210 protein-coding genes, 21 tRNA genes, 1 pseudogene, 1 riboswitch and 3 other annotated features are annotated in these 213,789 nt (G+C 47.1%); of the genes and pseudogenes, 60 read left to right on the top strand and 172 right to left on the bottom strand.

Going from position 1 to position 213,789, the window contains the following annotated elements:
* Window positions 1-21: 21 nt before the first annotated feature.
* From pheT to NQS30_RS14160, 3 genes are all read right to left on the bottom strand, one after another.
* Complete coding sequence (gene pheT / locus NQS30_RS14170) at window positions 22-2,436, bottom strand: phenylalanine--tRNA ligase subunit beta (RefSeq protein WP_124692786.1); 2,415 nt, start codon at window positions 2,434-2,436, stop codon at window positions 22-24.
* A 13-nt stretch (window positions 2,437-2,449) separates the two neighbouring features.
* Window positions 2,450-3,484, bottom strand: coding sequence for a phenylalanine--tRNA ligase subunit alpha (gene pheS, locus NQS30_RS14165; RefSeq protein ID WP_003152530.1), 1,035 nt, complete (start codon window positions 3,482-3,484; stop codon window positions 2,450-2,452).
* 361 nt (window positions 3,485-3,845) lie between these two features.
* The gene (locus tag NQS30_RS14160) at window positions 3,846-4,592 is read right to left on the bottom strand and encodes a TrmH family RNA methyltransferase (protein ID WP_052827709.1); all 747 of its coding nucleotides are present in this window, start codon (window positions 4,590-4,592) and stop codon (window positions 3,846-3,848) included.
* A gap of 119 nt (window positions 4,593-4,711) precedes the next feature.
* On the opposite strand from NQS30_RS14160, the gene sspI reads away from it, so the two are divergent.
* The 4 genes from sspI (at window position 4,712) to NQS30_RS14140 (ending at window position 8,911) form a co-directional block, all read left to right on the top strand.
* Window positions 4,712-4,927 carry a small acid-soluble spore protein SspI gene (sspI, locus tag NQS30_RS14155; RefSeq protein ID WP_003152527.1) on the top strand — a complete coding sequence of 72 codons (216 nt, stop codon included), beginning with the start codon at window positions 4,712-4,714 and terminating at the stop codon, window positions 4,925-4,927.
* Between the two features lie 61 nt (window positions 4,928-4,988).
* Complete coding sequence (locus NQS30_RS14150; RefSeq protein WP_069007603.1) at window positions 4,989-6,074, top strand: CdaR family transcriptional regulator; 1,086 nt, start codon at window positions 4,989-4,991, stop codon at window positions 6,072-6,074.
* A 99-nt stretch (window positions 6,075-6,173) separates the two neighbouring features.
* Window positions 6,174-7,586, top strand: a complete 1,413-nt coding sequence (glcD, locus tag NQS30_RS14145) for a glycolate oxidase subunit GlcD (RefSeq protein ID WP_015417962.1) — start codon at window positions 6,174-6,176, stop codon at window positions 7,584-7,586.
* Window positions 7,583-8,911 carry a (Fe-S)-binding protein gene (locus tag NQS30_RS14140; protein WP_085342244.1) on the top strand — a complete coding sequence of 443 codons (1,329 nt, stop codon included), beginning with the start codon at window positions 7,583-7,585 and terminating at the stop codon, window positions 8,909-8,911. Before glcD ends, NQS30_RS14140 begins: the two co-directional genes overlap by 4 nt.
* A 69-nt stretch (window positions 8,912-8,980) precedes the next feature.
* Here NQS30_RS14140 and cstA read toward each other — a convergent pair whose 3' ends face one another.
* From cstA to NQS30_RS14080, 12 genes are all read right to left on the bottom strand, one after another.
* Complete coding sequence (gene cstA / locus NQS30_RS14135; protein WP_015240342.1) at window positions 8,981-10,777, bottom strand: carbon starvation protein CstA; 1,797 nt, start codon at window positions 10,775-10,777, stop codon at window positions 8,981-8,983.
* A 110-nt stretch (window positions 10,778-10,887) separates the two neighbouring features.
* On the bottom strand, window positions 10,888-12,387 hold the full coding sequence (gene arfA, locus NQS30_RS14130; protein WP_015240343.1) for an arabinosylfuranosidase ArfA: 1,500 nt from the start codon (window positions 12,385-12,387) through the stop codon (window positions 10,888-10,890).
* Between the two features lie 26 nt (window positions 12,388-12,413).
* Window positions 12,414-13,241 (bottom strand): arabinooligosaccharides ABC transporter permease AraQ, encoded by an 828-nt coding sequence (araQ, locus tag NQS30_RS14125; RefSeq protein WP_032871724.1) that lies wholly within the window; start codon window positions 13,239-13,241, stop codon window positions 12,414-12,416.
* 18 nt (window positions 13,242-13,259) lie between these two features.
* The gene (gene araP / locus NQS30_RS14120; protein WP_015240345.1) at window positions 13,260-14,201 is read right to left on the bottom strand and encodes an arabinooligosaccharides ABC transporter permease AraP; all 942 of its coding nucleotides are present in this window, start codon (window positions 14,199-14,201) and stop codon (window positions 13,260-13,262) included.
* Between the two features lie 41 nt (window positions 14,202-14,242).
* On the bottom strand, window positions 14,243-15,538 hold the full coding sequence (araN, locus tag NQS30_RS14115) for an arabinooligosaccharides ABC transporter substrate-binding protein AraN (protein ID WP_122504140.1): 1,296 nt from the start codon (window positions 15,536-15,538) through the stop codon (window positions 14,243-14,245).
* A 31-nt stretch (window positions 15,539-15,569) separates the two neighbouring features.
* Entirely contained in the window at window positions 15,570-16,754 is a 1,185-nt protein-coding gene (locus NQS30_RS14110; RefSeq protein ID WP_085342246.1) for a sn-glycerol-1-phosphate dehydrogenase, read from the bottom strand.
* Window positions 16,751-17,557 carry a sugar-phosphatase AraL gene (locus NQS30_RS14105; RefSeq protein ID WP_371136942.1) on the bottom strand — a complete coding sequence of 269 codons (807 nt, stop codon included), beginning with the start codon at window positions 17,555-17,557 and terminating at the stop codon, window positions 16,751-16,753. The genes NQS30_RS14110 and NQS30_RS14105 overlap by 4 nt, the downstream gene beginning before the upstream one ends.
* Window positions 17,535-18,224 carry an L-ribulose-5-phosphate 4-epimerase gene (gene araD, locus NQS30_RS14100; RefSeq protein ID WP_003152509.1) on the bottom strand — a complete coding sequence of 230 codons (690 nt, stop codon included), beginning with the start codon at window positions 18,222-18,224 and terminating at the stop codon, window positions 17,535-17,537. Before araD ends, NQS30_RS14105 begins: the two co-directional genes overlap by 23 nt.
* Window positions 18,217-19,902: a ribulokinase gene (araB, locus tag NQS30_RS14095; RefSeq protein WP_163114038.1), complete on the bottom strand. Its 1,686-nt coding sequence runs from the start codon at window positions 19,900-19,902 to the stop codon at window positions 18,217-18,219. Before araB ends, araD begins: the two co-directional genes overlap by 8 nt.
* 1 nt (window position 19,903) lies before the next feature.
* Window positions 19,904-21,397 carry an L-arabinose isomerase gene (araA, locus tag NQS30_RS14090; RefSeq protein ID WP_015240350.1) on the bottom strand — a complete coding sequence of 498 codons (1,494 nt, stop codon included), beginning with the start codon at window positions 21,395-21,397 and terminating at the stop codon, window positions 19,904-19,906.
* Window positions 21,398-21,580: 183 nt separating this feature from the next.
* A complete protein-coding gene (gene abnA / locus NQS30_RS14085; protein WP_015240351.1) occupies window positions 21,581-22,546 on the bottom strand; it encodes an arabinan endo-1,5-alpha-L-arabinosidase AbnA in 966 nt (321 codons plus the stop codon).
* 142 nt (window positions 22,547-22,688) lie between these two features.
* Complete coding sequence (locus NQS30_RS14080) at window positions 22,689-23,774, bottom strand: M42 family metallopeptidase (protein WP_218791314.1); 1,086 nt, start codon at window positions 23,772-23,774, stop codon at window positions 22,689-22,691.
* A 183-nt stretch (window positions 23,775-23,957) separates the two neighbouring features.
* Here NQS30_RS14080 and NQS30_RS14075 point away from each other — a divergent pair, with 183 nt between their 5' ends.
* On the top strand, window positions 23,958-24,350 hold the full coding sequence (locus tag NQS30_RS14075) for a hypothetical protein (RefSeq protein ID WP_007408095.1): 393 nt from the start codon (window positions 23,958-23,960) through the stop codon (window positions 24,348-24,350).
* 13 nt (window positions 24,351-24,363) lie between these two features.
* Here the strand turns inward: NQS30_RS14075 and NQS30_RS14070 are convergent, their stop codons facing one another.
* The 8 genes from NQS30_RS14070 to NQS30_RS14035 form a co-directional block, all read right to left on the bottom strand.
* Window positions 24,364-24,630: a DUF1294 domain-containing protein gene (locus NQS30_RS14070; protein ID WP_218791315.1), complete on the bottom strand. Its 267-nt coding sequence runs from the start codon at window positions 24,628-24,630 to the stop codon at window positions 24,364-24,366.
* A 58-nt stretch (window positions 24,631-24,688) separates the two neighbouring features.
* Window positions 24,689-25,048, bottom strand: coding sequence for a 50S ribosomal protein L20 (rplT, locus tag NQS30_RS14065; protein WP_003152495.1), 360 nt, complete (start codon window positions 25,046-25,048; stop codon window positions 24,689-24,691).
* A 31-nt stretch (window positions 25,049-25,079) separates the two neighbouring features.
* Window positions 25,080-25,280: a 50S ribosomal protein L35 gene (rpmI, locus tag NQS30_RS14060; RefSeq protein WP_003152493.1), complete on the bottom strand. Its 201-nt coding sequence runs from the start codon at window positions 25,278-25,280 to the stop codon at window positions 25,080-25,082.
* 12 nt (window positions 25,281-25,292) lie between these two features.
* On the bottom strand, window positions 25,293-25,814 hold the full coding sequence (gene infC, locus NQS30_RS14055) for a translation initiation factor IF-3 (protein WP_071543361.1): 522 nt from the start codon (window positions 25,812-25,814) through the stop codon (window positions 25,293-25,295).
* A 58-nt stretch (window positions 25,815-25,872) separates the two neighbouring features.
* Window positions 25,873-26,004 (bottom strand) — a sequence feature (ribosomal protein L20 leader region).
* A 182-nt stretch (window positions 26,005-26,186) separates the two neighbouring features.
* The gene (gene lrgB / locus NQS30_RS14050; RefSeq protein ID WP_007408093.1) at window positions 26,187-26,870 is read right to left on the bottom strand and encodes an antiholin-like protein LrgB; all 684 of its coding nucleotides are present in this window, start codon (window positions 26,868-26,870) and stop codon (window positions 26,187-26,189) included.
* A gap of 12 nt (window positions 26,871-26,882) precedes the next feature.
* Complete coding sequence (gene lrgA / locus NQS30_RS14045; RefSeq protein ID WP_007613022.1) at window positions 26,883-27,320, bottom strand: antiholin-like murein hydrolase modulator LrgA; 438 nt, start codon at window positions 27,318-27,320, stop codon at window positions 26,883-26,885.
* A 129-nt stretch (window positions 27,321-27,449) separates the two neighbouring features.
* Entirely contained in the window at window positions 27,450-28,184 is a 735-nt protein-coding gene (locus NQS30_RS14040) for a LytR/AlgR family response regulator transcription factor (protein ID WP_007408091.1), read from the bottom strand.
* Window positions 28,162-29,943, bottom strand: coding sequence for a sensor histidine kinase (locus tag NQS30_RS14035; protein WP_007408090.1), 1,782 nt, complete (start codon window positions 29,941-29,943; stop codon window positions 28,162-28,164). Before NQS30_RS14035 ends, NQS30_RS14040 begins: the two co-directional genes overlap by 23 nt.
* Before the next feature lie 186 nt (window positions 29,944-30,129).
* Between NQS30_RS14035 and NQS30_RS14030 the strand changes: the two genes are divergently transcribed.
* A complete protein-coding gene (locus tag NQS30_RS14030) occupies window positions 30,130-30,924 on the top strand; it encodes an HAD family hydrolase (protein ID WP_015240354.1) in 795 nt (264 codons plus the stop codon).
* Between the two features lie 54 nt (window positions 30,925-30,978).
* Here the strand turns inward: NQS30_RS14030 and thrS are convergent, their stop codons facing one another.
* The 9 genes from thrS to NQS30_RS13985 form a co-directional block, all read right to left on the bottom strand.
* On the bottom strand, window positions 30,979-32,910 hold the full coding sequence (thrS, locus tag NQS30_RS14025; RefSeq protein ID WP_218791316.1) for a threonine--tRNA ligase: 1,932 nt from the start codon (window positions 32,908-32,910) through the stop codon (window positions 30,979-30,981).
* Window positions 32,911-33,319: 409 nt separating this feature from the next.
* Complete coding sequence (gene ytxC / locus NQS30_RS14020; RefSeq protein ID WP_033574195.1) at window positions 33,320-34,150, bottom strand: putative sporulation protein YtxC; 831 nt, start codon at window positions 34,148-34,150, stop codon at window positions 33,320-33,322.
* Window positions 34,151-34,215: 65 nt separating this feature from the next.
* A complete protein-coding gene (locus tag NQS30_RS14015; RefSeq protein ID WP_007408086.1) occupies window positions 34,216-34,857 on the bottom strand; it encodes a TVP38/TMEM64 family protein in 642 nt (213 codons plus the stop codon).
* A 31-nt stretch (window positions 34,858-34,888) separates the two neighbouring features.
* The gene (gene dnaI, locus NQS30_RS14010) at window positions 34,889-35,824 is read right to left on the bottom strand and encodes a primosomal protein DnaI (RefSeq protein WP_012118157.1); all 936 of its coding nucleotides are present in this window, start codon (window positions 35,822-35,824) and stop codon (window positions 34,889-34,891) included.
* Between the two features lie 24 nt (window positions 35,825-35,848).
* Window positions 35,849-37,255, bottom strand: coding sequence for a replicative helicase loading/DNA remodeling protein DnaB (gene dnaB, locus NQS30_RS14005; protein ID WP_015417981.1), 1,407 nt, complete (start codon window positions 37,253-37,255; stop codon window positions 35,849-35,851).
* 111 nt (window positions 37,256-37,366) lie between these two features.
* Entirely contained in the window at window positions 37,367-37,825 is a 459-nt protein-coding gene (nrdR, locus tag NQS30_RS14000; RefSeq protein ID WP_003152473.1) for a transcriptional regulator NrdR, read from the bottom strand.
* Window positions 37,826-38,073: 248 nt separating this feature from the next.
* On the bottom strand, window positions 38,074-38,454 hold the full coding sequence (gene speD / locus NQS30_RS13995) for an adenosylmethionine decarboxylase (protein WP_003152471.1): 381 nt from the start codon (window positions 38,452-38,454) through the stop codon (window positions 38,074-38,076).
* A gap of 238 nt (window positions 38,455-38,692) precedes the next feature.
* Entirely contained in the window at window positions 38,693-39,715 is a 1,023-nt protein-coding gene (locus NQS30_RS13990) for a glyceraldehyde-3-phosphate dehydrogenase (RefSeq protein ID WP_007408083.1), read from the bottom strand.
* A gap of 207 nt (window positions 39,716-39,922) precedes the next feature.
* Window positions 39,923-40,309: a winged helix-turn-helix transcriptional regulator gene (locus NQS30_RS13985; protein ID WP_003152469.1), complete on the bottom strand. Its 387-nt coding sequence runs from the start codon at window positions 40,307-40,309 to the stop codon at window positions 39,923-39,925.
* A 183-nt stretch (window positions 40,310-40,492) separates the two neighbouring features.
* Here NQS30_RS13985 and NQS30_RS13980 point away from each other — a divergent pair, with 183 nt between their 5' ends.
* Together NQS30_RS13980 and NQS30_RS13975 are read left to right on the top strand one after the other, a co-directional pair.
* The gene (locus NQS30_RS13980) at window positions 40,493-41,692 is read left to right on the top strand and encodes an MFS transporter (protein WP_007408082.1); all 1,200 of its coding nucleotides are present in this window, start codon (window positions 40,493-40,495) and stop codon (window positions 41,690-41,692) included.
* 58 nt (window positions 41,693-41,750) lie between these two features.
* Window positions 41,751-42,593 (top strand): aldo/keto reductase, encoded by an 843-nt coding sequence (locus tag NQS30_RS13975; protein ID WP_007408081.1) that lies wholly within the window; start codon window positions 41,751-41,753, stop codon window positions 42,591-42,593.
* A gap of 38 nt (window positions 42,594-42,631) precedes the next feature.
* Here NQS30_RS13975 and coaE read toward each other — a convergent pair whose 3' ends face one another.
* The 11 genes from coaE to NQS30_RS13920 form a co-directional block, all read right to left on the bottom strand.
* Window positions 42,632-43,225, bottom strand: a complete 594-nt coding sequence (gene coaE, locus NQS30_RS13970) for a dephospho-CoA kinase (RefSeq protein WP_033574197.1) — start codon at window positions 43,223-43,225, stop codon at window positions 42,632-42,634.
* A 15-nt stretch (window positions 43,226-43,240) separates the two neighbouring features.
* A complete protein-coding gene (gene ytaF, locus NQS30_RS13965) occupies window positions 43,241-43,873 on the bottom strand; it encodes a sporulation membrane protein YtaF (protein ID WP_053573128.1) in 633 nt (210 codons plus the stop codon).
* 136 nt (window positions 43,874-44,009) lie between these two features.
* Window positions 44,010-44,840: a DNA-formamidopyrimidine glycosylase gene (mutM, locus tag NQS30_RS13960; protein WP_015417984.1), complete on the bottom strand. Its 831-nt coding sequence runs from the start codon at window positions 44,838-44,840 to the stop codon at window positions 44,010-44,012.
* Between the two features lie 24 nt (window positions 44,841-44,864).
* Window positions 44,865-47,504 (bottom strand): DNA polymerase I, encoded by a 2,640-nt coding sequence (gene polA / locus NQS30_RS13955; protein ID WP_015417985.1) that lies wholly within the window; start codon window positions 47,502-47,504, stop codon window positions 44,865-44,867.
* Between the two features lie 246 nt (window positions 47,505-47,750).
* Window positions 47,751-49,490, bottom strand: a complete 1,740-nt coding sequence (gene pnpS / locus NQS30_RS13950; RefSeq protein ID WP_025285095.1) for a two-component system histidine kinase PnpS — start codon at window positions 49,488-49,490, stop codon at window positions 47,751-47,753.
* Entirely contained in the window at window positions 49,483-50,202 is a 720-nt protein-coding gene (locus NQS30_RS13945) for a response regulator transcription factor (protein ID WP_003152457.1), read from the bottom strand. The genes pnpS and NQS30_RS13945 overlap by 8 nt, the downstream gene beginning before the upstream one ends.
* Window positions 50,203-50,417: 215 nt before the next feature.
* Window positions 50,418-51,356 (bottom strand): malate dehydrogenase, encoded by a 939-nt coding sequence (gene mdh / locus NQS30_RS13940; protein ID WP_003152455.1) that lies wholly within the window; start codon window positions 51,354-51,356, stop codon window positions 50,418-50,420.
* 45 nt (window positions 51,357-51,401) lie between these two features.
* Window positions 51,402-52,673 carry an NADP-dependent isocitrate dehydrogenase gene (gene icd / locus NQS30_RS13935; RefSeq protein WP_003152454.1) on the bottom strand — a complete coding sequence of 424 codons (1,272 nt, stop codon included), beginning with the start codon at window positions 52,671-52,673 and terminating at the stop codon, window positions 51,402-51,404.
* A 160-nt stretch (window positions 52,674-52,833) separates the two neighbouring features.
* On the bottom strand, window positions 52,834-53,952 hold the full coding sequence (gene citZ, locus NQS30_RS13930; RefSeq protein ID WP_007613059.1) for a citrate synthase: 1,119 nt from the start codon (window positions 53,950-53,952) through the stop codon (window positions 52,834-52,836).
* 437 nt (window positions 53,953-54,389) lie between these two features.
* Window positions 54,390-54,539, bottom strand: coding sequence for a PhrK family phosphatase-inhibitory pheromone (locus tag NQS30_RS13925; RefSeq protein WP_164463356.1), 150 nt, complete (start codon window positions 54,537-54,539; stop codon window positions 54,390-54,392).
* A complete protein-coding gene (locus NQS30_RS13920; RefSeq protein ID WP_025285096.1) occupies window positions 54,540-55,652 on the bottom strand; it encodes a response regulator aspartate phosphatase in 1,113 nt (370 codons plus the stop codon).
* Window positions 55,653-55,938: 286 nt separating this feature from the next.
* Here NQS30_RS13920 and NQS30_RS13915 point away from each other — a divergent pair, with 286 nt between their 5' ends.
* Together NQS30_RS13915 and NQS30_RS13910 are read left to right on the top strand one after the other, a co-directional pair.
* Window positions 55,939-56,460, top strand: a complete 522-nt coding sequence (locus tag NQS30_RS13915) for a hypothetical protein (RefSeq protein ID WP_218791317.1) — start codon at window positions 55,939-55,941, stop codon at window positions 56,458-56,460.
* 13 nt (window positions 56,461-56,473) lie between these two features.
* Window positions 56,474-57,412: a hypothetical protein gene (locus NQS30_RS13910; protein WP_218791318.1), complete on the top strand. Its 939-nt coding sequence runs from the start codon at window positions 56,474-56,476 to the stop codon at window positions 57,410-57,412.
* Window positions 57,413-57,701: 289 nt separating this feature from the next.
* Here NQS30_RS13910 and NQS30_RS13905 read toward each other — a convergent pair whose 3' ends face one another.
* The 3 genes from NQS30_RS13905 to NQS30_RS13895 all read right to left on the bottom strand — a co-directional run bounded on the left by NQS30_RS13905 (window position 57,702) and on the right by NQS30_RS13895 (window position 59,749).
* Complete coding sequence (locus NQS30_RS13905) at window positions 57,702-58,121, bottom strand: hypothetical protein (protein WP_032871707.1); 420 nt, start codon at window positions 58,119-58,121, stop codon at window positions 57,702-57,704.
* Window positions 58,122-58,470: 349 nt separating this feature from the next.
* Entirely contained in the window at window positions 58,471-58,881 is a 411-nt protein-coding gene (locus NQS30_RS13900) for a YjdF family protein (RefSeq protein ID WP_015240369.1), read from the bottom strand.
* Between the two features lie 403 nt (window positions 58,882-59,284).
* Window positions 59,285-59,749: a DUF441 domain-containing protein gene (locus tag NQS30_RS13895; RefSeq protein ID WP_003152447.1), complete on the bottom strand. Its 465-nt coding sequence runs from the start codon at window positions 59,747-59,749 to the stop codon at window positions 59,285-59,287.
* Between the two features lie 96 nt (window positions 59,750-59,845).
* Between NQS30_RS13895 and ytvI the strand changes: the two genes are divergently transcribed.
* The gene (gene ytvI / locus NQS30_RS13890) at window positions 59,846-60,961 is read left to right on the top strand and encodes a sporulation integral membrane protein YtvI (protein ID WP_007408071.1); all 1,116 of its coding nucleotides are present in this window, start codon (window positions 59,846-59,848) and stop codon (window positions 60,959-60,961) included.
* A gap of 31 nt (window positions 60,962-60,992) precedes the next feature.
* On the opposite strand, the gene NQS30_RS13885 is transcribed toward ytvI, so the two are convergent.
* From NQS30_RS13885 to dnaE, 7 genes are all read right to left on the bottom strand, one after another.
* On the bottom strand, window positions 60,993-61,376 hold the full coding sequence (locus NQS30_RS13885; protein ID WP_012118168.1) for an FxsA family protein: 384 nt from the start codon (window positions 61,374-61,376) through the stop codon (window positions 60,993-60,995).
* 110 nt (window positions 61,377-61,486) lie between these two features.
* A complete protein-coding gene (gene pyk, locus NQS30_RS13880) occupies window positions 61,487-63,244 on the bottom strand; it encodes a pyruvate kinase (RefSeq protein ID WP_007408069.1) in 1,758 nt (585 codons plus the stop codon).
* A 39-nt stretch (window positions 63,245-63,283) separates the two neighbouring features.
* Window positions 63,284-64,243 carry a 6-phosphofructokinase gene (pfkA, locus tag NQS30_RS13875; RefSeq protein WP_007408068.1) on the bottom strand — a complete coding sequence of 320 codons (960 nt, stop codon included), beginning with the start codon at window positions 64,241-64,243 and terminating at the stop codon, window positions 63,284-63,286.
* A 191-nt stretch (window positions 64,244-64,434) separates the two neighbouring features.
* Complete coding sequence (gene accA, locus NQS30_RS13870; protein ID WP_025285100.1) at window positions 64,435-65,412, bottom strand: acetyl-CoA carboxylase carboxyl transferase subunit alpha; 978 nt, start codon at window positions 65,410-65,412, stop codon at window positions 64,435-64,437.
* Window positions 65,397-66,269: an acetyl-CoA carboxylase, carboxyltransferase subunit beta gene (gene accD / locus NQS30_RS13865; RefSeq protein ID WP_218791319.1), complete on the bottom strand. Its 873-nt coding sequence runs from the start codon at window positions 66,267-66,269 to the stop codon at window positions 65,397-65,399. Before accD ends, accA begins: the two co-directional genes overlap by 16 nt.
* A gap of 328 nt (window positions 66,270-66,597) precedes the next feature.
* Complete coding sequence (gene ystJ / locus NQS30_RS13860) at window positions 66,598-67,830, bottom strand: NADP-dependent malic enzyme (protein ID WP_015240371.1); 1,233 nt, start codon at window positions 67,828-67,830, stop codon at window positions 66,598-66,600.
* 139 nt (window positions 67,831-67,969) lie between these two features.
* Entirely contained in the window at window positions 67,970-71,308 is a 3,339-nt protein-coding gene (gene dnaE, locus NQS30_RS13855) for a DNA polymerase III subunit alpha (RefSeq protein ID WP_043021561.1), read from the bottom strand.
* A 142-nt stretch (window positions 71,309-71,450) separates the two neighbouring features.
* On the opposite strand from dnaE, the gene ytrH reads away from it, so the two are divergent.
* The 3 genes from ytrH to NQS30_RS13840 all read left to right on the top strand — a co-directional run bounded on the left by ytrH (window position 71,451) and on the right by NQS30_RS13840 (window position 72,589).
* Complete coding sequence (ytrH, locus tag NQS30_RS13850; RefSeq protein ID WP_003152438.1) at window positions 71,451-71,792, top strand: sporulation membrane protein YtrH; 342 nt, start codon at window positions 71,451-71,453, stop codon at window positions 71,790-71,792.
* Window positions 71,789-72,292 (top strand): sporulation membrane protein YtrI, encoded by a 504-nt coding sequence (gene ytrI, locus NQS30_RS13845; protein WP_007408062.1) that lies wholly within the window; start codon window positions 71,789-71,791, stop codon window positions 72,290-72,292. The genes ytrH and ytrI overlap by 4 nt, the downstream gene beginning before the upstream one ends.
* 105 nt (window positions 72,293-72,397) lie before the next feature.
* Window positions 72,398-72,589, top strand: coding sequence for a YtzJ family protein (locus tag NQS30_RS13840; RefSeq protein ID WP_007408061.1), 192 nt, complete (start codon window positions 72,398-72,400; stop codon window positions 72,587-72,589).
* Window positions 72,590-72,606: 17 nt separating this feature from the next.
* On the opposite strand, the gene NQS30_RS13835 is transcribed toward NQS30_RS13840, so the two are convergent.
* Window positions 72,607-73,548, bottom strand: coding sequence for a DHH family phosphoesterase (locus NQS30_RS13835; protein ID WP_003152435.1), 942 nt, complete (start codon window positions 73,546-73,548; stop codon window positions 72,607-72,609).
* A gap of 116 nt (window positions 73,549-73,664) precedes the next feature.
* On the opposite strand from NQS30_RS13835, the gene NQS30_RS13830 reads away from it, so the two are divergent.
* Window positions 73,665-73,967: a YtpI family protein gene (locus tag NQS30_RS13830; protein WP_012118174.1), complete on the top strand. Its 303-nt coding sequence runs from the start codon at window positions 73,665-73,667 to the stop codon at window positions 73,965-73,967.
* Window positions 73,968-73,995: 28 nt separating this feature from the next.
* On the opposite strand, the gene NQS30_RS13825 is transcribed toward NQS30_RS13830, so the two are convergent.
* The 14 genes from NQS30_RS13825 to sppA form a co-directional block, all read right to left on the bottom strand.
* Window positions 73,996-75,312, bottom strand: a complete 1,317-nt coding sequence (locus tag NQS30_RS13825; protein ID WP_012118175.1) for a CBS domain-containing protein — start codon at window positions 75,310-75,312, stop codon at window positions 73,996-73,998.
* 138 nt (window positions 75,313-75,450) lie between these two features.
* The gene (locus tag NQS30_RS13820) at window positions 75,451-76,137 is read right to left on the bottom strand and encodes a metal-dependent hydrolase (protein ID WP_007408057.1); all 687 of its coding nucleotides are present in this window, start codon (window positions 76,135-76,137) and stop codon (window positions 75,451-75,453) included.
* Window positions 76,138-76,197: 60 nt separating this feature from the next.
* Entirely contained in the window at window positions 76,198-76,965 is a 768-nt protein-coding gene (locus NQS30_RS13815) for an SDR family oxidoreductase (protein ID WP_043021560.1), read from the bottom strand.
* Window positions 76,966-77,102: 137 nt separating this feature from the next.
* Window positions 77,103-77,231: a hypothetical protein gene (locus tag NQS30_RS13810; RefSeq protein ID WP_007408056.1), complete on the bottom strand. Its 129-nt coding sequence runs from the start codon at window positions 77,229-77,231 to the stop codon at window positions 77,103-77,105.
* 73 nt (window positions 77,232-77,304) lie between these two features.
* Window positions 77,305-78,681: an argininosuccinate lyase gene (gene argH, locus NQS30_RS13805; RefSeq protein ID WP_003152429.1), complete on the bottom strand. Its 1,377-nt coding sequence runs from the start codon at window positions 78,679-78,681 to the stop codon at window positions 77,305-77,307.
* The gene (locus NQS30_RS13800; RefSeq protein WP_043021559.1) at window positions 78,678-79,889 is read right to left on the bottom strand and encodes an argininosuccinate synthase; all 1,212 of its coding nucleotides are present in this window, start codon (window positions 79,887-79,889) and stop codon (window positions 78,678-78,680) included. Before NQS30_RS13800 ends, argH begins: the two co-directional genes overlap by 4 nt.
* Window positions 79,890-80,041: 152 nt before the next feature.
* A complete protein-coding gene (locus tag NQS30_RS13795) occupies window positions 80,042-80,554 on the bottom strand; it encodes a MogA/MoaB family molybdenum cofactor biosynthesis protein (protein WP_061581281.1) in 513 nt (170 codons plus the stop codon).
* Between the two features lie 99 nt (window positions 80,555-80,653).
* Complete coding sequence (locus NQS30_RS13790) at window positions 80,654-81,841, bottom strand: acetate kinase (RefSeq protein ID WP_007408053.1); 1,188 nt, start codon at window positions 81,839-81,841, stop codon at window positions 80,654-80,656.
* Between the two features lie 310 nt (window positions 81,842-82,151).
* A complete protein-coding gene (locus NQS30_RS13785; RefSeq protein WP_007408051.1) occupies window positions 82,152-83,138 on the bottom strand; it encodes a class I SAM-dependent methyltransferase in 987 nt (328 codons plus the stop codon).
* Between the two features lie 61 nt (window positions 83,139-83,199).
* Entirely contained in the window at window positions 83,200-83,703 is a 504-nt protein-coding gene (gene tpx / locus NQS30_RS13780; RefSeq protein WP_218791320.1) for a thiol peroxidase, read from the bottom strand.
* A 115-nt stretch (window positions 83,704-83,818) separates the two neighbouring features.
* Complete coding sequence (gene ytfJ, locus NQS30_RS13775; protein WP_003152423.1) at window positions 83,819-84,259, bottom strand: GerW family sporulation protein; 441 nt, start codon at window positions 84,257-84,259, stop codon at window positions 83,819-83,821.
* 12 nt (window positions 84,260-84,271) lie between these two features.
* Complete coding sequence (locus NQS30_RS13770; RefSeq protein WP_007408049.1) at window positions 84,272-84,961, bottom strand: DUF2953 domain-containing protein; 690 nt, start codon at window positions 84,959-84,961, stop codon at window positions 84,272-84,274.
* Between the two features lie 77 nt (window positions 84,962-85,038).
* A complete protein-coding gene (locus NQS30_RS13765) occupies window positions 85,039-85,530 on the bottom strand; it encodes an RDD family protein (RefSeq protein WP_007408048.1) in 492 nt (163 codons plus the stop codon).
* A 13-nt stretch (window positions 85,531-85,543) separates the two neighbouring features.
* Window positions 85,544-86,551 carry a signal peptide peptidase SppA gene (sppA, locus tag NQS30_RS13760; RefSeq protein ID WP_003152419.1) on the bottom strand — a complete coding sequence of 336 codons (1,008 nt, stop codon included), beginning with the start codon at window positions 86,549-86,551 and terminating at the stop codon, window positions 85,544-85,546.
* Between the two features lie 181 nt (window positions 86,552-86,732).
* Here sppA and NQS30_RS13755 point away from each other — a divergent pair, with 181 nt between their 5' ends.
* Window positions 86,733-87,539 (top strand): NAD kinase, encoded by an 807-nt coding sequence (locus NQS30_RS13755; RefSeq protein WP_025285105.1) that lies wholly within the window; start codon window positions 86,733-86,735, stop codon window positions 87,537-87,539.
* 16 nt (window positions 87,540-87,555) lie between these two features.
* On the opposite strand, the gene NQS30_RS13750 is transcribed toward NQS30_RS13755, so the two are convergent.
* The 5 genes from NQS30_RS13750 to NQS30_RS13730 all read right to left on the bottom strand — a co-directional run bounded on the left by NQS30_RS13750 (window position 87,556) and on the right by NQS30_RS13730 (window position 93,566).
* Window positions 87,556-89,151, bottom strand: a complete 1,596-nt coding sequence (locus tag NQS30_RS13750) for an amidohydrolase (protein WP_218791321.1) — start codon at window positions 89,149-89,151, stop codon at window positions 87,556-87,558.
* Between the two features lie 23 nt (window positions 89,152-89,174).
* Window positions 89,175-90,761, bottom strand: coding sequence for an acyl-CoA synthetase MbcS (gene mbcS, locus NQS30_RS13745; protein ID WP_124692780.1), 1,587 nt, complete (start codon window positions 90,759-90,761; stop codon window positions 89,175-89,177).
* Window positions 90,762-90,909: 148 nt separating this feature from the next.
* Window positions 90,910-91,131: an alpha/beta-type small acid-soluble spore protein gene (locus tag NQS30_RS13740; RefSeq protein WP_007408043.1), complete on the bottom strand. Its 222-nt coding sequence runs from the start codon at window positions 91,129-91,131 to the stop codon at window positions 90,910-90,912.
* 80 nt (window positions 91,132-91,211) lie between these two features.
* Entirely contained in the window at window positions 91,212-92,417 is a 1,206-nt protein-coding gene (gene thiI / locus NQS30_RS13735; RefSeq protein WP_032871699.1) for a tRNA uracil 4-sulfurtransferase ThiI, read from the bottom strand.
* Between the two features lie 3 nt (window positions 92,418-92,420).
* Window positions 92,421-93,566 (bottom strand): cysteine desulfurase family protein, encoded by a 1,146-nt coding sequence (locus NQS30_RS13730; protein WP_218791322.1) that lies wholly within the window; start codon window positions 93,564-93,566, stop codon window positions 92,421-92,423.
* 193 nt (window positions 93,567-93,759) lie between these two features.
* Between NQS30_RS13730 and brnQ the strand changes: the two genes are divergently transcribed.
* Window positions 93,760-95,100 (top strand): branched-chain amino acid transport system II carrier protein, encoded by a 1,341-nt coding sequence (gene brnQ, locus NQS30_RS13725; protein WP_003152412.1) that lies wholly within the window; start codon window positions 93,760-93,762, stop codon window positions 95,098-95,100.
* Window positions 95,101-95,213: 113 nt separating this feature from the next.
* Here brnQ and ezrA read toward each other — a convergent pair whose 3' ends face one another.
* On the bottom strand, window positions 95,214-96,905 hold the full coding sequence (gene ezrA / locus NQS30_RS13720; RefSeq protein ID WP_132105492.1) for a septation ring formation regulator EzrA: 1,692 nt from the start codon (window positions 96,903-96,905) through the stop codon (window positions 95,214-95,216).
* A gap of 195 nt (window positions 96,906-97,100) precedes the next feature.
* Here ezrA and hisJ point away from each other — a divergent pair, with 195 nt between their 5' ends.
* A complete protein-coding gene (gene hisJ / locus NQS30_RS13715) occupies window positions 97,101-97,913 on the top strand; it encodes a histidinol-phosphatase HisJ (protein WP_017418367.1) in 813 nt (270 codons plus the stop codon).
* Here the strand turns inward: hisJ and refZ are convergent.
* On the bottom strand, window positions 97,903-98,526 hold the full coding sequence (gene refZ / locus NQS30_RS13710) for a forespore capture DNA-binding protein RefZ (protein WP_032866509.1): 624 nt from the start codon (window positions 98,524-98,526) through the stop codon (window positions 97,903-97,905). The two genes, hisJ and refZ, sit on opposite strands and share 11 nt — an antisense overlap.
* Before the next feature lie 125 nt (window positions 98,527-98,651).
* Between refZ and NQS30_RS13705 the strand changes: the two genes are divergently transcribed.
* Window positions 98,652-99,134 (top strand): GAF domain-containing protein, encoded by a 483-nt coding sequence (locus tag NQS30_RS13705; RefSeq protein ID WP_007408037.1) that lies wholly within the window; start codon window positions 98,652-98,654, stop codon window positions 99,132-99,134.
* Window positions 99,135-99,168: 34 nt separating this feature from the next.
* Here the strand turns inward: NQS30_RS13705 and NQS30_RS13700 are convergent, their stop codons facing one another.
* The gene (locus NQS30_RS13700) at window positions 99,169-100,917 is read right to left on the bottom strand and encodes a sensor domain-containing diguanylate cyclase (protein WP_007408036.1); all 1,749 of its coding nucleotides are present in this window, start codon (window positions 100,915-100,917) and stop codon (window positions 99,169-99,171) included.
* A 290-nt stretch (window positions 100,918-101,207) separates the two neighbouring features.
* Here NQS30_RS13700 and rpsD point away from each other — a divergent pair, with 290 nt between their 5' ends.
* Together rpsD and NQS30_RS13690 are read left to right on the top strand one after the other, a co-directional pair.
* The gene (gene rpsD / locus NQS30_RS13695; RefSeq protein WP_003152406.1) at window positions 101,208-101,810 is read left to right on the top strand and encodes a 30S ribosomal protein S4; all 603 of its coding nucleotides are present in this window, start codon (window positions 101,208-101,210) and stop codon (window positions 101,808-101,810) included.
* Window positions 101,811-102,062: 252 nt separating this feature from the next.
* A complete protein-coding gene (locus NQS30_RS13690) occupies window positions 102,063-103,433 on the top strand; it encodes an aldehyde dehydrogenase (protein ID WP_218791323.1) in 1,371 nt (456 codons plus the stop codon).
* A 137-nt stretch (window positions 103,434-103,570) separates the two neighbouring features.
* On the opposite strand, the gene NQS30_RS13685 is transcribed toward NQS30_RS13690, so the two are convergent.
* The 4 genes from NQS30_RS13685 to hmpA form a co-directional block, all read right to left on the bottom strand.
* Window positions 103,571-104,128, bottom strand: coding sequence for an SMI1/KNR4 family protein (locus NQS30_RS13685; RefSeq protein WP_218791324.1), 558 nt, complete (start codon window positions 104,126-104,128; stop codon window positions 103,571-103,573).
* 337 nt (window positions 104,129-104,465) lie between these two features.
* Window positions 104,466-104,873, bottom strand: a complete 408-nt coding sequence (locus NQS30_RS13680; RefSeq protein WP_069007596.1) for a hypothetical protein — start codon at window positions 104,871-104,873, stop codon at window positions 104,466-104,468.
* 853 nt (window positions 104,874-105,726) lie between these two features.
* Entirely contained in the window at window positions 105,727-107,076 is a 1,350-nt protein-coding gene (locus NQS30_RS13675; RefSeq protein WP_306430582.1) for a collagen-like protein, read from the bottom strand.
* A 1,176-nt stretch (window positions 107,077-108,252) separates the two neighbouring features.
* Window positions 108,253-109,443, bottom strand: coding sequence for an NO-inducible flavohemoprotein (hmpA, locus tag NQS30_RS13670; RefSeq protein ID WP_218791325.1), 1,191 nt, complete (start codon window positions 109,441-109,443; stop codon window positions 108,253-108,255).
* A 160-nt stretch (window positions 109,444-109,603) separates the two neighbouring features.
* On the opposite strand from hmpA, the gene NQS30_RS13665 reads away from it, so the two are divergent.
* From NQS30_RS13665 to NQS30_RS13650, 4 genes are all read left to right on the top strand, one after another.
* A complete protein-coding gene (locus NQS30_RS13665; RefSeq protein ID WP_141137932.1) occupies window positions 109,604-109,675 on the top strand; it encodes an SWIM zinc finger family protein in 72 nt (23 codons plus the stop codon).
* A gap of 5 nt (window positions 109,676-109,680) precedes the next feature.
* The gene (locus tag NQS30_RS13660; protein ID WP_007408759.1) at window positions 109,681-109,908 is read left to right on the top strand and encodes a hypothetical protein; all 228 of its coding nucleotides are present in this window, start codon (window positions 109,681-109,683) and stop codon (window positions 109,906-109,908) included.
* Window positions 109,909-110,077: 169 nt separating this feature from the next.
* Window positions 110,078-110,587 carry a type 1 glutamine amidotransferase domain-containing protein gene (locus NQS30_RS13655; protein WP_218791326.1) on the top strand — a complete coding sequence of 170 codons (510 nt, stop codon included), beginning with the start codon at window positions 110,078-110,080 and terminating at the stop codon, window positions 110,585-110,587.
* Window positions 110,588-110,727: 140 nt separating this feature from the next.
* Entirely contained in the window at window positions 110,728-110,856 is a 129-nt protein-coding gene (locus NQS30_RS13650; RefSeq protein ID WP_007408761.1) for a hypothetical protein, read from the top strand.
* 15 nt (window positions 110,857-110,871) lie between these two features.
* On the opposite strand, the gene NQS30_RS13645 is transcribed toward NQS30_RS13650, so the two are convergent.
* From NQS30_RS13645 to NQS30_RS13635, 4 genes and pseudogenes are all read right to left on the bottom strand, one after another.
* Window positions 110,872-111,624, bottom strand: a complete 753-nt coding sequence (locus tag NQS30_RS13645; RefSeq protein WP_044801552.1) for an SGNH/GDSL hydrolase family protein — start codon at window positions 111,622-111,624, stop codon at window positions 110,872-110,874.
* Between the two features lie 197 nt (window positions 111,625-111,821).
* A complete protein-coding gene (locus NQS30_RS13640; RefSeq protein ID WP_038462250.1) occupies window positions 111,822-112,049 on the bottom strand; it encodes a hypothetical protein in 228 nt (75 codons plus the stop codon).
* 47 nt (window positions 112,050-112,096) lie between these two features.
* Window positions 112,097-112,147 (bottom strand): annotated as a pseudogene (locus tag NQS30_RS21430) (hypothetical protein); the annotation flags it as partial.
* Window positions 112,148-112,318: 171 nt separating this feature from the next.
* A complete protein-coding gene (locus NQS30_RS13635) occupies window positions 112,319-113,188 on the bottom strand; it encodes a cation diffusion facilitator family transporter (protein ID WP_014418648.1) in 870 nt (289 codons plus the stop codon).
* Window positions 113,189-113,410: 222 nt separating this feature from the next.
* Between NQS30_RS13635 and NQS30_RS13630 the strand changes: the two genes are divergently transcribed.
* From NQS30_RS13630 to NQS30_RS13620, 3 genes are all read left to right on the top strand, one after another.
* Window positions 113,411-114,217, top strand: a complete 807-nt coding sequence (locus tag NQS30_RS13630; RefSeq protein WP_007408765.1) for a TrmB family transcriptional regulator — start codon at window positions 113,411-113,413, stop codon at window positions 114,215-114,217.
* Window positions 114,218-114,289: 72 nt separating this feature from the next.
* Window positions 114,290-115,021, top strand: a complete 732-nt coding sequence (locus NQS30_RS13625; RefSeq protein ID WP_003152395.1) for an AzlC family ABC transporter permease — start codon at window positions 114,290-114,292, stop codon at window positions 115,019-115,021.
* Window positions 115,018-115,341 carry an AzlD domain-containing protein gene (locus NQS30_RS13620; protein ID WP_007408767.1) on the top strand — a complete coding sequence of 108 codons (324 nt, stop codon included), beginning with the start codon at window positions 115,018-115,020 and terminating at the stop codon, window positions 115,339-115,341. Before NQS30_RS13625 ends, NQS30_RS13620 begins: the two co-directional genes overlap by 4 nt.
* Window positions 115,342-115,381: 40 nt before the next feature.
* Here NQS30_RS13620 and sr7p read toward each other — a convergent pair whose 3' ends face one another.
* The 3 genes from sr7p to acsA all read right to left on the bottom strand — a co-directional run bounded on the left by sr7p (window position 115,382) and on the right by acsA (window position 118,947).
* Window positions 115,382-115,507, bottom strand: coding sequence for a small protein SR7P (gene sr7p / locus NQS30_RS13615; RefSeq protein ID WP_007408768.1), 126 nt, complete (start codon window positions 115,505-115,507; stop codon window positions 115,382-115,384).
* Between the two features lie 119 nt (window positions 115,508-115,626).
* Window positions 115,627-116,892 (bottom strand): tyrosine--tRNA ligase, encoded by a 1,266-nt coding sequence (gene tyrS, locus NQS30_RS13610; protein ID WP_007613147.1) that lies wholly within the window; start codon window positions 116,890-116,892, stop codon window positions 115,627-115,629.
* A gap of 50 nt (window positions 116,893-116,942) precedes the next feature.
* Window positions 116,943-117,175: a binding site (T-box leader), on the bottom strand.
* A gap of 53 nt (window positions 117,176-117,228) precedes the next feature.
* Complete coding sequence (acsA, locus tag NQS30_RS13605) at window positions 117,229-118,947, bottom strand: acetate--CoA ligase (RefSeq protein ID WP_007408770.1); 1,719 nt, start codon at window positions 118,945-118,947, stop codon at window positions 117,229-117,231.
* Between the two features lie 158 nt (window positions 118,948-119,105).
* Between acsA and NQS30_RS13600 the strand changes: the two genes are divergently transcribed.
* From NQS30_RS13600 to NQS30_RS13590, 3 genes are read left to right on the top strand one after another with little or no spacing between them, the layout of a single operon-like run.
* Window positions 119,106-119,738: a GNAT family N-acetyltransferase gene (locus tag NQS30_RS13600; protein ID WP_132105506.1), complete on the top strand. Its 633-nt coding sequence runs from the start codon at window positions 119,106-119,108 to the stop codon at window positions 119,736-119,738.
* A 24-nt stretch (window positions 119,739-119,762) separates the two neighbouring features.
* A complete protein-coding gene (locus tag NQS30_RS13595) occupies window positions 119,763-120,407 on the top strand; it encodes an acetoin utilization AcuB family protein (RefSeq protein WP_007408772.1) in 645 nt (214 codons plus the stop codon).
* Window positions 120,404-121,570, top strand: a complete 1,167-nt coding sequence (locus NQS30_RS13590) for an acetoin utilization protein AcuC (protein ID WP_015240398.1) — start codon at window positions 120,404-120,406, stop codon at window positions 121,568-121,570. The genes NQS30_RS13595 and NQS30_RS13590 overlap by 4 nt, the downstream gene beginning before the upstream one ends.
* Window positions 121,571-121,579: 9 nt before the next feature.
* Here NQS30_RS13590 and motS read toward each other — a convergent pair whose 3' ends face one another.
* The 12 genes from motS to NQS30_RS13530 form a co-directional block, all read right to left on the bottom strand.
* Complete coding sequence (gene motS, locus NQS30_RS13585; protein WP_007408774.1) at window positions 121,580-122,269, bottom strand: flagellar motor protein MotS; 690 nt, start codon at window positions 122,267-122,269, stop codon at window positions 121,580-121,582.
* Window positions 122,259-123,074, bottom strand: coding sequence for a flagellar motor protein MotP (motP, locus tag NQS30_RS13580; protein WP_218791327.1), 816 nt, complete (start codon window positions 123,072-123,074; stop codon window positions 122,259-122,261). The genes motS and motP overlap by 11 nt, the downstream gene beginning before the upstream one ends.
* A gap of 68 nt (window positions 123,075-123,142) precedes the next feature.
* Window positions 123,143-124,147 (bottom strand): catabolite control protein A, encoded by a 1,005-nt coding sequence (gene ccpA, locus NQS30_RS13575; protein ID WP_015240399.1) that lies wholly within the window; start codon window positions 124,145-124,147, stop codon window positions 123,143-123,145.
* A 279-nt stretch (window positions 124,148-124,426) separates the two neighbouring features.
* Entirely contained in the window at window positions 124,427-125,503 is a 1,077-nt protein-coding gene (locus NQS30_RS13570) for a bifunctional 3-deoxy-7-phosphoheptulonate synthase/chorismate mutase (protein WP_003152383.1), read from the bottom strand.
* A gap of 235 nt (window positions 125,504-125,738) precedes the next feature.
* Window positions 125,739-126,065, bottom strand: a complete 327-nt coding sequence (gene ytxJ, locus NQS30_RS13565; protein WP_025285121.1) for a bacillithiol system redox-active protein YtxJ — start codon at window positions 126,063-126,065, stop codon at window positions 125,739-125,741.
* Between the two features lie 25 nt (window positions 126,066-126,090).
* The gene (locus NQS30_RS13560) at window positions 126,091-126,504 is read right to left on the bottom strand and encodes a YtxH domain-containing protein (RefSeq protein ID WP_003152380.1); all 414 of its coding nucleotides are present in this window, start codon (window positions 126,502-126,504) and stop codon (window positions 126,091-126,093) included.
* A gap of 32 nt (window positions 126,505-126,536) precedes the next feature.
* Entirely contained in the window at window positions 126,537-126,959 is a 423-nt protein-coding gene (locus NQS30_RS13555) for a DUF948 domain-containing protein (protein ID WP_007408777.1), read from the bottom strand.
* Window positions 126,960-127,114: 155 nt separating this feature from the next.
* Entirely contained in the window at window positions 127,115-128,413 is a 1,299-nt protein-coding gene (murC, locus tag NQS30_RS13550; RefSeq protein ID WP_032873626.1) for a UDP-N-acetylmuramate--L-alanine ligase, read from the bottom strand.
* A gap of 240 nt (window positions 128,414-128,653) precedes the next feature.
* Window positions 128,654-131,257, bottom strand: a complete 2,604-nt coding sequence (locus tag NQS30_RS13545) for a DNA translocase FtsK (protein WP_124692778.1) — start codon at window positions 131,255-131,257, stop codon at window positions 128,654-128,656.
* Window positions 131,258-131,424: 167 nt separating this feature from the next.
* The gene (ytpR, locus tag NQS30_RS13540) at window positions 131,425-132,030 is read right to left on the bottom strand and encodes a YtpR family tRNA-binding protein (RefSeq protein WP_042635429.1); all 606 of its coding nucleotides are present in this window, start codon (window positions 132,028-132,030) and stop codon (window positions 131,425-131,427) included.
* Between the two features lie 14 nt (window positions 132,031-132,044).
* A complete protein-coding gene (locus NQS30_RS13535; protein ID WP_012118213.1) occupies window positions 132,045-132,854 on the bottom strand; it encodes a DUF1444 domain-containing protein in 810 nt (269 codons plus the stop codon).
* 15 nt (window positions 132,855-132,869) lie between these two features.
* On the bottom strand, window positions 132,870-133,193 hold the full coding sequence (locus NQS30_RS13530; RefSeq protein WP_003152373.1) for a thioredoxin family protein: 324 nt from the start codon (window positions 133,191-133,193) through the stop codon (window positions 132,870-132,872).
* 197 nt (window positions 133,194-133,390) lie between these two features.
* On the opposite strand from NQS30_RS13530, the gene NQS30_RS13525 reads away from it, so the two are divergent.
* Complete coding sequence (locus NQS30_RS13525; protein WP_014418659.1) at window positions 133,391-133,837, top strand: YtoQ family protein; 447 nt, start codon at window positions 133,391-133,393, stop codon at window positions 133,835-133,837.
* A gap of 33 nt (window positions 133,838-133,870) precedes the next feature.
* Here NQS30_RS13525 and NQS30_RS13520 read toward each other — a convergent pair whose 3' ends face one another.
* Complete coding sequence (locus NQS30_RS13520; RefSeq protein WP_003152370.1) at window positions 133,871-134,944, bottom strand: M42 family metallopeptidase; 1,074 nt, start codon at window positions 134,942-134,944, stop codon at window positions 133,871-133,873.
* A gap of 158 nt (window positions 134,945-135,102) precedes the next feature.
* Between NQS30_RS13520 and NQS30_RS13515 the strand changes: the two genes are divergently transcribed.
* The gene (locus tag NQS30_RS13515) at window positions 135,103-135,420 is read left to right on the top strand and encodes a PepSY domain-containing protein (RefSeq protein WP_003152366.1); all 318 of its coding nucleotides are present in this window, start codon (window positions 135,103-135,105) and stop codon (window positions 135,418-135,420) included.
* Window positions 135,421-135,475: 55 nt separating this feature from the next.
* Here the strand turns inward: NQS30_RS13515 and NQS30_RS13510 are convergent, their stop codons facing one another.
* From NQS30_RS13510 to trmB, 3 genes are all read right to left on the bottom strand, one after another.
* On the bottom strand, window positions 135,476-137,173 hold the full coding sequence (locus tag NQS30_RS13510; protein WP_007408782.1) for an NAD-dependent malic enzyme: 1,698 nt from the start codon (window positions 137,171-137,173) through the stop codon (window positions 135,476-135,478).
* A gap of 78 nt (window positions 137,174-137,251) precedes the next feature.
* Window positions 137,252-138,097: a YtnP family quorum-quenching lactonase gene (locus NQS30_RS13505; protein ID WP_015240405.1), complete on the bottom strand. Its 846-nt coding sequence runs from the start codon at window positions 138,095-138,097 to the stop codon at window positions 137,252-137,254.
* A gap of 58 nt (window positions 138,098-138,155) precedes the next feature.
* A complete protein-coding gene (gene trmB / locus NQS30_RS13500) occupies window positions 138,156-138,809 on the bottom strand; it encodes a tRNA (guanosine(46)-N7)-methyltransferase TrmB (RefSeq protein ID WP_003152359.1) in 654 nt (217 codons plus the stop codon).
* A 185-nt stretch (window positions 138,810-138,994) separates the two neighbouring features.
* Between trmB and NQS30_RS13495 the strand changes: the two genes are divergently transcribed.
* On the top strand, window positions 138,995-139,273 hold the full coding sequence (locus NQS30_RS13495; protein ID WP_003152357.1) for a YtzH-like family protein: 279 nt from the start codon (window positions 138,995-138,997) through the stop codon (window positions 139,271-139,273).
* Here the strand turns inward: NQS30_RS13495 and NQS30_RS13490 are convergent, their stop codons facing one another.
* From NQS30_RS13490 to thpR, 4 genes are all read right to left on the bottom strand, one after another.
* Entirely contained in the window at window positions 139,274-140,071 is a 798-nt protein-coding gene (locus NQS30_RS13490) for a phosphotransferase family protein (protein ID WP_003152355.1), read from the bottom strand.
* Between the two features lie 270 nt (window positions 140,072-140,341).
* A complete protein-coding gene (locus NQS30_RS13485; protein ID WP_072589474.1) occupies window positions 140,342-141,271 on the bottom strand; it encodes a YegS/Rv2252/BmrU family lipid kinase in 930 nt (309 codons plus the stop codon).
* Window positions 141,272-141,323: 52 nt separating this feature from the next.
* Complete coding sequence (locus tag NQS30_RS13480) at window positions 141,324-142,256, bottom strand: hypothetical protein (RefSeq protein WP_015240407.1); 933 nt, start codon at window positions 142,254-142,256, stop codon at window positions 141,324-141,326.
* Between the two features lie 26 nt (window positions 142,257-142,282).
* A complete protein-coding gene (gene thpR / locus NQS30_RS13475; protein WP_025285129.1) occupies window positions 142,283-142,834 on the bottom strand; it encodes an RNA 2',3'-cyclic phosphodiesterase in 552 nt (183 codons plus the stop codon).
* 89 nt (window positions 142,835-142,923) lie between these two features.
* On the opposite strand from thpR, the gene cysK reads away from it, so the two are divergent.
* Window positions 142,924-143,895 (top strand): cysteine synthase A, encoded by a 972-nt coding sequence (gene cysK, locus NQS30_RS13470; protein WP_139134426.1) that lies wholly within the window; start codon window positions 142,924-142,926, stop codon window positions 143,893-143,895.
* 37 nt (window positions 143,896-143,932) lie between these two features.
* Here cysK and pepV read toward each other — a convergent pair whose 3' ends face one another.
* Window positions 143,933-145,324, bottom strand: coding sequence for a dipeptidase PepV (gene pepV, locus NQS30_RS13465; protein WP_069006857.1), 1,392 nt, complete (start codon window positions 145,322-145,324; stop codon window positions 143,933-143,935).
* 95 nt (window positions 145,325-145,419) lie between these two features.
* On the opposite strand from pepV, the gene NQS30_RS13460 reads away from it, so the two are divergent.
* Complete coding sequence (locus NQS30_RS13460) at window positions 145,420-146,724, top strand: NCS2 family permease (protein WP_012118223.1); 1,305 nt, start codon at window positions 145,420-145,422, stop codon at window positions 146,722-146,724.
* Between the two features lie 33 nt (window positions 146,725-146,757).
* On the opposite strand, the gene NQS30_RS13455 is transcribed toward NQS30_RS13460, so the two are convergent.
* Both NQS30_RS13455 and NQS30_RS13450 read right to left on the bottom strand, forming a co-directional pair.
* Window positions 146,758-147,918 carry an ABC transporter permease gene (locus NQS30_RS13455; protein WP_032868328.1) on the bottom strand — a complete coding sequence of 387 codons (1,161 nt, stop codon included), beginning with the start codon at window positions 147,916-147,918 and terminating at the stop codon, window positions 146,758-146,760.
* A complete protein-coding gene (locus NQS30_RS13450) occupies window positions 147,915-148,619 on the bottom strand; it encodes an ABC transporter ATP-binding protein (RefSeq protein ID WP_007408794.1) in 705 nt (234 codons plus the stop codon). Before NQS30_RS13450 ends, NQS30_RS13455 begins: the two co-directional genes overlap by 4 nt.
* A gap of 280 nt (window positions 148,620-148,899) precedes the next feature.
* Here NQS30_RS13450 and NQS30_RS13445 point away from each other — a divergent pair, with 280 nt between their 5' ends.
* On the top strand, window positions 148,900-149,121 hold the full coding sequence (locus NQS30_RS13445) for a DeoR family transcriptional regulator (RefSeq protein ID WP_003152337.1): 222 nt from the start codon (window positions 148,900-148,902) through the stop codon (window positions 149,119-149,121).
* A 127-nt stretch (window positions 149,122-149,248) separates the two neighbouring features.
* Here the strand turns inward: NQS30_RS13445 and NQS30_RS13440 are convergent, their stop codons facing one another.
* Entirely contained in the window at window positions 149,249-149,968 is a 720-nt protein-coding gene (locus NQS30_RS13440; protein ID WP_007408795.1) for a pseudouridine synthase, read from the bottom strand.
* A 56-nt stretch (window positions 149,969-150,024) separates the two neighbouring features.
* Window positions 150,025-151,662, bottom strand: coding sequence for a putative polysaccharide biosynthesis protein (locus NQS30_RS13435; protein ID WP_014418671.1), 1,638 nt, complete (start codon window positions 151,660-151,662; stop codon window positions 150,025-150,027).
* Window positions 151,663-151,869: 207 nt separating this feature from the next.
* Between NQS30_RS13435 and NQS30_RS13430 the strand changes: the two genes are divergently transcribed.
* Window positions 151,870-153,135, top strand: a complete 1,266-nt coding sequence (locus NQS30_RS13430) for a BaiN/RdsA family NAD(P)/FAD-dependent oxidoreductase (protein ID WP_025285134.1) — start codon at window positions 151,870-151,872, stop codon at window positions 153,133-153,135.
* Between the two features lie 179 nt (window positions 153,136-153,314).
* A complete protein-coding gene (opuD, locus tag NQS30_RS13425) occupies window positions 153,315-154,850 on the top strand; it encodes a glycine betaine transporter OpuD (protein WP_012118228.1) in 1,536 nt (511 codons plus the stop codon).
* 35 nt (window positions 154,851-154,885) lie between these two features.
* On the opposite strand, the gene NQS30_RS13420 is transcribed toward opuD, so the two are convergent.
* Window positions 154,886-155,068 carry a sporulation protein Cse60 gene (locus NQS30_RS13420; RefSeq protein ID WP_003152309.1) on the bottom strand — a complete coding sequence of 61 codons (183 nt, stop codon included), beginning with the start codon at window positions 155,066-155,068 and terminating at the stop codon, window positions 154,886-154,888.
* A gap of 200 nt (window positions 155,069-155,268) precedes the next feature.
* Between NQS30_RS13420 and NQS30_RS13415 the strand changes: the two genes are divergently transcribed.
* The 5 genes from NQS30_RS13415 to melA are packed head-to-tail and all read left to right on the top strand — an operon-like array spanning window position 155,269 to window position 160,663.
* Entirely contained in the window at window positions 155,269-156,294 is a 1,026-nt protein-coding gene (locus tag NQS30_RS13415; RefSeq protein WP_007408800.1) for a LacI family DNA-binding transcriptional regulator, read from the top strand.
* A gap of 41 nt (window positions 156,295-156,335) precedes the next feature.
* The gene (locus NQS30_RS13410; protein ID WP_218791328.1) at window positions 156,336-157,613 is read left to right on the top strand and encodes an ABC transporter substrate-binding protein; all 1,278 of its coding nucleotides are present in this window, start codon (window positions 156,336-156,338) and stop codon (window positions 157,611-157,613) included.
* On the top strand, window positions 157,610-158,524 hold the full coding sequence (locus NQS30_RS13405) for a carbohydrate ABC transporter permease (RefSeq protein WP_072589478.1): 915 nt from the start codon (window positions 157,610-157,612) through the stop codon (window positions 158,522-158,524). The genes NQS30_RS13410 and NQS30_RS13405 overlap by 4 nt, the downstream gene beginning before the upstream one ends.
* Window positions 158,521-159,342: a carbohydrate ABC transporter permease gene (locus tag NQS30_RS13400; RefSeq protein ID WP_072589479.1), complete on the top strand. Its 822-nt coding sequence runs from the start codon at window positions 158,521-158,523 to the stop codon at window positions 159,340-159,342. The genes NQS30_RS13405 and NQS30_RS13400 overlap by 4 nt, the downstream gene beginning before the upstream one ends.
* Before the next feature lie 22 nt (window positions 159,343-159,364).
* Window positions 159,365-160,663 (top strand): alpha-galactosidase MelA, encoded by a 1,299-nt coding sequence (gene melA / locus NQS30_RS13395; RefSeq protein WP_069006853.1) that lies wholly within the window; start codon window positions 159,365-159,367, stop codon window positions 160,661-160,663.
* A 36-nt stretch (window positions 160,664-160,699) separates the two neighbouring features.
* Here the strand turns inward: melA and NQS30_RS13390 are convergent, their stop codons facing one another.
* The 4 genes from NQS30_RS13390 to NQS30_RS13375 form a co-directional block, all read right to left on the bottom strand.
* The gene (locus NQS30_RS13390) at window positions 160,700-161,176 is read right to left on the bottom strand and encodes a GNAT family N-acetyltransferase (RefSeq protein ID WP_079891821.1); all 477 of its coding nucleotides are present in this window, start codon (window positions 161,174-161,176) and stop codon (window positions 160,700-160,702) included.
* Window positions 161,177-161,260: 84 nt separating this feature from the next.
* A complete protein-coding gene (locus tag NQS30_RS13385) occupies window positions 161,261-161,572 on the bottom strand; it encodes a rhodanese-like domain-containing protein (protein ID WP_038464197.1) in 312 nt (103 codons plus the stop codon).
* Between the two features lie 115 nt (window positions 161,573-161,687).
* Window positions 161,688-164,102: a leucine--tRNA ligase gene (gene leuS / locus NQS30_RS13380; protein WP_038459560.1), complete on the bottom strand. Its 2,415-nt coding sequence runs from the start codon at window positions 164,100-164,102 to the stop codon at window positions 161,688-161,690.
* 108 nt (window positions 164,103-164,210) lie between these two features.
* Window positions 164,211-164,424: a binding site (T-box leader), on the bottom strand.
* 102 nt (window positions 164,425-164,526) lie between these two features.
* Complete coding sequence (locus NQS30_RS13375; RefSeq protein WP_015418038.1) at window positions 164,527-164,862, bottom strand: DUF4257 domain-containing protein; 336 nt, start codon at window positions 164,860-164,862, stop codon at window positions 164,527-164,529.
* Window positions 164,863-165,249: 387 nt separating this feature from the next.
* On the opposite strand from NQS30_RS13375, the gene ytvA reads away from it, so the two are divergent.
* Window positions 165,250-166,035, top strand: a complete 786-nt coding sequence (ytvA, locus tag NQS30_RS13370; RefSeq protein WP_007408808.1) for a YtvA family blue-light photoreceptor — start codon at window positions 165,250-165,252, stop codon at window positions 166,033-166,035.
* A 41-nt stretch (window positions 166,036-166,076) separates the two neighbouring features.
* Here ytvA and NQS30_RS13365 read toward each other — a convergent pair whose 3' ends face one another.
* The 14 genes from NQS30_RS13365 to NQS30_RS13295 form a co-directional block, all read right to left on the bottom strand.
* Complete coding sequence (locus tag NQS30_RS13365; RefSeq protein WP_038459562.1) at window positions 166,077-167,261, bottom strand: MDR family MFS transporter; 1,185 nt, start codon at window positions 167,259-167,261, stop codon at window positions 166,077-166,079.
* Between the two features lie 195 nt (window positions 167,262-167,456).
* Window positions 167,457-168,176, bottom strand: coding sequence for a YwaF family protein (locus tag NQS30_RS13360; protein ID WP_218791329.1), 720 nt, complete (start codon window positions 168,174-168,176; stop codon window positions 167,457-167,459).
* A gap of 107 nt (window positions 168,177-168,283) precedes the next feature.
* Window positions 168,284-170,224 carry an FtsX-like permease family protein gene (locus NQS30_RS13355; RefSeq protein ID WP_218791330.1) on the bottom strand — a complete coding sequence of 647 codons (1,941 nt, stop codon included), beginning with the start codon at window positions 170,222-170,224 and terminating at the stop codon, window positions 168,284-168,286.
* Window positions 170,221-170,976: an ABC transporter ATP-binding protein gene (locus NQS30_RS13350; protein ID WP_007408812.1), complete on the bottom strand. Its 756-nt coding sequence runs from the start codon at window positions 170,974-170,976 to the stop codon at window positions 170,221-170,223. The genes NQS30_RS13355 and NQS30_RS13350 overlap by 4 nt, the downstream gene beginning before the upstream one ends.
* A 102-nt stretch (window positions 170,977-171,078) precedes the next feature.
* Entirely contained in the window at window positions 171,079-172,083 is a 1,005-nt protein-coding gene (locus NQS30_RS13345) for a sensor histidine kinase (protein ID WP_218791331.1), read from the bottom strand.
* On the bottom strand, window positions 172,076-172,771 hold the full coding sequence (locus NQS30_RS13340; protein WP_014305616.1) for a response regulator transcription factor: 696 nt from the start codon (window positions 172,769-172,771) through the stop codon (window positions 172,076-172,078). Before NQS30_RS13340 ends, NQS30_RS13345 begins: the two co-directional genes overlap by 8 nt.
* 63 nt (window positions 172,772-172,834) lie before the next feature.
* Window positions 172,835-174,145 (bottom strand): ABC transporter permease, encoded by a 1,311-nt coding sequence (locus NQS30_RS13335; protein ID WP_015240422.1) that lies wholly within the window; start codon window positions 174,143-174,145, stop codon window positions 172,835-172,837.
* On the bottom strand, window positions 174,135-174,830 hold the full coding sequence (locus tag NQS30_RS13330) for an ABC transporter ATP-binding protein (RefSeq protein ID WP_007408816.1): 696 nt from the start codon (window positions 174,828-174,830) through the stop codon (window positions 174,135-174,137). Before NQS30_RS13330 ends, NQS30_RS13335 begins: the two co-directional genes overlap by 11 nt.
* 15 nt (window positions 174,831-174,845) lie before the next feature.
* Window positions 174,846-175,826 (bottom strand): ABC transporter permease, encoded by a 981-nt coding sequence (locus NQS30_RS13325; protein WP_218791332.1) that lies wholly within the window; start codon window positions 175,824-175,826, stop codon window positions 174,846-174,848.
* Window positions 175,827-175,862: 36 nt separating this feature from the next.
* Window positions 175,863-176,849, bottom strand: a complete 987-nt coding sequence (locus NQS30_RS13320) for an ABC transporter permease (RefSeq protein ID WP_218791333.1) — start codon at window positions 176,847-176,849, stop codon at window positions 175,863-175,865.
* Between the two features lie 15 nt (window positions 176,850-176,864).
* Complete coding sequence (locus NQS30_RS13315; RefSeq protein ID WP_025285148.1) at window positions 176,865-177,851, bottom strand: ABC transporter permease subunit; 987 nt, start codon at window positions 177,849-177,851, stop codon at window positions 176,865-176,867.
* Window positions 177,845-178,723, bottom strand: coding sequence for an ABC transporter ATP-binding protein (locus NQS30_RS13310; protein WP_007613240.1), 879 nt, complete (start codon window positions 178,721-178,723; stop codon window positions 177,845-177,847). The genes NQS30_RS13315 and NQS30_RS13310 overlap by 7 nt, the downstream gene beginning before the upstream one ends.
* Window positions 178,716-179,108: a GntR family transcriptional regulator YtrA gene (gene ytrA / locus NQS30_RS13305; protein WP_003152275.1), complete on the bottom strand. Its 393-nt coding sequence runs from the start codon at window positions 179,106-179,108 to the stop codon at window positions 178,716-178,718. Before ytrA ends, NQS30_RS13310 begins: the two co-directional genes overlap by 8 nt.
* Before the next feature lie 347 nt (window positions 179,109-179,455).
* Window positions 179,456-179,728: a YtzC family protein gene (locus NQS30_RS13295; RefSeq protein ID WP_003152272.1), complete on the bottom strand. Its 273-nt coding sequence runs from the start codon at window positions 179,726-179,728 to the stop codon at window positions 179,456-179,458.
* A 236-nt stretch (window positions 179,729-179,964) separates the two neighbouring features.
* Here NQS30_RS13295 and mnmL point away from each other — a divergent pair, with 236 nt between their 5' ends.
* From mnmL to NQS30_RS13280, 3 genes are all read left to right on the top strand, one after another.
* Entirely contained in the window at window positions 179,965-180,933 is a 969-nt protein-coding gene (gene mnmL, locus NQS30_RS13290) for a tRNA modification radical SAM protein MnmL/YtqA (RefSeq protein ID WP_007408822.1), read from the top strand.
* A complete protein-coding gene (mnmM, locus tag NQS30_RS13285) occupies window positions 180,930-181,511 on the top strand; it encodes a tRNA 5-(aminomethyl)-2-thiouridylate-methyltransferase MnmM (protein WP_032868307.1) in 582 nt (193 codons plus the stop codon). The genes mnmL and mnmM overlap by 4 nt, the downstream gene beginning before the upstream one ends.
* Window positions 181,512-181,633: 122 nt before the next feature.
* The gene (locus NQS30_RS13280; RefSeq protein ID WP_003152265.1) at window positions 181,634-181,828 is read left to right on the top strand and encodes a hypothetical protein; all 195 of its coding nucleotides are present in this window, start codon (window positions 181,634-181,636) and stop codon (window positions 181,826-181,828) included.
* A gap of 53 nt (window positions 181,829-181,881) precedes the next feature.
* Here the strand turns inward: NQS30_RS13280 and NQS30_RS13275 are convergent, their stop codons facing one another.
* Together NQS30_RS13275 and NQS30_RS13270 are read right to left on the bottom strand one after the other, a co-directional pair.
* On the bottom strand, window positions 181,882-182,961 hold the full coding sequence (locus NQS30_RS13275; RefSeq protein WP_025285155.1) for a tetraprenyl-beta-curcumene synthase family protein: 1,080 nt from the start codon (window positions 182,959-182,961) through the stop codon (window positions 181,882-181,884).
* A 20-nt stretch (window positions 182,962-182,981) separates the two neighbouring features.
* Window positions 182,982-183,761: an alpha/beta hydrolase gene (locus NQS30_RS13270; protein ID WP_003152261.1), complete on the bottom strand. Its 780-nt coding sequence runs from the start codon at window positions 183,759-183,761 to the stop codon at window positions 182,982-182,984.
* Window positions 183,762-183,807: 46 nt separating this feature from the next.
* Here NQS30_RS13270 and NQS30_RS13265 point away from each other — a divergent pair, with 46 nt between their 5' ends.
* Complete coding sequence (locus NQS30_RS13265) at window positions 183,808-184,323, top strand: gamma carbonic anhydrase (protein WP_025285156.1); 516 nt, start codon at window positions 183,808-183,810, stop codon at window positions 184,321-184,323.
* Between the two features lie 175 nt (window positions 184,324-184,498).
* Here NQS30_RS13265 and alaP read toward each other — a convergent pair whose 3' ends face one another.
* The 3 genes from alaP to metK all read right to left on the bottom strand — a co-directional run bounded on the left by alaP (window position 184,499) and on the right by metK (window position 189,352).
* Window positions 184,499-185,902 (bottom strand): alanine permease AlaP, encoded by a 1,404-nt coding sequence (alaP, locus tag NQS30_RS13260; RefSeq protein WP_007408827.1) that lies wholly within the window; start codon window positions 185,900-185,902, stop codon window positions 184,499-184,501.
* Between the two features lie 205 nt (window positions 185,903-186,107).
* The gene (gene asnB, locus NQS30_RS13255) at window positions 186,108-188,006 is read right to left on the bottom strand and encodes an asparagine synthase (glutamine-hydrolyzing) (RefSeq protein ID WP_003152255.1); all 1,899 of its coding nucleotides are present in this window, start codon (window positions 188,004-188,006) and stop codon (window positions 186,108-186,110) included.
* A 143-nt stretch (window positions 188,007-188,149) separates the two neighbouring features.
* Window positions 188,150-189,352: a methionine adenosyltransferase gene (metK, locus tag NQS30_RS13250; protein WP_003152253.1), complete on the bottom strand. Its 1,203-nt coding sequence runs from the start codon at window positions 189,350-189,352 to the stop codon at window positions 188,150-188,152.
* 169 nt (window positions 189,353-189,521) lie between these two features.
* A riboswitch (SAM riboswitch) is annotated at window positions 189,522-189,661 on the bottom strand.
* A gap of 197 nt (window positions 189,662-189,858) precedes the next feature.
* On the opposite strand from metK, the gene pckA reads away from it, so the two are divergent.
* Window positions 189,859-191,442, top strand: a complete 1,584-nt coding sequence (gene pckA, locus NQS30_RS13245; protein ID WP_007408828.1) for a phosphoenolpyruvate carboxykinase (ATP) — start codon at window positions 189,859-189,861, stop codon at window positions 191,440-191,442.
* 42 nt (window positions 191,443-191,484) lie between these two features.
* Here pckA and NQS30_RS13240 read toward each other — a convergent pair whose 3' ends face one another.
* A complete protein-coding gene (locus NQS30_RS13240) occupies window positions 191,485-191,727 on the bottom strand; it encodes a DUF2584 domain-containing protein (protein WP_003152249.1) in 243 nt (80 codons plus the stop codon).
* Window positions 191,728-191,784: 57 nt separating this feature from the next.
* On the bottom strand, window positions 191,785-192,558 hold the full coding sequence (locus NQS30_RS13235) for an alpha/beta hydrolase family protein (RefSeq protein WP_032871657.1): 774 nt from the start codon (window positions 192,556-192,558) through the stop codon (window positions 191,785-191,787).
* A 137-nt stretch (window positions 192,559-192,695) separates the two neighbouring features.
* On the opposite strand from NQS30_RS13235, the gene NQS30_RS13230 reads away from it, so the two are divergent.
* Genes NQS30_RS13230 through NQS30_RS13220 form a run of 3 tightly spaced genes read left to right on the top strand, consistent with a single transcriptional unit; the run spans window position 192,696 to window position 195,281 of the window.
* Complete coding sequence (locus NQS30_RS13230; protein ID WP_007408830.1) at window positions 192,696-193,700, top strand: ABC transporter substrate-binding protein; 1,005 nt, start codon at window positions 192,696-192,698, stop codon at window positions 193,698-193,700.
* Between the two features lie 11 nt (window positions 193,701-193,711).
* On the top strand, window positions 193,712-194,494 hold the full coding sequence (locus NQS30_RS13225; protein WP_003152246.1) for an ABC transporter ATP-binding protein: 783 nt from the start codon (window positions 193,712-193,714) through the stop codon (window positions 194,492-194,494).
* Entirely contained in the window at window positions 194,469-195,281 is an 813-nt protein-coding gene (locus tag NQS30_RS13220) for an ABC transporter permease (RefSeq protein ID WP_061581835.1), read from the top strand. The genes NQS30_RS13225 and NQS30_RS13220 overlap by 26 nt, the downstream gene beginning before the upstream one ends.
* Before the next feature lie 35 nt (window positions 195,282-195,316).
* Here NQS30_RS13220 and ytkD read toward each other — a convergent pair whose 3' ends face one another.
* The 3 genes from ytkD to NQS30_RS13205 all read right to left on the bottom strand — a co-directional run bounded on the left by ytkD (window position 195,317) and on the right by NQS30_RS13205 (window position 196,922).
* Entirely contained in the window at window positions 195,317-195,796 is a 480-nt protein-coding gene (gene ytkD, locus NQS30_RS13215; protein WP_003152244.1) for an RNA deprotection pyrophosphohydrolase, read from the bottom strand.
* 132 nt (window positions 195,797-195,928) lie between these two features.
* A complete protein-coding gene (locus tag NQS30_RS13210) occupies window positions 195,929-196,333 on the bottom strand; it encodes a phage holin family protein (protein ID WP_218791334.1) in 405 nt (134 codons plus the stop codon).
* 151 nt (window positions 196,334-196,484) lie between these two features.
* Complete coding sequence (locus NQS30_RS13205) at window positions 196,485-196,922, bottom strand: Dps family protein (protein WP_007408835.1); 438 nt, start codon at window positions 196,920-196,922, stop codon at window positions 196,485-196,487.
* A gap of 124 nt (window positions 196,923-197,046) precedes the next feature.
* Between NQS30_RS13205 and ytzI the strand changes: the two genes are divergently transcribed.
* Entirely contained in the window at window positions 197,047-197,196 is a 150-nt protein-coding gene (gene ytzI, locus NQS30_RS13200; protein ID WP_015240433.1) for a YtzI protein, read from the top strand.
* Here ytzI and NQS30_RS13195 read toward each other — a convergent pair.
* Both NQS30_RS13195 and NQS30_RS13190 read right to left on the bottom strand, forming a co-directional pair.
* Window positions 197,193-197,636 (bottom strand): FixH family protein, encoded by a 444-nt coding sequence (locus NQS30_RS13195; RefSeq protein WP_015240434.1) that lies wholly within the window; start codon window positions 197,634-197,636, stop codon window positions 197,193-197,195. The two genes, ytzI and NQS30_RS13195, sit on opposite strands and share 4 nt — an antisense overlap.
* A 114-nt stretch (window positions 197,637-197,750) precedes the next feature.
* Complete coding sequence (locus NQS30_RS13190) at window positions 197,751-198,224, bottom strand: S-ribosylhomocysteine lyase (protein WP_003152237.1); 474 nt, start codon at window positions 198,222-198,224, stop codon at window positions 197,751-197,753.
* Between the two features lie 124 nt (window positions 198,225-198,348).
* Here NQS30_RS13190 and yidD point away from each other — a divergent pair, with 124 nt between their 5' ends.
* A complete protein-coding gene (gene yidD, locus NQS30_RS13185; RefSeq protein WP_060562192.1) occupies window positions 198,349-198,576 on the top strand; it encodes a membrane protein insertion efficiency factor YidD in 228 nt (75 codons plus the stop codon).
* Here yidD and NQS30_RS13180 read toward each other — a convergent pair.
* Window positions 198,573-199,142: a beta-class carbonic anhydrase gene (locus tag NQS30_RS13180; protein WP_015240436.1), complete on the bottom strand. Its 570-nt coding sequence runs from the start codon at window positions 199,140-199,142 to the stop codon at window positions 198,573-198,575. The two genes, yidD and NQS30_RS13180, sit on opposite strands and share 4 nt — an antisense overlap.
* A 118-nt stretch (window positions 199,143-199,260) precedes the next feature.
* Window positions 199,261-199,509 (bottom strand): type B 50S ribosomal protein L31, encoded by a 249-nt coding sequence (locus NQS30_RS13175; protein WP_015240437.1) that lies wholly within the window; start codon window positions 199,507-199,509, stop codon window positions 199,261-199,263.
* 197 nt (window positions 199,510-199,706) lie between these two features.
* Here NQS30_RS13175 and NQS30_RS13170 point away from each other — a divergent pair, with 197 nt between their 5' ends.
* Genes NQS30_RS13170 through NQS30_RS13160 form a run of 3 tightly spaced genes read left to right on the top strand, consistent with a single transcriptional unit; the run spans window position 199,707 to window position 202,317 of the window.
* Window positions 199,707-201,038 (top strand): cytochrome ubiquinol oxidase subunit I, encoded by a 1,332-nt coding sequence (locus NQS30_RS13170; RefSeq protein ID WP_003152226.1) that lies wholly within the window; start codon window positions 199,707-199,709, stop codon window positions 201,036-201,038.
* A 22-nt stretch (window positions 201,039-201,060) separates the two neighbouring features.
* Window positions 201,061-202,101, top strand: coding sequence for a cytochrome d ubiquinol oxidase subunit II (locus NQS30_RS13165; RefSeq protein WP_025285160.1), 1,041 nt, complete (start codon window positions 201,061-201,063; stop codon window positions 202,099-202,101).
* A 57-nt stretch (window positions 202,102-202,158) separates the two neighbouring features.
* Window positions 202,159-202,317, top strand: coding sequence for a DUF1540 domain-containing protein (locus NQS30_RS13160; RefSeq protein WP_007408842.1), 159 nt, complete (start codon window positions 202,159-202,161; stop codon window positions 202,315-202,317).
* Between the two features lie 385 nt (window positions 202,318-202,702).
* On the opposite strand, the gene menC is transcribed toward NQS30_RS13160, so the two are convergent.
* The 6 genes from menC to NQS30_RS13130 form a co-directional block, all read right to left on the bottom strand.
* Entirely contained in the window at window positions 202,703-203,818 is a 1,116-nt protein-coding gene (gene menC / locus NQS30_RS13155) for an o-succinylbenzoate synthase (RefSeq protein ID WP_003152223.1), read from the bottom strand.
* Window positions 203,815-205,278, bottom strand: coding sequence for an o-succinylbenzoate--CoA ligase (locus NQS30_RS13150; RefSeq protein ID WP_015240439.1), 1,464 nt, complete (start codon window positions 205,276-205,278; stop codon window positions 203,815-203,817). Before NQS30_RS13150 ends, menC begins: the two co-directional genes overlap by 4 nt.
* Window positions 205,279-205,365: 87 nt before the next feature.
* Entirely contained in the window at window positions 205,366-206,184 is an 819-nt protein-coding gene (menB, locus tag NQS30_RS13145; RefSeq protein WP_007408846.1) for a 1,4-dihydroxy-2-naphthoyl-CoA synthase, read from the bottom strand.
* Window positions 206,185-206,242: 58 nt separating this feature from the next.
* A complete protein-coding gene (menH, locus tag NQS30_RS13140; protein ID WP_012118267.1) occupies window positions 206,243-207,067 on the bottom strand; it encodes a 2-succinyl-6-hydroxy-2,4-cyclohexadiene-1-carboxylate synthase in 825 nt (274 codons plus the stop codon).
* Window positions 207,055-208,791, bottom strand: a complete 1,737-nt coding sequence (gene menD / locus NQS30_RS13135; RefSeq protein ID WP_072589492.1) for a 2-succinyl-5-enolpyruvyl-6-hydroxy-3-cyclohexene-1-carboxylic-acid synthase — start codon at window positions 208,789-208,791, stop codon at window positions 207,055-207,057. The genes menH and menD overlap by 13 nt, the downstream gene beginning before the upstream one ends.
* Window positions 208,788-210,203, bottom strand: a complete 1,416-nt coding sequence (locus NQS30_RS13130; RefSeq protein ID WP_025285163.1) for an isochorismate synthase — start codon at window positions 210,201-210,203, stop codon at window positions 208,788-208,790. The genes menD and NQS30_RS13130 overlap by 4 nt, the downstream gene beginning before the upstream one ends.
* A gap of 282 nt (window positions 210,204-210,485) precedes the next feature.
* On the opposite strand from NQS30_RS13130, the gene NQS30_RS13125 reads away from it, so the two are divergent.
* Complete coding sequence (locus NQS30_RS13125; protein WP_007408850.1) at window positions 210,486-211,205, top strand: TraR/DksA C4-type zinc finger protein; 720 nt, start codon at window positions 210,486-210,488, stop codon at window positions 211,203-211,205.
* Window positions 211,206-211,361: 156 nt separating this feature from the next.
* On the top strand, window positions 211,362-211,832 hold the full coding sequence (locus tag NQS30_RS13120) for a TspO/MBR family protein (RefSeq protein ID WP_015240443.1): 471 nt from the start codon (window positions 211,362-211,364) through the stop codon (window positions 211,830-211,832).
* A 34-nt stretch (window positions 211,833-211,866) separates the two neighbouring features.
* Here NQS30_RS13120 and NQS30_RS13115 read toward each other — a convergent pair.
* The 21 genes from NQS30_RS13115 to NQS30_RS13015 all read right to left on the bottom strand — a co-directional run bounded on the left by NQS30_RS13115 (window position 211,867) and on the right by NQS30_RS13015 (window position 213,766).
* A tRNA-Glu gene (locus tag NQS30_RS13115) sits at window positions 211,867-211,938 on the bottom strand.
* Between the two features lie 3 nt (window positions 211,939-211,941).
* Window positions 211,942-212,032 (bottom strand) — tRNA-Ser (locus NQS30_RS13110).
* Between the two features lie 3 nt (window positions 212,033-212,035).
* Window positions 212,036-212,110 (bottom strand) — tRNA-Asn (locus NQS30_RS13105).
* A gap of 10 nt (window positions 212,111-212,120) precedes the next feature.
* A tRNA-Ile gene (locus NQS30_RS13100) sits at window positions 212,121-212,197 on the bottom strand.
* Between the two features lie 15 nt (window positions 212,198-212,212).
* A tRNA-Gly gene (locus NQS30_RS13095) sits at window positions 212,213-212,286 on the bottom strand.
* A gap of 8 nt (window positions 212,287-212,294) precedes the next feature.
* A tRNA-His gene (locus NQS30_RS13090) sits at window positions 212,295-212,370 on the bottom strand.
* 20 nt (window positions 212,371-212,390) lie between these two features.
* Window positions 212,391-212,466 (bottom strand) — tRNA-Phe (locus tag NQS30_RS13085).
* 11 nt (window positions 212,467-212,477) lie between these two features.
* Window positions 212,478-212,554 (bottom strand) — tRNA-Asp (locus tag NQS30_RS13080).
* A gap of 6 nt (window positions 212,555-212,560) precedes the next feature.
* Window positions 212,561-212,637: transfer RNA gene (locus NQS30_RS13075), tRNA-Met, on the bottom strand.
* A gap of 19 nt (window positions 212,638-212,656) precedes the next feature.
* Window positions 212,657-212,749 (bottom strand) — tRNA-Ser (locus NQS30_RS13070).
* Between the two features lie 7 nt (window positions 212,750-212,756).
* A tRNA-Ile gene (locus NQS30_RS13065) sits at window positions 212,757-212,833 on the bottom strand.
* A 2-nt stretch (window positions 212,834-212,835) separates the two neighbouring features.
* Window positions 212,836-212,912, bottom strand: a tRNA-Met gene (locus tag NQS30_RS13060).
* Between the two features lie 20 nt (window positions 212,913-212,932).
* A tRNA-Ala gene (locus NQS30_RS13055) sits at window positions 212,933-213,005 on the bottom strand.
* A gap of 4 nt (window positions 213,006-213,009) precedes the next feature.
* Window positions 213,010-213,086, bottom strand: a tRNA-Pro gene (locus NQS30_RS13050).
* Window positions 213,087-213,103: 17 nt separating this feature from the next.
* Window positions 213,104-213,180 (bottom strand) — tRNA-Arg (locus tag NQS30_RS13045).
* A 9-nt stretch (window positions 213,181-213,189) separates the two neighbouring features.
* Window positions 213,190-213,275 (bottom strand) — tRNA-Leu (locus NQS30_RS13040).
* A 19-nt stretch (window positions 213,276-213,294) separates the two neighbouring features.
* A tRNA-Gly gene (locus tag NQS30_RS13035) sits at window positions 213,295-213,369 on the bottom strand.
* A 9-nt stretch (window positions 213,370-213,378) separates the two neighbouring features.
* A tRNA-Leu gene (locus tag NQS30_RS13030) sits at window positions 213,379-213,462 on the bottom strand.
* 10 nt (window positions 213,463-213,472) lie between these two features.
* Window positions 213,473-213,548 (bottom strand) — tRNA-Lys (locus NQS30_RS13025).
* Window positions 213,549-213,585: 37 nt separating this feature from the next.
* Window positions 213,586-213,661 (bottom strand) — tRNA-Thr (locus NQS30_RS13020).
* 29 nt (window positions 213,662-213,690) lie between these two features.
* A tRNA-Val gene (locus NQS30_RS13015) sits at window positions 213,691-213,766 on the bottom strand.
* Window positions 213,767-213,789: the final 23 nt, after the last annotated feature.

Genomic DNA, 213,789 nt, shown 5'->3' with positions numbered 1-213,789 from the left:
AGTGATCTGCAAGCTTTTTCTTTATCCTCTTAATACGGCCTGATACGTTTCTTCTAGCGCTTTCAGCACGTTTTCATGAACTTTTGTCACTTCTTCTTCTGTCAATGTTTGTTCAGGGTTAACATATTGGAGCGAGAAGGCGACGGATTTTTTGCCCTCTTCCATATGCTCACCTTCGTACACATCAAATACGGTGACTTCTTTCAGCAGCGCGCCGCCGGCTTCTTTGATCACGGCTTCGAGCTGTCCGCTTGTAACGGTTTTATCTGCCACAAGCGCAATATCGCGCGTGACGGACGGGTACTTCGGAATCGGCGTATACACGACAGGTTCTGTTTCCTCGGTCAGAAGCGCGTGCAGATCAAGCTCGAACACATACGTTTCTTTGATATCCAGCTCTTTTTCCATTGCCGGATGCACCTGGCCGATAAATCCGGCAAGCGAACCGTTCAATAGAATGTTTGCCGTCCGGCCGGGATGCATGTTTTTGCGTTCTGACTGGACAAATTCAACCCGGTCTGACACATTCAATTGATGCAGCAGGCCTTCAACGATTCCTTTGGCGACGAAGAAATCAACCGGCTTTTTCTCACCCTGCCATAAATTTTTGCGCCACAATCCGGTTACAGCTCCGGCAACCCGTTCTTTTTCAACCGGTTTTGTGTTTTCTTCTTTCGTCAGAAATACAGAACCCGTTTCATATAAAGCAACGGAATCAGTCTGTCTGGCCAGATTGTATGAAACGGCTTCAAGAAGATTCGGCACGAGGCTGTGTCTGAGAATGCTTCTTTCTTCGCTCATCGGCAGAGCAAGCATCGTGTTGAATGATTTTTCGATCGCAAAAGCGGCCGCTTTTTTATCATTCGTCAATGAATAAGTGGTCGCTTGTGAAAGACCCGCTCCTTCAAGGAAACGTCTCACTTTCCGGCGTTTTGCCTGATACGGTGTCAAGCCGCCTGTCGTGCCGGCCGTTTCCGGAAGCGTGGACGGGATATTGTCATACCCGTACAATCTCGCCGCTTCTTCAATCAGGTCTTCTTCTATTCTAATATCTCCGCGGCGCGACGGCACCGTTACGACGAGAACGTCTTCAGCTTCACCGACTGCAAACCCGAGGCGCTTGTAAATGCTGATGATTTCTTCTTTAGCGATTGTCATGCCGAGCACGGCGTTCACTTTTTCAACAGACACGTGAATATTGTTTGCTTCGATTTTCAGATGGTTTTCTTCAACCGTGCCTGAGAGCACTTCTCCGCCGGCATATGCCTGAATGAGACTGCAGGCCCGTTCAGCCGCCAGCAAAACGCGTGCCGGATCAATGCCTTTTTCATATCTGGCACTCGCTTCGCTTCTCAATCCGAGGTCTCTCGACGCTTTGCGGACGGTCTGTCCGTCGAAATAAGCGGCCTCCAGTAAAATCGCAGTGGTGTCTTCACGGACTTCAGACTCAGCTCCGCCCATGACTCCCGCAACGGCTTGCGCTTTTTTTCCGTTTGTGATGACCAAATGGCTGCTTGACAGCTTGCGCTCTTGTTCATCCAGCGTTACGATGGTTTCGTTTTCCGCCGCTTTTCTGACGACGACCTCTTTTGAACCGAACCGGTCGTAATCGAAAGCGTGAAGCGGCTGTCCGTACTCAAGGAGGACGAAGTTTGTAATGTCCACGACGTTATTATGCGGGCGGATGCCTGCATTCATCAGCTTCGTCTGCATCCATAGCGGAGACGGGCCGATTTTGACGTTTTTAATGATTTTTGCGGCATAATGCGGATTGGCCTGCGTATCTTCAACCTTAACGGAAACAGCATCCGCCGCTTTTTCTGCCGCTTTTTCATATGAAGCCTCCGGAAGCTTTACCTCTGCGCCGAGGATAGCCGCAACTTCATAAGCCACGCCAAGCATGTTCATCGCGTCGGCGCGGTTCGGCGTTAAGCCCAATTCTAAAATCGCATCATCAAGCTGAAGGGCCGCCATTGCGTCAGCTCCCGTTTCAGCATCATTCGGAAAAACGAAAATGCCTTCCGCATATTCTTTCGCCACGAGCTTGCTTTCAATGCCGAGCTCCTGAAGGGAACAGATCATGCCGTGAGACGCTTCGCCGCGCAGCTTGGCTTTTTTAATTTTGAAATTGCCGGGAAGCACGGCTCCGACCGTTGCAACGGCAACCTTCTGTCCTTTATCAACATTCGGGGCGCCGCAGATAATCTGCACGGGTTCCTCCGCACCGATATCAACAAGGCATTTGTTGAGTTTGTCGGCATTCGGGTGCTGTTCGCGCTCAAGGACGTATCCGATGACAACGCCTTTTACGCCCTCCCCTTTATACTCGATACCCTCAACTTCAATACCGGCTCTCGTAATTTTTTCTGCAAGCACGGCCGGGTCGATTCCCTGCAAGTCAACGTAATCTTCTAACCATTTATAAGAAACAAACATGTGTATCCTCCTCTTACGCCTGTTTAAACTGCGAAATGAATCTGACATCATTGGTATAGAAATGGCGGATATCTTCAATGCCGTATTTCAGCATCGCGATACGTTCCACACCCATTCCGAAAGCAAAACCCTGGTATTCCTCAGGATTGAATCCAGCCATCTTCAGCACGTTCGGGTGAACCATGCCGGCGCCGAGAATTTCGATCCAGCCTGTTTTTTTGCAGACGGAGCAGCCTTGTCCGCCGCACTTAAAGCAGGTCACATCCACCTCGACAGAAGGCTCTGTGAATGGGAAAAAGCTCGGACGGAGCCTGATTTCACGGTCTTGGCCGAACATTTTTTTGGCGACCAATTCAAGCGTGCCTTTCAGGTCGCTCATGCTGATTTTGCGGTCGACGACGAGACCCTCGATCTGCATGAACTGATGGGAATGTGTCGCGTCATCGTTGTCGCGGCGATACACTTTACCGGGACAAATGATTTTGACAGGGCCTTTTCCTTTATGCTTTTCCATCGTGCGCGTCTGCACCGGTGACGTCTGCGTTCTCATCAGCATTTCTTCTGTAATGTAAAAGCTGTCCTGCATGTCGCGGGCAGGATGTTCCTTCGGCAGGTTCAGCGCCTCAAAGTTGTAATAATCCGTTTCCACTTCAGGGCCTTCTTCGACGGTATATCCCATGCCGATAAATAAATCTTCAATTTCTTCAATAACGACCGTCAGCGGATGGCGTCCGCCGATGTTTACCTGACTGCCCGGCAACGTGACGTCAATCGTCTGGCTGCTGAGTTTTTTATTCATTTCTTCTTGTTCAAGCTGTTCATTTTTCGCCGTAATGGCTGCTGCAATGCGCTCTCTCACTTCATTGGCGAGCGCTCCCATTTTCGGGCGCTCTTCGGCGGACAGTTTGCCCATGCCGCGGAGAACTTCTGTAATCGGCCCTTTTTTTCCGAGATATTGCACCCGAATGTCGTTAACTTCTTTTAATGAACCCGCCGCTTCTACTTTTTCTGCAGCTTCCAGTTCGAGCTGTTTAAGCTTCTCTTCCATCATGCATCCTCCTTTTATGTAAACCAAACCGTTCTATGCCTTTTTCAGAAAACAAAAAAACCCGCCCCTTGAGAGAAGGGACGAGTTGTGGCCGCGGTACCACCCTTTTTAAGGCAGACTTCATCTGCCGACAGCTTCATTGACATAACGGAAACGATCGTTCCGGTTCACCTTTACGCGCGTTTGGCGCGGTCCCGGTGACAACTCGAGAGGTGAAAATCAATTTTTGTGCTGCGATAAAAATGCTCTCAGTCAGCGGCATTTTCTCCCTGGAAGGCAGTGTGTGCAAAAATTGACGTCCTCTGTCACGGTTTTTACATTATTGCTATCTATTATAGTGAAATCCAAGGCTTTTCGCAACCTATCCTCTGAGATGATAAACGAGGATGGCGGCCGCTACCGCCACATTCAGCGATTCCGCCTGCCCGTACAGCGGAACGTACAGGTTGAGATCCGTTTTTTGCAGAAGGCCGGAGTCCACTCCCGCCCCCTCGTTCCCGACGATTAACGCGAACGATTCTTCAGGCTTCACGCTTTGATAAGCCGCACCGTTTTCAAGCGCCGTGCCGTAGATCGCGACGCCTTGTGATTTCAGCTCAGCGGTAAACTCATCAAGCGGACGTTTCAAAATGGGAATATGAAAATGAGAACCTTGTGCTGAACGCAGCGTTTTTCCATTGTACGGGTCTGCTGTTCCCTCACCAAGGACAACGGCGTCGATCCCCGCTGCATCTGCCGTTCTGATCATTGTTCCTAAATTCCCCGGGTCCTGCACGGCATCAATCAGAAGCAGCCGCTTCAGCTGATCAGGCTGCTTATCCGGCATATGGCAGACCGCGGCGATCCGCTGCGGCGTTTCTGTTTCCGTCACGGCTGAAAACGCGTCTTCGCTCAGCACGTAGCACGGAATGCTCATGTCCAGATCGGCCGGGATGGCGCTCTCATCGTTTACGAGAATTTCTTTTACCGTTCCCTTTGATTTGAGCGCTTCTTCTGCCAGATGCTCTCCTTCTATCAGAAATGTATTCGTTTTAAGTCTCTCTTTTTTTGTGTGAAGTTTTTTCCAATCCTTCACTTTTTGGTTTTTTGCAGAGTCGATTCGTTTCACTTTATGTCTGTGCTCTCCTTTTTTCATGCATGTTGTTATTATATCTTAAGAACAGCACATAATAAACCGCGTGCGCGGTAAGAATATGCGTATCACATTCAGAAAAAGGAGCGGTTGTAATGGATCTTAATTTACGCAACGCCGTTATTGCCAATGTAACCGGCAATAACCAGGATCAGCTGGAGCATACTATCGTTGACGCCATCCAAAGCGGTGAAGAAAAAATGCTTCCGGGCCTCGGCGTCTTATTCGAAGTTCTTTGGCAGCATGCGTCGGACTCAGAAAAAAATGAAATGCTCAAAACACTTGAAGGCGGATTAAAACCTGCGCAATAAGCATGAACCGGGTGATGGGACACCCGGTTTTTTTTGTATAATAATGGCGAGGGGGATCGCCATGCAGTTACAGCCGGAACTGGCAAAGAAATTGATTGCCGAAGTCAAACATATGTACAGCCGCGAAGTGATTATTGCCGATACAAAAGGCATGATCATCGCGGGCACCAACGAGGCGCGCGCCGGATGGTTTCATGAAGGCGCACTGATCTGCGCACGCGAAAAACGGAATGTCATCATTACGAAAGAAGATGAAAAACGGCTCGAGGGCGTAAAAGCAGGACTGAACCTCCCCGTTTTTTCAGGCCATGAAGTGATCGGAGTATTCGGCCTGACAGGAGACCCTGACGATATCCTGCCTTTCGGAGAATTGCTCAGAAAAATGACGGAGCTGTTTATTAAAGAAACGCGCCATATGGAAGAAGCGCAGTGGCGTGCGAGAATGCTTGAATCCTTTATGGTTGATTGGCTGCAGCTGAAAGAATGGTCTCCGGGCTTTTTAGAAAAAGCAAAGCTCATCGGCGCAGACCTTCATGCATACCGCCGGATCATACTCATTCAAGGCCGTTATGAGCAATATAAAGCGGAGGAGCTCGGGCGGCTCTGGCAGTACGAATGCCCTGAAGACCTGTTTGTCCGCTGGGGAAATGAACGAATTCTCATTAATCATGAAGCAAATTCGGCTTCCAAAACACAGCTCATTAAAAAGATCGGCGCCGTTTTTGGGCAGCCTGTCACCGCCGGCATCGGACGGATCGTTCCGGGAGAGCGCCTCACGGAATCATACGAACAGGCGGATAAAGCACTTTCAGCCGGAATCGATGACAAGCAGGCCGTCTTTGAAGAAGATTTAAAACTGGATATGTGTCTTGCCGATATCGCACCCGGCACGCGGTCGGAGTTTTCACGGCGGGTTCTCGAGCATGTACTCGGCCGGGAAGAACTTCTGGATACGCTGCGCGCCTTTTTCGACCGGCAATTATCGTTAAAGCGCACCGCCGACGACATGCATATTCATATCAATACATTGCGCTACCGTCTTTCCAAACTGGAATCACTGACAAATATGAAGCTTGACCGTCCCGAAGACATAACGGCTTTTTATTTGGCGCTGCGCTTTTTAGATCAACATACAAAAAGAACGTAATCATATCATCATTTTTCATATGTTTCTCCATAGTGTGCGGAATCGTTTTTCTTTACAATTAAATGAAAACGCTTTTCTTATCAGGGAGGTTGGGAGAACATGATTTCACGAGAGGCAAAAGAAGCGTTCATCCGGACGGTCGGGAAGGAGAATTATGATGATTCGGCGGCGGGCCGTCTTGTGTATTCTTATGATGCGGCTCCTCAGCTGCAAGCCATGCCGGATGCGGTAATCGCCCCCCGCAGCGCGGATGACGTGTCCCGTATATTAACGATTTGCAGCAGGCATGACATTCCGATCGTGCCGAGGGGTTCAGGCACAAACCTATGCGGCGGCACATGTCCGTCTGAAGGCGGGCTTGTGCTTTTATTCAAACATATGAACCGCATTCTAGAAATCGATGAAGAAAATTTGACGGCAACCGTCCAGCCGGGCGTGATTACGCAAGATATGATCCGTGCGGTTGAACAAAAAGGTTTATTTTATCCGCCTGATCCGAGCAGCATGAAAATATCGACAATCGGCGGGAATATTAATGAAAATTCCGGCGGGCTGCGCGGTTTGAAGTACGGTGTCACCCGGGATTATGTCCTCGGACTTGAAGCCGTATTGGCTTCAGGCGATATCATCCGCACAGGAGGAAAGCTGACAAAGGATGTCGCCGGTTATGATCTGACCCGGCTTTTCGTCGGATCAGAAGGGACGCTCGGCGTTGTGACGGAAGCGACTTTAAAGCTGGTTCCGAAGCCGGAAACGAAAAAAACGCTGCTTGCACTCTATGAACATATTGAAGCGGCTGCGGAATCGGTTTCTGCCATCATCGCTGAAAAAATCATTCCGGCGACACTCGAATTTCTTGATCAGCCGACACTGCAGGTCATTGAAGATTACGCCAAGATCGGGCTTCCGACCGACGCAAAAGCGGTGCTGCTGATCGAACAGGACGGTGACATCGACACGGTCAGACGAGATATGGAAAAAATCGAAGCGATTTGTAAAAACGGAGCCGCCGTATCCGTCCAAACGGCTGAAACCGAGGAAGAGGCATTCGCGCTTACAGAGGCCAGACGGTCCGCATTATCAGCCCTTGCCCGGCTGAAACCGACAACGATTCTGGAAGATGCGACCGTGCCGAGATCACAAATTGCCAGCATGGTCAAAGCCATTAACGAGATTGCAGAAACATACGGCCTGTCCATCTGCACATTCGGCCATGCCGGAGACGGCAACCTCCATCCGACGTGCACCACCGATATCCGAAATACAGAGGAGATGGAACGTGTCGAAAAAGCTTTTGCCGCCATTTTTGAAAAAGCGATTGAGCTGGGCGGGACGATAACGGGTGAACACGGGGTCGGCATCGTAAAAGCGCCGTATTTAGAAATGAAACTGAAAACAGAAGGCATCACCGCCATGAAAGCGATCAAACAAGCGCTTGATCCCCAAAATCTGCTGAATCCGGGAAAAATATTCGCCAATTCATCAAGGAAACGCGTGGTGGTGATGAAATGACAACGGCTAAAGAGCAGCAACAAATTCAAACAGAATTCAAAACCCGCATGGATGAAGGTGAATTGCTGAACTGTATGCGCTGCGGCTTCTGCCTTCCTTCCTGTCCGACCTATATTGAATCGGGATTTCAAGAATCCCATTCGCCGCGCGGCCGGATCGCCCTGATGAAAGCCGTCACTGACGGACTGATCGAGCCGGATGAAGATGTCGAGCGCTCACTTTCGCTGTGTCTCGGATGCCGGGCATGCGAGCCCGTTTGTCCGGCAGGGGTCAATTACGGACAGCTGCTTGAAGAAGCGAGGGATATCATTCATCAAAATAAAAAACATAAGCCGGGCGTGCGCCTCTTGCGGAAAGCCGCCTTCACCGGGCTTTTCCCTCATCAAAACCGCATGCAGACAGCCGTGAATCTTCTCGGAATATACCAAAGATCGGGACTGCAGACCGCCGTCAGAAAAACCGGTATGCTGCGCGTTTTGCCTGAACATCTGCGCACAATGGAACAAGTGCTCCCGCCCGCCCCGAAACGGAAAGACCTGAAGGAAAGGCCGCGTTTTCTTCCTGCCGCGGGTCCCGTCCAAAAACGGGCCGCTTTTTTCTCGGGCTGCTTAATGGATACGATGTTTTTAGCGACAAATCATGCGACAACGGCGCTTTTACAGGCGGCCGGGTGTGAAATCGCGGTTCCGGACGGCCAGGCGTGCTGCGGCGCGCTTCACGGGCACAGCGGAGAAAAAGAGATGGGAAAAGAACTGGCCAAGCGGAATATCGCGGCTTTTGAGGCGCTTGACGCTGATTATATCATTACAAACGCCGGCGGATGCGGCGCCTTTCTTCAGGAATATCCGCATTTACTGAAAGATGAACCTGGATGGGCGGAACGTGCCGAACAATTCGTCCGGAAGCTCAAAGACTTTTCATCCGTACTGGTTGATCTGAAGTTCCATCAAAAAAACCTGCGGGCGCAGTCTCCTCATATCGTCACATATCAGGACTCCTGCCATCTCCGCAATGTGATGCATACGTCAGAGGAACCGCGCACGCTTTTGAAAAGCATTAAAGGGGCTGAGTACAGAGAAATGGAAAAGGCCGACAGCTGCTGCGGGTCGGCGGGAATTTATAATATAACAGAGTCAGAGATGTCTATGAAAATATTAGACAGTAAGATGAAAGCAGCCGGAAAAACGGAGGCGGCCGTCATCGTGACAGCCAATCCCGGATGCCTTCTGCAAATGCAGCTCGGCATTTTACGCGAAGGATTAACTGGCCGTGTCCGCGCGGTTCATTTGGCGGATTACCTTTTGGAAGCGGCGGATTTGTCATAAGATGAAAGCAGAGAGACATATCGGCTCTCTGCTTTTTTATGATGCTGCAATGTTCGTACGGCCGCGGATTTATCCGGGTATTGAAGCTTCCAGTCTGGCACTCGGATCACGCCATACATTCGCCCATTTTTTCACAGCCGCAATGATAATCACAAGCCCGAGAATGAGCATGATAATGGATAAAACGCCATTCAGCACGTTGTATCCCGCCGCTTCGGGGTTCAAATACACATACCGCACCATCCAATAACCCGCATAGTTGACGGTCACGTACAAATAAGCGAGAGGAATCAGGCATGTCAGCATATAGCGCCGCTTATCCGCTATTTTTAATACGACGGTCGCACCGATAATTAAGCCGACAGACGCCATAAGCTGATTGGATACGCCGAACAGCGCCCAAATGGAGCTGATGTCGCCCGAATACAGAAGATAGCCCCACAGCAGGCAGGCGAGCGCGCTTGAGAAAATCGAGCCCGGCAGCCAGTCTGTTTTTTTCAGCGGCTTATAGACCTCTCCGAAAAACTCTTGAATCAAGTACCGGGCGACACGGGTTCCCGCATCAATCGCCGTTAAAATAAACACCGCTTCAAACATAATGACGAATTGAAAAAAGTATGAAGCCAAATGACTGAAAAACGGAATCTCCGTAAAGATATACGTCATTCCGACGGCAAGCGTAACAGCGCCTCCCGTTCTTCCTTCCAGACTGAGCCCGATTTCTTTACTCAATTCAGGCAGATGGACGACATTCATCCCGAGGGTGCGGAATATTTCAGGCGTGCTGTTAATAGCAAAATAGTCGGCGGGCTCAAGAGCGGCAGCTGCAATGAGCGCCATAATTCCGACGAGACATTCCACAAGCATCGCTCCGAAAGCAACCGGCTTTATATCACTCCATTTATCCAGCATTTTCGGCGTTGTGCCGGAACCGACAAATGCATGAAAGCCCGAAATGGCGCCGCAGGCAATCGTTATTGAAATAAACGGCCAGACAGGACCCGCGATCACCGGCCCTCCGCCGTGAATAAACTCCGTTACGGCCGGAAATTTAATGGCGGGATTGACGAAAAAGACGCCTGCGATCAAAGCGGCAAAAACCCCGATTTTCATAAAACTGCTTAAATAGTCACGCGGAGCCAGCAAAAGCCAAACCGGAAGCGCCGCGGCGAAAAACGCATAGACAGGAAGCGCCACTGCAAGCGTTTTCGCATCCAGTGTCAGCATGTCCCCGAGAGCCGTTGTCTGCAGCCGCGGCCCGATGACAACACCGGCCATTAACAAAAGAAACCCGACAGTTGATGCGAGTTTGAGATTGCCCGTTTTTTTATAGTAGAGGCCGACCCCCATCGCGATCGGAATCGTAATCCCCACCGCAAACGTTCCCCACGGGTTTTTCTCAAGCGCGTGCAGCACAACCATGGACAGCCCCGCCATCGTGATCGTAATGATAAACAGCATCGAGAGACCCGTGCAAAAACCCGCCACCGGGCCGAGCTCTTCTTTGGCGACTTCAGAAAGCGTTTTCCCGTTTTTCCGCATTGATGCAAACAATACGACAATATCGTGCACGGCTCCTCCGATCACCGCCCCGATTAACAGCCATAAAAGCCCGGGCAGATAGCCGAACTGAGCTGCCAGAATCGGTCCGACAAGCGGGCCGGCAGCGGCGATTGCCGCGAAGTGGTGGCCGAATGACACCCACTTATGCGTCGGCACATAATCTTTCCCATCCTCAAGCACATGGGCCGGAGTCGGTGTCTGATCATTGATTTTTAATACTTTGACCATCATAAAGGTACCGTAAAGCCGATAGGCGATCGCCAAAATACATATAGACGCTATGACGATTGTAATCGCATTCATTTAATCCCAGCCCCTTTTCTCTTTTTCTAAATATTATCACAATTATCAGATAACGAGAGATGATTTTTGCGTAAAAAAAAGCCGGCGGCGCAGCCCGGCTTTTCGGAACATTATTTGCCTGATAAACGGATGACATTCCAGGACAGCGGAGTAAAATGAGCCGTTATCCCTTCAGCATTTGCCGAAGACGTTCCGTTTGAGTGAGGCGTGACTTCTTTTCTGTTTTTTTGATTGGTCGCTTTCATATCCTGATGCTCCAGCACGATATGCTCAATAATGCGGTAATCTTCAAACCCTCTCAGCTTGATCTCCGTTTCCATCAGTTCCTTGCTTTTGTTGACGGCAAAAATGGTAAGTGCTTCATCCTCTTCATGGTAAACGGCCGCGGCATCAACATACGGCACATCCGTAAAATCCGCTGAGTCGTATTTCGGGGAGGTGACCAGCAGCTTCATTGAAGTCCCTCTCCCGTAGACAGAGGCGTGCATGTAAGGGTAAAAGATCGGCTGCCTCCATGCTTCTCCGCCCTTTTCGGTCATGATAGGCGCAATCACGTTGACAAGCTGGGCGAGACAGGCGATCTTAAGTCTGTCCGCATGCTGCAGCATCGTAATCAGCAGTGAACCGATCAACAGTGCATCTTCAAAATTGTAGATGTCTTCGAGAATCGGCCGGGCCGTAATCCATGGCTCCACTTTTTTATCCGCTTCATTTGAGTGATACCACACATTCCATTCATCTAAAGAAAGGTGAATCGTTTTTTTGCTGCGTTTTTTCGCTTTCATATAATCACATACGGCTGTGACGGATTTAATAAAATGGTCTAAATCCATCGACTTCGCCAAATAGTTTTCAAGATCATTTTCATGGTTGCCGTAATACGTATGCAGTGAGATGTAATCCACATGCTCGTACGTATGCTCAAGCACCTCGGCCTCCCACTCGATGAAGGACGTCATGCCGCTGTTTGAGCTTCCGCAAGCCACCAATTCGATCGTCGGGTCCGTCCATTTCATCACCTTTGCCGTTTCAGCGGCGAGCCGTCCGTATTCATGCGCCGTTTTATGACCGATCTGCCAAGGGCCGTCCATCTCATTTCCTAAGCACCATGTTTTGATGCCGTAAGGTTTTTCATATCCGTGCGATTTTCGTAAGTCGCTCCAGTATGACCCTTCAGGATGGTTGCAGTATTCGACGAGGTTCCGGGCGGCATCGATCCCTCTCGTCCCGAGATTGACCGCCATATTCACTTCGGCGTTCACTTTTTTCGCCCACGTTAAAAATTCATTCGTCCCTACTTCGTTCGTTTCTGTCGTCTGCCATGCCAAATCAAGCCTCCGCGGGCGGTCCTTCACCGGCCCGACGCCGTCTTCCCAATTGTAGCCCGAGAGAAAATTCCCTCCCGGATAGCGGATGAAAGGCACTTGCAATTCCTTGATTAACTCCTGCACGTCTGTTCTGAAACCGTCCTTGTCGGCTTTCGGGTGTCCGGGCTCATAAATGCCTTCATACACCGCCCGGCCCATATGTTCTATAAATGATCCGTACATCCGTTTGTCCACTTCACCGATGATATATTCTTTATCTGCTGTAATCCCCGCTTTTTTCATTATATTTTCCTCCCTCTCTCTTCTCTCTATCCCTTCACTCCGCCTACTGTGAGTCCGGAAATGAAGTATTTTTGGAAAAACAAGAATATGATGATCACCGGCAGTATCGCAAAAACGGACCCGGAAATCAGCATGTCATAGTTGTTGCCGTACGGACTCAGCAGCCCTGAAAGTCCGATTGGAAGCGTAAACATTTCTTTCGACCGAAGCACGATCAGCGGCCATAAAAAGTTATTCCAGCTGTTTAAAGATTGAAGAATGATCATTGCCCCGAATGCCGGTTTCATGAGCGGCGCCATAATTCTGAAAAAAATGCCGAATTCGGTGCAGCCGTCCATTCTCGCTGAATCAAGCAGATCCTTCGGAAGTCCGAGCGCATATTGCCGGAAAAAGAACACGGCGACAGGCGACACAATAAACGGCAGAATCACCCCAGTATAAGAATCGATCAAATGAAGACCCACCGTCAATTTGAACAACGGGAGCATCATCACTTCAAGAGGCACCATCATAATGATCAGCACAAGAACGAAAATAATATTTCTGCCTTTAAATTCGTAGACACCGAGTCCGTAGCCGATCAAAGAGGAAAAAAACAGCGTGAGAACCGTGGTGAGAACGCCGAGCAGCAGGCTGTTAAAAAACCATTTGAAATAAATGCTCCCCCCGTTGAACAAATAGGTGTAGTTATCAAGGCTCATCACATCCGGATCAAGACGCAGATTCAGCCCGATACGCATCAGCTCAGATGACGGCTTTAAAGAACCGAGCAATAGACAGATCATCGGAAAGATATACAACAGGCTCAGCATGATAAAAAACAAGGTAAACGCAACTCTGTACACGGAAGACATGTGATTGTTACGCAACGCTTATCCCTCCCCTTTAAACGAACCGGACAGTTTCAGTGAAACAAGACTGACTAGTAAGATGACAAGCAAAAGGACAATTCCGATTGCGGCCCCGTACCCCATTTCGTTGTATGCAAGCCCCTGCTGATATAAATAACCGACAAGCGTGAGGCCGATATTGCCCGGGGAATTATTCTGCCAAAGCACATAGCTTTCCTCAAACATTCTGAAACCGCCGATAATACTGATCGTTAACACATAAACGGACACCGGCTTTAAAAATGGAAGGGTAATATGCCGGAACTTTTTCCACGTACTCGCCCCGTCAATTTCAGCCGCTTCATACAATTCTTTCGGCACGTTTTGCAATCCCGCCAGAAAGTAAAGAATGTTAATCCCCATCCACCTCCATGACGCAAGCAGCACCATTAAAAACATGCCGGTGCCTTTGTTGTTGAGCCAGTTTTGGGGTGATGCGCCAAGCTTCATCATCAGCTCGTTTGCAAGCGACGTATTCATTTCTCCGAACATCAGACGGAAAATAATCCCCGCTACGATCGTCGATGTTAAAGCCGGTACAAACAGAGCCGATTTAAACACATTTCTGAACCTGACGAGCTTCGAATTCAGAATCACCGCCAAAAGAAGCGGCACCGGAATCAGCACGATCAGCGTCCAGAAGGTATATTCCAATGTGTTAAATAATGCCGTATAAAAGGTTTGATTAAGAAGAGCGGTATAATTGGAAAACCCGACAAATGTAATTTCTCCCGGCAGTATCCGTTGAAAGCTCATGATAAACACGCTGATAATCGGATACAAAAAGAAAACGAGAAACGAAATGATAAATGGCGCCGTAAAAAGATAAGGCGCCGCTTTTTTTGAATACAGCACATTGCGCCGGCGCGGCTTCTTCCGGACTGCAGAAACGGTTTGCGCTGTCTCTGTCTTTACAGGTCTCATAAAAGCTCCCCCGCTTTCACTGTTAAATAGGGCGGCTTCTCCTATTTCTCTAATTGCTCTGCCGCCTCGTCCAAGGCTTCCTTAGGTGTGTTTTCCTGCGTCTTCAGCGCATCGAACAGCACTTGTCTGACAACGAGATCAGCCGCTTTAGAGAAGTCTTCATGCAGATAAATCGGATTGATCTCATCTTTTATTTCAAGGAGCGAGGAAAAAATTGACGTACCGTTCCGGAAGAAATCCGTGTACTTGTTTTTCTCCTTCAATTCTTTTGAATCCCACACGTCCCAGCGGAGCGGGTCAAAGCCGAGCACCGTCCAAAGCTTTATATTCCCTTCCTTCGAACCTTTCGCAAAACCGAGAAATTCTTTCGCGAGCTTCAGATGTTCAGCCTGCTTCGGCACGACGGTGGCTGTTCCGCCTAAACCCGCTGATCTGTCACCGCCTTCTTTCCAGGCCGGCATAGGGTAAATCGCCATTTTTCCTTTTAAATCAGGCATATAATCGATAAACCGTCCCATGTACCAAATGGGCATCAGCACTGAGGCTGCCCCGCCCTGATTCATAAAACCGTAGTATTCTTCGCTGTGATGGCCGCCGCCGGGAGCTGGCAGAAGGGTTTTATCATTTACCATGTCCTTTACATAATTCAGTGTGTCTGTATTCGTCTTGCTGTTCAGAATCAATTTTCCGTTTTTGCTGTAGTAGCCTGACCCTTGCTGCGAAATCATGGATAGGAATGTGGCGGAGTCGTTTGTTTCAACTGTTCCCATCGGTTTCCCAGCGGCTTCACGCACTTTTTTCCCTGCCCGCCGGTAATCTTCCCATGTCTTAATGGAGGCGGGATCAACGCCCGCTTTTTTCATGATATCCATGTTGTAAAACATGACGGTCGTCCCCACATGTGTATCAAGGCCGTACAATTTTCCGTTTTTGCTGTACAATGCCAGACGCGCTTCCACAAACTTATCTCGGTCTTTTTCAATCAGCGGCGTCAGATCGGCAAGCGGGATATCCTTCCCCTTCAGAAAGTTCGAGAACCGGCTTAATTCCACGTCGGCTATATCGGGAAGCCCCTCACCCGCGATCAGCGAAACCGATAAATTATCATGCATTTGTCCATAAGGATAAACAACGGTATTCAGCTTGATTTTGCGATCCGGATATTTCTGATTCCATTCTTTGACCATTTCCTGATAAAACTGTTCGTGCAGACCGTTAAACGTCCAAAACGTCAGCTCCGTTTCTCCCGGCCGGCCGGCAGTCCGTTCTTGTGAACAGCCGGCGGTAAACAAGAAGAGCATCATCAGCACCAAACATACAGCGGTCGTTTTTTTCATGTCATTACCCCTTCCACTTTAGGCCGTGCGGCTATTGATGCAAATGATGTGCAAAGAGCGCTGCATTTTCATTTATGATGGTTAAACCGGTATAACGGTCTCGCAGTGTGTGCGCATGCTTAAGCGCATCGCTGACAAGGTCCTGTTTTACACCGATCTCATCGAAACAGGCGGGACCTCCCGCAGATGCGAGCCACCCGGCAATTGTTTTGCCGTCGGGAAGCCCTTCATATGCAGATTGAATCGCCTCGCGAAAGTGCGGCGGCAGTTCCGCAAGCTTTTCGTGACAAGCCAGTTCTTTGTAAATATCACTCAGCACCGCGCACGCACAACCGACCTTCGCACCGTGGAGAATCGGAGGCTGTTTTGCCTTCAGCATTTCCATCTCAATCCAATGCGAGATGTGATGTTCTCCTCCTGAGGCGGGGCGGGAGTGGTCAAGCGCAAGCATGACAAGACCCGAAACGATCAGCGCTTCCATCAGTATCTGAATGCCGGCCTCCGTTCCCATGGCAATGGCAGCGCGGTGATCAATGCACTGCCAAAGCGCGTCTTTCACAAGCTTCGCCCCGGCTTCTGAGTACGGCTCACCCGCAAGCCTGCGGGAAATCTCCCAATCTGCCAGCGATGTTATTTTTCCGAGCATGTCTCCGAAGCCCGCGGCTGTCATTGAACGGGGCGCTTCTTTTAATACATTCGTATCCGCAAATAAGGCGATCGGCGCTTTCGTTTGAATCGTCGTTTTGATTCCGTTTAATATGAGCGGCGCTCCCGCCGACGTAAAACCGTCGACTGACGGAGCGGTGGGGAATGAGATAAACGGCAATCCGCGCTGGCAGGCGGCAAACCGCGTAATGTCGTGAATCGTTCCTGCACCGGCCGCAATGATGACATCCGTCTCTTCCGCGAGATTGATCAGCGTATAGACCAATGTCCTCTCATCAGCCGCGGCGGCCCCGGCTTCATGCTCCGGAATGATGACTTTTGACGCTTTGATCCCGCCTGCCCTCAATTCGTCCGCAAGCAGACGCCCCGCCGCCTCGTACGTGTTCCGGTCACAGACGATGACCGGATGATTCCAGCATTTTTTTTGCAGAAATCTGAGAAGCTCTTCTTTTGCATTCGCCCCGATCACGATATCTTCTATTTGAATCGGTGAGCGGCTGGCCCCTTCCTTGTCAAACTCGGATTGAATGTCCTCAGGAGAACGTTTCATAAAAGGATTCCCTCCTTCGCTAATTCTGTCAGGTCTTTAATAGAATCAAGGACGATGTCAGGTTCATATAGACGGGGCTCCCCAAGTTTGGCCGACCCCGTCAGAACCAATACGCTTTTCATCCCGTACAGGCTGCCCATTGCGATATCTGATTCGAGGCTGTCTCCGATAATGGCGCATTCCTCAGGGGGAAGTCCGAGCGCTTCACATGCCGCCTCAGCCATCAGCCAAGACGGTTTGCCGATGACAAGCTCCGTTTTTGCTCCGGCGGATGCTTCAATAGCCCCGATCATTCCCGCGACGTCCATGGCATGGCCGCCTTCATTCGGAAAGGAGCGGTCCCGGTTCGTGGCGATGATGCGCGCGCCGGAGGAAGCCGCCTTAAAAGCGAGATTCAGATCCTCATAGGTGACGGTTTCATGCAGGGAGATGACAAGCCAGTCTGCCGCCTGCGGGTTTTGCGCCAGGGCGACACCCGCTAAAGCGAGTTCATCAGTCAGCCCTTTCTCTCCTAACACCCACACCTTTGACAAAGGATAATGCTTCTTTAAAAATGATGCCGTCACACTGGAGGACAGCACGATGCTCCGTTCATCCGTGCGGATACCGGCACCCAGCAGTTTCTTTCGGCACATTGCTCTTGATAGGTTGCCGCGGTTGCTTAAAAAGACCACGGCTTTGCCCAGTGACTGAAGGGTATGAACGGCTTCTTTTGCGCCGTCAATCAGCTCCCGCCCCCTGAATACGGTTCCGTCTAAATCAATCAGAAACCCGGCTGCGTCAAGTTTGGCCATAATAAGCATTCGCCCCGTGTTTTCTGTAAAAATGCTTATCATGCAGCACTCTGTCGATCGGACTGAGCTGTTTGTTCAGCATAAGCGAATGGTAGGCCATTTCCGCTACCGTTTCGAGCACAACGGCGTTATGCAGGGCATTCAGCGCGTCCGTTCCCCAGCAGAACGGGCCGTGGCTGTGGACGAGGACACCCGGATTTTGTTCATACGGTTCGTTTTGAAAAGTTTCGGCTATGACTTTGCCTGTATGATATTCGTAATCTTTCACAATTTCTTCTTCATACATTTCCCTCGTGCAGGGTATAGCGCTTTCAAAGTAATCCGCGTGAGTCGTTCCGAGAGCGGGTATGTCTCTTCCGGACTGCGCCCAGCTCGTCGCCCAGCGGGAGTGCGTATGAACGATTCCGCCGATAGCCGGAAACGCTTTATACAGATAAAGATGGGTCGGCGTGTCAGAAGACGGTTTCAGCGAGCCTTCGAGAATGTCTCCGTCCTCATTCAGGACGACCAGTTTGTCAGCGGTCAGCTCACTGTAATCGACACCGCTCGGTTTAATGACGATTCTCCCGCTCTCTCTGTCAATGCCGCTGACATTCCCCCATGTAAACGTGACAAGGTTATGTTCCTCAAGCTTCAGATTGGCGGCGAGCACTTCTTCTTTTAACGCTTCAAGCATGGCGGCTCCCCCCTTTCGCAAAATCACGGTTTTTAATGGCTTTCAGGCGTTTCATGACATTGTTTTCTTTGCCGAAGTAGTGTACGAGCTCTTTATATTCCGCATATAAGCTGTCATAAATCTCAGCTCTTTCCCGGTTCGGGGCATAAAAGCCGTCTTTTAATTTCCCCATATGCGCACATGCTTCAGCAATATTGGAGAATCCCCCGTTTTCCCGTCCCGCGGCGAGCGCTCCGAAAATCGCGGAGCCCAGTGCCGGCGCCTGCGGAGACCCGGATAATTGAATGTCCATATTTGTGACGTCTGCATAAATCTGCATGACAAACGGATTTTTTTCGGCGATTCCTCCGGCTGCGTAAAGCTCCTCGACCGGAACGCCGTTTTCCCGAAACGTTTCGATAATCATCCTCGTTCCGAACGCCGTCGCTTCAATCAATGCCCTGTAGATTTCTTCCGGCTTCGTGTGCAGCGTCATGCCGAGCATCATGCCCGTCAAATCGGCGTCCACCAAGGTTGACCGGTTTCCGTTCCACCAGTCAAGCGCGAGAAGGCCGCTTTCCCCCGGAACAAGTTCAGCTGCTTTTTTGCTGAGCAGCTCGTGAATGTCTATGTGTTTATCCTCAGCTTCCTTCTCATAGTCTCTCGGAACGCACGTTTTGACGAACCATTCAAAGTGGTCGCCGACACAGGACTGTCCCGCTTCATATCCCGCATATCCGGGCAAGATGCCGTTATTGACGACCCCGCACATACCGGGGACGATATGTTCTTCCTCGCCGAGCAGCACATGGCAGGTAGACGTTCCCATAATCATCAGCATTTTCCCCGGCTCTGTAATACCGACCGCGGGCACTGACACGTGGGCGTCGACATTGGCGACGGCAACGGCCGTCCCCGGCAGAAGCCCGGTCAGCTCCGCCATTTTTTCGGTCAAACCTCCTGCCTTTTCCCCGACTGAATAAATGGTGCCGCTTAATTTATCTTTTGTAATCGTTTTCATTAACGGGTTGAGCTTTTCAAAAAAATGATCCGGCGGATACCCCGTCTCCTCATTCCAGATTGCTTTGTAGCCGGCCGTGCAGTTGCTTCGCTTCAATGAACCGCACAATTGATAGACAATCCAGTCTGCCGCTTCCACAATCCGATCTGCCGCCTCGTATATATGCGGCGCTTCTTCCGCGATTTGCATGATTTTCGGGATCATCCATTCAGAAGAAATTTTACCGCCGTATCTTTTAAGGAATGTTTCTTTTGTGTCTTCGGCAATCGTGTTCAAACGGTCTGCATGTTTTTGAGCCGCATGATGCTTCCACAGCTTCACATAACTGTGGGGCTCCCGTTCAAATTCCGGCAGCATACAAAGCGGCTGCCCCGCGTCGTCTATCGGCAAAATCGTGCAGGCGGTAAAATCAATTCCTATGCCGATCACGTCTTTTGGATCAGCGCCCGCCTCTTGAAGCAGGTTCGGAATCGCCGTTTCCAGAACTTCGATATAATCGGCAGGATGCTGAAGCGCCCAGTCCCGAGGGAGTTTTTCACCCGTCTTCGGCAGCGTGCGGTCGATGACGGCATGAGTGTATTCTTTTACCGCAGACGCGATCTCTTCGCCCGTGCGGACATTGACAAGCACCGCCCGGCCGGACAATGTGCCGAAATCAACACCAATCGTATACGCCATATCAATTCCCTCCCAACCGGTATAATACGTCATTCCATTTCAGCTCTTTTTTCAGCTCATGTATTTCGGTATTGCGGGAAATAAAGATGCTTTCAATGCCTGCCATCTCAGCCCAGTCAAGCATCTGTTCAGCCGTAAGCCGGAAAGACATACAAGTATGATGGGCGCCTCCCGCCAAAATCCATGCTTCCGCAGCTGTTTTCAGCGATGGCTCCGGCTTCCACAGCACCCGCGCCACAGGGAGATTCGGCATATCATGATCAATTTCCCTGCCTTCTGCTTCATTCAGAATGAGACGGAATCGCCCGCCGATATCAATGATGCTGGCGATGATGGCTGAACCGCCGATTCCGTTAAAGACCAACCGGGCCGGATCTTCCTTCCCTCCGATTGAGAGAGGATGGACTTCGATTTTCGGCTGATCAAGGGCGATCGTCGGACATACTTCAAGCATATGTGATCCGAGAATCATCGCACGCCCCGGTTCAAAATGGTACGTATAATCTTCCATGAAGGAGGTTTGTTCTCCGTCCGCCATTATTTTCATCATTCGCACAAGGGCAGCCGTTTTCCAATCGCCTTCGCCGGCAAATCCGTACCCTTTTTCCATGAGACGCTGAACGGCAAGTCCCGGAAGCTGCTTCATTCCGTGCAAAACTTCAAAGGAGGTCGAAAACGCTGTATATCCGCCCCGTTCGAGAAAGGCCGTTAATCCGAGTTCAATTTTCGCCTGTTCTTTAATGGAAGCAACTTTTGCTTCATCCCGTTTTGTTTCGCCGCTGATGACATACAATTTGTCGTATTCCTCATAAAGCGCCTCAATTTCTGCGTCGGTGACGTTGTTCATCACCTCGGTAAGATCGCCGATTCCGTACCCGTCAACCTGCCAGCCGAATTGGATGTGGGCGCCGACTTTGTCTCCGTCAGTAACCGCCACATTCCGCATATTGTCGCCGAACCGGGCTACTTTAATATTCCTGCTTTCATTCCAGGCTGCAGCAGTGTTCATCCATTGCGAAATGTCATGTTTGACTTCCTCATCATCCCAATAGCCTGCGATGACTTTTCTCGTCTGCCCCATTCTTGACTGGATATACCCGTATTCCCGGTCTCCGTGAGCGGATTGGTTGCTGTTCATAAAGTCCATATCAATCGTTTCCCACGGGATGTCGCGGTGATATTGGGTATGCAGATGAAGCATCGGCTTTTGAAAAGCGGAAAGACCTTCAATCCACATTTTCGCAGGGGAAAATGTATGCATCCATGTCACGACCCCGGCACAGTTTTCTTGATACTGCGCTTCCCGCAAAACCTCTCTGATCGTTTCAGATGACGTGACAACCGGTTTATGCCTGATCTTGTATCTTGATGACACCCCGCTGAGGCCGTCACATATTCCCTTTGCGTGTTTATCGACAAGCTGCAGCGTTTCCTCTCCGTATAAGTGCTGGCTTCCCGTTACAAACCAAAATTCATATTCTTTGTTCTGAAGCACATTCATTTCCCCTTCCCATCAAAATAAAGCGCTTGCATTTTTAAAAAATATACGTACGAATATAAACCACAAAACTTTTATCCTTTTATTTGTACGAACAATTTTATTATAGTTAAGGAGGAATCAAACTGTCAATCTTTTATTGCAAGTAAAAAAGCCGGACACACATGCCCGGCTGATCAATTAATAGGAAGGCCAGCCTGAACCCCAATCGATATCATTGATGAGCATCTTCGGAATTCCGCTGTTTTCGGCATCATACGCATGACGCACTAAAATATTCCCGTTCACAATGTCTTGGCCGCCCGGGCCTTTCCAGCGGTCATTGCCGGAGTCAAGAATCGTCCCTCCGCCTTCTGACATGCTTTTCCCGCTTTTATCGAGATATGGTCCGGTGATGCTTTTGGATCTTCCATAAGCGATTTTGTACGTACTATTCACGCCTGAACAGCATTTATCAAACGACACCATTAAGTAATAGTAGCCGTTCTGGTAGGTGATGGCCGGCGCTTCCAGAGCTCCGCCGTTATTCGGTCTGGCAGCGATGGAATAAAGTGATCCCGTCGGTTTCATTGTATTTTTATCAAGCTTTGTCAGCTTAATGCCGCTCCAAAAAGAACCGAAGGCAAGCCAAGGGTTTCCGTCTTTATCAATTGTCAGCTCCGGATCAATTGCATTGTAGTTATCGGCGCTTGTTGAACGGATGACGAGCCCTTCGTCCTTCCAGTTTCCCGAACTGAGGCTTGTAGATGATGCAAGACCGATCGCGGAGGTATTTTTGCCGAATGAAGAAACGGCATAATACAGCCAATACTTTCCGTTAAAATATTGAACATCGGGGGCCCATTGATTCAGCCCGTAATTCGGCACATAATTGCCCCACCATGACAGCGGGGAAGTAAAGATTGATTTCTGAACGGTCCATACGCCGCCGCTGCCCGCCTTTAAGACGCGAAGCCCCCTCTCCCCTTCCAAACCGGTTCCGAAAGCGTACCACGTGTTTCCTTCCTTCGCCATTGTCGGATCGTGCAGCAATTCATTTGATGCCCCCCAAAACGCGGCAGATGCCGGAGATGAAGACATCAGCAGCAGACCGGCTGTAACGGCTGCGCATGAAAAGCGGATCATGCGTCTGAATCTGTTTTTCATTTGTAAACCCTCCCCTTTTTTAAAGCGCTTTCAAAAACGTGTTGTCAGATTTTTCTATGTCTTCTCTTATTGTAGACGCAGGGCTCATATTTGTACAGACAAAAAAAAGAATCTGCTTAAAAAAGCAGATTCTTCCGTATCTTTATTGATAAGTAATACGGTCAACCGTTTCCCGGTCTAATTTTTTAAACACTTCTGTGATCAATTTTACCGTATTCTCATAATCATCCCGATGCAAAATAGCGGCATGAGTGTGAATGTAGCGCGTCGCGATCGTAATGGACAGCGCCGGCACTCCGTTTGCGGTTAAATGAATGGAACCTGAATCCGTGCCCCCTCCGGCAATGGAATCGAATTGATACGGAATTCCCGCTTCTTCCGCCGTGTTCACGACAAGGTCGCGCAGCCCTTTGTGAGATACCATTGACGCGTCATACAGAATAATTTGCGGCCCTTCGCCGATTTTGCTTTGTGCCTCTTTTTCAGAAATTCCCGGTGTATCTCCGGCAATTCCGACATCCACACCGAACGCGATATCAGGCTGAATCGTATGTGCCGCTGTTTTCGCCCCGCGAAGCCCGACTTCTTCCTGAACCGTTCCGACCCCGTATACTTCATTCGGATGATCGCTGTTTTTCAGATTTTTTAATACATCGATGGCAATCGCGCAGCCGATACGGTTGTCCCATGCCTTTGCCAATAAATGTTTTTCATTGTTCATCACTGTAAATTCAAAATACGGCACAATCTGGTCACCCGGAAGAACGCCCCATTCCATTGCTTCTTCACGGCTGGACGCCCCGATATCGATGAACATCTCTTTAATATCGGCGGCTTTTTTTCTGGCGTCAGGAGGCAGAATGTGAGGCGGTTTCGAACCGATGATCCCCGTGATGTCCCCTTTTTTTGTCACGACGGTGACGCGCTGGGCCAGCATGACCTGAGACCACCAGCCGCCGACGGTTTGAAAGCGGAGAAAGCCTTTATCAGTGATTTGCGTCACCATAAAACCGACTTCGTCTAAATGCCCTGAGATCATGATTTTCGGACCGTTTTCTTTGCCGGTTTTTTTGGCGATTAAGCTTCCCAGCCGGTCTGTTGTGACATCATCAGCAAATGGTTCTATGTATGATTTCATCACTTGTCTTACTTCTCTCTCATTTCCCGGTATCCCTTTTGCATCCGTTAACGCTTTCAGCATGGTGAGCGTTTCATCTAATTTTGTCATCAATAAACCTCCTTTTTTTCACTACCCTTCTTATTATACAAAACCAATGCTGAAGCATACGATTAATTCGCCTGAAAAACGGGTAAATGTTTTTATCTATTTCTTTTAAAAAAATGAAACCTTTTGTTTTGTTTTTCGTATTACATCAGATCATGACAAAGGTGAGGAGGTGCCTTCGCACATATGGCCATTACAGTATTGAGGATTGTCTTGCTTGCACTTCTTATTTATTTTATTTACATGGGCGTCAAATTCTACGCAAACCCGAAAAGAAGGCTCAGACTGGCGCAATCAAAAGAGAATTTTTATTTTATTGACGAACAGAAAAACACGCGAAAAAATCTCCAGCTTACTTATAAAGGAGTGCTCTTTGAAGGAGAAAAGCATATCCCTTCCAAAGATCATCCGCTGTTTATTCATACGATATTTGTATGGACCGAAAATCCGGAAAAGCTGAACCGCTTTTCTGCAGGTGATTTTGAAGAAGTCGAAAAAAAGGTATTGGAGCGGTATCCGAATTGCAAGATTGATTGGGACCAGCCCATCAAAAAAGCGAAAAAAGCAGGCGAGCGATAAGCTCTCCTGCTTTTTATGTTTTATACATCAAATACATCAGCACAAGGGCGGCTTCAGTGAGAAAAAGCAGCGGCACCCCGTATAAAAAGGATTTGTGTTTCGTCTTATGCCTGAAGATGCGCATGCCGATCCATACGCCGAGTGAGCCGAACATGGCGGCTGTGAGCCATATTCGTTTCTCTGATATTCTCCACCTGTGCGCCTTTGCTCTTCTTTTATCAGTGCCCATGATCCAAAAGCCGTATCCGTTTATCAACACGGCGTAAATGAGGAGAGCCATTGATTGTCACCCTTTACGTAAAAAAACCGCTCCCGGAAAGAGAGCGGCTTTTTTCAACTTACTTGTCTAACTGAGCTTTAGCAGCATCAGCAAGCTGATTGAAAGCAGTAAGATCGTTTACAGCAAGATCAGCAAGCATTTTGCGGTTTACTTCGATGCCTGAAAGCTTAAGACCGTGCATTAAACGGCTGTAAGAAAGACCGTTCATACGTGCAGCAGCGTTGATACGAGTGATCCAAAGCTTACGGAAATCACGTTTTTTCTGACGGCGGTCACGGAATGCATAGTTTCCTGATTTCATGACCTGCTGGTTTGCTACTTTGTATAATGTATGTTTTGAACCGAAATAACCTTTTGCTAATTTAAGAACCTTTTTACGACGCTTACGTGTAACAGTTCCGCCTTTTACTCTTGGCATTAGATTTCCCTCCTAATTGTTCCTTGTCCGATTACTTGATGTTGGCAAGCTGTTGTTTGATGCGTTTGAAGTCTCCTGCGCTCACAATAGCACCCTTGCGAAGCTTACGCTTTTGCTTTTGGGATTTGTTGGCGAATAAGTGACTTGTGTATGCATGAGAACGTTTTAACTTCCCAGAACCTGTCTTTTTAAAACGTTTAGCAGATCCGCGGTGAGTTTTCATTTTTGGCATGGGATTTCCTCCTTATTGCTTTTCGTTTTTCGGCGCGAGCATTAAGAACATGCTGCGGCCGTCCATTTTTGGTTTTGTTTCGACTGTCGCAACTTCCGCACATGCTTCAGAGAAACGGTCCAATACGCGCTGGCCGATTTCTTTATGAGTGATTGCGCGCCCTTTAAAGCGGATAGAAGCTTTCACTTTATCGCCTTTTTCAAGGAATTTAATCGCATTGCGCAATTTCGTGTTAAAGTCATGCTCATCGATCGTCGGACTTAATCTAACTTCTTTTAAGTTAATGATTTTTTGATTTTTGCGTGCTTCTTTGTCCTTTTTCTGCTGCTCGAATCTGAACTTACCGTAGTCCATGATGCGGCAGACAGGCGGTTTTGCATTTGCTGCAACTAACACAAGGTCAAGATTTGCGCGGCCGGCGATTTCAAGTGCTTCCTGACGGGACTTGATGCCGAGCTGATCGCCATTTTGTCCGATCAGACGAACTTCACGTGCACGGATACCCTCATTAACCAATTGATCTTTGCTAATAATGAGCCACCTCCATAGTTTCTTCGAATTGATTCACAACGCTTGTTGACTGCATTCTGCAGGCAAACAAAAAGTGCGGGCATGACAACACACCCACACTACGAACATCTGCACTAAATAAAAATGTACGGTCAACCTGCCAACTACATGAATGTGTCAATCAGGTGAGAAGCGGGTGCCTCTGCTTGTGATTTATATTCAATTCAATAACTATTCTACACAATACCGGATCATTAGTCAAGAATGACTTCTCCGGATCAACTTTTTTATTTTAACACGATGCCAGTGTGAGCGCAAGGAAAAATGTGAAATTTCGTTCTTTGCCGCACGCGGACGTGCCAACACAATAAAAAAACCCGGGTCTATGATCCGGGTTTATCCTCCGATGAGCTGAACGAATACCGGAATAACCAGCACCGTCACCACTCCTACGACGACAACCGCGATACTTGCCATTGCCGCTTCTACTTCCCCCATCTCAATACCGACCGCAACACCGAGTGCGTGTCCTGATGTGCCGAGAGCCAGTCCCTTAGAGATTGGGTGTTTCACTTTAAACAATTTTAAGAATAGAGCGCCCAGAGCATAGACGATAACGGCGTTGAAAATAACGGCGAAAGCGGTGATGTCGGTGATGCCGCCGATTCCTTTTGACAGCGGAAGGGCAATTGCCGTTGTCGCCGCCTGCGGAAGCATGCTTTTCATAACGGCCGCGTCAAGATGAATGCCTTTTGCGATCAAATAGACAATCGTGACTGAGCAGATAGAGCCGACAATGATAGAAGACATGATCTGCCACCAGTATTTTTTCAGTTTGTCACGCTGTTTGTATAAAGGGATCGCAAAAGCGATCGTCGCGGGCTCCAGGAAGAATTTAATAATGTCTCCCCCGCTTTTATAATCTTCATATGAAAAACCGCCGAGCTTCAGAAAAAGGATTCCAAGCACCATCGCGACAAACAGCGGGGTGAAGAGGAAAAAGCCTCTCGTTTTTTTAAATAAATACGTGCCGATGCCAAAGGCCGCAAGTGAAACGACAATACCGAAATATGGACTCATCCGATTTCCCTCCTAATGCTGCACAAGTTCTTTTTCCTGATTGGAACGGCGCACCGTTTGTTTTTCAGGGGCAGTCTTCTGACGTTTTTGGCTGACAGACAAGATCAGCTGAGAAAAAAGGCCCGTGGCCCCTAACAGAATGATGGTGGCGAGTAAGATGACGAGTGCGATCTGCACGCCGTACTGCTGCATGACGCCAAGTGAATTCATCACGGAGATGCCCGACGGGACAAATAAAAATCCGATCAGTGACGTTAATGATGTTCCCAGCGTTTCTACTTGTTCAAGCTTAATCACTTTCAGGCATAAGAGGACAAATAATAACACCAAACCTACTACGGAAGCGGGTATAGGAATGGGGACAATCGCTGCAATCCCATTAGATATGAGCATAATTACGGCAAAAATAAATGCTTGTGTCAGAAATCCGTACACTTTTTTCGCACTCATTTTCTTCACCTCTTTCTCTTTGTTAGGTCCATTATAAAAGAGAAATCGCCTTTTAAAGCGCTTTCATAACAAACGGCTGAATATTCATTCTGAAATGCAAAAAACGGCTGCTGAAATGCAAAAGCCGCCTCATATAATATGAAGCAGCTTTTTTAAGTCCTTGGCGTATGTACGGCTGACGGGAATTTTAGAGCCGTCTTTTAAGATAAGATTGTACGTCGAATTAAACCACGGATGAATTTCCGTAATATGCTCCGTATTCACGATGAACGCGCGGTGCACTCTCAAGAAACCCGTATCAGGCAGTTTTTTCTCAATGACCGCCAAAGTTTCGTGAACGGAATAAGACGCGGCAAACGTTTTAACGGAAACGTGTCCGTCCTCCATGCCGGCGAAAATAATGTCCTTCGTATCTAAAATGACAATAGATTCACCGGCTGATACAGCCAGTTTATGCGCTCCGGCTGCGGACGGCTGCTCTGAGACGGCTCCTGCCCTGTCCCGCTTCACTCTTTTAAACTTTCTGATCGTCTGGCGCACTCTTTCTTCATCAAAAGGCTTCGTTAAATAATCGAGCGCGTCGACTTCAAAGGCTTTTAAAGCAAATTGGTCATACGCCGTCGCAAAAACGACGGCCGGCGGATTTTTCATGTTTTTCAGCCGTTTGGCAATGTCAAATCCGTTTTCTCCTGACAAATCAACGTCCAAAAACAGCAAATCCGGTTTTTGATCCATCATACTGTCAAAAGCGGATTCAATATTTTCAGCTTCGTTTATGTCACTTACTTCATTCGTCCGTTTCAGCAAATAAGCTAATTCATCTCTTGCCAGCATTTCATCATCAACGATTAACACCTTCAGCATGTTCTTCTCCTTTAGTCATCAGTTTCAAAGGCAGCTCAAATGATACGTCCGTACCTTTGCCGGCCTCACTTTCCAATCGCAGGGCTGCTTTGGGGCCGAACAGCCCGATCAGCCGCTGATTTAAATTGTAAAGCGCGGTTCCCGTCCCTTCTTTAGACGGGAGCGGACGGTTTCCGAGCACGGACAGCAATTCCGGATCAATTCCCCGCCCGTTATCTCCAACCCGCATTAAAACCGACTGACCGGCGGATACCACGCTGACATTGACGGCACAGCTGTCCTGCTTTCTTGAAAATGCATGGCGGAGCGCATTTTCGACGAGAATCTGCAGCACAAAAGGAGGAATTTCGATGTCCTCCAAACCGCGTTCGATTTCAAGACTGATTTTATATTTCCCGGGAAAACGGGCCTGCTCCAATGATAAATACGCCTGCAGATGGTTCAGTTCTTTAGAAAGCGGGATGAGCAGCTGCCTTGCCCCCTGCAGATTGGAACGGAAATAGACGCTGAGCTGCAGCAGAAGCTTTCGGGTTTTTTCCACATCCGTACGGCAAAGAGCAGAAATCGTATTGATCGCATTAAACAGAAAATGCGGATTGACCTGTGCCTGAAGCGCCTTTATTTCTGCGTCTTTCAGCAATTTGCTCTGCAGTTCCGCCTCGCCGAGTTCAAGCTGGGTGGAAAACAGCATGGCGAGTCCTTCTGCAAGCTCTTCTTCAACCCGGCTTAAACCTGACGGGCTTTTAAAGTACATTTTCAACGTCCCGATCGTTTTGCCGTTTGACGTCAGCGGCAATACGATCGCCGCATGCAGCGGACAGGGATCGTGCGTGCATTCAATTTCTTCCTTTGATGTCGCTTTCATAATATGACCCGTTTTAATGACGCGTTTTGACAATCCGGTGATCAGGCTTTCAGACGGAATATGATGGTCGGCACCCGCGCCGACGTGCGCCAAAATCTTTTCGTTATCCGTAAGCGATACCGCGTCCGTTCCTGTTTGCCTGTGAATGATGGCGGCGACGCTTTTGCATGAGCTTTCATTCAGCCCCTGGCGGAAAAACGGAAGCGTCTGATCGGCAATCATCAGCACCCTGTGGGTTTCAAGGGCTCTCGCCCGTTCTTCCTTCCGGATAATCGACTGAATGATCGAAAGAAAAATAAAAGTCCCTGACCCGTTTACCAATATCATCGGGATGCCGATGATGCTCACAAGCGTCCAAGCATCAGAAAACGGCTTGGCCATCAAGAGGATGAGCAGCATTTGCAGCGATTCCATTCCGAGTCCGACAAGCGCGGCCACCCGCGGTGTCGGCATCGCATAGCGTTTTCTGAAATACCGTCCGATCCATCCGGACAAAATGCCCGCTAAAACGGATGAGACGGCACAGCTGACTGCGGTCGCGCCGCCGAGTGATAAACGATGCAGGCCGGCCAGTATGCCGACGCCGATCCCCACATACGGGCCGCCTAAGAGTCCGCCGATTTCAACGCCCATAATTCTTGTATTGGCAATTGAACCGGACGGATTAATTTGAAACACCCAGTCATTATTCATGATTGTATTCCGCTGAATTTCTATTCCCGTATAGTTGCTGATGATACTGAACAGCGAGAAAATTGAAATCAGCACCGCTTTGCCTTTATAGCTCTCAGGCTGCTGGAGCGCCTGTCTGAACAATCTGGTATGAGCCAGAACAAATCCCAATATGACGATAATTCCGACTCTTTCCAGCATCATGATGATCAAATGCAGCATACTTTTCACCTGTTCTTTCAAATTTAATTTTATCACGTTTTAGAGCCTGAGACAGAATCTGACACAAACCTGCCTGTTTTTTTCAAATCATCTGAAAACAAATCTTTCACAGTCTATATATCTATTGTAGAATAAACGGGAGCCTTGCGGCAGAGAGTTTCAGAATATAACAAAGAGGAGAAGATCATGAAAGCCGTATTTTTTGATTTGGACGATACACTGTTATGGGATGAAAAAAGCGTCAGAACAACATTCAGGGAAACATGTTTACAAGCGGAAAAAAAATATGGCCTTGACCCGCATACATTTGAAGATGCGGTTCGGAAAGCGGCACGGGAATTGTATATGTCATACGAAACCTATCCTTATACGGTCATGATCGGCATTAATCCGTTTGAAGGATTGTGGGCGAATTTTTCCGAGCCGGTCAGCGAAGGATTTAAACAGCTGAATCGGATTGCGCCGGAATACAGACGAAACGCCTGGACGAACGGCTTAAAAAGCGTCGGTATAGACGATGCGGCTTACGGCGAATATTTGGCGGAGTTTTTCGCGGCGGAACGCAGACAGCGTCCGTACGTGTATGATGAAACGTTTGCGGTGCTTGATAAGCTGAAAGGTGTTTATGAATTGCTTCTGCTGACAAACGGCGATCCCAGCCTGCAGAAAGAAAAACTAGCCGGCGTTCCTGAGCTCGCGCCTTATTTTAATGAAATCGTCATCTCAGGCGCTTTCGGAAAAGGGAAACCCGACGCCTCCATATTCGAACATTGCCTCGGCCTCCTGAACCTGAAAAAAGAAGACGCCATTATGGTCGGAGATAACCTCAATACTGATATATTGGGAGCGAAACGGGCAGGCATTACGACAGTCTGGGTAAACCGGACGCAAAAGAAAAATGATACGGACATTGCGCCTGATTACGTGATCAGCGATCTTCACGAGCTGTTTGCGATTATAGAGAAACAAAAAGAAAGATAATTTTATACGCAAAAAAACCCCATTCTGAATGAACGGGGTTTTTTGTATTTCCGGTTATTTTTTCGCTTCAGCTACAGCCTTTTTCACAAAATCGTCCAATGAGACGGTTTCTGATTTCTGCTCGCCGTATTTCCGGACGTTTACCGCGCCGTTTTCCGCTTCTTGGTCACCGACCACAAGCATGTACGGGATTTTTTGCATTTGCGCTTCACGGATTTTATAGCCGATTTTCTCATCCCGGCTGTCAAGCTCGACACGCAGGCCTTCACGCTGCAGGCGCTCCTGCACTTTTTTCGCATAATCAAGATGCACGGACGGTGATACAGGAATGACTTGGAATTGCACCGGCGCAAGCCATGTCGGAAGGGCGCCTTTGTGCTCTTCGATTAAGAAAGCAACGAAACGCTCCATCGTTGACACGACGCCGCGGTGAATAACGACAGGACGGTGCTGTTTGCCGTCTTCTCCGACGTAAGTGAGATCAAAGCGTTCCGGAAGAAGGAAGTCAAGCTGTACAGTTGACAATGTCTCTTCTTTGCCGATCGCCGTTTTCACCTGCACGTCAAGCTTAGGGCCGTAAAACGCCGCTTCGCCTTCCGCTTCATAGTAGTCGTGCCCCATCTCATCCATTGCCGCTTTCAGCATGGACTGCGCTTTGTTCCACATCTCATCATCATCAAAATATTTTTCCGTATCTTCAGGATCGCGGTAAGACAGGCGGAATGTGTAATCATTCAGGCCGAAGTCTTCGTATACGTCTTGAATCAAACGGACCGTGCGGATGAATTCTTCTTTAATCTGGTCAGGGCGGACGAAAATGTGCGCGTCATTTAACGTCATGCCGCGTACGCGCTGAAGACCTGAAAGCGCCCCGGACAGTTCATAACGATGCATCGTTCCCAGCTCTGCGATGCGGATCGGAAGCTCGCGGTAGCTGTGAATGTCCTGTTTGTAAATCATCATATGGTGAGGACAGTTCATCGGACGGAGCACGAGTGTTTCATTGTCCATTTCCATCGGCGGGAACATCGTATCCTGATAATGATCCCAGTGCCCTGATGTTTCGTACAGGTCTTTGCTTCCGAGAACAGGCGTATAGACGTGCTCATAACCGAGGCTCAGCTCTTTATCCACAATGTAGCGCTCGATCACGCGTCGGATGGTCGCGCCTTTCGGCAGCCAGAGCGGCAGGCCTTGTCCGACTTTTTGAGAGTTGGCGAACAATTTTAATTCTTTGCCCAGTTTTCGGTGGTCACGCTCTTTCGCTTCTTCAAGCATCCGCAAATGCTCTTTCAGGTCATCCTTTTTAAAGAAGGCCGTGCCGTAAATGCGCTGAAGCATTTGGTTTTTGCTGTCGCCGCGCCAGTATGCGCCCGCAAGGCTAAGCAGCTTAAATTCTTTAATTTTGCCTGTAGACGGCACGTGCACGCCGCGGCACAGGTCAAAAAATTCGCCCTGCTCATAAATTGAGACCGTTTCGTCTTCTGGGATGGCATCCAGCAGTTCAAGCTTCAGATTATCGCCGATTTCCGCAAACATGGCTTTTGCTTCATCACGGCTCACTTCTTTTCGGATAATCGGCAGATTTTCACCGACGATGCGTTTCATTTCTTTTTCAATCTTCGGAAGGTCATCCGGCGTCAGCGCCTGCTCCATTTCAATGTCATAATAGAACCCGTTTTCAATGACGGGGCCGACTCCGAATTTCACATCTTTATAAATGCGTTTTATCGCCTGGGCCAATAAATGCGCCGTGCTGTGCCGCATGATGTTCAAACCTTCTTCTGTGCCTTCTGTAATGATTTCTACGGCACCATCCTCTTGAATCGGTGTTCTTAAATCAATTTCCTGTCCGTTCAGTTTTCCGGCTAAAGACTTTTTCTTTAATCCCGGACTGATGGATGCCGCGATATCTTCTGTTGTTGTTCCTTTCGGAAATTCCTTTACCGCTCCGTCCGGAAATGTGATGTTGATCATATCTGACATCTTCGTCACTCCTTTTTTTATGCAAATCAAAAACCCCGCCCCCTATGAAAGGGACGAGGTTAAATAAACGGAATCGTGGTTCCACCCTTTTTTCCGCGCGGCCGATTGCTTCGGCACCTGCGGCTCTAAGCTCTGTAACGGGAGTTCCCGTCAGCTATTACTGGCGCTTCTTCCGGCGTTCACAGCTGAAGTTCAAAGGCGGTAAAGACAATGATCCATAGCTGGAAAGCTTTCAGCCTGGGCTCTCCTCTCTTATAAAGCCGGTATCAATGCTTCATGTCCTTATCAATACGTGTAGCAATCATTAATCTTTTATGTATTATAAAATGTCTGTGAAAAAAATGCAACTCGGTTTTCCGTCTGATTTCGCAAAGACAGCCCTGCCGCTTACACAAGGCCGTCCGTGCGGCTATCCTTCCGTCTTCTCGGCTGCAAACGCGCCCAGCGGAAAAAGGCGCACCCTCTCCTGAAACACGTTTTGAATCGTTCTGGACATCATATGCTCCGGTTTGTCCGTATACAGTTCTACCGTCTCAGGCGCAATGGAGATCAGCGGCGCAAGGAGATGGGAGTCTATATACATCGGGTGCTCCCGCACAAACCGTCTGTCTATGTATTTTTTCTGTTCCCGTTCTGACAAATAGCGCAGCTCCCACAGCGTAAAAGCCCGGTCATGTACGATGCGGACTTTCTTCATCCGCGGCGGATTGGATGTCACATAATCTCTCAGAGACTGGATAAAGTTTTGATATTCCTGTTCCATCCGATATTCATCTATCGCAGCCTCCGCGTATTCTCTGAGCCGCTCATAATACCTGCTGAGCCGAAACGTCTGAAACGAACGCACGGAAAAAACACCCGCATCAAGTGAAATCGTCCGGAGCGCATCTGAAATAAACTGTGTGCGCGGCTCTTTCTTCGGCTCGAACGGATGATCATCAAGCTCTCCTTCCATAATGCTGTGTGCAAGCTGAAGGATTTGCTGCTGTTCATCCTGATCGGTGAAGCAGTATGCATCCTCAATAAGCGAAAGCATATGCTCGTCTTCTTTGCATTCCAAAAAAAACCTGACAAGTATCGGCTCAATAAAGCGCTGAACGCAAAAAGCCGTTTCAGACCTTGCGATTCCGACTTTTTTTATGCCTTCACGGACAATAAAATGTCTCCGGTCGTCCGATTGCTGAATGAGATGTAAAAAAGCGGCGGTATCGTGGTCATCTTCAAAGATCACTTCAAGCATATTTGTCCCCCCTTACGGCATCTGTTACAAGTATATGGGGGATGTTTTTAAAATAGACGTAAAGGTTAGCTTTCACCGCCGAACAAATGACGCACCTTCTTTTTAAATATAACGGGAAGCGATAAAAATACGATGTAAAGACAGATCACGCCGAGTACGGTCAGCACATTGCCGGACATAAAGCTCGCGCCGAGCACATTCAGGACGATCGTCCCCGGAATGATGCCCGCTGCGGTCGCCAAAAAATACGTCATCGGCCTGACTTTCGATAGGCCCGCGGCATAGCTGATCACATCAAAGTTAACAGGCAGAATACGCAGGATAAAAATATAAAAGAAGCCATTGGTTTTCATCTGCTTTTGAATGGCTTCCATTTTTCCATGACGGCTTTTCTCATTAAAGGCAAACAGCCCCGCTGCAAAAAAAGACGCGGCGGCAGCGCCCATTGAGCCCGCCAGCGTATACACGGTGCCGAAAAACGGGCCGAACGCCAATCCTCCGGCGACGGAAACGATTGATACGGGAAACAGCACAAAAGGCCTGACGATGGAAATTCCGATAAACACAAGCGGCGCAAAAACACCGAACGATAATACCCACAGCCGGATCTCCTTAGGCGACAGATTCAGATATTTGCGGTTTGCCCACAGCAAAAGGCCCGCTCCCGCCGCAGCCGCAGCCCAAGTGACAGCCTTCTTATTCCTCATTCCCTCAAATCCTTCCCATTGGACGCCGGCATCATGAACGGCGGCGGTTTTCCCCGTCAAGACGGACGGGCGAAGCCAAATATAAAATCCGCTCCATCAGTCTTGCCGCTTTTACTTCTTCCTTTTCTCCCCGCTGTGAATACGTAAAATGATGCTTCAGCTCGTCAGGTGAAAAATTAGACGAGAAGAAAGTGGGAAGCTGCTGGCTCATTCTGTGCTGAAGCACGGTGCCGATGACCTCATCTCTGACCCAGCTTGTCATTGACTCCGCTCCGATGTCATCAAGCATCAGTACGGGCGTCGTTTTCACCATATTCAGTTTCGCCTCCAACGACTGATCCTGGAGCGAGTTTTTCAGCTCTCTGACAAATTCGGGAACATATACGATCATTGATGAATACTCTTTTTCCGCCAGCTCATTGGCAATGGCGGCTAAAATAAATGTCTTCCCGATTCCGAATTTTCCGTACAGATACAGCCCTTTGCCTTTTCCCGTTTCATTATAGCTCTTCAGAAAATCCGTCACATGCTGGAAAATGCCGACTCTGCTCGGATCGGTAATGTCGATCTGCTGAAACGTCGCGCCGAGAAGATCCTGCTGGATATACATGCTCTTCATCAGGGACTTTTGCCTTTTCTGGCGGTCGAGCTTTCTCTTTTCCGGACATTCGTAATATTCAATATCGATGGAACGCCCGTTGATCACAAGCTTCGGATGATAGCCTTCAAGCAGGCTGTTCGTCCGGCTGTCTTTCGAACAGAAGGCGCACTGTTTGCTTTGCTGAACGAATTCGTACAGTTTATTTAACCCTCTGTCAATCATGCTTTGATTGATTACATCTTTCTGTTCCTTCAAAAAAGCCTGGACGTCTTCGTCGGCCATGACTTGCTGCTGCATTCGTTCCAGGCGTTTTTGAAAGTCAGGTCTTTTCGTCACGCCTTCTAAGGATCGGCTGATCGGTTCCATTCAATATCACCCCGCTTCTCTGTCTCAATAGGCAGAGTATTTTTTCAGTTTTTTCATTTCTTCCATCATTTTTTTCTTCTGTTCTTCAAGATCCTGCGCGGAAAGAGCCGGCTGTTCTTGTTTCTTCCCGGTTTCTTCTTTCATCCAATCAGGGCGCTTTTCTTCCCGGACGGTTTTTTTGCCGCGCGCCGCGCCGTTTGTTTTGCCGTCCGCCCAATCAAGATATTGCCTGTGCTCTTCTATTGCGAGCTTCATTGCTTCCCGTACCGTTTTGACTTTCTTTCTGGCCCAGTGGGCGGCGATTTTTTGGATATAGTTTTTGGACAGCTTCATATCCGTTTTCAGCATGACATAATAAATCAGCACATTGGTGACGCCGGGCTCAAGCTTTTGTTCGAACATAATATCGGCAATAATCTGCAAGTCGGCTTTTGACGGCTCGGTCCCGTCCGCAATGTCCTGAAGAAGCTTTCTCGGTGATATGGTCTCAAGCTGTGCGATGAGTTCGCCGTTCAATGAATCGTCCTTTTCCGTCCGGTTTTCTCTCAAGGTGACAGGCTGTGTTTTATCAATCAGTTCCGGAAGCTTACCGCTTCTTTCAATTTGGTACCAGTCGCTGGCCGCTTTCCTCAGCGCTTCGGCCGTTATCGTATCCTGTTCATTAATTGCGGTCATGACGACGTGCTGCATGGAGATAGGATCTATTCCGTATAAATATGAAAGCTTTTTAATGCTCTCCCGCACGTCCTGCGTGATTGATTTACGCGGTATCATCGTTTCTGACAGTCCCGCCATGAAAAGCTCAAAATCAAATACTTCCTCCGTCACCGTATAGGAAGGCGCTTGTCCGACAGACGCCGTCTCATAGTCCTCGGGGAGCTTCATCGCCTCTTCCATATCAGGCGTCATTTTCCATTCGCTCGGCTGAAAAGAGGCAAAAGCGTGATTAAACGGACGGGTAATTTCCCTTGCGCCCGCGCCGACGGAAGGGTGCGTGTAAAATTGTCTCAGCTGCTGGTATTTCGTTTTACCGACTCTGTTATAAAGAAAGACATTCAGCATGCCGTCTTCAAAAAAATCATTCGGTCTGAGCGGGGGCAGCAGCTCATAAATAAACATCCGCTCTTTTTGCTCGGACTCCCGGATATATACTTTCAGCAGCCCGATTCCTTCAAGCTTTCCCTGTTCATGATGAATCTTTTTTAAATTTGACTGCATCATGCCCATCAGCTGCCTGTGCGTGGATTCCGCTCCCCACAAGCGGTTCTGCTCAAGCTCCCCCCATAAGGTCATATAAAGGGAGAATGCAAAAGAACCGATCAGCGGCTGGTACAGATGTGTCAAAACCTGTCTGTCGACATCCTGAAGAAGCGAACGGCTTTTGACCGTATAAGGATCTACAGGCAATACGTCATTCCAATAGTCAGCCATGATTCTCAAACCTTCCGATATGTTTCTACTCTCATTTTACACCGTTTCTGCGATCTATCAAATGCCAATTTTGCTCATGAGAAAAGAGCCAGACACAATCTCTTAGCTCTCTCAGCGTTCTTTCTTTATTAAATCTTTCAATTCATCGATAAACACGTTTATATCCTTAAACTGCCGGTAGACGGAGGCAAAGCGGACATAAGACACCTCATCGATTTTCGCCAGACGGTCCATTACCATTTCTCCGACAAGTTCGCTTTTGACTTCAGATACACCTTGATTTCTCAGCTCTTTTTCAATGTCAAAGCACATGTCTTCCAATGTTTTTAAAGGAACGGGCCTTTTTTCACAAGCTTTAATTAACCCGCGCAGCATTTTTTCACGGCTGAATTCTTCCCGGACGCCTTCTTTTTTCACGACGATCAGAGGCATCTCTTCAAACTTCTCAAATGTAGTGAAGCGGTAATGGCAGGCTTCGCATTCCCGCCTTCTGCGGATTGATTTCCCTTCGTCCGCAGGCCGTGAATCAAGTACGCGGGAACCGTTGTGCTGGCATGAAGGACATTTCAAATTGGATCAGCTCCCATCTGTTTCGTTGCTGTAATGCGGTTCGCAAGCTTCCGGTAAATGCCCGCCAACGTTTCTAGGATGAGCCTATTTGTTGGGAGAGCCGATAGACCGGCCTTATCTTTTCTATTTTACAAAAAAAATGCTTAAAGAAAAAGCAATGCTGTTTTTTTACATTAGAAAAGGAGCATCAGCTTCAAAGCGCGTAATGGCTTTTTCAGCTTAGCTCCCTTGTGTTTGCGTTTTGAAAATTACAGTACTTTCGCTTGTGCCTGTTTAATCTGTACAGGCCCCATTCCTCTCGGTATTTCAATGTTTTCTCTTGTATCTGCATGTAATGCGTCCGCAATGTAATCCGCAGCCACATTAGGATCCAGGTCTCCACAAGTATAAACATCAATGCTTGCATATCCGTGTTCAGGAAAACTGTGAATCGTTAAATGTGACTCAGAGATGATAACGACTCCGCTTACGCCTTGCGGTGCAAATTTGTGAAATGCGACCTCGCGCACTTCAGCTCCTGATTTCAAAGCAGCATTTACAAACGTTTTTTCAATAAAATCCATGTCATTGAGCTTATCAAAATCGCATCCCCACAGCTCGGAGATGACGTGACGCCCCATTGTTTCCATAATCATGGACCCCCCTTAACAAGAATTAAAAAAGTGAATTTCCGAGAACTGACCCGGCCATTTACCACGGGGGAAAGTTAGTCCGGAGAGGTCCTAACCCTTTAAGTAATTCCGAAGCAGTCACGAGCAAGAAGTTCACGAAAGATAGTATACTGTGTTTAAGTTTATTTTGCAAGGTGTGTTTTTTGCGAATATGCCGTTAAGGGTTTTTTTCTAACAAATGTCCATGATCTTTAGTCTACACAGCTGACGGGTGTTTCATTCGCGCGGCGACGTGACGGATAAGATCAACGACCCGGCAGGAATATCCCCATTCATTGTCATACCAGGCGAGCACCTTTACTTTTCGGTCTTCCATCACCATCGTTGTCAGACCGTCGATGATCGCAGAGTGTGAATTCGTATTATAATCCGAAGAAACGAGCGGCTCATCCGAATAATCAAGAATGCCGTACATCGACGTTTTTGCGGCTCTTTGGAAAGCGGCGTTCACTTGCTCGGCCGACACATCTGTTTTCAGATCGCAGACAAGGTCCACTAATGACACATTCGGAACGGGAACACGCAAAGCGAGGCCGTGAAGTTTTCCTTTCAAATGAGGCAGCACGAGCGACAGCGCTTTGGCGGCGCCTGTAGAAGTCGGAATGATGGATTCTCCGCACGCTCTCGCCCTCCGCAGATCTTTATGCGGATTGTCGATATTTTTTTGATCATTCGTGTAAGCGTGAACAGTCGTCATCAGGCCGCTTTCAATCCCGAATTCCTGATCAAGCACTTTGACGACCGGCGCAAGACAGTTTGTCGTGCAGGATGCATTTGAAATAATGACATGTTCATCGGGATTGAACTGCTCTTCATTTACTCCCATGACAATGGTAACGTCTTCATTTTTGCCCGGAGCCGTTAAAATGACTTTTTTCGCCCCTGCTTCAATATGGCTCATCGCTTTTTCTTTTGAATTAAATTTCCCCGTTGCCTCTACGACGATGTCTATTCCGCATTCTTTCCACGGAAGCTCTCTCGGGTCCCGGCGATTGAACAGCATAATATGTTTTCCGTTGACGATCAGGCTGTCGTCGGAGGTCTCAACTTCTTGATCGTATTTACCGTGAATTGTGTCATACTTTATCAAATGAGCAAGCGTTTCCGGGGGATAGCTTGCATTAATGGCTGTTATTTGAATTTGATCATCTTCCATTGCTTTTCTGAACACCATTCTTCCGATTCTTCCAAACCCGTTGATTGCTACTTTTACCTTCATGCTCAGGTCACCCCTTTTTAATATGCCACTCTAATTTACCTTTATTTATATATAGTATAACACATTAAAAGAAATCCGCCAGTACAACTTGATAAAAATCCACCCTTATACCGATCAATATGTTGTTCAATCGGTTTTTTTGCATATAAAATGATCTTTCTTCCATAAAAAAAGCAGGATCAGCGTCTCAGGCTGCCTGCTTTTTTCTTATATTTGTCCCGGTTCTTTAAATTTGTCATTTAAAATGCTGTCCTCTAAAACGGAAGACACCTCGCCGTACCGTTTAGCAATATGCATCGCGCCCCAGTCGCACAGCGCGTTTAAAATTCTTTCCAGACTGTGCCCGTATTCACTCAGCTCGTATTCCACTTTCGGCGGCACCTGATTGTATACGATCCGGTTGATGACGCCGTCAGCTTCCAGCTCCCGCAATTGCTGTGTCAGCATCTTCTGGGTGATGTCCGGCATAAGCCGCTTCAATTCGCTTGTCCGTTTTTTCCCGCGCATGAGGTGGCAGAGGATCACACACTTCCATTTTCCGCCGATCACTTCAAGCGCCGCCTCTACGGATATATTGTATTTTTTCTTCAGCAACGGTAATTCCTCCTCATCTATAGGAACTAAAAAGTGCCTATGGCACTTAAAAGTACGTTCTTTTCAATGACACTTCTATCGATCATAATGACATTTGCCGGCTGAAAAGGAATGTACTCTTATACTTATATCGTTTACCCGGCATCATTTCAACCATACATTATCGTTCAAGGAGGAAAACAGATGTCTTCACATCGCCAAAGCTATTTACCAGCGCTGCTGGCATTAGCCGTCAGCGCTTTTGCGATCGGCACAACCGAATTTATCAGCGTCGGGCTGCTGCCGCTTATATCTCAAGATCTGCATATACCTGTGACAACGGCGGGACTTACCGTTTCCATGTATGCTCTGGGCGTGACATTCGGCGCGCCGGTTTTAACGTCTCTCACATCCGGCATGTCGCGGAAAACGCTGCTGCTCTGGGTGATGTTAATTTTTATTGCCGGAAATACACTCGCAGCGAGCGCTTCCTCAATCGGCGTCTTACTGGCGGCACGGGTCATTTCGGCTTTTTCCCACGGCATTTTCATGTCAATCGGGGCAACAATCGCCGCCAATATCGTGCCGGAGCATAAAAGAGCAAGCGCGATTTCTATCATGTTTACGGGGCTGACGGTGGCTACGGTGACCGGCGTTCCATTCGGCACCTATCTCGGCCAGCAATTCGGATGGAGAATCGCATTTGCCGTCATTGTGGCGGTAGGAATCATCGCATTCCTCACAAACGCGCTTCTCGTTCCGTCACATTTGCGCAAAGGGACGAAAACCGCATTTGCCGAGCAGGTCAAACTCGTCACAAACGGCCGGTTATTGCTTTTATTTATCATTACCGCGTTAGGCTACGGCGGAACGTTTGTCGTGTTTACGTATTTATCTCCGCTTCTTCAGGAGGTAACCGGTTTTCAGAAAGAAACCGTCGCGGCCATCCTGCTCATTTACGGAATTGCGATTGCCATCGGAAACATGATTGGCGGCCGTTTATCAAACCGAAATCCGCTGAAAGCCTTGTTTTATATGTTCATTGTCCAGGCTGCTGTGCTGTTTGTTCTGACTTTTACCGCGCCGTTTAAAACAGCCGGGCTGATCACCATTATTTTCATGGGGCTGTTGGCGTTTATGAATGTGCCGGGGCTTCAGGTATATGTCGTGATGCTGAGTGAACGTTTTGCGCCAAGCGCCGTTGATACAGCATCAGCATTAAATATCGCGGCATTTAATGCCGGAATCGCGATCGGCTCGTTTGCCGGCGGAATCATTACAGACTCAATCGGAATCATTCATACCGCTTGGATCGGGGCGCTGATGGTGCTCAGCGCGGTCGTATTAACCGGATGGAGCAGGAAGCTTGAAAAGCGGGATCGCACTGCCCTTGAAAGGAGGTGAGTTTTTCTTCAGCGCATTTTGATTGTTTCAACAGACAACTAATAGGAGGAATATATACATGACAACACATTTACAAGCAAAAGCAACATTGCATAACGGAGTAGAGATGCCTTGGTTCGGCATCGGAGTTTTCAAAGTAGAGGAAGGCGCGGAACTCGTCAACGCGGTGAAAACGGCATTGGTGCACGGCTATCGCAGCGTTGATACCGCCGCGATTTACGGAAATGAAGAAGGTGTCGGCGAAGGCATCCGCCAAGGGCTGCAAGAAGCGGGATTAAAACGTGAAGACATTTTTGTCACGTCAAAAGTATGGAATGCCGATTTAGGATATGAAGAAACGTTAAAAGCGTTTGACACAAGCTTAGAAAAACTCGGTTTAGATTATTTGGATTTATATTTGATCCATTGGCCTGTCGAAGGAAAGTACATCGATGCGTGGCGGGCGCTCGAAACCCTCTACCGGGATGGACGCATTAAGGCGATCGGGGTCAGCAATTTCCAAATTCACCATCTGAAACATCTCATGAAAGAGACGGAAATCAAGCCGATGATCAACCAGGTGGAGTACCATCCTCGTCTGACACAGAAAGAACTGCTTGCTTTCTGCACTGAACAAGGCATTCAGCTTGAAGCGTGGTCGCCATTGATGCAAGGTCAGCTGCTTGATCACACCGTTTTACAGGAAATCGCTGAGAAGTACGGCAAATCAGCCGCCCAAGTGATTTTGCGCTGGGATTTGCAGAACGGTGTCATCACCATTCCGAAATCAACGAAAAAACACCGTATTGAAGAAAATGCAAATGTCTTTGATTTCGAACTGTCAGCTGACGATATGAAGCGGATTGATGATCTGAACGAAAACCTCCGTGTCGGTCCTGATCCTGACAATTTTGATTTTTAACCAGAAAAACACCGTTCGGCTTTCCGAACGGTGTTTGTTTATGCCCAGCCGCTCAATACTTCCTCAAGCTGGTGCTTTGTATATTCAAGACTGCCGCTGTTATCAATGACGGCGTCAGCTTTTTTTGTTTTATCCGCTAAAGGCATTTGCGACGTTATCCGGCTCATCGCTGCTTCTTCTGTAAGGGAATTCCGCTCCATCAGCCGTTTAAGCTGAATGTCTGCCGGTACGGTGACGACGAGCACCTTGCCGACAAGATAATCAAGCCCGCTTTCATACAAAAGCGGTATATCCAAAACGACGAACTGCTCTTTTCGCGCAACGGCTTCATCCCGCTGTTTCAGCATTTCCGCACGTACTGCCGGATGAACGATCTGATTCAGCTTCAGACGCTTCTGTTCGTCAGTGAAAACGATAGAACCGAGTTTTTTTCTGTCAATACCGCCATTTTCCAGCAGGATGTCTTTTCCGAATGCCTCCACAATTTGTCCGTAAGCCGGCATTCCTTTTTCCACCGCCTGTTTTGCGATGACATCCGCATCAATGACTGTTATTTTTTTGTCGATCAGCATACGCGCTACCGTGCTTTTGCCGCTTGCGATGCCTCCCGTTAAACCGATGACCAAGCTCAAAAAGCCCACTCCTTCTTACATTTTCCAAATCCCGATGATAATCAGCAGGACTCCCGGCAAAAATGTCATTTTATCTATCCAATTCCATCTTGAAAGCAAATGCCCCGCGTTTATGCCGAGTGAAACAAACAGCGAGCTCATCAGCCCGACAGTCACGCTCATCATAACCGGAGAAAAGCCGAGAATGGCCGCTCCCAGCCCGGCGCCAAACGCGTCAATGGATAAGGCGATACCGAGCAGAAGCGCCTCGACTCCGTTAATGGTTCCGGATTGATCAATATCGGCGCTGGTCGGTTTTTTCAAAATATGAATGACGATGCCGAGCGATTTCACTTCAAGATTAAGTAACGTTTTTTCATGCAATAAGTAATCCGGCTCTTTATCCGGTTTGAAAAATTGCCAGATGACCCATGCCCCGATTCCGATTAAGATCAGCCCGCCCAGTTTTTCCGTGACGGATACGGGAAAAATCTTTGTCAGAAAATGGCCGATCAGCATGGATATAAACATCACAGAGGCTGAACAGCAAGCGATCACGGCAATCGCTTTGAACGGGATTTTCATTTTTCTCAAACCATACGTAAACCCGACTGAAAAACTGTCCAAGCTGACAGCAAAAGCCAAAAGCAGCAAAGAAACAATCTCCATATCCGTTTCTCCCTTTCTCTTGATCGGCAATTGTGACATATGCCTATTGGGTGAATCACAATATATATATGGAGAAAGGTCATCAACTGTGTTAGAAAAAAGTCATTCTGCTGCCGCCTGCTTGAACAGCTTCAGTTCATGATTTTTTTTGGCAGCGGGCGCAAAAATGCGTACCCCTTCCGCCGACCACGATTTTAGAAATCATTGTGCCGCACGTTTTGCACGGTTCATCCTTTTTGCCGTATACGTAATGTTTGAGCTGAAACATTCCGATTTCCCCTTGAGAATTGATATAAGACCGGACGGTGCTCCCGCCCGCGTCAATCGCTTCCTGAAGGGTGTCTTTAATTTCTGTATGAAGCGTTTTTATCTGCCCGTCTGACAGACTGTTCGCTTTTGTCTCAGGATGAATACGCGCCCGGAATAAAGCTTCATCGACATAAATATTGCCGAGGCCGACGACCGCTTTTTGGTCGAGCAGGGCGGTTTTCACCGCGCGGTTCGTTTTTGCAAGCCGCTCTTTTAAATAAGCAGCGGTAAATGCTTCATCATCGGGTTCGGGCCCGAGCTGTGAAAGCGGTAATGCATTCAATTCCTCTCCCGGCGCAAACAAATGCATCGTGCCGAATTTCCGGACATCCCGGTAGCGGAGCTGTGTTCCGTCCGTCATGTGAAACACGACGTGCACATGTTTATCGTCAGGCTCATCGGCTTGATGAAGACCGTATTTCCCCTCCATCCGCAGGTGGGACACCATGACATAATGATCCAGATGGAAAAGCAAAAACTTTCCCCTTCTTCCGATGGATCGGATTGTTTCTCCTGCAATCTGCCGCGCGAATTCCTCCGGCTCGGCGGGTTTTTTGATGATATTCGGCCATCTGATATCCGCCGATTCAATCGTTTTCCCCTTCACAAGACCGGTCAGAGTGCGCCGGACCGTTTCAACTTCTGGTAATTCCGGCACAATCATCACTTCCTTTTTCTCTGTTTATTTTGCATCGTACCAAGACGGCCCTGAAGCATAATCCGCCTTCAGCGGCACGTCTAATGCCAAAGCATGCTCCATCACTTCAGGAACCAGCTTCTCTAATATTTCAATTTCTTCCTTAGGCGCTTCAAAAATCAATTCATCGTGCACCTGAAGCAGCAGTCGCGCCTTCAGGTTTTTTTCTTTCAGCTCAGCTGCCATGTCAATCATGGCTTTTTTAATAATATCGGCGGCGCTTCCCTGAATCGGCGTATTCATGGCCGTCCGTTCCGCAAAGCTCCGCAGGTTGAAGTTGCGGCTTGTCAGCTCAGGAATGTAGCGGCGGCGCTGCATAAGTGTCGTGACATATCCTTTTTGCTTCGCTTCCTGCACCGATTCTTCCATATACGCCTTAACGCCCGGGAAGCTCTCCAAATAGCGGTCTATAAAAGCGCCCGCTTCTTTCCGGGTGATGCCGAGGTTTTGTGACAGCCCGTAATCACTGATGCCGTAAACAATACCGAAATTGACGGCCTTTGCCTGGCGGCGCATCGCTTGTGTCACTTCATCTTCACTGACATGAAATACGTCCATGGCGGTTTTTGTGTGAATGTCCATGTCATTCGTAAACGCTTCGATCAGATTTTCATCTTTTGAAATATGCGCAAGCACCCTTAATTCAATTTGTGAATAATCGGCGGCGAAAATAAGCCAGTCCGGTTCGGACGGTACGAAAGCCTGACGGATTTTCCGCCCTTCCTCCAGCCGGATCGGAATATTTTGCAGGTTCGGATCCGTTGAGCTGAGGCGTCCGGTTTGAGTCAATGCCTGATTGAATCGTGTATGCACTTTATGAGAATCCTTGCGCGTGACTTTCAGCAGCCCTTCAATATAAGTCGATTGGAGTTTGCCGATTTGTCTGTATTGCAGAATGTGCGCAACGATATCATGTTTGTCTGCGAGCTTCTCAAGCACATCAGCTGAAGTGGAATAGCCTGTTTTTGTTTTCTTTACTGGCGGCAGGCCGAGCTTTTCAAACAGAATGACGCCGAGCTGTTTTGGTGAATTGATGTTAAACGGCTCACCGGCGATGTCATGGATTTTTTCTTCATATTCTTTCAGCTTCGCCTTAAGCTCTTCGCCCATTCGCTTCAGTCTTTCAACATCCACTTTGACGCCCATTGACTCCATTTCTCCGAGAATAAGCGCAAGCGGGAGTTCGAGATCTTCATATAATTCAAGCTGATTATTTTCTTCCAAAGCGTCGAGCAGTTTATCACGGAGGCTGTTAACGGCAGACGCTTTCCGCGCGAGATGATCGGCAAGCTCTTTTTCAGCCGGAACGGCGCGCTTTGCGCCCTTTCCGTATACCGCTTCATCTTTTGAAACGATATTCAGCCCGTATTCTTTCGCTACGCTTGCGACATCGTCGTACGAATTGCCCGGGTTTATAATGTAGGCAGCAAGAAGCGCGTCAAATTCCGTTCCCTTCAGCTCAATTCCCTGCCAGCGCAAAGCGACGACGGAACGTTTGCTGTCGAACACCCACTTTTTCATCGATTCATCTTCAGCCCAAGATTTAAAAGCTTCAGACTGAATGGCGATTTCTTTCGGAATATAATAAAGACCTGTTTCATTCACGATGGAAAAGCCGAGGATCGGTTCTTCGTGATAGTTATCACCGATTTGTTCAACGACCAAAGCGGACGGCGAAACGAGCATATCTTCGGTGATTTCTTCTGCCGTTTCAACATTGATGTCTTCAAAATTTTCTTCCGCCGTTTCGCCGCTTTCTTCACCGAGCCGCTCAAGAAGCGTATTAAAACCGAGGTCTTTAAAAATGGCAACAACTTGTTCACGGTCAAACCCTTGGTAATCTAAATCTTCGGGCTTGACTTCAATCGGCGCATTTGTCATAATCGTCGCCAGCTCTTTGCTCATCAGGGCTTGTTCCTTATATTCTTCAAGCTTTTCTTTTAATTTTTTTCCGCTGACTTCATCAATGGAATCAAGCAGTTTCTCAACCGAATGGAACTGCTTTAAAAGCTTAATCGCGGTTTTTTCTCCGACGCCGGGGACGCCCGGTATGTTATCGGATGAATCCCCCATTAATCCCTTCATATCAATGATTTGCAAAGGGGTCAGACCGTACTTTTCTTGCACGTGCTCCGGCGTGTAATCTTCCACGTCAGTAATGCCTTTTCTCGTAATGGCAACGGTCGTTTTCCCGGTTGCAAGCTGGGTTAAGTCCTTGTCCCCCGACACTACCTTTACTTCGAAGCCTTCTTTTTCAGCAGAAACGGCAAGGGTGCCGATAATATCGTCCGCTTCATATTCAGGAAGCTCGTAGCGGCTGATTTTGTAGGCATCAAGGAGCTCGCGGATGAACGGCATCTGTTCTGAAAGCTCCGGCGGCGTTTTTTGTCTTCCGCCTTTATATTCTTTAAACGTACTGTGGCGGAAAGTGGTTTTTCCCGCATCAAAAGCCACCAGCATGTGGGTCGGCTTTTCATCTTCCAGCATTTTCATTAAAATCATCGCAAACCCGTATACGGCATTTGTATGGATGCCTTTTTCATTGCTTAAAAGCGGCAATGCAAAAAACGCCCGGTACGCCAGACTGTTTCCGTCGACAAGCACTAATTTTTTTCGTTCCGTCATTCAATATCCTCCTAAGAGCAAAAGCTCGTCATTCCTCTATTTTTTAATCTCACAGCTTCTCTTATTTTAACAAAGTTCAATTTGAAAGGAAAATGAGCGAACCCCGTGAAAACGCAAAAAAGGACGGGAACAAGAAAACACGTTCCCGCCGTCAAAATTGGCTCCTTGGATGAAGGGGTTCTGTTATATCCTAACAAGATAGGTTTAACAGGTCATGAAGAAATTGTTAATCCTTTGTAAAGCTGGTCACGCTTCCGGCTGCCGCTTCAGCGTCACGGTAAATACAGTCCCCTGTCCCGGCTCGCTTGTGACCTCGATTTTACCTTCATGGGCTTCTATTAAGTGCTTCACGATGGCGAGGCCGAGCCCGGTTCCTCCCGAGTTGCGGCTTCTGTCTTTATCCACGCGGTAGAATCTCTCAAATATCCTCGGGATCTCTTCCTTCTGAATGCCGATTCCCGTATCGGACACTTTGATATCGACAACGGTTTCTTTCACATGTACCGAAATCCCCACCGTCCCTTTTTCAGGCGTGTAGGTCAGGGCATTGTTCGCCAGATTCAAAAACACCTGCTTCAGCCTGTGCGCATCACCCGTCACAAAAATCGGCTCTTCCGGGAGATCGAGCTGAAAGCTGATGCCTTTTTCCTCAGCCTTATGCCGCAAAAGCGCTTCAATTTCATGCAGAATTTTTGCGGCGTCAAAGGACTCTACGCGCATCGTAAAGTTTTGCTGCTCCATCTTGGATAAATCCAGTAAATCCTGCACGAGAGATTGGAGCCGCTCACTTTCTTTCAGAATGATAGACAGAAAGTCTGAAAGCGCCTTTTCGTCTTTCATCGCTCCGTCTAACAGTGTTTCCGTAAAGCCTTTAATCGAGGTGATCGGTGTTTTCAGTTCATGGGAGACATTGGCGACGAAGTCCTTTCTCATCTGCTCCAATTTTTTAATTTCCGTCATATCGTGAAAGACGAGGACGATGCCCTTCCATTCATCGTCAGGGCCCATGATCGGAACGCCGTCAACTTCAAAGTAGCGCCGCTCAATGTTGATGGGAAGTCTGAGCAGCTGGCATTTTTTCGTCTCCGTCATAAATATGTCTTCGACAAGCCGAATGATCTCCTCATGTTCAAACGCATCATGGTAAAGACGCCGAAGCAGACGTTCAGGCTTTGTATGAAACTGCTTCGTGTATGACCGGTTCACGAGATTGATAAAACCTCTCCCGTCTATTAAAATCAAACCGGATCCGATATTTTCAATGACGGTTAACAGACGATCGCGCTGCATATCCTGCGTTCTCGTCATTTCCATTAAATCGACCGCCAGGCTGTTCATCGCACGCCCGAGACGGTCCGACCGCCTTGCGTAACCGCTGTAGGAGCGGGCGTCATAATTCCCCTTGGACAGCTCCGTCGCCACTTTTGTCGCGGCGTCGATTGATTTTTTGTAACGGGACGTCATGTTTGTATAAAAGAAAACGATAATGATAAAAGCGGTACAAAGACTTGCTGCCAGCATGCCCCACATTTCTCCGGTAACGCTTGAACCGCCGTTGATCTCAGAGGAAACGAGTACATACCCCGCAATTTTCCCGGCGTCATTTTTTACGGCAGTGCCGCGGATGACTTTGCTTTTCGACTGTACGGCTTCCTCGCTTTTATTGTGAGAAATGAACTCCTTTACGGCTGAATCATCAGCATGACTGCCGGAATGATATACGGCGTCACCCTTCTCGTTGAGCACGGCGACGTTTATACCGAGGGTGCGGCCGGCGTCACGGATTACCGTTTCATTGCTTTTATTGCCGATTCGGCCGGTGTCAAGAAGGCCCGCTATGTATACCGATTCCTTTTTCAGCTGATCCGCCGTTCTTTCTTCAGCGGATGAAGAAATAAGCTGCTGTAAAAAAAGGCCGAGAACACTGAAAACCAATATGATACATACAACGAGTAAAGCGAACAGACGCACACGGACTTTATTCATTCATTTTTGGCTCCTCCAGTTTATACCCCAAACCTCTGATTGTTTTAATATAGATGGGTTTTTTGGTATTTGATTCGATTTTGTCGCGCAGATGACTGATATGAACGTCAACAATCCGGGTATCCCCGGCAAAATCATAGTTCCAGACCGCGCTCAGCAGAAGATCTCTCGTCAGCACTCTTCCCTTATGTTTTCCCAAATACAGAAGCAGTTCAAATTCTTTAGGTGTCAATTCCAGCTGTTCTGACTTAAAGTACGCTTCGTAATGCTCCGGAAGAATTTTCAGCTCGCCGATGAGGATCTGCCCGTCCTTTTCCTCTTCTCTGCCTTGAGACAGCGAAGAAATGTCAGCCCTTCTTAAAATGGCTTTCACCCGCGCAGTGACTTCCCGCGGACTGAACGGCTTTGTCATGTAATCATCCGCTCCGAGCTCCAGTCCCAGCACTTTATCAAACTCCTCATCTTTTGCTGTCAGCATCAAGATCGGAACCATCATTTTCTGCTGTCTGAGCTGTTTACAGACGTCGATTCCGTCCACTTTCGGCAGCATGACATCCAGTACGATTAAATCCGGATTTTCATTCTCTGCCAGCTCCAGAGCCTCTTCACCGTCTGATGCGGTAATGACATCATAGCCGGACCGTTCCAGATTATACTGTAAAAGAGTAACGATAGATTGTTCATCATCTACAACTAAAATTTTTTTGTTCATGCTGCGCCCTCCGCTGTCTATTTTCCCCGACATCCAATTTTCTCTATTTTATGTGCTGCATATCACTTTATGATTTCATTTTATCCAATACTGCCCGTTCAGACAATTCGCCTTTTTGATCATTTTCAGAGAAAGGATCGCTCAGGGAAAAAGAAAACGCTTTCATTAATTGTAAAAAGAGGAAGGCTTCTGATTCGGAAGCCTTCCCTTTTTTCTTATGACAATACTTTCATCACGTTTTTGACAGATTCAACTGATTTACTCAGCTGCGCTTTTTCATAGTCTGTCAGTTCAAGCTCGATGATTTGCTCTAGGCCGTTTCCTCCGATAATCGTCGGTACGCCTAAGTAAATGCCTTCATGACCGTATTCGCCTTCTAAGTAAGCGATGGTCGGAAGCACGCGGCGCTGATCTTTCAAAATGGCTTCTACCATTTCAGTCAGTGATGCAGCGGGCGCGTAGTAGGCGCTTCCGTTGCCGAGAAGGTTGACGATTTCCCCGCCGCCTTTTCTTGTACGTTCTACAATCGCATCAAGACGGTCTTTCGGGATAAGCGTTTCAAGCGGAATGCCGCCCGCATAGGAATAACGGACGAGAGGAACCATGTCGTCACCGTGTCCGCCAAGAACAAAACCGGTCACATCTTTTACAGACAGGTTTAATTCTTCAGCGACGAATGTTCTGAATCGCGCAGTGTCAAGCACTCCGGATTGTCCGATGACGCGTTCTTTCGGGAAGCCTGATTCTTTGTACACCGCATATGTCATCGCATCAACAGGGTTTGTCAATACAACGATAATGCAGTCAGGAGAATATTTCACGATCTCACGTGTGACGCTTCTCATGATTTTTTCGTTTGTAGATACGAGATCATCACGGCTCATGCCCGGTTTTCTCGCAATTCCGGCTGTGATGACGACGATATCAGAACCGGCTGTGTCCTCGTAGTTGGACGTGCCTGTGATTTTCGCGTCAAATCCTTGAACCGGACTTGCTTCGAGCATGTCTAGCGCTTTTCCTTTTGTCGGGTTTTCTAATTGCGGAATATCAACGAGCACAACGTCCGCAAGCTCTTTTTGAGCTGTAAGAAAGGCTGTTGTCGCTCCCGTAAATCCTGCTCCGATAACAGAAACTTTACTGCGTGTTTTTCCCATGATTCTCTTCTCCTTTTTTGGCTTCATTAGAAGTCTGCTTTAGGTTCAGTCCATGTTTTTAATTAGCTCTTCACCAAACTCTGAACATTTCACTTCAGTTGCGCCGTCCATTAATCTAGCAAAATCGTACGTTACTACTTTTGAAGCAATCGTTTTTTCCATAGATTTAATGATCAAGTCAGCAGCCTCATTCCAGTTCAGGTGTTCAAGAAGAAGCACTCCTGAAAGGATGACGGATGACGGGTTGACTTTGTCAAGGCCGGCATATTTAGGAGCCGTTCCGTGAGTCGCTTCGAAAATCGCATGCCCTGTTTCATAGTTGATGTTCGCTCCCGGCGCGATTCCGATTCCGCCTACCTGAGCGGCAAGCGCATCAGAGATATAGTCTCCGTTTAAGTTCATTGTCGCCACGACGTCGAATTCGCTCGGACGGGTTAAGATCTGCTGAAGGAAAATATCAGCGATGCTGTCTTTGACGATGATTTTTCCTGCCGCTTCCGCTTCGCTCTGCGCTTTATCAGCCGCTTCTTTTCCGTCTTTTTCGACAATGCGGTCATATTCAGCCCAAGTGAATACTTTATCTCCGTATTCTCTTTCGGCAAGCTCATAGCCCCAGTTTTTAAATGCCCCTTCAGTGAACTTCATGATGTTTCCTTTGTGGACAAGCGTGACAGACTTACGGCCGTTTTCGATCGCATACTCAATGGCAGCTCTGACTAAGCGGCTTGTGCCTTCTTCAGAAACAGGTTTGATGCCGATTCCTGACGTTTCAGGGAAACGGATTTTGTTAACACCCATTTCATTTTGCAGGAAGCTGATCAGCTTTTCAACTTCTTCAGAACCTTTCGCATACTCAATTCCGGCGTAAATATCTTCCGTATTCTCGCGGAAAATGACCATATCCGTATCTTCAGGACGTTTGACCGGGGAAGGCACTCCCGTGAAATATCTGACAGGGCGCAGGCACGTAAACAAATCAAGCTCCTGTCTCAGCGCCACGTTCAGAGAACGGATACCGCCGCCGACCGGTGTCGTCAGAGGACCTTTGATGGCGATGAAGTACTCTCTGATGTCTTCCAGCGTTTCGGCAGGAAGCCACTCACCTGTTTTATTATAAGCCTTTTCACCGGCATAAACTTCTTTCCATGTGATTTTTTTCTCGCCTTTATATGCTTTTTCAACAGCGGCTTCCAATACTTTAGAAGCGGCGTTCCAAATATCAGGGCCTGTGCCGTCGCCTTCAATAAACGGGATAATCGGATTATTTGGTACGTTTAATACTCCATTAGAGACTGTAATTTTTTCACCTTGTGACACAATATTACCTCCCAGTATGTAATTCATATTTAGAAAACATTTTATTTTTCTTGTATAGAAAATAAAATGACTTTTCTCAAGATTCTATCAAAATTGTAAACCAATCCGGGCTTGATTAACAAGAGGCTAACGACATGAAAATCACCAGCCTCCCGTTTGATCAGGCTCTTTCATCAATCGGAACAAAAGTCTGCTTATCCGGACCCGTGTAATCAGCGCGCGGGCGGATGAGGCGGTTGTTATCGTACTGTTCAAGAATATGGGCGATCCATCCTGACATTCTGCTGACCGCAAAGATCGGCGTGAACAGATCGTGATCAATGCCGAGACTGTGGTATACAGATGCGGAATAGAAATCAACGTTAGGCGGGAGTTTTTTCTCCGACGTCACGATTTCTTCGACACGGATTGACATGTCGTACCATTTGCTTTCACCCGTCAGATTCGTCAGGCGTTTGCTCATTTCTTTTAAGTGTTTGGCGCGCGGGTCTCCATGCTTATACACACGGTGTCCGAAGCCCATTACTTTTTCCTTTTTCTCCATTTTGCTGCGGATATAAGGCTCGGCGTTTTCCACTTCGCCGATTTCTGTCAGCATTTTCATGACGGCTTCATTGGCTCCGCCGTGAAGCGGTCCTTTTAAAGCGCCGATGGCGGCAGTGATGCCTGAGTAAATATCGGATAAGGTGGCGACACATACTCTCGCCGTAAATGTTGATGCGTTCAGCTCATGATCCGCATGAAGAATGAGCGCTTTGTTAAACGCTTCCACTTCGATCGGAGAAGGCTCTTCACCGTTTAAGGTGTAAAGGAAGTTCTCCGCGATTCCGTACTCTTCCTTCGGTTCAACAGGATCAAGTCCTTTGCGGATTCTTGAGAAAGCGGCGACAATGCCCGGCACTTTCGCCTGCAGACGGATGGCTTTTCTGTAGTTCGCTTCCGGATTCATGACATCGGCTTCACTGTCAGTCAGACCGAGTAATGAAATCGCCGTCCGGAGCGCAGCCATTGGATGTACGTTATTGAGGGGATAGGATTTGAAGTGCTCAATGATTTCTTGTGGAACGGCAGCTTCTTTCGCAAGCTGTTTTTTCAGTTCAGCAAGTTCCGTTTTATTCGGCAGGCGCAGATGCCACAGCAAATAAATGATTTCTTCAAAACTTGCATTCTCTGTCAAGTCGTCAATATCGTACCCTACATATGTAAGGGTATCGTCGATAATAGAGCTTACAGATGATGTTGTTGCTACAACCCCTTCAAGACCGCGTGTTGCTGTCATATTCAACCTCTCCTTTTCAATCAAAATTCCCCTTTAAAGAGTATATAAAACATACGGCTTACTTAAAATGAGTCATGCAAACAATCCCTTTCCCCTTTAAGAAAATGCTTACATTTCACTGATTGCGGTTACATAACCGATATGCTTATAGAGGAACATAACAAATTCTTATAAGCTTATTTAAGTTTAAGCCTATTCTTATTATAAACAATAATCTGATTAATTTGTAGACTTTTAACTAAAAATGTTTTAAAAGCCCTATATATCAAGGTTTTGCGTTGATAAATTTAATCGCTTGCTTTCAGGCGCTTTGTAAAACCATGTATTCTTATTGGGGGAGTTTTAGGGGAGTTTAAAAGGACAACGCACCACTACCCGGGTTATTCACAAATGAACGCCAGAAAGAGCGCAAAAAAAAGCCCTGTCTGGGGCTTTTTTTATGTGCCTACTGGCCGCTCTGCTAATTTTAGAGTACCCACCGGGCGCTCTGTTATCTTAACATCTGATGATGCTTGATTAATCTTGACTACAGCTAAACCACTTAACGTAACAAAGGTTAGGGCTGCACAAAGAATAATTTTTTTCAATTATAATCCCTCCAGGTGCTTCATTTTCTTCTCGGCTAAAATAGCATGTTTAGAAAATTCAAGCGCCTCTTTAAAGAGTCCATGCTTCTCACAGTGTTCTGAAATAATCAAAGAAAGATCAAAAACGCTATCAAGGTCATTTACTTCGTACAAGTAAGAAATACCACCTCGACAAGTTTCAATGCTTTTCCTCTGATCCTGCTGCAGAAGTCCGTAAATAATATTTATTTTAGCCTCATACACCTTATTCTCTTTTCGTTTAAAATATTCCTTTGTCTTTTTATAATAATATGGCATTTTATTTACATCCCCTATTTTATAAAGCTCTTTCAAAAACATATACAGGGAATTTATATAATATACCGAGCCCCTCCACTCTTTATTTCTGATGGCTTTTTTCAAGGCATTTATACAGTCTTGGGGGCGGTTTGCTGCAGAATATGTAAGACTTAAATTATGATGTATTAAAGCTGTGAAAAGTGAATCGTGAAGAACTCTCGAAATTCTGATTGCTTCTAAATAACTTTCCTCCGCTTTTTCATAAAGTCCTAAATCAGTGTAGTTTTGTCCAACAATCATAAGAGACGTGGCGAGCTTTCGTTTATAGCCTTCATTTTCTCTATAAATTTGTAGCGCATCATTGATATAATTCAAAGAAATTAGACTCTGCCGCAGCATCATATACATAGACGCCACTTTCGAATAAAATTCAGCCCGCTCTATACAATCGGGTATATCCTTCAATTTTTTCTCTGCTATTTTGAATAAAGTAATTGCTTTCTCAAAGTTCCTTTTATGCGACTCATATAACGCTTCAAATAGAAAGAAATAATATTCAATCATATGGTCTGTTTTTTTTATTTCATCAGCGTGGTTTTCATTAAAATATGAATGGGGCGGAAGCTCCTCCCCTTTCACCTGATACAAAAGCATTTTGTGCCTTTCCTCCAACAAAGAATAATACATCAAAACTTCCTGATCCTCTTCCATTTCATCAAACAATGGTTTGATCTCTTCAAAATATCTCTCAGCAGACTCAGCGTCTTGTTGTTTTATCGCGATATACCAATCATTTAATATATTTGCAACACATTCAGAAGCCAGTTTACTCATCAATAAACCCCTCTTTCTACAAATATTCTAAATTTTCTCAAATAATATTCTAGCATACTTTTAACATAAAATGTAATTAATAGGAGTTTTTTTCGACATCGCGCAATTTTCCCTTTCGACATCGCGCAATTTCAAAAAAAGGCTATTGACCCACTTTTTCAGAACGGTATTATAGCGGACTATTTCTCTCTATTGTCGAATCTACAGATGTTTTTCCCCATTCATAAAAAAATATAGACCTGTATAATCGGCACTGTAACAAAATAACAAAAAAGGAGATTTTGAGATGAAAAAATTTGTTTTACCTTTCCTGGCTACCTTTACTTTAGCTTCCGGATCATTGCTTTCTTATCAAGACACCGCCTCTGCTACATCTAATACTGATGAAGAATGGATTACGATTGAAGACAGTTCGCAAGGTTCTGGCTCTATTCTTCAGACAGCAACCGAAAGCCCGTATACTGTAATGGCGTCAAAACCTGATTATAAGACCAACTGGAATTTAAAAAAGCGTAGACAGGGACTGGACTTTTTCGCATGCAATTACGCCATGCTGACAAAGGCCAGCGCAAAAATGAGAATAAATACAATCGAGGCAAAATCACGATTGTACTATAATAACGGCGCGCTTTCAAAAAGCAAAACTGACACAAATAGTAATTCAAACTATGCCGGGGCCGAAGCTGTGGGAACAGTAACAGGGGGATATGGATGTAAAGGGAAAGCATATGGCAACTCCAAATACGCGAGAAAAAAATATAAAACTGTTACACATCAGAAAAAATGGAACATAAAAGACGTTCTTTAAAATATAAATGAGAATGAAAAAGATTCTTTTAATTTGTGTTCCCTTCGTAATCTTGGCAGTTGCCGCATCCCTTTACTTTTTTAATAAAGATCAAAACAAACAGACTTCTGCAGTTACAAACGATGAAAAGTACAATGATGAACAAGAAGATGTGACCGGCCCCGGCACTGACACCGTTTCATACGGTTTATATGAAGAGGACGGGCAAATTTTAGACTCTTTGGATATTGGAAAGAAAAATGGGAAGGGATACAAAAAAGTATTATCGTTTAGTCATTATTTTAATGACAAAAGAAAATATGGATTGGTTATCCTCTCAGACTTCAAGACAATTCCTTTCAAAGCAGATAACGGAGGGTACAAAAAATCTTATACATTCAAAATGGATAAAGATTCGGTAAAAAAAATCAAGCTGGAATTTGAGCCGCCTTCTAATTTCAGCGAGTTAAGTTTCATTATTATTCCTGAGCCTGATTACAAACAAGAAAGCACTAACCTTGATATAGCATCAGGTTTACAGGAAAACTTTACTCTCCGTTACATCAGGAAAAGCCGGGATGAAAAAGAAGACCTAAAACCCCAAAAAACAACTGATGAATTAACGGGCGAACAAGTATTTTTAACGTCAAAACAAACCGGAAATAGAATCCTATTCAAATCAAAAAGCAACCAAAAAACATACTTGCAAATTTTTAATTCGCATGATACGAATCTTGATTATGCCTTAGTTGCCTTATCAGGGACAGAACAAAGCTCAGTTAATGGGAAACCTGTTTCATTTACCAGTGTTAAAGAGAATGCCACAAATATATATGAAATTGACATGCCGAAAGTTGAAGATAAAGAAAACTATCAAATTGTCCTATTTCCAACCCCATACAAGACAAGTACAATGTATGAAGGTCTAAACAATACAAGTGAATCGACTTTCAGGACGGTAATAACACCTTAGGGGGTATGGCCTTGTGTGGATTATAATTTTTCTGCTTGTCATTTTGATTGGTTTCACAGGGAATATTGTTTCGTTGTTGAGAGCGCAAAAACAGGCTAATCAAAGAATTATTCAACTATTAGAAGAGAAGAAAAAGTAATCCCCCAAAACGGGGGATTTTTTCATTTCAATAATGATTTCAGTTTCGCTTTCGTACTCGGCCCGTAAATTCGCATCTGCTCTGTTTATTCGTGATAGACAGGAACCTTTTTACCAAAAGAGGACATCCTATGTAGAGTATCCTGTTTTATCAATTTTGCCTTGTGGAGTTGTTATGCTTTAAATGCAGGAATGTAACTGCTGAATTTCTGTCCCTTGAACCAGAACCCAAAAGGAAGGGGTCTACTCTGAAAGTCAATGTATCGGTTCCTGAAATCTTGCCTTTTTTACCCAGAAGCTTTGAATGAGGGATAATTATGAACTTCACTATATACCTGCCTTCTTTTTCTTCGGATAATTTAACGCCTCCTTTAGTGGTAACAGAGAGTGTGTCATCCTTATAGAATTCACGGGCACTGTCTAATATATTTTTACAGAAAAGCTCATGCATAAAAACACCAAATAGCTCCTGAGAAACTTTTGGGTTCTGGCCGTGTTCTTGTTTAGCAGCAGCCACTGTGATAGAGCTTAACGAAAAACATAAGATCACCAATACAATTATTTTTTTCATAGTAATCATCTCCCTTCACTTTAACATTTGCATTCCTTTATTTTTTATTACATCTTGAATATCTAATAACTTCGAAAAGTCTTCTCCCTTCATAAAAGAGAGAGGTTATTATTACTTCAGCTAAGACAAGATTTTCGCTTTTGTACTCAGCTGTAAATATCCTCATCAAACCGTTCATCAATTGAAACTGACTCATTTACTGATGTAAGTGATTTTAAATAAATGGAAGAAAAACCCTCCTCATCTCGAGAAGGGCTCTGACTTATACTTCTTTTTCTCTAAATCATTCCGAAGAAACAAACTGATGCCGCTCAACTTTTCAATCGGAGGGCTTTATAGGGTTCTCCAACTATTTGCCCCTATGCTTTTCTTTTGCTTTTTGTTTTCTGATTAAATATTTTTGTTCCTTTATTTTTTCTCTTTGTTTTCTATTCAGTTGTTTTTTCTTTTCTTTTCTTGCTTCAAGCTCCTGTTTTATCGCTTTTTGTGCCTTAGTTGATATCCCGATATTTTTCATTTCTTTAGAAGCTTGTCGCTGCAATCTTTTTGGGTTTAATTTCTTAGATTTTGCTTTAACACAAACCCCTTCTTGTTCAGTGTGGGAGAGAGTCTGTAAAAGTTGATTATTAACAAAATGCATTATTTCTGAATCCTTTGGCTCTTGTCCAAACAAATGACGAATTGCTCTTAATTTCCCGTCATTCACAACTTCAATGACTCCTACCCAAAACTGACCATCGTAGTAAACCGTTAATTTCATAACGATTCCCTCCTCCTAAATTTACTGAAGAATGATGGACATCCCGAGGAGGGGAAGGTTACTGACATTTTAAATCATGCATCCGGACTACCAACCGAATTGTGTTTTTTCATTCTCATTATAAATTTAACAAACTTTCAAATTGAAGGAAAGGGTCTCCGCTTATTTTAACAACACTTCAAGTTTTGCTTTGGTATCAGGCAGGCCCATAAATCCCATCAGCTTTTAATCTACTATCGCTGTTTTCGCTCCATGTGCGCCGTCAATCCGAAGTTCTTTGTTACATGATAAGCCGCTTCATTCATCGGAATAATGTAAATGGCATTTGTCTGAACTACAAAATGCGCAAGTGCAAACTCTTATTTTCTCCACAAAAAAAGCAGCTTTACGCCGCTTTTTTACTTTACGAAGTGAATATTTTAACGATTTGCATGGCCAAGTAGGCGATTCCGGCGCCGATTAACGGGCCGACGGCGACGCCTCCGAAAAGCGCGACGGCAAGTATCGTGCCGATGACCAGCGCCGTTGTAATATGAGGGTCGTTTTCCAATAAGGTGAGACCGTTTTTGGCGATTAAGGCAACCGCGATCCCGGCACCGAGAGCGATCCACGCATAATATGATTTCATCGCTTCTCCGAGCTGTTTAAAACCGATATCACCTGTGGCAATCGGCACTAAAACGGCGATTGTAATGACGGTGACCCCCCAGTTGATGCCTTTTGACTGAATAACCGGAAATAGTTTCTGATCAAGACCGACAGCTTTTATCACAATGAGAAAGCCGACGGCAAAAAGCAATGACTGATTTTTGGCTACCAATGCGATGGCCAGCAATAATAGTAAAAATAAATTCGCCTGTGTAAACATCCTGAAAGCACCCTCTTTCATCATATCTGTATTCATATCCTTTTTTTTGACGAATAAACTAATGTAATAGGACGTGCCATCGAGAGGAGGATCGATGTGAATCCGCACTATGCAACTGTTTTTTTCCGCGCGCTGTTTGTACTCGCTGCGGCCGGCGGCGCTTTAGCGGCCGGTTACGCCTCATTTCCGTTAACTTATCCGTTTCTGATCGCCCTTATTCTGTCATCAGCGATCATTCCCGTAGTTGACTGGCTGGACAAACTGACGGGGCTGCCCCGGTCAGTCAATACTGTCATTGTCCTGGTCTTCTTTTTGCTTATTCTTCTTGGCGCGGCGACATTTCTCGTTGCGGAAATCATTTCGGGAACCGCCTATCTGGCCAAAACGCTCCCTCCCCATATCAGCGCCTTTATGACGTATTGCGAAGAGCTGTTCACTTCCCGCATTCAGCCATTGTACCACGAGCTGACCGTCCTATTTAACGGACTGGAAACCAATCAGCAGGCATCCATCGTGACGCATATTCAGACCCTCGGTGATACAGCCGCTAAAAATGCGGGGCTGATGCTTTCACATCTTTTAGAGCTGGTGCCGAAATGGATTGCCTTCCTTCCCAATACAGCTGCCGTCTTCATTTTCGCAATGCTGGCGACTTTTTTTATGACAAAGGACTGGCATAAGCTGAAGGCGCTGCTTTATTCCATTCTTCCGGAACGGGTTTCGGCAAACGCCAAGGCCGTATCGGGAGAGCTGAAAAAAGCGATGGCAGGTTTCATTAAGGCGCAGGCCGTGCTCATACTTTTCACGATGATCATTGTCTTTATCGGACTTTTTCTTTTAGGGATTGAGCATGCGGCAACCATCGCCTTTTTTATCGGCCTGGTGGACCTGCTCCCGTATCTCGGCGCCGGGTCGGTCTTTGTTCCCTGGATTATGTATTTGGCCATTGCCGGTCAGCTTCCTCAAGCGATCGGTCTCGGTGTTTTATATATTGTGGTTCTTATCCAGCGCCAGCTGACGGAGCCGAAAATTTTAAGCAAGTCAATCGGACTTGATCCGCTTGCGACCTTAATCGCTCTGTTTGCCGGCTTTAAATTGTTCGGAATTTTAGGACTGGCTGCGGGGCCCGCGCTGCTCGTTTTCATTCAGGCCTTTATCACAACGGGCGCTTTAAAAGAAATATGGGCCTATATTACTGTTCAGTCCAAATAAAAACAGCAGCCCTGTAAGAAGGCTGCCGTTTTTATTTGATAATGATCCGCTTGTTTTTTGACATTCCTCTCAGCCATTTGAACAAAAGCGGCTTCATGCGGTTCCGAGTGAACGGAATCAGAAGACAGGCCCCTGCAATATCGGACAGAAAACCCGGAAGCATCAAAAGCAGGCCTCCGAAAAAGACGCATATTCCGTCAAGAAGCGCTTCCCCCGGCATTTTGCCGTGCTGCAGGTCGCGCATCACCCGATGATACACATCGGTTCCCTGTCTTTTTGCCACCAAGGCGCCTAACACGCCTGTCAAAATGATGAGAAGGAAGGTCGGAAAAATACCGAGCCATTTTCCCGCCAGCAGAAACAAACCGATTTCAATTGCCGGACACACGATAAACAGTAAGAATAACACTCTCATTTTTCTGCCCTCCTGCCCTTCTAAAAGCGCGTCACCGCCCGCATGGGAATAGGAAAATCAACCTAAAGACAAAAGAGAAGGGAGAACCCCCCTCTCTTTTTTAAAGCTGTTTAAAGAACGCTTGCGCGGCCTTCATACACAGCGCCGCGGGCAGCGTCAACTGTGATAACCTGTCCTTCTGTTAAAACTGAAGTTGCGTTCTCCAGACCGACGATAACCGGAATGCCCAAGCTTAAACCGACAACGGCTGCATGGCTTGTCAGACCGCCTTCTTCAGTGATAAGCGCTGATGCTTTTTCAAGTGAAGCGATCATGTCGCGGTCAGTGCTTGAAGCAACCAATACTGCGCCGTCTGTCATTTTTTGTTCAGCTTCTTTCGCATTTTTTGCAACAACGACCGGACCGAATGCAGATTTGCGTCCGATGCCTTGCCCTTTCGCGATAACGCTGCCGACAGTGTGGACTTTCATCAGATTCGTCGTGCCTGATTCACCGACAGAACCTGCTGTAATGACAATCAGATCACCGCGTTTCACGATGCCGCTGTCAAGTGATTTTTGAACCGCGTCTTCAAGCATTTCATCGGTTGAATTCGCGTTTTGGCCGCTTGCCGGGAATACGCCGAATACAAGGCCGAGTTTGCGTGATACAGACTCATTAACCGTAACGGCTACAATCGGAGCCTGCGGACGGTATTTCGCGATCATACGCGCCGTATGGCCGCTTTCTGTAGGCGTAACGATAGCTGCCGCACTCAGATTGATCGCCGTGTGCGCAACTGATTGGCCGATCGCATCGGTAATCGTCATGCCGACCTGATCTCTGCGTTTAGACAGAATTTCTTTGTAGTTCAGAGATTCTTCCGTGCGTGTGGCGATGTTAAACATTGTTTGAACCGCCTCGACAGGATATTGTCCCGCAGCCGTCTCACCGGAAAGCATGATAGCATCTGTGCCGTCGAAAATGGCGTTGGCAACGTCACTTGCTTCAGCGCGTGTCGGGCGAGGGTTGCGCTGCATGCTGTCAAGCATTTGAGTCGCAGTAATAACCGGTTTGCCGAGCGCGTTGCATTTTTTGATCATTTCTTTTTGCACGAGCGGCACTTCTTCGGCCGGGATCTCTACGCCGAGGTCTCCGCGCGCTACCATTAAGCCGTCAGATACTTCCAGGATCGCATCCAGGTTGTCCACGCCTTCCTGGTTCTCGATCTTAGGAATGATTTGAATGTCAGACGCGTTATGCTCTTCAAGCAGTTCGCGAATTTCCAGGACATCCGTAGAACGGCGTACAAATGACGCAGCGATGAAATCAACGCCTTGCTCGATACCGAATACGATGTCTTTGGCGTCTTTTTCAGTAATTCCGGGAAGGTTGACGCTGACGCCGGGAACGTTTACGCCTTTTTTATTTTTCAGCGTGCCGCTGTTTAAGATTTTTGTTTTGATTTCGTGTTTTTCCGGATTTGATTCTAGCACTTCCAATCCGATTAAACCGTCATCCAACAGGATGATAGACCCTGCTGACACGTCGTCTGCCAGGCCTTCATAAGAAACTGAGAATTTTTCAAGCGTTCCCAGCACCTGTTTCGTAGAAACGATAATTTCATTTCCCGCCTGAAGCTCAAGCGCGCCGTTTTCCATATCGTGCGTGCGGATTTCCGGACCTTTCGTATCGAGGAGAATCCCCACGTTTTTGCCGAGCTTTTTGCTTGCTTCTCTGATGTTTTTGATTCTTGCGCCGTGCTCTTCGAAATCACCGTGTGAAAAATTCAGACGAGCAACGTTCATACCCGCTTCCATCAATTTTGTCAGCATTTCTACACTTTCACTGGCCGGACCGATTGTACAAACGATTTTTGTTTTTTTCAACTCGTTCACTTCCTTCTGAAATCTTCAGCTTCTTCCGCCTTAAATAGACAGTTCTTTTGAAAGCTGATACATGTTTGGTTCAACAGTATGTTTTGATTCTAAAATTTCTATAATATCATGGTCTACAAGCTTGTTGTTTTGTATACCTACGCAGCGTCCGCCTTTTCCTTTAAGCAGAAGCTCAACCGCGTAAGCGCCGAGGCGGCTTGCAAGAACCCGGTCAGAAGCGCTTGGAGATCCGCCGCGCTGGATGTGCCCTAAAACGGAGACCCGTGTTTCAAGGTTCGTTTCTTCTTCGATGCGTTTTCCGAATTCAACCCCGCTGCCTACCCCTTCTGCAACGATGATGATACTGTGTTTTTTGCCGCGGTCGTGCCCTCTCTTCAAACGGCCGATAATTTCCTGCATATCGTAGTCCGCTTCAGGAATTAAAATTGATTCCGCTCCGCCTGCAAGACCTGCCCATAAAGCAATGTCGCCCGCATGGCGCCCCATCACTTCAATAACGTATGTACGCTCATGAGACGTAGCGGTGTCACGGATTTTATCAATCGCATCAATTACGGTGTTTAACGCCGTATCAAACCCGATCGTAAAATCAGTTCCCGGGATGTCATTATCTATCGTACCCGGTACACCTACACACGGAAACCCGTGTTCCGTTAATTTTTTCGCACCCATGTATGAACCGTCTCCGCCGATGACGACAAGACCTTCAATGCCGAGTTTCTTTAAATTTTCGATTCCTTTTTCACGGCCTTCAACTGTTTTGAATTCAGGACATCTGGCCGTATACAGCTTTGTTCCGCCGCGGTGGATGATGTCACCGACCGAACCAAGCTCCAGTTTCTCTATTTTTCCGCTGATTAATCCTGAATAACCGTTATAAATTCCGTACACTTCGACGTCGTGGTAGATAGCTTTCCGCACAACCGCGCGCACCGCAGCGTTCATACCCGGGGAATCCCCGCCGCTCGTTAAAACTCCTATACGCTTCATTTCCTATTCACCTCAGCAACATATATATGTTAAACATATCATGATCATTGCCCTAAAACAATGAAAAGGGACGCCTGAGCTCCCATGAAACCTTACCTATTATACAATTAAATAAATTGTTTTTAAATAAAATTTAAGGAATATCACAAAAATCACAAAAAATAAACGTGAGCCATAGGCTTCACGTCTATTCAGTTTACCCCGATATATTGATCCTCAACCGAAACTTTCCCGATTGCTTTATATTTTTCATAGCGCTGTGAGATCAATTCTTCGGCGTTCAATTGAAGAAGAGATTTTAACGTTTCTTTAAGTATACCGTCAATGTAGCCCGCCTGCTGCTTGATATCGTGGTGAGCTCCGCCCTTCACTTCTTTAATCATATCGTCAATAATTCCTAATTCTAATAAATCGGGCGCAGTAATCTTCATGGATTCGGCCGCTTTTTTCGCAAGGCTGGAGTCCTTCCACAAAATGGACGCGGCTCCTTCAGGAGAAATAACGGAATACGTCGAGTTCTCAAGCATCAGCATGCGGTTGCCCACACCTAATGCAAGCGCGCCTCCGCTGCCGCCTTCCCCGATGACGATACAAACGACAGGCACTGTCAGGCCGGCCATCTCGAACAGGTTCTTGGCGATGGCTTCACTTTGTCCCCGTTCCTCCGCCGCTTTACCCGGGTACGCTCCCTTCGTGTCGATGAAGCAGATAATCGGGCGGTTGAACTTATCGGCCTGCTTCATGAGACGAAGCGCTTTGCGGTAGCCCTCAGGGTGAGGCATCCCGAAATTGCGGACAAGGTTTTCTTTCGTGTCTTTTCCGCGCTGATGTCCGATGACGGTGACCGGCATGCCGTGATATTTGGCGACTCCGCCGACAATCGCCGCATCATCTCCGTATGTTCTGTCTCCGTGGCACTCAAAAAAGTCGGTAAACAGGTATTGAATGTAATCAAGCGTCGTCGGCCGGTCGGGAAGGCGTGCGATCTGCACTCTGTCCCACGGCTTCAGGTTTTTATAAATCTCATCCTGAAGCTTGCTGAGCCGGTCTTCAAGCCTTGCGATTTCAGCGCTTAAATCCATCTCCGAATCTTGGGTGAATTTTTTCAGTTCGGCGATTTTCGTCTGCAGTTCAATCACTGGTTTTTCAAATTCTAATCTTGCAGCCACTCATGCTCACCTCCTGTTTGGTGCATGTCCAGCAGAAATGCGAGTTTGTCTTTCATGTCGTTTCGGTGAATCACCGCATCAAGCTGGCCGTGCTTTAATAAAAATTCCGCCGTCTGGAAATCTTCCGGCAGTTTTTCCCCGATCGTCTGTTCAATAATACGTCTTCCGGCAAATCCGATCAAGGCGCCCGGTTCAGCGAAATTATAATCACCGAGAGACGCGAAACTGGCCGATACGCCGCCTGTCGTCGGGTGGGTCATGACAGAAATAATCAGTCCCTGCTCCTCACTGAACAGTTTTAATGCAGAGCTTGTCTTTGCCATTTGCATAAGGCTTAAGACCCCCTCCTGCATACGTGCGCCGCCGGAAGCGGTAAAGATGATAAACGGGGCTTTTTCCTCTTTTGCCTTTTCAATTGCAAGCGTGATTTTTTCGCCGACAACCGAACCCATGCTGCCCATTCGGAATGTTGAATCCATGATCGCGATCACGGCCGGGAATCCGCTGATGGTTCCTTTTCCGGTAACCACCGCTTCATTCAGCGATGTTTTCTCACGGTCTTTTTCGATTTTTTCTAAGTATTCCGGGAAACCGAGCGGGTTTTCAGATATCATTCCCTGGTTGAATTCTTCGAATGAATCTTCATCCAGGAGGCTTTCAATGCGCTGCTTTGCATTCATCGGGAAATGGTGCCCGCAGTTCATGCAGACGCGCAGGTTTTTATCTAACTCTTTTGTGAGCATGATTTTTTTACATTTGGGGCACTTTGTCATAATGCCTTCCGGAACATCATGTTTTGCCTGCTCAGACGGCACGGAAGCATATTTTTTCTTTTTTGTGAATATATCCTTTAACAAATGATTACCTCCCTTTTGTGAAGGGTTCTCTTCACTGCATGTCTTCCGATTAGATAGACTTAATAATAACTTTACCGAAACTATTGTACTTTTTTTGTCAAACGGTGTCATCCTCCATTCGACATTTTTTGCTTCAAAACAGACGGAAACGGACGGATTTCATACCGTAAAAAGCGTTGTTCAGCCTTATCTGTCAGCGTTTTCAAAAGAAATAAGGATTCTGCTGAAATTTTTTTAAGACCTGCCCTTAAAAAAATGCCAGCAGTCCGTATATTGAACAGCAGCGCGTTGTTTTTTTCCAACGCGCTGCCATTTCATTTTTGTGTTATTATTCGCCGATGACCGTGAGCTGTCTTGTTTTTTCAGCCACTTCCTCAGGATCGACCGTAATTCTGGCGACGCCCGTTTCCATCGCTGCTTTCGCAACAGCTTTCGCAACGGCAGGAGCCACACGTTTGTCAAATGGAGCCGGGATGACATAATCAGCGCTTAATTCTTCCTCTGTAACAAGGGAAGCAATCGCTTCAACCGCAGCAATTTTCATTTCTTCGTTGATGTGAGTCGCGCGAACGTCAAGCGCTCCGCGGAAAATTCCAGGGAATGCCAGGACGTTGTTGACCTGGTTCGGGAAATCAGAACGGCCTGTTCCGATTACGCTTGCGCCGGCTGCGCGCGCGTCTTCAGGCATGATTTCCGGATTCGGGTTGGCCATTGCGAAGATAATTGGATCTTTCGCCATGCTCTCCACCATTTCTTTCGTCAGCGCGCCTTCGACTGATACGCCGATAAAGACGTCTGCATCTTTAATGACATCCTGAAGCGAACCGTCGTTGCGGTCTTGGTTTGTAAACTTCGCCACTTCGTTTTTCACTGCGTTCATGCCGGCCGGACGCCCTTCGTAAATCGCCCCTTTAGAGTCGCACATTACGATGTTGCGTACGCCGAAATGGTAAAGAAGCTTGATGATCGCGATGCCTGCCGCTCCCGCTCCGTTTGCCACAACTTTAATGGATGACATGGATTTACCTGATAATTTCAGCGCGTTTACAAGTCCGGCAACGGTTACGATGGCAGTGCCGTGCTGATCATCGTGGAAAACCGGAATGTTTGTTTCTTTTTTCAGGCGCTCTTCGATAATGAAGCAGTTCGGCGCCGCAATATCTTCAAGGTTGACACCGCCGAATGTCGGTGCAAGCAGCTTTACAGTGTCAATGATTTTGTCCACATCGTTTGTGTCAAGCGCGATCGGGAATGCATCCACGCCCGCGAAACTTTTGAACAGCACCGCTTTCCCTTCCATGACCGGAAGTGAAGCTTCAGGCCCGATATTACCGAGACCGAGAACGGCTGATCCGTCTGTTACGACTGCTACCATGTTCCCCTTCATTGTATAATCATATACTTTGTTTTTATCGTCATAAATCTCTTTACAAGGCTCAGCTACTCCGGGAGAGTAGGCAAGGCTTAAGTCGTCCGCGTTTCTGACTTCTACCTTTGCTTTTGATTCCAGCTTTCCTTGATTTACTTTGTGTAAATGTAACGCTTCTTCTCTTAATGACATTCTAAACACTCCTTTTAAGTACTTTGTTACATATTCTGCCGCATAGACTGGTACAATCGCTGGAGGTGAAAAATTTCAGAATCTTTAAATAAGATAGCACAATTGTTTCAATTGTATAACAAAACGATTATTGTTACCACTATTTTAACACGACGTTTTCGCGGCCCAGCAGCTCTTTTAAACGGTATAACGCCTGATGGTCCGCCTGAATATGAAAAGTATCCGGCAGCCTGATCGTCTGCTTGTCTTTTTCATAATAAAGATAAACGCCGGTTTCCCCTTTATGCTCCAGTAAAATACGCTTCATCTTTTCCAAAAACTCCTGATTGTGCCGGCTGCCTTCGATTTTGATGTAAACAGACGGCGCTCTGTCTGCCTCCGTCTGCTCAAGAAGAGAGGCGGATGACATGATGAATTGTGTCTTCTCCTGACGCTCTTCCATTTTTCCGGCGGCGAATAAAAGCGCGCCTTCTTCTAACAGCGGAGACAGCCTTCTATATTGGTCAGGAAACACGACGGCTTCCATTTCTCCCGTTTCATCGCTTAATGTGAGAAACGCCATATGCTGACCTGTCTTTGTCCGAATCGTTTTAATGCCCGCGAGCAAAGCGCCGATTGACAGCTGCCCCTTCGGCATCTGCCGCGCTGCTGTGATCGCTTGCGCCCCCCGTTTTTTCAGGAGATCCCTGAAAGCAGACAAAGGATGGCTTGAGAAATAAACACCGAGAGCTTCTTTTTCGAACCGAAGCTTGTCCACGAGCGGAAATTCCTCAGCCTCTACATATTTTGGCTTAATGGAGAACGATTCTTCCAAAAACAATCCCATTTGGTCATCGTCTGCACGAAAAAGTTCAGCGTGCTCTAAAGCCACATCAACGGAGGCCAGCAAGGCGGCGCGATTTTGATTGAATTCGTCCATGGCGCCAGAAAATATAAGGGCTTCGATGGTTTTCCGATTCACGCTTTTTGCGGGTACGCGAAAGCAGAAATCGAAAAGATCCTCGAACGGTTTATGTGTTCTTGCTTTATAAATATCTTTCACTGCCGAGACGCCTACGTTTTTAACGGCCCGCAAACTGTATCTGACGGCTCCGTTTTCCGGCGCAAACGGAAAACCGCTTTTGTTTATTGACGGCGGAAGGACTTGAATCCCGCTCCCCTTCGCTTCATGCAGATATTGCGATATTTTGTCCTCATTGCCGATGACGCTCGTCAACAGCCCGCACATAAAATATAACGGATAATGCGCTTTTAAATAGGCGAGCTGATAGCCGATCATGCTGTATGCGACAGCATGGCTTCTGTTGAATCCGTAGTTAGCGAATTTTACAATCAGATCGTAGACCTCGTTTGCAGTGACTACAGAATACTCCTTTTTTAAGCACCCTTCAACAAAATGGCTTCGTTCTCTGTCCAGAATGTCCTTTTGCTTTTTGCTGACAGCCCGTCTGAGCAGATCCGCTTCACCTAATGAAAACCCTGCCATGCGCGAGGCGATCATCATTATCTGTTCTTGATAGACGATGACGCCGTAAGTGTCACTGAGAATATTTCTTACATCCTCGTGCGGCACTTCCACACGCGCCCGCCCGTGCTTCCGGTCGATAAATAACGGAATATTTTCCATCGGTCCCGGCCTGTAAAGCGCGTTAACCGCGACAATGTCTTCCAGTCTTGACGGCTTCAGGCGCTTCAGCACGTTTCTCATTCCTGATGATTCCAGCTGGAAAATACCCGTCGTATCACCGTTTGACAATAGCGAGAACGTTTTTTCATCCTGATAAGAAATCTCGGAAAAATCAATTTTCGTATTCGTCTCTTTTTCAATCATCGTTTTAATGGATTCAATAAGCGTAAGGTTGCGCAAACCTAAAAAGTCCATTTTTAAAAGACCGAGATCTTCCAAGTGATCCATCGCATACTGCGTTAAATACACGCCGTCATGCCCTTCTTGAAGAGGGACAACTTCCGAAAGCGGCTCTTTACTGAGAACGACCCCCGCCGCGTGTGTTGACGTGTGCCGCGGAAGACCTTCAATTTTCCTTGCGATCTGAAACACTTTATGAAGAACGGCGGATTCGGACAGCCTCCTGTTCAGCTGAGCGGACTGCCGCCTCGCTTCATCAAGCGTCATTCCCGGTTTTGACGGAATCAGGCGGGCAAGCTGGTCGGCTTCTTTCGGGCTGATTCCGAACACTCTCCCGGTATCCCTTAACGCCGCCTTTGCGGCCAATGTCCCGAAGGTGATAATCTGGGCGACGTGCATGGCCCCGTACTTATTTTGTACATACTGAATGACCTCATCCCTTCTCGTGTCAGGGAAATCGATATCAATATCCGGCATGCTGATCCGCTCGGGATTAAGAAATCTCTCAAACAGCAGAGAATGTTTAAGCGGATCCACGTCGGTAATGAAAAGGGAGTAAGCGACAAGCGAGCCTGCCGCGGACCCCCTTCCCGGGCCTGTCACAATGCCCTTTTCATGCGCGTACTTCATAAAGTCCCATACGATGAGAAAATAATCACTGAATTTCATGCGCCTGATGACGTCCAGCTCGTATTCAAGCCGGCGGACAGCGCGCTCATCAGGAGTGCCGAAACGGAGGCGCAGCCCCTCATGACAGATCTCCGCCAAATAGTCATCGGCTGATTTGCCGTCCGGCGCCGGAAAAGACGGAAGCTGTGTCTGTCCGAGGCTGACATCGACCCGGCATTGCCGGGCGATACGCGCGGCTGCTTCAATCGCTTCCGGATGCCGCGTGTAAAGCTCTGCCATTTCTTCAGGCGTCCTCAAGTATAAGTCCGGCAGATTCCCGCTCTGATCCTCCCACTTCTCTCCGGCTTTAATAGCGCACAGACAGCGGTACGCATCTTGATCTTCTTTCTTGATATAACGGACATCCCCCGCAGCGCAGACAGCGATTTCCGTCTCGGCTGACAGGCGGAGAATCTCTTCTGATAACGTCTCATGTCCTTTAAACGGCTGGTACCCTAAATAAAAACGGCCGTCTCCGAACAGCTCCCGGAATCCTTCGGCAGCCCGGACCGCTTCTTCAAACTTCCCGGCTTGAAGCAGGCTTTCAATGTAGCCGTTTTCACCGGGCGTAATGGCGATCAGCCCCTCATGATAGCTCTTCATCCATTTTCGCTTCATGCCGCCCTTTGCCATGGATTGCAGCGCACTTGAGATTTTCACCAGGTTCTGATATCCGGTGTTTGTCTCTGCTAAAAGAATGAGCGGATGTGCTTCAAGCTCCGTATCGTCCGTGTATATAGAAGCCGTCAGACCGATAATCGGCTTAATTCCGTTTGATTTGCATGCTTTATAAAACTCAATGGCGCCGTACATCACATTTTCGTCCGTCAGCGCCAATGATGAATATCCGAGTTCCTTCGCTTGTGTAACAAGCTCTTTTACAGAAGCGGCGCTGTTTAACAGACTGTAGCCGCTATGTACTTGCAGGTGAACAAAAGACAATGCCGCCACTCCTTTCCCATACGTTCATTTTGCCTTTCTACATTATAAGACGGGTTTTCTTAAGAAACAAATGTTCTTTTTTGACTCATCATCATACTTGTCCGTTTCGCTCAATATGATAGAAAAGTGAGGTGGTGTATATATGGATCAGGAAGCCGGATTTATGGCGAATTTCATCAGCAGTTATTTTATCGCCCTCGGTGTGTTGCTCGGCGGCGCGCTGATCGGCGGCCTCGGAGCTTATTTATCAGGCGAGCCTCCGCTGACGGCGATCACAAAATTGGCGAACAGGCTGAAGATCTGGGCGCTTGTCGCGGCGATCGGGGGAACATTTGACGCGGTATACAGTTTCGAGCGGGGGCTGTTTGAAGGCAACACGCGCGACATTTTCAAACAGCTTCTTTTAATTATTTCAGCAATGGGCGGCGCGCAGACCGGCTGGCTGATTATTTCATGGCTGACCCAGGAGAATATGTCATCATGAGAATTCCCGAGTATTATAAAAAACCGGGATGGCAGCGTTTTTTCGCGGGAATGATGTGCGGAGCCATCGTCAGCTGGCTGTTCTTTCTGTTTACATACGGAACGTTTCAGGAAGAACAAGTGACGTTAATTGAAAAGCAGCGTGAGCACGCGCGGGATTTAAAAAACCAAATCTCCATCTATCAGAAGGATCTTCATAAATTAAATGAGGATAATAAGCAAAGACTTCTCATCCAAAGTGTTGATGTGAAGCTGATCAATGGGGAAAAATACAGAATCGCCCAGCCTGACAAGATGAAATTTGAGGAACAAGTGAAAGATAATATTTCTGAAGTCATCACAAAAGATATTGAAAGCGTGTATAAAACAAAGGAGCTTTTAAAACGGACGATCGAAAACAAAATATACACCATAAATGAGAAGGAATTTAAAGCTGAAGTAAAGGAACTGACGATTTATACGAGATTGTCTGTCGAAATTCATATTTCTTTTGCGACGTAATTATGTCATTTTTAAAAATTTTCCATAGATCTGTCGCTTTTTTCTCCGCTTTTTTATAAACTGTAGATGAGACATTTTCAATGATTCTGAAGGGAGGAAGGGAAAATGGAGGTTTTTAGTGAACGACGCTTGGCAAAAGATCATGCAGCCCGAATCAGACAAGGCTATTCCGCATATGCAGAAACAGACACACTCGCTTCCCTCATAAAAAAAGAACTCCAAATCTGTAATCTCCGCGTCTACGAAGACCTGACTGATTTCGGCTGCTGGTTCATCCCCGTGACAGATGAACACTAAGAAAGAGGGTCTCCCCTCTACTTGTGTTCGTTACATACCTCTTCCAGATCAGCAAGAATCTGATCGGTTTCATCCCAGCTGAAGATGGATGCGCCGGCCGCAAGCGGATGTCCGCCGCCATTGTATTTCCGGGCAATTCCGTTGATGACCGGACCTTTTGAACGGAACCGGACTCTGATTTGATCGTCTTCTTCTACGAAAAACACCCAAGCGCGGATACCCGAAATATTTCCGAGTGTTCCGACAAGCTGCGACGCTTCAGAAGCGGTGGTTCCATATGTCTCCAAAATGTCTTTTTTAATGAACACGGAAGCGACGCCGTTTTCAGACAGTGACACATTTTGATAAATAAAGCCGTTAAGCTTCACCACATTTAATTTTGTTTCATACAATTGATTGAACAGCTCTGACGATGAAAATGGGAACTCAATGAGCTCTCCCGCGTATTTTAATGTCTTTTTTGTGGTGTTCGGGAATAAGAAGCGCCCCGTATCACCGACGATACCCGCGTAGATCAGCTCAGCTGCTTTCGTATTCAGTTTCCAGCCGTGCTGCTTTCCTTCCAGGTACAGCTCATAGATCATTTCGCTTACGGAGCTTGCATTCGTATCGACCCATAACAGATCGCCATACGGATCTTCATTTGGATGGTGGTCTATTTTCATGAGCTTTGCGCCGGAATGGTAGCGCTGATCGTCGACCCTGCCTTGGTTTGCGGTGTCGCACACGATGACAAGAGCATCTTTATAGGTTTCGTCATCCACCTCATCGAGGGAATATAAAAAAGACAAGGACGGCTCAGGCTGTCCGACGGCAAAAATATTTTTTTCGGGATACGTTTCCCGCAGGATTTCCGTAAGGCCGCACTGTGAACCGTAGGCGTCCGGGTCAGGCCTCACATGTCTATGTAAGATAATGGTGTCATATAATGATATGGTTCTGATCAGTTCGGATTTCATCGCTTTCTCCTTTTCGTTTTTATTCATTTAATCATACTCTTTATCCATGGAAAAGGAAAATCTTTCAGCAACGGTATAAACGGTTTTGCAAACTCATATAATGGAGGATTTCATTTATGCTGGTTTTTGTTTTTCTCATCGGGCTTTCTGCCTGCTTTTACGTGTATTACAAAGTAAAAGGAATCCAGACGAAACGGGCGCTGGAGAAAGAATGTTTTTCGGCTAAATCAAGTATGGCATTAGGCGCGCTGGTGTTTTTGTACGGAGTAAACCAAATGATTCTGTTTCACTCCGTCCTGACTCTGGTCATCGGCGGCGTCTTCATTTTAATCGGAGCAGGCAGCGCATGGGCCGGGTATAGAGCCTATAAGCATTATGAGCCCATCCATGCAAAGGAAGCGGAGAGGGACCACGCATAATGAATGCCAAGGGACCCGTGTGCGTCCCTTAACTTCTCTCCATCAGCTGCACCATGAGCATCGCTTTTGAAACGATGCCGCTTTGGCTTGACACTTCCACTTCCATTTTCCCGAATTTCCGGCCCGCCTCTAAAATGCGCGGTTTCACTTCAATGACCGACTCCATCTGTACGGGCTTCAGGAAGAAAATCGTAATGCTTTCAATGACCAGCTCGCCGCGTTTGCGGGAGCGTAAAAATCGGCTGGCGGCCTGGGTTAAAATCGTCGTAAACACCCCGTAAGAAATCGTGCCGAGCTGATTGGTCATTTGCGGCGTGACTTCATATTGATAAACGGCCGGCGTTTTGTCATCTTCGTCTTCTTTAAATCCCCTTGAAACAATATCATCCAGCTTTTCCCCGACCTGAGGCTGCTTTTGAACCATTTGAAGCGCTTTTAAGACATCCTGGCGGCTGATCATTCCGATCAATTTGTGATGCCCGTCTGTCACCGGAAGCACTTCAATTCCTTCCCAAACCATCATTTGAGCCGCTGAGGCGACAGATGTTTTCCCGATCACCGTGACAGGGTTTTTGGTCATTACTTTTTCAATCGGAACTGACCGGTCATGCCCCGCGATATCTTTCGATGTGAGGATTCCGTGGATTTTCATCTGCTGATCGATCACCGGGAAGCGGCCGTGTCCGGTTTCATAGTTTTTTTCGTACCATTTCTCCAGCTTATCCTTAGGGGACAGCGTCACTGTCCGATCTGCGGGCGTCAAAATGTCTTCCACGAGCACAATCTCTTTTTTTATGAGCTGATCATAGATCGCCCGGTTGATCATCGCGGCTACCGTAAAGGTATCGTAGCTCGTGGAGAGAATCGGAAGCTCAAGCATATCGGCCAGCTCGATAATGCTGTCGTCGGTATTAAACCCTCCCGTTACCAAAACAGCCGCGCCCGCTTCAAGCGCCTGGCGGTGGGCGTTGATTCGGTTCCCGACGATTAACAGGTTCCCCGCCGCCGTATAACGCATCATCGCGTCAAGCTCCATCGCGCCGATCACAAACTTATTCAACGTTTTATGCAGACCGGCTTTTCCGCCGAGCACCTGGCCGTCTATCACATTGACGACCTCGGCGTATGTCAGCTTTTCAATATTTTCTTTTTTCTTCTGTTCAATCCGGATGGTCCCCACACGTTCAATAGTGGAAACGAATCCTTTGTTTTCGGCTTCCTTAATGGCTCTGTAAGCCGTTCCTTCACTGACTTTCATTTCTTTCGCAATTCTTCTGACCGAAATTTTTTCACCGACAGGAAGCGAATCTATGTATGATAGGATTTGTTCATGCTTTGTTGCCAAGCGTTTCACCTCTAAGGACAGTCTTCTGCTTTTATTATAAGGGTACGGGGGATTCATTCGCAATGAGACGCCCGAAAAAAGGCGGCATCACAAAAAGACCTTCTGAATGCTTGATTCAGAAGGTCTTTGACACATATGTCAGGCAAGCTCAATGGTCTCGCCGACCGCCATGACTTTGCCGACGCCTCCGGGCAGACTTTCAGCGAAAGCGTCAGGGTCCTGTTCAATGACAGGAAATGTATTGTAATGAACGGGAACGACCTGTTTCGCTCTCAGCCATTCAGCCGCGAGTTTCGCATCTTCAGGGCCCATGGTGAAGTTATCACCGATCGGCAGAAACGCCAGGTCAATGTGATTCAGTTCCCCGATCAGTTTCATATCAGAGAACAGCGCCGTGTCCCCGGCGTGGAAAATCGTTTTGCCGTCAATCGTCAATAAAATCCCGGCCGGCATCCCCGTGTACGTAATGGTTTTGTTTTCTTCATCAGTGACCGCCGATCCGTGGAATGCCTGTGTCAGTTTCACTTTACCGAAATCAAATTGGCGCGCCCCTCCGATATGCATCGGGTGGACCTTTAAACCTTTAAAGCCGAGATAAACGGCCAGCTCATTCGGCGCAATGACGAGCGCATCGTTTTGTTTAGCGATCTGCTCTGTATCTCCGACATGGTCATTGTGTCCGTGAGTAAGCAGGATGACATCCGCTTTCACTTCTTCCGGTTTCAAATTTGTCAGACTGTTTCCGGTCAGAAACGGATCAAAAATAATGTTATGGGTTTTCGTTTCCACTTGAATGACAGAATGTCCGTGATAAGTCACTTTCATCGTTTTCACCTCATAAAAAATTAATATTTATCAAGTTCCCTTTTTGACAAACGAAAAAACTTACAGGGATTGATGCCTGTTAATCACATTCAGCCCGCCTGTTGCTTCAATGATCGTTCCGGTTACAAGATCGGAATCATCTTCACATAAAAAGGCGATGATTCTCGCAATGTCCTCTCCGGTTCCGGACCTGCCGATCGGCGTCTTTTCTTTGCCGATTTTCCGTCTTGCTTCCTCTATAGACGCTTCTTTCATATCTCCTACAATATCACCCGGGCAGACCATATTGGCCGTAATGCCTGATTCAGCTTCTTCAATCGCAATGGTTTTCGTTAACGAAGCCAACCCGACTTTAGCCGCTCCGAAAGCGGAACGGTGAAGCCAGCCGGGGGCATGGTCCGCTCCTTGAAAACCGTATGTAATAATCCGGCCGAACCGCTGCTGTCTCATGACCGGGATAACCGCTTTAAACAGATGGAAAACGGCGCTTAAATTCCCTTCAAGCATGTCATACCATTCGTCATCGGAGTAATCGGCAAGCTTTTTGCGCTCAAATATGTACGGTCCGGCATTGTTAATCAGTATGTCAATCCTTCCAAACCGCTGAAGGGCTGCATCGGCGATCCGCTTGAGATCTTCTTTCCGGGTTACATCGCCCTTAACGAATTGCAATCTGTCATGGCACCCGGGATAATCCGCCTTCAGACAGGCGACCGCTTCTTCGTCTTGTCTGTAATTCACTGTGACAGAAAAGCCTTTTTCCAGAAGCATTTCAGTCACTTTTCGGCCCAATCCCTTTGTACCGGCAGTGATTAGAGCATGTCGCACATTGAATACCCTCCCCAGGCAACGTTGCCGCTTCAATAAAATCAAGACGTTTCTCCCTCTACTTTACTATAAACAAACGGCAATATCACTTTTTTGCACTTCGTCCGCACGAAAAAAAAGCCGTCTTTACAGACAGCTTAATTTTCTGAAGGAGCAGAGGCTTCCTCCATGCCGACATAACCGCTTTCGTATGCCTCTGAGATGAGCCTGGCCGTTTCTTCACTTTCTTTTTCATCATAGATGTAACGGTCTTGTTCTTTGCGCATTCCTTCTACCTCCCATCTTTATAGATGTAGGGTGTCTGATATGACGGGAAAATATGAAGGAAATTTCAGCAAATTAAATACCGGCGCAGGCTTTTGCTTTTACGAGCGCCTGTTCTACCTGCTGAAAACCCGTTCCGCCGGCGCTCATTCTTTTTTCAACCGCATGATGCGGATCGAGCACGGTATAGATGTCTTCTTCAAAGAGACTGCTGGCTTGAAGGAATTCTTCAAATGCCATATCACTTAAATAGATTCCTTTTTCAATGCAGCTGTACACAAGCTTGCCGACCACTTCATGCGCTTCTCTGAACGGCATGCCTTTTTTAGCTAAATAATCGGCAAGTTCCGTCGCGTTTGAAAAATCTTGTTTTGTCGCTTGTTTCATGATGTCCTTGTTTACTTTCATCGTTTCAATCATGCCCGTGAAAATCTGAAGGCTTCCTTCAACGGTTTTCACCGTGTCAAACATGCCTTCTTTATCTTCCTGCAGGTCTTTGTTGTAAGCGAGCGGGAGCCCTTTCATAATCGTGAAAAGCCCCATCATATCACCGTATACGCGTCCGGTTTTACCGCGGATCAGCTCCGCCATGTCGGGGTTTTTCTTCTGCGGCATCATGCTGCTTCCCGTCGCATACGTATCATCCAGTTCAATGAATCTGAATTCCTGCGAGCACCATAGAATGATTTCTTCTGATAAACGCGAAAGGTGCATCATCAGCATGCTGCTGCCGCTTAAAAACTCGAGAATAAAATCTCTGTCACTGACTCCGTCAAGACTGTTCTCATAAATGGAGTCAAAACCGAGCAGCTCCGCCGAATAGTTACGGTCTATCGGAAACGTGGTTCCGGCAAGCGCCCCGCATCCGAGCGGCGATATGTTAATCCGTTTCATAGCATCGCGAAAACGCTCTTTATCCCGTTCAAGCATCCAAAAATAAGCAAGCAGATGGTGGGCGAAAGAAATCGGCTGAGCCCGCTGCAAATGGGTGTACCCCGGCAGAATGGTCTCGACATTGGCCTCCGCTTTTTCGATCAGCGCTTTTTGGAACTGTTCAATCAGCACGATGATATGTGAGACATGATCTTTCAAATACAAATGCATGTCGGTCGCCACCTGGTCATTCCGGCTTCTGCCGGTATGGAGCTTGCCGCCTAGCGGTCCGATTTCTTCGATCAGCATTTTTTCAATATTCAAATGGATATCTTCATAATCAACAGAGAATTCAAGCGTTCCTTCCTCTGCTTTTTGCAGGAGGGTCTGCAGCCCCTGTCGGATGGCGCCTTCTTCTTCTTCCGTCAGAATGCCGCATTTTTTCAGCATTGCCGCATGAGCGAGAGACCCTGTAATATCCTCTTTGACTAAGTTTTGGTCGAATGTGATGGATGCGCCGAACTCATCGACCCACTTTTCCGGTGTTTTTTGAAAACGGCCTCCCCAAAGCTTCTTCATGCTTCAATCTGCTCCTTCTTTTTCACAATGCTGTTTACTTTTGTCGGCAGCCCCCAAAGCTCAATGAAACCGATTGCCGCGTGATGGTCAAAAGCATCGTCTTTTGTATATGTCGCAAGTTTTTCGTCGTAGAGTGAATATTCCGACTTACGTCCTTCTACAATGGCATGGCCTTTAAACAGCTTGACGCGCACGACGCCGGTGACGTGTTTTTGGGTTTCTTTCAGGAATGCAAGCAGCGCGTCTTTTAACGGCGAGAACCATAAACCGTTATAGATGATTTCAGACAGTTTTTGTTCAATTGCCGGTTTGAAATGGGCCACTTCTTTCACTAAAGTCAGATCCTCAAGCTCTTTGTGAGCCGTAATCAAAGTCATGGCGCCCGGGCACTCATAAACTTCACGGGACTTAATGCCGACCAGGCGGTTTTCCACATGGTCAATCCGGCCGATGCCGTGTTTTCCGGCAGTCTCGTTCAGCTTGAGAATTAAATCAGCGAGCGGGTAGGTTACGCCGTCGATTGAAACCGGAACACCGGCTTCAAATGCGATTTCGATGATTTCCGGAACGTCCGGCGTGTTTTCAAGAGATGCTGTCAGGTCATATGCCCCTTCAGGCGGCGCCGCCCACGGGTCTTCTAATATACCGCATTCATTGGCGCGTCCCCATAGGTTCTGGTCGATGGAATACGGGCTGTCAAGATTGATCGGAATCGGTATGCCGCGGCTTGCGGCATATTCAATTTCTTCTTCACGCGACCATTGCCACTCACGGACCGGAGCAATGACCTCCAGATCAGGATTTAATGATTTAATGGATACTTCGAAACGCACCTGATCGTTGCCTTTTCCCGTGCAGCCGTGCGCTACAGCCACCGCGTTTTCCTTTTCCGCGACTTCAACGAGTTTTTTCGCGATCAACGGACGGGATAGTGCAGATACGAGCGGATACTTGCCTTCATACATTGTATGGGCCTGCATAGAAATGAGCGCGTACTCCCGGGCGAATTCTTCTTTCGCATCAATCACATAGGAATTTACGGCGCCTACTTCCAGCGCTTTTTGCTGAACGAATGCCAAATCCTTTCCTTCCCCTACGTCTAAACAGCAGGCAACAACATCGTATCCCTGTTCTTGCAGCCATTTTATCGCTACAGAAGTATCAAGACCTCCTGAGTATGCCAATACAACCTTTTTTTGTTTTGCCATGTTAAAAGCTCCCTTTTGTATAAAAATTAGTTTTAATTAATAAAAATGCATTTTGTATGTATACACTGTAACAAGTAAATTCTGTTTTTTCAAGCCTTTTATAAAAAAAACCCCACCCAATTTTTCGAGCGGAGCAGAGCCTTTTTATACATTTATAAATCTTTTCGGATTTCCCGGAGCACATGAGGCAGTTCAGGAATAATCAGTTTACTCATTGCAAGCTTTACGGCGCCTGAGGAGCCGGGCGTGCAGAAGACTGCGGTATTTTGGACCACACCCGCTGCCGCTCTGGACAAAATGGCGGCGGAACCGATGTCCTCCGTATAGCTCAGCATGCGGAACAGCTCGCCGAATCCCGGGAGTTCTTTTGAAAACAGCGGCGTGACCGCTTCAATTGTGACATCCCTTTCGGCAATGCCCGTCCCTCCGTTTAACAGCACCGCATCTGTATATTCATCCATACAGCCGGATAAAACGGCTTTCTGCAATTCATCTTTTTCATCTTTAACAATGTCATAAGCGACCGTTTCAAATCCCGCTTCCCTGAGGAAGTCCATCATGACGCGCCCGCTCTTGTCGGTTTCTTTCGTTCTCGTGTCGCTGACTGTGATCACCTTGCAGCGCACGGCTGACGGGGCTTCTTGTTTATGTTCATGCACACTCATTGCTTCACCTCATCGTTTATGTATTAAACATATCGTAACGTTTGATTCTGGGGCATTCAATAAAAAAGCACACCCTAAAGGATGTGCTTTTTTCGATCATTACTGTGCAAGGCGGACAACGTCGCGTGCGATCATGACCTCTTCGTCAGTCGGAATGATCATGACTTTGACAGGAGAGTGAGGGTAGCTGATAAACGCTTCCTCGCCGCGCACGTTGTTCAGCGCAGGATCCCAATATACACCCATGAATTCTAAGCCGCGAAGCACGCGTTCTCTGACTTCAACGCTGTTTTCACCGATACCCGCAGTGAAAATAATCGCGTCAACGCCGCTCATTCTCGCAGCGTAAGAACCGATGTATTTATGGATTCTGCTTGCAAACACTTCAAGAGCCGTTTCCGCTCTTTCGTTTCCTTCTTTTGAAGCTTCTACGATATCGCGAAGGTCGCTGGAGAAACCGGATACGCCAAGCAGTCCGCTCTTTTTATTTAACGTATTTAATACTTCATCTGCCGTCTGATCCGTTTTTTCCATAATGTACGGAATCAATGCAGGGTCGATGTTTCCTGAACGTGTTCCCATCGCGACACCCGCAAGCGGTGTGAAGCCCATTGACGTATCAATGGATTTTCCGCCTTCTACCGCCGCGATACTTGCGCCGTTACCGAGGTGACAGGAAATCAGACGCAAATCTTCAAGCGGGCGGCCGAGAAGCTCAGCTGCACGCTGTGTCACGTATTTATGAGATGTGCCGTGGAAACCGTATTTGCGAATGCCGTATTTCTCGTAGTATTCGTACGGTAGGCTGTACAGGTAGGATTGTTCAGGCATCGTTTGGTGGAACGCCGTATCAAACACTGCAACCGCAGGCACATTCGGAAGCACTTCTTTAAAGGCTTTAATGCCGACGATGTTAGCCGGGTTGTGAAGCGGCGCTAGTTCTGAAATCTCTTCAATCTCACGGATTGTTTCATCCGTAAGCAAAACAGAATCGCTGAATTTTTCTCCGCCGTGAACCACACGGTGGCCGATTCCGTCAATTTCATTTAGATCCTTTATAATACCGAATTCAGTCAGCTTGTGAAGCAGCATCTTCACCGCAACCGCATGATCCGGAATATCTGTCACTTCTGTATTTTTTTCGCCGTTAACAGAGATTGTGAAAACGCTGTCGGCGATACCGATCCGTTCTACTAAACCTTTTGTTAGCACCTTTTCTGAAGGCATTTCGAATAACTGAAATTTTAAAGATGAGCTTCCTGCGTTAATTGCAATAATTTTAGACATAAATGACGCTCCTATCAAAATTCTTCTTCGTTTGTTCGTTCTTTTTTCCCAGACCATAACTGCAGTCCAAAAAATATCTGACTTTTCCATTTAAACATTGTCAACTCAGCATTTCAAGTCAACATCCACATTGGTACCGCTTACAATATGAAGTCGATATTTTCTGATAAATTTCATTTGTGCCAAATGGACGGCACGGTCTTACGGAATGTTATTTTCTTTCCTTAATTTGTGTTATCGTCCTGATTTCCATTCATTTTAAAAAGCAAAAGCAGCGCGGGATTTTGCATCTCACACTGCTTTTTTGCCATTATTTTTCTTTTTGAATCCATTGATCCAATTTTGCCGTCATCTCCCGCATCGCCTGCTGGTTCGCAAAAGAAGGAAGATTCGCCAAAAGCGCTTGTTTCGGCGGCTTTGCGTCTTCGCCTTTTTTCTGCAAGATTAAAATGCTCTTTGCCTGCGCTTCGTCTTTAAACATAGTAGCCGGCAGCTGAAGAAGGGCGTTGATATACACTTTTTCCGCAAAAAACCGCTTCAGTTTATCGCTTTGCGCGCTGTCAAACAGATGGTTCGGAATCATAAAAAATAAGTATCCGCCCGGTTTTGTATGTTTGACGCTCTGCTCAATAAATAAGTGGTGAGCGAAAGAGTGGCCTTCATCCGCTTTCAGCTCAAACGCTTCAGCGCCTTCGTCATTCGGATAGTAGCCGACCGGCAAATCGCAGATGACCGCATCGGCCGGCTCGATAAATAACGGCTGAAGACTGTCCTGGCAGAACAGCTCCATTTCTTTTTCCTGCAGATTCGCCTGAGCATAAGCGATCTTCAGAAGGACATCGTCGATTTCAATGCCGAAGCTTTTTGCCGCTTTGTCAGAAAGCTGGTTTGCCGCGGTCAGCAGAAGATTTCCGGTGCCGCAGGCGGGGTCCAGCAATGTCAGGCCTTTTCGGCCGCCCGTAAATTTATTCACGAGGTAACTGATGAAAATGCCGATCGTATCAGGCGTCATCTGTCTGTTCGGATGGGACTTATCTTTCAGCCCTTTTAAAATGGCGAGCTGGAACGCCTTGCGGATCCATTCATGCTCCCATTTTCTGAAGTCTGCTTTCGCAAGCAGGCTGTTAAGCTCGCCGGTTTGCTTTTCCTGAAGCGGAAGCTGGTCGGCCTTTTCAAGAAAATACATTTCTCCCGCTTCCGCAAGCCCCTCAATATAAGAAATCTGAAGGCCTTCTGCTATCACTTGGGCGGCTTCATCTAAAAGTTCATAAATCTGACCGACATGGTCGTGTTGCATGCTGTTTCCTCCTTGCCATGAAAAGAGCTCCGCGGCAGCACCCGGAGCTCTTTTTCTCTCTTTACTTGATTAACGCTTTTGCAGCTTCGATAGGCTTTTCATAATTCGGGTGGTTTGTCGCTTCACTTACGTATTCCGCGTAAACGACTTTTCCGTCCTGATCAAGGACGAATACGGAACGCGCCAAAAGACGAAGTTCTTTGATGTGAACACCGAATGCTTCACCAAATGACATCTCTTTATGATCCGATAATGTTTCAACTTTATCAATTCCGTTCGCTCCGCACCAGCGCGCTTGTGCAAACGGAAGGTCGGCGCTGATTGTATAAACGTTCACATCACCGAGTTTTGCGGCTTCTTCGTTGAAGCGGCGTGTCTGCGCGTCACATACGCCTGTGTCAATGGAAGGAATGACGGATATGATCGTTACTTTCCCTTTCATATCTGCTAATGTCTTCTCTTCTAATCCGTTTGTCAGAACCGTGAAGTCAGGAGCTTGGTCCCCCGGTTTCACTTCTTGTCCGATCAGCGTCACGGCTCCGCTTTTAAATGTAATTTCAGCCATTCTGATTCCTCCCTTTATCTATGTATAGCTCTATCATAGTCGAGTTTTATGCAAACTGCAAAGGTTATGCCGCATCGTAAAAAAAGCTAACTGCGGGCGGCAGTTAACTTTTCTGTTATAAATCGATATCCGTTCTTTTTTGGTTCCGGCCTTTTTCATTCTTTTTAAACATATGCTGGATGCGTTCAATCGTTTGAGGCGCGGAGTCTAACAGTTTATCAATCAGATGGGTGTTTTCGTCTAAATGAAGCATGCGCACGCCGTTTGTTCCGACAATCAGAAACGCAATCGGCGTAATGGATACTCCGCCGCCGCTTCCGCCGCCGAACGGGAGCTTCTGCTCTTTTCTTTCATCATCATCGGTTCTTTTTTCAGCCGGCTTTCCTCCAAACTCGCTTCCGCCCGCCGCAAATCCGAAGCCGACCTTTGAAACCGTTAAGATTACGCTGCCGTCAGGCGTTTCAACAGGATCGCCGATGATTGTATTCACGTCAATCATTTCTTTTAAATTTTCCATAGCGGTTTTCATTAAACCTTGAATGGGATGGTCTGCCATATGCGCTCCTCCTTAAACTGATGAATCATTCTTTGAAGCAACCGGAACCGGCTGTTTCTTTCGTATGATAGAAAGTCCGTTCCGCCCGTATTTGAGCAATTTGAAAGCTGCACCTATAAGATGTCCAAAACGAAAAAAGAATATACACTGCAAATGCGTCTTGGATGCAGGCACTTGAAAAGACGGAATGACTTCGCACACCGGTTTATGTATGAAACGCAGATGATCATACAGCATCGCCGTAAGTCCTCCCTTTACGGCCCACAATCCGCCGGCGGCGATTCCCGTAACGGCGGCGTCCTTTATTCCGATAACCGTCACCCATTCGAACTTCGTAACACGGACTCCCGCAAGAAATGAAGCGGCGATTTGGCGCATCTGAAAGACTTGGTGCAGAATCATTTCTATTCTGTGAATGCTCTGTTTGACATCTTCATATGTGATTTTTTTCTTCTCTTTTTTCTGACCTTTCATTTCTGATTTTGTGTCCTGTTTGACATCAATTGACGCGTCTTCGCTGTTTACTTTAATGACGGGCAGCGTTTTTTTAATACGGATCAGCCCGTATAAGGCCGAGATTTTAAACGTCAGTTTGTCGTTATCTTTATCGTGAAGATATTCGAAAGTCAGGTGGATTTTCATCCTCATGAGCAGCCAGGCCAAAATGAGAATGAGAATAACAGCTGCTGCGGCATATCCCATAAGCTTCACTTCCTTAGCAGCATTATCGCCAAAACCAAAAAAAATAAACCCGGACGTTTATTCCGGGTTTACTGCTTTTATTTGCGGTACAGCGCTTCGTGAATCACCGTTGTGTCGGCGATCAGATCATGAATGCCCTGCTTTTTGGGCGTAAACGCAATGACGATATAGAGAATCCAGATTTTATCGATATAACGCCCCACCGCTTCTCTGAAAATGACGGTGCTCCAAGTCAGCGGCTTTCCGGGCGTCAAAGAAGTGACCTTTAACCCGAAGACCATCTTGCCGAGTGTCTGATGAAACCATTTCGTCATGAACACAAAATAGGCGAGGTAGACGATCAGGGTTGTGACGGAATAAGCTGAGATTGTAAACATTCCGCTTGTTGCCGGGAGCTTCATCAGCGTGAAAATCGGTGAAACGATGAGATGGTTAAGTCCCCAGACCACCAGCCAATCAAGAAGAAACGCCCAAAACCTGATCCAAAAGCCCGCATATGCCTGCTCGGGCGCCCTCTGTTGTTCGGCTTCCTCTTCTTTGCCGTGAAAGCCTTCGTAAGTCGCGTCCATTCTTTCTTCCCCCCTACTTTGCATAGAGATACATCATCCGCGGCGAACCGGATTGCGAAATGAGTTCTTTCATATTCAGAAAATCAATTTCGCTTTTAAACATTTTCGCTGCGCTCATGGAAAAGAGCGAGCCTAATCCGAATCCTTCCTCGTATGTGATGACTGAAGCGTTTTTCATATTTTTATGGTCCTTTTTCATCGCGCTGATCGTGTCATCGTAAAAACCGAGCTCATCAACGAGGCCGATTTTTTTCGCTTGTCTGCCGTCGTAAACACGGCCGTCGGCAATTTTTTTCACATCCGCTTTTGACATGTGCCGGCCTTTTGAAATGACATTGACAAATCCTTCATAAGAATCGTTGACCATTGTCTGCATGATCTTTCTTTCTTCCTTCGTCATGTCGCGGGTCGGGGACATGATGTCTTTATGCGCGCCGCTTTTAATGGTTTCAAACTTGATGCCGAGTTCATCGGCGAGCTTGGAATAATTGACGCTTTCCATGATGACGCCCAGTGAACCCGTGAGCGTTTCCGGTGAAGCATAGATTTTATCGGCGGCCGTTGAAATATAGTAGCCTCCCGATGCCGCCATGGAACCCATGGATACATAAATCGGTTTCTTCGTTTCTTTCTTTAGTTCTTCCAGTTTTTTATGTATTTCCGCGCTTTCGTACACGCCTCCGCCAGGAGAATTGATTTTCAGCACAATTCCTTTGACGCTTTTGTCTTCTTTCGCACGCTCAACCTGTTTTAAAAATGATCTGTGATCATACCCGCCTGAGCTGAGCAGACCAGCGGACCCGCCGTTATCCTCAATCGTGCCGTCCACTTCAAGCACGGCGATTTTACTGCCGGGGCTGCCCTTATCCAGCGTCACTTCCTCTGTGTCATCTGTCAGTGATGCAAAGTCAGACCCTGTATCTCCGATATTCTTCAGCACCCCGACGGTCACACTTGCAATGACTGATACGCCGAAAATGCCGAGCGCGATGACGAGCGCAATCCATCTTTTTGCATTCATTTGTTCTCCTCCTTTTCTGTCAATATTCGTACGTTCCCCCGTAAAAAAAGATTCATTTTTTTCATGAAGCGCTTTCCCTTAACGGATAAACAGGAAACATGTTACACTATTGCCACAGGTATTTTAACACAATACCTGCTGGGAGAAAAACGTAAATATGACAGCAAAGGGGAATGGGGATATGACCGATCTTCGCCGCAATGTTTATTTTTTTCACAAACAAAACAACGAAACAAAAGAACAAGTCAGCTCTTTGAAGCAGCTTGCTGAATCGCACGGTTTTACAGTTGCGGCTCAACCGGAGGATGCCGGAATTATCGCCAGCATCGGCAGCGACGGCTCATTTCTGCAAGCCGTCAGAAAAACCGGATTCCGTGATGACTGCCTGTATGTCGGCATCGCTAAAAAAGGGAAAGCCCATTTGTACTGTGATTTTCACAGCGATGAGCCTGAAAAAATGGCGGCCAGCATGACCGCGGAACAGCTTGAGGTCAGAAAATACCCGCTCATTCACGTAACGGTGGACGGCAGCAATCATTTTCACTGTTTAAACGAGGTTTCCATCCGTTCAAGCATTATTAAAACGTTTGTGATGGATGTGTTAATTGATGATCTTCATTTTGAGACGTTCAGAGGAGACGGGATGATCATTTCCACCCCGACGGGCAGCACCGCCTACAATAAATCTGTTTCAGGCGCCGTTGTTGATCCTTTGATTTCCTGCATGCAGGTATCCGAACTGGCATCGTTGAACAACAACACATACCGTACACTCGGATCTTCGTTTATTTTAAGCTCAGACCGGAAGCTGACACTGCAGGTGGTGCAAGACGGCAATGAGCATCCGATTATCGGGCTTGATAATGAAGCGCTCAGCACGCGGAATGTCAAAAAGGTTGAGATTAGACTATCCGATAAAAAAATCAAAACGGTGAAACTGAAAGACAACTCTTTCTGGGAAAAAGTAAAACGATCATTTTTATCATAAAAAAAGAGGACGGGCATCACTGCCTGTCCTCTTTTTCATATACGATACGGCCGACGACGACGGTTTTGACCGCTTCCAATTCATGAAGCTTTTTCGGGTCCGTCCTGAACGGATCACCGCTGAGTACGGTAAAGTCGGCATCATAGCCGGGGGCGATCCGTCCGCGGCTATGTTCTTTATGGATGATGGCCGCGCTTCCCTCCGTGTAAAGCTGAATGGCTTCGTACACGGTCAGACACTCTTTTTCATAATAGGCCGGACCTTCCGGGTGCTGCTTGCTCGTACGGAGCACAGCCGATTGAATGCCCAGAAGCGGATCGGCCGGCTCAATCGGGGCATCTGAACCTCCGGCGCACAGCAGCCCTTTTGACAGCAGTGTTTTCCAGGCGAAAGCCGTTTTCATCCGCTCTTCTCCGAGCCTGTCAATCACCCACGGAAAATCACTGGCCACAAAATGCGGCTGAAGATCAAGTCCGATCGGCAGCCGGGCGGCTCTTTCAATCAATCCGTCATCTAATACTTGCGCATGAATGAGCCGGTCAAGCTGTCCGGGCTTTGCCGGGTATCTTTCGATAACATCCAGCACCTTTTCAAATGCAAGGTCGCCAATCGCGTGCACGGCGATCTCCATCCCTTTCTCTCTCGCTTTATAAACAAGAGCGGCAAGGGTTTCGTCATCATGCACCTGAACGCCGGAAACAGACGGATCATCATGGTAAGCCTTTTTCAATAGAGCGGTTCTACCTCCGAGCGCGCCGTCAGCAAAAATTTTCATCGCTCCGTATTCCAGATAAGGTCCGGTCGATTTATCCAGAGCGCTCCAGCTGTCGACGGCTTCGTGATGTACGAGCAGATGGGCGCGAAAAGGATAAAGGCCGCTGCCGGTTAATGACTCGTACGCGGCAACGGGAACGGACGCGTCTCCGTAGTATGCCAGATCTTCTGAATGCCCGCCGGTCAGGCCTTTTGACCAGCAGTCCGTAATCGCCGTTTGAAGCGCGCGTTTGACATAGTGAAGTGAGACGGGCGGCAGGGCCTGTGTCACAAGCTCTTGGGCTTTATCCAGCAGGAGGCCTGTCGGACCGGTGCCGTCCCGGACGATAATCCCGCCGTTTGGATCAGGTGTTTCGTTTGTAATTCCCGCCGCGCGCAATGCGGCTGAATTAACCGCGGCGGCGTGCCGGCATACCCGCTTCAGCAGGACGGGGCGGTCGGGAAAGAGCGGGTCAAGGTCATGCTTCGTGACGTAAACCGGCCGCTCAAACAGATTTTCATCCCAACCTTCGCCGATCAGCCATTCGCCATCTTCCAATTCACACTCTGCTTCTTTTGCGGCCCGCAGTATCGCTTCTTTTGACGTCAGCTGCGACAAATCGAGGCGAAGCTGTTTTTCCCCGTGTCCGATTAAATGCATATGACTGTCCGTAAACCCCGGGAACATCACAGCTCCATGTAAATCGATTTCCTCCGTATCAGGCGCACCGTATGTTCCTTGGAGCTCCCGGAAGCTGCCCGTCTGCCTGACGACGCCTTCTTCGGTATAAACGGCTTCAGTGACATGATTCTTGTCCAGCATTGTATAGATGGTGCCGCCGTGCCAAATCGCTTTCATCCCCGCTCACCCTTTATCCTGTATTATGCTTTTTTATCAGCCTTCAGCCGTTCTTCACGCTGTCTCAGCTCCACACGTCTGATTTTTGCGGACGCCGTTTTCGGCAGGCTTTCGACAAACTCAATTTCTCTCGGATATTTGTAAGGCGCCGTAATCGTTTTTACGTGGTTTTGCAGTTCTTTGACAAGTTCGTCACTGCGCTTTTCATCGTCTTGTAAAACGACATAAGCTTTTACGATTGAACCTCTGATTTCATCCGGGCTCGCCACGACGGCACATTCTTTCACTTCCGGATGCTTCACGAGCGCGTCCTCTACTTCAAAAGGCCCGATTGTATATCCGGAGCTGACGATAATGTCATCATTGCGGCTCTCAAACCAAAAGTAGCCGTCTTCGTCTTTTTTCGCGCGGTCTCCTGTAAGAAAATAATCTCCGCGAATCTGCTTTTTCGTTCTTTCGGGATCTTTATAATATTCCTTGAATAAGGCCGGTGTGCTCAAATGCACGGCGATATCGCCCGTTTCGCCTGTTTCGCATATTTCGCCTTTATCGTTTATAATCTCCACTTGATTTCCAGGGGTCGGTTTGCCCATGCTTCCCGGCTTAATATCCATGTCCTTCAGGACGCCGACTAACAGGGTGCTCTCCGTTTGGCCGTATCCGTCCCTCACTTTAATGCCGAAATGCTTCCGGAATACGTCAATGACTTCCCGGTTTAATGGCTCACCCGCAGAAACTGCGCTGTGAAGGGCAGAAAGATCATATTTGTCCAACTCCTCCACTTTTGCCATCAGGCGGTATTCCGTCGGGGTACAGCAGAAGACATTTACTTGATGGCGCTCCAGCAGCTCTAAATACGTCTTGGCGTTGAATCTGCCGTGATAAATGACTCCTGTCGCGCCGCTTCCCAGAATTGCGAGCAGCGGGCTCCACACCCATTTCTGCCAGCCGGGCGCCGCGGTGGCCCACACTGTATCGTCTTCAGAAATATCCAGCCATGCACCCGCTGATGTTTTTAAATGGGCAAAGGCCCAGCCGTGTGTATGTACAACGCCTTTAGGCTGGCCGGTCGTGCCTGAAGTATAGGACAAAAACGCCATGTCTTCTCTTGTTGTATCAGCTGTTTGAAAACTGTCTCCGTCCGCTTCAATCGTTAGGAGGTTTTTCCAGCCGGCATTATTTTCACCGATTGACAATGTCACCAGCTGCTCGGTATTCACCTCGTCAAACGCGTTTATAAATGAAGGATAAACGATAGCGCCTTTCACTTCGGCGTGTTTGATCCGGTATTCAAGGTCTTTGGCGCGCAGCATTTCCGAGCAAGGAATGACGACCATCCCCGCTTTTAAGATCGCTAAATAAACGGCATACGCTTCAAGCACTCTCGGAACCATGACAATCAGCTTATCGCCTTTTTCAAATCCGAGACCTTTCAGGCGGGCTCCGATTTTATTCGTTTCTTCCATCAATTTTTCATACGTCCAGACTTTCTTGCCGCCTGTTTGATCTTCCCAAATAAGCGCGTTCTTCTCTTTGGAACGGCTGAACTTTTCGATTTCATTTACAAGGTTATAGTTCTTTGGGGCGATTAAATCTTCTCGTTTTAACACGAACAACTCCTCACTTTCTTTCCCCATTATACATAAACATAGGCCATTACAATAAAAATATGCATAAATTGCTTCCCGCCTTCTATCTATACTCATGAAAAAAGAGCGGGGAATTCCCCGCTCTCTTAGCCATTATGTGAAGTTGTGATTAAAACTGCTGCTGGCTGCTTCCGCCCATGCTTTGCTGAGCAAAAGAGACAAGACGTTTTGTGATTTCTCCACCGACAGAACCGTTGGCGCGAGAAGTTGTTTCCGGTCCAAGGTTTACACCGAATTCAGAAGCGATTTCATACTTCATTTGGTCGATAGCTTGAGCAGCGCCTGGCACTAAAAGCTGGTTGCTGTTTCCGCTGTTTGATTGTTGTGACATGTGTATCACCTCCTTGTGAGTATAGAATGTGATAAAACACATATCTTCATTCAAAAAAACTTTGGTAATTGTATACAGTTTTAAAACAGGCCGGCAAACTTATCGTGAGCTTCCTGCTCCGAGTAAACAGTGATGGTTTCGATGCCGGCAGCGGCCTCTGCAATCAGCGGTTCAAAATCAACGAAGCTTTCGAAGTGCTCGATTTTTTCTTTTTTCGGGCGTGTTTTCGGACTTGGCGGCGTAAAGATGGTGCAGCAGTCCTCAAACGGCTGAATGCTTGTTTCATAAGTGCCGATTTCTTTTGATTTCTCGATGATTTCTGTTTTGTCCATTCCGATTAAAGGGCGCAAAATCGGCGTTGCCGTCACCGCATTGATCGCATACATGCTTTCAAGCGTCTGGCTCGCTACCTGCCCGAGGCTTTCTCCCGTAATGATCGCGAGCGCTTTCCGTTCTTCTCTGATTCTGTCCGCGATTTGCAGCATAAGACGCCGCGTCGCCGTCATCGTATAGTTCTCCGGGATTTGTTTTTGGATGAGTTCCTGCGTCTTTGTAAACGGCACGATATGAAGTGTCATACTGCCGCCGAACTTCGCGAGGCATCCCGCGAGATCCATGACTTTCTGCTTTGCCCGTTCACTCGTATACGGCGGACTGAAGAAATGTACCGCTTCAACTGATAATCCCCGTTTCATCGCGTAAAAACCGGCGACCGGACTGTCAAAACCGCCGGAAAGCATCAGCATCGCTTTACCCGCGGAACCGACAGGAAGGCCTCCGGCGCCTTTTTCGTTACGAATGGTCAGGAACGTCGCTTCCTCCCTGATTTCAATCCGAAGCGGAATATCGGGATTTCTCACATCGACGGTTAATCCATCCGTGTTTTTCAAAATATGGCCGCCGATTTCAGCGTTCATCGCATTCGTATCTAATTCAAACTGTTTGTAAGCCCGTTTGGTCTCGACCTTAAACGTATTCCCCGGTTTATATTCGCCTTCTATCGCGGCTAAAGCCGTTTTTTTAATGTCTTCCAGCTTGCTTTCGCATTTAATTGCGAGACTAAAGCTTTGAATGCCGAATATATTCTTTAATAAGGAACAAATTTCCTCCGGGTTTTCTCCATTAAGTGTAATTGACATCCGGTCCCGGTTTGAAAAGTATTTTACTTTTTTATAATCCTTTAATACCAGGCGGATATTCTGTTTTAATCTTTCAATAAAACTGCGTCTGTTTTTTCCTTTTGTGGATATTTCACCAAAACGGATTAAAATATGATCGTAATTCATATGCTACCTCATCATTTTTTTTAGTTTTTGAACAGCCGGCACCAGCGCGGCCATAAACGGCTCCGTGATGTCAGCCGTATGGCTGAAGTTCAGGCTGACTCTGATGCTGCTTGATGCAATCTGTTCGCCTTTATTCATTTGCAGAAGAACATGGCTCGGTTTGTGCTCTCTTGCCGAACATGCCGCGGTTGTGGAAACATATATTCCTTTTTCCTCAAGCATGTGCAGCAGCACTTCCGCCTTCACGCCCGGAACGGAAAAATTAATGATATGCGGCGCGCTGTTTTCAGCGGGGGTGTTGATAACGACCCCATCCGTCCCGCTCAGCCTTTCCATGAGCGCATTCTTGGCAGCCTCCACGGAAGAAAGCCGCTCGTTCATGTCACGCGCGGAAAGATTGATCGCTTTCGCAAGGGAAACGGCGCCTGCCGTGTGTTCCGTTCCGGCGCGGACGCCTTTTTGCTGCGAGCCGCCCGTGATAAGCGGAATGAGCCGCGTTCCTTTTTTGACGATAAGCGCTCCTGTCCCTTTTAAGCCGTGAAACTTATGCCCTGAAACGGTGCAAAGGTCAATGCCCGCTTCTTCTATAGACAGCGGAACTTTATGAATGCCCTGCACATGATCAACATGAAACAGAATATTCCGGTGCTGCTTCAAAAACCCGCCGATTTCCTTTACGGGCTGAATGGAGCCGACTTCGTTATTGACATGCATGACGCTGACGATTATCGTATCCGGCCTGATAGCCGATTTGACGTCTTTCAAAGAAACGAAGCCGTTTTGATCGGCCGGAAGATATGTGACTTCAAAGCCGAACAGCTCTGTCAGCTGATCAAGTGTCTCCGTCACAGAAGGATGCTCAATCGCCGAAGCAATGATATGCCTTCCTTTACTCATGTTTGCCCAGGCCGCTCCCTTTAACGCAGCGTTATTCGCTTCAGTCGCGCCTGATGTAAATACAATATCATAATTTTTTAAACGCAAGGTTTTTTTTATTTGCTGAGCGGCCGCTTCAAGGAGCTGTTCCGTCTCAGTTCCTAACCGGTGCAGAGACGAAGGATTGCCGAAATACCGGCTGCTCGTCTGTTTATACACTTCCAAAACCTCTTCATACGGCTCGGTCGTTGAGCTGTTGTCTAAATATATCATTTTTTTTACTCCTTTAATGAAAACGGTACATCGTATGATATTTATGCTACCATAACAAAAGTAAATATAAATTCGCAATAAATCGAGTATTGACTTCTCTGTACATTGCCATATAATAAGTAATGTTCGTTTTGTTATATTATCTGACAATTAATTGACAGAATATTTCAACATAGTATTTAGGAGGATTTTTATGAAACACTCACTACCTGTCAAAGATACCGTTATTATCGGTTTCATGCTTTTCGCACTTTTTTTCGGGGCAGGAAATATGATATATCCGCCGGAGCTCGGGCAAGCGGCGGGGCATAATGTCTGGAAAGCGATGGGCGGTTTCTTACTGACCGGCGTAGGTCTGCCGCTTTTGGGTATTATCGCCATCGCATTAACGGGCAAAGACGCAAAAGGGCTTGCCGATAAAGCTCATCCGGTATTCGGGACTATTTTCACCGTTGTGCTTTATTTATCAATCGGGCCGCTTTTCGCGATTCCGAGAACCGGAACCGTTTCATATGAAATCGGTGCAGTTCCGTTTTTAAGCGGCATTCCGGAAAGATTATCTTTATTTGTTTTCACGTTGATCTTTTTTTCTATTACGTATTATTTAGCTCTTAATCCTTCCAAAATCGTTGACAGAGTCGGAAAGATTTTGACTCCTATTAAATTCGGTATTATTTTAATCATCGTCGTAAAAGCCATTGTCACTCCGATGGGCGGACTGGGCGCCGTACATCAGGCATATTCCGGAACGCCGGTGTTCAAAGGATTTTTGGAAGGCTATAAAACAATGGACGCGCTCGCCTCGATCGTCTTCGGCGTCGTTGTCGTCAACGCTGTTAAAAGCAGGGGCGTCACCCAGCGTAAAGCGCTCGCCGCCGCTTGTATTAAAGCGGGTCTGATTGCAGCGGCAGGTTTGACATTCATTTATTTATCTTTGGCCTATTTGGGAGCGACAAGCACGGACGCTGTGGGGCCGCTCGGCGAAGGCGCAAAGATTTTATCAGCTTCATCTGATTACCTGTTCGGTTCACTGGGAAACATCGTTCTCGGCGCCGCCATCACCGTTGCGTGTTTAACGACAAGCATCGGGCTTGTCACATCTTGCGGCGAATATTTTTCAAAATTGATTCCCGCTTTATCATACAAAATGGTGGTTACGATTGTCACGCTGTTCAGTCTGGCGATTTCAAATTTCGGACTTGCTGAGATTATTGCATTTTCAGTTCCTATTTTATCAGCCATTTACCCGCTGGCGATTGTCATTATCGTCCTTTCCTTTATTGATAAAATCTTTAAGGAAAGACGCGAAGTCTATATCGCCTGCCTGATCGGAACAGGGCTGTTCAGTATCTTGGACGGTTTGAAGGCAGCAGGCATTCCGCTCGGATCATTAGATTCATTCTTAAACGCAAATCTTCCGCTTTACAGCATGGGAATCGGCTGGGTGCTTCCGGGCATTGCCGGAGCGATCATCGGCTGCATTATCACGTTTTTTATCAGCCCGCCCATCGAATTAAATAAAGCAAAATCGTAACATTCAGCGCCTGCGGTTTGATGTATATCAGCCGCAGGCGCTTTTTATATTCCGTGAGAAACTAAAAAACTGCACCTCTGATTTCCATCAGGGTGCAGTTTTTGCTTATGCGTCTATGAAGCAGATTGATCAGCTTTAATTTTTTTCACGGCGCCGGGAGCTGCTTTTTCAACAGCATCTGCCGCCATCTCATAAGCTTCATTATAGCTGTAAGCATAAAACAGCCGTTCCGCTTCTTTCAGCTGTTCGGATAAAATATGATTCTGGCTTCGGAAGCGGTTGCCGTATTGGATGATCCGCTCAATCAGCTTCACCTGAATCACAAGATCTTCCGCCTCTTCGCTGACTTCCTCAACCACCTTTTCGGCTTCAGCCAGATGTTTGGCGGCTTCCTCCATGTTCAGCGGCAGCTCTTCCAATTGGCTGACGGTTTCTTCTATATGATGATTTGCCGTCTCGAGCTTGTCCTTGACTTGTTCAGGAATTCCCGGCACGTTGCTTTTTTGCAGCATTCGGGCCGTGTCAGAAATGGTTTTCCGAAGATGCATCAGCGTTTCCCGCGCCTGCAGTTCTTCTTTTCTGAGCGCCTGCAGATTTTCACGGTATTCGGCATGTTCTTTCTGAGCCTCTTCCAGCTGCTTTTCGATGGCCTCGACTTCTTCAATCAGCAACGAGTAAGCGACATGCTCGCCGTCAAGCTTTTCTCTCGCCTGCTCAAGGAGCCGGCCGATCGTTTCCAGCTGTTTTTCGAAGGCATGCTGCCTGCTGATTTCTCCCGCCGTCAGCTGATAGCTTTCCTTGACGAGCTCCGTTTCGGTTTTTGTGCGGTCTTTTTCTTCCTCAAGCTTCTCATACGCGATGATCAGCTCAGGCATTTTGCTTAATACGGACTGTCCGGCTTCCACTTCGCCTTCCAGCTGTTCATACATCGATTGAATGGTTTCATCAATCAGCTGAAGGATGGCGGACGCTTCGTCGACATCCAATTCTTCTAAAAGCGCGTTTTCGGCCCGTTTCACTTGATTTGTGAGTGTATCCAGCTCTTTTTCGATTTGAATATGCTCCAATTTGTAGCCTTTTTCCGTCATTTCCCGGTAGCCGTCTTTCAGCTTGGCAATTTGGTTCGGCACGGTCTGTTTACAGTCCGCAAGCAGTTTCGGAACGTCATCTATGTATGTCTGAAGCTGATCCAGTCTGCGGTCCTGTTCAAGCAGCACTTTTCTCGCTTTGATGTAATTGCCGCTTTCCGTCTCTTCTTCGAACTCTTTTATGCCGCTCCAGATTTCGTCGAGATCCGTCTCCAGGCTGTTATAAAGCTCTCCGTAGAGATGGCTGTACGCCAGAAGGTTTTTCCGCGCTTTTGAATACCGCTCACGCACCTGTTCAATCTCTCCGCGGCTTTTTTCCTCGCTCGTCACAAGGTCGCTGATCTCACGCAGTATGCCTTCTATATTTGATTCGGCTGCAGTGAGGAGGTCGTCGATGTGGACAAGCACCTGATTCGCTTTTTTAAACCGGTATTTGTCGGCGTTCTCTTCGGCATCATAAAGGAGCTCTTCTACTTTCGGCAGATGGGCTGTGACAATTTCATCCCACTCCTCGCGCCATCTTTCAAAGAACTCTTCCGTCTCTCCGGTCATTTTCAGATGTTTGATCTTGGACATTTCTTCCACTATCGAACGGTTTAAAATTTCAATCTTCCATGATTCCAGCCGGTCAATTTCCGTATAAATTTTTTTCCTGAAAAAGTAGCCCGCCGCAAAGAGCGCGAGCAGTATAACCAATAATCCGATGACTAACTCCATAATGAGCCCCCTTGTTGTTCTCTTAATCTGTCAGGGTGTTTTATGTATTCAGAAAGATTTCAATATATGTATTGAGAAAATCTGTCGTTTTCATTGTTATTATGATACCATGTAACCAACATTTTTTGACCAGAAATCAAAAACTTTTTGCATAATTTCGGCAGGATTCTGCAATTTTTTAATGGAGTGACACAAATGGAAAAACGAGACGCTCATATCCACACGCCTTTTTGCCCTCACGGCTCGAAGGATGCGCTGAAACAATATGTCGAAAAGGCCCTGGAAAGAGGCTTTGACTCGATCACATTTACAGAGCACGCCCCCCTTCCTCCGTCATTTCAAGATCCCGTACCGCTTCAGGACAGCGCGATGGATCTCAGACAGATGGAGGTTTATTTGGAGCGGCTGTCACAGCTGAAAAAGGAATACGATGGACAAATCAGCATTCTGACTGGACTTGAAACCGATTTTATCACAGGGTATGAAGAGGAAACCGCGGCGTTTCTGAACACGTACGGCCCCTCACTGGATGACGGCATTTTATCCGTTCATTTTTTGAAAACCGGTCCGTCTTATATATGCCTCGATTTTGACGAGCACGCCTTTCAGCAGCTTGCCGACCGCTTCGGAAGCGTTGAAGCCGTATATGAACAATACTATGAAACCGTGTATTCTTCCATTGTAACACCGCTCGGCCCCTTTAAGCCAAAACGGGTCGGCCATATCACGCTCGTCAAAAAATTCGCGCGCCTTTTCCCTTACAGCATGTCACCTCAAATAAGAGAGCTTGCGGCCCGCTGTCTTGACGCCGTGAAAGAACACGGAATGGAGCTGGATGTGAATACATCCGGGCTCAGAAAGAAGTTTGCCGGGGAAGTATACATGGAGGATTGGATGGCTGAGACGGCGAAGCAAAAAAAAATCCCGCTCATATTCGGGTCGGACGCCCATCAAGCGGAAGATGTCGGCAGTTCCTACGAAACGTACAAAAACATCATTACTTCATAAGCGCCGCATCAGGCCGTCGGAACACGCTTTCGATCCAGATCTTCACCTCTTCAAAATACCTTTTATAAAAGTACGGCTCATGAGGCTGCATATAGAGCACCTCCGTAATATATTGAGGCTGGAGATACGGCATCATCAAGAGGGATTTCAATTGCAGAATAAAATGCGGCACGGGCAGCGTCAGCCGCCTGTGGCGTGACTGCCCTTCTTCAATCACCAGCTGGAAAATATATTTTTCTTTCATTAAGTAAGTAGACATAATTTCCCTGATAAGCACGGAATCAATCGTCACTTCCCGGTATACAAACCGCGTTAATTGACGGTTATCGTGCTGATAGGATAAAATATCGAAAATCACCCGCAGGATGCGTTCCTGCGCGTCTTCACCCTTCATACTGACGGCGGCTTTTTCCAGCGCTTCAGTATAGCCTTCGTAAAACTCGGAAACTAAATGTTCCATTAATCCGCCTTTCCCTTTAAAATAGTAGGAGATGTGCGCAACATTTACATCAGCTGACTTTGCGATTTCACGGACGGACGTGCCGGAATAACCTTTTTGGTTAAACAGCTGGACAGCGGCGTTAATAATTTTGTCTTTGGTGCTTACTTTCATACGGCTCACCCCTTTATGTGTAACAATTCAAGCAGAAAGGCGCCGTTCCTGTAAGAACTTCTCGACAAATGCCGGCAGAACGGCCGGAACTTTGTTTGATATTATAGAAAAAGTGAGGGTTTTCCATGTTTCATGTCGAAAAACAATCCGGAGATAAAGAAAAAAGTTATCAGCTTCTGCTTAAACAGCTCGAAGCCATGACAGAAGATGAAACGGATGCGATCGCAAATTACGCGAATGCGTCAGCGCTTTTATACCATTCATTACATGAAGTCAACTGGGCGGGGTTTTACTTCGCTAAAGAGGGCGAGCTCGTGCTCGGACCGTTTCAAGGACTTCCTGCCTGTGTGCGCATTCCGTTCGGCAGAGGCGTATGCGGCACTGCCTACTCTAATGGCGACGTGCAGCGGATTGCCGATGTGAATGCGTTCCCGGGACATATCGCCTGTGACGCGGCTTCCCAGTCAGAAATCGTTCTCCCGATCCGCGTAAACGGTGAAGTGATCGGTGTGCTGGACATTGACAGCCCCGTGAAAAACCGTTTTGATGAAACGGACGAAACCTATTTAGCAAAGTTTGTTGAAACGCTTGAAAAACGATTAGGATAAAAAAAGGAGCCCGGCCGGCAGGCCGGCTCCTTTTTTATGTCGTCGTGCTGTTTTGATGGATGATCAGCCGGTTTTTGCCGTTCCGTTTGGCGATATAAAGCGCCTCATCCGCTTGCTGAACGAGCAATTTCAACGGCATCGGGCCGGTCTTTGACCAGCAGGAAACGCCGCAGGAAATCGTCACGCGCGGCTCGGTATTTTCCCGGATGGCGCGAACCAGCCTTTTAGCGATGCGTTCTCCGGATGACACGTTGATATTCGGCAGATAGACAGCCAGCTCCTCGCCCCCCCACCTCGCAGCGACATCATGCTCACGAATATGGTTCTTCATAACGGAGGCCACCTGAATCAGGATCGAATCTCCCGTTTGATGACCGTATGTATCATTAATATTTTTGAAATTATCGATATCAACGAGGATGAATACACCCCGTTTATGAATTTTCATGCTGTATTGAATTTTCTCATCCAAATAGGTTCTTGAATACAGCTCCGTCAGCTGGTCTGTCTGAACAAGATGCTCAAGCCTGTCGCGCAGCATGGAGTTCGTGACCGCCAATGTCGCATGGTGAATGAGCGCTTGAAAAAGCTTATACATTTCAAACGTAAAAGCATACAAATCCTTTTTCAATAAAATCGCGAACCCGAAGACGGTGTCATTTTCGATCATCGGCACCGCCATCAGCGAGCCGAAACCGTTTTCGCCGAATACAGTCTTTCCGCTGCCGATAAACACGCCCTTTTCTCCCTCGAACAGCTTTTCTTTCACAATGCTGATATAGGGGTTCGCACGTTCTGTCTTAAAAAAAGCGGTATGTCCCGGAAGCAGATTTTGCGTCTCAAAATGATCAATATGAAAAAAAGCCACTTCTTCCGCATGAAACGATTGGGTCATAATGGCGGCGAGCTCCCGCATCGTATCAGTGAGTCTGAGGCGCTGATTCAGCTGGCGCGATGTTTCATTAATGAGCTCCAGATTCGCAATGCTTTTTTTCGATTGCTCATAGAGCTGCGCATTTTCAAATGCTTTTCCCGCTGCGCCCGCAAGCAGCAGCATTTCACTGAGAGTACTGCACGAAAGAACGGCATCCTGCAGCCCCTCCGTCTTCAGAACCCCGTAAGTCCCCTGCTGGCCTTTGATCGGCAGATAAGCAGATGACCTGCCTTTTCTGAGCAGTCTCCCCGATAAATAAACCTTCAGGGCAGACGGATCGGCATCTTTTCCGTCCATATGTAATTCTTTTGCGGGAAGCTGTCTGTCCGTATCCTGATCCTGCGTGATAAACAGTGAAAAACGGAAAGACCGGAAAGCCGTACTCAAACTTGCCTGCAGTTTTTCCAAAACCTCATTTTGGTCCAAAAGCGAATGGAACATTTCTGTCATTCTGTGAATTTTCCGCTGATGCTTCGTTTTGTCAAACAGCCCGCTTTGTCTCACAGATTGATTAATAAACTGAGTAACGATCTCAGGCAATGATTCCGGGATCGGCAGCCCGCCTTCCGAGCACAGATAAAAGGATCTGCCGGAGGTCTGATTCCTGATCATAAAACGGCCGTCACTCTCTTTCAGCGGAGCATAATGCGGTTCATCTTCTGTTTTTATGGTGAAACGTGTTGATTCTGCCGGTGAAAGGGTCAATGAAAGAGATGTAAAGCAGGATTCTAGAGCTGAGGCCAGCCATAACAGCGAGTCGGATAATGAGACGGATTCAGATTTCGTTAAGAAAAAAGAAAGCATTTTCTGATGAAAGGCCGTCACTTCATCAATTGTTTGTTTTTTCATTTTTATCACCTAAACATGTACTACTCATTTTTGTACATTATATCATAAACCGGCACTCTTCATGGAGAAATGGTTGACGGCGGCGGGGAAAAATCATATAATGTTCTTTGTGTGAAATATTGCAGCCTTTTTGTTCAGCTTCTGTGTTTGCATTTTGTTCCTTAGCTGTAAGGTGTATCGTGTAACTCTCTGCTGCTGGAGCGAGGATACATGAAAACAAAATGTGCACGGTCGGATCGAACAGACGGTTTTTATTTTCCACAAAATAAAACCAAAGGAGGAGTCACATTATGGCTCGCTATACAGGTCCATCTTGGAAACTGTCTCGCCGTTTAGGAATCTCTCTTAGCGGTACAGGTAAAGAATTAGAAAAACGCCCTTACGCACCAGGTCCCCACGGTCCGGGACAGCGTAAAAAACTATCAGAATACGGTTTGCAATTGCAAGAAAAGCAAAAACTTCGTCACATGTACGGTGTAAACGAACGTCAATTCCGCACATTGTTTGACAAAGCTGCAAAAATGACTGGTAAACACGGCGAAAACTTCATGATTCTTTTAGATGCACGTCTTGATAACGTTGTGTACAAGCTCGGTCTTGCACGCACTCGCCGTCAAGCACGCCAATTAGTTAACCACGGTCACATCCTTGTTGACGGAAGCCGCGTTGACATTCCGTCTTACCAAGTAAAACCTGGTCAAACAATCGGTGTTCGCGAAAAATCAAGAAACCTTTCTATCATCAAAGAATCTGTAGAAGTAAACAACTTCGTTCCTGAGTACCTTACTTTCGACGCTGAAAAGCTTGAAGGTACATTCACTCGTCTTCCAGAGCGCTCTGAGCTTGCTCCGGAAATTAACGAAGCGCTTATCGTTGAGTTCTACTCCCGTTAAGTAAAACGCTCTTTAAAGAGCATTGGATTAAACCCCGGACATGTTGTAATGACAATGTTTCCGGGGTTTTTCTTTTGGGCTGTCAGAATAATGGGCAGATGCTCCTCTCTTTATTAAAAAAGCCCCTGTCCGGGGCTTTTTTTATGTGCCTACTGGCTTTTCAGCTACATGCACATTAGAAACCCCCATTTGACAAGCAGAAGAAACTTTCCACATAATAAATCACCATACCTTACAAAAAGGAGAGACGAAATGAACAGCATCCCCTCTATCGTCAGCAAGCACAAAGCCTATTTTGCGGCGGGGCATACGAGACAGCTAGAAACGAGACTGAACATGCTGCAAAAGCTGAAACAAGCCATCAAAACACAAGAAGCCGATATAACAGCCGCTCTCTATCAGGATCTCCACAAATCCGAACAGGAGTCGTACACAACAGAAATCGGAATTGTACTGGAGGAAATCAGTTTTGTGATGAAGCGGCTGGGAAAATGGATCAAACCGAAACGAGTCAAAACGCCTCTGACTCACCTAGGCTCGAAAAGCATCATTATCCCTGAGCCATATGGAACCGTTTTGGTGATTGCGCCTTGGAACTATCCCTTGCAGCTGGCGCTTTCTCCGTTGATTGGAGCCATTGCAGCGGGAAACACGGTCGTTCTCAAACCGTCAGAATATACGCCGGCGGTTTCCGCTGTTCTTTCCAAACTCATCAGCAGCGTTTTTCCGAGTGACTATGTCGCTATGGCAGAGGGCGGACCCGACGTCAGCACTGTGTTATTACAGCAGCCCTTTGACTATATTTTCTTCACTGGAAGCGTTGCCGTGGGAAAAATCGTCATGGAGGCCGCCGCCAAACAATTAATTCCCGTTACCTTGGAGCTCGGCGGCAAAAGTCCCTGCATTGTCCATAAGGATGCTGATATACAGCTTGCCGCCAAACGCATCGTCTTCGGGAAATTTACAAATGCAGGGCAAACCTGCATCGCACCGGATTATTTATTTGTCCACCAAGATATCAAAATGAAGCTCACAGAAGAAATGAAGCGTGCGATCAGCGTATTTTACGGTCCTCACCCTGAACAAAATCCGCAGTACGGCAAAATCGTCAGTGAACGCCACTATCAGCGGCTGCTCAGCTTTTTGAATGATGGCATCCCGCTCACAGGCGGACAATTTAATCCTGATCACCACAAAATAGCGCCGACGATTCTAGATCAAGTGAAGGATGACTCTCCAGTGATGCAGGAGGAGATTTTCGGGCCGATTCTTCCGCTGTTTACATACGGCGATATCAATGAAGTCATCGAGAAAGTCCAATCACGCCCAAAGCCGCTCGCTCTGTATGTCTTCACCACAAACAAAGAAACTGAGCGCGCTGTTTTAGAGAATCTGTCGTTTGGCGGAGGCTGCATCAATGATACGTTAATGCATGTTGCGACGCCGTATTTGCCATTCGGCGGCGTCGGGGAAAGCGGCATCGGGAGCTATCACGGATTTGACAGCTTTAACACGTTTACGCACAAAAAAAGCGTCGTCAAACAAACGAACCGCTTCGACTTTGCTTTCCGTTATCCTTCTTCCAAAAACGGGCTGCGAATGATTCGGAAAATACTTAAATAAAAAAGCGCAGAGTATCTGCGCTTTTTATAAATCCTCTATACACCAATTAATCGGTTCGCCTTCCAAATTAAACCTATTTTTAAAAGTTCAAATCGAAGTCTAATAGTAAAAATGGACCAACCCAACTGTAGGAAAGGTTAATCCTCATCACCCTGGTGAGTCCTATAATAATTCTCAGCAGTATAGATATTCCACTCCCAAAAATTTGCTCCTTGAGACATGATATACCTATCTAAGAATATCTCAAAATTAAGTTGCATTGGTTCATACTCAATAAATCCGCGGAACCATAAATAGTTTGGATCTGTGGACATTTTGGTTTTGTCAATTAACAAATAACATCCGTCTAACAGATGTGCGACGGGAATAAACTGAGGCTCTAAAAAACCATTTTGCATATACTTTTCAATCTCTTCTACATTAAGAATATGCAAACCCCCACCCACATTCTCACCGTAAATCAACAAATCAAATATTCTGGCTCCGTTATGCAATTTTAAAAAGGTTTTATAATCTTCAGGAAGTGAGACTTTTATTTTCTTCTCAAAACTCTCAATCTCCAGATCTGTTGCACCTTTAGAGAAAGTACATTCTGTTTCTAAAAGCGCTCCTTCATTCCCTAAAATTTTCAAGCGGCCTTTTTCATCAATTAATTCTTTTAGACCTTGGAGCGTTTTTTCAACAAAAACTGCCATTGAGCCACCTCTTACTTATTAATATTTATCCCACCAAGGATTTAATAGGTTTTGGTGCATATCACGGGGGAGAGGGTACAAATTATTAAAATTATTCTTTCCCCCATACTTTAGCGGAAGCACATGGTGAATATCGAATGAACTCCAATTCCACTTTGGATCAACTTTGTCTGTTTAGGATAATATGACTTTGAGTATGATTTACCTGCTTTAATATTTTTACCTAAAAATTCTCTGTTATGGAGAAAAACCCTTCCGTATTTTCCGCTATAAGTGTTACTTTCATATAAATCGTTTCTTGCTTCGATAACTATCGGCTTTTCGCCAACTATGCTTGCTATTTTAATTGTGGTTGTGTGGATTTTTTGTTGGGGTCATATATTGTTGTGTAGGACATCGTAACTAAGCTAGCTGCTTTAGTGTGCGCTTTCTCTTCTTTTTTCTCAACGACTGGCACATTAACAATGTTGTTTTCTTCTTTAGCTAAGGGGTTCTTATAGGTAATTTCATTGTGGCTATCCTGTTTGGCAAGTTGTCGTGCCTCCTTAATGATGGAAGCCTGGCCATCATTATTGCTCTTAGCCACTCCATTCTTATCTACTGTTAAAGTTTCTTTTTCTTCAAAGGTTACTGGTTTTGCTAATCCAAACGAGTCCTCTTGTGTTGCTTTCGTTTGCGGCGAAAATCCAATAGCAATCAATAGAGTTGCGACAAGTAAACAGATTGAGTTTTTTAACAACCTCATACAAATCCTCCTTCATTTGTTTTCTGGTCTATCATGCTATATTTTTACTTTTATTTAAACAATTTGAAAATTAACCCTGCTCCCTTTAATAGGAGTTCCTTTTTGAGAAGTCCTAAAGTAACTGTTTAGTAGAGATTCGCGCTTTGCTTTTGTTTTAATCCTAAATGCCGTCAGGAATCATGGATTGCATATGCCGTTTGTGAGCCATATACGCCGTTAATAAGTTCTTTACCTTTTTATCTAGGCAATGATGGAGATCTGCTGACAAGCCTAAATCCGAACTGAATTCCTGTAGTTGCGCTGCCATGTCTTTTTTATGGATAATAACAGGGTTGAGATTTGGCACCCTTTCAGCCGCACACCTCACATTCTTTCCTAATTCCTCTAAGGCTTGACTAATTATTTTATGTAATCCCTCCAATCATATTCTTTCTAAACTGCCCCCGTACTCAGTCGTTAACCGCCAATCGTTTATCCCGAGATTTACCGGACGCAGTTTACAGAGAACATAAAACTTTTTTCATTACTCGAGAGACGAATACTGCCATAACTTTCTGGGAATATTTGATTTGTAAGAGAATACTGCTGCTGTACCACCCATAAGAGAAAAGCCTCCTACTGTGTTGACTCGCTTAACAGTTGGAGGCTTTTGTCCTTAAATTTAAAGCACCCTCCCTTGCGGGAAAGTGCCTGCCTGTTTATTACCTATTACCATAATACCTTATATAAAAAAATTAGATGAGTTTGCTTATATTTTAAATTTCTTCATCCTTCTAAAGCTGTATATTAAGCTCTATAAGCTTTTTTAAGTCATTCTCATTTCTTGTTTAATATGGAGATTTAAACCACTTATCTAATTTAATTTTTTGAGAACAATAGAAGCGTTTACGTTTGTTTGCGTTCCCCCTGCTAAAGTTTGAAGAGTAACTGCTGCTGCAGAAGTATGATTTACAAGAGTAAGAATGTCACCTGCTGCTAGAGTAATTATGGCCTGACCATTGTTCTGTTGAGTACCAGCTCCTGAACCGTAAACTGTGTTCGTCACCGGCCCTCCATTTACAAATAAAGTGAATTGGTTAGGCTCTACACCCGAGACTGAAAAAGTGACCTCGTAATCTCCTGGAGTGGTTACTATAATTTGAGCTGTTCCAGGGGCATGTGTAATGCCAGCAGTAGTGATTCCAGTTGAGTCAAAAATTACCGGAGCCTCTATAGCTACCGTTTCTGCACTTAGATTGTACACATAAGCATATTCTGATAGCCCAGATCCTGTGGCTCCGGTGGCTCCAGTGACTCCCGCCGCTCCAGTTACCCCGGTCGCTCCGGTGGCTCCGGTGGCTCCGGTTGGACCGATATCTCCTGTGGCTCCGGTCACTCCAGTGACTCCCGTCGCTCCAGTTACCCCGGTCGCTCCAGTGGCTCCGGTGGCTCCGGTAGCTCCGGCTGCTCCCGTGGCTCCTGTGGCTCCGGCTGGTCCGGTTGGACCGATATCTCCTGTGGCTCCGGTCACTCCAGTGACTCCCGTCGCTCCAGTTACCCCGGTCGCTCCAGTGGCTCCGGTAGCTCCGGTAGCTCCGGCTGCTCCGGTGGCTCCGGCTGGTCCGGTTGGACCGATATCTCCTGTGGCTCCGGTCACTCCAGTGACTCCCGTCGCTCCAGTTACCCCGGTCGCTCCGGTAGCTCCGGCTGCTCCCGTGGCTCCGACTGGTCCGGTGGCTCCGGCTGGTCCGGTTGGACCGATATCTCCTGTGGCTCCGGTCACTCCAGTGACTCCCGTCGCTCCAGTTACCCCGGTCGCTCCCGTGGCTCCGGTGGCTCCGGTAGCTCCGGTAGCTCCGGCTGCTCCCGTGGCTCCGGTGGCTCCGGCTGCTCCCGTGGCTCCTGTGACTCCGGTTGGACCGATATCTCCGGTGGCCCCGGTCACTCCTGTGGCTCCGGCTGGTCCGGTTGGACCGATATCTCCTGTGGCCCCGGTCACTCCAGTGACTCCCGCCGCTCCAGTTACCCCGGTCGCTCCGGTGGCTCCCGCCGCTCCAGTTACCCCGGTCGCTCCTGTGACTCCCGCCGCCCCAGTTACCCCGGTTGCTCCGGTGGCTCCGGCTGGACCGATAGCTCCTGTGGCCCCGGTCGCTCCGGCTGGTCCGGCTGGTCCCGTGGCTCCGACTGGTCCGGCTGGTCCTGTAACCCCTGGAATCCCTCGCACCCCTCGTAATCCTCGTTGTCCTACAATAACTTTTGTATAACAGATGGGACAGCACATACAGCAGTTTGGTTTCGGTAGTTTTTGTTTACATTTAGGGCATCTTCTATGCTGATCATAACCCATCAGCTGCTCATCTCCCTTAATGATTAATATATCATTATAATATGTTTAATTTATAAATAAGTGAGCACTAGTTTGATCCTCATTAAGTTTGTCAGCTGATCTTATATTATTTATCAATTTCTGTTTATAAATAACTCTTCACATTATTGTAATCCCTATTTGAATCGATGGGGACGCAGAAATATTTTGCCTTCCAGTCTACACTGCGGATTTTATCTGTTTCAACAATAAAAATTACATATTTGACAAAAAATCTTCTCTTTGATGCGTCTGACCGTTTCGCGGGAAACGCCAGAATGCAGAGCGATTTCACGATATTTCACCCCGTCTACTACAAAGACAGTCCGGTGTTTCTCGTCAACTATTTCTTCAGTAGCTCAATCAAGAAAATCAACAATAGATTCACATTTCCAGAGCCATTTTTCTCGGCGGTCCACTTGGCGTAATTCTGCCTGACGTTCGCCCTCTGATCCCCTCGGCATCCCCGCTTCATCTCAAATCGATTCTCAGATAAAAGAGCATCCCCAAACCTTTTGTTTAATATCAGTAAGCATAGATACAACCCCTCCCTGTACCGATTCCTCAAAAAAGTTACTCACTCTATTATTCCCCTCCCTATACTGCTATCACAAAACCCGAATATATAAATCCCATTGTATCCTGAAACTTTCATTTCTATCAGTTGTTATTTTTAATTTTAAAATACCGATTCCTCTTTTTGCTTTTGCCGCTCGTACACTAGCAAATAAGCGTTCATCCTGTCTTTAAACTTCTTTTACAAGTAAAAGGTCAGCGTCTCTTCCGGATTATGCAACCGTACCGTTTTTTTCTCACACACCAAAAATCCGAGCAGCAGGATAAGTGAGCAATAAACTCGCGGGCCATGTGTTTTTAACATGCGGCACTTATTTCATTCGATAATTAAGCGAGTTGAGACAAAAAGTGGTTTTCCTCTACAGAGTGATTCCTCAGCAACCCTTCCTTGCAAGAGAATAAAAAAAGCACCCAGTCCGGATGCTTCATACATTAAAATCATCGTCCTTCCTTCTTCAATCACACCATACTCAGCTGCGGTTCAAATAATTCATAGTGAATGGATTCCGGCGGTGTATTGAATTCAGAAATCAGCTTTTTCATTTCTTTAATGAATGACGGTGATCCGCACAGGTAAAAATCAGCATCTTTATCTGTCATCACTTCTTCTAACAGCTGTTTGTCAATCCGGCCTTCCCGAAAACGAATGTTTTCTGAACGGTCTTGTTCGGACGGCTCGCTGTAAATAAAGAGGGTGTCAACGGATGAGTGTTCCGCGGCTTCTTCAGCTTCATGCCGCAACGCATGATACTCTCCGCTCCTTGCCGCATGGATAAAGAGAACGTTTCGCCGCGGCTGGGTTTTGGCAACCGTCTTTAACATGCTGATCATCGGGGTAATTCCGACACCGGCACTGATGAGAACCAGATTCTTTTTGGAATCAGGATCTAATACGAAATCCCCGGCCGGAGCGCTGATCTCAATTGAATCCTTTTCGTGTAATTGGTCATGCAGATATGAGGAAACAACCCCGTCTTTTTTCACGGAAATCCGGTAATTATCCTTACCGGACACGTCGGATAAGCTGTACTGGCGGATATGCGTATAGCCCGTGTCCGGAATGTATACTTTTACACTGATATACTGTCCCGCTTTGAATTCGGGGAGAACTTGTCCGTCTTCCGGTTTTAAATAAAACGACGTTATCTCTTTGCTTTCTTTTACCTTTTTATCAATGTTAAACGCCTTATAGTCTTTCCAGCCGCCTTTTTGCGTTTCCGCTTGTTCATACATGTCCTTCTCAATTCCGATAAAAGCGTCTGCAATGACGCCGTATGCTTTTTCCCATGCCTGAATGACCTCAGGAGCAGCCCCGTCTTTTAGCACATCCTTTATCGCGATTAACAAGTACTTTCCAACGATTGGGTAATGCTCGGGCTTAACACCGATACTCCGGTGTTTATGGCTGATTTGTTTGACGACGGGAACGATGTTTTCCAGCCGGTCAATATTGGCTGCGGCTGCAATCACAGCATTCGACAAGGCCGTACGCTGTGTTTTTTTCTTTTGATTTGTCTGATTAAAGATATTCAGCAGCTCAGGGTGATGCTGAAACAGCAAGTCATAAAATCGGCCTGTGATTTCTTCACCATGCTCTTCTAAGACCGGCACTGTGCTTTTAATGATTTCAATCGTTTTTTCATCGAGCATTCTAAAAATCCCCCTAAAGATGTATGCATCTCGATTGACCTGAGAAAAGAATCGTTTTTGAATTCTTTTTTATAGATTTCCCCGCTCAAAAAGGGTTAGCCATTCCAATTTGAGGCGGATTCAGGAAAAATCAGAAAAACGAAATTGCAGCTGAAAAATTGTGGACTTGCCATGGTGTACTTGTCCGATGCAAAACCCTCCTTGTCAGCATTTAATAAAGTACGGGAGGTGAGATGAATGGGTAAAAAATCGAAAGTGTATTACTGTGACCCTAAGTATATTGTGACTGACAAGTATACTGACAAAGAAGTGGTTTACGTCCATCCCATCAAACACATTAACAGAGAGCATATCCGTTATGTTCCCCGCCACGTTTATAAGGAAGAAACAATTCACGAAGTCATTGATCCGGGCGATCCGGGGAAATGCGGGTGTAAAAAGCAGAAAAAAAGACGCAAAAAGTAATTGGTTCGATTTCTTGCCTTATCTCAGGTTAAACACGTAAGTTTCAGCAGACCTCCGTACCTTTTGGCTCCTCTTTTTCAGAGGGGTCTTTTTTCATAAGCAAATACGTTGTGAGGCGGGAATCTGCCTGATATTCTTGTCATATACAAATTCACAGGAGGCATGATGTATGAGCAAAAAAATCGCAGTTCTGATGACAGATCAATTTGAGGATATTGAATATACAAGCCCGGCGGAAGCATTTAAAGAAGCGGGCCACAGTGTGGTGACAATAGATTTGGAAGCAGGGAAAGAAGTGACGGGCAAGCACGGTGAGAAAGTAAAGATCGATCAAGCGATCTCAGACGCAGACCCCAAGGAATTCGATGCGTTATTGATTCCCGGAGGCTTTTCACCGGATCTTCTGCGCGGAGATGACCGCCCGGGTGAATTCACTAAAGCATTCATGGAAAATCAGAAACCCGTTTTCGCGATCTGCCACGGCCCGCAGCTGCTGATTGATACCGACCTTCTTAAAGGAAAAGATATCACGGGATTCCGCAGCATCCGCAAAGACTTAATCAATGCCGGCGCACATTATAAAGATGAAGAAGTCGTCGTGAGCCATAGCATCGTAACAAGCAGAACACCTGACGATTTGGAAGCCTTTAATCGTGAATCATTGAACCTGCTGAAATAAGAGAAAAGCACAGACCCGTTCAGTCTGTGCTTTTTTTATGGACTCTTAAAGAAACACCGTTCGTTTAGACCTATTCTCCGACCCATCCATAATAAGTAAAATAAAGAGAGGATGTTTTAAAACCCGACAGGAGGTTCGCTATGTGGATGATCATTTTGCTGCTTATCATTTTAATCGGTTTTACCGGTAATATCGTCTCGCTTTTGAGAGCGCAAAAACACGCATCTCAAAGAATAATTGAGCTTTTAGAAAAGCAAAGCCGAAAATAATCTGTTAGCGCTGTGTTACCCATAATAGTAATAATAATTCCGGCAGATTTCCTGAAATATGATTTGATGCCCTTTCTCGTTCGGATGAAGACCTTCTGACATGCACATGCTGCGGAAAGCGGGATTATACGGGTCGATGAGATCAGTATCAAACAGATCGGCATATGGTACAGAGAGGAGTGTGCAGGCTTCTTTTTGGGCTTTCACATAGTCAGCCAGCTTCAGGCCCAGTTTATTTTTATCAGTATCACGGCGGACGATTTTTCCTTTTGATATTTTTGCTTGTCTCGTTGGGGTCACCACAATGATGCTCGCGCCTTTATTTCCGCTCCGCAGCTGCTGGATCACTTGGCAGAAGCCTCCGTAAAATGTGGTGATATCCTTTTCATCTGTGCCGATGGGAATGTGGTTGCACCAATCATCATCAGTTCCCTGGACAATGATGACATCATGTCCCTTTGTTTTAAGCGCCTGCTGATAAATGTTATCGCTTCCGTTGTTGCTCATATTAACGCCGCTGACAGACAGATTGGTTATTTCAGCGTTTGTCCGGTCTTTCAGAATGTCACCAAAGCCGTATTCCGCACGCAGCCCCCGGGCGACGCTGTCACCTAAGATCGCGATTTTTGAAGCCTTCCGCAGCCTGCTTATGCTGATGAAGTCAACGCTGATATGCCCGCTGTCCGTGATATGCAAAAGCTTGCTGCTTATGTTTGGCAAAGAGACTGTCTTTCCTTCAGAGTTATAAAAATCCTCATTCAGCTTCATTCGGCGTCATCCCTTCCTTTTTATCCTCCGGCATCTTTTTTGGCATGAAAAACGGACACGAACAAACAGCGCCATGTTGTCAGTTCAGTGTCCGCAGATGATGATACCGGATCTTTTATGCAGTTCTCTTGCCATTATAGCAGATCCCCGTTACTTGTAATAGAGTCTGCAGTCAGCATTTAAAACAGCGTTTGCGGCTACGTTTTTGATGAGACCGTCTGCTGCGGGAACGGTGTGTCCGGCGATGCGTCCGTCTTCTGCTGCGGGAACGGTGTGTCCGGTGATGCGTCCGTCTTCTGCTGCGGGAACGGTGTGTCCGGTGATGCGTCCGTCTTCTGCTGCGGGAACGGTGTGTCCGGTGATGCGTCCGTCTTCTGCTGCGAGAACGGTGTGTCCGTTTTCTGCTGCGGGAACGGCGCGAACATTTTTTAGAAACCGGTTCTTGGTATAAATACTCCCCTAAACCTTCTCTTTCCGCAACGGCAACTCCATGTTCAATTTCTTTAACAGAAATAGCGTTCAATTCTGTTCACCTCCCTTTTTCTTTACAACATAACGTATGAAATGAACCCCTCACGTGTATAAGCTTCTCTCTCATATGAGCGAGAAATAGTCATTTATACAACAAAAAGACCCGTGGGAACGGGCCTTTTGCAGGCATTTTGCCGGGAACAAACGCAAACTTAAGATCGATTTATTTCTTCCTCTCGCTCTCCGGCTCGGGGTGAATCATTACCTGTGCTTGTTTGAATTCATTCGTAATATCTCTTTCAATGCGGTCACACAGGTCATGCACGTCTTTAATCGTCACGTGAGAGGCTACGACCAGGTGAAAATCAATATACTCCTGCGGGCCGGAGCGTCTTGTACGAAAATCGTGAATTTCAATAAATTCCTGTTGAAATGTTTCAATAATCTTTAAAATTGTTTTTTCTTCCTCTTCCGACAAACGGGTATCAATCAGCGGCGGGAATGCTTCTTTCATTAACTTAAACGCTTCATATATGATATACACCGCCAGCACCATACCTATAATGGGATCAAGTATGTACCACTCCGTTACGGTAACGACCAAAAGGCTTGCCGCTACGCCTAATGATGTGTACACGTCAGTCAGTAAATGCAGGGCATTTGATTTCATTGCCACGGAATTAACCTTTTCGGCTTCTCTTTTTACGAACTTCGAAACGATCAAATTAATGAGAGCCCCCGCAAGCATCACAACAATTCCCAATACAGGCAGATGAACCGGCGCCGGGTTGACCAGTTTTTGAACGCATTCATATATCATCCAAATCCCTGCCGCAAAAATCAGAATCGTCTCGATAGTCCCCGACAGATTCTCGACTTTTCCATGACCGTACGGATGCCCTGTATCAGCCGGCTTTTTTGAAATCCTGACGGAGATAAAGGCGATGAAGGCGGCGATCAAATCTAAAAAAGAATGAATGGCTTCAGAAAGTATCGCGACAGATCCGGTTATGATCCCCACCACTATTTTGAGCATGACGACCAGGGAATTGCTTATAACCGATAAAAAAGCGATTTTAGAGGTGTTTTCCACCGTGATCCTCCTCTTTTTAACTTCTTGAATTTATCGTATCAAACGGCATTCGTGTGGGTCTACGGCAACGTTTTTCACAAAAGCCATACATGTAACTCACCATAAACTAAGTTGGAAAGCGACAAAACAGGCGTTTCTTTCTTTCAGCACTCAAGTCCCATTGACAAGATATAACCGCTTACATTATAGTAGTTTCATGAATAACCACTACGGAGGATGTTTATGGAGGATGTTCTGAAAGAATTACAGAAATTTGGATTTTCTCAATATGAATGTAAAGCATATATCGGCTTGTTGAAACACTCGCCTGTTACCGGATATGAAATCAGCAAAAGGTCAGGCGTTCCCCGCTCAATGATCTATGAGGTATTGGGGAAATTAGTTGATAAAGGCGCTGTCCATATTGTGCCGTCTGATCCGGTTACATATGCTCCGCTTGCCGGAAAGGAATTAATCGACCGGCTCCGGCATGATTTCGAGAGTTCATTCGGCTACCTTGAGGAAAAGTTATTGGCGCTGGAAAGCGAGCAGGAGATGAATGTCATCCGCCGCATCAGCACGAATGATCATGTCATCAATGAGATGAAGGATATGATTGAAAAAGCCGAGGAAGAGTTGTGGCTGTCTGTTTGGGAACAGCAGATTCCCTTTATTCAAGAAGCCGCTAACAAACGCGCCGCCGAACAATTGCCCGTCTTTTCGATTGTGTTCGGCCCTCCGGAAGTGAAGCTCGGAAATACGACAAATCATAATATGTCTCCTGAAGTGGCGGAGAAACGGATGGGCGGAAGATTAACGATAGCTGCCCGCGATAATAAAGAAGTCTTAATCGCCAATTTTTCTCCGCAGACGAATGCCTGGGCCATTAAATCAGAAGATCCCGCTCTCGTTCTCGTGGCTATGGAATATATGAGGCACGATCTGATGTTCGCGGAGCTTGTGAAAGAAGTCGGGGCTGAGAAAGTTGAAGGCCTGATGAAACAAAACCATTCGTTATTTCATGTCGTCACCGGAAATCGGTTCATATAAATATGAACCGTATTTTCTTTGATTTTTTCATTAGTCGTTATCATTATAATCTCTATGAAAGGAGTATAAAAAATGATTAACACAGAAGTCCAAAAAACCGCCGTTTCCCGGGAAATGAACGATACGTTTTTACAGGGGGTGCGGGATTGTGTGCCTACGCTGCTGGGCTATATGAGCATCGGTTTTGCTTTCGGCATCGTTGGCGTTGCCTCTCATCTAAGCATTCTTGAAATTTGTTTGTTATCTTTGTGTGTCTATGCCGGCGCCGCCCAATTTATTATTTGCTCGCTCCTTGTTTCCGGGAGTCCGATTTCCGCCATTATTTTAACGACGTTTATCGTCAATCTGCGGCACCTTCTGCTGAGCCTGACCATCGCGCCGTATTTCACGAAATACTCTTTGGCGAAAAATATCGGTTTCGGGGCTTTGCTTACTGACGAATCTTTCGGGGTAGCGGTGAACAAAGCGGCTCAGAACGGCAGGTTATACGATAAATGGATGAACGGCCTCAATATAACCGCTTACATGTGCTGGGTTATTTCCTGCGTGATGGGCGGGCTTCTCGGACAATGGATATCTGATCCTTACGCGCTCGGCCTGGACTTTGCTTTGCCCGCTATGTTTGCGGCGCTGCTTGTGCTGCAATTGCAATCGTCCGCTTCGGAAAAGCTGAAGCACAGCCTCTCCTTAATTCTCTATATGATCATTTTTATGGTCTTGTTATCGTATTTCGTCCCGTCACACATCGCGGTCATCGTCTCAACCGTGATTGTGGCAACGATCGGGGTGGTGACGGACAAATGAGCATCAGCACACAAATGATCTGGATTATACTCGGCTGCATGATTGTTACACTTGTGCCGCGCATTGTTCCGTTTATATTTGTCCGGAACATTCAGATGCCTGAGTTGGCTTTAAAATGGCTCTCCTTTATTCCGCTTTGTATTTTGACGGCTCTGGTAACGGAAAGCATGATTGTGAAAACAAACAGCGCTTTGACCTTTGATTGGAAAGCAATGATCGTTCTCATCCCGACATTGCTTTGCGCGATGCGGACAAAAAGCTTATCCATCACGGTCATCACAGGAGTCGTGCTGATGGCCGCCGTCAGGCTGATATGGTGACAATCAAAAGCCTCCATTCCGCAGAATGGAGGCTTTACCTTTATGATGTCGGATTTTCTTCTTCCGTCTCTGATTCCTCGGCTTTGGCTTCGGCGTTTATGCTTTGCTGCTGTTCCCAATGATCCCGCTGCAATCTTTCTTTTGCGATGGTAAACATGAAATTCACGGCGCAGCACCCCTTCCCTGTTTTGCTTATACTATGTACTGTACTCATTTCCCCGTGCAGTATTCACAAAACATAAAAAAGCAGCCTGCCGCATTGAGCGGCCGGACTGCTTTTTATTTTCAGTACGTGATCAGGAAGTATTTTTTCTTTCCGCGGCGCAGTACGGTAAATTGATCTTCAATGCGGTCTTCCGCAGTCAGAAGATGCCCGATGTCCGTCTGGCGCTCGCCGTTAATGTAAACAGCTCCGTTTTGAATGTCTTCGCGGGCCTGCCGTTTTGAAGGCGACAATTTAGATTCCACAAGCACGTCTACTAAAGACAGTTCTTCAGAGCGGTCTTTTTCAAACGAAGGTACATCTTTAAATCCTACCTTGACGTCTTGAGCGGAAAGCTCTTTAATATTGCCGCTGAACAGCGCCTGGGAGATATGAACGGCCTGCTCAAGCGCTTCGCGGCCGTGTACAAGAACAGTCACCTCTTCAGCGAGACGTTTCTGCGCTTCTCTTTTCTCAGGAGCAGTCTCCGTTTTTTCAGCATAAGCTTCAATTTCCTCTTTTGATAAGAAAGTAAAGTATTTTAAGTATTTGACGACGTCGCGGTCATCTGTATTGATCCAGAACTGGTAGAATTCGTACGGCGATGTTTTTTCTTTATCAAGCCAAATGGCGCCGCCTTCCGTTTTGCCGAATTTCGTGCCGTCAGCTTTTGTGACGAGCGGAATGGTAAGACCGAAAGCTTTCGCCCCTTCTTCTTCTGATTTTCTGATCAGTTCAAGACCGGCCGTGATGTTGCCCCACTGGTCACTGCCTCCGATTTGGAGTTTGCAGTTCTTTTCTCTGTACAGATTCAGAAAATCGTAGGATTGCAGGATCATGTAGCTGAATTCCGTGTAAGAAATTCCGGTTTCAATTCTTGAGCTTACAGTATCTTTCGCAAGCATGTAGTTAATTCCGAAGTTCTTTCCGACGTCACGGAGAAATTCAATAATGCTCAGCTTTCCGATCCAGTCAAAGTTGTTCGCTATGACAGCGGGGTTTTCTCCGGCCTCGAAATCTAAAAATCGTGAAAGCTGATTTTTAATTTTTTGCGACCATTCGACAACGATATCCTGAGTATTTAACGTACGTTCCGCTTTTTTGCCGCTCGGATCGCCGATCAGTCCCGTCGCACCGCCTACAAGCGCAATCGGATGGTGGCCTGCAAGCTGGAAACGGCGCAGTGTCAATATCGGCAGAAGGTGTCCGATGTGCAGGCTGTCAGCCGTCGGGTCAAACCCTGAGTATAAACGGATTTTTTCCTCGTTCAGCTGTTTATTCAGTCCTTCTTCATCCGTCATTTGCTGGATTAAGCCGCGGAATGATAAATCCTCTAATAAGTTAGTCATTTTGTCTGCTCCTTTGTTTATGAAAATAAAAAACGCCCCTTCGTTTAAAACGAAGGGACGATATAATCGCGGTACCACCCTACTAATAAAAGCATAAAAAAGCTTTTATCACTCTTTTTGATAACGGACCGTGTCCGTTCTTTCACTACTGAAAGCCTTGGAATGGCTTTGTTCGCAAAAGCGGTTCATGAGTGTATTCGGCATATCTTATGTGCTGATTTTCACCGGCCATCAGCTCTCTTGAACAATCAGATACCCTACTTGTCTCAATCAAAACCTTTTCGTATGAAGCTTACTCATTTTTAACATAAATAAGATACGATGTCAACGCCGTCTTTAATCTTCCATTGTGGACAAGTCGCCTGCCGGCAGGTTCAGCTCCCACGCCTTCAGCACACGTCTCATGATTTTTCCGCTCCGTGTTTTCGGAAGTTTATCTTTGAATTCAATTTCCCGCGGTGCGGCATGCGCGGCAAGCCCCTGTTTTACAAAGAGGCGAATGTCCTCCTTCAGCTGATCGGATGGCTCATGCCCTTCTCTGAGCGCGATAAATGCTTTAATAATTTCTCCCCGGACAGGGTCCGGCTTTCCGATGACGCCGGCTTCGGCAATCGCCGGATGTTCAACAAGTTTGCTTTCGACTTCAAACGGGCCGACGCGCTCGCCGGATGTCATGATGACATCATCGACTCTGCCTTGGAACCAGAAATAACCGTCTTCATCCATATAAGCAGAATCTCCGGAAACATACCAGCCGCCCGGCATGAAATAAGAATCATATTTCTCTTTGTTGTTCCAAATGGAATCCATCATCGACGGCCAGCCCTTTTTAATGGCGAGATTTCCCATTCGGTACGGCGGAAGCTCATTTCCCTGATTGTCAACGATCGCCGCTTCCACTCCCGGAATCGGTTTCCCCATTGAACCCGGCTTGATCTCCATGCAAGGATAATTGCAAATGAGCTGTCCGCCCGTTTCTGTCATCCACCACGTGTCGTGGATGCGCTTGCCGAATACTTTATGTCCCCACTTGATGACCTCGGGGTTCAAAGGTTCTCCGACACTCAGGACGTGACGAAGTGAAGTAAGGTCAAATTTGGATGCCATTTCATCTCCGGCGCCCATAAGCATTCTGAAAGCCGTCGGAGCGCTGTACCAGACGCTGACACCGAGCTTCTCGATCGTGCCGTACCAGTTTTCCGGACTGAATCTGCCGCCGACGATTACATTCGCCGCTCCGTTCAGCCACGGCGCAAATATCCCGTACACCGTCCCGGTCACCCAGCCCGGGTCCGCAGTGCACCAGTAAATATCGTCTTCTTTAAGATCAAGCACCCACTTGCCGGTCTGGTATTGCTGAATCATGGCTTCATGAACGTGGAGCACACCTTTAGGCGTTCCGGTAGATCCTGATGTGTAGTGAAGCAGGTAGCCGTCTCTTCTGTCCATCCATTCAATATCAAGTCTCGTGCTTTCTCCCTCAGCCGCTTTATCATAATGAATGATTTTATCTCCCGCTTCTTTGCTGCCGCCGACAATGAAAATATGCTCGAGGTCGGGCAGGCTGTCCGCCGGAATCCGTTCGGCCAGTTCAGGTGTTGTCACGACAACCTTTGCCTGGCTGTTCAAGAGGCGGTCTTTGACGGCGCCTTCCATAAATGCTTCAAATAAAGGACCGGCGATCGCACCGATTTTAATTGCGCCGAGCATGATAAAGTAAAGCTCCGGCGAACGCGGCATGAAAATAAAAACGCGGTCCCCTTTTTCCACGTTTCCATACCGTCTCAGTACATTTCCCGCCCGGTTCGATTCCTCCATCATTTCTTTAAATGTGTATTTTTCATCCCGGTTTGCGTCCTTGTAATATAGCGCTACTTTGTTTTTTCGAAATGATTCGGCATGACGGTCAATCGCTTCGTACGCCGCATTCAGCTTCCCCGTCTGATGCCAGGAAAATGCAGCTTCGACCTCTTTCCAATCGAAGCTGCGGTACGTTTCCTCATAATTTCGCAGATGATAATTCCCCTTTTCCGCCGGCAACGCTTTCAAATTCATGCAACATCCCCCTTTGCTTATCTATAGACTAATTATAGTAGATGTTCACAGTTTTCTCAATTTTTAAAATATAAATTACAACACTATTGAAAACGCTTTATATTTTGTTATGCTTAAAAGAGATGTGTTTTTATTAAGAACCGACAGGCGGTGAATCAGTGAAACATCATAAAACGTACCATTCTTCAACAATTCAGACAGCAGCCGGCCCTCTTTTGGTAGAAGGGCCCGTTCCTCCAGAGGACCTAGCACAGTATGAGTTTCATGAAGGCCTGACAGCCTTTCGCCTTCCTCATGAACAGCACAAAGCGTTAATCGAGATCGCCGGGCTTCCTGAAGGTCGGATCATTATTGCCAGGGACGGACAGACGATTATCGGCTATGTGACGTATTTATATCCTGATCCGCTTGAACGGTGGTCTGACGGAAATATGGAAGACCTCCTTGAACTCGGGGCGATCGAGGTCGCTCCCGGCTACAGGGGCTGTTCTGTCGGAAAAACTTTGCTGACAGTCAGCATGATGGATGAACAGATGGAACGGTACATCATCATGACGACGGAATATTACTGGCATTGGGATTTAAAAGGAATGAAAAAAGATGTGTGGGAATACAGAAAGATCATGGAAAAGATGATGAATGCCGGGGGTCTTGTCTGGTTCGCAACGGATGAACCGGAAATCAGCTCTCATCCGGCCAATTGTCTGATGGCCCGCATCGGCAGGCACGTCAGTCAGGAGTCAATTGAACAGTTCGACAGGCTTCGTTTTTATCAGCGATTTATGTATTGACTGACATACAAAGGGGATAAAAAGATGATTGCAGAACAAATCATGAAACGGGACGTCATCACCGTCTCAAAACACGACTCCATTGAAACAGCCGTCCGTAAAATGAAGATATATCATATCCGCCATCTCCCTGTCATCGACGACGAGCTGCACGTCATCGGTATTGTCACAGACAGAGACATTAAACAGGCCGGCCCCGGCAGCTTTGAACAAAAGGAACGCGGCGCGTTTCTGACAAACAAAGTGGAGACCATTATGAAGCGCAATGTCATCTGCGCCCATCCGCTTGACTTTGTGGAAGAAATATCCGCTTCCTTTTATGAGCACGGCATCGGCTGTCTGCCGATTACGGTAAACCATAAGCTGACGGGCATTTTAACGAAAACCGACGTGCTCCGGACTTTCGTCAGCCTGACAGGCGCGGCCCAGCCGGGATCACAGGTGGAAATCCTGGTGACGGATATGACAAAAAGCCTTGCTGATCTCAGCTGCATGTGCCGTGATCTTCAGCTGCAAATCCTGAGTGTGCTCGTCTATCCCCATGAGTCCGCCGGGTCGAACATTCTCGTCTTCCGGGTGAAGACGATGAATCCGCTCCCTTTTATCCGTGCCGTTCAAGAAGCCGGATACAATGTCTTATGGCCGAAACATTTGAGGGATCAGCCATGAGAGACAGCGTTTTTGTTTACTCGCCTTCTTATCAGACGTATCAATTTCATCAGGAACATCCGTTCAATCAGCGTCGTGTGCTTTTAACATACGATCTGCTTCAGGCGGCGGATGCGTTTGACGAAGGAGATATCGTCACACCGCGCACGGCCGCTAAAGAAGAGCTGGCTCTCGTTCATACGGAGGATTATATACAGGCGGTGGAACTAGCGGGTGCGGGCCGGCTCCCTGCCGCAGAAGGAGAAAGCTACGGTCTCGGAACGGAAGACACCCCCGTTTTTGCCGGCATGCATGAAGCCGCGTCACTTCTGGTGGGCGGCACCTTAACGGCGGCTGATTATGTCATGACGGGACAAGCTAGCCACGCCTGCAATTTAGGAGGCGGCCTTCACCACGGCTTCCGCGGCAGGGCCTCAGGCTTTTGTATCTATAATGACAGCGCCGTGGCCATCCAATACATCCAGAAGAACTACGGGGCAAAAGTGTTATACATTGATACAGACGCTCATCACGGCGACGGCGTTCAATTTACGTTTTACGACAGGTCTGATGTCTGCACTGTTTCTTTTCACGAGACCGGGCGTTATTTATTTCCCGGGACGGGACAGGTACTGGAAAAAGGAAGCGGGCAGGGCTACGGCTATTCTTTTAACATTCCGCTGGACGCTTTCACAGAGGACGATTCCTTTCTTCACGCTTACAATACGGCCGCCTCAGAAATCGCGGCTTTTTTCAAGCCGGATGTGATTCTTACCCAAAACGGTGCGGACGCCCATTATTACGACCCATTGACACACCTGTCCAATACAATCTCCATTTATCAGGAGATCCCGCGGCTTGCTCATTCATTAGCCCATCAATATTGCAGCGGCAGATGGATCGCGGTCGGCGGCGGCGGATACGATATTTGGAGAGTCGTCCCGAGAGCGTGGAGCCGCATTTGGCTTGAGATGAAAGGGATTGATCCCGGGGAGCGCATACCGCAGAAATGGATTGATAAATGGCAGAAGCACTCCCCCTGCACGTTGCCCGCTTTTTGGAGTGATCCTGAACAATTATATCCTCCGATTCCCCGCAAAGAAGAAATTTCAGAAAAAAATGCCCAAACCGTGGAAAAAGCACTTTTTGCCATCCGGTCTGAGCAGCGGTATAAAACTAAATAAAAAACGACCTTATGAGGAGGTCGTTTTTTTGATCACAATTTCTACACGGCGGTTTTCTTTCATATGTCCGGGACTTTTGTTGTCCTTCACAGGTTTCGTATCCGCATACCCGGCAGAGATAAACCGTTTGGCGGAAAAGTCTTCATTCGCGGTAAAATACCGGATCACACTCGCCGCTCTTGCAGACGACAGCTCCCAATTTGACGGAAATTGATAGGTGGAAATCCGGCGGCTGTCCGTATGGCCTTCTACCTGTATGTCATTCGGAATTGTTTTTAAAAGCACCGCGATCTGATGCAGAACCGGCTCGGCGTTTTTCAGCACATCCGCTTTTCCCGTCTGAAACAGAACGGCCTCCTGCAGCACCAGAACCACTCCGCGCTCATCGCGCTTCGCCGTCAATTTCGAACTCAAATGATGCGCTTTTATGTATGTCTTCACGTTTTGTAACAGCAAATCCTGTTCTTTATTTTCGTTTGCTTTGTCTGATGACGCCGGTTCACCCCCGCTGCCTTTTGTATGAATCGATGAAACGGCAGATTGAAATTTTTCCGCGTCTATTTGCGACATCGAAAAAAGCAATATAAAGAACACGAGAATGAGCGTGATCAAGTCAGCGAACGTCACCATCCATCTCGGTGAACCGCCGGAATGTTCCGGTTTGTTTCTTCTTTCAAAACGCTCTTTTCTAAGCTTCATGGACAGCGCCCTTTTTCTTGTTCGCAGGCTGTCCTTTACGCCAGTCTTCTCTTGAGCTGAAGACGACGAGCTGACTTTCGAGGTTGCGGGGATTTTTGCCCGATTGGATGCCGACAACCCCTTCGATCATGACCTGTTTGATGAAAATTTCACTTTCCGTTTTTTCTTCAAGCTTTGCCGCGATTGGGATAAATACCAAGTTGGCAAGCAGCGCTCCGTACAGCGTCGTCAATAGCGAAACGGCCATGTTCGGTCCGAGGGTATGCGGGTCATTTAAGTTTTTGAGCATGAGAACGAGTCCGACGAGCGTCCCGATCATTCCCCAGGCGGGTGCGAAATCACCGGCTTTTTCAAAAACGCGTCTTCCTTTTCTGTGTCTTTCTTCCATCGCGGCGATCTCAGAATCCATCACCAGCCGGATCGTTTCCTCGTCCCAGCCGTCAATCGCAAGCAAAAGCCCTTTTTTTAAAAACGGATCCTTGATCTCACGCGCCTGGTCATCCAGAGACAGAAGCCCCTGCCTGCGCGCCTGCTCCGAAAGGCTGACAAATACTCTGACAAGCTCTTTCACATTGTCATCCTGACGGGAGAATACCTGTTTCAGTACAGAAGGGGTTTTCTTTAAATCCCTCGGCGGAAAGCTGATAAAGATCGCCGCAGCAAGGCCGCCTGTGACGATTAAAAAAGAAGTCAGATCTAAAAATGAACTGATTCCCGCCAGTCCCGTCCCTGACAGAATACCGATTGCGACAATAATACAGCCTAACATAAAGCCAACGGGCGTCAGATAATCAAAACGTTTCATATCTTCTCCTTACTCAAGTAAAAAAGCAAGATTCCACCCCTCAGAGTGAAGCTTGCTTTTCCGTTTTTTTATGACTTGGTTGATTGTCTTAATTCGATGCGGTGAGGCAATTCGACGATCTGCTCTTCAACCGGCTCTTTGTTCATCAGTTTTGTCAAAAGTCTCATCGCCACGGCGCCGATATCGTACGTAGGCTGCACGACTGTTGAAAGCTGAGGGCGGACCATCAGGCTCAATCTCGTATTGTCAAAACCGATAATATCAAGATCATCAGGAATCGAAAGACCTTGATCTTGGGCCGCATGGATAATGCCGAGGGCCATTTCATCCGTCGCAGAAAGAATCGCCGTCGGTTTCCGGTCAAGGCCCATCAAGCTTTGAAGCGCCTCCATACCGGAATCATAGGTGTAATCGCCTTCCGCTACGAATTGCTCGTTAAACGGAATCGCCGCTTCTTCAAGCGCCCGTTTGTACCCTTGCAGTTTTTTCGAACGGTTGATCGGCTCTTGCATCGGTCCGGAGACGAGTGCAATATCGCGATGCCCTTTATCAATGAAAAGCTTAACGGCATCATAAATCGCCTGTTCATAATCAATGGCGACAGAAGGCGTCTCGCCCTGTTCTTCCACTGATGCCGCCAAGACGATCGGCACAGGAGAGCGCTTAAATTCTTCGACATGCTCGTCCGTAATGTTGCCGCCCATAAATACGATACCGTCCACTTGTTTGCCGAGCATCGTATTTAACAGATGCAGTTCTTTCTCAAGATTTTGGTCCGAGTTGCTTAAAATAATATTATATTTGTACATCGTCGCGATATCTTCAATTCCACGCGCAAGTTCAGAGTAGAAAATGCTTGAGATATCAGGGATGATGACGCCGACCGTAGTCGTTTTTTTGCTTGCAAGCCCTCTTGCCACCGCATTCGGGCGATAGCCGAGCCGGTCAATGGCTTCCAATACTTTTTTTCTGGTCGTCGGTTTTACATTCGGGTTGCCGTTCACGACGCGGGAAACAGTCGCCATACTGACATTTGCTTCTCTGGCCACATCGTATATCGTAATGTTGCTCACTGAAACCACTCCTTTTACTGGATACACTTATCCTTATCTATAGCATAAACACTTTATGTAAAGAAATGTCGTACGATTTCGCATTCTGTCGTTTATGATTGTAAGCGTAAGTCAGTAGTGTACATTATTTTTCATTATTCATCAAATTTAAATATCTCTCATGAAATTATACACGTTTTTCCCAGTGATGAAAACGTTCACTTTCATTTTATAATTAAATAAAATGAAGATACGAAAAAAAAGCCGCGCGTGGCGGCCTTTAAAGAGCGGAACGTTGTATTATGCTTTTACTTTCAGCATTGGCTTTAATTCGTTCAGCCATTTCTCGAATTCAGGTATATCCATCTGCTGCGCAGAGTCTGAAAGGGCAACGGAAGGATCAGGGTGAACTTCGGCCATCACGCCGTCAGCGCCGATCGCAAGCGCCGCTTTTGCTGTCGGAAGCAGGAGATCGCGGCGGCCTGTTGAATGTGTGACGTCAACAAACACCGGCAAGTGAGTTTCCTGTTTCAAAATCGGCACGGCAGAAATGTCGAGTGTGTTTCTCGTTGCCGTTTCGTACGTTCTGATACCGCGCTCACAAAGAATGATTTGGTCGTTTCCTTGTGACATGATGTATTCAGCTGCATTGATGAACTCTGAAATTGTTGCAGCAAGACCGCGTTTTAACAATACCGGCTTTTTAACGGAACCGGCGGCTTTCAGCAATTCAAAGTTTTGCATGTTCCGCGCGCCGATCTGAATGACGTCAATGTAATCAATCGCTTGCTCAATGTGGGCGGGCGTTACGATTTCACTGATCACCGCGAGGTCATATTCATCAGCGACACGTTTAAGAATTTGCAGGCCTTCTACGCCGAGACCTTGGAAATCATACGGACTTGTGCGGGGTTTAAACGCGCCCCCGCGCAGGATTTTAATGCCTTGTTTTTTCGCTGCGGCCGCGACTTCGGCAACCTGCTCATAGCTTTCGACGGCACAAGGTCCGACGATGAATCTCTGATCGCCGTCACCGATTTTTTCACCTTTAATATCAACGATCGTATCTTCTGCTTTTTTCTTCCGGGAGACGAGCAACGCTTTGCTGTGATCCTCTTCTTGAAGTTCAAGTCCGGCTTTGAAAATTTCTTTGAAAATATGCTGGATCGTTGAGTTTTCAAATGGGCCGTCATTGCTTTCAATTATGCGGTTAAGCATTGTACGCTCTCTGACAGGGTCAAATCGGTTGACACCCTGTGCTTCCTTTGCTTTACCGATTTCTTTTACAACGGCTCCGCGTTCATTGATTAATTTAAGGATTTCTAAGTTTAGTGCGTCTGCCTGCTGTCTTAGGCTCTCTAATTCCTTGTTGCTCATCTTTTTCATCCCTTCTATGCTATGTTTTATTTTAATGGTTAACATGCATCTTACTACAGTTATGCGAAAATAGGAATATGAAATAATAAATTTTTTCACATTCGGCTTTATCACAAAAACGCTTTTAAGCTTTTATGCGTTGAAGCGGTATATATTGATATCCTACATGATCCGGCTGAAATGATCAATAGTTTTTTTCAAAAAAAAAACCGCCGGTATCAACCGGCGGCCAGCATTATGAAAGGTGCTGCTCTATTGCGTTTTTTGTGATTTGTGAATGAGACGCGTGCCATTTCACTTCGCCGTTTGCAATGACGAATACTTGCGGGCTTTCATGTTTCACGCCGTATGTCTCGGCGATATAGTTTGAAAGCGGCCGGCTGTCCTGCACCTGCAGGTAATAAGAAGGCACTTCCGAATGCTCCGATGCAAAGGCGTCAAACTCCTGAAACGCGGCTTGGCTGATCGGGCAGGTTGTGCTGTGTTTCAAAAACACCAGCTTGTTTTCTTTCTCAGCGGCATTTTTGAACTCTTCTTCAGACGATATCAGCTGTTTTGTCATGTCGGTTATCTCTCCTTATTGAAGATCAGCGATTTGCCTGACCGGCTTTTTCCCCGGCGTCTTCCGCTTCGGCCTTGATGCTTTGGGCCGTGTCCTGCATTTCGCTTCTCGTCTCTTCGGCTTTCTCGGTTAGTGTGCTCTTAGAACGGTCTTTTAAATCCTTCACTTTATTCATAATCTGGCCTGACTGATCAGCTACCAGCTGGGTGATATTAGATGTTTTGTCCTTGGCGATGCTGACATATTGAGAGCCTTTTTCTTTCGCGTCGGCCGTCATTCTGTCCGTCTTATCCTTTAACGCAGAAGCCTGACTGCCGAGATCGTCGCGCAGCTCCTTACCTGATTTAGGCGCCAGAAACAACGCCGTTGTCGCGCCGATAATTCCCCCGATCAGCGTTCCGATTAAAAAATCCTTACTATTGATTCCATCTTTGCTCATTATGATTCCTCCTTAGTGGATTTTTCTTATGATTAAAGCGATGTTTTTTTCTTTTGCTTCCACTTGTCCCATATTTCCATAGCGGCCTGGCTCCAGGTGACAACCTGACTGATCTTATCCTGATTCTCTCTTACAGAGGCCGTAACGGAACCTGCTGCCTGCTTTATGGATGTATTAAACTGCTGGACGGAAGTTCCCACTTCCTGGACAGCATGGACAACCGTATTTAATTTCTCTGACTTTTCCTGAATGTCTTCCGCGAGACGGTTTGTCTTATGTAACAGCTCGGTTGTCTCTGCGGTAATGCCTTTCATCTGCCCTTCAAGGCCGTCTAAAGTCGAGGCAACGTTTGTTAAAGTCATCTGCACGGACTTTAATGTTTTGGACAGATAGATGACGAGGATGAGAAATGCAACGGCAATGAGTGCGACGCTTAAGTAAAGAATGATGATCATCTAATACCTCCTTAATGCAGGATATAGTGGTATATACCCAATTCTTAAAATGATAAACATATATGAAAGATCTGTATGTATACTATTTCTCCGTTTCTCGGTAAATCCCTTTGCAGCACGCGCAAAAAAGCAGTGAGAGCCCCACTGCTTTTTCGTTACGCTATGACGTTTTCATAGGCTCTCATATATTTTTGAATGTCTCCGGCGCCCATGAAGATCAGCACTGCGCCTTCATGCGCTTTTAACACGGATGTGTCATTTTCTTCAATGAGTTCTGCGTTATCGATTTTTTCCTGAAGATCCGTGATCGTGAGCTTGCCGACGTTCTCGCGGGCAGAGCCGAAAATGTCGCACAGATACACGCGATCGGCCGCGCTTAAACTTTCTGCGAATTCATCAAGGAATGATTGCGTCCGTGTAAACGTATGCGGCTGAAATACCGCGATAATTTCACGTTCGGGATATTTTTGGCGCGCCGCCTCAATCGTGACTTTGATTTCAGTCGGATGGTGGGCGTAGTCGTCGATCAATACCTGGCTGCCGATCACTTTTTCATTGAATCTGCGTTTGACGCCGCCGAATGATTCAAGCCCGAGCTTAATCATGTTCACGTCTATCTCTTCATAGTGGCAGAGCGCAATGACCGCTAAGGAATTGAGGACATTGTGATGCCCGTATGCCGGGATGTAGAACGTATCGTAAAACGTATTGCGGACAAAGACGTCAAATGTCGTGCCTTCCGTATTTTTTACGATGTTTCTCGCTTGAAAATCATTTTCTTCTCCCGTGCCGTAATAAACGACAGGCACATTGGCGTGAATTTTCGGCAGGTACTCGTCATCACCGCAGGCAATGATGCCTTTGTTGACTTGAAGCGCCATGTTTTGGAAAGCATCAAACACATCGTCAATGTTGGCGAAATAATCAGGGTGGTCAAAATCAATATTCGTCATAATCGCATAATCAGGCTGATAGCTTAAGAAATGACGGCGGTACTCGCAGGCTTCAAATACAAAGTATTCGCTGCTTTCATTTCCTCTGCCCGTTCCGTCCCCGATAAGAAACGAAGTCGGCTTCGCCTGCTGCATCACGTGTGCCAAGAGGCCCGTTGTGGACGTCTTGCCGTGTGCGCCCGTTACCGCGACACTTGTGTATTTTTTCATATATTCAGCTAAAAATTTATGATATCTGATGACAGGAATCCCTTCAGCGAGCGCCTTTGCGATTTCCGGATGAGAATCAGGGAATGCGTTTCCGGCGATTACCGTTAAGCCGGGTTTGATGTTATCGGCGCTGAACGGATAGATCGGGATATTTCTTTTTTCAAGGGCAGCCTGAGTGAAAATCTGCTTCTCGATATCCGATCCCTGCACCTGATACCCTGTATCATGCAGGATTTGAGCAAGCGGGCTCATACCTGTCCCTTTTATTCCAACAAAATGATAAACAGTCATAATCGTACCTCCAACAAACGTCTATCTGTTCCCCAGTATATGACGCTCATTTCATTTTGCGACCGCCGCGGGCAAAAAGCCCGCACAGCGGCGCTTCCATTTATTTTTACGTTATCGTCAGTATCTGTAACTTTCTTTTTGATTAAACCTGCCGCATGATATTTCAGCGCGTGACAGTGATGCAGTTTTGATGGTCCATCCACTATCATACCATGTTTGTGAGAAAAATGAACGATATTCTTATTCTTGAGCAATGTCAGCGGCCGTAATCAGCACTTCACGGGGTTTGCTGCCCTTCGCTTCTGAGATCATGCCTTCGGCTTCCATCATGTCAATCAGCCTCGCGGCGCGGTTATAACCGATTCTGAACCTTCTTTGAAGGCTTGAGGTGCTGGCGCTGTTTTGCTCCACGACGAATTGGCACGCCTCAGGAAACAGTTCGTCTTCTTCCTTGAGGGCGGTTCCCTGCCTGATCAGTTCTTCCTGTTCAAACAAATAAGAAGGCGGCAGCTGCTTTCTGACATGAGAGACGACGCGGTCAATTTCTCTGTCGGATACAAAGTTTCCCTGCAGGCGCACCGGTTTTCCGGTACCGTTTTCCCAGTACAGCATGTCGCCTTTTCCGAGCAGCTTTTCCGCTCCCGCCATGTCGATGATTGTTCTCGAATCTACCTGGCTTGAGACGGAGAATGCAATCCTCGTCGGTATGTTTGCCTTGATCATTCCGGTAATGACATCGACAGACGGACGCTGTGTCGCGACAAGCAGATGAATGCCGCAGGCTCTCGCTTTCTGCGCGATTCTGGCAATGCTTTCTTCCACATCGTTCGGCGCGACCATCATTAAATCGGCAAGCTCATCAATGACCACTACGAGGTACGGAAGCTTTTCGCCTGTCTTATGATCGGCGGTTAATTCATTAAAGCGGCCGATATCTCTCACACCCGAATGGGCAAACAGTTCATATCGCCGTTCCATCTCTTCCACAACCCATTTTAACGCGGCGGTCGCGGCTTTGGCGTCCGTGATGACGGGGCTGACCAAATGCGGAATTTGGTTATAAGGCGCAAGCTCGACCATTTTCGGATCAATCAGAAGCATTTTGACATCACTCGGATCCGCCTTATAAAGCAGACTGACCAAAATGGTATTGATGCAAACGCTTTTTCCCGATCCTGTCGCACCCGCTATCAACCCGTGCGGCATCTTTTTCAAATCAATGACGACCGGGTTTCCGGAAATATCGACACCGAGCGCGGCTGTAAGCGGAGACGGATTCGTCCTGAAAGCGGCGCTTCTGATCATCTGCCTTAAATCAACGACTTTGCTTACGCGGTTCGGAACTTCAATGCCGATCGTGTTTTTACCGGGGATCGGCGCCTCAATCCGAATATCCTTGGCAGACAGGCTCAGTTTAATATCATCTGCTAAGTTTGTAATTTTGTTTACTTTAACTCCGGGCTCAGGATGCACTTCAAAACGTGTGACGGACGGGCCTTGTGTGACATGAACGACTTGGGCGCGCACATTAAAGTTTTTCAGCGTAACGTTTAAAAGCTCGCGCTGTTCTTCAATCCACGATTGGTCGTCATGTCTTTGCGCCGGCGGTACGTCCAGAAGCGACAGATTCGGAAAGACATAGCTCGCTCCGCCCTCCGGCGTCTTCGCCTGCTTGTGTTTATCGCTTTTAAGCATCATGACGTTAAACGGTACATTGCGCTCTTTCGGCCGCTCCGCTTTTTTCACAGTCTGAGGCTGTCCTTGGTGCTCCGTTTTTTCTTCGGCAGGCCGGGACGGGGCATCGGCCGTCTCGATGCTTGCAGGTTCAGGCTCGGGGTCTGAATGCCGCGTGACTTCATTGTACTCAGGCTGAGAGTCTGCTTCCTGTTCCGCGTCGGTTTCAGCTGATTCGGGCTTGTCTTCAGACTGCGGCTGAACTTCCTCATCGTATCCGGGTTCTTTGTATGTATACGCCGTTTCTTCTGCGGTTTCATAAGGCGGTGCTTTTTCCGGCTCAGGCTCCTGATGTTCCTCCTGCGGCGCCGCTTGTTCCTCTGTGTTTTCAGCCGTTCGGGATGCTTCATACTCAGGCTCTTTAATAGGCTGCGGGCGGGTTTGTTCATGCTCTTGTTCTTCTGTAAAGCCGGCAGACTCCGCGCTTTCCGTGTGCTCCCGCTCTTCAGTCTGCTGCGGTTCTGCTGCTGCAAACACTTGCTCTTTTGCATTCTCAGCCTCGGTGTGAAGCTCCTCTTTTTTAACGGCCGGGATTTCTTCCGTTTCTTGTTTCGCAAACTGTTCTGGCCGGTCATTCGTCTGTTTTGTTATGCCGGATGTTGTGAAGACGGGCTCTTTTTCCGTTTCCTGACCGGCTTTTGGCGGAACAAATTCCTCCTCTGACAGCAATGTTACGTTCTCTTCACGCCGCTTTTCGGATATAGGCGCTTTTTTTATGCTGTGCTGAGATTGAAAGCCGTAAACCGGTGAAGGAATGGATGACGGTTTAAACGGCTTTTTCACCGTATCAGGCTCTTTATGTGTATGCTGTTTCCGCTCGGTTTGCTCCTTCCCGGCGGCATAATCCCGGGACGGCTGGCGGCGTTCGTGCCTTTCCCGCTGTCTTTGGTTTTGCTCCGTTCGCTTATAGCCGTCCGGAACGACAGGGAAGCGGAAATTCCCTTTCGGATATTCGTAATATATTTTAGGATCTTCCATGCGCGTGAATTTGCCTTCTGGCTGATCCGGTATCTGCTGTTTCGGGATTTGGGCATGCGTGTTTGGTTCACGTTCATGCTCTTCTTCTTTTTCACCTAAAAATAAGTCAAAAAATTTATTCAGCCAACTCATGTTTAATCACTCTCTAACTCCCTTTTTAGTAGTCTGGGACGATATTTAGTATACCATTGCCGGGCGGCTCAGAAAAGATTAAGCTCCCAACTGAAGAAAGCCGTTAAGCAGGCATGCTTAACGGCTTTCTCTCACATCATTCGATTCTGTGCGCTTATTTATGGGAGTTAGAATTGAAATGCTTCGCCGGCCTCGCGGCTGTCTTCAAGAACAAGAATCCCTTTTTCCGCCGGCGCATCCGGCAAAGCGAGTTCTTTCGCGGAGCAGATCATGCCGCTTGACGGAACGCCTCTTAATTCAGCGTCTTTAATCACAAGCCCGCTTGGCATCACCGCGCCGACTTTAGCGACGACGACTTTTTGCCCTTTGTCCACGTTCGGCGCGCCGCAAACGATTTGAAGGGTTTCCTCTCCCACATTCACTTGGCAGATATTCAGTTTATCCGCATTCGGATGTTTTTCTTTCGATTCAATGTGACCGACAACAAATTTCGGAGAAAGGTCAACCGTCAGCGTTTCTGAAACGCCGTTTCTGTTCAGTATTTCATTCACATCCTGAACGAATGTCTCAGACAAAGCGACGGGGCCGTTGTCCTCAATCTGTAGATAAGAAGACACATTAAAAATGTTAAAGCCCGTCGTTTCTTTTGTTTCTTTGTTAAAGATTCTGATGACATCGCCTTCTCTTTCATAGGCAATTTCTTCGCGTGCCGCATCTTTAAGAGAGATCAGAAGCGTATCTCCCACACCTTCTTTATTGTAAAAAGCGTTCATAAGAAAAATCCTTTCTAATCCTTTTTCGGCCGGCTTTTCGCCATGATAAACACAGGTTCCAGTCTGCCTTCATTATACAGAAATGAAAGGGCCGTAATCGGCACCGTGCCGCTTGCAAAGAAGCTCATGGACATTTGCCCTAAAATATCATAACCCGATTCATTTCGAATGTCAGCAAGTATTAATACATCCTGATGCGGGACGGAAATCGCCAATTCGCCTTCAGCGGCCTGCTTGTATTCATGAAGAATCGAATCATTGAGAATCCGGCTGGCGTCATAGCCGTCATTCGCCCTGAAAAAATAAAAATAATTGTCCGCAACCGTATCCTGTTTCACAACTGAAGGAAGAGAGCGGAGATTGAATGACGCCGTCTCCCTGATCCGTTCTTTTGTCCAGTTTTCTTTCTCGAGCATACGGCTGTCAATTAAGCGGTACGTCTTGCCGAGGTCAAGCGCGTAGTAGATTCTCGTTTCGGCCGTATGGTCATCATACACGAGGGGAATGCCGTCGCTCGTTTGATCGGGAAATGATGTGGAGCGGATGACCGGATAGATACCGGCTTCCTTTCCGGACATCTCCTGTCCGCTGCCTTCCATCGCCTCCATTGCTTCTGACACATAGTAGACGATTTCGTCGATCGCTTCTTCTTTTTTCGTCTCCCACTTCGCAATGATCGGCGGGAGCTCCAATGTGATGCCTTTTTTGGTCGTTTGATCCTCAACACGGAGGGTGTCTTTTTCTCTGTCAAAAAAGAAGGATCGGTTCTCGTGCTGCAGGCGCTGTTTTAATAAATCCGCCAGCTTCCTTGACGTCATTTTCAAAGCCCGTGGCCTCCTTTATGCTTTAGCAAGGGAATCGGTTAAAAATTGCTCAATTTCTTCTTTTGTTTTACGGTCTTTGCTGACGAAGCGGTTCACTTCTTTTCCTCCGTTAAACACAACAAAGCTCGGAATGCCGTAAATTTCCCATTCTGCGCATGTATCAATAAATTGATCGCGGTCTACGTAGTAATAAGTGAATTCAGGAAAGTCCGCTTCCAGCTCAGGGAGAAACGGCTCCACAAAGCGGCAGTCCGGGCACCAATCCGCTGAAAACATAAATACCGCCCAATCGTCTTGTACCGCTTTTTGCAATTCTTCCGTGCTTTCAATCTTTTTCATTGTCATTCCTCCATCTGGATTATGAGTTTTTTATATGCTGATGTTTGTCCAATTGGATCATACCAGACTGTTTACGGCAAGACCAACTATATGCAATATCATTATCATATTTCATTTGCATTATCAAGCAAGTTTCGTTTACCATTTTGCTTGTAGCCGTACGAAAATATGAATATGTACATAAGGAGGGGCGAAAGATGCAGTTTGTCGTGTATTTAGCGGGTGAAATCCACAGTGATTGGCGGGACGAGATCAAACAAAAAGCAACAGCGCTGGACCTGCCGATTACGTTTGTCGGCCCGATGGAAAACCATGAACGCTCAGACAATATCGGAGAAGAGATTATGGGCGTGCAGCCCGATTCTGTTTTAAAAGACGCCAGAGCTTCTGATATCAACAATTTCCGTACAGAGGTGCTGATGGAAAAAGCCGATTTTGTAATCGCCTTGTTTGGCGAGAAATATAAGCAGTGGAATACCGCGATGGATGCTTCTTATGCCATCGCAAAAGGAAAGCCGCTCATTCTCATCCGTCCGAAAGAACTTCATCATCCGCTGAAAGAGCTTTCCGGAAAAGCGAATATCACGGTCGAAACCGTCAATCAAGCGATGAAAGCACTCTCTTATTTATTTGAAACAGAATAAGCAGGCCGCCTTTATGCGGTCCTGCTTATTTTTTTACACATTTTCTCTGATCGTTTCGACCGTCTGTTTGTCACTCGCCATGACCAGCTTAATGAGCATTTCTTTCGCCGCGGCATAATCATCGACATGGATGATGGCGGCATTTGTATGAATGTATCTTGAACAAATGCCGATGACGGCAGACGGAACCCCGCTGTTTGATATGTGGACCCGTCCGGCATCCGTTCCCCCGCCTGAAGCGAAATATTGATAAGGGATATTGTGCGTTTCCGCCATATCAAGGACGAACTCTCTCATCCCGCGGTGCATGACCGTCGTTCTGTCGAGAATGCGGAGCAGCACCCCCTCGCCGAGACGGCCGAACAGCTCCTTATCGCCGCTCATATCATTTGCCGGGCTGGCATCAAGCGCGAAAAAGAGATCAGGCTGAATCATGTTGGCCGCTGTCTGCGCCCCTCTCAAGCCGACTTCCTCCTGAACGGTGGCCCCGGCGTACAGATTGTTCGGCAGGTCTTTTCCGTGCAGCTCTTTTAATAGTTCAATGCTTAACCCGCAGCCGTAGCGGTTATCCCACGCTTTGGACAATATTTTCTTCTCGTTGGCCATCGGGGTGAACGGGCAGACAGGCACGACCTGCTGTCCCGGTCTGATCCCCATTTTGACCGCGTCCTCTCTGTCATCGGCACCGATATCAATCATCATATTTTTGATCTCCATCGGCTTTGCGCGCTGGGCATCCGTTAAAATGTGGGGCGGGATGCTTGAGATGACGCCGATAATCGGTCCGTTATCCGTCTGCACCTCGACGCGCTGGGCAAGCAGCACCTGACTCCACCAGCCGCCGAGCGTCTGAAATCTCAGCATGCCGTTATCCGTAATCTGCGTTACCATAAACCCGACTTCGTCCATATGGCCGGCTACCATAACGGTCGGCGCATCTTCAGCGCCGCGCCTTACTCCGAAAACACTTCCGAGTCTGTCCTGCACGATGTCATCCGCATATTTCGCAAGCTCCCGTTTCATAAAGGAGCGGACCTGATGTTCATTTCCCGGTGCACCGGGAAGCTGCGTCAGCGTCCGGAAAAGCGTTTTCGTTTCCTCATTCATATTTTCCCCTCATTTCTATGTAATGCTTTTATTTTATTAGAAAAACAACCGTTTTCCAAGCGCTCAGATTGAATGGGCTGTAAAACCGCCGCTTTACTTAACACCGTCTGGCATCTTCTGTATAATAAAAACTACGACATAATTGGAGGTGCTTCATATTGAAATTACGTCATTTTCTCTTAGGTGCAGGAGTCGGATTATGCGCTGCCATCGCAGTGAAAAAGTATGCGATGAAACCTTATATCTCTTCAGAAAAAGCGCTCCGTATCGTGAAAGCGGCTTTTAAACAGCGCGGGCCGATAGACGGATCATGGATTTACACAGAGCCAGAGCCCTACCAGGTAAACGGAGAAACCATCCAGGTATACAAGACCGGCGTGACACGTTCGGCATTCGGCGAACTGGAGCAATATGAAGTTATGGTCAATGCAAAAACAGGCCAGATTGTCGATGTCATTGATTCTGTCGCCTCATAATTCGGACAAGCAAAAAATAAAGCCCAAAACCATCAGCGTTTTGGGCTTTATTCGGTTACATCGGCCGAATTCGTTTATATACGGGGTGCCACATCGCGTCCTGCACCGCTTGGATCAGATCCTCGGGTTCCGTTTCCGCTACACCGTCCTGAATCGCAGCTTTTGCTACAGCTACCGCCACAGTTGCCGATACCGTCCTGAGATCCTCCACTTTTGGAAGCATCGGCGCCCCCGGCTTGCCGACGTCCACCATACCGGCGATGGCATTCGCGCAGGCAACGAACATATTGTCCGTAATGAGCCTTGCTTTTGTCACAATCGTGCCGAGTCCGAGTCCCGGGAATACGAGCGCGTTGTTCGCCTGTCCGATATGGTAGGTAACGCCGTTATACGCAACAGGCGGAAACGGACTACCCGTAGTGACAAGCGCGCGGCCTTCCGTCCATTTAATCAAATCTTCAGGTTTTGCTTCTGATAATGTCGTCGGGTTTGACATCGGCAAAATAGCGGGCCGTTTGACATGCGAGGCCATTTCTTTGACGATTTCTTCCGTAAATGCGCCTGATACGGTGGATGTGCCGATCAGAATCGTCGGCTTGGCCTGACGCACAGTCTCCGCCAGATCAATTGATCCGCCTTCACCGCTGCGGCCGTACTCTTTCACTTCATCAGCAGGGCGCGCGTACGGAACCTGAAAATCACGCAAGTCCTTCATATCATCCGTTAACAATCCGTTTCTGTCGATACACCAAAAATGGCTGTAGGATTCTTCTTCGCTTAATCCGTCATGCACCATGGCTTCGCGCAGCTGCTCAGCAATTCCGATACCGGCCGTTCCCGCGCCGAAGACGACGACTTTATGCTCTTTTAAAGGCACTTTTGATGCTTTTGCACACGCTAAAACAGCTGCAAGCGATACCGCGCCCGTTCCTTGAATGTCATCGTTAAACGTACAGACTTTATCTTTATACCGTTTTAATATGCCGCGGGCGTTAGCCGTACCGAAATCCTCCCAATGAAGCAGCGCATTCGGGAATGTTTCCCGGGCAAGCGAGACATACTCATCAATAAAGCGGTCATATTTCTCGCCGCGCACTCTTGAATGCTGGTTTCCGACATACAGCGGGTCATTTAAGAGGCTTTCCTGATTTGTTCCGGCGTCCAAAACGACCGCAAGCACTCGTGACGGATCAATTCCGGCCGCCGCCGTATAAACCGCGAGTTTTCCGACAGAAATGGCGATGCCGCCGACGCCCCAGTCACCGATTCCCAGAATGCCCTCCGCATCTGTGGCAACGATTAAGTCAATGTTTTCATTTTTTCCGAACTGCTGAAATGCGGCGCGCATTCCCTCAGGATCATCTATTGACAAATACAGACCGCGGGGTTTTCTGTACTCATGGCTGTAACGCTGGATCGCGGTGCCGACGGTCGGCGTATATACGATCGGCAGCATTTCGCCTAAATGATCATTTAACAGCCTGTAAAATAACGTTTCATTCCGATCATGGAGAGCGGTCAAGTAGACATTTTTGCTCAGCTCATCAGGCTGCGAACTGAATTGTTCGTAGGCCCGCCTCGCCTGCTCTTCGATTGTCAATACTTTCGGCGGCAGAAACCCCTCGAGCCCGAGTTCCTTTCTTTCCTCCTGTGTAAAGGCCACCCCTTTATTTAAAAAAGGCGTAGAAAGCACTTCTAATCCGCGCAGAGTTGTTTTGATTTCTCCATCTTTCGTCACTTGAAATTGATTCACCTGTCTCTTCCTTTCAAAGCAATTTGTCTTAGGTTTGCTTTTATTCCCGAAATTCATACAGGCAAATCATCGATCCGCTTATTTTTTCTCCCGTTTGACAGATGCAGCCACTTCGCCGTCTTCTCCCCATTTTACCGCTCTGTAAATCGCATCGTGATAGAAAATGAGCCAGGCGTCTTTTTCTGCCGCGAACGTCTGCCATTTCTGCTTTTCTGGAATAGAGGTCATCGGATAATCATCGTAGGCCAGCACCCATAACGGATTTTTATGCGCATTCGTCGGCATCAGGTCGGCAAAATGCACAGCCGCCTCCCCACCGTCTTCTAAGACGATGACGCTGTGGCCGTCGCTGTGGCCGCCGGTGTGGTGCATCGTAATGCCTTCTGTCAACTGATACTCGTTTTCAAAGGTTTCGACCTGATTTTGTACCGCCTCCCAATTTTCTCTCCAATATGTATTTTTCGATCTGATATTAGGGTTTCTCATTTCGCGCCACTCAGTTGCAGAAGTGATAATGCGGGCATTCGGGAAAACAGAGACAAGCTCCTCTCCGCTGTACTCCGTCAGGCCGCATGCATGGTCAAAATGAAGATGGGTCATCGCGGCAATATGAATGTCCTCACAGGAAAGCCCGAGGTCACGAAGAGATTGTTTCAGATTGGATTCCTGTGTTACGCCGTAATTCCTTTTTTGTTTATCAGAGAACTTCCCTCGGCCGATACCCGCGTCAACCAATATATTCAGGCCGTTTTTTCTGATCAGAATCGGGTCTGTTCTTAATTCAATCTGGTTTTTGTCATTTACGGGGTATTTTCTCGACCATAAAGGTTTCGGAACAACGCCGAACATCGCTCCGCCGTCCATATGCGTTACACCGCCGTCCAGCCATGTTAATGAAATATTCCCAATATTCAATGTCTCCATCTTGATCCCTCCTGATGTAATGGTAGCAAATGGCGGCATAAAAAAACAGACTCCCGCATCAGAGTCTGTCTTTTGTTCTCCATTCAACTTCGGCCCGGTAAATCGGCTGGCCGAGCGCGGAGAATTTTTCTTCGTATTCTGTCATAATATTGCCCTTCGGATCGCTGTTGTGCAGATCAAGGCTGACTTCCGTCAGAAGCAGGCCGTATTCGGAAAAGCTTTTCAGAGAGTATTCGAATAAACCGCGGTTATCGGTTTTAAAATGAATCTCACCTGTTTCGCCCATCACTTCTTCGTATTTTTTCAAGAACGTTTTAAATGTTAAACGGCGCTTTTCGTGGCGGTTTTTCGGCCACGGGTCAGAAAAGTTTAGATATACGCGCTTGATTTCTCCCCGTTCAAATACGTCATTCAGTGTTTCCGCGTCTATATTTAACAAACGGACATTGTGAGCCCCGCTGTCCTTTACTTTTTGGACGGCAGTGACGATGACGCTTTTAAACAGCTCAATCCCGATATAGTTGATATCCGGATTCTGCTTGGCCATTCCTGAAATGAACTGCCCTTTTCCCGTACCGACTTCAATATGGATCGGGTTGTCATTGCCAAAGACCGTGTTCCACCGCCCTTTATACTGGGCCGGATCACTGATGGCGATGTCAGCGTTTTCTGCCAGAAAATCATTCGCCCAAGGTTTATGGCGCATTCTCATATGATTGACACCTCTATCTATAATTTCGAGTAACAACATACCATGAAACATAAAGAGCCGCAAGCGCCTTTTAAAGGCGCCGGCTGCATAAAAAAAGAGGCTCCCCGGTCCGGAACACTCATGTGATGCATAAAACCGCACCGCTTTGCACAATGTATGACACAGAAAGGATGTGTATATGAATCATGGGCTTAACAAGCGAACATCAGGTCCGGTTATTAAAGGACATACTGGCCGACCATCAATTGGATTGCTGCGGCACGGTTGCCGAGTATGAACAGCTGGAGCGCGTCATCAAATCACTGATGGCCAACACCGGGCTTGATTCAAATATAAAAAACGTGCTCGAGGATGTCTACCGCTACAGCCAGTCCGGCATCACGGCCGATTCCATCGACACGCATATTCAGGAGCACCAAAACCATTTGTCCCAATGGGTGGAGCAGATGGATTCGTACTCCTGACTACTTGACAATCCGCTTCATCAGGGCATGAAGCTCTTCCATGGCATCATGATACGCTTTGTCGTTTCCTTTTGATTTGTGCCAGGCGATGAAGGTGATGGTCTCCGATAACATGTACCACGCCATCCTCAGCCGAAGCCCTTCCGTGAGCTTCATGCCGTACATCCCAAGCCAGCTGTCCCACGCTGGCTCTTCGACGTAATGATACAATAAAGGGCCGAGATCCATGGCCGGATCAGCTATCATGGCGCCGTCCCAATCTATTAAATACAGCTGGTTGTCTTCAGACAGAAGCCAGTTATTATGATTCACATCACAATGGCAAACGACTTTTTCACCGAATTGCACCTGATCCACATGAGCTTCCAAATAAGCAAGGCCTTCCTGAATAAGCGGCGAAAATTGCCGCACGGCAAAGACGGCCTGCTTCAGCTGCGACAAAAGGGCGCCCGGATCAAGCGGTTCTTTTCCCAATCTTTTCAGCATGTCGAGCAAAGCTTTTGATGTGTGGATTTTGCGGAGCAGCTCAGCCACCGGGCGTCCGCTCATATCCTTTGCCTTCAGCTCCCTGCCCGCCATCCAATGCTGAGCCGTAATGACGTCTCCGTTTTCCATCCGTTTCGTCCAAACCAGCTTCGGAACAATGCCTTCGGCGGATAACACGGCTAAAAAGGGCGAGCTATTACGTTTTAAAAAAAGCTGTTGGCCGTTATGTTTCGCATAATATGCATCTCCTGTAGCTCCTCCGGCGGGGAAGATCTCCCAATCGCTACCTAGTAATTGTCCCAACCAGTTCATATCAATGTTCAACCCATCATTTCTTAAAATATTTTAGAATAGGCCTCCAGCCTTTCTCTATTGGCGGAGCGGCCTGTCATAAACAATTTCATGAGAATAAAAAAGACAGCTATTGAGAGTCTCATATGCTAATCAATAGCCGTCCTATAAATTTTAGCGCTACAGCACAAACTTCGTCAAGCAAAACTAGCAAGAACACCTGTGAATTCTGAAGATTTATGCCGCGAACCGCTCTTTGCCGTGAAACATTTGACGGGTTTCATTTGTTTATTATGTTTTTATTTTCAACGGCGTACCGCCCGGCATAAGCCGAAACGGCGTCGTTCCGATCAGCTCGCCGTCAGCGTGAAACGGAATTTTCCCATCTGTTTCAAAAACGAATTCCTTCCCCTTTATCATCGTCACTCCGTCCATTTTGATATGCCGGCCGAAGCTCATCGCCCATAAAAAACGATACAGCGAGAAAAAAGACAGGTTTTCTGCGATGACAATATCAAAATGGTTTTGACGGGGATTTGCTGAAGGCGCCGCTTTCATGCCGCCTCCGTAATAAGGGTGATTAGCCGCAATGACAAACCAGACATTGCGGAATTCACGCCTCTGGCCGTCTGCCGTGCAAACAAATCTGAACGGCTGAAACCCCGAGGCCGTATGTAAATGCGCGAGCGGGTAAATCACAAAGCCGAGACGAAAAAACCGAAGAACGCGTGATAACGGAAAATTCGCCGTTGCCTTCAAAACTGAGGCATCGAAGCCGACAGACAGGTGGTTAATAAAATAAAGTGATTGCGCTTTGTCATGAAAAAAGTTGATGCTTCCCGCAAAAAATTTCCGTGTGAGCGGGCGGTGCAGACTTTTGATTTCTTGGAGGAGCGCCGACTTCTTAATACCGAGCCCTTTGGAAAAGTCATTGTACGAACCGGCAGGCACAAAGGTCAGCTCAATCTGATCCGTTCCTTTCAGTCCGTTAATGACTTCATGCATCGTCCCGTCACCGCCGATGACGAACAGCCGCTTAAGCTTATGATCCTGCATCATTGAAATCTGTCTCGCCAGCACTTCCGCATGTCCGGGATGCCCGGTCAAAAAAGAACGGTGGCTGACCCCGCGCCTGTTCAGCTCTTTTTGAACTGATTTCCAGACACGCCGGCCCCGCCCCCCTCCTGAGACCGGATTAATAATAAAAAACCATTGACTCATCGTTTGTTTTCACCTGCTTCATAGATGAAGAGACAGCCGGCAAACGTCCGTTTTAATCAAGCCATTCCTGTCTCCGGCTTGAATCGCTCAAGCCGTAAGACAAAAGAGCCTTCGCCGCCTTCAGCTGGTGGTGCTTGATCGGCGCCGTATTTTTCTGCTGCTTTTCCAGCCACTCTGCGGCAGTCCGTTTATCAGCTATTTCCAGCCCGTACGGCGGCTCCGGATAATCAATATAAGACGTTCTGCTGAGCAAAAGCTTCCGCACGGGAATGTCGGCCTGCTTTTCTTTTACGATTTGCGAAACGACCGAGCCCGTCCGGTGCAGGCTGAGAGACGGATTCAATACTTGGCGCGTGCTGCCGGAGCCTCTTTCTTCCCAAAAACGGTGTTTTGATCCGATATATACGCTGTCCTCTTCCGCTTCCATAAAAACAGCGCAGAAAATCTCCAGCGGCGAGATGATGATCATGCTCAGTTCGACGGACGCCTGCTGAATTTGCAGAACCGGATGATACATCACAAAATAGGAATCGGGCAGCTTTTGAGCCAGCATTTTTAACATCCCGTCCCTTTTGACCGCCTGTGAAAGCTCAGACTTTTGAGAAAGCGTGGAGCTCGCCCATTTTAATTGAAAGTCATACAGCTGATCTTTGAAAAAAGACGCGAGCTCAGACTTTCGAGACGGGAGATTCCCGAACAGCGCCTCTTCTCCCTCCGGCTCATCAAACCATTGGTGCCTCTTTTCATTTATATCGGCCATATTTTCTTCTTTTCTCTTTTTTAAGGAAAATTTTTTCCTGGCCGGCGCTTGATCGGTTTCCCCGCCTGCAGCCGTTTTCGTTTCTTTTTCTTCCGTCTTCCGGTCAAACGCTTCAAGAAGCGTCTCCCAGCGTTCTTTCTTCAGCCGGATAAACTGGTTCATATAATGATATGGATCAAGTTCATATCTGGATATGCAGTCGTGAATTTTGATGATCTGTGCCATGTGATTTCTCCACTCCGAATATTTGTTTATGTCAATTGAAACTGTGCGATTTCTTCATATTTAGGCGACCGGTCAAGATGGGTCTGAAACAGGGAAAACCGGCTGACGGCACTTTGCACCCTGCCGCTTTCAAACGGCACATCGTCAGGAAACGGCCGGTCTCCCGCCCACTTCCGCGCCATCGTCATATGAGGATGATACGGGCGTTTTTCCACTTGAAAACCGGCTTTCAAAACAGCCTGTTTTGTTTTTTCCCGCAAATCAAAGAGCTGTTCATTCCGTTCGGGCTCAAGGTGAAGCACTCTCGGCTGTCTGCGGTCGCCGAAAATATCCAGATGCTGAAACTGTACGGTAAACGGCTGCGCTGCCGACGCAGCATCTGCGAGCAGCGACGATAATTTCGCAAGCCGTTCTTCATCCGCGGCTCCGAGAAAAATGAGTGTAATATGATAGTCATGCGGGTGCACCCATTTTTTAAATGTTAACACCGGCTCCTTTTTGGCTGCTTCCCAAATCGGTTCAGCAATGTCAGCCGGAATCGGAATGCCGATAAAATAATGCGGCAATGAAGCTTTCATACGAGGATCTCCCCCTCTTTGGTTATGGTGTTATTATAAAACGGATAAGCGGAGAGGAGAACCCTGTCCGCTCATTATGATAGGATATTATGTACCGAACGTTTTATACAGAAAGGAATGAGCCGGCCTTGAAAATCGTAAACAGCACGGCGGAGCTGATCGGCAGCACACCGATCGTAAAGCTCAATCGCCTTCAGCCAGAACATGCAGCACAGGTCTATTTAAAATTAGAATCGTTTAACCCGAGCGGCAGTGTCAAAGACAGAGCGGCTTACAATATGATCATTGAGGCGGAAAACAGCGGGCATTTAAAACCCGGCTCTGTCATCATCGAACCGACAAGCGGCAACACAGGCATCGGCCTGGCGATGAACGCGGCGGCGCGCGGCTACAAGGCAATCCTCGTCATGCCTGACACGATGACGAAAGAACGCATCAACCTCCTGAAAGCGTACGGCGCGGAGGTTGTGTTAACACCGGGGGCGGAAAGAATGCCCGGCAGCATCAAAAAAGCGAAAGAACTCGCCGAACAGATTCCGGGAAGTTTTATCCCGATGCAATTCGATAACGGCGCAAATCCAGATGCCCACCGAAAAACGACCGCCATTGAAATCTATCAGGCCGTTCAGCAGCTCAACAGACCGCTCGGTGCTTTTGTGGCAACGGCGGGAACGGGCGGAACCATTACCGGAACCGGAGAAACGCTGAAGGAGCTTTTCCCGGATATGATTGTTCATGTCGCCGAGCCTGCGGGATCTCCCGTCCTGTCTGGCGGAAAACCCGGCGCTCATAAGCTTGTCGGGACAAGCCCCGGATTTATTCCCGGCATACTGAATCAGGACGTTTACGATGAAATCATGAAAATATCTGATGAAGATGCGTATACGACAACACGCCGTCTGGCCCGGGAAGAAGGTATACTCGTCGGCCCGTCTTCAGGCGCCGCCTGCTTCGCCGCCATTGAAACCGCAAAACGCCTCCCTTCCGAACAGATCGTCATCTGTATGACGGCCGATACGGGAGAACGTTATTTATCAACGGATTTATGGTCATTTGAATGATAAAAAGGGATGCCGCTTTCGGCGTCCCTTTTTATTATCACTTGGCAAGCTCATAAATGGCTTCGGCGTATAAAGCGGTTGACCGGAGAAGGTCATCGATTTCAATGTACTCATCCTTTTGATGCGCGCTGTCAGGCCGGCCGGGGAACAGCGGCCCGAACGCGACGCCCGCCGAAAGGGATCTCGCATACGTTCCTCCGCCGATTGAAATCAGATCCGCTTTCTTTCCCGTCTGTCCTTCGTAAACCTTTTGAAGCGTCTTTACGAGCGGATGATCGGCTGAAACGTGGTGCGGTTTGCTGTCTTTAAATTCTTCAAGCCGGAATTCTTCAGCAGACGTAAAAGCATCACGGATGACATTGCTGTCTGAAGTGACGGGATAACGGATGTTGATGCCGAGTTCTCCTTCCTCACCCTTTCTGTATGTAAAGGTGCCGACATTCAATGTAAGCTCTCCGCTGATGTCATCCCTGCAATCAATTTTCAGCTTTTTGCCTCGTGTATCATTTAAAAAATAGTCACTGACGGTTTTGACAAAGTGCTTTCCGGCTCCATCCAGCTCCGTTCCGTTAAGGCATTCAGCAAGCTTTAAGCCGGCATTGACACCATTATCCGGTTCCATCGCGTGGCATGATTTTCCATATACCCGAAGCGTCAGTTTTCCATTTTCCGAAACTGCTTCACCTTGTGTTTTTGACTGCTCAAGCCATTTGCTGAAATATGCGTGCACGGCATCAAGACCGTCCCCTTCAATAACCGCTTCAGCCACATCCGGCACCATGTTCAAGCGAAGTCCTGAACGGAATGACAGAAGCCCGTTTTTTGCGTCTTTGTCAGAAGCGCTTTTTGCAATGCGCAGTGACGCATCTATAATTCCTTTTTCCGCGTTAATGATCGGAAAATCCGCGTCAGGAGCAAAGCCGATGTCAGGCATTTTTTCGTGTTTGAAGTAGTGATCCACGCATCTCCAATCACTTTCTTCATCCGTTCCGATGATGATTCTCACGCGTTTGGATAAAGGAAGCTGCATGTCTTTGACGATTTTCAGCGCATAAAACGCCGCCATTGTCGGCCCTTTATCATCAATGGCGCCTCTGGCATATATCCGGCCGTCCCTGATATCGGCTGAAAACGGATCGCTCGTCCAGCCGTCTCCGGGCGGAACGACATCGACGTGGCACAGAACGCCGACGATTTCGTCACCCGTTCCCCATTCAATATGGCCCGCATAGCCATCAAGATTCTTTACGGTGAAGCCTTCTTTTTCACCGAATTCCAGCAGTGACGTCAGGCTGGCATTGACGCCTTCTCCAAACGGCCGGCCGGGACCGGCTGTTGATTCGTCCATTACGCTGTTGATCTGCAAAAACTTCTGCGTGTCACGGATCAGATCTTCTTTGTTTCTGATGACTTCAACTTCCCAGTTCATCACAAATCCCCTTTCTTGATAAAGACTTGCAAAATGTCGATAAAACGAATAATATAGATGATGTTTTGAAAAAATGTTCGTCATTGGAGGTACTTATGTTTCATCTCGACAAGCATCAAACGACAATAAAAAGAGAAATTACCGCGGGATTGACCACCTTTTTCACAATGGTGTATATCATTGTCGTCAATCCGGTGATCCTTTCCAATGCGGGAATTCCGTTTGACCAGGTGTTCACCGCGACGATTATCGCTTCCATTGTCGGAACTTTATGGATGGCTCTCGCTGCGAATTTTCCGATCGCCATTGCCCCCGGCATGGGCTTAAACGCGTATCTCGCCTTTCACGTTGTCGGCACAGGCAGCGGCATTACGTATCAGACGGCTTTCAGCGCCGTTTTTATCGCGGGAGTCATCTTTATTATTTTATCGTTAACGCCTTTAAGAAAACAACTTATAGAAGCGATTCCGGACAATTTAAAATACGGAATTACGACCGGCATCGGCTTATTTATCGCTTTTATCGGCTTACGCCAATCCGGAATCATCACGGCTGATAAATCTAATCTGGTCGCACTCGGCGATCTTCATTCGCCCGCCGTCATTTTAACGCTTATCGGACTTATCATCAGTATTGTACTGATGGTGCTGAATGTTAACGGGGCTCTGTTCATCGGAATGGCGCTGACCGCCGTCATTGCCTTTTTGACCGGGCAGATTCATTTCGCGAAAGGATTCATGTCCTTCCCGCACCTGCCGGAGGGGCTTTTAATCACAAATCCGTTCGGAGCTCTCGGGGATGTCGTGCATCACGGTCTGTACGCTGTTGTGTTTTCTTTTCTTCTCGTTACGATTTTTGACACGACCGGCACCATGATCGGTGTCGCCGAACAAGCGGGACTGATCAAAAACAATCAGCTGCCGAATGCCAGAAGAGCGCTTTTGGCTGATTCGACCGCTACGACGGTGGGAAGCATCTTCGGCACCAGCCCGACGACCGCGTTCGTTGAATCTTCAGCAGGTGTGGCGGCCGGCGGAAGAACGGGTCTGACGGCGCTGACGATTGCCGTTATGTTTGCCGTTTCCATGTTTTTCAGCCCGCTTGTCAGCGTCTTATCGGAAGTGTCCGCGATTACGTCACCGGCTCTGATTATTGTCGGCAGCCTGATGATGGGTGCGGTATCGAATATCCGCTGGAATGAGCTTGATGAAGCGTTCCCGGCCTTTCTCGTCATTTTGGCGATGCCTCTAACGTCCAGTATTTCAACCGGAATCGCACTCGGCTTCATTTCATATCCGCTTGTTAAAGCAGCTAAGAAAAAATGGCGCGAAATCCATCCTTTAGTCATCATCTTCGCCGTGCTGTTTTTTATTCAGCTTTTTATTTTGAACGGACATTAAGAAAAATCCCTTTCCTTTTTCGGAAAGGGATTTTCACATATAAAGAACGGAAAGAATCGCGGCAATGAGACACCAGGCGGAACAGATGATTTGAATGACGGTTAATGCGCTGTTTCGCGCCCTGAAATAGTCATCACTGTCTCTCTTGATACCGCTTAAAACCGGTTTATCCGTGATCCGGTCAAATAAAAGTGACGCGGCATAGCGGCTGACGATCGCAAACAAAATGAGGACTGCCGGCTTCACTAAGAGCGGAAGAACGAGAATAAGAGCCGTAAAAGCCGCGGTTAAAAGGTAAAGCTGCCGGAGATACCCGCCGTTTCGAATCAGCACTTTAAAGAACAATTCTTTCCACGCCGTATACGCCGACCGTTTTGTAAAGATGTGCTTTGAGCCGGGATATAAAAACGGCTTGCTCCGCCCTTTATGTTTACCATTCGGGAGCTGCACATCATGGCTGAGCATCAAAACAGAGGCGGCGAATGAAAGCTTGCGCCTGTTCTCCTCAAGCACTTCTTCCTCAAAGGCTGATAATGTCTCCGATCCTTTCCAAGTCAAAAGAGCGGAACAGATGAACAATATACATCCCGCCGGCCAAAGCCAATACCATTCGGCGGCAAAGACGATCATAAAAAACGCACCCGCCATCAGAACCATCACTTTCAGCCAGCCCGCCGCCTGATTCCCGAATGTCCGCCTGCTGTTTTTTCTGTGCCGGTGCACCGCTAATATTGCGGTATGGAAGCCGAACAGACAGCAAAACATACCCGAATATGCCGGTAAGGTACAGTCACCGTATTGGCGCCATAAGGGAAATAACAATACGGCAAGCGCACCCCATTTGATAAGGGAAAGGAACATCGAATACAAAAGCGCGTACCGTTTCAGCTTTTGCATCAGATGTTTTGCATGCACCAAAAATACGTGATCCGCTTCCAGCAAAAAGGTATGAATAAAACCCGTGCACAACAGCAGGGCACTGAATACATACAGCCAGCCCCATCCTAATACTCCTGCCGCTCCATTAAGAAGCCCCCTGCCGTTCAGCCATTCAGCATATTGATAAACGGCAAATGCGGCAGCGGGAAGAACGATATACAGCGCGACCGTCCAATCAATGACCGTCTGAAACACCTTCCATTGATACCGCCAATAATGAAACAGCCTTTGAAAAAACAAAGCCCGCCCGGTCATCGCTGACTGCTCCGAACCGCTGAATAAAAGCAATCCAGCAGTGAACGGCTCCCCGTTTTTTCCTGAAGCTCCTCTAACGTGCCTTGAAGAAGCAGAGCGCCCTGATCCAGCAAATAAAACCGGTCGCAGATTTTTTCCGCCGTATCCAGAACATGAGTGCACATCAAAATCCCCGCGCCCCTTTCTTTCTCAGCAATCAGCATGTCGGTAAACAGCTTCGTTGAGATCGGATCAAGTCCGATAAAAGGCTCATCAATGATGTAAATATCCGGCTTCGCCAAAAATGCCTGTATGAGCATCAATTTTTGCTGCATCCCTTTTGAAAAACCGGAAGGCAAATCATGTTTTACAGACGTCAGCGAAAACTCTTCAAGCAGCCGCCCTGCCCGCTCACGGCACTCTTCCCCTTCCATGCCCCGCAATGACCCGGTCAGCTCGAGATGCTCCCAAAGCGTCAGTTCATCATAAAAACTCGGACGCTCCGGTATGTAAGCATAAGATGAATCATTCCACTCAATACCGCCTTCTATATCCCGGGAAAGCCCGAGAACCGCCTTTATCACTGTACTTTTCCCCGCGCCGTTCGCTCCGATTAAACCGGCAATTTCACCCGCATTGACTGACAGAGATACATCAGAAATCACCTTCGGCCTGTCAGCATAACCGGCGCAGACAATGTTTGCATTCAATAATTCTCCCAAACTTCTCACTCCCCCGTTTTCATACGGACATGTATAAAAAAAGTTTCAGTTTCCATAATAATAAAAGCGGACCGGGCATAGTAATGCACCAAGGCGGCACCCATTTGGAAAAAATTATCTGCTCTTATTCCTAGATTCATGTTGTCCATATCGTGTATAATGGAGGCAGTTAAAAGAGAAAAAACAGAATGTCATCCTTTGTTGCTTATTCGTACGAAGTTTTAGAGTCGAAAGTTGTGGTATATCAAGTCCATCCGATCTTATGATAGGGAGTGGTTTTTTGAAACCTTCAACAAATCGTATGCTGACTCGGATTAAATCAGTTTACATGTTCATCCAGGAAAAAGGCCTTGTGACAACACAGGAACTGGTTGATGAATTCGGCATTACACCTAGAACCATTCAGCGAGACTTAAATGTGTTAGCATACAATGATCTTGTTCATAGTCCTAGCCGAGGCAAGTGGGAGACAACACGAAAAAAAGTGAAAATTACATCTTAAGCGAACAATTACATAAGGCCCTTTTCGGCCTGACATGCTGCAAGGCAAAGCAGCGTCTTTGCCTTGTTTTTTGTTCCTCTATATAAAAAGCCCAAAACAAATCTGTTTTGGGCTTTTCTGATATCGATTACACTTCAGCGCCTCTCAGCGTTTCGAGCTCTTCTTCAGTCAGCTCGCGGAATTCTCCCGGTTTAAGATCCGGGTCAAGAGAAACAGCCCCCATCGAAAGCCGCTTCAAATAAGCCACTTCATTTCCGACAGCCTTTGCCATCAGCTTCACCTGATGATATTTGCCTTCTGTAATGGTCAAATGAATCACCGTTTCATCCGGGCTTTCTGTAATGATTTCAACGGCTGCCGGCTTCGTTTTATAGCCTCCTTCAATGACGACGCCTCTTTCCAGATGAACGATGTCTTCCGGTGACAGAGGCGAGGTTAACCGGACCTCATATGTTTTAGGCACATGCTTTTTCGGAGAAAGCAGGCGATGAGCGAGCTGCCCGTCATTGGTCAGAAGCAAAAAGCCTTCCGTATCCTTATCAAGACGTCCTGCCGGAAACGGTTCAAATCGCTGTTCTTCAGGCGTCAGCAGATCAACCACCGTCTGCTGGCGGCTGTCTTCGGTAGCGGACAGCACTCCTTGCGGCTTATTCATCATGACATAAATAAATTCACGATAGTCTGCCGGCTCTCCGTATACCGTGATGTCCTGTTTTTCCGGATCGACATGGGTTTTCACATCTTTCGCCGGCTCTCCGTCAATCATGACAGCCCCGGCCTTGACGATTTTTTTCACATCTTTTCTTGAGCCGAATCCGCTGTTGGCAAGCAGCTTATCAAGTCTCATCCTGATCCTCTCCTTTAAAAAGAAAAGCCCGCGATAAGCGGACTATTCATTATTTCTCAATGGGCGGAATGCCTGCCTCTCCTTAAAACGCGGGGCAGACGGTTTCCAAACATTTTCTGTAAAAATCCGATTCGGTACGCGGCAAACATGTACACCGCACCGCCGACAGCGGCGCAGACAAAGACGACAATCGCCGCATGCACCTGGCCGCTTTGGTATGTTACAAAGAAGCTGAGCAGCCATTGAGTCAGCTTGACCGCGACTCCCATCAGGACGGACAGGACTGCGATTAAAATGACCCGTTTTATAAGTACCGTATACGAATAGCCCGCATGGCGCTTAATCATAATAAAACCGTACAGAAGAGAAGCGATATAACCGAGCGCCGTTGCCAAGATGGCCCCGTCTCCCTGAAACAGCTTGATCAGCGGCACGTTCAGCACCACTTTTATAATGACGCCGATGAAAAGGCTCACGACAGCAAATTTCTGCTTATTAATCCCTTGCAGGATCGCGGCGTTTACGGTAAACAGAGAAAACAGTATCGCGACAGGCGCGTACCAGAACAATATATCCTGTCCGATATCCGGACGAAGACTTTCAGAGCCGTAGAAGAACGTATAGGCCGGACCCGATAACACGGACATCCCGACAACGGCGGGAATAACCAAAAACAGAATGATTTGCATCGTCTGGTTAATCTGCTGGTTCAAAAGCTTATAATTCCTGCTCGTAAACGATTCAGTAATCGTCGGAATCAGCGTCAGACCGAAAGCGGTCGCCAGAGAAACCGGGATCATAACAAGCTTCGGCACATAAAGGGTGACAATCGCAAGCATGTCCTGGCTGATATCCTTATGGCCCGCCGCAATCATCGCTTTATTAAACGTATTCGTATCGATATATGAATACAAAGGAATCGCCAGTCCGACAAATACGTAAGGAGCGGCATAACTGAAAAGCTCAATGAACATTTTTTTATAACTTAAGTTCGCAGACGGGACGAGATTCGGCTTCATCGCCAGGAGATCGCCCTTCCGCTTATTCCAGTAAATATAAAGGACGACAAGCCCTCCGAATGATCCGATCAGCGCCGCGAAAGTCGCGTATCCGACCGCGATGACAAGGCCGCCGTTGATCACTCTTAAAATCAAATACGTTGCGCCCAATAAAAAGATGATCCGGGCAAGCTGCTCCACAACCTGTGAAACGGCTGTCGGCCCCATCATCTGATGACCTTGGAAAAAACCGCGCACAAGACTCATAATCGGCACGACCAAAAGTGCCAGACTGACCATCCGGATGACATAAACGACGTGGTCAATCGTAAGTCCGTTGTTACTCGTGCCGCCGAGAGATGTTTCCGCAAAAAACGGCGCCGAAATATAAAGAATTGAAAAAGCGATCATCCCGGTTACGAGCATAACCGACATTCCCGCTCTCAGCATCCGCCTGCTCGTCTCATAGTCTCCTTTGGAGTTATATTTCGAGACAAATTTTGAAACCGCGGCGGGAAATCCCATCGTGGCAATGTTTAAAAACAGTGTATATTGATTATATCCGTATTGAAACAAAGCTCCGCCCGTCGCTCCGACCATCGCTCCGAACGGGATCAGATAAATCATCCCTAAAATCCGCGATATATAGGTGCCGAGCGTCAGCACGAACGTGCCCCTTAACAATTTGCTTGACATGTTTCCTCATCACCATTTTCTACGAAGATTCAACTTTTCTATTTTAACACAACTGGGCAATTAGACGGTAATAATTACAGCGGGAAACTTTTTGGGAAAACTCTTTAAAAAACAAAATACGTTTAAGGATTCCCTTTCTTTCGCTATAATAGCAGAAAGCGGACATTTCCGCCTATTATACGTGAAAAAGAAAGTTGTTGATGAAAGATGAAACATTATGACGTGATTGTGATCGGCGGCGGCCCGTCCGGTTTAATGGCTGCGATTGCGGCAGGTGAAGAAGGCGCGGACGTATTATTAATCGATAAAGGAAACAAGCTGGGACGGAAGCTGGCGATTTCCGGCGGCGGGCGCTGCAACGTGACCAACCGCCTCCCCGTTGAAGAAATCATCAAACACATCCCCGGCAACGGCCGCTTTTTATACAGCGCGTTTTCCGAATTTAATAATGAAGATATCATCGCCCTTTTTGAAAAACTCGGCATTCAGCTGAAAGAAGAAGACCACGGACGCATGTTCCCGGTGACGGACAAAGCGCAAAGCGTTGTCGATGCGCTTTTGAACCGATTAAAACAACTGAATGTCACCATCCGCACAAATGAAAAAATCAAAGAAGTGCGGTACGAGAACGGCAGGACAGCGGGCATTACGACAAACAATGACGAACACATTAACGCAGACGCCGTCATTATCGCGGTCGGCGGAAAATCAGTCCCGCATACCGGCAGCACCGGAGACGGCTATGCATGGGCGGAAGCGGCCGGTCATACCGTGACCGAACTCTTTCCGACGGAAGTGCCGGTTACGTCGTCAGAACCGTTTATTAAACAAAAAACACTTCAGGGGCTGTCTCTTAGAAACGCGGCCGTCAGCGTCCTGAATAAAAAAGGCAAACCAATCGTCACACACGTGATGGACATGCTGTTTACCCATTTCGGCTTGTCAGGCCCCGCCATTCTCCGCTGCAGCCAGTTTGTCGTCAAAGAACTGAAAAAGCAGCCAGAGGTCAAACTCCGCATCGATCTGTTTCCCGGCATCAACGAGGAAGAGTTATTTCAAAAGATGCACAAGGAACTGAAAGACGCACCGAAAAAAGCGCTCAAAAACGCGCTGAAGCCGTGGATGCAGGAACGGTACCTGCTTTTTCTTCTGGAACGGAACGGTCTTGATCCGCAGACAAGCTTTACGGAACTGCCGAAGGATCAATTCAGGGCTTTTGTCAAAGACTGCAAACAATTTACGGTTGCCGCTGACGGAACGCTTTCTTTGGACAAAGCGTTTGTCACAGGCGGAGGTGTTTCCGTAAAAGAGATTGAGCCGAAACAAATGGCGTCTAAAAAAATGGAAGGCTTATATTTTTGCGGAGAAATACTCGACATTCACGGCTATACCGGGGGCTACAATATCACTTCAGCCTTTGTCACAGGGCGTCTCGCCGGTTTGAATGCAGGACGTTTCTCACGCTCGCTCTAAATGGTTTAAAGCGCATTTACCTGAGCGTCCCCGTTGATAATTGACCAAAAACATGATAGAGTTTTCTGCGTTTTGTTTCACCTGATAGAGGGAATAGGAAGAAAGGAATGATCTGCAATCGTACGACCATACTAAAACAAAATGGCGTATTGAAAAAAATAGTCAGAGGGTGAGAACGTTTGAAGAAGAACATCTCCAGTGTTTTTTGGATTGTGATTGTCATCACAGCCGCTGCGGTTTTATGGGGGGCCATTTCTCCTGACAGCCTGCAGCAAGTCACTGATACGGCACAAAAATTTATTACGGATTCTTTCGGCTGGTATTATCTGCTGGTCGTTTCTATATTTGTCGGTTTCTGTCTCTTTCTCATTGTGAGCCCGATCGGCACAATAAAACTCGGAAAACCCGGGGAAAAACCGGAATTCGGCTTATTATCATGGTTTGCCATGCTTTTCAGCGCGGGCATGGGAATCGGTTTGGTATTTTACGGGGCTGCGGAACCGATCAGCCATTACGCCATCAGCTCTCCCTCAGGTGAAACAGAAACGCCCCAAGCATTTCGTGATGCGCTCCGGTACACATTTTTCCACTGGGGGCTGCACGCTTGGGCCATCTATGCGGTCGTCGCTTTATGTATTGCATATTTTCAATTCAGAAAAGACGCGCCCGGTTTAATCAGCAGCACACTGACACCGCTTTTGGGCGATAAAGTAAACGGGCCGATCGGCAAAGCGATTGACTGTATCGCCGTGTTTGCGACCGTTGTCGGTGTGGCGACAAGCTTAGGGCTCGGAGCGACTCAGATCAACGGCGGTCTGCATTATTTATTCGGCATTCCGAAAACATTTTCCATTCAGCTGATCCTGATCGCTGTCGTGACCGTGTTATTTTTGATTTCTGCGTGGAGCGGAATCGGCAAAGGGATTAAATACTTAAGCAATACCAACATGGCGCTCGCGGCTATTTTAATGATCTTTATGCTCATTGCAGGCCCGACGGTGCTGATTATGAACTCATTTACCGATTCTATCGGCCAATACATACAAAATATCGTGCAGATGAGCTTTCGCTTGTCTCCGAATGATCCCCAAAAGCGCGAATGGATTAACAGCTGGACCATTTTCTATTGGGCCTGGTGGATATCCTGGTCGCCGTTTGTCGGCATTTTTATCGCCCGTGTATCAAGGGGCCGGACGATCCGGGAATTTTTAATCGGGGTATTGGTGACACCTTGTATATTGGCTTTCTTATGGTTTGCGATCTTCGGTGTATCCGCGATGGATCTTCAGCAGAAAGGCGTATTCAATGTCGCGGGAATGTCAACGGATACGATGCTGTTCGGCGCACTCAGCCACTATCCGCTGACAATGGTGACATCCGTATTAACGCTTGTTCTGATCGCTGTATTCTTTATTACATCAGCGGATTCAGCGACATTTGTGCTTGGAATGCAAACGTCTTACGGCTCTTTAGACCCGTCAAACCGGGTGAAAATCATCTGGGGCGTCATCCAGTCCGCCGTGGCAGCGGTTTTGTTATATTCCGGCGGTCTGGCCGCACTGCAAAACACGGCCATTCTCGCCGCGGTTCCGTTTTCAGTCGTGATCCTTCTGATGATCGTGTCTCTGTACAAGTCATTAGCGAGCGAGAGAAAAGGAATCAAACAAGCGGAGAAATACCAAAAACCAAGAAGTCCCCGCGTCAAAAAAGCATAATGAACAACGAAGCCCGGCATTTCGTCCGGGCTTTTTTATTTTCGGTATAAAATGAGAGCGGAAAAACAATAAAGCTGCTCACCTTCAGGATCACAGGCCGCCGCTACCGTATATTTAATATCAACGAGCTGTTCATCAGAAATCCCCTTTAAAAATGTATTGACTTCAGTCTGCAGATCCTTTTCATGCTCCTCATCAAAAACAGCTATCTTCAGCACATCACCCTCTCCTTTCTCTATCAATTTATTCCGGTTCAATTGAAATATGATAGAGAAAAACAGATTTTCTTTTTTACTGATTTTTACTAAAAGTATCCAAAAATAGTTGTTGAAAACGCTTACTCTCGTATGATAATATCATTTTAACAATAACCAGGTCATTTCTGTTTAGTAAATATTTAGTAAAAAGGAGATGCGAAATGGTCCGTCTCAAAGATATTGCCTTACAGGCATCTGTATCCAGCGCGACAGTATCGAGAATTTTGAATAAGGATGACTCTTTGGCTGTGACTGATGAAACAAGAGAAAAAGTTCTGAGGATCGCCGATGAGCTGGGCTATCAGCCGTCGGCAAAAAGACGGAAGAACCGCAGCCGCAGCGATTCAGCGCCCCTGATCGGCGTTGTCAGCTGCCTGTCACCGGAAGAAGAACGGCAGGATCCTTATTTTTCGGCGATCCGAAAAGGCATTGAGGAAGAATGCTTTCGGCAAAAAATTTTTATCACATCTTCTATCCATCTCGGTTCTTTTCAAGAGCATATGTTTCACGAACTGGACGGCGTCATCGTCATCGGCAGCCTGCAAGACGAGGCGCTTACGAATATCAGCGCCGCTTTCAGGCACGCGGTATTTGTTAACGGCACCCCCGATCCCGCCCGCTACGATTCCGTCAGCGTGGATTTTTATGCCGCAGCGCAAAAGGCGATAGAACATCTTCTGTCGCTCGGTTACCAGCGGCTCGGTTATATCGGCGGCCGAGAGCGGGAGCATACCGTCATAGACGGTGTAAACAGCAATAAAACGATTGAGGATAAGCGTCTGACCGCTTTCTTACAAATGGCCGGCGCCGAGCCGGAGCATGTACTGATCGGCGAATACAGCATGCACGAAGGGTTCCGGCTGATGAATGAAGCCATCAAAGGCGGAAGTCTCCCCGATGCCTTTTTTATCGCAAGTGATTCGATGGCTGTCGGCGCTTTAAAGGCCTTGCAGGAAGCCGGCCTTCAAGTCCCGCGCGATACGGCGGTTGTCAGCTTCAACGGAATTGATGAGGCAGAATACGCCAGCACGCCGTTATCAACGGTAAAAGTATACACGGAAGAGATGGGCCGGACGGGTGTCAAATTGCTTCTCGACCGTTTAAACGGCAGAACCGTCCCGCTGGCCGTGACGCTCCCCACTTCATTGATTGTCAGACAAAGCTGCGGCTCACAAGAAAGGAGGTGACGTGTCCCGCAGCGTTTATATCATATTTAAAGGAGGAAAAGATGAAACGCTTACTGGCTTTGTTTCTTTCTTTTACTTGCATGATACTTCCCGGCTGCTCGGCAGAACAGAGCGGCGCCGGAGAAAAGCAGAAAACATTGACAGTCTATTCCACCATATCCTCAGACAGCGAACGCGCCGTATTCAGAAAGTTGGCTGATTCATTCCAAAAAGAACATCCGGACATTCAAGTAAACGTTCATTTCCCAGGCAATGACTACGAAAATATGATGAGGGTCCGAATGGCAGCCGGTGACATGCCCGACCTTTTCGACACACACGGCTGGGCCAAAATCCGCTACGGAGAATATACCGCCGACCTCAGCGGCATGTCTTGGACGAAGCGGCTCGATCCGAATTTAAACAGCATGCTTAAAGACGCCAAAGGCAGAATATACGCCTTCCCTCTGAATCAGGCAAAGGACGGACTGGCCTACAACCGCACGTTGTTGGAAAAATACAGAATCAAACCGCCGGAAACAATGGATGATTTTATGAAGGCATTGAGACAGATTAAAGAAAAAAGCGGCGGAACAGTCACCCCCTTCTGGTTTGCCGGCTATGAGAAAAGCTCATTTGCCCAATATTACGATCAATTCGCCGCACCGCTTCTCATCACAGATCCCGCACACCGTTACAAAAAACAACTGTTAAACGGAACCTTCCGCTGGACACACTTCACCTATTTATCTGACAAACTGAAAGAGATGCAAAAGGAAAACCTGCTCAATATAGATGCCGTGACGGCAAAACGGTCCCAGCTCATTGAACTGATGGCGCAAAACAAAATCGCCTTTACGCTGCAGGGCGGCACCCTCGGCCAAGACGTCGCTCAAATCAATCCGAAGGTAAAAGTCGGCATCATACCGACCCCGGCCGTCCACAAGGGAGACGCGCCGGTTTGGATCGGAGGCGAACGTTACACGCTGGCGGCATTCAAGGATTCCCCGCGGCTTAAAGAAGCGAAACAGTTTATCGCATTTATGGCCCGACCCGAGCATGCAAAATCAATTGCCGAAGCGACCTCGCTTCCAGCCGGATTAGTGAATGTGCAAACGGACATTTTCTACGCAAATGACTATAAGCGCTATCAGCATATTAAGGTGCAGCCTTATTTTGACCGCCTTTATTTGCCGAACGGAATGTGGGATGTGATGGGAACAGCCGGGCAGGAGCTGATGGCCGATATCTTAACCCCCGCTGAAATTTCAGCGAAACTCGGCAGTGAATATAAGCGGCTCCGGCTTCAATCTGATTCACAGGGAGCTGAAAAAGAATGAGTGATCTTGCAAGAGAAACCCAAGGATTTCAACATCAAAAGCCGGTAAAATCCGCGTCACTATGGTGGATGTACGTTCCCGCTCTTGCCACGGTTTTTATTTTCATGATTTTTCCGTTTGTCAAAGGCGCTTTTATCACATTTACAAACTGGAACGGCTTCTCACAGACGTATCAATGGGTGGGAGTCACTCAATATAAAAGGCTTTTTACAGATCCGGACACGTGGCTTGTTGTGAAAAACACTTTGCTTTACGGCATCGGAAGCACTTTATTTCAGAATATGCTCGGACTTTTATATGCGCTGCTTTTGAATCAGAGCTTAAAAATGAAGGCGCTCACAAGAACGATCGTCTACTTGCCCGTCATTATCAGTCCGCTGATAATGGGATACATTTGGTATTTTATTTTCTCATATGACGGGGGTGCGCTGAATGATGTACTTGGCGCACTGGGAATCGGTCCTGTCAACGCCTTGGCAAGCCCTGCGGCAAACCCGTGGATTATCGTCATGATTAACACGTATCAATACGCAGGCATTGCGATGATTGTATATTTGGCGGGGCTGCAAAGCATTCCGAAAGATTATTACGAAGCCGCAAAAATGGATGGCGCTGGAGGTCTTCAGCCGTTTTTCACCATCACCCTGCCTTTATTGATGCCGGCTGTCACCATCAACATGGTCATCAATATCATCGGCGGACTGAAGCTGTTTGATGTCATTTTCGCGCTGACCGCAGGCGGGCCGGGCAATTCCTCTCAATCGATGTCGACGTTTATGTATGATTTATATTTTAAACGGCAGGATGCGGGATATGCCGCCGCCCAAGGCGTGTTTATGTCCGTCATGATTCTTGTCATCAGCTTTTCGGCGCTCGTGTATTTCAAGCGAAAGGAGACGGAAATGTCATGAAAACAGCCCGAATGCAGATTTTTACGCTGTTGGCAGCCGTTATCTCGTGCATTCATATTGTCCCCTTTTATATTTTGCTGACCACGTCATTAAAAGCAAAAGGAGACTACAGTTCAAAATGGTCGCTGCCATCCGCCTTTTCTTTTCAAAATTTTCGTGAAGCATGGGAACGTGCCTCTCTCGGGCAATCCTTTCTGAACACGATCATCATTACAGCCGTTTCCGCCGCCTTGTTAATTTTCATGGGTTCGCTTGCCGCATACCCGCTTGCAAGAAGAAATACAAAGCTGAACAAAATCGTCTTCGGCCTTTTGATTTCAATCATGATCATCCCGCCTTTGACTTCCATGGTTCCTTTATACAAGATGGTCGCTGATGCGGGGCTGATCAATACGCATGCCGCAGCCATTCTCATTAATACGGCTGCATATATGCCGCTGACCGTTTTCTTATATTCAGGGTTTATCCGCTCTTCCATTCCGAAAGAGCTTGAGGAAGCCGCCAGGATGGACGGCGCGGGATTGATCAGGACTTTTTATACAATCGTGTTTCCTTTGTTGAAACCGATTACCGCAACGGTCTGCATTATGTCCTGCGTGTTTATCTGGAACGATTACCAATTTGCGATTTTCTTTTTACAAGATCAAAAGGTGCAGACATTGACCGTGGCCATGGCGGGATTCTTCGGCGAAAATGCGAACAATCTTCACTTAGTCGCCGCAGCCGCAATTATGGCGATGCTGCCGATGGTCGTATTGTTTTTGGCGCTTCAAAAATATTTTATCTCAGGGCTGTCCTCCGGGGCGGTCAAAGGCTGAGAAGAAAAGGGAGGAATTTCTGTTGAAGAAAATTACGTTTATCGGAGCGGGGAGCACGATTTTCGCAAAAAATGTACTGGGGGACTGCTTACTGACTGAAGCATTAAACGGGTTTGAATTCGCGCTTTATGATATTGACGCTGTACGGCTGAAAGAATCCCAGCTCATGCTGGAAAACATGAGAGACCGCTACAATACGAGTATATCCATCATCTCCTACGATGACCGAAAACAGGCGCTTACACACGCCGGCTATGTGATAAACGCCATTCAGGTCGGCGGTTATAAACCCGCGACGGTCATTGACTTTGACATCCCGAAGCGGTACGGTCTCCGCCAGACGATTGCCGATACCGTCGGAATAGGCGGCATTTTCCGTTCCCTTCGCACCATCCCCGTTTTATTTGACATCGCAAAAGATATGGAAGAGGTCTGCCCGGATGCGTGGCTGTTAAACTATACAAATCCGATGGCCTCTCTGACCGGAGCGATGCTCAGACATACAAATGTCAAAACGGTCGGCCTGTGCCACAGCGTCCAGGTATGTACCAGAGATCTGTTTGACTCACTCGGCATGGATCACGAAGGGACGGAAGAACGCATTGCCGGCATTAACCATATGGCTTGGCTTTTGGAGATTAAAAAAGACGGAATTGATTTATATCCTGAAATTAAAAAACGGGCACGCGAAAAACAAAAGACGAAACATAAGGACATGGTGCGGTTTGAGCTGATGGATAAATTCGGCTGCTACGTAACGGAATCATCTGAGCATAATGCCGAATATCACCCGTATTTTATAAAAAGCCGGTATCCGGAGCTGATAGATGAACTCCAAATTCCGCTTGATGAATATCCGAGGAGATGCGCGGAACAAATCAACAATTGGGAAACGATGAGAGACGGCATCATCAACAACCAAAACCTGACGCATAAACGCTCAAAAGAATACGGTTCGAGAATTATTGAAGCGATGGAGACGGGCAAACCGTTCACATTCGGCGGCAATGTGCTGAATACCGGGCTGATACCGAATCTGCCGGCGAAAGCGGTCGTTGAAGTGCCTTGCACAGCCGTCAAAAACCACATTATGCCATGCTATTCGGGCGAACTTCCCGAGCAGCTCGCGGCGCTCAACAGAACAAACATTAACACACAGCTTCTAACCATCGAAGCGGCCGTTACATTAAAAAAGGAAGCCGTATATCAGGCGGCCATGCTTGACCCGCATACGAGCGCTGAGCTTTCCATGAATGACATCATATCTTTGTGCGATGACTTATTTGAAGCGCACAAAGACCGGCTTCCGGCTTATCACTGATCATTCGCGTTCCGGTCCTGGGCGGGCCGGACGCTTTTATATGTTCAGTACCAGTTTGACCGTCTGTAAAGTGTGTCCTTTAAAATCTTCTTCAAATTCACATACCCATTGAAACCCTTTCGCTTGATAAAAGGATAAGGCAATGCGGTTCTCTTTTTCTGCATGGACATAAAGCTTTTTTACCCCGCCGGACTGCCTGATGCATTCTTTAAGGAGTGCCGTGCCTATCCCGTTTCCCTGGCAATCCGGGTCAATATAGATGGCGGTCAGCTCCGCATTTCCGTCTTTTTGAACCGGGGTGGCATTTGCAAAACCGAGCACTCGCCCCTCTTCTTCTGCCACAAAGAACAGAGAATGCAAGAGCCGGCGTTCCATCATCTCATCCTGATAGGCGGATTCGAGAAACTGATCCTGAATGTGTCTGGGAATAATCCCTTCATACGTATGATGCCAGCTTCGTTCTGCGACTTGCCGGACCTGTTTGATATCGTTTGTTTTCATCGCGCGGATCATCGGTTTCACCTGATTCGCCTCCCGTTTTTTTATAAAAAAAGAAGAAAAAGACGCACGTCCCTTTTCTTCTTTCACTTCAAAGCGTTATTTCTTCGGCTTTGTTTCGCCTTCCCACTCCAGCATGCCGCCTTCAACATTAACCGTACGGAAGCCCTGCTCATGTAAATACATACAAACGTTCATGCTTCTTTTTCCGGAACGGCAGATAAATACATATTCCTTGTCCTTGTCTAACGCATCCATCTTCTCAGGGATGTCCCCCATGCGGATGTGAACGGCCTCCGGAATCATTCCTTCGGCAACTTCTTCATCTTCTCTGACATCAATCAGATACAGCTCTTCTCCCGCTTTTAATTTTTCTTCCAGTACGGCTGTGCTGATTTCATTTATTTTCAATGTGTGACACTCCCATTCATCTTTATGGTGTTAAGTATACCAAAGCCCGCGGTGCAATTTCTATGATAGAGGCTGATAAAAAAGCCCCTCTCTGTAGGAGAGGGGCTTCGTCCGGTCAGTTTGCCACGATATTGACAAGCTTGCCCGGTACGGCAATGATTTTTCGGATCGTTTTTCCTTCAAGCTGCTCTTTTACTTTTTCGTCAGCTTGTGCGAGCTGTTCTAACGCTGCTTTATCAGCATCAGCCGGAACCATTAATTTCGCTTTTACTTTTCCGTTCAGCTGGACGACGATTTCAACTTCATCATCCACCAGTTTTGATTCGTCATATGCAGGCCAAGCCTCGTATGCAATCGAACCTTCGTGGCCAAGTTTTTCCCACAGTTCTTCAGCCAAATGCGGCGCAATAGGAGAAAGCAGCTTCACAAAACCTTCAATATATTCTTTCGGCAGTTCATTCGCTTTGTAAGCTTCATTAATGAAGACCATCAGCTGAGAAATGCCCGTGTTAAAACGAAGGGCTTCGAAGTTTTCTGTCACTTTCATGACCGTTTCATGATAGACGCGCTCAAGAGTTTCGCCTGCGCCTTCTGTCACTTTGCCCGTCAGCTCGCCGTTTTCCTCGATAAACAAACGCCATACGCGGTCAAGGAAGCGGCGCGCTCCGTCAAGGCCTGATTCAGACCAGGCGATAGATGCATCAAGCGGCCCCATAAACATTTCGTACAGGCGGAGCGTATCTGCTCCGTGAGACGCCACAATTTCATCCGGATTGACGACGTTTCCGCGGGATTTACTCATTTTTTCATTATTTTCCCCGAGAATCATTCCTTGGTTATACAGCTTTTGGAACGGTTCTTTCGTCGGCACGACACCGATATCGTAGAGGAATTTATGCCAGAAACGCGCGTACAGAAGGTGAAGCACGGCATGCTCTGCTCCTCCGATGTAAATATCAACGGGCAGCCATTTATCCAGTTTCTCAGGTGAAGCGAGCTGATCCGGATTTTTCGGGTCGATAAAGCGGAGGAAATACCAGCAGCTTCCCGCCCATTGCGGCATCGTGTTCGTTTCTCTTCTGCCTTTTTTGCCCGTTTCAGGATCAGTGACTTCCACCCACTCTTTAATGTTGGCAAGCGGTGATTCACCTGTTCCGCTCGGTTTGATTTCATCGGTTTTCGGCAGAATCAGCGGCAGCTCTTCCGCCGGAACGGCTGTTGACGTGCCGTCTTCCCAATGAATAACCGGAATCGGCTCGCCCCAATAGCGCTGGCGGCTGAACAGCCAATCACGCAGACGGTATGTCACTTTTTTCTCACCGTTTTTCGTTTCTTCAAGCCAGGCGATCATTTTTTCAATCGCTTCCGCTTTATTCAGTCCGTTCAGAAAGCCGGAATTGACATGCTCTCCGTCTCCCGTGTACGCTTCTTCTTCCGTGTTTCCGCCTTTTACGACTTCTTTGACAGGCAGGCTGAACACTTTTGCGAATTCAAAATCACGTTCATCATGCGCCGGCACGGCCATTACAGCGCCTGTTCCGTAAGAGGCGAGGACATAATCCGCTATCCAGATCGGCAGCTTTTCCCCATTTGCAGGGTTTACGGCATATGCGCCCGTGAAGACGCCCGTTTTTGTTTTCGCAAGATCCGTCCGTTCCAGGTCACTTTTCGCCTGAACTTCTTTAACATAAGCGTCTACCGCTTCTTTTTGTTCAGGCGTCGTGATGGCCTCCACAAGCTCATGCTCAGGAGCCAGTACGGCATAAGCCGCGCCGAACAGCGTGTCCGGTCTTGTCGTAAACACGGTAAACGTGTCATCAGTGCCGTCGATCGCGAAATGCACGTTTGCGCCTTCTGAGCGTCCGATCCAGTTGCGCTGCATGTCTTTAATGCTTTCCGGCCAGTCAAGGTCTTCTAAATCTTCAAGAAGCCTGTCCGCATAAGCGGTGATTTTCAGCATCCATTGTCTCATCGGGCGGCGTTCAACCGGATGGCCGCCCCGCTCGCTTTTGCCGTCAATGACTTCTTCGTTCGCAAGCACCGTTCCGAGCGCCGGGCACCAGTTGACCGGCACTTCGTCTACGTAAGCGAGCCCTTTTTCGTACAGCTTGGTGAAGATCCACTGCGTCCACTTGTAATAGTCCGGATCAGTCGTATTGATTTCACGATCCCAATCATATGAAAATCCGAGCGATTGAATCTGGCGGCGGAAATTATCTATATTTTGTTTTGTGAACTCGGCCGGATCATTCCCCGTGTCAAGCGCGTATTGCTCGGCAGGAAGCCCGAACGCGTCCCATCCCATCGGATGAAGCACATTGTATCCTTGCATGCGTCTCATGCGCGAAAGGATATCGGTTGCCGTATAGCCTTCCGGATGTCCGACATGAAGGCCGGCTCCTGAAGGATACGGGAACATGTCAAGCGCGTAAAACTTCGGCTTGTCATTCTCTTCACTGACGGCGAACGTTTTATGATCCAACCAGTAATTCTGCCATTTCTTTTCTATTTTTTCATGCTGAAAACTCAACGTAAAAACCTCCTTCTGATTGAATACGGCGTATGTAGTCCAAGTATTGACGGGATGAGAAAGATTATATTCAGATTATTCTAAAACTAAAAAAACTCCCTCATCCCAAAAAGGGACGAGAGATTTTTATTTCCCGCGGTACCACCCTCGTTAGCGCGGTTTTGAGCCGCACTCACTTGATACTTTTAACGCAGTTATGCGTCAGCGGTTTTGCCGCTGCAACTCTGAGGCGAGTTCGGAAACAGACTTGATTGACTTGCACCGGCCGTCAACTCTCTGATTGCAAAATCTGCTTCTTACTGCTCCTCTTCACTGTTCTTATCGCTACCGTAATCTTACCTGTATTTTATAGAATTCTGTTCATAAGTGCAAGCAGGTTTGTATACAATGGGAATGTACCCGGAACGGGTCATGAGCGGGGATATTATTTTGATGGAGGATTTTTTTGCTGGTGTGGTTTTGCTTCGGCCGAATCACTGTTTTGTTCTCTGACAAAATCAAAGCTCCTGAGAACAGCTTCTCCGCCGTAGCCTGCGATTATGGATAAGATGACGAGTTGAATTCCTGAATCGGGGTCAGCGGATAAGACAAGTAAGATGGAAGCAGCCATTCCGATAAAACCATCTTCCAAAAAACCGAGATAGATAAACCGCTTTGTCATTCTGGGTTTCTCCAGCCTGCCTCTCTTTTTCACATGACCGAGAACCCCCATGATTCCTCCAATTACACAAGCAATTATTACCTGATGCAGCATCTTCATCACCTTCCTAAAGCCCTTATTTAGTAAAGCGACTTCAGGCCATCCAGCCCCCTTACGAATACGATGATTTTCGATATCTACATACCGGCGATTGAGCAGGAAAGTAAAAAGCTTGTTTCTTCCATTATATGTGAACACATGATCGGTAAGCTTGATGCATTAGATTCATTTTTCACCCAGTGACAATGACCTAGTCACTTACTTAGCGATGATGTGCCTTCCCTTTATATATTCAGTGTATATGAGGACAAGCCCGAATGACAAATTGCAAACTTCGGCTGCTTGAATCAGAACATATGTTATGCTACGGTTACTGTAGATTCATTTAAAAAGGGGAGAAACACGGCTGAAAAAGCGCGCAGCTTTACGGCCAAAAGGGGGTTTTACATGGCTGACTCAAATGTATTCGGAAAACTGGAGCAGCTGGAGCTTATCAAAAAGGCGCTTGATCACGCACGCATCGGCGTGGTGATTACAGACCCCTCTCTTGAGGACAATCCCATCATATATACAAATCAGGGATTTATGGATATGACAGGCTACTCTTCCGAAGAGATATTAGGTAAGAACTGCAGATTTCTGCAAAGCAAAGAAACCGACCGTCAACAAGTCGCGAAAATCAGAAAGAGCTTAACCCAGAAAGAAAAGATCACGGTGCGGCTGAAAAACGTCAAAAAAGACGGCACCCCATTTTGGAATGAACTCAACATTGATCCTCTTTATGTTGAAGACAAGCTCTATTTTGTCGGTTTTCAAAAAGACATTACAGAGCAGAAAGAATACGAAAAGCTCCTTGAGGATTCCCTCACAGAAATCACGACGCTGTCAACACCGATTGTTCCGATCCGAAACGGCATCTCCGCTTTGCCGTTAGTGGGAAACTTAACGGAAGAACGATTTGATTCAATTGTGACAACTTTGACAGACATATTAACCGCATCTAAAGATGATTACTTAATTATAGACTTATCAGGTCTGGCCGAGGTAAACGAACAGACCGCAGACCGGATTTTCAAATTGCACCACCTGCTTAAATTAATCGGCACAGAATTGATTATCACCGGTATCAAGCCTACCCTCGCCATGAGAATGAATCAGCTTGATGCCAGCTTTTCTTCATTAAAGACATATTTAAACGTTAAGGACGCCGTCAACGTGCTTCCGGTCGTATAAACAAAAAAATCCCGCCGAAACAGCGGGATTTTTTTATGTCGTCATCGCACTTGGACGTTTTGTTTATTAACGGTTTTCAGGCGTTTGTCGTACAGCACCGTCGCTGCGATGCTGACAACAAGAAGCACCATCAGGATCAACAGCAGCACGCTCATTCCGTACTGATCAACCAGCACGCCGCCAAGGAGCGGCCCGATCATTCTGCCGCCCGTCGCCGCACTGTTGACGAATCCTTGGTAAAATCCTTCTTTCCCCTTAGGCGCAAGCTGATTGGCAATGGTAGGCACGGCAGGCCAGACAAGCATTTCTCCGACGGTTAAAATCACCATTGCGGTGAGGTACATCGGAAATTGCTTGGCGCTGAGAAGCACGCCGAACGAGACGATAAAAATACAAAAGCCGATGACCATCTGCGTTTTTAACGCACCGGACCATTTTTTCAGAACAGCTCCCATGAGAGGCTGTCCGGCGACAATTAATATTCCGTTTACGGTCCAGAGCACACTGTATAATGAAAGCGGCATACCGATGCTTTGAGTATGTGACGCAACGGTTGTGGACCACTGCGAATAGGCAATCCACCCGAGAACATACCCGCCGCTCAATATGAGAAGCGCCGTAAATTTCGTTCTGCTGCTGACAGGCTCGTAGTCCAGAACAGAAACCTGGCTCGCATTTTGGGTTTTGATATTTCGAAACCCGAAAAATACGATAAGGAAAAACAGCACATACAGCAAAGCATTGGCTAAAAACACGTACGTAAACGAGTACGCCGCAACCATCCCGCCGAGTGCCGAGCCCACGGCGACACCTGCGTTCTGAGCTACATAGATCGCATTAAAAGCTCTCCGCCCGCCTTCTTTCCATACCGCTCCCGCCATGGCGTAGCTGGCCGGAAACACGATACCGGAACCGAAGCCGACAATGATGAGCAGCCAAATATAAACGGGCCATTGATGAAACAGAACGAGTCCGAGAAGACTTGCCAATGTGATCATAATGCCCAGCATAATGGATTTGAATCCGCCGATTTTATCAAACAAAAATCCGCCGCATAAATTCCCCGCCACACTGGCCCCGGAATTCAGCATCAGAACAACCCCCGCAACAGTCAGCGATTTCCCTAAATGATTATGAATATAGATCGTATTAAGCGGCCACAAAAAAGATGCGCCCGTCACATTGATAAACATTCCGATGATTAATATCTTCAAAGCGCGCGGCATACCGATCCCCCTCTCTCTATAAAAAACCCCATGAAAAAACGGAAACCGCAAGCCGCGGCTCCGTATCGAACACGTTATCATAGCACATTCATTCTATCGCCGCGGACGTCTTTTTTCAACATCAGAATCTGAAAAAAATAATGCCGGAATGTTGAAAAAATTACAAATGATTGGATTCACAAAAACAGGCCGGCCTCATGCTCTTTTCCTCAGCAGCCAAAACAGAATATACAGAATGAAAAAGCTCATTATCACCGCCGCTTCCATTGATAGAAGATACCACAGCCAAGGTCCGAAAACGTTCAGAAGCGAAGCGGTCTTCGGTTTTTTCATTAAATATAAGTAATTTGCATTCAGCACACGATCAATAAAAAAGACACACGCCCCGTACAGATTTACGATCAGCACCGATACCCACAGTCCGCGCGCCGACGGTCTGTACTTTTCTGCAGCGGCCATGAATAGACAGGTAAGAAAAACACAGCCGTGGGAGATGAAAAACACGATGTACCGAAAATGAGGGAAAGAATACGCCCCTAAATCAGGTGTTGCCATCGCCTGTACGGCGCTGCCCAAACCGGCAAAATAGAGGAAGGCGAACAGTTTTTTGCTTTTTGTCATGACCATCAGCATTGCCAAATAGACGGAAAGGTCGCTCAGCTGCAGCGGCAGAGCTGTTTTCAGCGACCAGGCATGATGACAAAGCAGCCATATATGATAGCTGATCTGCGACACGGCAAGGAGAATGAACAGTACATAGCGGAAAACGCGATTCGACCGGCCGTAGTTGAGCTTTTTCCGGAATACGATCACGCCCGCCCCCAGCAATCCGATGATCAACAGCGTGAAAATGTGTTCCTTGGAAAAAAGATGAAAGGCTCCTGTTTCAGATTTCAATTGAAAATACTTCTGCATAAGGCTCCCCCGCGCGAGAAAATGACGTATGTCTATTCTTTTAAAAATCGCTTTCTTCTATTCATACAAAAAAAGCCTCCGCTTATGCGGAGGCTCCTCAACTTGTTTTACAAGGCGGATTGAATGACCTTTTTATAGTATAGCACCGACAGCATGCCGAAGATGGAGTACAGCAGCGTATACAGCGCCATGACGATGATCATCGGCGTCCACACTTCCGTTCCGAATAAAAACCATCCTGACTGAACGGCAAAATAGCTGTGGAACAGCCCGAGAATGAGCGGAATCCCGAAATGATACGCCTGCTTCCGGCGGATGCCTTTCAGCAGATCTCCCGTTGTGAAGCCGAGCTTCCGCAATATCGTGTAATCAGCCTTCTCATCCTCACACTCGCCCATTTGTTTAAAATAAAGGATACAGCCTGAGGTGATCAGAAAGGTTAATCCTAAAAACCCGACAATAAACATGACCAGCCCCATGTTTTTCTTTTGCGTGTCAGCCGTTTCAAATTGTGAAAGCGCACCGTCTGAATAGTGCTGCGCCTGAAACAGACCATCAGCTTTTTGGATGTCCTCTTCACGTTTGAGTGTAATGCCGAAAAACCGATTTGATTTTCCCTGAATGGACGGGTCGATATCTTTCTCGATCCGGTCGAATACCTGCTGCGTGACGATAACGGTCGGCAGCCCTCCGCTTGTAAATGTATATGACAGAAGGAAGTCGTTCTTCAAGCCCTTATACGCCAGCGGTATTTTATCCGTTTTGCCGTTTATATCAATGGATCCTGACGTTTTCAGGTCGAGAAATCTTTTCATCATATCATTATATCCGGTAAACACGGCTTCTCCGTCAGAAAGCTCCGTCCCTTCTGCGTCTTTCTCGCTAATAATCGGCAGCGCCAAGCTGGACGGGTCTTGTTGAAAGCTTTTCATGTCGCCGTTTATGATGTTCTTCATATTGACACCGGCTTGAATGGTCTTGATTGTTTTCACTTTGTGTTCAATTCCGTTTTTCTTCAATAAAGCGGTAAATGAGCCAGTCTCCTTTTGGTTATCAAACGCAAAGTCCGCGGCTGTATTTTGCTCAGCCGATTTTTCCGCGGAATAGTACGAGATATAGCTTAAAGACAGCAAACCGATTGCCAGCGCCGAAAGAGTCGTAATAATCGTCAGCAGGACGGCGTTTGACTTCATCCGGAACATGATGGATGACAAAGACAGCACTTCACTGACATTCAGATACCCGCCTTTTGATTTCCGGATGAGATTTGCCAGAAAGCTGACCGAACCTTTATAAAACAGATAGGTTCCGATAATGACCGAGCCGAGAATAAACACCATGGCCGAAAACAGTTCATTCATGCTCGTAAAACTGCCTCCGAATAAATCCGCGGACACGGCATAGCCGGCGATAATGGCCGCAATACCGACAACACCGATCGACATCTGCACCCAAGAAAGCCGTCTTATGCCGCTTTCTGACGATGACGCGGTTTTAAATAAAGACAAAATGCTTTGCCGTTTAATAAATAAGTAATTCATCATCATAATCAGCACGTAAATCGCCCCGAACACAATTAACGTCTGAACGAGCGCCTTGCTTGAAAAAAACAGTGAGACAGAGGCTTTCACACCGACTGTATGAAACAGCATCATCATACATAATTTCGAGAGAGAAAAGCCGGCAAAAATACCGATCCAAATCGATCCGAAATACAAAATGAAATTTTCTGTGCTGAGTATGCGGAAAATGTGCATTTTCGTCATGCCGATTAATCGGAATAAGCCGATTTCCCGGCCGCGCCGTTTAATAAAAATGGTGTTGGCGTATAAAAGAAATACCGACACGATCGCCACAAGCAGTACAGAGGCGGCCCGGATTGCCGCCGCTCCTTTTATGGAGCTTTTCATTTCATCAAGCGCCGGATCGTATTGCATCGTGACAAACGCGAAATAAAGGGCGGCGCTGAACACCAGCGCAAAAACGTAAAGGTAATAGTTTTTCAAATTCTTTTTCAGGTTCTGGAAGATCAAATGATGAATACTCATGCCTGAACCCCGCCCAATACACTTTGCGTTTTCATAATATCCTGAAAAAAGTCCGGTCTGTCCTGGCCGCCTTTATTCAGCTGTGTATACACACGGCCGTCTTTAATGAAAACCACACGTCCGGAATAGCTGGCGGCAACCGGATCATGCGTCACCATCACAATGGTGGCGCGGCGTTTTTGATTCAGGCGGCTGAGTTTATTCAGTAAATCCATGGCAGCCTTTGAATCGAGCGCTCCGGTCGGCTCATCAGCAAAAATAATGCCCGGCTCGTGAATAACAGCTCTTGCGGCAGACGTCCGCTGTTTTTGCCCGCCGGAAATTTCACTCGGATACTTATGTCGCAAATCATAGATCCCAAGCTCCTCTGCCGTCTCGGCAAATCGCAGGTCCGCCTCTTTCTTAGACATTTTCGTAATGGATAACGGCAGGAGTATGTTTTCTTTCACGGTCAGGGTATCCAATAAATTATAATCCTGAAAAATAAAGCCGAGATGCCGTTTTCTGAATTCGGCAAGCTGTTTTTCTTTCATGGATGTAATCTCCGTCTCATTCAGTTTAATGGTGCCCGCGCTCACTTTATCAATGGAGGAAAGCACATTCAAAAGGGTCGTTTTCCCTGATCCCGACGGGCCCATAATGCTGACGAATTCCCCTTTGTGAATCTGAAGATCAATTCCTTTCAGCACCTCTTGTTTATTCAGCTTGTTTCCGTAGCTTTTTTGGATATTGCCTGCTTCTAAAATCATCACGTTCTGATTCTCCTTTTACATTGGTTATCTTTATTTTAAAAACAGAAGCCGTTTTTTTCGTTTGATTAAGCGAACAAAAGAGAAAAGCATGTGACACTTTTGTCACACGCTGAACATGCTGACGGCATCGTTCTGTTTCGGAAACACCAAGGTAAAAACCGTGCCGCTTTCCGGCTCAGAGCGCACGCTGATCCGGATGAGAAGCGGAGCCGCGGCTTTTTGAGCCAAATACAGGCCCATCCCCGTTGACGCGTGATCACGCCTCATTCGCGTCGAGGTAAATCCCTTTTCAAAAATGCGCGGAAGATCTTTGGGCTCGATGCCGATGCCGCGGTCTTCGATATCCACATGCACCCGGCCGTTTTGTTCATAGCTTTTTACGGTAATGTCATCCGCCTCACTGTATTTGACGGCATTGCTTAACAGCTGCCTGATGATGAAGGAAAGCCATTTTCCGTCACTGTGAACGTCTGGTGAATCAAGCTGAATGTCAAACCCGATCCCTTTTTGTATACACCAAGATTGCAGATTTTTAATTTCTTTGAAAACGAGCGGTCTGAGCTGAATTCTCTGGAATAATAAATCATTTTCAATAAAGGACAATCGTTTCTGATGAAGCTGCTGGTCCAGGAGATGGTGAATCCGCAGCCATTCATACAGCAAAGGGGCTTTCAGCGGCTGTTCATCAAGGCGCTCGATCATGAGATGCATCGCTGTCAGCGGTGTTTTGACCTCGTGAATCCACGACATCAGATCGTCCTTTTCATGCTCTGACGCCGCCTGAAGATCAAGTGAGCTTTTTCTTAACTGCTCTGTCTGCCCTTCAATGCTTTCTTCAACGATAGACTCAAACGGACTGTCAGGCGCTTTAAGGTAAGACATGTCTAAATTGGCGTCCCACTCTCTTAAGCTTTTATAATAGGCGGTCTCTTTACGATAGCGGAACAAGAGAAATACAAGAAACACAAGAAGCGACAGGTAAACGAAATACAGCACCGAAAAAAACGGAATAGACGGATCAATATATGCCGCAAAAAGGAGCACAGCCTGCTGCAAAAGAAACATCGCGATCCAGCTCTTTCTTTCGAGCAGAAATGATTTAATCATAAAGACCGTCTTCTTCCTTTGCGATGTATCCCTGCCCCACCTTGGTTTCAATCATTTTCCCGATGCCTAATTGATCGAGTTTTTTCCGCAGACGATTGACATTCACCGTCAGCGTATTATCACTGACGAAACGCTCATCATTCCATAGGCTTCTGATGAGTTCTTCCCGGCTGACGATTTTATTTTTCTGCTCAGCCAGCAGTTTTAAGATCAGCATTTCGTTTTTGGTCAGCTCGACCGAACCGTTTTTACGGCTGACCGTGTTGGTTTCTGTGTCAATGACCGCCCCGCACCATCTTTTCATCAGCGCCGGTTCTGTGCCGTATTGATGCACACGGCGGAACACCGCCTGTATTTTCGCGATTAACACATCAAAGTGAAAAGGCTTCTGAATAAAATCATCTGCCCCGAGCTGCATCGACATGACCATATCCGCGGGATGATCGCGCGAGGACAAAAAGAGAATCGGCACGTTTGATTGGGAGCGTATCATTCTGCACCAATGAAAGCCGTCAAATTTCGGCAGCTGTACATCAATGATCACCAAATCAGGCTTGATTTCGGTAAACTCCCGGATGACCCGGCTGAAATCTTTTATTCCGTGCACCGCAAATGACCAGCCCGTTAATCTCTCTTTCATCTCGTGAAATAAAGTGTTATCATCTTCTATTAACAAAATGTGAAACATGGTATCCGCCCTTTTCTGATAGATAGAGGAAAAACCGGCTGATGTCCAGCCGGCTTTTTTCCTTTACAGTTCTCTTCTTAATGCGGTCAGAACGTTGGTTTTTGTCGCTTTGCGGGCCGGATTCATACCGGAAATCACCGCGACCCCCGCACAAATGACAACTGCGATCACAACGAGGCTGAGCGGGATATAGGAGAAGGTATAATGAAGATCTTCGGCTCCGGTGTTTCCCCCTACCGCTTTCAAAATAACCGGCACAGCCAGATTGACGGCAAAACTCACTCCGTAAGAAATGATAATCCCGATGACAGAACCTAATATCCCGATATAGGCGCTTTCCATCAGGAACATTCTGCGGATGATGGACGGGCTTGCGCCGATCGCTTTCATAATCCCGATTTCCTGCGTTCGTTCCGTCACCGCCATCGTCATCGTATTGAAAATACCGATGGCAGAAATCACGACGGCGATAAAGCCGACAAAGATCAGGCCGATTTTAAAGACAAGGAAAAAGGTGTTGACGCCCTTCAGCTCGGTAGTGACAGATCTGACATAAAAGCCGTCATCCGTGAGGTCATGGGTAAGCTGATCGACATGATCGAATTTGTCCGCATACACATTAATGCTTTTTTCCGCATTTCCATTCTTCAGATCCAAGAATGTTGAGAAGTCTTTCTTGAATTGATCACTCACAAAAATATTTGTATCCTCCATCCAATCTTGGGACGGTTTTTTTGTAATTCCGACTACTTTAAAGTCGTACGTTTTCGTTTTCTCAACGTCTCCGTCTTTGTTTGTTTTGGAGATGCTCAGCTGTATCGTTTTATTAAGCAGGTCTTTCGTATAGCCTTTTGGTTTTTTCACCTCCGACATGTCGCCTTGGTGATCATTTAACTCTTTGTCGTAAGCGTCAGCCTCTTTTTTCGTCAATAGGTTCTTCGCAAAATCATAGCCGACCACGATTTCATTCTCTGTGCGTGCGACTCTTCCCTGATCAAGCTCCATATTGGCTTTGACTTCATCGTTCATGTTTGTCAGCACAATGGCTGAATCTTCATTTGTTCGGTTTCCCAATGACGCTTTGTTCGGTTCATACACTTGTGTTCTTTCAACGACAGACTTGACATTTTTATACTTTTCCAAGTCTGATTTCTTCACGGCTTTTCCGTTCTCTTGGCCGAGCACATTGATTTCCGTAACAATCTGCTGGCTCATCGTAATGTCTGTAATCGTTTTTTGGATGCCGAATCCGACGGAAGCCAGCACTACTAAAAACGCGCACGCCATTGTCGTCGCCAGCACCGTCATGAAAACACGCAGCCGGTTTTTCTTCATATTTCTTCTGATAAAGTGAATCTGATCCTTAAATCTCAACAGTAACGCCCCCTTTTAATACACCGTCATGCAGCTGGAATTTTGAATGCGCGATCGAAGCGACTTCATCGTCATGCGTAATGATGACAAATGTAATCCCGCGCTCCCGGTTCAGCTGCTGAATTAACGCAAGCACCTCAAGTTCCGTTTCTGAATCAAGGCTTCCCGTCGGCTCATCAGCTAAAATAATTGACGGATTTAAAATCAGGGCTCTTGCGATACTGACACGCTGCTGCTGGCCGCCTGACAGCTCATTCGGATAATGATTCGCATGATTCTCAAGTCCGACCCGTTTCAGCATGTCCGCGACTTTCTGCTTGCGTTCAGACGGTTTGACGCCTTTTAAGGCAAGCGGCATTTCAACATTTTCATAGGTTGTCAGACTCGGAATGAGCTGAAAGCTTTGAAAAATAAAGCCGAAATGCCCGAGGCGGAACTGCGCCCACTCTTTTTCACTGAAGCCCGTCACATCAGTGCCGTTAATGACGATACGGCCCTTCGTCGGCGCTATGTATCCGGATATTAAATTCAGAAGCGTTGATTTTCCGGAACCGCTCCGACCGACGATACAGGCAATTTCCCCTTTTTCAACGGTCAAAGAGACATCCTTCAATACCGGAACCTCACTCTCTCTGCCTTTCCTGCCGATTTTAAATGAATGATCAATATGCTGTACTTCTATCACGTACACCACTCCCCCTTATATCTGTTTCGTTTTTTTATAGATGAAGTAATAACTGATGAAAAACCCGATAACCGCGCCGATAAGCATGCCGAATATGTAACCGGTATACGAACCGTTATAAGCATATCCGCATACCCCCGCACTTCCCAGCATACTGAGCACCATGACGAGCACTTGAATGGTGCGTTCAATGTGTTTGCTTAGGATAAAATGTCCGCTTCGTTCACTCGGCATTTTCAGGAAATTCACATAACCGAATAGATAGAAACAACATCCCATTAATGCGGAAATTAACAATGCGTGTTTCATGTAATACATCCATGATGTATGGATGTAAGCGGCAGGCATGAAATAGATCAGAAATCCGCTCCAAGGGAAATCAATATCCGGCACAGCCTGCCTGCCAAAAAGGAACTCAGCGTTTAACAGGTAAATCGTCATAACCACGATCGGAAAGACGGAAACCGTGAACGCTGTGATCAGCTGCGCCGCTAAATTGCCCGTTATCGTGCCGGCAGCTGTCACTAATGCATAAATCATCAAGCTGATGACCAGCATCCCTGCGCTGAACGATTGAAAATGATGGACAGCGTCAGGATTAAGCGCTAGAAACAATATGTCAGATACTCCGTAAGAAACAAACTGCGAGCCGGCTAACACGGCTGCTCCCAAGAAAAACTTCGTATGAAATATCCGGCTTCTCGAATACGGAAGACTCAGTGTAAACATCCTTTCAGCCCGGCCTCCTCTTATCAGAAAAAGCCCCATCATAACCGGAGGAATGAAATGCAGCCCGATCAAATTCCGATTGCTGTAATCAATACTGAACGTACAAACTGAACCTGAATATTGATGAAGCGCACTCAAACAATCCTTATAGTGAAAATACTCATTTATAATTGCCAAAGGGCCTAAAATAGCTAAGAACCCCGCTGTAAGAAGCAGCAGCATCTGCCGCTGCTTCCATTCTTTATAAAGCAAACCGCTAATCGGCACCTTGCCTTCCTCCAAACTGTTCATTCTCAAACAGATCTACATATGCTTTGACTTCCTGTAAACCGTAAAATAACTGATGAAAAACCCGATAACCGCGCCGAAGATAATGCCGGCTAAATAGCCGAACATCGTGTCTGTGACCCCATATCCGAAAACGCCGAAACCCATAACAGCAAAGGCAATCACCAAGATCTGCACCGGACGGTCCAACTTACTCCAAAGAAAGAATCTGTCGTTCCGTTCATTCGGGTGTTTCAGAAAGCTGACATAACCGATCAGATAAAAGACAAGGCTCATCACAATCGGAATGATTAAAACCAAATCCCTTTCTCTGATCCAGTCGTTAAACACATATCCAATAGGGGTTACAAATATAAAAAGACGGGATTCGATATAACTGCTGATAAAAGAAAATTGATCTCCCACACTAATATCGAAAACGACCTCCAAATTCGCGGCCGGCAGACCGATGAGTAAAAAGGGCAGAACCGTTACTGTAAACGCCGTTAACAGCTGGGCGAATATCTGTCCCGTTAATGCGCCGGATGCCATTAACAAGGCGTAAGCCATAAAACTGATGACAATCATTCCGATTGAAAAATGATCAAAATCGTACGTATGGCTCGGTTTCAGCAAAGATATCAGCAATGACGCCGCTCCATAGCCTATCGCCTGAGGAACAACAATGACTGCTGCGCCGAGCCAGAATTTCGTCTGAAAGATTTGGCCTCTGCTGTAAGGCATGCTTAACAAAGCATCCATCGTTCCCTTTGTCCGTTCCAAGCCTAATAAGAAGACGGCAATGATGACACTCACAATCCAGCTGAAGGAAAGAGGCGACCCATTCGTATAATTGACAACGAATTCACAATCTTGAAGAGCTTGGTTATTCAAACATTCTTGATATGTTGAGTAGTTGTTATAAACCAAAAAAGGGTTTGCCGCCATTAAAAGAATGCCGCTGCATAAAAACAACCACTGATTTTTCTTCCATTCTGTGTACAACAATCCCCGCGGTATCATTCCGGTCCTCCTCTCTTACACATGCTTCGTTTTTTTATATATGGCAAAATAACTGACCAAAAATCCGACCGCTCCTCCGACCAGCATCCCGGCCACATACCCTGTCATCGTCTGTCCCGTCGAGTACCCCGCCAGGCCAAAACCGAGAACGGCGATTATAATCACCACAATCTGAATGGGCCGGTCAAGCTGTCTCCAGAGAAAAAAACGGCCGTTCCGTTCCACCGGCTGCCTGACATAGCAAAAGTACCCAATGGCATAAAATAGAATGCTCATCACTGCCGGGATGAGTAATATATACTTGCTGGCAGATACCCAATCTGTATCAATGTACATGATCGGATTCAAGTATTGAAAAAGATTGTTTACTTTGAGATAAGCCTCGACTGACGGCATCAGCTCATACATGCTGACTCCGAAGATGACTTCTACATTGGACAGGGGCAGCGTAATAATCAGGTAAGGCGCTATCGACACGGCAAACGCCGTTAACAGCTGGGCGAACGTATTCCCCGTTAAGCAGCCTGCGCTCGCGACCAATGTAAAAGCCAAAACACTCACAATAATCTCTCCGACGCTGTAATGGTGGAAGAAATATACGCGCTCAGGCTTTAACAGAAGAATGAGCAGTTCAGCCAGCCCGTAGCCGATGATTTGGAATCCGGCAATGACCGCCGCCCCGAGCCAAAATTTAGTGTGAAACACCTGAGCGCGGGAATAAGGCAGACTGAAAAGCGTATCAATCGTACCTTTCGTACGCTCCAGTCCGAATAAGCAAACCGCCAAAATGACAGCGGGCGCCCAGTTCAAGTTCAGCATTCCGCTATCCAAAGAATTCACATAAAAGTTACAATATGCTTCCGGGGTGTCCAGACAGCCTTGATAAACCAGATAGGTATTTAACACTTCAAATGGATTGACCGCGGCTAAAAAAAGGCCGACCATCACAAGAACAGTTCGATTCTGCACCCATTCCCTGTACAGCAATCCCCTGTCTACCATCTTCGGTTCCCTCCAAACTTCGCGATGAAGACTTCTTCTAAGTTCACAGGAAGCTCGTTCCATACTTTCGGCTGCAGCTCTTGCAGAAAGTTCTTTTTCTTCTCATCGTTCTTTTGAATCAGCACCGTATAAAACACACCGGCATGGTCGAGAATCGGTATGTTTTGTTCTCTGATCTTCAAGGCGACGTTTTCTTCAAATGCCATTTGGATTTTCATGTACTCTTCCTTCATATCATCCAAGTCCATCACATTCGTCAGCTGATTTCCTTCCAAAAACCCGATCCGGTTGCACATTCGCTCAATATCTTCTAAACGGTGTGAGGTAATCAGAATGCTCGTTTCCCGTTCAGCCACTTCATCCACCATAAGCTGAAGCACATCATGACGCGTTACGGCGTCAATTCCGTCCGTCGGTTCATCCAAAAGAATAAGTGCCGGGCGTGAAGCAAAGGCAAGGACGAGCGCAAGCTGTTTTTTCAGGCCTGTCGATAATTCACGGTATTTCTTCGTTTCCGGAATGCCGTACCTGTTCATCAGCTCATTGGCGTAAGTCACATCAAAATTCGGATAGATTCTGCTTACAATCGCAACAAGCTGTTTATATGTATACTTGTCATAAAAAGGATTTTCAACAGGCATATAAATGATGTTCTGTTTTACTTTCGGATGCCGCTTTATTTCCACCTGATTAAATAAAACCGTCCCTTGATCCGGCAGCAGAATCTGTTGAATGAGCCGGAGCAGTGTTGTTTTCCCTGATCCGTTTCGCCCGAGCAGCCCGAAAATTTCCCCTTTTCCGATGGTGAGCGAAATATCCTTGAGCACTTCTTTACCGTCTATCGTTTTTGAGAGATTCCGCAATTCAATCATGATCCTTGCCTCCTTTCACATCAGCGCTGATTTCCTTTATCCATTCCTGCAGCTTCTCCAGCTCAACTCCCGCGTAATGGGCATCGATGATGAGCTGTTTCAATTGCTCTTTTATCATCGTCATCTTCCCTTCAACCAATGTCGTTTTTGCATTCTCCGATATATACGTTCCTCTTCCCCTCAGCGTTTCAATGACACCATCGCGTTCGAGCTCCTTGTACGCTTTGCTGACTGTGTTCGGATTGGCGATAATGATCGTTGCCAATTCCCTGACAGAAGGAAGTTTATCCCCCGGCTTCATGATCCCTTTTAAACAAAGCTCTTTCAGTTGCTGTATGATCTGCTCATAAATCGGAGTTGAGCTTCTCGGATCGATTTGAATCATTTACTTCCCTTCTTTCTTTTACGAGCTGCTCTCTTTCTTTAAATGTTCTGCCATTGAAAACCGATGACGACAAGAACGACAAACAGACTGCTTGCCAAAACCGAGGCGGCGATAATAAGAGGCACATCTTGTTTTACGGATCTTTTGTTTTTCATGAAAGTTCCCCTTCCCTATGCTTAACATTTATATGTCGATTTCATTTTTTGAGTGTTTTATGTGTATTACATCAAGTAGTACACGTAATACAATAAACACACTCCGCCCTATTGTCAATTCTTTTTTAAAAAAAATACAAAAAAACCCGCCGGGATTCCGGCAGGTTTGCTGAACCATTTGAAACGGCGCGGTCAGTAATCAAAATTACGCTGCAAAATCATATTGTTTTGCAAGGTCTGCAGCTGCAATCTCATTCGATAAAGCTGCTCTCTTTGCTGATCATTCGCAGATAATGACAGCTTGTTTAATTCATTCACCGCGTTTTCAAGCATCATTTGCGCTTCACTGTACTCATTATCATTATAATGCTCTTGTTTCGAAGCGGTCATAAATTGCTCATTCGCAAATTCATACGCCTGTTCGCTTCTTTGGAGATGTTCATCTACTGATTGTCTTGTTGCCAACGAAACCCCTCCTCAGTGAATGGGAAATCAAACTTAGTTTGAGCTGACCAAAAATAATAACACCCGAAGGTTGAAGGAAAGAGAACCAAATTTTCCGTGTTTAACTAAAGGAATGAGAATCCTGCCTGCAGTCATAATAAACAAAAGAAAGCCGCATCCTGTTTTCAGATTGTGAACCCCCATCATTCATGCTACAATTTTAGGATGCATCTGATGTGAGGGAGGCTTTTTGAACATTGAACGAGAATAACCCTTTTCCTTATTCAAATACGGAAAAACGGTACCATACATTAAATTATCATCTGCGGGAGCATTTCGGGCATAAAGTGTTTAAAGTCGCGCTTGACGGCGGTTTTGACTGCCCGAATCGGGACGGCACGGTTGCACACGGAGGCTGCACATTCTGCAGCGCGGCGGGCTCCGGCGATTTTGCCGGCAATCGGGCCGATGACTTACTCACGCAATTTCACGATATCAAAAACCGCATGCACGAAAAGTGGAAAGACGGCAAATATATCGCATATTTCCAAGCGTTCACGAATACGCATGCTCCGGTAGAGGAGCTGCGAGAAAAATTCGAATCCGTCCTCAAGCTTGACGGCGTTGTCGGCATGTCGATCGCGACCCGTCCGGACTGCCTTCCGGACGATGTCGTGGAATATTTGGCCGAACTGAATGAGCGGACCTATTTGTGGGTTGAACTCGGGCTGCAGACCGTGCATGAGCGGACCGCCCTTCTGATCAACCGCGCCCATGATTTTGACTGCTATGTTGAGGGTGTCAATAAACTGAGAAAACACGGCATCCGCGTTTGTTCCCATATCATTAACGGGCTTCCGCTTGAAAACAGGGACATGATGATGGAGACGGCCAAAGCCGTCGCTGATTTGGATGTGCAAGGCATTAAAATTCACCTGCTTCACTTATTAAAAGGCACACCGATGGTGAAGCAATATGAAAAAGGAAAGCTGGAGTTCCTTTCTCAAGAAGAATATGTAAGTCTTGTATGTGATCAGCTCGAAATCATTCCCCCGGAAATGATCGTTCACCGCATTACGGGAGACGGGCCGATCGAATTAATGGTCGGACCGATGTGGAGCGTCAATAAGTGGGAAGTACTGGGCGCCATTCAAAAAGAGCTGGAAACACGGGGAAGCTATCAAGGAAAGCTCTTCAGAAAAATCGGGGAGGAGACCGCCCTATGACCTTGATGCACATCCTCCCTTTCAGTAAAGAATTGCTGAAGTCCGCCGCACAGGAAGGTGATATCACGGTTGACGCGACGATGGGCAACGGACATGATACATATTTCCTGGCCAGCCTTGTCGGTGAGACAGGACATGTCCATGCCTTTGATATTCAAGCGGACGCACTCGCTAAAACGAAGGAGCGGCTCGGTGCCGACTTCAGTCCGCGCGTCACGCTTCACCATAAGAGCCATGATCAAATAAAGGCATCGCTGCCTGAGGATGCGCACGGGCGTGTGGCTTGCGCCGTGTTTAATCTCGGCTATCTGCCCGGCGGCGATAAAAGCATTACGACAAATGGCCACTCAACCATTTCCGCGATCGAACAGCTCCTTGAACTGCTGAAGGAGAACGGGCTGATCGTTCTCGTTGTGTACCACGGGCATCCTGAAGGCAAGACGGAAAAAAGTGCATTACTGGAGTACTGCAGCAATCTTGATCAGGAAAAAGCGCGCGTGCTGAGCTACGGCTTTCTCAACCAGCGAAACGACCCTCCGTTTATTATAGCGATTGAAAAGAAATCTGCCGGCAAATAAAGAATCGGCCTGTCATAAGCGGGCCGATTCTTTTTGTGTTTACTTTTCAAGAAAAATCAATTACTATGAAATAATGGAAAAAAGCACATCTTTTAAGTGTAACATCTGGGAGGAGCGGCAGTTTGAATATTCTTCGCATCATATTTTCAAGTGTTCCCTATGTGATGTTCGTCATCATTTTATCAAGACATTTAGGATTTGAGTTCGCAAAAACCTATTACTGGTGGTTTGCTGCATTTTTTGTCATCGGGCTGATCGGCAAATTCGCAATGCACCTTGCGGCAAAAAAGAAACCGTTAAAAAAAGAGACAGCGTAAAATGCGCATGTCTCTTTTTCATCAGAAATATTAAGCGTAAGCACTTTCACCCATTACGAACTTTTCGTCCAAGCCATCTTCTGAAATTTGCGGTAGGCTCTTCCGTTGATATAAAAGAAAAATGACGTTTTTCCGCTAGCCCTGATCAGCTTTCGCGCGAGGCGGCCCATTTCTTTTTGGCCGGCGACTTTGTCATCGGATAAATAGACGCCGAGCAGCCCTCTGTTGATCAGCCGGTGAAAATTTTCATGCGGAATGCCTTGCAAATGTTCATCCGCTTTTTCAATAAAATGCTGCAGTCTCTGCATCATTTCTTCATGAGACTGATAATACGTACAGAAATTCAGATCGCCTTCAAGCAGATCCTCTTCCTGGTCAATTAAATAATCAAGCAGTATATGCAGCCCTTGTATGTACGGAAAATAACTGCTGCGGATTTTCTCAGCGGTATGTTCGTTAAAATCAGGCTGGAATGAGTAAGCAACGAGACAGAAAATGCCTAACGTCGATCCGGCGCAGGCCGAGAACTCAAACCACTCCATTTCCGGAAGCTGTGACCGGTACTGCTCAAACCAGCCTTTAAGCCTCGGAACGCGTTCATGCTCAACGACATGCTTATGAACCTGAAGATCGCAATAATAATCACACAGCTCAAGCAAATAAGGTTTAATGATACCGTAATGTTCTATTGACCCGAGCACCCGCTGGCATGTTCTGACCAGCTCATGAAGATAACCGCCGTCATCCCGCTCGTCTCTGTACTGATAGTACGGCCGCACCTCGGCACCGACCGTCAGCGCGTCACGCATGGAGAGATGAAGCATGCGGAAGTCCTCGGGATCAAGCGAGGTGCTGCGGTCGCACAGATTGTCCAGATAATCACTGATTGTCTGATACGCGATGATAAATTGCACGCATTTCTGTTTCTGCTCTCCCGAAAGCAGGGCTAAAATGCCGCCGCCTTCACAATGAAACGATTTATCGCGGATACTTGCGGCCGCCTGCTGCCGCAGTTCGGTATTTTTAATGGAATCTGATTTTTCCCGCCACATGTTCAATTCCTGATGAACGAGCGGAAAAATTTCCCGATACACTTTTGCCATAAGGTTAAAAGGATGTTCCGGTACTGTCAACATATGCACCCCCAGCGAATTCAAATATACTGATCTGTAAAGGCTTTTGCCGCCTTAAACACAGTTTCTCTTTCCGGTTCATTAAAAATTTCATGATAAAGCCCTTCCCATTCCCGGTACGATTTATTATGGGAAGCCACACCGGAAAACCATTTGCGGACCTTCATTTTATCGACGATTTTGTCATCTCCGCCCTGCATAAGCAAAAGCGGCACCTTTAAAAACGCATCAGTCGGCACCATAGCGGCATCAATGGTTTTTAAAAGCTCTCTGTACCATCTTACGGATACCTTCGTGACATATAAAGAATCGTTTTGATCCGCTTCAATCATATCCGCATTCCTCGTTGCCATATCAGGTGATAAGCCGGAATCCACTCTGAGGGACGGAGCGAGGACGTTCAGTCCTTTAGACGCAAAATCAAGGACTTTATTGACTTTTATTTGCAGACCCAGACAAGGTGATGATAAAATGAGTGCCGTAATGCGGGGATTTCTCTGTTGCTTAAACCATTCTATCGCAATCAGTCCGCCCATGCTGTGGCCCAAAAGGAAAACGGGCGCTTCAAGCGTTCTCGCTTTATCAATCCATATATCTACTTCATCAATGTATTCTTGGAAAGAGCGAATATGCCCTCTGGCGCGGGTCGACGTTCCCTGACCGGGCAAATCGCCCATCACCACGTTATATCCGGAAGATCTCCACATTTCAACGAGCCATTTATAACGTCCGTGGTATTCGCTTGCCCCGTGGATAATGACAATGGTACCGACGGGCCTGTCTGCTTTCCAAGTCCACATGCAGTTCACCTCTTACATAAATTTAGAGAAAGAAGGATGAGACATGATAATCTACCCTTATAAACAATTTACGCCTGACATACATCCTGAAGCGTTCATTGCGGATAACGCCGTCATTACGGGCGACGTCGTGATCGGAGAACAATCAAGCATTTGGTTCTCAGCCGTCATCCGGGGGGATGTTGCGCCGACAAGGATCGGAAAAAGAGTCAGCATACAAGACTTGAGCTGTCTGCATCAAAGTCCGAACCGCCCGCTTCTTATTGAAGATGACGTCACGATCGGCCATCAGGTTACACTGCACAGCGCAATCATCAAAAAGAATGCTTTAATCGGTATGGGCTCCGTCATTCTTGACGGGGCGGAAATCGGAGAAGGCGCGTTTATCGGCGCCGGAAGTCTCGTTCCTCCGGGCAAAACCATTCCTCCCGGCTGTCTTGCGTTCGGCCGGCCCGCAAAGGTTATCCGCCGGCTGACAGAAGAAGACATACGGGACATGGAAAGAATCAGAACGGAATATGTTGAAAAAGGCCGATACTATAAAACACTGCAAGAGAAATAAGAATAGATCAGCTTTGTTTTACTACTGTACCATTTTTCAAAATATTATTTAAGTAAAAACCATTTGCATTCTCCCGATTGTCAGGAAACAGAAGCAAAATGTTCAGGAATTTGTTTTATTCTTCCCCCGCCGGCCCGATCCTATGAAAAAAAGAGCCCATGTCCCGGGCTCTTTTTTACGCTTTTTCGGCGAATGTCTGTCCGTTTTCCAGACCTATGTCTTTTCTTTTATGGAAACCTTTCCCGTAATAGGCGGCTAATAATATGCCGAACCAGACAGGCCCGATGATGACGGCCACCCGGGTCTCTGCATTAAAAGCCATCAGCACAACGACAAAAGCGAGAAATGCCAATGAGATATATGAGGAAAAGGGATATAAAGGCATTTTATATTTCAGTTTTTTCCGTTGTTCCGGCTGTAAGCTTTTACGATATTTCATTTGGGAAAGCAAAATAATCGACCATGTCCAAATCGCCCCGAACGTCGCAATGCTCGTCACCCACGTAAACACTTTCGCCGGCACCACGTAGTTCAGCAAAACGCCGATGCATAACGCGCCCGCTGAAACCAATACCGCTTTTCCCGGCACACCGCCTTTTGTGACCGTACCGTATGCTTTAGGCGCTTCATTTTGTTCCGCCAGATTGAACAGCATGCGCCCCGTGCTGAAGATCCCGCTGTTGCAGGAAGAAAGGGCCGCCGTCAATACGACAAAATTAATGATTCCGGCTGCAGCAGGTATTCCGATTTTTTCAAATGTCAAAACAAACGGGCTTCCGCCTGAACCGATTTCCTGCCACGGATAAATTGACATAATGACAAACAAAGCTCCGACGTAAAAAATGAGAATGCGCCAAAAAACAGTATCTATGGCCCGCGCCAGTGATTTTTCAGGATTTTTGACCTCACCGGCTGTGACACCGATCAGCTCAATCCCGAGATAGGCAAACATGACCATTTGAAGCGACAGCAGCACCCCTTTAATCCCATTCGGGAAAAAGCCGCCGTGGCTCCATAAATTGCTGATTCCGAGCGCAACGCCTCCGTTTCCGAGACCGAATACGATCATCACCAGACCGATCGCGATCATTGACAGAATCGCCAAGACTTTAATGAGCGCAAACCAGAATTCAAGCTCACCGTACGCTTTGACCGCCAGAAAGTTGACAGCCGTCATAATGACGAGTGCACAAAGCGCCCAGATCCATGACGGCACGTCAGGGAACCAGTAGCCCATATAAATGCCGACCGCGGTGATTTCGGCCATGCAGGTAACAACCCATAAAAACCAATAATTCCAGCCTGTTAAAAACCCGGCAAGCGGACCGAGGTAATCTCTGGCATACCGGCTGAATGAGCCGGCTACAGGCTTTTGAATCGCCATTTCCCCTAATGCCCGCATAATAAAAAACATAATCAGTCCGCTGCAGGCGTAAGCGGCTAAAATCCCCGGCCCGGCAAGCTTTATGGCAGAAGCCGACCCGAGAAACAGCCCGACTCCTATCGCGGCGCCCAACGACATAAGCGAGATATGCCGCTCTTCCAAGCCGCGGTGAAGCGTTTTTTCTTTGTTTTGCATAACTCTCCCTCCCCCTGATTTTGACAAAGAAACAACAAACCGAGACGAAATAGCCAGAAAACACTTTCCGGAATCTACCCGATTAGTCCTATTATAACCTTTTTCTGAATATTGCGTAATACTTTGTCGAAAACAGAGCGGAATAGACGGTTTACAAAAAAAACAATAGAAAAAAGGCTTTCGATAACATCGAAAGCCTTTTGGATTAAACGAAAATGACTTCTTTCGGCTGATGATTCAGCTCTTCCGGCACCAGTCTTTTTTCAACATTGATGCTGTGCCAGATCATAAAGATCAGCACGGTCCAGATTTTGCGGCTGTTGTCCGCTCTGTCGGCACAATGATCTTCCAGAAGCTGAAGGACATAATCCTTTTCAATATAAGCATCTGTTTCACTTTCACGAATGATGTTGCGAACCCATTCGTTCATCTCATTTTTCAGCCAGTGGCGGATCGGCACAGGGAAGCCGAGTTTTTTGCGATTAAGCACATGATCAGGCACTACCCCTTCAGCAGCTTTGCGCAGAAGGTATTTCGTCGTGCCGTTTTTCGTTTTCAGTTCATCCGGAATTTTAGAAGCCACGTCAAACACGACTTTATCAAGGAACGGCACGCGCAGTTCCAAAGAGTTGGCCATCGTCATTTTGTCAGCCTTTAACAGGATGTCGCCGCGCATCCACGTATGGATGTCAACATACTGCATTTTATTAATGTCGCTGTATGAACGGCTTTCCGTAAAGTACGGCTTCGTGACATCACGGTATGAAAGCTCTGGATTGTAATGTTTGAGCAGCTGTTTTTTCACGGGCTCTTCAAAAATCTTCGCATTACCGATATAACGCTCCTCAAGCGGTGTGCAGCCGCGGACTAAGAGGCTTTTCCCTCTCATTCCTTCAGGCATGACGGACGCCACATGAAGAAGCATTTTTTTCAGACCGGACGGAATGCGTTCAAACGGTTTAAGCGAAAGCGGTTCGCGGTAAATATTGTACCCGCCGAACAGCTCGTCCGCGCCTTCCCCGGATAACGCGACCGTTACATGTTTTTTCGCTTCTTTCGCGACAAAGTACAAAGGAATCGCCGCCGGATCTGCAAGCGGGTCATCAAAGTGCCAGACGATTTTCGGAAGCTCGTTCATATACTCCTCAGGAGAAATGACTTTGCTGATGTTTTCAATCCCGAGCGCGGCAGCCGTTTCCTTCGCTACGTCAACCTCACTGAAGCCCTGCTGCTCAAAACCGACGGAAAATGTTTTAAGGCTCGGGTGAAATTCTTTCGCAACTGAGACGATAAAAGAAGAGTCGATACCGCCGGATAGAAACGAACCGACAGGAACGTCACTTCTCATGTGAACTTTGACAGAGTCAAAGATTGCGTCTCTGACTTCTTTCACCAATTTATCTTCATCAGACTGAACAGGCTTAAAGTTCGCTTTGAAATATGTTTTAAACGCGATGTCGCCTTCCGGGCGGATCGTAAACTGGCTGCCCGGCTCAACTTTTTTCACTTCAGCGTCAAGCGTGCTCGGTTCAGGAACGAATTGGAAAGACATATATTGCTGTAAAGAAGCTGTATCAAGATCAATGCCGTTTTGAGCGGCCATTAAACTTTTTCTTTCAGATGCAAAATATACTTTGTCCCCGATGGTTGTGTAATACAGCGGTTTAATTCCGAACGGGTCTCTCGCGCCGTACATGACGCGGTCAGCTTTGTTCCAGATTAAAAACGCAAACATTCCGCGAAGCTTTGAAGCAGCTTCTTCTTTATAATGACGGTATGTCGCAAGGAGCACTTCGGTATCGGAATCTGTATTGAAAGTGTAGCCTTTCGCTTCAAGCTCTTCTCTCAATTCAATGTAGTTATAGATTTCGCCGTTAAAAATGATCCAATATTTTTCGTCTTCATATGATAAAGGCTGTCCGCCGTTTTCTACGTCAATAATACTGAGCCGTCTGAAGCCGAATCCGACGTGCTCGTCATGATAATACCCATCGCTGTCAGGACCGCGGTGAACGATCATTTGGTTCATTTGTTTGATTAGCTCTTCTTGATCTGCGGTTTGAGTTAATGGATGCTTATTAAAAACACCGACAAATCCACACATAGTATAGCCTCCATAAGTGTAATTTTCTAATTGGACCCCCTTTTTATAGACGCTTTGTTACGCCATTGGTTTCACGCTATGTAAAAAATAAGCATGGCAGCATCTACAAAAAGGGAAAGCCGCTTAAGTAAGCGGCTATAAAATTATTCTCCTAGTGCTTCTTTGCGAAGCGCATCCGCCTTGTCAGTACGCTCCCAAGGAAGATCCACATCATGACGTCCGAAGTGGCCGTAAGCAGCTGTCTGCTTATAGATCGGGCGGCGCAGATCAAGCATTTTAATAATGCCGGCAGGTCTCAGGTCGAAGTTATTCCGTACGACTTCGATCAGTTTTTCTTCAGAAGCTTTTCCTGTATCAAATGTATTGATGGAAATAGAAACAGGCTGTGCCACGCCGATTGCGTATGCAAGCTGCACTTCACAAGAATCAGCAAGACCTGCTGCCACGATGTTTTTCGCTACGTATCTCGCAGCGTATGCCGCAGAACGGTCTACCTTCGTCGCATCCTTACCGGAGAATGCGCCGCCGCCGTGGCGTGCATATCCGCCGTATGTGTCAACGATGATTTTACGGCCGGTAAGACCCGCATCACCTTGAGGTCCGCCGATTACGAAACGTCCCGTAGGATTGATGAAGTATTTTGTCTCTTCATCGATCAGTTCCTCAGGCACGACTGGGTTAATGACATGCTCTTTCAGATTGCGCTGAATCTGCTCAAGCGTAATTTCCGGGTGGTGCTGAGTTGAAATGACGATCGCGTCGATGCGGACCGGCTTGTTGTTTTCATCATATTCAACGGTAACTTGCGTTTTGCCGTCAGGGCGAAGGTACGGAAGAATGTCTTCTTTGCGGACTTCGCTCAAACGGCGGGCTAATTTATGCGCCAAAGAGATCGGAAGCGGCATAAGCTCTTTCGTTTCGTTACACGCATAACCGAACATCAGGCCTTGGTCTCCCGCTCCGATTGCTTCGATTTCAGCATCGCTCATTGTGCCTTCACGCGCTTCAAGAGCCTGATCGACACCCATGGCGATATCCGCAGACTGTTCATCAATTGATGTTAAAACAGCGCAAGTCTCCGCATCAAATCCATATTTGGCGCGTGTGTAGCCGATTTCTTTAATCGTTTCACGGACTGTTTTCGGAATGTCAACGTATGTTGATGTAGTAATCTCTCCGCTTACCAGCACAAGTCCTGTCGTTACAGATGTTTCGCAGGCCACGCGCGCGTTCGGGTCATTTTTTAAAATCTCATCTAAGATACTGTCAGAAATTTGGTCACAGATTTTGTCCGGATGACCCTCAGTAACAGATTCAGATGTAAATAGTCGACGGTTTTTACTCATTCACTTTTCCTCCTGAAAAAAGATCTTTTGCAAGACCTTTTCATATGATACGGAACTCGCTCCCTCTTAATACAATGTCATACTATATCAGAGAATGTTAATTGGCATATTTTATGAAATAAAAAAACCTTTTCCACTCGAGGAAAGGGTTTGGTCTGTGTGCCTTTCACTCTTATCGCTCAAGGAAAATATTAAACCTTGCATCAGGTTAGCACCTTGGTTTCCCACAGTGTTTTCACCTGCTTTTTTACAGAGAAACCGGTTGCTGGGCTTCATCGGGCCTGTCCCTCCGCCAGCTCGGGATAAGAGTATCCGCTCAATGAAATATCTTATCGTAAAAGGGCGGAAAGTGTCAATATGAATTAAAGCGATTACGCGCCTTTATTTCGGGAAGCAATGGAAAAACACAAACAAAAAACCGCAAATAGTATAGACTATTTTCAGATATATGTTATACTAATTCCACATTCAGCGAAATACAAATAAACCGGCAAAGGAAGGTTTTTATGAAATTAGTTGATTTAACCGCAGATCTTCAAGCATTACTTGCAAGTCCGAATGTGCATCATAATTTATCGGCTCCAAAACTTACCGAAAAAGTGATCAGCCGAAATGAAGGAACGCTGACATCAACGGGCGCCGTACGCGCCACCACCGGCGCATATACAGGCCGGTCACCTAAAGATAAATTTATCGTCCGTGAACAAAGCACAGAAAATCAAATTGATTGGGGCGCGGTGAATCAGCCCATTTCTGAAGAGGCGTTTGAAAAGCTGTACGCCAAAGTCGTCAGCTACTTAAAACAGCGGGATGAACTGTTTGTGTTTGAAGGATTCGCGGGAGCGGATGAAAAATACAGACTCCCGATTACGGTCGTAAATGAATTTGCGTGGCACAATTTATTCGCGCGCCAGCTGTTTATCAGACCGGAGACGGATGAAAGAGACACGCAAGCGCAGCCTTTCACCATTCTCTCAGCTCCGCATTTTAAAGCAGATCCGGAGACGGACGGCACGCATTCGGAAACATTTATCATTGTCTCTTTCGAAAAGCGCGTCATTTTAATCGGCGGCACCGAATACGCCGGAGAAATGAAAAAATCAATATTCTCCATTATGAACTTCCTGCTTCCGCAGCAGGATATACTGCCGATGCACTGCTCAGCCAATGTCGGTGAAAAAGGCGATGTCGCCCTGTTTTTCGGCCTTTCCGGCACAGGGAAAACGACGCTTTCAGCCGATGCGGACCGCAAACTGATCGGCGATGACGAGCACGGCTGGTCAGATTCCGGCGTTTTCAACATTGAAGGCGGATGTTACGCTAAATGTATCAATCTCAGCGAGGAAAAAGAACCGCAGATTTTTCGTGCGATCCGCTTCGGGTCTGTTCTTGAGAATGTCGTGCTTGATGAAAAAACGGGTGAAGCGGATTACGACAATTCCTTCTACACGGAAAACACAAGAGCCGCATATCCGATTGAGATGATCGGCAATATCGTGCAGCCGAGCATTGCCGGCCATCCGCAGGCGATCGTCTTTTTAACGGCGGACGCATTCGGCGTGCTTCCTCCGATCAGCAAACTGACGAAGGAACAGGCGATGTATCACTTCTTAAGCGGGTACACCAGTAAACTCGCGGGAACCGAGCGCGGCGTGACATCTCCGCAAACGACTTTCTCGACGTGCTTCGGTTCACCGTTCCTTCCGCTTCCGGCGCATGTATATGCCGAAATGCTCGGGCATAAAATCGACGAACACGGCGTTCAAGTCTTCCTGGTCAACACAGGCTGGACCGGCGGAGGGTACGGAGTCGGAGAACGGATGAAACTTTCGTATACAAGAGCGATGGTCAAGGCCGCTATTGAAGGCAGACTGAACCAGACTGACATGACGGCAGACAGCATTTTCGGCCTGCGCAGTCCCGTTCATGTTCCGGGCGTGCCGGATGAAGTTCTTCAGCCTGAAAACACGTGGAGCGATAAACAAGCATACAACGAAAAAGCGCTGTTTTTGGCCAATGAGTTTAAAGAAAACTTTAAAAAGTTTTCCCATGCGGACTCGATTGCCAAAGCCGGCGGACCTCTCGTGTAATCAAAAAAGCCAAGGGCGTTTATGCCCTTGGCTTTTGTTTTTTCAGTTTGTCGAATGGAGCGACGTGAGTCTGTATGTAATGCTTGTCCGGCCGTTCGCCCATTCGAGCTTTTGGACCTCGCCGGTGCCGGATTTCTCGCCGGTTTTCGTTTTGCGCACGTCCATCGGAATATCAAGAGGATAGACGCGGTAGCCCTCTTTCTCCAATAAAAAGATATTTTCCTCTATCCGTTTTTCATTGCCTTTTGTCACAATCATGGTATTAAATTCAACAGGCATTCCCAAAATGAAAATCCCCTTTCATTCTCTTATTCTTTATTATCATATCATAAATCAGGCATCTTACCGTGTCTTCATCCATTCCGCCAGCCGCCGGACAATGCGTCTGTTTTCCTGCGGCGGAAAATAATGCGTAAAACCGCTGTAATACCAAGTTTCCACCGGTTTCCCCGCCTCTTTCAGCTTGTCCTCGATCATTCGGGCGTGTTCGATCGAAACATTCTCATCATTCTCTCCATGGATGAGCAGCACAGGGGCCTGAATGCGGTCTGCGTTTTCAAACGGCGAACGCCATCTGTATTCATCCGGCACCTTTTTCGGCGTGCCTCCGATCACCCGCTTCATCATCCGCCGCATATCCTTCCGCTCTTCATAAGTAAGCACCATATCGCTCACACCGCCCCATGATACGAGCGAAGCCGCTTGATGCCCCATTTCAATCGCGGTCAAAAGCCCCATGATACCGCCCCGGGAAAAACCGAAAATATGCACCCGCCCTTCCCTGACGTTCGGATGCTCCCGAAGCAGGCGGAAAGCGGAAAACGCGTCCTCTCTGTCCTCTCCCGCAAAATCTTCATTTCCCTCGCCGCCCTGGTTGCCTCTGTAATAGGGCGCAAACACGACAAAACCTTGGGAAGCGAATTGAACGATTCTTCCGGGGCGTACCATGCCGACATTTTTTATGCCGCCGCGCAAATATAAAAAACCGTCATATGTTCCCGGCGCCGCAGGCTCGGCAAGAAGCCCCTTTACCTTCAGCCCTTCTGACTCATAGCATACCTCAAAGAGGCGGATATGCGGACTCGGAGACGGGAACCTTTTCTTTTCTGCCAGCAAAACAATGGCCTCCTTATATCATCAGTTTTTTTATTCTTTCCCAACGTGAATATGGGCACTCACACATTTTTTATACCCATCATACGATATGTAAAGCAGAAAAGGTTATTTAACGCTTAAAACAAGGAGGTTACACCGTGAACAAATGGCTCAAAACGGGCTGCGTTTTTGTCATATGCGCCTTTTTCCTGCTCATTCTTCCGGCCTGCAGACAGGAAGAAAGTCTGACAAAGGTAAAGGTGGCGGAAGTCACACACTCCATCTTCTATACGCCTTTGTATGTCGCTGAAGCAAAAGGTTTCTTTAAAAAAGAAGGGCTCCAAGTGTCACTTCAAACAACATGGGGCGGAGACAAAACAATGACATCGCTTTTGTCAAACGGGTCAGACATCGCGCTGATCGGTTCTGAAACATCCATTTACGTGGAGGCGCAGGGAGCAAAAGATCCGGTCATCAACTTCGCGCAGCTGACACAGACGGACGGCACATTTCTCGTGTCACGGAAGGATGAGAAATCATTCAAATGGAGCGATTTAAAAGGAAAAACATTTCTCGGCCAGCGAAAAGGCGGCATGCCCCAAATGGCCGGTGAGTACGTCCTGAAAAAGAATCACATAGAGCCGAAAAAAGACATTAACCTCGTTCAAAACATTGATTTCGCCAATATTTCCAACGCATTTGCATCCGGAACGGGTGATTATGTGCAGCTGTTTGAACCGACGGCATCCCAATTTGAAAAAGAAGGCATCGGCCATATCGTCGCATCCTTCGGAGAAGCTTCCGGCCAAATGCCGTACACAACCTTTATGGCAAAAGAAAGTTATTTGAAAACCAATGAAAAGACGGCGGAAAAATTCACCCGCGCCATCTATCGCGCCCAGCAATGGGTGGAAAGCCATCCGGCCAAAGACATCGCAAAAACGATTCAGAAGGAATTTGCCGATACCGATCCGGCTATTATCGAAACATCAATAGAGCGCTATAAAAAACAAAAGTCATTCTCTGCAGACCCAGTTCTGCAAAAGGATGAATGGGAACAGCTTCAATCCATTATGGATGAAGCCGGAGAGCTACCGAAACACATTCCGTACAGCAAACTCGTCAACACAAAAATCGCCAAAAAAGTCACCTCAGAACAATAGGAGGAACATGAATGTCTTTTTTACATGTGGATCATGTAACACATACTTATTTCTCGCTGAAAGAAAAGACAACCGCCGTGAAAGATATACATTTTCAGATTGAAAAAGGGGATTTCATCTCCTTTCTCGGGCCGAGCGGATGCGGAAAAACAACACTCCTGTCCATTCTGGCCGGCCTTATCACCCCTGCGCAAGGCCGGGTGCTGATTGAAGGAAGCGTGCCGAACCATAAAGAACACCAAATCGGTTATATGCTTCAGCAGGATTATTTATTTCCTTGGAAATCAATTGAGGAAAACGTGCTGCTCGGTTTACACATTTCAAAAACATTAACAGAAGAAAAAAGAGCTGAAGTTCTCAGCCTTCTGCCTAAGCTCGGATTAATCGGCGTTGAAAAGAAATACCCGAAAGAGCTGTCAGGCGGGATGCGGCAGCGGGCGGCACTTGCCAGAACTCTTGCACCGGACCCGGGACTGCTGCTCCTTGATGAACCGTTTTCCGCGCTGGACTTTCAAACGAAGCTTTCTTTGGAAAACCTTGTCTTCAGAACATTAAAGGATTTTCAAAAAACCGCCGTGCTCGTCACCCACGATATCGGTGAAGCCATCGCCATGAGCGATACAATCTATTTATTTTCGAATCAGCCGGGCACCATCCACCAAATATTCACCGTGCCTAAGGAGCTCGCGGCTTTAGATCCGTTTGACGCGCGTCAGGATCCGGCCTTTCAGCCGCTGTTTCAAACCATATGGAAGGAGCTGAATTCCCTTGAAAAACAGCAGCGGCACGATTGAACAGCTTCATCAGCAGTTTAAGAAAAGACACCAAAAAGAAAAGCTCCGGGTCCGTGCGTATCAGGCCGCCATTTTTATCGTATTTTTTGCCGGATGGGAAATATCGAGCAGGGCGGGCTGGATCGATCCGTTAATCTTCAGCTCACCCTCCGCCGTTTGCAGGCTTTTAGTTGAAAAGATTGCGGACGGATCCCTTGCGGCGCACATCGGCGTAACCTTAGGAGAAACCGTTCTCGGCTTTTTGCTCGGCACGCTCCTCGGCACATGCCTCGCCGCTCTGTTATGGTGGTCAAACAGGCTCGCCCGGGTTTTAGACCCGTACCTCGTCATTTTAAACGCGATGCCGAAGGTCGCACTCGGACCGATTCTCATCGTGGCACTCGGACCGAATTTCACAAGCATTGTCGCCATGGGAGCAGTCATCAGTGTCATTATCACGACAATCGTCGTCTTTACGGCTTTTCAGGAAGTGGATGAAAACTATATTAAAGTGATGAAAACCTTCGGAGCGAAAAGAACCATCATGTTTAAAGAAGTCATTCTGCCGGCGTGCGCCCCCGCGATTATTTCCGCGCTTAAAGTGAACGTCGGTTTATCCTGGGTCGGTGTGATCGTCGGCGAGTTTCTCGTTTCCGAAAAAGGTCTGGGCTACATGATCATTTACGGATTCCAGGTCTTCAATTTCACTCTTGTGTTCTTAAGCCTTCTGATCATCGCAATTTTTGCGACATTGATGTATCAGGGAGTCGAACTGTTAGAAAGAAAATGGACGAAAGGAAAAATTTAAAAAAGACCCGTGCGTAAACGCCGGGTCTCCGTTTTTTATGATTGAAATACGCCGTCCTCTTTCAGCTTTTTCAGACTGATCGGAAGCACCGAATCTTTCATAATGAAACTGAATTTTTTATTTCGCGGGAGATTCTCCGGCAGTTCGCTGAACAGCACCGGCCCCTTTGTTTCAAAATAGTCAGCCTGTTTTTCAAGCTTTTCAATATCGGCAAAATAAATATTCTTCACGATTACCTTTTCCCTGCCGAGAACTTTATACTGTCCAACGTACTTCAGATGTCTTACCGCGGCACCGGTTTCTTCTTTCACCTCGCGCAGGGCCGCTTCCTCCGCACATTCCATCGGCTCCACTTTTCCGCCCGGAAATTCAAACCCCCGGTCTTCGTGCTCAGTCAAAAGCCACTTATCTCCATATCGGCATATGACCCACACGTGCTTCGGGCTGTCTGAAAAAGGCTGGTGTTCAAAGGAGAGCTGAACAGTGTTCTGATAATAGTCTTTAAACTCGTACATGTTTATCCCTCTAATCCGTTCCTTCATATCTTCCATACATCATACCACAGTTGCGTTTGTTCGGAAGCCCTTTATCAAAAATTCAGAGGAAAACCATCATACCCGCTAGTATAGCCTCCTTTGAAGCAAATGTTACGGTTTGCGCTTGAATTTATTTTTCAAAGTATCCAATAGGTCGACAAGCACCTGCGGAACCGGTATGCCCAGCGAGCTTGCCGTAATCACGATCTGAACCGATTCGTATAAGATATAAAACATGATAGCCAAATTACGGATGGCGCCTTCGGTATGAAGCAGCTGGTCAAAAAAATGGCAAACTGAGACTAATGCCAGGGTCACGATTTTTTTGACCAGCCGTGCAAAAAGCTTTCTTGCGCTCAGCTGCTGCAAAAGAGTTTCTTTTAAGCTTGTACTGATAAACTCAATCGCCATGACCGATAGCAAAATCAGAAACGAATACTGAAAACCTCCGAAGAAAAACCCCGCTGCCGACACGATCACTGCAAAAAACGAAAAGATGCCAAAGTCTTTGCCCACTTGATCCAACATCCTTTCACAGAAACGGCCTTACATTATTCTATGAAAAGTGAATGGAACGGACTGGATTTTTCAGAAAAATGGACAACACCTCTCTTCGGCAGCCAAATAAAAGACCGAGTGCTTTATAGCCCCGGTCTTCCCTTGTTGATTATCCCAAATACGCTTTCAGCATCCAGTTATGTTTTTCGATATTCTGGTGAATGGCAAGCAGCATATCACCGGTCGTTTCGTCTCCTACCTCATCTGCGAGATCCATGCCGCTTTTCAGCTCTTCCGCAATGACAGTGAAATCATCATAAATGTTCTGTACCATTTGTTCTGCGCTCTCATTGCCTTCCGCTTCTTTTACAGACGCTGTCTTCAATGATTCCGTCATTGTGCCGATCGGCTTGCCGTTTAATGCCAGCAGACGTTCTGCCAGATCATCAATATATGTAGCCGTTTCGTTATACAGCTCCTCGAACTTTTCATGCAATGTGAAAAAGTCCTTCCCTTTGACGTACCAATGATAGTTATGTAATTTCACATACATGACCGTCCAGTTTGCAACTTGCTTATTGACTGCGTCCAATAGTTTTTCTGACATGCCTATCTTCCTCCTTTGGTTTACTATTGATATACCCTATATATCGTGTGTTAAAACATAAATTTTTAGCCCTTGGTTTTACGGATGGAAAATATGTTATGATTTGTTAAAAAGGAGGGATTTCATGGTGCTTCTTCTGAGCTTCGGCTTTCTTATCGTGCTCGCCGTGCTGCTTTTATCCATCTGGTCGACTGTAAGAGCTTATAATGTAAAACATACGATTGACCCGCCGGAGGACGCATCAAAAGGCTTGACGGATAAAAAAAATCCTTAATGATGATGCGTCTGTTCCTCATGGCCGGAGGAATCATCGGCAGCTTCAGCATCCCCGACACGCACTTTTACAGTCGGCATATTATGCTGCTGATTTGCCGTTACGTGGGATTGAACGGTATACACACCCTCTTCATCAAATTCAGTCCGCAGGTGATACGCCCCTTTTTCCTCCTTGGCCTTGCTTGTTTTGCTGCTGCCTTTTTTTCCTTCTTTCCATACTTCAAACATGACTTCATCCGCATCCGTGACACGCTTGCCGCCGTAAAAAACTTCCGCCTTGTATTCCGTTTTTTCATGCGGTGCTGCCGTTTCCGGTCCTGTAAGCTTGACCTCAAGCGCTTTAGGCTCTTCATCCGCGGAGGTTTTGTCCGAATTGCCCCCGCAGGAAGATAATAGAAATACCATACCGCACATACCTGCCAATACAGCCCGTTTCATCCCATCACTCCTTCATGTTTGCTTCTATTTTAGCAAACGCTTACACATAAGGTGTGACATTTTTTAGAAATATGTAAAAAAGCCTTTTTGCATGTCAGCAAAAAGGCCTGTTTTTTATCCGAACACTTTCAGCAAATCTTCTTTATCCTGTGACAGCCAGAAACGCATCAGGCGTTTCGCGCCTTCTAAATCATGAAGTTTCGCCTGGCCGCACTGTTTTTCGTTGGCCGCCGGAATCTCCGTAATATCGATGGCTTCTTTCAGCGTAGCGTCAAGCAGGTCTACAATTTCTTCCGCTGTCGGCTCGCCGCTGACAACAAGATAATAGCCTGTCTGGCAGCCCATCGGTGAGATATCTATGATGTCGAAGTGATCGTATTTCTCAGAATGTGTGCGAATCGTAAACGCAAGCAAGTGCTCAAGCGTATGAATCGTATCCGGCTTCATCGCCTGTTTGTTCGGCTGGCAGAAGCGAATGTCAAACTTATTCACGACGCCGTCTGTTCCGACTTTATGCACTCCGCAATGTCTTACATACGGAGCCACAACCGCATTATGGTCAAGCTCAAAACTTTCTACTGAAGGCATAATGGCACTCCCTTTTTTTCAGAATATGCATCCATTATAACACAGTTTTCCGATAAGAATTGTGGCGGAAGCTTTTCAATCTGAAATTTTTTTTCTATACTAGCATCAGAAAGGTGGTTTTTTGATGAAAACCATAATGATTGCGTTCATCCGCGGATACCAGAAGTTCATCTCTCCGCTGACGCCGCCGTCATGCCGCTTTTATCCGACCTGTTCGCAGTACGGAATCGAAGCCGTCAAGACTCACGGCGCATTAAAAGGCGGATGGCTGACACTGAAGCGGATTTTAAAGTGCCACCCTTTTCATCCGGGCGGTGTTGATCCCGTACCGGACAAGAAAGAAAAACATTAGTCCATATGCCGGTAGCCGTCGATCACCAGATCAAGTTTACCGGTTTCAGGATCAATCACCAGACCGTGCACCGGCACATTGTCAGGGAATAGCGGATGGTGTTTAATGACGTTTACGCTGTCTGTAACACTCGCTTCTACTGAATCAAAGCTTTTCAGCCATTGATCAAGATCAACTCCTGAGTGCTTCAGCATGTCAATCCGCTCTTTCGGAATACCGCGGTCGATAATTTTATCGAGCATATCCTCGCTGTTGATTTTGCTCATGCCGCAATCATGGTGGCCGATAACGCAGACTTCATCGGCGTTTAATTCGTATACGGCCACTAAAAGGCTGCGCATGATACTTCCGAACGGGTGGGCGACAAGCGCGCCGGCACTTTTAATAATTTTCACATCGCCGTTTCGCATATTCATCGCATGCGGAAGCAATTCTACAAGACGTGTGTCCATACAGGACAAAATCGCCATTTTTTTATCCGGGAATTTAGATGTTTGGTATTTTTCATAATCTTTGTTTTTAGTGAACTGCTCATTAAATTGCATGATATCGTTTAGAAGACTCATCTTGGTGTTTCCTTTCTGCTTTTTTATTCACAATATAACATAAGACGGGTCATTTCGTCACTCCCCGCACGAGATGGCAAAGTGCTCAATAAATAAGACAAACCCCATTGGGCTTGTCTTATTTTCCCATATTGTATTTTTTGTTGAACTGTTCGACTCTCCCGCCTTTTTCGTTGAACTTTTGGCGGCCTGTATAAAACGGATGCGTATCTGAGCTGACTTCCACTTTAATCAGCGGGTATGTTTTTCCGTCTTCCCACTCTCCCGTTTCCGCTGACGTTTTCGTAGAATGGCTTAAAAAGCGATAGCCGCTGTTCACATCTTGAAAAATCACTTGATGGTTATCCGGATGAATATCTTTTTTCATGGTGATCTCCCTTTCCTAAATCGTAATAATTACGTTTTATTTTAAACCTTAAATATCCGCTTGTCAATCATATATGCCCTGATCCCCTGATTTCTAAACCCTGCACATATATGGAATCGGAAGAATAATCTAATCGCTTCAGCAAATAATATAACCACATTACATAAAACGGTAATTTAGAAAGGCGGTTTATGATCGTGGATGATTTAGTGTTAGCCAGAAGCCTGTTCGGGACAACCATGGGCTTTCATATTATTTTTGCGACGCTTGGTGTCGGCTTGCCTCTGATGATTTTAATGGCTGAATTGATTTACCAAAAAACAAAAGATCCGCATTATGCCATTATGGCAAAACGGTGGACGAAGGCGCAGGCTGTTCTGCTCGGCGTGGCGATACCGACCGGAACGATCGCGGGTACACAGCTTGCCCTTTTGTGGCCCGGATTCATGGAAGTCATCGGCAGGGTGATGTCACTCCCGTTTCAGATTGAAATTTATGCATTCTTTATCGAAGCGCTGTTTATGTCCATTTATGTCTACGCCGCTGACCGGCTGACTCCTGCGATGCGCATCATTGCCGTAATTTTCGTTTTGATCGGCGCCGCGGCATCCGCCGTCTTAATCACAAATGTTCACGCATTTGAAGGAACGCCGGCCGGCTTTAAAATTTTAAACGGCAAAATCACTGACGTCGAACCGTGGGCAGCGTTTTTTAATCCAAGCTTTTTCACCACCGCGGGCCATGTCGTTCTGACGGCTTTCATGACCGGGGCATTTATCGTTGCGTCAGTTGCGGCTTATAAAATGCTGAGAACGAGAAAACAGGAGCAGGTATACCGCTTTCACCGAAAAGCGCTGCTGCTCGCCTTAACGATCGGAGGGATATTCTCCATAATTGCCTCTTTAAACGGTCACGAGTCAGCCCAGCTTCTTTACGAATACCAGCCTGAGAAGCTTGCGGGCGCAGAAGGGCTCTTTGAAACTAGATCACACGCTCCGCTTGCGATCGGGGGTTTTACTGATGCAAAAGAAGAAAAAGTAAAATGGGCGATAGAGGTGCCGTGGGCTTTAAGCTTTTTGGCTGCAAACAGCTTTGATACCGTCGTCAAAGGATTGAACGCGTTTCCGAAAGACGAGTGGCCGCCTTTATTCATCCATACACTGTTTAACGGAATGGTCGGCATCGGGATGCTGCTCATTTTGTACTCAATCATCGGCATCGTGTGGAGAAAAATTTTAAAGAAAGACAGCTTTCCGACTTGGCTTTTGATTTTATTTTTAACCGCAGGACCGCTCAGTCTGATCGGAATTGAATTCGGGTGGATATTCGCTTGTACGGGGCGGCAGCCATGGGTGATTTACCATCTCTTGAAAACGTCTGATGTCGTCACGACAACCGGTTCAATCGGTTTGCTGTTCATCCTGTTTACGGTCGTTTACGCCATTTTGGCAGCTGCAGTCATTTATGTGCTGCTTTATTATTTCCGCAAACATCCCGTTGAGGAGGATGTAAAAGCGGCGGAATCCTAACTATAGAAAGGGCTGAATTAAAATGGACATTACCATGGATGCTCTCATTGCGATATCAATCGTATGGGGCTTCGTGTTTATCTACGCGGTCATGGCAACGATGGACTTCGGAGCCGGCTTTTGGTCGATGATTTATTTAAATAAAGAACAAACAAAGGCGACAAACATCGCCAACCGTTATTTGTCCCCGACATGGGAAGTGACCAACGTCTTTATCGTCGCAATCGTTGTCGCCCTATTCAGCTTCTTTCCAGGGGCAACCTTCGTGCTGGGAACCGTTTTATTGATCCCGGGGAGTATTATTTTGCTGCTTTTAGCCATCCGCAGCGGCTTTCTCGTTTTCTCCAATACGGCGAAGGAAAGAAAAATCATGAGATATATCTCCGGAATTTCGGGCTTCATTATTCCCGCTGTGCTGATTTTGGTCCTTCCGGTCACACACGGAGGATTTATTGAGAAGACGGGCGGCGTGTATCACCTGAATTTGGCAAATGTCTTTACAAGCCTTAATGCGTATGCGTTTATCGGCTTTGCCATTTTAAGCACTTTATTTTTATCTTCACTGCTTCTGGCCGATTTTTCAAATGTTGCGGAAGAGGAGCATGCGTACCGCATCTACAGACGGAGCTCTTTACTAACAGGGCCGCTGTCGCTTCTTTTCGCCTTCTTCATTATGCTGACATTACGCTCTGAAGCCGGCTGGCTGTATACGGGGATGATGAAAGACAAGACATGGCTCATTCTGTCTGTCATTACATTTATCATTGCCGGCGTGGCTCTGTTTTTGCCGAATAAGCGCTTCGGCCGCAACCTCGGCAAACCGAGAATCGCCATGATCGCCATTGCGCTTCAATACTTTCTGGCAAGCTATGCATACGGACGGGCGCATCTTCCTTATATGATTTATCCGGATATTACGGTCATGTCAGGATTTACGGAGCCGGCCACCTTCAGGGCGCTGTTTATGACGTATATCGTCGCTTTCATTATTTTGTTTCCCGGGTTTTATTTCTTCTGGAAGCTCTTTATGAAAGACAGACGTTATATCCGCCAGGAGGAATAACAAAAATCAGGGCGGCTCATACTAATGGCGTACCTTTTATCTTGGAGGGGAGCCAGCATGGACCAAAAAATTCTGTGTGAAGTCAATAACTGTTCATATTGGGGCAGAGGAAACAAATGCACGGCCGACGCTATTTATGTAGTCAGCCATACAGGCGAAACCGCTGAAAAAAGTGAAGAAACGGATTGCAAAACCTTTAAACCGCATGATTTATAAAAGAAAAGAGCTGTTTTATACAGCTCTTTTTCATTTCCGCGCCGCAAGCCTTTTTGAAATCAGCCCCTGAGCCGGAGAAAATCGCGCGGATGAGAAGCATGGCAGAAAGGCGGTTCGTCGGCAAATATAGGCGGCAGACGGTACGATCAGTATCGCATTCATGACAAGCACAGAATTTTTTATCAAGATGTACATGTTTGCCCCAGCCAGAAAGCAACACCTGCGATGTAAAGCCGACACTGTTTGAAGAATAAAAAAATCATCGCATCCGCCTATTAAAAAAACCGGCTGATACAGCCGGTTCAAACGGGGGAAGGGGTGATGATGAACAATTTCAATATAACAGCAGCATACAGGCAGCTCAACTCGCTGAAATGTCTTTTTATCAGTTGTTTGTCGTAAAAACGTCCATTTGGGTGACGTATTTTCTCATTATTTCCTGATTGACTTCAACACCCAGTCCGGGACCGTCCGGAACAGAGATGAATCCCTCTTCGATACGTATGTCGGGAGTGACAATATCCTCCTCCCAGTATCGGTCTGATGAGGAAATATCACCCGGTATCGTAAATTGCGGCAGCGAAGCAAGCGCGACTGTCTGCGCTCTCGAAATGCCGGTTTCAAACATTCCGCCGCACCAAACCGGCATGTGATGCTCTCTGCATAAGTCATGTATTTTTAAAGCCTCTGTCAGGCCTCCTACACGCGCCGGTTTTATGTTAATGATTTTACAGCTCCCAAGCTCAATCGCCCGCCTTGCGTCATCATATGAGCATATGCTTTCATCAAGGCATACCGCGGTTCTCAAGTGTTTCTGCAGGTGGCGGTGATCGACAATATCATCTGCCTGAAGCGGCTGTTCTATCATCATGAGCTGGAATTCATCCAACTCTTTCAGCCTGCTGATGTCTTTCAGTTCATATGCCGAGTTGGCATCCGCCATCAGCGGTACGTTCGGAAAACGGCTGCGGATGGCTCTGACCAGATCAACGTCATGGCCGGGCTGAATTTTTATTTTTATACGTTGATAACCTTCTTTTACGTATTGCTCAATTTCCCGAAGCATCTCATCAGCCGAAGCCAGACCCACCGCCACGCCGGCGGGCACTTTATCTCTTTTGCCCCCTAAGGCTTCTGCGAGAGATATCCCCTTTTTCTTGGCATATAGATCCCACACGGCTGATTCCAGCCCCGCTTTTGCCATGCGGTTTCCTTTGAAACGCGCGAGACTGTCAGGCACTTCTGACGGATGGAAAAACTCGCGGCCTACGACATTTGGGATGAAAAAATCTCTCAGCATATGCGCGCATGTCTGAATCGTTTCTTCTGTATACCACGGAGAAGAAAACGCCGATACCTCCCCCCAGCCGGTTCTCCCGGTTTCATCGATCGCTTCCACGATCAAAAATTTACGATCCTGCAGCGTTTCAATACTTGTTTTAAACGGTTTTTTCAGCCTCATACTTACATGATAAAGGGTGATTTTTTCAATCTTAATCATGATAATTCTCCTTTACGAAGCTCATTCAGCCGATGCCTCATCAGTTTATTGGACGCGTTCCGCGGGAGCCCGTCAACCTCGAAAAAAGCAGCCGGTATTTTATATTTTGCAAGCCGCTCACGGCAAAAGGCGGTCAGCTCCTCAGAACTGACAGAAGAAGTCAGCACGAGAAAAGCATGCGGCACTTTCCCCCACTTCGGATCTTCGGCTCCCGAAACACCGGCCTCTGCTACAGCCGGATGGGCAAGCAGCGCCGCTTCCACTTCTGCCGGGTAGATGTTTTCTCCGCCTGAAATAATGAGGTCCGACCGCCTGTCCAGCACGTATAAAAACCCTTCATCATCCAAATAGCCAAGATCGCCCGTTTTAAACCATCCATTATGAAAAGCGGCCTGGTTTGCGTCGTCACGATGGTAATACCCTTTCATTACATTCGGGCCTTTCACCGTAATTTCACCGTGTTCAAACGGCGCACAAGGGTTTCCGTCTTTTTCAATTCTAATTTCGCATGAAAACAGCGGTTTACCGGCCGAGCCGAGCTTGTCCATACTGAATTCCGGAGAAAGCGTGACAATCTGTGAGCAGGTTTCAGTCAAGCCGTAAGATTGGAATACCGGAAATTGTTTCCTGCGGCATTCTTCAAGGAGCGGCAGCGGTGCCGGACCCCCGCCAAGCAGAATGCAGCGCAGTGATTCAGGACATTGTTCAGTTTCCGCAAGCAGGCCCGAAAGCATGGTCTGCACCGCTGAAATGATCGTGACCTGATGGGAGCTGATGCTGTCCAGCACATCAGTGACAGAAAATTTTTGATGAAGCACGACAGGCATGCCGTAAATGACCGACTTAAACAGCGCAGACAGACCGCTGATATGAAACAGCGGCAGCGCAATAAGCCAGCGGTCCCGCTCCGTGACCCCCAGATTCAGCGCAGACGAGACAGCGCTGGAATAATGATTACCGAAAGTCTGCTGCACCCCCTTCGGCCTTCCCGTTGTTCCTGACGTATACATAAGAGTCGCCGTATCATCAAGCGTTACATAAGCTTCAGGTTCAATGTCTCCCGCCTCTTCAGCCTGCAGCTCGTCCACATCTGCAGCGGCGACCGCAGATTCATATTCTTCGCGGCAAAAACCGTCCTCCGTCAATAAAAGCTTTGCCTGTGAATCTTCGAGCTGAAACAACCGTTCCTGTTTTGAGAGCTTCGTATTCAACAGCACAGCTTCCGCCCCTAATAAGAAGCAGGCGTGAACGGCATAAACCATTTCCGGTCTGTTAGAAAGCAAAATCGCAGCGCGGTCTCCTTTTTTAAGCGAGCAGTATTTATACAGCCGCGCGGCCATTTGTTTAGAAGCATGATATAATTCTCTGAATGTCATCTGTTTGTTTTCAAATATGAGAGCAATTCTCTCTGGTGTCAGCTGAGCCCTTTGAATGAGCCAATTCGGCTGTTCTGTCAGCATGTTATCATCTCCGAGGTAAAAGTACTGTTTTTGAAAAGAAAACAGCTTGGACCAGAGCGGCTCAAGCTGTTTCGTAGTGTCATCTGATCACGGAAAACGAGGGAATTGACCGAAATCGGGACTGCGTTTCTCTTTAAAGGAATCGCGGCCTTCTTTCGCTTCGTCAGTCGTGTAATAAAGAAGCGTTGCATCTCCTGCAAATTGCTGAATTCCGGCGAGGCCGTCTGTATCTGCATTAAATGCCGCTTTAAGGAAACGAAGGGCTGTAGGGCTTTTCTCAAGCATTTCTTCACACCATTTAATTGTTTCCTCTTCAAGTTTCTCTAATGGGACAACCGTATTGACAAGCCCCATGTCGAGCGCTTCCTGCGCGTTGTATTGACGGCACAGGTACCAGATTTCACGGGCTTTCTTATGTCCGACGATACGCGCCAGGTAACCTGAGCCGTAACCGGCATCAAAGCTTCCCACTTTCGGTCCGGTTTGGCCGAAAATCGCGTTATCGGCCGCAATCGTTAAATCACAGACGATATGAAGCACATGGCCTCCGCCGATGGCATAGCCTGATACCATCGCTACGACCGGTTTAGGAATCACGCGGATCAAACGCTGAAGATCAAGCACATTCAGACGCGGGATCTGATCGTCTCCGACATATCCGCCGTGACCGCGGACTTTTTGGTCTCCGCCTGAACAGAATGCTTTATCTCCCGCTCCCGCAAGAACGATGACACCAATATTGGAGTCATCACGCGCACGAGCAAACGCGTCAATCATTTCTGATACCGTCTTAGGGGTAAATGCGTTATGTACCTCCGGGCGGTTAATTGTTATTTTTGCAATACCGTTATACGTCTCGTACAGGATTTCATCGTACTGACGTTCACTTTTCCATTCTGCAGCCATTGATATGACCTCCTTCATTTTTGCCTGAGTCCGGCCGAAAAGCTATTTTCTTTATGCTTTACAAGCCGTATAAAAACTCACTTACTATCTTACCAAAAATTCGCGGCTGTTCCACATGTACCGTGTGCCCCGCCTGTTTGACAACCTCTATTTTACTTGATGGGAGCAGGTTATGCACCTTTTGATTAATAGCGCAAAACTTTTCATCCCATTCACCGCATATGAGCAGGACGGGCGCTTTGATGCGGTGTAATGCCTCCCACCAGGAAGGCTGTGAGCCCGTCCCCATTCCGAGCAGGCTGCCTGCAAGTCCGGACGGATTATTTTTCAGCCTGCCGGCACGGATGGACGCCTTTACGCTGTCCGGCAGAGAAAGCTGCGTGGCAAACAACGGAATGCCCTCCCAATAATCGACAAACGATGTTATACCTTCCCGCAATATAAAGTCAGCAAGCTTCCGGTCTGACTGAATCCGCTTTTTGCGTTCCTGAAGCGTGCTGAGGCCCGGGGTTGTACTTTCCAAAACAAGCGCTGACACCCGATGCGGAAATGCCTGTGCAAAGGAATACGCAAGTCTTCCCCCCATAGAATAACCAATAAGTTTCACTTTGTGAAGTTTTAATTGATCAAAAACGGCGGCAAGGTCCGCAACCTGCCGGCTCGCACTGTACCTTGCCGCTTGCACAGGCGCGTCTGTCTCCCCGTGACCCAGGCAGTCAATCATCACCATTCGTTCGCCGGGAAACATGCCGCGTAAAAACATCCATGATTCTTTGCTGCCCGTAAATCCATGCAGACAAACAATAGCTTCAGATGATTCGTGTCCGCTATCAGCAGCACGATAGCATACGCCGTCGGCCGTTTTAACTGTTACAGTTTCCATTCTTTTTTCACTTCCCGCACTGCGGCCTGCAGCAGATCGCGATGGAATTGAACTCTTGATGTCCGATCTGTTTTCAGCTCGATTATATGAAGTCCGGGCTTGTCCGCCTGCGGCTGATACGCATCCTTAAATGCCTCCCATGTCTCAGGGCAAGTATACGTCCCGCCGTACAGTGCGGCGGCATGCCGGAAATCAAGACCCGTCGGCGTACCGAACAGTTCTTCAAAATGAGTCTTATCAGATGCCTGCGGCAAAAACGAGAAAATCCCGCCGCCATCATTGTTTATTAAAATAACCGTAAGCGGAATTCCAAGTTTTTTAGCCGCTAACAGCCCGTTTAAATCATGGTAAAACGATAAATCTCCAATGACAAGCGTGACAGGAGCTTTTGTACCCTCACACAGTCCCATAGCCGAGGAGACAACTCCGTCAATTCCGTTAGCGCCGCGGTTGGCATAAACACGGAAGGAGCGATCTTGTTTTTCAAAGAACGTATCCACGTCGCGAATCGGCATGCTGTTTCCGACAAAAATCGAACTGCCTTCAGGGACAAGGTGCTGAAGCTGACGATATACATTTCCTTCAAATGATAAATCATCCATGCTTGCGTCCTGTAAATGACTCCGGAACCGGTCATTGACAAACTGCCATTTCTCAAACCATCCGGACGGCCGCTTTCCGGTTTCAGCTGAACGGACCGCTTCCAAAAACACAGACGGATGGCAATGAATCATATGCGCGCCGGCCTGGGTGGGATCTCTCCATCCTCCGTCTTCATCGACGATAAACTGCTCAATGGCAGGATCATCTCTGAGCCATAAAAAGAGCGGTTTGGAAACCGGCATCGGGCCGAAGCGGATCACAGCGTCCGGGCGCAGCGCCTCTTTTATTTCTTCATCTTTTAAAAACGAGTCATAAGCATCAATAATCAGCGTCTTATCATGCTCCCCGTTTCGGAGGTTTGAAAGCGGATCAGCCAAAATCGGGAACTGAAGCATCTCGGCAAGCGCGATGATTTGCTGCTTTTCTGCTTCACCGTGAATTTCGCCGCAGACGATCATACCTCTTTCGGTCCCCGCAAGACGCTCTGTAATATGACAGAGAGAATCTTGATCAGCTGACTGAATCCCTGTTGTGACTGAGACGTGCCGCCCCTTTCTCATTCTTTCAAAAGGTGCGGCTGATAAATCCGGCATCAAAGGCTCTCTGAGCGGCACATTGATATGGACTGGCCCCATCGGGCGCTTCCCGGCTTCACTTACGGCTCTGCCGGCCAATGTTCTGATATAGGTCAGCATTTGAGGATTTTCCTCAGGCAGAGCCAAGTCTGTGAAAAACTTAACAAAGTTACCGAACAGAAAATGCTGGTTAATCGCCTGAGGCGCCCCCACTTCCCTCAATTCATGAGGCCGGTCAGCAGTCAGGACAATAAGAGGCACTCTTGAATAATGAGCTTCAATCACGGCCGGATAGAAGTTAGCCGCCGCCGTTCCTGACGTACAAATCAGCATGACCGGACGCTGGCGGGCTTTTGCAAGACCGAGTGCGAAAAAACCTGCGGATCGTTCATCAATCTGTATATGGACTTGAATATCCGGGTGGGCCGCCGCCAAAACCGCCAAGGGAGTTGACCTCGACCCCGGGCAAACAACTGCGTCGGTGACACCCGATAAAGCGAATTCATCAATAAAGCTTCCGATATAATGTGTAATCGGGTTTGTCAAAGCCTTTCACCTCCTAAAGCAGAGATCATCGGCTTTAGTTTAATTTGTGTTTCTTCATATTCTGATTGCGGATCTGAATCTTCAACAATGCCGCAGCCTGCGAAAAGCCGCGCACTTTTGCCTTCAATCAGCCCTGATCGGATAGCCACGACAAATTCTCCGTTTTCCCTGCCGTCCATCCAGCCGATCGGTGCCGCGTACCATCCGCGTGTCATTGGTTCAATATCAGCGATAATCTCAACAGCTTTCTGCTGGGGAGCTCCGCCCAATGCCGGTGTGGGATGCAGCTTTTCAATTAAATCAAACAGCGAAGCGGACGTTTTAAGATGGCCTGTGATCGGCGTATATAGATGCTGAACACTTTTTGTTTTATATAATTGCGGACCTGCAGGCTTTTTCACATCGCTGCAGCTCGACAAAAAAGAATCGTGTATCATCTTAACCACAAAATCATGTTCCGCGAGATTTTTTTCGTCATGCAGCAGCTCTTTGCCGAGACGCTCATCTTCTTGTTGATTTTCTCCGCGCTTAATTGAACCTGCCAGACAGGTGGACATGACGTCTTTGCCGGATTTTTTGATCAGCCGTTCCGGTGAAGCGCCGACAAAGCATTTATCTCCCTGCTCAATCGCAAAAACATAGCTTGTCGTTTGGTCCGTCAAAAGCTTGCGGACAACGCTCTCCGCCGGAATAGGCCCATCATATGACAAAACGACTTCCCTTGCCAGCACGACTTTATCATATTGATTTGCTTTCATATCATTTGTTGCTGTTTTAATGGCTTCAAGCCAGTTTTCCACATCAAGTTCTTCCGCTTTTGTTAAAACAGGATATTCTTCATACTCGATTGAAGAAACTGAAAAAGCTTCCGAAAAAGATTTCAGACGTTTCAGCGTATCTTCTGCCTGATTACCGTCTGCCGCCCATTGATTGACGGTTAAATAATCACCATCTGCCGTCTTTGTCAGCATGAGTGAGGGGATAAAGAACAGTCCTTCTTCGAACCCGTTCCATTCGTCTCCTCTCTCTTCAGCGGGATTAAATGAAAAACCGCCGAATAAGACAGGGCCGACCGCGGTATGCGCCGCCTCTTCTTCTTCATGAATATGAAAAGCCGTCTTTTTAAAGCGCTCCCATTGTTCAAAAACGTCGTGATAACGCTTTCCATTTTTTTCATTCGATTGGAACAGCGCTTCTGTGCCAAGACCGACTATTGTTAATTCACTACCGGGTTCTGACCAAAAAAATCGTTTGCCTTTATATTTTTTTGCTCCGTCTTTGAAAAATGATAGAGGGTCTAAAGACGCAATACGTCTTGAATAGCTCAATAAGACAGCATGGTTGACTTGTTTGGCTTTATGTAATGCATGATCTGCTTCCTCTCGGAACGTATGCTGCACCGTTGTCACCATGAGACATTCCTCCATAATCCGTTAAATGCTTTTAATACAATACACCTGTGATGACTTTGTGTCAAACACACAGATGTGAGCACGACAAAATGCCTGCATTTCTTATTATAAACCTTTTTGCGCAAATGAATAAAGAAACAAACTTGAATTTTCTTTCCCCACTCTCGGCAATCACTGTATCCTTTTACTTCCTCATGGGAAAATGACTATTTTTATCCACCATTTTTCTGCGCAAAAGCGTTCATACTAACAGTAAGCATCACATAGAAACGAGGGATTGATGTGCTTACAAACGAACAGATCACACACTTAAAAAAAGAATTGGAAGAAGCCAGACATGATATTTTAAGCCGCTTTAAAGAAAATGATCAATTTCAGTTAGCTGATGAATTCCCGTATCAGTCATCCGGCGAATTGTCTTCCTATGACAATCATCCCGGCGATCAGGCGACCGAATTATATGAGCGGGAAAAAGACCTGGCTCTGCTCGACCATGAACGGGAGCACCTTCGCGATATTGATTACTCTCTGAAACAAATTGAAAACGGCACATACGGCACATGTGAAGTCAGCGGCAAGGACATTCCTTATGACAGACTCGAAGCTCTGCCGACGGCTACGACATTGGCGGAATATTCCTCGCAGGATGCCGTTTCCAAAGACAGGCCGATTGAAGAGGAAACACCGTTCGGACAGTTTGAATTTGATGATGATGAATCAATCCGGGCGACTTACGATAGTGAAGATGCTTATCAGGATGTTGAGGAATACGGAAACTCAGAAACGCCTCAGGATTTAGAGGATCCTCCGCTCAGCTATGGGGATATGACAATGAACTCAGAAGAAAACATCGGCTATGCTGAGGATTATGAAAACTTTATCGCGACAGATATTACCGGAAAAAACATTTCCGTGTATCCGAGCAAAGCACACGAAAAATATGAACAGGAACTGGACGAAGAAGGAATTATGACGACCTTTGGCGATCTTCATGCTGATTAAAACCCCGGCCTGCCGGGGTTTTTGAATACAAATAAATGGTTTGCTGCATTTTTACACTGAAAACTCATACACTTAATGATGCATGAACCTTTTAAAAGGTTTAATATTTCCAAAAAAGGGAACTAACGTATTGACATTGAATGACGGAGGGAACAAATGAAAAAGAAGTATATCGGTGCGATTATTGTATTTATCATTACATATGTCTTGTTTTCTTTAGCGGGGGTTCTCTTTCCCATCGACCGTGAATGGTATGACGCACTGCAAAAACCTGACTGGACGCCGAGCGGATCAGTGATCGGCATCATATGGGCGGTTTTGTTTGCGCTTATTTCGCTCTCAGCAGCCATGATATACGCAAAGTTTTCATGTAAAGAATCCAAAGCTTTTTGGGTGATGCTTCTCATCAATTATATCGTGAATCAAGGATTCAGCTATTTTCAATTCACACAGAAAAATTTGCTTGCTGCATCTATCGATTGCCTGCTTGTGGCGGTGACAACACTCATTCTGTTGCTCATTGCCGGTAAATACAGTAAAGCTTCAGCCTGGCTTCTGGTCCCTTATTTATTATGGAGCGCTTTTGCCACATACCTGTCTTTTACCATTTACACTATGAACGCATAATAAAAAACCTTGCATAATATGCAAGGTTTTTTAATGACCCGTACGGGATTCGAACCCGTGTTACCGCCGTGAAAGGGCGGTGTCTTAACCGCTTGACCAACGGGCCTTATGGCGGAGAAGGAGGGATTTGAACCCTCGCGCCGCTTACACGACCTACACCCTTAGCAGGGGCGCCTCTTCAGCCACTTGAGTACTTCTCCGTATGGCTCCACAGGCAGGATTCGAACCTGCGACCGATCGGTTAACAGCCGATAGCTCTACCACTGAGCTACTGTGGAAAAATCATCATGGTGGGCCTGAGTGGACTCGAACCACCGACCTCACGCTTATCAGGCGTGCGCTCTAACCAGCTGAGCTACAGGCCCATGACAATATAAAAATGGAGCGGGTGATGGGAATCGAACCCACGACATCAGCTTGGAAGGCTGAGGTTTTACCACTAAACTACACCCGCATGTTGTATGGGGCGATTGATGGGAATCGAACCCACGAGTGCCAGAGCCACAATCTGGTGCGTTAACCACTTCGCCACAACCGCCAAAACAATATTAAATTAAATGGTGGCTCGGGACGGAATCGAACCGCCGACACACGGATTTTCAGTCCGTTGCTCTACCAACTGAGCTACCGAGCCTTTTTTATAAATGGCGGTCCGGACGGGACTCGAACCCGCGACCTCCTGCGTGACAGGCAGGCATTCTAACCAACTGAACTACCGGACCATTTTTTGGTTGCGGGGGCAGGATTTGAACCTGCGACCTTCGGGTTATGAGCCCGACGAGCTACCGAACTGCTCCACCCCGCGATGATAATTAAATTAGATATGGCGGAGGAAGAGGGATTCGAACCCCCGCGGGCTTTGACACCCCTGTCGGTTTTCAAGACCGATCCCTTCAGCCAGACTTGGGTATTCCTCCGTATAAGTGGTGGACCTTGTAGGACTCGAACCTACGACCGGACGGTTATGAGCCGTCTGCTCTAACCAACTGAGCTAAAGGTCCAATGGTAGCGGCGGAGGGGATCGAACCCCCGACCTCACGGGTATGAACCGTACGCTCTAGCCAGCTGAGCTACACCGCCAAAAAACAATTAAAATCAAGTGGAGCCTAGCGGGATCGAACCGCTGACCTCCTGCGTGCAAAGCAGGCGCTCTCCCAGCTGAGCTAAGGCCCCAAAATGGTCGGGAAGACAGGATTCGAACCTGCGACCCCATGGTCCCAAACCATGTGCTCTACCAAGCTGAGCTACTTCCCGTTTTTCAAAAGTATGTATGGCGCGCCCGAGAGGAGTCGAACCCCTAACCTTTTGATCCGTAGTCAAACGCTCTATCCAATTGAGCTACGGGCGCAACAATAAGTGCCGAGGGCCGGACTTGAACCGGCACGGTAGTCACCTACCGCAGGATTTTAAGTCCTGTGTGTCTGCCAATTCCACCACCCCGGCATGGATGGTATAGTATAGTTGGAGCGGAAGACGGGATTCGAACCCGCGACCCCCACCTTGGCAAGGTGATGTTCTACCACTGAACTACTTCCGCGTTTGGCAATGCGGATGAAGGGACTTGAACCCCCACGTCTGTAAAGACACTAGAGCCTGATTCTAGCGCGTCTGCCAATTCCGCCACATCCGCAAGAAAAACATGGTGAGCCATGAAGGACTCGAACCTTCGACCCTCTGATTAAAAGTCAGATGCTCTACCAACTGAGCTAATGGCTCTTATTACAAGAGACTTATATAGTATAACATATAAAGGTGGTGCCGGCAAGAGGACTTGAACCCCCAACCTACTGATTACAAGTCAGTTGCTCTACCAATTGAGCTACACCGGCTTAATACGCCAACTTATGTATGATAGGAATGGTGGAGGATGACGGGCTCGAACCGCCGACCCTCTGCTTGTAAGGCAGATGCTCTCCCAGCTGAGCTAATCCTCCATATATTACACTTGCGTGTAATG

Source organism: Bacillus sp. B1(2022), from assembly GCF_040259625.1.
In the GTDB taxonomy this organism is placed as follows: Bacteria; Bacillota; Bacilli; order Bacillales; family Bacillaceae; genus Bacillus; species Bacillus velezensis.
Note: the sequence above shows the minus strand (reverse complement) of the source record. Positions and strands in the feature narration are given on the sequence as shown.

Coding starts and splice junctions, on each gene's coding strand:
- dnaI (WP_012118157.1), bottom strand. CDS start 35,824: ATGGAACCGATCAGCCGATCCTTAGAAGGCGTGACGAAAAGACCTGAC.
- ytrH (WP_003152438.1), top strand. CDS start 71,451: ATGGATCAGGAAGCCGGATTTATGGCGAATTTCATCAGCAGTTATTTT.
- NQS30_RS13520 (WP_003152370.1), bottom strand. CDS start 134,944: ATGAATGAGGAAACGAAAACGCTTTTCCGGACGCTGACGCAGCTTCCC.
- NQS30_RS13485 (WP_072589474.1), bottom strand. CDS start 141,271: ATGAGTCAATGGTTTTTTATTATTAATCCGGTCTCAGGAGGGGGGCGG.
- menB (WP_007408846.1), bottom strand. CDS start 206,184: ATGGCTGCAGAATGGAAAAGTGAACGTCAGTACGATGAAATCCTGTAC.
- hisJ (WP_017418367.1), top strand. CDS start 97,101: ATGGAAAAACGAGACGCTCATATCCACACGCCTTTTTGCCCTCACGGC.
- lrgA (WP_007613022.1), bottom strand. CDS start 27,320: ATGAGTGCGAAAAAAGTGTACGGATTTCTGACACAAGCATTTATTTTT.
- sspI (WP_003152527.1), top strand. CDS start 4,712: ATGGATCTTAATTTACGCAACGCCGTTATTGCCAATGTAACCGGCAAT.
- NQS30_RS13810 (WP_007408056.1), bottom strand. CDS start 77,231: ATGCGCAAAGAACAAGACCGTTACATCTATGATGAAAAAGAAAGTGAA.
- NQS30_RS13360 (WP_218791329.1), bottom strand. CDS start 168,176: ATGCAGAAGTATTTTCAATTGAAATCTGAAACAGGAGCCTTTCATCTT.
- NQS30_RS14070 (WP_218791315.1), bottom strand. CDS start 24,630: ATGGCTCTCCTCATTTACGCCGTGTTGATAAACGGATACGGCTTTTGG.
- NQS30_RS13435 (WP_014418671.1), bottom strand. CDS start 151,662: ATGTCAAGCAAATTGTTAAGGGGCACGTTCGTGCTGACGCTCGGCACC.
- NQS30_RS14140 (WP_085342244.1), top strand. CDS start 7,583: ATGACAACGGCTAAAGAGCAGCAACAAATTCAAACAGAATTCAAAACC.
- NQS30_RS13490 (WP_003152355.1), bottom strand. CDS start 140,071: ATGAACTGGTTGGGACAATTACTAGGTAGCGATTGGGAGATCTTCCCC.
- abnA (WP_015240351.1), bottom strand. CDS start 22,546: ATGAAAAACAGATTCAGACGCATGATCCGCTTTTCATGCGCAGCCGTT.
- NQS30_RS13410 (WP_218791328.1), top strand. CDS start 156,336: ATGAAACGCTTACTGGCTTTGTTTCTTTCTTTTACTTGCATGATACTT.
- NQS30_RS13595 (WP_007408772.1), top strand. CDS start 119,763: ATGATTGCAGAACAAATCATGAAACGGGACGTCATCACCGTCTCAAAA.
- argH (WP_003152429.1), bottom strand. CDS start 78,681: ATGAAGAAGCTTTGGGGAGGCCGTTTTCAAAAAACACCGGAAAAGTGG.
- asnB (WP_003152255.1), bottom strand. CDS start 188,006: ATGTGTGGATTTGTCGGTGTTTTTAATAAGCATCCATTAACTCAAACC.
- NQS30_RS13620 (WP_007408767.1), top strand. CDS start 115,018: ATGAGCATCAGCACACAAATGATCTGGATTATACTCGGCTGCATGATT.
- araD (WP_003152509.1), bottom strand. CDS start 18,224: ATGCTTGAAGCGTTAAAAGAAGAAGTGCTCGCCGCCAATCTGAAGCTT.
- NQS30_RS14030 (WP_015240354.1), top strand. CDS start 30,130: ATGAAAGCCGTATTTTTTGATTTGGACGATACACTGTTATGGGATGAA.
- NQS30_RS13495 (WP_003152357.1), top strand. CDS start 138,995: ATGGGCTTAACAAGCGAACATCAGGTCCGGTTATTAAAGGACATACTG.
- dnaB (WP_015417981.1), bottom strand. CDS start 37,255: ATGGCTGACTATTGGAATGACGTATTGCCTGTAGATCCTTATACGGTC.
- NQS30_RS13885 (WP_012118168.1), bottom strand. CDS start 61,376: ATGAGAGTGTTATTCTTACTGTTTATCGTGTGTCCGGCAATTGAAATC.
- NQS30_RS13375 (WP_015418038.1), bottom strand. CDS start 164,862: ATGAAGATGCTGCATCAGGTAATAATTGCTTGTGTAATTGGAGGAATC.
- ezrA (WP_132105492.1), bottom strand. CDS start 96,905: ATGGAGTTAGTCATCGGATTATTGGTTATACTGCTCGCGCTCTTTGCG.
- ytxJ (WP_025285121.1), bottom strand. CDS start 126,065: ATGACAAAACAGCTGATATCGTCTGAAGAAGAGTTCAAAAATGCCGCT.
- cysK (WP_139134426.1), top strand. CDS start 142,924: ATGTACCGAACGTTTTATACAGAAAGGAATGAGCCGGCCTTGAAAATC.
- ytrA (WP_003152275.1), bottom strand. CDS start 179,108: ATGATTCAAATCGATCCGAGAAGCTCAACTCCGATTTATGAGCAGATC.
- mnmM (WP_032868307.1), top strand. CDS start 180,930: ATGACCTTGATGCACATCCTCCCTTTCAGTAAAGAATTGCTGAAGTCC.
- NQS30_RS14075 (WP_007408095.1), top strand. CDS start 23,958: ATGGCCATTACAGTATTGAGGATTGTCTTGCTTGCACTTCTTATTTAT.
- NQS30_RS13740 (WP_007408043.1), bottom strand. CDS start 91,131: ATGTCACAACAATCAAACAGCGGAAACAGCAACCAGCTTTTAGTGCCA.
- NQS30_RS13310 (WP_007613240.1), bottom strand. CDS start 178,723: ATGATTGAATTGCGGAATCTCTCAAAAACGATAGACGGTAAAGAAGTG.
- ytrI (WP_007408062.1), top strand. CDS start 71,789: ATGAGAATTCCCGAGTATTATAAAAAACCGGGATGGCAGCGTTTTTTC.
- NQS30_RS14105 (WP_371136942.1), bottom strand. CDS start 17,557: ATGCTTATTATGGCCAAACTTGACGCAGCCGGGTTTCTGATTGATTTA.
- NQS30_RS13980 (WP_007408082.1), top strand. CDS start 40,493: ATGTCTTCACATCGCCAAAGCTATTTACCAGCGCTGCTGGCATTAGCC.
- ytpR (WP_042635429.1), bottom strand. CDS start 132,030: ATGAACGCTTTTTACAATAAAGAAGGTGTGGGAGATACGCTTCTGATC.
- NQS30_RS13750 (WP_218791321.1), bottom strand. CDS start 89,151: ATGAAAGCGATTTGGCACGGCGGCACCATCTATACAATGCTGGACAAG.
- NQS30_RS14035 (WP_007408090.1), bottom strand. CDS start 29,943: ATGCTGCATTTGATCATCATGATGCTGGAAAGAGTCGGAATTATCGTC.
- NQS30_RS13180 (WP_015240436.1), bottom strand. CDS start 199,142: ATGAGTCTTCTAAACGATATCATGCAATTTAATGAGCAGTTCACTAAA.
- NQS30_RS13320 (WP_218791333.1), bottom strand. CDS start 176,849: ATGATACCGCGGGGATTGTTGTACACAGAATGGAAGAAAAATCAGTGG.
- pepV (WP_069006857.1), bottom strand. CDS start 145,324: ATGAACTGGGAAGTTGAAGTCATCAGAAACAAAGAAGATCTGATCCGT.
- NQS30_RS13835 (WP_003152435.1), bottom strand. CDS start 73,548: ATGAAATCCGAACTGATCAGAACCATATCATTATATGACACCATTATC.
- NQS30_RS13400 (WP_072589479.1), top strand. CDS start 158,521: ATGAAAACAGCCCGAATGCAGATTTTTACGCTGTTGGCAGCCGTTATC.
- NQS30_RS13195 (WP_015240434.1), bottom strand. CDS start 197,636: ATGAAACGGGCTGTATTGGCAGGTATGTGCGGTATGGTATTTCTATTA.
- NQS30_RS13130 (WP_025285163.1), bottom strand. CDS start 210,203: ATGGTGACAACGGTGCAGCATACGTTCCGAGAGGAAGCAGATCATGCA.
- NQS30_RS13910 (WP_218791318.1), top strand. CDS start 56,474: ATGAAAAAGATTCTTTTAATTTGTGTTCCCTTCGTAATCTTGGCAGTT.
- NQS30_RS13365 (WP_038459562.1), bottom strand. CDS start 167,261: ATGCCGCGCGCTTTGAAGATATTAATCATCGGAATGTTTATCAATGTG.
- hmpA (WP_218791325.1), bottom strand. CDS start 109,443: ATGCTCGATGAAAAAACGATTGAAATCATTAAAAGCACAGTGCCGGTC.
- ytkD (WP_003152244.1), bottom strand. CDS start 195,796: ATGTACGAGTTTAAAGACTATTATCAGAACACTGTTCAGCTCTCCTTT.
- NQS30_RS14110 (WP_085342246.1), bottom strand. CDS start 16,754: ATGAAACGTTCTCCTGAGGACATTCAATCCGAGTTTGACAAGGAAGGG.
- NQS30_RS13460 (WP_012118223.1), top strand. CDS start 145,420: ATGTTTCATCTCGACAAGCATCAAACGACAATAAAAAGAGAAATTACC.
- NQS30_RS13160 (WP_007408842.1), top strand. CDS start 202,159: ATGGACCAAAAAATTCTGTGTGAAGTCAATAACTGTTCATATTGGGGC.
- NQS30_RS13530 (WP_003152373.1), bottom strand. CDS start 133,193: ATGAAAAAGATTGAAAGCACGGAAGAATTGCAAAAAGCGGTACAAGAC.
- NQS30_RS13800 (WP_043021559.1), bottom strand. CDS start 79,889: ATGGCAAAACAAAAAAAGGTTGTATTGGCATACTCAGGAGGTCTTGAT.
- NQS30_RS14015 (WP_007408086.1), bottom strand. CDS start 34,857: ATGAGGAATAAGAAGGCTGTCACTTGGGCTGCGGCTGCGGCGGGAGCG.
- NQS30_RS13345 (WP_218791331.1), bottom strand. CDS start 172,083: ATGATTAAATCATTTCTGCTCGAAAGAAAGAGCTGGATCGCGATGTTT.
- NQS30_RS13190 (WP_003152237.1), bottom strand. CDS start 198,224: ATGCCTTCAGTAGAAAGTTTTGAGCTTGACCATAATGCGGTTGTGGCT.
- NQS30_RS13590 (WP_015240398.1), top strand. CDS start 120,404: ATGAGAGACAGCGTTTTTGTTTACTCGCCTTCTTATCAGACGTATCAA.
- ytaF (WP_053573128.1), bottom strand. CDS start 43,873: ATGGAGATTGTTTCTTTGCTGCTTTTGGCTTTTGCTGTCAGCTTGGAC.
- NQS30_RS13795 (WP_061581281.1), bottom strand. CDS start 80,554: ATGAGTGTGCATGAACATAAACAAGAAGCCCCGTCAGCCGTGCGCTGC.
- NQS30_RS13165 (WP_025285160.1), top strand. CDS start 201,061: ATGGACATTACCATGGATGCTCTCATTGCGATATCAATCGTATGGGGC.
- NQS30_RS13790 (WP_007408053.1), bottom strand. CDS start 81,841: ATGTCTAAAATTATTGCAATTAACGCAGGAAGCTCATCTTTAAAATTT.
- motP (WP_218791327.1), bottom strand. CDS start 123,074: ATGAAACGTTTTGATTATCTGACGCCCGTTGGCTTTATGTTAGGCTGT.
- NQS30_RS13525 (WP_014418659.1), top strand. CDS start 133,391: ATGCAGTTTGTCGTGTATTTAGCGGGTGAAATCCACAGTGATTGGCGG.
- ytzI (WP_015240433.1), top strand. CDS start 197,047: ATGGTGCTTCTTCTGAGCTTCGGCTTTCTTATCGTGCTCGCCGTGCTG.
- NQS30_RS13440 (WP_007408795.1), bottom strand. CDS start 149,968: ATGAGACTTGATAAGCTGCTTGCCAACAGCGGATTCGGCTCAAGAAAA.
- menC (WP_003152223.1), bottom strand. CDS start 203,818: ATGATTAAGATTGAAAAAATCACCCTTTATCATGTAAGTATGAGGCTG.
- thpR (WP_025285129.1), bottom strand. CDS start 142,834: ATGAAAGCTTCATTGCCGCATTATTTTATCGGCATTCCGATTCCGGCT.
- NQS30_RS13840 (WP_007408061.1), top strand. CDS start 72,398: ATGGAGGTTTTTAGTGAACGACGCTTGGCAAAAGATCATGCAGCCCGA.
- ystJ (WP_015240371.1), bottom strand. CDS start 67,830: ATGTCATTAAGAGAAGAAGCGTTACATTTACACAAAGTAAATCAAGGA.
- NQS30_RS13975 (WP_007408081.1), top strand. CDS start 41,751: ATGACAACACATTTACAAGCAAAAGCAACATTGCATAACGGAGTAGAG.
- NQS30_RS13645 (WP_044801552.1), bottom strand. CDS start 111,624: ATGAAGCTGAATGAGGATTTTTATAACTCTGAAGGAAAGACAGTCTCT.
- rplT (WP_003152495.1), bottom strand. CDS start 25,048: ATGCCAAGAGTAAAAGGCGGAACTGTTACACGTAAGCGTCGTAAAAAG.
- NQS30_RS13270 (WP_003152261.1), bottom strand. CDS start 183,761: ATGTGGACTTGGAAAGCAGACAGGCCCGTCGGTACCATTGTCATTATC.
- NQS30_RS13625 (WP_003152395.1), top strand. CDS start 114,290: ATGATTAACACAGAAGTCCAAAAAACCGCCGTTTCCCGGGAAATGAAC.
- polA (WP_015417985.1), bottom strand. CDS start 47,504: ATGACGGAACGAAAAAAATTAGTGCTTGTCGACGGAAACAGTCTGGCG.
- NQS30_RS13205 (WP_007408835.1), bottom strand. CDS start 196,922: ATGTCAGAAAAACTATTGGACGCAGTCAATAAGCAAGTTGCAAACTGG.
- NQS30_RS13390 (WP_079891821.1), bottom strand. CDS start 161,176: ATGATCCGCGCGATGAAAACAAACGATATCAAACAGGTCCGGCAAGTC.
- NQS30_RS13830 (WP_012118174.1), top strand. CDS start 73,665: ATGCTGGTTTTTGTTTTTCTCATCGGGCTTTCTGCCTGCTTTTACGTG.
- sppA (WP_003152419.1), bottom strand. CDS start 86,551: ATGAATGCAAAAAGATGGATTGCGCTCGTCATCGCGCTCGGCATTTTC.
- NQS30_RS13315 (WP_025285148.1), bottom strand. CDS start 177,851: ATGGTAGACAGGGGATTGCTGTACAGGGAATGGGTGCAGAATCGAACT.
- NQS30_RS13570 (WP_003152383.1), bottom strand. CDS start 125,503: ATGAGCAACAAGGAATTAGAGAGCCTAAGACAGCAGGCAGACGCACTA.
- pfkA (WP_007408068.1), bottom strand. CDS start 64,243: ATGAAGCGTATAGGAGTTTTAACGAGCGGCGGGGATTCCCCGGGTATG.
- NQS30_RS13415 (WP_007408800.1), top strand. CDS start 155,269: ATGGTCCGTCTCAAAGATATTGCCTTACAGGCATCTGTATCCAGCGCG.
- NQS30_RS13690 (WP_218791323.1), top strand. CDS start 102,063: ATGAACAGCATCCCCTCTATCGTCAGCAAGCACAAAGCCTATTTTGCG.
- tpx (WP_218791320.1), bottom strand. CDS start 83,703: ATGGCTGAAATTACATTTAAAAGCGGAGCCGTGACGCTGATCGGACAA.
- NQS30_RS13545 (WP_124692778.1), bottom strand. CDS start 131,257: ATGAGTTGGCTGAATAAATTTTTTGACTTATTTTTAGGTGAAAAAGAA.
- rpmI (WP_003152493.1), bottom strand. CDS start 25,280: ATGCCAAAAATGAAAACTCACCGCGGATCTGCTAAACGTTTTAAAAAG.
- NQS30_RS13945 (WP_003152457.1), bottom strand. CDS start 50,202: ATGAACAAAAAAATTTTAGTTGTAGATGATGAACAATCTATCGTTACT.
- NQS30_RS13555 (WP_007408777.1), bottom strand. CDS start 126,959: ATGATCATCATTCTTTACTTAAGCGTCGCACTCATTGCCGTTGCATTT.
- ytfJ (WP_003152423.1), bottom strand. CDS start 84,259: ATGGCAGACCATCCCATTCAAGGTTTAATGAAAACCGCTATGGAAAAT.
- thrS (WP_218791316.1), bottom strand. CDS start 32,910: ATGTCAGATATGATCAACATCACATTTCCGGACGGAGCGGTAAAGGAA.
- NQS30_RS13655 (WP_218791326.1), top strand. CDS start 110,078: ATGAGCAAAAAAATCGCAGTTCTGATGACAGATCAATTTGAGGATATT.
- NQS30_RS13895 (WP_003152447.1), bottom strand. CDS start 59,749: ATGTTTACACAGGCGAATTTATTTTTACTATTATTGCTGGCCATCGCA.
- acsA (WP_007408770.1), bottom strand. CDS start 118,947: ATGAATTTGAAAGCGTTGCCGGCGGAAAAGGGGAATTATCATCTGCGA.
- cstA (WP_015240342.1), bottom strand. CDS start 10,777: ATGAATGCGATTACAATCGTCATAGCGTCTATATGTATTTTGGCGATC.
- menH (WP_012118267.1), bottom strand. CDS start 207,067: ATGGAAACTGTAACAGTTAAAACGGCCGACGGCGTATGCTATCGTGCT.
- NQS30_RS13680 (WP_069007596.1), bottom strand. CDS start 104,873: ATGAGGTTGTTAAAAAACTCAATCTGTTTACTTGTCGCAACTCTATTG.
- arfA (WP_015240343.1), bottom strand. CDS start 12,387: ATGAAAAAAGCGGGGATTACAGCAGATAAAGAATATATCATCGGTGAA.
- alaP (WP_007408827.1), bottom strand. CDS start 185,902: ATGCAAAACAAAGAAAAAACGCTTCACCGCGGCTTGGAAGAGCGGCAT.
- glcD (WP_015417962.1), top strand. CDS start 6,174: ATGATTTCACGAGAGGCAAAAGAAGCGTTCATCCGGACGGTCGGGAAG.
- NQS30_RS13900 (WP_015240369.1), bottom strand. CDS start 58,881: ATGAAATTAACGGTTTACTACGATGGTCAGTTTTGGGTAGGAGTCATT.
- araN (WP_122504140.1), bottom strand. CDS start 15,538: ATGAAAAAAACGACCGCTGTATGTTTGGTGCTGATGATGCTCTTCTTG.
- NQS30_RS13340 (WP_014305616.1), bottom strand. CDS start 172,771: ATGTTTCACATTTTGTTAATAGAAGATGATAACACTTTATTTCACGAG.
- lrgB (WP_007408093.1), bottom strand. CDS start 26,870: ATGAGTCCATATTTCGGTATTGTCGTTTCACTTGCGGCCTTTGGCATC.
- motS (WP_007408774.1), bottom strand. CDS start 122,269: ATGAAGCTTAGAAAAGAGCGTTTTGAAAGAAGAAACAAACCGGAACAT.
- pheT (WP_124692786.1), bottom strand. CDS start 2,436: ATGTTTGTTTCTTATAAATGGTTAGAAGATTACGTTGACTTGCAGGGA.
- NQS30_RS13730 (WP_218791322.1), bottom strand. CDS start 93,566: ATGATATATTTAGACAACAGCTCAACGACCGAGCCGTATGAAGAGGTT.
- pnpS (WP_025285095.1), bottom strand. CDS start 49,490: ATGAATAAAGTCCGTGTGCGTCTGTTCGCTTTACTCGTTGTATGTATC.
- rpsD (WP_003152406.1), top strand. CDS start 101,208: ATGGCTCGCTATACAGGTCCATCTTGGAAACTGTCTCGCCGTTTAGGA.
- murC (WP_032873626.1), bottom strand. CDS start 128,413: ATGACTGTTTATCATTTTGTTGGAATAAAAGGGACAGGTATGAGCCCG.
- pheS (WP_003152530.1), bottom strand. CDS start 3,484: ATGGAAGAGAAGCTTAAACAGCTCGAACTGGAAGCTGCAGAAAAAGTA.
- NQS30_RS13765 (WP_007408048.1), bottom strand. CDS start 85,530: ATGGACGCGACTTACGAAGGCTTTCACGGCAAAGAAGAGGAAGCCGAA.
- citZ (WP_007613059.1), bottom strand. CDS start 53,952: ATGACAGCAACACGCGGTCTTGAAGGGGTTGTAGCAACAACATCATCT.
- NQS30_RS13355 (WP_218791330.1), bottom strand. CDS start 170,224: ATGAGTATTCATCATTTGATCTTCCAGAACCTGAAAAAGAATTTGAAA.
- tyrS (WP_007613147.1), bottom strand. CDS start 116,892: ATGACTAACTTATTAGAGGATTTATCATTCCGCGGCTTAATCCAGCAA.
- NQS30_RS13920 (WP_025285096.1), bottom strand. CDS start 55,652: ATGAGTAAACTGGCTTCTGAATGTGTTGCAAATATATTAAATGATTGG.
- NQS30_RS14080 (WP_218791314.1), bottom strand. CDS start 23,774: ATGACAAAATTAGATGAAACGCTCACCATGCTGAAAGCGTTAACGGAT.
- NQS30_RS13175 (WP_015240437.1), bottom strand. CDS start 199,509: ATGAAAAAAGATATTCATCCGGATAACCATCAAGTGATTTTTCAAGAT.
- NQS30_RS13560 (WP_003152380.1), bottom strand. CDS start 126,504: ATGAGCAAAGATGGAATCAATAGTAAGGATTTTTTAATCGGAACGCTG.
- NQS30_RS13705 (WP_007408037.1), top strand. CDS start 98,652: ATGTTTCATGTCGAAAAACAATCCGGAGATAAAGAAAAAAGTTATCAG.
- NQS30_RS13480 (WP_015240407.1), bottom strand. CDS start 142,256: ATGGCACAGATCATCAAAATTCACGACTGCATATCCAGATATGAACTT.
- brnQ (WP_003152412.1), top strand. CDS start 93,760: ATGAAACACTCACTACCTGTCAAAGATACCGTTATTATCGGTTTCATG.
- NQS30_RS13755 (WP_025285105.1), top strand. CDS start 86,733: ATGACCGATCTTCGCCGCAATGTTTATTTTTTTCACAAACAAAACAAC.
- NQS30_RS13820 (WP_007408057.1), bottom strand. CDS start 76,137: ATGAAAGTGACTTATCACGGACATTCTGTCATTCAAGTGGAAACGAAA.
- trmB (WP_003152359.1), bottom strand. CDS start 138,809: ATGAGAATGCGCCATAAACCTTGGGCGAATGATTTTCTGGCAGAAAAC.
- NQS30_RS13770 (WP_007408049.1), bottom strand. CDS start 84,961: ATGGGATATGCCGCAGCAGCTGTTATTCTCATTCTCATTTTGGCCTGG.
- yidD (WP_060562192.1), top strand. CDS start 198,349: ATGAAAACCATAATGATTGCGTTCATCCGCGGATACCAGAAGTTCATC.
- NQS30_RS13915 (WP_218791317.1), top strand. CDS start 55,939: ATGAAAAAATTTGTTTTACCTTTCCTGGCTACCTTTACTTTAGCTTCC.
- NQS30_RS13405 (WP_072589478.1), top strand. CDS start 157,610: ATGAGTGATCTTGCAAGAGAAACCCAAGGATTTCAACATCAAAAGCCG.
- NQS30_RS13455 (WP_032868328.1), bottom strand. CDS start 147,918: ATGACCGGGCGGGCTTTGTTTTTTCAAAGGCTGTTTCATTATTGGCGG.
- NQS30_RS14040 (WP_007408091.1), bottom strand. CDS start 28,184: ATGCTGAAGGTGTTAATCGTTGATGATGAAATGCTGGCAAGAGATGAA.
- ytxC (WP_033574195.1), bottom strand. CDS start 34,150: ATGCTTGAAGTGATCTTTGAAGATGACCACGATACCGCCGCTTTTTTA.
- NQS30_RS13225 (WP_003152246.1), top strand. CDS start 193,712: ATGTCTTTTTTACATGTGGATCATGTAACACATACTTATTTCTCGCTG.
- NQS30_RS13430 (WP_025285134.1), top strand. CDS start 151,870: ATGAAACATTATGACGTGATTGTGATCGGCGGCGGCCCGTCCGGTTTA.
- NQS30_RS13630 (WP_007408765.1), top strand. CDS start 113,411: ATGGAGGATGTTCTGAAAGAATTACAGAAATTTGGATTTTCTCAATAT.
- araQ (WP_032871724.1), bottom strand. CDS start 13,241: ATGTCTTCCGTGTACAGAGTTGCGTTTACCTTGTTTTTTATCATGCTG.
- NQS30_RS13660 (WP_007408759.1), top strand. CDS start 109,681: ATGGGTAAAAAATCGAAAGTGTATTACTGTGACCCTAAGTATATTGTG.
- NQS30_RS13905 (WP_032871707.1), bottom strand. CDS start 58,121: ATGAAAAAAATAATTGTATTGGTGATCTTATGTTTTTCGTTAAGCTCT.
- NQS30_RS13650 (WP_007408761.1), top strand. CDS start 110,728: ATGTGGATGATCATTTTGCTGCTTATCATTTTAATCGGTTTTACCGGT.
- NQS30_RS13785 (WP_007408051.1), bottom strand. CDS start 83,138: ATGCAACACGACCATGTCGGTCAGATTTATGAACTTTTAGATGAAGCC.
- NQS30_RS13640 (WP_038462250.1), bottom strand. CDS start 112,049: ATGTTCGCGCCGTTCCCGCAGCAGAAAACGGACACACCGTTCTCGCAG.
- NQS30_RS13120 (WP_015240443.1), top strand. CDS start 211,362: ATGAAAAAGAAGTATATCGGTGCGATTATTGTATTTATCATTACATAT.
- NQS30_RS14150 (WP_069007603.1), top strand. CDS start 4,989: ATGCAGTTACAGCCGGAACTGGCAAAGAAATTGATTGCCGAAGTCAAA.
- mdh (WP_003152455.1), bottom strand. CDS start 51,356: ATGGGAAAAACACGCAGTAAAGTTTCTGTTATCGGAGCAGGATTTACG.
- refZ (WP_032866509.1), bottom strand. CDS start 98,526: ATGAAAGTAAGCACCAAAGACAAAATTATTAACGCCGCTGTCCAGCTG.
- NQS30_RS13150 (WP_015240439.1), bottom strand. CDS start 205,278: ATGCTGACAGAACAGCCGAATTGGCTCATTCAAAGGGCTCAGCTGACA.
- metK (WP_003152253.1), bottom strand. CDS start 189,352: ATGAGTAAAAACCGTCGACTATTTACATCTGAATCTGTTACTGAGGGT.
- speD (WP_003152471.1), bottom strand. CDS start 38,454: ATGGAAACAATGGGGCGTCACGTCATCTCCGAGCTGTGGGGATGCGAT.
- NQS30_RS13685 (WP_218791324.1), bottom strand. CDS start 104,128: ATGGCAGTTTTTGTTGAAAAAACGCTCCAAGGTCTAAAAGAATTAATT.
- araB (WP_163114038.1), bottom strand. CDS start 19,902: ATGGCGTATACGATTGGTGTTGATTTCGGCACATTGTCCGGCCGGGCG.
- NQS30_RS13700 (WP_007408036.1), bottom strand. CDS start 100,917: ATGAAAAAACAAACAATTGATGAAGTGACGGCCTTTCATCAGAAAATG.
- pckA (WP_007408828.1), top strand. CDS start 189,859: ATGAAATTAGTTGATTTAACCGCAGATCTTCAAGCATTACTTGCAAGT.
- araP (WP_015240345.1), bottom strand. CDS start 14,201: ATGAGACCTGTAAAGACAGAGACAGCGCAAACCGTTTCTGCAGTCCGG.
- ytvA (WP_007408808.1), top strand. CDS start 165,250: ATGGCTGACTCAAATGTATTCGGAAAACTGGAGCAGCTGGAGCTTATC.
- NQS30_RS13990 (WP_007408083.1), bottom strand. CDS start 39,715: ATGAAGGTAAAAGTAGCAATCAACGGGTTTGGAAGAATCGGAAGAATG.
- thiI (WP_032871699.1), bottom strand. CDS start 92,417: ATGAATTACGATCATATTTTAATCCGTTTTGGTGAAATATCCACAAAA.
- NQS30_RS13505 (WP_015240405.1), bottom strand. CDS start 138,097: ATGGAGACATTGAATATTGGGAATATTTCATTAACATGGCTGGACGGC.